Origin of the sequence: Pseudomonas sp. GV071, from assembly GCF_003050835.1 — a bacterium.
Lineage (GTDB): Bacteria > Pseudomonadota > Gammaproteobacteria > Pseudomonadales > Pseudomonadaceae > Aquipseudomonas.
The window spans coordinates 1-215,454 of the sequence record NZ_QAOJ01000012.1; the positions used below are offsets into that span (position 1 = coordinate 1).

Below are 215,454 nucleotides of genomic sequence, written 5' to 3' on the forward strand. Positions count from 1 at the left end.
ACCCTGCTGCACGAAATGATCAAGCGTGACGCCAAGAAGGGCTTGGCCACCTTGTGCATCGGTGGTGGGCAAGGTGTGGCGCTGGCGCTGGAACGCGCTTGACTCTGTAGGAGCGGCTTTAGCCGCGATGCTTTTAAAGATCAAGAGCATCGCGGCTAAAGCCGCTCCTACAAGGTTTACCGCGAACACCCCGGTGGTAAACTGCGCGCCCTTCTTTTCCGAGCCGCGGCGCATGTCTTCTCTCGATCAGGCGCTGCGCGCCGCCCTCGCTAATCGTCAGCCGCTGCTGGCTGAACTGCACAGCCAAGGCACGGACTGCTACCGCCTGTTCCATGGCAGCCAGGAAGGCGCCTCCGGCCTGACCATCGACCGTTATGGCCCGCAACTGCTGGTGCAAAGTTTCCACAGCGCCCTTGAGCGCGACGCCCTGCTCGCCACCCATGCACTGATCAACGCCGAACTGAACCTCGACCTGCTGCTGGTCTACAACGACCGCTCCGGCACCAACTCGCGTATCGACCGCAGCGACGCCGTGTACCAGGCGGCGCCGGAAGCTTTGGTCGACATGGTTGGCCACGAATGGGGCCTGAACTACCGCGTACGCGGCCGCCATGCCGGGCAGGACCCCCTGCTGTTCCTCGACCTGCGTAACGCCCGTGGCTCGGTCAAAGCGCACAGCGCCGGCAAGAGCGTGCTCAACCTGTTCGCCTACACCTGCGGCGTGGGCCTCAGTGCTGCCGCTGGCGGTGCCCGCGAGGTGTGCAACCTGGATTTTGCCGAGGGCAACCTGGCGGTCGGCAAGGAAAACGGCGCACTCAACCCGGAGCTGGCCCCGATGCAGTTCATCCAGTCCGACTACTTCCCGGCGATTCGCCAACTGGCCGGCCTGCCCATCACTCAGCGCCGCGGGCAGAAACTGCCCAGCTACCAGCGCCTCGACCAACGTCAATACGACCTGGTGTTGCTCGACCCGCCGGCCTGGGCAAAAAGCGCGTTCGGCACCGTCGACCTGTTGCGTGACTACCAGAGCCTGCTCAAGCCGGCGATCCTCACCACCGCCGACGATGGCGTGCTGATCTGCTGTAACAACCTGGCCAAAGTCGCCATCGAAGACTGGCGTGAGCAAGTCCTGCGCTGCGCCGACAAGCTCGGCCGGCCGGTGCGTGACTGGCAGGTGATGCCGCCGGCAGCAGACTTCCCCTCCAGCGACGGCCGCCCGCCACTGAAGACGCTGATTCTGCAGTTTTAAAAACATCGCGGCTAAAGCCGCTCCTACAAGGTTGTGCAACCCGTAGGAGCGGCTTTAGCCGCGATGCTCTTCACGTCCCACAAAGGAAACTTGGCGCACGTGCCGAACCTCAGACGCGTGCCATACTCCAAGCCACTTCTTGCCAGGAAAGTTGAAGCGTCGCCATGCCCAAAGGATTGAAACGCGCCGTTGGCGCCCTGCTGATTGCCCTCGGTTTATACAGCCTGCTGGGCTTTCTGATTCTGCCGGGCATTGCCCTGCGTATCGCCAACCAGCAATTGGCGGCCATGGCCACCGTGCCCGCCAAGCTTGAGCGCCTGGAGCTCAACCCGTTCAGCCTGGAGGTCAGCGCCTGGGGCTTGCATATCGGCGAACCGGCTGCCGACCAGATCGGCTTCCAACGCCTGTACGCCAACCTGCAACTGGACAGCCTGTGGACCGGCGCCTTGCACCTGGCCGACGTCGAGCTGGAAAAGTCCCAGACCGCCGTGCAGTTCAGCAAAGACGGCACCCTCAACCTGACCCAGTTGTTCAAGCTGCCCGCCAGTCCCGAAGTCAAAGACCCCAACGCCAAACCCTTCCCCCTGCGCCTGGACCGCCTGCAACTGATTGAAGGAGCCCTGCAGTTCGCTGACTTGCGCCCCAGTGAACCGGTGCAGTTTGTCTATGACTCGCTGAATCTGGAACTGAAGAAACTCAGCACTCTCCCCGAAGACAACGCCGACATGACCCTGGTGGCCAAAGGGCCGTATGGCGGGCAGTTGGACTGGACTGGCAAGGTCAGCCTGTCGCCCATCACCTCCAGCGGCCAGTTGAAAATCACTGACGGCAATATGAAAGCGTTCTGGCCGTATGTGCGTGACGCGGTGCCGCTGGTGTTGGAAAAAGGCATGCTCAGCCTGAGCACCGATTACACCCTGGACCTCAGCCAAGGCACGCAGCTGCTGCTGACCAACGCCGCGATTACCGTCGCACCGTTTGCCATGAAGAGCGTCGACGACCGCCCGCTGGTGAACCTGGAACGCCTGGAAGTCAGTGAGACTTCGGTGGACCTGGCCAAGCAACTGGTGACGGTCGGCAAGATCCGCAGCCAGAATCTGGAAACCTGGGCCGCCCGTGAGAAGGATGGTCAGCTGGATTGGCAGAAGCTGTTTGCCAGCAAGCCCGTCAGCAAAAAAGTCGAGCCCGCGCCGACCCCGGAGGCCACGCAGCCGGAAGGCACCGAAGCCCCGGCACCCACACCCCCCACCGACCCCAATGCCGTCGCCGCGCAACAGGTGCCTGCACCCACCGAGCCGGCCAAACCCTGGCAGGTGCTGCTGCAGGACACGCAGCTGCGTGGCTACCGCATCCACCTCGCCGACCGCGTGCCGAAAGACCCGGTGGCGCTGGATGTCGGCCCGCTGAACCTGGACCTGGAAAAATTCGACAGCCTCAACGGCTCGCCTTTCACCCTCAAGCTCGATACGGGCCTGGGCAAGCAGGGCAAAATCACTGCTGCCGGGCGGGTCAATCTCAACCCGGTCAACGCGCAACTGAAGGTCACCACCCAGGACATCGACCTGCGCGTGGCGCAGTCTTATCTGGAGCCTTTTGTGCGCCTGGAACTGCGTAGCGGTCTGCTCGGCAGCGACCTGGCCGTCGATCTGAAGAGCACTGAGCCGTTGGCATTGAGCATCACCGGGCGCGCCCAGGTGAACCAGCTGCACACCCTCGACACCCTGAAAAGCCGCGACTTCGTGAAGTGGAAGCAGCTGACCCTTGATGGCCTCAACTACCAGCACGGCGACAGTCTATCCATCGACAAAGTCAGCCTGGCCCAGCCCTATGCGCGCTTCATGATCAACGAAGACCGCAGCACCAACGTCAGCGACCTGGTGATCCCGCAACCGGCCGATCCGAAGGTGTCCTCTTCGAAAAAGCAGGAGCCGGCCGGCAAGCCGCTGGGTATTCATATTGGAGGTGTAGCGATTAACGACGGCTCGGCCAACTTCGCCGACTTCAGCCTCAAACCCAACTTCGGCACCGCCATTCAACAGCTCAATGGCCAGATTGGCACCCTCGACAATCGCAAGCCGCAAGCGGCCAAGGTCGATATCAAAGGCAAGGTCGATCAGTATGCGCCGGTGAGCATCGTCGGCAGCCTCAACCCGTTCGAGCCGCTGGACGCCCTGGACCTGACCACCAGCTTCAAGCACGTCGAACTGACCACGCTGACGCCCTACTCCGGTAAGTTCGCCGGCTATCGCATCCGCAAGGGGCGGATCAACCTCGACCTGCACTACCGCATCGAAAAGGGCCAGTTGAACGCCGAGAACAAGCTGGTGGTGGAGAAGCTGCAACTGGGTGAGCAAGTGGACAGCCCGGATGCCGTCGACCTGCCGATCCGCCTGGCGGTAGCGCTGCTCAAGGACACTGACGGCAAGATCCAGTTGGAGCTGCCGGTATCGGGCGACCTCAATAATCCGCAGTTCAGCGTCATGCCGATTGTCTGGCAGACCCTGCGCAACCTGGTGCTGCGTGCGGCCTCGGCACCATTCAAATTTATTGCCGGACTGGTCAGCGGCGGCTCGGATGTCGACATCAGCACTGTGCAGTTCGCCGCTGGCAGCAGCACCCTCGATGGTGATGCCGAGGGTGGTCTGAACACCCTGGCGGCCGCGCTGAAGGAACGCCCGATGCTGCGCCTCGAAGTAGAGGGACTCAGCGCGGCGAAAGCCGACGGTCCGTTGCTGGCCGAACAGCGTCTGCACCGCGAGTACCAATACATCTACTACAAAATGCTGCAACGCCGTGGCGACAAGGTGCCGGCCAAGGCCGCGCTGCTGGAGGTACCGGAAGACGAACAGGCGCCGATGCTCGAAGGCATCTACCGCACCCGCCTGAAAAAGCAGCCAGCGGAAGAATGGAAACAGCTCAGCGATGACGAGCGCAGCGCCAAACTGCGCGCCGATATCCTCGCCCACTGGAGCAACAACGAGGTGCTGCTGCGCAAACTGGCCCAGGCCCGCGCGGCCACCATCAAGCACTACCTGGTGAGCAAAGGTGGCCTCGCCGATGAGCGCATCTACATGGTCGACGTCAGCCTCGGCGAAGCCCAAAGCAACGGCCGCGTGGCCTCGCCACTGAACCTCGACAGCGAGTGACCGATCACCCTGCAAGCCCCTGCAAAGGGGTTTGCAGCGCGGTTTACCGGTGTGACAGGCGTGATACACCGGTGTAGCCTATTGCCTACAATCGCTCACCGGACTCTCTCCGTGAAAGCTGCCTCCGTGAAAGCCCCCACCTTGAAAGCGTTTGCCCTCCTCAGCCTGCTGCTTGGCGACAGCGCCTTCGCCTCGTCGACATGGCGCTGCCCCAGCGGCCTGGTCAGCGTGGACGACCGCACGGTAGAGGTGGAAAGCAAATGCGGTACACCGCTAAGCCGCAGCATGCTGTCCAGCAAAGTGGTGTACGGCTACTACGGCGAACGCAGCGAAGTACAGGTCGAAGAATGGGCTTACGGCCCGCGCAACGGCATGTACTACTACCTGCGCTTCGAGGGTAACCGCCTGGTCGATATCGATTCCAAACGGGGCGGCTAACCGCCTCTTCAAAAAACAAACTGGACAGGATGCCCAGCCATGAAAAAGTCGTTTTTACTCTGCCTCCCTTTGCTGTTCCTGGCCGCCGAAGGCCACGCCTCGCTGCGTTGCGACAAAGGCATCGCCAGCGAGGGTGACCGCGCCATCGAAGTGCAAACCAAATGCGGCGAGCCGGCGAGCAGCAGCGTGGTCGGTTACGAAAAAACCCGCAGCGGTTCCACCAGCACGGAAGTGGAAGTGCAGGAATGGGTGTATGGCCCGCGCGAAGGCGGCATGCTGTATTTCCTGCGCTTTGAAGGCGGGCGCTTAGTGCGCATCGACAGCAAACGCGGCTGATCGTATCGAGCTTCTGGGCGTCGGCCATACGGCGTTGAAAGTCTTTTTTAAATGCTCACGTACTACAGTACGCTGCGCTTTAAAAAGAGACTTTCGCCTTGCCTGGCCTTAGCCCAGATGCTCGAGTCCCAACGACCAACGTCATGGAAGACATCTTGTGCTGATCATCCCCGCCGAACACCCGCTGGATTGGAAAAAACCACCGGTCCTGACCCTGCTGCTGATTCTGCTCAACACCCTCATCTACTTCGCTTACCAGGGCGGCGACACGGCGCGTGAACAGGCGGCGGTCAAAATCTATCTGGACGGCGGTTTGCTCGACCGCGAGAAAGCGCTGTTTATCGAATCGTTCAGCACCCGCAACAAACTTGAAGAGCGGGTGCGTAAGTCCTTCACCGCTGCGCCGCGCGCGCAGTTGGCGCAGCTGATCCTCAGCGATCTGCAGTTCGAAAACACCCTGCATTACACCCCGGCCTATCAGGACGACCCGGCCTGGCAGGCCGCACGCGCCAAGGCCGAAGCCGCACGCAACCAGATCAGTAACTACCGTTTTGGCTTTATCCCAGCCAAGTTCACTGTGCAGGGCTTGTTTGGTGCGATGTTCCTGCACGCCGACTTCGGCCACCTGGCAGGCAACATGCTGTTCTTGTTTATCTTCGGTTTCGCCCTCGAACGTGCCTTGGGCGGCGCCGTCTATATCGGCCTGTATCTGCTAAGTGGCCTAGCCTCACACCTGCTGTGGTGGGTGATGGACCCGGTATGGGCAACGGGCATCGGCGCCTCGGGCGCTATCGCTGGTTTGATGGGCATGTACCTTGGCATCTATGGCCTGCGGCGGATCAATTTCTTCTACTGGCTGGGACCGATGTTCGGCTACTTCCGCGCGCCAGCCTTGTGGATTCTGCCGATCTGGATGGGCAAAGAGTTGTATGGCCTGCTGCTGGCCAACGACCACGTCAACTACTATGCCCACTTGGGCGGCATGGGCGCGGGGTTTCTCGCCGTGTGGCTGCCCAAGCAGATTGGTGGCCTGAAGGTCGACGAAGCCTACCTGAACAAGGAAGACCCCGACGCGCCATTCAAACGCGAAGTGGCTTCCCTCGATAAGCTGATCGGCGGCTTCAATCTGGAACAGGCTGCCAGCCGCGGCATCGACCTGCTCAACCGCTACCCCAACCGCCTATTGCTGCTGGAGCGTCTCTATCCCGTAGCGAAAAGCCGTGAAGACAAAGCCCTGCTGAGCGCCGTGCTGAAACAACTGTTCGCCCTACCCCAGGCCATCGCCAACCAGCCCCTGCTGCAACGCCTGGCCGACGACAGCGCGCAGTTCACCCTGCTGCAACACCCTGCCGTGCAACTGCACCTGCTGCAACGCCTGCTGCAAGCCCGCGACGGCGCCCGCGCCCTGGGTGCCTGGCGCAAACTGATCCAAACCCGCAACCGCCCGCCGCAACTGCCAGCCCTAACCCTGCAACTGGCCAAACAACTCGGCCAGCAAGACGACCGCAGAGGCGTGAGTGAACTCCACGAGTTCCTGCGCGCCGTCTACCCGGATGCCGAGCAGACGCAGCAGTTGGGGGTTTATCAGCGGCATATTGCGAGATAAAGCCGCTCCTACAGGGGAACGGGGAGCCGTTTGGATTGCGGCCGTTACTCGGTCGAGGGTTTCGGGGCTAAGGTCAGGACCAACGACCAGCGGGAGTAACAGCCGCAGGCTGGCCCGAAGGGTGAGCGCCAGCGAATCAGGCGCCCCGGAGCTTTAAAGCGCAGCGTACTTGAGTACGTGAGCATTTAAAGTCGGCTTTCAACGCGGCATGGCCGACGCCCCGGAAGCCGCCTGTTGTGAACACAAAAAAAAGCCCCCAATTAAGGGGGCTTTTATTGTGTTCACAACTTCCGAGAGAAGTCGTTGAGCTCTTCCTGAGCTTTTTCCTTGGTCCATCCATAGCGCTCCTGAAGTTTCCCTGCCAGGTACTCGCTATGCCCTTCGGCGACATCCAAGTCGTCATCCGTCAGGTCACCCCAACGTTCCTTGATCTTGCCATTGAGCTGTTTCCACTTGCCTTTGATCACGTCGGAATTCATGGGAAGTCCTCCTTTGTCTGGGCCAATCAGGCACCACCGGTGAGGGCGGCGCCTGGGGGGAATGCTGTCAGGCGGTCAGCTGAATCAGTCAGCCGACTTCAGGCCGTCGGCGGAAACCGCCTTCACGCCTTTGATGCCTTTGGTTTTGGCAATTGCCAGGTCACGCTCGGCATCGCTTTTCACTACGCCAGACAGGGAAACCACGCCTTTGTTGGTTTCAACCTTGATGTCCAGGGCGCTGAGGGCACTGTCCGCCACGAAGGTGGATTTGACCTTGCTGGTGATCCAGGTATCGGTCACGGCTTCTTCAGCGGTGTCAGTGGTAGCGGCCATCATCAGCGGAGCGCTGTGGGAGTTAGCTACGTCGGCGAACGCCAGAGGGGACAACAGGGCGCCGGCAGTGGCAGCTGCAATAACGAATTTGTTGAAAGGCTTGTTCATAACGTCTCACTCCTAGTTCATTTGAAAATTCCGCCACCTGTCCTGGCTGCGGTTTCATAGGAGATATCGCAAGGCCTGTGCCAACCTGAATAATATTTTTTATTCGTTATTTATCAATAGGTTATAAATTACCGCCGCCCCACCGCATCGTGCAGATTGCAAGTTCGCCGCTTCGCTCACATGCAATCTGCATGAACAGTCAGCTTTTGCTGGCCATCCGCTCCAGGATCGCTTGCAACGCATCCACTTCAGCCAGTAACGGCGATTGCGGGTAGCGACCACGCACGAACGCCAGCAGCTTCTGCGCAGGTTCCACCTGGCCCAAGCCTTCGGCAAATCCACGTGCCGCGAGCAGGTAGGCGCGGGGAATATGCGGGTAGTCGGGGAAGCGCTGGTGCAGGTTGCGCAGCAGGCTCAGGCCCTCGCGGATCTTGTGGCGGTCAAGCAAAGCGCCGGCAGTGCGTTCGCAGGCGACGGCATCGTCCGGCATATAGTCCGGCTGCAGCTTGCGGGCATTGAGTAGCGCTGTGGCCGCCAGGGCAGGATTTGCCCGCGCCGCCAGCGGCAGGTAATGCGCCAGGTGCCGCAGGCACCGTTCGCGAGCATTGAGATTGAACAGCAACTGGTGAAAGCGCTCGTTGAGCTTGAGGTCGTCGGGAGTGCGCTCCAGCGCCACGGTCAGGGTTTCCAGGGCCTGCTGACTCTGGCCTTCCTTGATGCGGATTTCCGCTTCGGCCATCGCCCGGCGGCGCAGGTATTCGGCGGCCGGGAAGCCGTTGTGGCTGTCTTCCTCGGCAATCACGTAGCCCAACGCGCCCTGATACTGGAACACCGCGTAACCCATCATGGCGCACATGACCACGGCGAAATAGGTGAACAGGAACGCCGCGATGGGCAGCAACACCACCTTGGGCAGGCCGTGGGACAGCATCATCGTCACCCAGTTGGGCGACTGCCAGAGGATGAAAAGAAAGGCGCAGAGAATCAGGTAACGCCAGCCCATGGCCTTGATCACCTGCCCCACTTCTTCGGGGCTGAGGGCGGCGCCCAGCGTCTTGTCCAGCGCCAGGCGAATGATGCTCGCCGGCATCACCAGCAACAGGCCGATGTTCACCAGCCAGTACAGGCCTTCGCTTTCAAAGCTGGCGGCCATCCACAGCGCCGCAAAGCACAGGATAAATACCGCCAGTTGCTTGAAGAACAGGCTGAAGCCGGCACCGGTGAAGGCGCTGGCCAGAGTGGGTGCGGCTTTCTGCGCTTCGCTGCTGGCCTCGATGACGCTGTAGAAGTATTTGGTGGCGATGCTGAACAGCAGCGTCCACAGAATGATCGAAGCCGGCATAAACAGGCTGGCCAGAGCGATCAGCGCGCTGAAGGCCAAAGGGCCACTTTGCAGGCCATAGCCGAAGAATTGCGGAATACGTTCCCAGAACGGCTGGGCAGTGTTGGCCGCGCCGAGGAATTCCATACGGCTGGCGCATAACGGACAGGTTGGCGGGTCTTCCGGGGCGTCCTCATTCAGCGGCGTGCAGCAATCGCCGTAGTGCCGCGGGCACGAGCGGCATAACCAGGTGGCCGGTTGCGCCGGGTGGTAATGGCAAAGACTCTTTTCCATAGGTGCAGCTTCCTTGTTGCGTGGTGACATCTTCGCCAGAGAGGTGGCTATTCTCCAGGCAAAAAAAGAGGGCCCGCAAGGGGCCCTCTTCTCAAGCTGCGATAAAACCCGGGATTAAACGCCCGAAGCTTTGGCCGCTGCTACGTCTTTGATCGACAGTTTGATACGGCCGCGGTTGTCCACGTCCAGTACCAGCACTTCGACTTCCTGACCTTCTTTCAGAATGTCAGTCACTTTCTCAACGCGGGCATCGCTCAGCATCGAGATGTGCACCAGACCGTCTTTACCCGGCAGGATGTTGACGAAGGCGCCGAAGTCGACGATGCGCTCAACCTTGCCGACGTAGATCTTGCCGATTTCAGCTTCTGCGGTGATACCCAGAACGCGCTGACGTGCTGCTTCAGCCGCTTCCTTGGTTTCGCCGAAGATCTTGATCGAGCCGTCGTCTTCGATGTCGATCGAAGCCTTGGTTTCTTCGCAGATCGCGCGGATGGTTGCACCACCCTTGCCGATGACGTCGCGGATTTTGTCCTGGTCGATCTTCATCGCGATCATGGTTGGCGCGTTGGCCGACAGTTCGCTACGGGAAGTCGAGATCACCTGGTTCATCTGACCGAGGATGTTCAGGCGAGCTTCCAGGGCTTGGCCCAGGGCGATCTCCATGATTTCTTCGGTGATGCCGTTGATCTTGATGTCCATCTGCAGCGCGGTAACACCTTTGGCGGTACCGGCCACTTTGAAGTCCATGTCGCCGAGGTGGTCTTCGTCACCGAGGATGTCGGTGAGGATAGCGAATTTCTCGCCTTCCTTAACCAGACCCATGGCGATACCGGCAACCGGCGCCTTCATCGGCACACCAGCGTCCATCAGGGCCAGGGAAGCGCCGCAGACCGAAGCCATGGAGCTCGAACCGTTGGACTCGGTGATTTCCGATACCACGCGAATGGTGTACGGGAACACGTCAGCGGCAGGCAGCATGGCCTGAACCGAACGACGGGCCAGACGGCCGTGACCGATTTCGCGACGGCCAGTGGCGCCCATGCGACCACACTCGCCCACCGAGTACGGAGGGAAGTTGTAGTGCAGCATGAAGGGGTCTTTGCGCTCGCCTTCGAGGGTGTCGAGCAGCTGTGCGTCACGCGCAGTACCGAGGGTAGCAACGACCAGAGCCTGGGTTTCGCCACGGGTGAACAGCGCCGAACCGTGGGTTTTGCCCAGCACGCCAACTTCGATCGCCAGCGGGCGAACGGTGCGGGTGTCGCGGCCGTCGATACGTGGCTTACCGTTAACGATGTTTTCGCGAACGGTGCGGTATTCGATTTCGCCGAAAGCGTCTTTCACTTCACCAGCGGACGGGCCGCCTTCAACGGCGAACTTGGCAACGATCTGGTCTTTCAACTCGCCCAGACGGCCATAACGCTCGTGTTTGATGGTGATGGTGTAAGCCTGGGAGATGGCGTCGCCGAATTCGCTACGGATAGCGTCCAGCAGCACGGTGTTCTTGGCAGCCGGTGCCCAAGCCCAGGTTGGCTTGCCCACTTCGGCAGCCAGTTCGCCAACGGCTTTGATCACCGATTGGAATTCGTCGTGGGCGAACAGTACGGCGCCCAGCATCTGGTCTTCGGTCAGCTCTTTGGCTTCGGATTCAACCATCAGCACGGCGTCTTTGGTACCGGCTACGACCATGTCCAGGCTCGAGGCCTTGAGTTGCTCGTAAGTCGGGTTCAGCAGGTAGCCGGTGCTTTCGTGGAAAGCCACACGAGCGGCGCCGATCGGGCCTTCGAATGGAATGCCGGAGATAGCCAGGGCAGCCGAGGTACCGATCATCGCAGCGATGTCCGGATCGGTTTTCTTGCTGGTGGAAACCACGGTGCAGATCACCTGAACTTCGTTCAGGAAACCTTCAGGGAACAGGGGGCGGATCGGACGGTCGATCAGGCGGGAAGTCAGGGTCTCTTTTTCCGAAGGACGCGCTTCACGCTTGAAGAAGCCGCCAGGGATCTTGCCGGCAGCGTAGGTTTTTTCTTGGTAGTGCACGGACAGCGGGAAGAAGCCTTTGCTTGGGTCGGCTTGCTTGGCGCCAACCACGGTCACCAATACGCTGACGTCGTCGTCAACGGTGACCAATACTGCGCCGGAGGCCTGACGGGCAATGCGGCCAGTCTCGAGGGTGACGGTCGATTGACCGAACTGGAATTTCTTGATTACCGGGTTCACGGTGTATTTACCTTCTTTTTGCCTTGGGGAAATCGTGTTCTTGCAGAATTCTTGGGCAACTCCGGGATTCGGACCCGGGCACTGTCCAGGTGATACAGACAAAACCGATGGTGCAGATAAAACTTGAGGCTGGATGCCTGCCGTTATTCACCGGGCTGCCAGAGCAGCCCCAACCAATAACGACAAACAACCAACCTCTAGCAGCTTCGCTATTAGCGACGCAGGCCCAGACGACCGATCAAGGTGCTGTAGCGGGTAACGTCTTTGCCTTTGAGGTAGTCCAGCAGCTTACGACGCTGGTTTACCATGCGGATCAGACCACGACGGGAGTGGTGATCTTTACCGTTGGCTTTGAAGTGACCTTGCAGCTTGTTGATGTTGGCGGTCAGCAGTGCAACTTGCACTTCTGGCGAACCAGTATCACCAACGGCTTGTTGGTAGTCGGTAACGATTTGAGCTTTTTCTTCAACGCTGAGTGCCATGTGGGCTTCCTCTCAGTAAGGAGCTGCATCCAGTGAACGCATCTCCAATAGGCCGAGGACAAATCCTCGTATTAAAAAATGAGATGTGACCGTGCCTATTAACAGCCACCCTCGCCCACCCCGGTTACCCGGCATGGTTCGGTCATTCTGACCGAATCAAACGACGCGGCGCGATGCGCCCGTCTTCACTCACTTCGCCAATCCCGATGAAGCGAGCATTGTGATCTTGTACGCGGACCATGCCGAACTTCGGCGCATCCGGGGCACGAACCGCTTGCCCATGTAACCAGTAAAACGCGCTGTGCTCGGAGAACTGCACCAGAGGCCAGTGTTCCAGGCCGCTGTCGGAGGGCAACAGGAAGCGGTCGACTGCTTCGTTGCCACCGTCGGCGTGAACCTGTTCCAGCTCTTCCAGGGTTACCGTCTGGGCCAGCACAAAGGGACCTGCCTGGGTACGTCGCAGTTCTGCGACGTGCGCACCGCAACCTAACGCCTGGCCAATGTCTTCCACCAGGGTCCGGATATAGGTGCCTTTGCTGCAGGCCACCGACAAACGTGCCTGCTCGCCCTCACAGCCCAGCATTTCCAGGCGCGCAATAGTAACAGAACGCGCTTCACGCTCCACTACTTCGCCTGCACGCGCCAGCTTGTACAACGGCTGACCATCACGCTTGAGGGCGGAGTACATCGGCGGTATCTGACTGATTTGCCCGCGGAAACGCGGCAAAACAGCCTCGATATCGTCGCGACCAACGGTCACCTCACGGCGTTCGATCACCTCACCCTCGGCGTCGGCAGTGGTCGTGGTAACGCCCATCTGCATCAGCGTCTCGTAGCCTTTGTCGGCATCGAGCAGGTACTGGGAGAACTTGGTCGCCTCGCCAAAGCACAACGGCAGCACGCCGGTGGCCAGGGGGTCGAGGCTACCGGTATGGCCGGCCTTCTCGGCGTTCAGCAACCAGCGGACCTTTTGCAGAGCCGCGTTGGAACTGAAGCCCTTGGGCTTGTCGAGCAGGATGATGCCGCTGACGTTACGGCGAATGCGTTTGACCTGAGCCACCCGTTACTCCTTATCGGCAGCCGGTGGTGTTTCGACGTCGACGTGTTGGCCATCTTCGGCCACCGCACGCTCGATCAACGCCGACAGGTGCGCACCGCGCATTACGCTTTCGTCGTAATGGAAATGCAGTTGCGGCACGCTGCGCAGCTTCATGGCGCGGGCCAGCTGCATGCGCAGGAAACCGGCGGCATCATTCAGCGCCTTGACGTTCTGGGCGATTTCTTCCGCAGTGTCCTGGCCCATCACGGTGATGAAAATCTTCGCGTGGCCGACATCGCGGCTTACGTCGACGGCAGTAACGGTCACCAGACCGACACGCGGGTCTTTGACTTCACGACGGATCAGCTGTGCCAGCTCGCGCTGCATCTGATCGCCGATACGTTGGGTACGGCTATATTCTTTGGCCATCTAACTACCTGTTACCTCCCGCCACGGCACAAAACCCTGACGGTCTGAAAGCGGCAAACGCCCGGCCAGGCGTGAGCCGGACCGGGCGTTGCGTAAAACAGCTCGAGCTTAAAGGCTGCGAGCCACTTGGATCTTCTCGAACACTTCGATCTTGTCGCCGACTTTGACGTCGTTGTAACTCTTCACGCCAATACCGCATTCCATGCCGGCACGGACTTCAGAGGCGTCGTCTTTGAAGCGACGCAGCGATTCAAGCTCGCCTTCGAAGATCACGATGTCTTCACGCAGTACACGGATCGGACGGTTACGGTAAACCGTACCTTCAACCACCATGCAACCTGCGATCGCACCGAACTTCGGCGAACGGAATACGTCACGCACTTCGGCGATGCCGAGGATGTTCTCGCGAACGTCGCTGCCGAGCATACCGGTCAGGGCTTTCTTGACGTCTTCGATGATGTCGTAGATCACGTTGTAGTAACGCATATCCAGACCTTCCTGCTCGACGATCTTGCGCGCGCCGGCATCGGCACGCACGTTGAAGCCAAACAGTACAGCGTTGGAGGCCAGTGCCAGGTTGGCGTCGGACTCGGTGATACCACCGACACCGCCACCGACTACGCGCACTTGCACTTCGTCGTTACCCAGGCCGTTGAGCGCACCTTGCAGGGCTTCCAACGAACCACGAACGTCGGACTTGAGCACGATGTTGAGAGTTTTCTTCTCTTCCTGGCCCATGTTCTCGAAGATGTTTTCCAGCTTGCCGGCATGCGCGCGAGCCAGTTTGACTTCGCGGAACTTGCCTTGACGGAACAATGCGACTTCCCGCGCTTTCTTCTCGTCAGCCAGCACGCTCATCTCGTCGCCAGCATCTGGCGTACCGTCGAGGCCGAGGATTTCCACCGGAATGGAAGGACCGGCTTCTTTGATGGACTTGCCGTTTTCGTCGAGCATGGCGCGAATGCGACCGAAGTTCGAACCGACCAGAACCATGTCGCCTTGGCGCAGCGTACCGTCCTGTACCAGTACGGTAGCGACCGGACCACGACCTTTGTCGAGGCGGGACTCAACCACAACGCCGCGGCCAGGAGCCGTTGGTGTCGCTTTGAGTTCCAGTACTTCGGCTTGCAGCAGAACCGCTTCAAGCAGCTCGTCCACGCCAGTACCCATCTTCGCCGAAACGTTAACGAACGGGTTGTCACCGCCCCACTCTTCCGGGGTCACGCCGTGAGCTGCCAGTTCGCTTTTGATGCGTTCCAGATCAGCGCCCGGCTTGTCGATCTTGTTCACCGCAACCACTAGCGGTACGCCAGCGGCTTTCGCATGCTGAACGGCTTCAACGGTCTGCGGCATTACGCCGTCGTCCGCTGCAACTACCAGGATCACGATGTCGGTGGCCTTGGCGCCACGGGCACGCATTGCGGTAAACGCAGCGTGGCCCGGGGTGTCGAGGAAGGTCACCATGCCGCGCTCGGTTTCTACGTGGTAGGCGCCGATGTGCTGGGTGATACCGCCGGCTTCGCCAGCAGCCACTTTGGCGCGACGAATGTAGTCCAGCAGCGAGGTTTTACCGTGGTCAACGTGGCCCATTACGGTCACAACCGGTGCACGGGAAACTGCCTCACCTTCGAACTTCAAGGACTCGGCCAACTGCTCTTCAAGGGCGTTGTCGCTGACCAACTTGACGTTGTGACCCAGCTCTTCAGCGATCAGCTGCGCGGTTTCCTGATCCAGAACCTGGTTGATGGTCACCGGAGTGCCCATCTTGAACATGAACTTGATCACTTCAGCCGCTTTAACCGACATCTGTTGCGACAGTTCGCCAACAGTGATGGTTTCGCCGATGGATACGTCGCGCACAACCGGACCGGTCGGGCTCTGGAAACCATGGGCGTTGCGTTTCTTCAGCTTGGCCTTGCCACGACCGCCACGACGGAAGCTGTCGCTTTCCTCGTCGGTGGTACGCGGAGCAACGCGCGGAGCCGGAGCCTTTTCCTTCTCTTTGACCGAAGGACGGTGCGCGGTGGCCTTGCGGTCGCCGCCACGACGATCGTCGTCGTTGCGCGGTTTGTCCGGGCGACGCTGCTCGTCTTTCTTGCGCTCTTCAACCGGAGCAACCACTGGCGGCAGCTCGATATCAGCAACCACAGGCGCGGCTGCCGCAGCAACTGGCGCAGCATCAGCAGCCGACTGCGAAGGCGCACCAGCGTTAGCTTCGCGACGGGTCGCTTCTTCAGCCTGACGTTTGGCTTCTTCAGCCGCCTGTTGGCGTGCCTCTTCAGCCGCGCGCTCTTCTTGCTCGCGCTTCTGCTCGGCTTCGATTTCTTCGTTGCTGCGCTTGACGAAGGTTTTCTTCTTGCGCACTTCAACGCTGATGGTTTTGCTCCCTGCAACGCGCAGGGTGCTGGTGGTTTTGCGCTGCAAGGTGATCTTGCGCGGCTCTTCCACTTTCTCGCCGTGACTGCCTTTGAGATGCGCCAACAGGGCTTGCTTCTCGCTATCGGTCACAACTTGATCGGCACCCGTGTGCGGCAAACCTGCCTCACGCATCTGCAACAACAGACGCTCTACAGGGGTGGCGACCACTTGGGCCAGTTCTTTGACCGTGACTTGCGTCATGCACTTCTCTCCTCAGGCCGCCTACTTACTCGAACCAATGGGCTCGGGCGGCCATGATCAACTTGCCGGCACGCTCTGCGTCGATACCGTCGATGTCGAGCAGGTCATCAATAGACTGCTCGGCCAGGTCTTCGCGGTTAATCACGCCGCGCACTGCCAGTTCTTGCGCCAGAGCCTTGTCCATACCCTCAAGTGAGAGCAGGTCTTCGGCGGGGTGCGCGTCTGCCAGCTTTTCTTCTGTCGCGATGGCTTTGGTCAGCAGGCGATCTTTGGCGCGAGCGCGGAGCTCGGTGACGATTTCCTCGTCGAAGCCATCGATGCTAAGCATCTCTTCCATCGGGACGTAGGCGATTTCTTCCAGGCTGGTGAAGCCTTCTTCTACCAACACCTGAGCAATGTCTTCGTCGACTTCCAGCTCGTCGATGAAGCTTTGCAGGATGTCGCCAGTTTCAGCTTGCTGCTTGGCCTGAATATCCGCTTCGGTCATTACATTCAGTGTCCAGCCGGTCAACTGACTGGCCAAACGAACGTTCTGACCGCCACGGCCGATTGCTTGCGCCAGGTTGTCTTCACCGACGGCGATGTCCATGGCATGGGCATCTTCGTCAACGATGATGGCGGCAACTTCGGCCGGTGACATGGCGTTGATCACGAACTGAGCAGGATTGTCATCCCACAGCACGATATCGACACGCTCGCCGCCCAACTCACCTGACACCGCTTGTACACGCGAGCCGCGCATACCAATGCAGGCGCCTTGCGGGTCAATACGCTTGTCTTTGGAGCGCACGGCAATTTTGGCCCGCGAACCCGGGTCACGGGAGGCGGCCATCACTTCGATCAGCTCTTCAGCGATTTCTGGCACTTCGATGCGGAACAACTCGATCAGCATTTCCGGCGCGGTACGCGACAGGATCAGCTGCGGGCCGCGGTTCTCGGTGCGAATTTCTTTCAACAGGGCACGCAGACGTGCGCCAACACGGAAGGTCTCGCGAGAGATGATGTCCTCGCGGGCCAGCAGTGCTTCGGCGTTGTTCCCCAGGTCAACGATAACGTTGTCGCGGGTGACCTTCTTGACGGTGCCGGAGATGATTTCACCCAAACGCTCGCGGTAAGCCTCGACCACTTGGGCACGTTCAGCTTCACGAACTTTCTGAACGATCACTTGTTTGGCGGTTTGTGCCGCGATGCGACCGAATTCGATCGACTCGATCTTCTCTTCGATGGTGTCGCCAAGCTGGGCATCAGGCTTGATCTCGCGAGCCTCGTCGAGCGTCAGCTCGGATGCCAGATTGAACAGCGATTGATCATCAACCACGGTCCAGCAACGGAATGTCTCGTAGCTGCCCGTTACCCGGTTGATCTCTACGCGAAGTTCAACTTCAACGTCGAAACGTTTTTTCGTCGCAGTGGCCAGAGCCAACTCCAACGCCTCAAAAATAACGCCGGCCGGTACGCCCTTTTCGTTGGATACCGACTCAACAACCAGCAGTACTTCTTTGCTCATCGTACGCCTCGCCTTTCGCAATCCATTGGATCCGCGGGATCCGCGTCTCAGTCAAAACTGGGAACAATATTGGCCTTGTCGATCGAGTCGATCGGCAACAGATACTCGTGGTCATCAACCAGCACCACAACGTCCTGTTCCTCTACTCCGCGGAGGAGGCCCTGAAAGTTACGCCGCCCATCGAAGGGTGAACGCAGTTTGATCTTTACTTGCTCACCGGCGTGCGCGGCGAACTGTTCAATAGTGAACAGTGGCCGGTCCATGCCCGGCGAAGACACCTCCAGGGTGTACTCGCTGGCTACCGGGTCTTCGACATCCAGGACACCGCTCAACTGGCGACTGACCTTTTCGCAGTCCTCGACAAGAATGCCGTTGGCATGATCGATATAGACGCGAAGCAGGGAATGCCGCCCCTGGGACAGGAACTCGATACCCCAGCATTGATAGCCAAGGGCCTCGACTACCGGGGCCAGCAAGGCCTGCAACTCTTCTAGCTTGCTCGACACTTGAACCCCTCGTGCATGTCGTACAAATAAAAAATGGGCGAAACGCCCATCCCTTGACGCCGCTGAGCACTACGCCCAACGACAAAACAGCCAAGCCAACAAAGCAACCGGCTAACAAAAAGCCCCTAAAAAGGGGCTCCGCTACAACCGATTGCAGGGGAAAGAAGGTCAAACCACAACCTTTTTGGCCATGAGCCCATCGAGCGATCGAACGGCCAAACCCCACGTTAAAGCTGGGGCCGAAGTATACGACCGAACTCACACGTGGGTCAATCCAACCCCCAGCAACAGCAAAGCCCGCATGAAGCGGGCTTTGCTGTTCAATTGGTACCGAGAAGGGGACTCGAACCCCTACAGCCTATGGCCACTACCACCTCAAGGTAGCGTGTCTACCAATTCCACCACCTCGGCAATTAACGCACTTACTTCTGCTCTGGAGCTTGAGGTACGTCGCCGGCGTCAGACGCTGGCTTTTGCTCTTCGAGCACCGGCACATCTTCTGCTACCGGTTTTTTCTGCTGCTCTACCACTGCTGGGGCAGGCAAACCAGCCTGACTCAGCGAGCTAGCTTTTTCCTTAGCAAAGAAGCCTAAGCCCAAGCTAGTTATGAAAAAAGCGGCGGCAAGTATAGCAGTAAAACGACTAAGAAAGGTAGAGGAACCTTGGCTACCAAAAACAGTTGCCGAAGCACCCGAACCAAACGAGGCACCGGCATCGGCACCTTTACCCTGCTGCAGCAGTACGAGCGCAACAACGCCCAGGGCCGCCAGCAGGTGCAGAACTACAACGACAGTTTCCAGCATCTCTTAGTTTCCTGCGGCGCGACAGATCGCACCAAACTCATCCGCATTCAGAGAGGCTCCACCAATGAGCCCCCCATCGATATCCGGCATGCCGAACAATTCAACCGCATTGGCCGCCTTGACACTGCCGCCATAAAGAATTCTCACACCGCGAGCCACTTCGGCATTTTCTGCTTGCAGTTGCGCACGTATTGCTGCATGCACTTCCTGAGCTTGCTCTGGCGTTGCGGTCAAGCCTGTACCAATTGCCCAAACCGGCTCGTAAGCGATAACTGCACGAGCGAAAGCACCAACACCCAACTCTTCGATCACACTGCCAAGCTGGCGACCCACTACTTCCAGGGTCTTGCCCGCTTCACGCTGCGCCAGGGTTTCCCCGATACACAACACCGGGGTAAGACCACAGGATTGCGCAGCGGCAAACTTGCGACTTAGCAACTCATCGCTCTCACCGAGAATCTGGCGACGCTCCGAGTGACCAACCAGCACCAGCGTGCATCCTGCATCAGCCAATTGGCTCGATGCGATCTCGCCGGTCAGCGCACCTTGCATGGGTTCGACTGCGCAATTTTGCGCACCGACCGCAATGGCTTTACCGTCAAGACCAGTCATCACCTGATTGATGTAAAGGCAGGGCGGAAAAACCGCCACCTCAACACCAGTCGGCAATGCCAAGAGGCGCAGGCCTTTGATCAACTCAGCGACGCTGGCGCGGGTACCGTGCATCTTCCAGTTACCAGCTACCAAGGGGCGACGCATGTTCTACCTCGTCGATCAAAGTGGGCGCAGATGCTACCCAAGAGATTAGGGATTAGCAAGCCGAATCAGGCACAGACTTCAGTAACTACTTTAGCTAATTCATCAGCATAGCTACGCACCAGGGCTTCATCGTCGCCCTCGACCATCACACGCACCAGCGGCTCGGTACCGGACTTACGCAGCAAGACACGCCCGCGCCCACCCATGCGCTCAGTTACGCGCGCGCAGGCATCAGTAACAGCAGGATGGGCAACGGGATCGACACCGCCAGCAAAACGCACGTTAACCAACACCTGCGGACACTTGCGCACCCCCTGACGCGCCTCTGCCAAGCTCTTGTCCCAGCGCTTCAGCGCGAGCAGCACTTGCAACGCCGCGATGATCGCATCACCGGTGGTGGTGTGTTGAAAGCAAACGATATGGCCAGAGCTCTCACCGCCGATCTGCCAGTTTCGCTCCAGCAATTCGCTAATGACATAGCGGTCGCCGACGTTGGCGCGCACGAACGGAATTTTCAGATCGGCCAGCGCCAACTCAAGACCGAGGTTGCTCATCAGCGTGCCAACCACCCCGCCTTGCAGCTTGCCCTGCTCCTGCAGATCGCGGGCGATGATGTACAGCAACTCATCACCATCCACCAGGGCGCCGGTGTGATCGACCATCAGCACGCGGTCGGCGTCGCCATCGAAGCCGATACCCAGATCCGCCTGATTGGCCACGACCGCAGCCTGCAGCGACTCCATATGTGTGGAGCCACAGTCTTCGTTGATGTTCAGGCCGTTGGGCTGCGCAGAAAGCACAGTGACCTGCGCCCCCAACTCGCGAAACACGCTCGGCGCGATCTTGTAGGCGGCACCGTGGGCGCAATCGACGACCAATTTCAAACCGGCGAAATCGGTGCTGGTGGGCACACTGCTTTTGCAGAATTCGATATAGCGGCCGGCCGCGTCGTTGATGCGCGAAACCTTGCCCAATTGCGCCGACTCGACCACGGTCATCGGCGCATCGAGGAGTTCCTCAATCATCAACTCCAGCTCATCAGGCAGCTTGGTGCCCTGACCGGAGAAAAACTTTATGCCGTTGTCATCGTGGGGATTGTGCGAGGCACTGATGACGATGCCAGCCTCGGCATGGAAGGTACGAGTCAGGTACGCGATGGCCGGTGTAGGCATCGGCCCCAGCAGCATCACGTCAGCGCCCGCCGCAGAAAGCCCGGCCTCCAGGGCCGATTCGAACATGTACCCGGAGATTCGCGTGTCCTTGCCAATCAGCACGCGGCAAGCGCCCTGCTTGCGGAACGCCATGCCCGCTGCCCAGCCCAGTTTGAGCATGAAATCAGGAGTGATCGGAAACTGACCTACGCGCCCACGAATACCGTCGGTGCCGAAATACTTCTTGCCCATATGCTCTCCGATCTTCTTATTCTGCTGCTTGAACAGCAGCAATCATGCGCACCACATCCACCGTCTCGGCGACGTCGTGCACACGCAAAATATGCGCGCCCTTGGCCACTGCCAGGGCTGCCAATGCCAGGCCGCCATACAGACGCTCGCCCACTTCCCGCCCCAGCGCCCGACCAATCATGCTCTTGCGTGAGACACCAACCAATAGCGGCCGACCAAGGGCGTGCAATTCCTGCATGTGCTTGAACAGCGACAGATTGTGTTCGTAGGTTTTGGCAAAGCCAAAGCCCGGATCCAGTACCAAGCGCTCAGCAGCAATACCGGCCGCTATGCAGGCCGCCATGCGCTCACTCAGAAAATCACCCACCTCGGCAACCAGATCGGTGTACATCGGGTTGTCCTGCATGGTGCCGGGCTCGCCGCGCATATGCATCAGGCACACCGGTAAATTGGTTGCGGCCACCGCCTCAAGCGCGCCGTCACGCTGAAGCGAACGGACATCGTTGATCAACCCTGCACCCAGGCGCGCCGACTCGCGAATCACCGCCGGCGTGGAGGTATCCACTGAGATAATCACATCCAGCTCGCGGGCAATCGCTTCGACCACCGGCGCAACGCGCTCCAACTCCTCGACCGGAGAAACCGGGCGTGCGCCAGGGCGCGTCGACTCACCACCAACGTCGATCAGCGTCGCGCCAGCGGCGACCATATCGGCCGCATGCTGCAAGGCCAGATCGATACGACTGAAGTGTCCGCCGTCGGAGAAAGAATCTGGGGTGACGTTAAGAATGCCCATTACGTGCGGGCGGCTTAAATCAAGAAACCGGCTGCCACACGGCAGCCGGTTCGGGTGTTGCGTCAGGGACATGTCAGGCCTTAATGCTCAGCGGCCGGGCCACCGATAGGTTTCTCTGGGGTTTCGGCTTGATCCTGCTTGCTGATCGTGGTGCCAGAATCACCGTCATCCTGCCAGTCGCGTGGTTCGCGCGGAGTACGGCCATTCATGATGTCGTCGATCTGCTCGGCATCGATGGTTTCGTACTTCATCAGCGCATCACACATAGCGTTGAGCTTGTCGCGGTTCTCTTCCAGCAGGCGCTTGGCGGTGCCGTAGCACTCGTCGATGATGCTGCGCACCTCCAGGTCGATCAATTTGGCAGTATCAGCAGAAAGGTTGCTCTGCTGGCTGCCCATGCTACGACCGAGGAACACTTCGCCATCTTCTTCGGCATACATAAGCGGACCGAGTTTTTCGGACAGACCCCACTTGGTGACCATGTTCCGAGCTATCTGACTGGCACGCATGATGTCGTTGGAAGCGCCGGTGGTAACACCGTCAAAACCCAGGGTCATCTCTTCCGCGATACGACCACCGTACAGCGAACAGATCTGGCTGGTCAGCGCACGCTTGGACAAGCTGTAGCGATCTTCTTCCGGCAGGAACATGGTCACACCCAAAGCGCGACCACGCGGAATGATGGAGACCTTGTAGACCGGGTCATGCTCAGGCACCAGGCGACCGACGATGGCGTGACCCGCCTCGTGGAACGCGGTGTTCATTTTCTCTTTCTCGGACATGACCATCGATTTGCGCTCGGCGCCCATCATGATCTTGTCTTTGGCCAGTTCGAATTCTTTCATTTCGACGATGCGTTTACCGGCGCGAGCAGCGAACAGCGACGCTTCGTTGACCAGGTTGGCCAGATCGGCACCGGAGAAGCCGGGCGTACCACGCGCGATAACGGCTGGTTTGACGTTGTCGCCCATCGGCACTTTGCGCATGTGCACTTTCAGAATCTGCTCACGACCGCGGATATCCGGCAGGCCAACCACAACCTGGCGGTCGAAACGGCCGGGACGCAGCAAGGCCGGGTCGAGTACATCCGGACGGTTGGTGGCGGCGATGACGATGATGCCGTCATTCATTTCAAAGCCATCCATCTCAACCAGCAACTGGTTCAGGGTCTGCTCACGCTCGTCATGACCACCGCCCATGCCAGCACCACGGTGACGACCGACGGCGTCGATTTCGTCGATGAAGATGATGCAGGGAGCGTGTTTCTTGGCCTGTTCGAACATGTCGCGGACGCGGCTGGCGCCGACACCGACAAACATTTCCACGAAGTCAGAGCCGGAAATGGTGAAGAATGGGACTTTGGCTTCGCCTGCAATGGCCTTAGCCAGCAAGGTTTTACCGGTACCCGGTGGACCCACCATCAGCACACCGCGAGGGATACGGCCGCCGAGACGCTGGAACTTGCCCGGGTCACGCAGGAATTCGACCAGCTCACCCACTTCCTCTTTCGCCTCGTCGCAGCCCGCAACGTCAGCCAGGGTTGTCTTCACTTGGTCTTCAGACAGCAGACGGGCCTTGCTCTTACCAAAGCTCATCGGACCGCCTTTACCACCGGCACCGCCTTGCATCTGGCGCATAAAGAACATGAACACCGCAATGATGACGAGGATCGGGAAACTGGCGACCAGCAACTGAGTCCAGATGCTCTGCTGCTCAGGCTTTTTGCCTTCAACGGTGACGTTGTTGTTGATCAGATCGCCGATCAGACCACGGTCTTCAATCATCGGGCGCACGGTAGTGAACGGCTTACCGTCAGTGCCAATACCCGTAATGGTGAAGCCTTCGATGGTGACTTTTTGCACGCCACCATCTTTGACCTGCTCGATAAATTGCGAGTAGTTCAGCGTCTGCGGCTCGCTCGGGCTGGAAAAGTTGTTCATCACCGTCACCAGGACGGCAGCGATGATCAGCCACAAGATCAGGTTCTTTGCCATGTCGTTCAATTAGCTACCCTCTGAAGCAGGCCCCACGCGGGACGAACCTCGCATTACGGCTGGATATTGATCAGCCTAACTTACTACACAACTTCCGAACCTAGGCAGGAAGCGTCTGTAACCCTTTATGAGGCACTGCCGTGGAAAGCGGCAAAACAACGCTCGATTCGTATAACGTTCGACTGAACCGTTTCTTCATGGGTTCAATCTTGCGCCCCGCGAAAGCCACGGGCCAGTAAATATTGCTCGCGGGAGCGGTCACGAGACGACAGCGGCTTGCGCATCTGCACCTTCTCAAACATCGCCCGCACCTGCTTGTGGTACTCATCAAAGCCTTCGCCTTGGAAGATTTTGATCAGAAAATCGCCGCCAGGACGCAGCACCTGGCCAGCCAGATCGAGAGCCAACTCGCACAGATACATCGAGCGCGCCTGATCCGCCATCTTCACCCCACTCATATTGGGGGCCATATCGGAAATCACAAGGTCTACCGGATTATTGCCGACAGCCTCAAGAATTTGCGCCAGCACTGACTCTTCCGTGAAGTCACCCTGAATAAAGGTAACGTCCGGGATGCTGTCCATTTCCAGGATATCGGACGCGATCAAGCGACCCTTGTCGCCTAACACTCGACTGGTTACCTGCGACCAGCCGCCCGGTGCAGCGCCGAGGTCGATCACGGTGTTACCCGGACGCAGGATTCGATCTTTCTCCTGGATTTCCAGCAATTTGTAGCTGGCACGCGAACGGTAGCCGTCCTTCTGCGCCATTTTTACGTAGGGGTCGTCGAAATGCTCTTTCAACCAACCTTGACTTGATTTGGAACGTGCCACTGGGCACCTCAAAAATTAACGGGGCGTGATTAACTGGGCGGTACCGAGAGCGCTCGGGTAAACTAGCCGCCGCTTTTTACAAGATCAGACGCAGGGGTCAGATTATGCCGCTCACTCAGGAGCAGAAGAAACAGTACAAATCTATCGGTCACCATCTGAAACCGGTATTGATTGTTGCTGACAATGGTTTGACCGAAGGTGTGCTTGCCGAATTGGAGCGCGCATTGACTGATCACGAACTGATCAAGATCCAACTCAGAATCACTGAACGTGAATCGCGCCTGGCTGCAATCGACGAGCTGTGCAAGACCGCCAAGGCTGAACTGGTACAGGTCATCGGCAAGATGGCGCTGATCTACCGCAAGAACCCGAAGGTCAATAAGCAGTTGTCCAACGTCACCCGCTTCAGCTGATATCCCGCTCCCTGTCAGTGGCGCGCCTTGCGCGCCCTGGCTGCCTCGCCGTCCGGCACCGGCTGCAATACCAGCAGCACACCGCACAACGCCAAGACCAGAAAACAGAATAACTGTAGACGCAGTGCGTCCGGCAACCAGCGCTGCAACGCGCCGTAGCCCAACGCCACCAGTAAACTCACGACCAGCAATTGGCCGCGAGAGTCGCGCCACAGGGCATCAAAGCGCTCGACCTGCAGCAGAACCAGGGCTTGCAGCAGCAAACCAGCCGCTGCCAGCAGCACCAGCAATGGGCTCAAGGTATTGGCGACTTCCTCGACCAACATCGGCGCCAGACCAATTCGCTCCAACGCCGGCAACATAACCAAATGCAGCAGCCAGAGGCCGCCGACCCAGAACGTCTGAGCCAGCCGCCAACTGATGGCACCCGCGTCGATGGTGCGAGCCTTAGATATGACGAACCTCGACGATCTCGTACTCGATCAGGCCGCTGGGCGTGCGCACAGCAACCACATCGCCCTCTTCCTTGGCGATCAAGGCGCGAGCGATGGGTGAACCGACGGAAATCTTGCCGAGTTTGATGTCCGCTTCGTCTTCACCAACGATCTGGTAGGTCACGCGCTCGTCAGTCTCGACGTTGGCGATCTCCACCGTGGTACCGAAAATCACCTTGCCGGTCGGCTCGATGGCCGTGACGTCGATGATCTGCGCATTCTGCATACGCCCTTCGATGTCACGGATACGCGCCTCGACCATACCCTGCTGCTCGCGAGCAGCGTGGTATTCGGCGTTTTCCTTGAGGTCACCCAATTCGCGGGCCGTGCCAATGTCCTGGCTGAGCTTCGGACGCACGACCTTGGTCAGGTGGGCGTGTTCTTCTTCCAGGGCGCGAGCGCCCTGGACGGTCATTGGGTACTTGATCATGCCTTCAATCCTGCATGCAGATCCTGCAAGCGGCGTACGGTTTTTTCAGGACCGAACTTCAGCGCTTCGCAGATGGCCTCGCCCGCCGCAATGGTGGTGGTGCAGTAGATCTTGTGCTGCAGCGCGTTACGGCGGATGGAGTAAGAGTCAGCGATCGACTGACGACCTTCGGTGGTGTTGATGATCAGGGTGACTTCGTCATTCTTGATCATGTCGACCACGTGCGGACGGCCTTCGGTCACCTTGTTCACGCGACGGACTTTCAAGCCAGCCGCTTCGATGAGCTTGGCAGTACCGGCGGTGGCAACGATTTCGAAACCCAGGCTGATCAGGTCGCGAGCAACGCCGGCCACCAGAGGTTTGTCGTCGTCGCGCACGCTGATAAACGCAGTGCCACCGGTTGGCAGGATTTCGCTGGCGCCCATCTGCGCTTTGGCGAACGCCTCACCGAAGGTATCGCCCACACCCATCACTTCACCGGTCGACTTCATTTCTGGGCCGAGGATCGGGTCAACGCCTGGGAACTTGGCGAACGGGAATACCGCTTCTTTCACGCTGTAGAAGTTCGGAATGATCTCTTCGGTCAGGCCGACTTCTTTCAGGGTTTTACCGGCCATAACGCGCGCGGCAATCATGGCCAGAGAAACACCGATGCACTTGGACACGAACGGTACGGTACGGGAAGCACGCGGGTTCACTTCGATGACGAAGATGTCCTCGCCCTGGACCGCCATCTGCACGTTCATCAGGCCAACCACGCCGAGCTCCAGGGCCATTTTCTTGACCTGTTCGCGGATCTCGTTCTGGATGTGCGCCGGCAGTGAGTACGGTGGCAGCGAGCAAGCGGAGTCACCAGAGTGCACGCCCGCTTGTTCGATGTGCTGCATGATCGCGCCGATTACCACGGTCTCGCCGTCACACACCGCGTCGATATCGACTTCGATGGCGCAGTTGAGGAAGTGGTCGAGCAATACCGGGCTGTCGTTGGAGACTTGCACGGCTTCACGCAGGTAGCGCTTGAGCTCTTCTTCTTCGTAGACGATTTCCATCGCCCGGCCGCCCAATACGTAGGACGGACGCACCACCAGCGGGTAACCGATCTTGTTGGCGGCACGAATCGCTTCGTCTTCGCTGCGCACGGTGGCGTTTGGCGGCTGACGCAGGTTCAGGCGCTCGACCATCTGCTGGAAGCGCTCACGGTCTTCGGCACGGTCGATGGCATCAGGCGAGGTACCGATGATCGGTACGCCCGCTTCTTCCAGAGCGCGAGCCAGTTTCAGCGGGGTTTGGCCGCCGTACTGAACGATCACACCTTTAGGCTGTTCAACGCGGACGATTTCCAGCACGTCTTCCAGGGTTACCGACTCAAAGTACAGGCGGTCCGAGGTGTCGTAGTCAGTGGAAACGGTTTCCGGGTTGCAGTTGACCATGATGGTTTCGTAACCATCGTCACGCATCGCCAGGGCGGCGTGTACGCAGCAATAGTCGAACTCGATGCCCTGACCGATACGGTTCGGGCCACCGCCCAGAATCATGATCTTGTCGCGGGTCGACGGGTTCGCTTCGCACTCTTCCTCGTAGGTCGAGTACATGTAAGCGGTGTCGGTGGCGAACTCGGCCGCGCAGGTGTCGACGCGCTTGTACACCGGCAACACTTTCAGCTTGTGACGGTGGCTGCGCAGGTTCTTCTCGGTCACGCCCAACAGCTTGGCCAGACGGGCATCGGAGAAACCTTTGCGCTTGAGCTTGTACATCACATCGCGGTCGATGGACGACAGGCCCAGGGTCTTGATGCGCTCTTCGTCTTTGATCAGGTCTTCGATCTGCACCAGGAACCAGTGGTCGATCATGGTCAAGGCGTAGATATCGTCGCAGCTCATGCCGGCACGGAAGGCGTCAGCCACGTACCAGATGCGCTCGGCGCCCGGCACGGTCAGTTCGCGCTTGAGCGCGGCCTTGGATTCCGGGTTGGTCAGATCCAGCTTGGGATCGAAACCGTTTACGCCTACTTCCAGGCCGCGCAAGGCTTTCTGCAGCGATTCCTGGAAAGTACGGCCGATGGCCATGACTTCACCCACGGACTTCATCTGAGTAGTCAGACGGGCATCCGCTTTGGGGAATTTTTCGAAGGCGAAACGTGGGATCTTGGTAACCACGTAGTCGATGGCCGGCTCGAACGAGGCCGGGGTTTTGCCGCCGGTGATGTCGTTCTGCAGCTCGTCGAGGGTGTAGCCAACAGCCAGCTTGGCGGCGACCTTGGCGATCGGGAAACCAGTGGCTTTCGAGGCCAGGGCAGAGGAGCGAGAAACCCGTGGGTTCATCTCGATCACCACCATACGGCCAGTTTCCGGGCAGATACCGAACTGCACGTTCGAGCCGCCGGTTTCCACGCCGATTTCGCGCAGTACCGCCAGCGAGGCGTTACGCAGAATCTGGTATTCCTTGTCGGTCAGGGTCTGCGCCGGGGCTACGGTGATCGAGTCACCGGTGTGCACGCCCATCGGGTCGAAGTTCTCAATGGAGCAAACGATGATGCAGTTGTCCTTTTTGTCGCGGACCACTTCCATCTCGTACTCTTTCCAACCGATCAGCGATTCGTCGATCAGCAGCTCTTTGGTCGGCGACAGGTCCAGACCACGGGCGCAGATTTCCTCGAACTCTTCGCGGTTGTAGGCAATACCGCCACCGGTGCCGCCCATGGTGAAGGACGGACGGATGATGCATGGGAAGCCAAGCTTCTCGAGCACCGCGTTGGCCTCTTCCATGCTGTGGGCGATGCCCGAGCGCGGGCAGGCCAGGCCGATGTCTTTCATGGCCTTGTCAAAACGCGAACGGTCTTCGGCTTTGTCGATGGTGTCGGCGTTGGCGCCGATCATTTCCACGCCGAACTTTTCCAGGACGCCATGGCGCTCCAGGTCCAGGGCGCAGTTCAGAGCGGTCTGGCCGCCCATGGTCGGCAGCAGCGCATCGGGACGCTCTTTCTCGATGATCTTGGCAACGGTCTGCCACTTGATCGGTTCGATGTAGGTGGCGTCCGCCATGGCCGGGTCGGTCATGATGGTGGCTGGGTTGGAGTTCACCAGGATGACCCGGTAACCCTCTTCGCGCAGGGCTTTACAGGCCTGGGCGCCAGAGTAGTCGAACTCACAGGCCTGACCGATGACGATGGGGCCGGCGCCGAGGATCAGGATACTTTTGATGTCTGTACGTTTTGGCATTTTCTACTCTCGAATCCTAAGGTCTGTCGGCAGGCTTAACGGCGCGCGGCCATGGCTTCGATGAATCGGTCGAACAGTGGCGCAACGTCCAGCGGACCCGGGCTCGCCTCAGGGTGACCCTGGAAGCTGAAGGCCACTTTGTCGGTGCGCTCGATACCCTGCAGGGTGCCGTCGAACAGCGACTTGTGCGTAGCGCGCAGGTTGGCTGGCAAAGTCGCCTCGTCCACAGCAAAGCCGTGGTTCTGGCTGGTGATCATCACCACGCCGGTATCGAGGTCTTGCACCGGGTGGTTGGCACCGTGGTGGCCATGACCCATTTTCACGGTCTTGGCGCCGGAGGCCAGGGCCAGCAGTTGGTGGCCGAGGCAGATGCCGAATACCGGGATTTCGGTTTCCAGCACGTCCTTGATCGCCTGAATGGCGTAGTCGCATGGCTCGGGGTCGCCCGGGCCGTTGGACAGGAACACGCCGTCCGGTTGCAGCGCCAGCACTTCGCTTGCCGGGGTTTGCGCCGGCACGACGGTAACGCGGCAGCCACGCTCAACCAGCATGCGCAGGATGTTCAGCTTCACGCCGTAGTCGAAGGCGACCACGTGGTGCGGCAGTTCGCTGGCAGCGATTTCCGGGTGGCTGTCGGTCTTCAGGTTCCAGACGCTGGAGCGCCACTCGTAGCGCTCGGTGGAGCTGACTACTTTGGCCAGGTCCATGCCTTTCAGGCCAGGGAAGCCGCGTGCGGCTGCCAGGGCTTGCTCGTCGGAGATGTTGTCGCCGGCCAGGATGCAGCCGTTCTGGGCGCCTTTCTCACGCAGGATGCGGGTCAGGCGGCGGGTGTCGATACCGGCGATGGCCACCACGTTGTTGGCTTTCAGGTAATCCGACAGCGACAGGGTGTTGCGCCAGTTGCTGGCCACCAGAGGCAGATCACGGATAACCAGGCCGGCGGACCAGACGCGGTTCGACTCGGCGTCTTCCGGCGTAGTGCCGGTGTTGCCGATATGCGGATAAGTCAGGGTAACGATTTGTTGGGCATAGGAAGGATCGGTAAGGATTTCCTGATAGCCGGTCATAGCAGTATTGAACACCACCTCTCCGACGGTTTGACCGTCGATTCCGATGGCTTCGCCGCGAAAAATGCTGCCATCAGCAAGGGCGAGTATGGCTGGCTTAGTCAAGAAGACCTCCCGTAAATCAAGCCTGACAGGGCATACGCAGGTTGTAAAAAAGCGGGATGACGTTTAGACACGTCACCCCGCTTTTTTTAGAATCACTTTTTCAAGTTAACTGCGCGCTTTTAGTGGACACACTAAAGCTGTAGCTTACAGAAAAAGGCATTTTTGGTCTACCCAAGATGACAACCGTTTAGTCGTCTCAGTGCAGATCAAGCACATCCTGCATATCGTAGAGCCCGGCAGACTTGCCATCCAGCCACAATGCCGAACGCACTGCACCTCGCGCAAAGGTCATACGACTAGAGGCTTTATGGGTGATTTCCACTCGCTCACCGTCGGCCGCGAACAGCACGGTATGGTCGCCGACCACATCCCCTGCACGCACTGTCGCGAAGCCGATTGTTTCGCGATCACGGGCGCCGGTCTGGCCTTCACGGCCGTAAACCGCCACTTTCTGCAGATCACGACCCAAGGCTTTGGCGACCACTTCGCCCATACGCACGGCGGTACCGGACGGCGCATCGACCTTATGGCGGTGGTGCGCTTCGAGAATCTCGATATCTACGTCGTCACCGAGAACCCGCGCAGCGGTATCCAGCAATTTCAGACAGAGGTTTACCCCAACGCTGAAGTTGGCAGCGAAGACGATCGAGATGTCTTTGCCAGCATCGGCCAGCAGTTGTTTTTCTTCGACGCTGAAACCAGTGGTACCGATCACCATGGACTTACCGGCCTTGCGGCAGACATCCAGGTTTTTCAGGGTCACGGTGGGATGGGTGAAATCGATCAGCACATCAAACTGGTCCAGCACGTCAGCGAGATTGCCCGCCAAGGTGATACCCAGCTTGCCCACACCCGCCAGCTCGCCGACATCGGCGCCAATCAGGCTGCTGTCCGGACGATCAATCGCCGCGGTCAGCGTCGCGCCATCGGCCGCCCGAATCGCTTCGATCAAGGTTTTCCCCATACGCCCGGCGGCGCCCACTACGGCTATACGTCGCATGCATCCAGCTCCCAACTAATAACTTGCAGCCGGCGAAGCACCAGAAGCGCCTCGCTCAGCCCGATTTACACGTCGCCGAAGAAACGCTTCACACCTTCGAACCAACCGCTGGCTTTCGGCGAGTGGCTGTCATCGGTGGCCAGAGACTTGCGGAACTCTTCCAGCAGTTCGCGTTGGCGCTTGTCCAGGTTGACCGGCGTTTCCACTGCCACCCGGCACATCAGGTCGCCAGCACCGCCGCCACGCACCGGGGCCACGCCCTTGCCGCGCAGACGGAACAGTTTGCCGGTTTGCGTGCCTTCGGGGATCTTCAACTTCACCCGGCCGTCCAGGGTCGGCACTTCCAACTCGCCGCCCAGCGCCGCGTCAGCAAAGCTGATCGGCACGTCGCAGTAAAGATGCTTGCCGTCACGCTGGAAGATCGAGTGCTCGCGCACATTCACGACCACGTACAGGTCGCCAGCCGGGCCGCCCATGGCGCCCGCCTCACCTTCGCCGGACAGACGAATGCGATCACCGGTGTCCACACCTGGCGGCACTTTTACCGACAGGGTTTTGTGTTCTTCGACACGGCCATGGCCGTGGCAGGTGCCGCACGGGTCGGCAATCATCTTGCCGTTGCCGTGGCAACGCGGACAGGTTTGCTGCACCGAGAAGAAGCCCTGCTGCATGCGCACCTGACCGATACCGCCGCAGGTGGTACAGGTGACCGGACTGGTGCCCTTCTTCGCGCCGGAGCCATCGCAGGTTTTGCAATTGACCAACGTCGGCACGCGGATGGTCACAGTGGTGCCGCGCACCGCCTCTTCCAGATCAAGCTCCAGCGTGTAACGCAGATCGCTACCGCGCTGCGCGCCGCCACGGGAACCGCCGCGAGCGCCACCGAAGAAATCGCTGAACACGTCGCCGAAAATATCGGAGAAGTTCGCGCCGCCAAAACCGGCACCGCCCGCACCACCGCCACCCATGCTCGGGTCGACGCCGGCATGACCGTACTGGTCAAACGCTGCGCGTTTGTTGGCATCGGAAAGTACTTCATAGGCCTCGTTGGCCTCTTTGAAGCGCTCTTCAGCCTCTTTGTCGCCAGGGTTGCGGTCCGGGTGATGCTTCATCGCCAGACGGCGGTAAGCCTTTTTCAGCTCTGCCTCGCTGGCGCCACGCTCAACACCCAGCACTTCGTAAAAGTCACGCTTAGCCATAATTCTTCAACACTCTTAAATCGGCTTCTCCAGACACGCCAACGCGGGAGCAAGCTCCCGCGTGGCGGATAACACCCGGCCAGCACGATGGCTGGCCGGGTTGGAGAGCAAGCAAATGGACGCTTACTTGTTTTCTTTAACCTCTTCGAACTCGGCATCGACCACATCGTCAGCGCCGCCTTTCGGCTCTTCCTGGCCCGGTGCCGCTTCGCCAGCCTGAGGCTGCTCAGCGTACATTTTCTGCGCCAGTGGAGCGGTAGCTTCGGACAGAGCGGCTACTTTAGCGTCGATGGTTTCCTTGCTGTCGCCTTTGATGGCCACTTCCAGTTCGCCCAACGCTTTTTCGATTGCGGCTTTTTCGTCCGCAGTGGCCTTGTCGCCCGCTTCGGTGATCATCTTACGGGTGGCGTGCACCAAGGCATCGCCCTGGTTACGGGCAGCGGCCAGCTCTTCGAACTTGCGATCTTCCTCGGCGTTGGCCTCGGCATCACGCACCATTTGTTCGATTTCTTCCTCGGACAAACCCGAGTTGGCCTTGATCACGATGGACTGCTGCTTGCCAGTCGCCTTGTCTTTGGCCGATACGTGCAGGATACCGTTGGCGTCGATGTCGAAGGTGACTTCGATTTGCGGCACGCCACGCGGTGCTGGTGGAATCTCGGCCAGGTCGAACTTGCCCAGCGACTTGTTCTGCGCAGCTTGCTTACGCTCGCCCTGCAGTACATGGATGGTCACAGCGCCCTGGTTGTCATCAGCGGTCGAGAACACTTGCGATTTCTTGGTCGGAATCGTGGTGTTTTTCTCGATCAGCGCAGTCATCACGCCGCCCATGGTTTCGATACCCAGGGTCAGCGGGCTGACGTCCAGCAGCAGCACGTCTTTGACGTCACCAGCCAGTACCGCGCCCTGGATAGCAGCACCCATGGCAACCGCTTCGTCCGGGTTGACGTCTTTACGGGCTTCTTTACCGAAGAACTCGGTCACCAGCTTCTGCACCAGCGGCATACGGGTCTGGCCACCGACCAGAATCACGTCGTGGATCGCGCCAACGTCGATACCGGCGTCTTTCAGCGCGGTACGGCAAGGCTCGATGGTGCGTTGCACCAGGTCTTCCACCAGCGACTCCAGCTTGGCGCGGGAGATCTTCACGTTCAGGTGCTTAGGACCGCTGGCATCTGCAGTGATGTACGGCAGGTTGACGTCGGTCTGCTGAGCGGACGACAGCTCGATCTTGGCTTTTTCCGCAGCTTCTTTCAGACGCTGCATGGCCAACGGATCACCTTTGAGGTTGATGCCGCTTTCTTTCTTGAACTCGTCAACGAGGTAGTCGATCAGGCGGATGTCGAAGTCTTCACCTCCGAGGAAGGTGTCACCATTGGTGGCCAACACTTCGAACTGGTGCTCACCATCAACTTCGGCAATTTCGATTACCGAGATATCGAAGGTACCGCCACCGAGGTCATAAACGATCACGGTGTGATCGCCCTTGGCCTTGTCCATACCGTAAGCCAGAGCGGCTGCAGTCGGTTCGTTGATGATGCGCTTGACTTCCAGACCAGCGATGCGGCCGGCGTCTTTGGTGGCCTGACGCTGGCTGTCGTTGAAGTAGGCCGGAACGGTGATCACCGCTTCGGTCACTGGCTCGCCGAGGTAGTCTTCGGCGGTTTTCTTCATCTTTTTCAGCACTTCGGCGGAAATTTGTGGCGGAGCCATTTTCTGGCCCTTCACTTCCACCCAGGCGTCGCCATTGTCAGCTTTGACAATTTTGTACGGCACCATTTCGATGTCTTTCTGTACGACGTTTTCTTCAAAACGACGACCGATCAGACGCTTCACCGCGTACAGGGTGTTGTGCGGATTGGTAACTGCCTGACGCTTGGCCGACTGACCAACGAGGATTTCGCCGTCGTTGGTGTAAGCAATGATCGAAGGAGTGGTACGCGCGCCTTCGGCGTTTTCCAGCACCTTGACGCTGCCGTTTTCGAGGATCGAGACGCAGGAGTTAGTAGTCCCCAGGTCGATACCGATGATTCTGCCCATGTTTGCTCTCCTGAAACTGAATTTGGTTGCCGCAGCAGTGGTGGCTAACTGCGGTAGCACTTAAACGCTTGACTAATAAATGGGGGCCTTACGGCGAATTTCAAGCCTGCTCGTCAATCGAAGGTTGCGGTTCGGCTGGCGCCTTGCTCACCACTACCATCGCCGGGCGCAACAAGCGGCCATTGAGCAGGTAACCCTTCTGGAACACTTTGAGCACGCTATTGGGCTCGACATTGGTGCTTTCCTGCATCGCCATCGCCTGGTGGTGCTCGGCGTTGAACGGCGCACCGTGCGGGTCGATAGCTTCCAGGTTGTAGCGCTTGAGGGTGTCCTGGAACAGCTTGAGGGTCAGCTCGAGCCCTTCACGCACCGGCTTGATCGCCTCGTCGTTAGGGTTGGACAGCTCAAGACCACGCTCAAGGCTGTCGACTACGGGCAGCAGGTCATTGGCGAATTTTTCCAGGGCAAACTTGTGCGCCTTCTCAATATCCTGCTCCGCGCGGCGACGCACGTTCTGCATATCCGCCGCAACCCGCAGAGCCTGATCCTGAGCAGCCGCCAGCTGTTCTTCCAGCGTGTGCACGCGGGCAGCCAGGTCCTCGCTCGCAGCAGCCTCGGCAGCAGTTTCGATGTCTGGATTCTGGGAATTCTGGGTTTGTTCGTCGGCCATGCGGTTCTCCTCTCTAATTCGTCCATGAGCCTCAACTCATGCCTGTGCCGCTTATATGGGGTCACAATTTGACGATTCAAGAGCGCGAGAGGATTGTCAGGCGCAAAACAAACACTGTATAAATAACCAGACTTTACGCCTGGAGCCTCCGCCATGCTGGTACATCTCTCCGTACATAACTACGCCATCGTCGAACATCTCGACCTCGAGCTGAATGGCGGTATGAGTGTGATCACCGGCGAAACCGGCGCCGGCAAGTCGATCATGCTCGACGCCCTGGGCCTCACCCTAGGTGATCGCGCCGATAGCGGCGTGGTCCGCCCCGGCGCCGACAAGGCGGACATCCTCGCCAGTTTCGACCTCAGCGATATTCCCGAAGCCAAAGCCTGGCTCGCAGAGCGCGATCTAGACAACGACGGCCCGTGCATCCTGCGCCGAGTGATCACCGCCGAAGGTCGCTCGCGCGGCTACATCAACGGCTCTCCCTGCCCTCAGGGCGACCTGAAAGCCATCGGCGAGTTACTGATCGATATCCACAACCAGCACGAACACCAATCGTTGCTGAAGCCAGAAACCCATCGCCGCCTGCTGGACGAGTACGCCGGTAGCCAGGACCTGGCGCGCCAGGTGCAGCTCGCCGCGCAGCGCTGGAAACAGACCAAGAACGAACTGGAGCGCCTGTCCAACGCCAGCGACGAGCAGCGCGCTCGTCACCAGCTGCTCAGCTACCAGTTGGAAGAGCTGGATAACCTCGGCCTCGGCGACAACGAGCTTGAGCAGCTCGAGCAGGAACACAAAACCCTGACCAACGCCGAAGGCCTGCTCAGCGCCTGCCGCCTGGTGATCGAACAATGCAGTGAAAACGATGGCGGCAACGTGCTGTCGGCGCTGACCAGTAGCGTGGGTCGCCTGAGCAACTTCCGCAGCCAGCCGGGCGCCCTCGGCGAAGCGATCAACCTGTTGGCCAGCGCGCAGATTCAGGTGGAAGAAGCCATGGGCGAGCTGAACCGCTTCCTCGACCACTTCGACGCCGACCCGGAGCGCCTGCAACTGCTCGAAGAACGCCTCGACTCCATCTATACCCTGGCGCGCAAGCACCGCATTCTGCCCAGCGAACTGGCCGCCATGCAGCAGCAACTGTTCGATGAGCTGGAAAGCCTGAACGCCGACGATCAGGCCACCGAACGCCTGGCCGAAGAGTTGACCGCCTACGCCCGCCATTACCAGGAAAAGGCTCAGGAGCTGAGCGCGCTGCGCCACGGTGCCGCGAGCAACCTGGCCGCCGCCGTTGAAGTGGAAATGCAACGCCTGGGCATGCCGGGCGGGCGTTTCAGCATCGAACTGCACGGCACCAGCAGCACCGACCCGCACCCTCAGGGCCTGGAGCAGGTGGAGTTTCTGGTCAGCGCCAACCCTGGCCAGCCGCTCAAAGCCCTGGCCAAAGTGGCGTCGGGTGGTGAGCTGTCGCGCATCAGCCTGGCGATTCAAGTGATCACCGCGCAGACCTCGCGGGTGCCCACCCTGGTATTCGACGAAGTGGACGTCGGTATCGGCGGCCCCACGGCCGAAGTAGTCGGCCAGTTGCTGCGCCGCCTCGGGGAACGCGGCCAGGTGCTGACCGTCACCCACTTGCCGCAAGTTGCCGCTCAGGGCCATCAACATTTATTTGTGCACAAGGCCCGTGGCGATGGCGAAACCCATACCGCCGTGGCCACGCTGGATAGCGCCGGCCGCATAGAAGAAGTGGCGCGGATGCTGGGCGGTGTGGATCTGACCAAGGAATCCCTGGCCCACGCACGCAAAATGGTGAACAGCGCCGCCAGCGCCTAAAACCTGGGCAATAAAAAACGCCGCGTTCCTTGATCAGGAGACGCGGCGCTTTTAAATGCGTGAGTCTAAAAACGTGGATTGGGGCTTCTGGGCTAGAGCCAGGCGTCGCTCAACGCAGCATGGCCGACGACCAGAAGATGCCAATCAACGCTTCTTGCGCACGTACAAAACCAGATTGTGATCAACCAGCTCGAAGCCATGCTCACGCACGATTTCTTTCTGGCGCTTCTCGATTTCGGCGTCGAAGAACTCGATCACTTCGCCCGTATCGACACACACCATGTGGTCGTGGTGGCCGCCATCAGCCAGCTCGAACACGGCGTGGCCGCCATCGAAGTTGTGACGGACCACGAGACCAGCGGCTTCGAACTGGGTCAGAACACGGTAGACCGTGGCCAAACCCACATCCTCGCCAGCCTCCATCAGTGCCTTGTAGACATCTTCCGCACTCATATGGCGCTGCTCTGCAGAGTCGAGCATCTGCAGAATCTTGACCCGTGGCAGGGTCACTTTCAGGCCAGCTTTACGTAGTTCGCTATTTTCTACCATGGTCAGCTTTCTCGTGGTTGCTGCTTCGCAGCTCCCTTCAATGCAGGTATGATCGGTGGCCAAATTGCCCAGCCAAGATAGTGGAAGTCTCCCACCGATGCAAAACACCAAGCTCTTGCTGACTAGCCTCACCTTTGTGGGCTTACTCGCACTCGCCGGCTGTTCATTCCCCGGGGTTTATAAAATCGACATTCAGCAGGGCAATGTCGTGACGCAGGACATGATAGACCAGTTGAAGCCTGGAATGACCAGACGCCAAGTGCGGTTTATCATGGGCAACCCCATGATCACTGACACCTTCCACGCCAATCGCTGGGATTATCTGTACAGCATCCAGCCCGGCGGCCGTCAGCGCTTGCAAGAGCGTGTGAGCATCCTCTTCGATGCCAACGACCAGTTGGCGGGCCTGTCCGGCGACTTTATGCCGGGCGTGAGCCGCGACCAGGAAATTCTCGGCCCGGATGGCGCTCCGACCGCCGAACCGAAAGCGCAAGAACAAGCCAAACCAGAAGAGCCGGCCAAGCCAGGTTCGTTGCTGGAAAAAATCCAGAAAGACGTCGACGTCGAGACCGTACCGGTGCCGACCCCGACTCCGCTGGAAACGTCGCCGCAGTAAGCCCTTTGCTGGCGAAACGAAAAAGCCCGGACATGTCCGGGCTTTTTTGTGTCTGGCCTGTCGATTACAGGCGCTTAGCCGCCGCCTTTGCCGCACGCTGTTTGCGCACCTCTTTCGGATCGGCTAGCAGCGGCCGGTAGACTTCGACTCGATCACCGCTCTCCAGCACCCGCGCTTGCGGATCTGCTAGTGCCTTGCCGAAGATCCCCAGTGGGCAGCCTCGCAGATCCAACTCGGAAAATTCCGCCGCTAACCCACTGCGATCCACGGCTTGGCGCGCCGTAGTGCCGACCGGCACCTGCAACCGCAGCAAGCGCTGCGCGCTCGCCAAGGCGTACACCACTTCGACTTCAATCAACGCCTCAGCCATACAGCTGCTTGGCCCGCTGGCAAAACGCATCCACCAGGGTATTGGCCGCCTGGTTGAACAGCGGCCCCAAGGTGGCACGCACCAGTTGCCCGGAATATTCGAAGGACAGGTCCAGACTGATCTTGCAGGCCTTGTCGGTGAGCACCTTGAACTGCCAGACACCGTGCAATTCGGTAAACGGCCCCTCCTCCAGATTCATCTCGATGCTCTGCCCCGGCACCAGGATGTTGCGCGTGACGAACTGCTGGCTGATGCCGCCTTTGGCCACTTGCAGGCTGGCGCGCATCAGGGTGTCGGTTTCCTCCATCACCGTGGTCGAGGCGCACCAGGGCAGAAATGCCGGGTAATTCGCCACGTCGTTGACCAGGTCATAAAGAGCTTGCGCCGGATAGGGCAACAAAGCGGAGCGTTGAATATGGGTGGTCATGCAGATCTCACTTGAATAGCTGCGCAGCAAACACGATGAGGATACCCAGCGGCGCCACATAGCGCATAAGGAAGAAGGTTACGGCAAACAGCGTGGCATTGCGCATGGCCAGTTCGTCGCGCACCGCGTCGCGGCCCATCACCCAACTGGCGAATACCACGAAGGTCAATGCGCCGAGCGGCAACATGATGCGCGAGGTGAAGAAATCGATGACCCCGAACAGATCCAGGCCACCCGCCGCACCCCACTGATAAAGCTGGAAGGCGCCGCCGTCAGTGACGAAGAATTTCGCCTCTTTCCAGATATTGAACGAGAACACCGTGCCCAAGCCGACGAACCAGCAGCCAAACGCCAGCGCCGAGGTTACCCACAGGCGACTGAAGCGGGTGCGCTCCACCAGATAGGCCACCATCGGCTCCAGCAAGGAAATCGCCGAACTCCAGGCGGCTACCGCCACCAAAACAAAAAACACTACACCGATCAGTTGACCGAACGCGACGTTACCAAAGGCCAGCGGCAGGGTGACGAACATCAACCCCGGACCCTCGCCCGCATTCAGGCCAGCAGCGAACACGATGGGAAACAGCGCCAGACCCGCCAACAGCGACACAAAGGTATCGAGTAACGCCACCGCCATCACCGTGCCGGTAATCGAGGTTTGCTTGGGCATGTACGCGCCATAAATAAGGATGGAGCCGATGCCCACGCTCAAGGAGAAAAACGCATGGCCCATGGCCGGCAGCAGTCCATCCATCAGGCGCGAGGGATCGAGGTGGAACATAAACCGCACGCCGTCCATAAAGTGGCCGGTGGTCAGGCTGTAGCCCAGCAGAATCAGAAGCAGGACAAACAGCAGCGGCATCATGATCCGCAGACTGCGCTCCAGCCCCGCGACCACGCCGCGGGCAATCACGCCGGCCGAAAGCAGCATAAACGCGCTGTGCCAGAGGATCATTCGCCACGGATCGTCCACCATGGCGGCGAAATAGCCTCCGGCCTTTTCGCCGTCTATGCCCTGAAAATTTCCCGCGCCGACGCCGAGGATGTAATCCAGCGACCAGCCGCCGACCACGCTATAAAAAGACAGAATCAACAACGCCGTGACCATCCCGGCAAACGCCGCCCATGACCATTTGCCGCCATGCCCGGTATGTACCGCCAGCGCCTTCAAGGCATTCGCCGGGCTCAGCCGCGCGCGACGGCCGATCAGGGTTTCCGCCACCATCACCGGCACTCCGAGCAAGGCGATAAACAGCAGGAACATCACCACAAACGCGCCGCCGCCGTAGACGCCGGTCATATACGGAAACTTCCAGATACTGCCCAAGCCCACCGCCGAGCCGGTGGCGGCCAGGATAAATACCCAGCGGCTGGCCCAGGAGCCATGAATCGAAACGTCGTCGCCTGCCATAAAAAATCGCCGGGAAATGAGTGAGCCAAAGTGGCCAGAAAAAACAGGCGCGCATTGTCCGAGATTCGTCCAGCCCCCTCAAGGGCCAGCGGCGCCATGCGACAACCTGAGCCTAGCGCTTGCGTAAACTGTCGCCAGCGGCAGGACTACTGCCTATAATGCGCCGCCTATGGCCAAGCAAAAAAAACACCCCGAGGGCACCATTGCCCAAAACAAGAAAGCCCGTCACGACTACTTCATCGAACATAAATTCGAAGCAGGTATGGTGCTCGCTGGCTGGGAAGTTAAAAGCCTGCGCGCGGGTAAAGCCCAGCTCGTCGACAGCTATGTGCTGCTGAAAAACGATGAGGCCTGGCTGATCGGCGCGCACATCGCGCCGCTGACCACCGCCAGCACCCACGTGATCGCCGACCCGGTACGCACGCGCAAGCTGCTGCTGAACAAACGCGAAATCGAGAAGATCACCAGCTCCGTGCAGCAGAAAGGTTTTGCGTGCGTGGCACTGTCGATCTACTGGAAAGCCCACCTGATCAAGATTGAGATCGGCCTGGGTAAAGGTAAGAAGGAATACGACAAGCGCCACACCGAGCGTGAGCGTGATTCCGATCGCGAGTTGCAGCGCGCTGTGCGCACCAAAGGGAAGGATGACTAGCGTAGCTAGTCAGCTTTTTCCTCCTGGGTCCCAGCCTTCGCTGGGATGACGGCGGCAAAGAGTTAACCCGCAAGAATCAAAACCCCTGGCGCCGCTCCGCCCGCGCCACGCGCTGCGCTTCCTGCAGCCCCTCGGCCAACACTTCCTGCACGTAATGAATATGGCGATTGGAGATTTCCCGCGCCTGTTCCGCACGCCCCTCGACAATCGCGTGATACAGCTCGCTGTGCTGCTGCATCAGCATGTTGCGGGTCTCGCTGCGCAGGGCGTACATGCCGCCGATGTTGGTCACCACGTTGCGTTTGAGCAGGTCGAACAGACCACGAATGGTGTGCAGCAGCACCGCGTTGTGGCTGGCTTCGGCAATGGCCAGGTGGAAGCGCGCATCGGCGGCGCCCTCCTCGGCGCGGCTGACTTTGCCTTCGCTGGCATAACACTTCTGCAGCGCTTCGAAGGCTTCGCGCAGGCGTTGATGGTCCAGTTCGGTCGCACGCTGCGCGGCGTAGAAGGCACAGGAGCCTTCCAGGGTATGGCGAAATTCGAGCAGGTCACGCTGGGCTTCAGGGTTACTTTCCAACAGGTGCAGCAGCGGATCGCTGAAGGTTGAGCCCAATGACTCGGCCACATAGTTACCGCCACCCTGACGGCTGACCAACAGCCCTTTAGCCGCCAGCTTCTGAATCGCTTCGCGCAACGACGGCCGCGACACACCGAATTGCTCGGCCAGTGCCCGCTCAGCCGGCAAGCGCTCGCCGGCCTTCAACGTGCCTTCGAGAATCATGCGCTCCAGTTGCTCGACGATATCGTCCGACAAACGGCGCTGTTGTATCTGACCGAACCCCATGCCTCTCTCCGCCCTTCTCTACCTTGCCTGCTTGCGCGTGGGCCGCAGCCTACCGAGCAGCACTGTATTCGTACAAGAACAACTGCACCCGCGATGGCATCCGCAGTTGCACCCGCGACCAAAGTCGTAGCGTCACAAATTGACAGACTCTGGGCAGGGCTTTTACCCTGAGCCGTCGATTTTGTAAATTGGTATGACCAATTTACCCGGCAAACAGGTTGAGCACGCGCCACCATCGCCACCAGCGCCTGGGCGACGTGACCCAACACACAAGGCACACCCAACAATAATCAGGGAGCCAACCCACGATGCAAACCTGGCAACAGCTGTACACCCCATTGGGCAGCCTCGGGCTGTCCGCCCTGGCGGCCGTCGTCCCCATCGTTTTCTTCTTTCTCGCCCTGGCCGTGTTCCGCCTCAAAGGCCACGTGGCCGGCAGCATTACCCTGGCGTTATCGATCGTGATCGCCATCGTCGCCTTCCAGATGCCCGCCGACATGGCCTTCGCCGCTGCCGGTTATGGCTTTTTGTATGGCCTCTGGCCCATCGCCTGGATCATTGTCGCGGCGGTGTTCCTGTACAAACTGACGGTGAAAAGCGGTCAGTTCGAGATCATCCGCAGCTCGGTTCTGTCGGTGACCGATGACCAACGTCTGCAGGTACTGCTGATCGGTTTTGCCTTCGGTGCCTTCCTCGAAGGCGCCGCCGGGTTCGGCGCGCCAGTGGCGATCACTGCCGCCTTGCTGGTCGGCCTGGGCTTCAATCCGCTGTACGCGGCCGGCCTGTGCCTGATCGCCAACACCGCTCCGGTAGCCTTCGGCGCCCTGGGTATTCCGATCATCGTCGCCGGCCAGGTAACCGGCATCGACGCCTTCAAGATCGGCGCCATGGCCGGTCGCCAGTTGCCGCTGCTGTCGGTGATCGTGCCGTTCTGGCTGGTGGCGATGATGGATGGCTGGCGTGGCATCAAAGAAACCTGGCCAGCCGCGCTGGTGGCCGGTTTGTCCTTTGCCATCACCCAATACTTCACCTCCAACTTCATTGGCCCGGAACTGCCGGACATCACCTCGGCGCTGGTCAGCTTGGTGTCGCTCACCCTGTTCCTCAAAGTCTGGCAGCCACGCCGCAGCGCCAACGCGCAAATTGCTGGCGCCAGCGGTGGCAGCGCCGTGGCCAGTGCCGGCGGTTTCGGCCAGCCACGCACCACCATCGCCTCGCCTTACAGCCTGGGCGAGATTGTCAAAGCCTGGTCGCCGTTCCTGATTCTCACCGTGCTGGTGACAATCTGGACCCTCAAGCCGTTCAAGGCGTTGTTCGCCGCGGGCGGGGCGATGTACAGCACGGTGTTCAACTTCGCCATTCCGCACCTTGATCAATTGGTGATCAAAACGGCGCCGATCGTCACCGCGCCAACCGCCATCCCGGCGATCTTCAAGCTCGACCCGATCTCGGCCACCGGCACGGCGATTTTCTTCTCGGCACTGATCTCCATGCTGATCCTGAAGATCGACTTCAAAACTGGTCTGACCACTTTCAAAGAAACCCTCTACGAACTGCGCTGGCCGATTCTGTCCATCGGCATGGTGCTGGCGTTCGCCTTCGTCACCAACTACTCGGGCATGTCTTCGACCATGGCCTTGGTATTGGCAGGCACCGGCGCAGCGTTCCCGTTCTTCTCGCCGTTCCTCGGTTGGCTGGGGGTATTTCTCACCGGTTCGGATACGTCGTCGAACGCGCTGTTCAGCTCGTTGCAAGCCACCACGGCGCACCAGATCGGGGTTAATGACACCCTGCTGGTGGCGGCCAATACCAGTGGCGGCGTGACAGGCAAGATGATCTCGCCGCAATCGATCGCCGTGGCCTGCGCGGCAACTGGCCTGGTGGGCAAGGAATCGGACCTGTTCCGCTTCACCCTAAAACACAGCCTGATCTTCGCCGCCTTCGTCGGCCTGATCACCCTGGCGCAAGCCTATTGGCTCACCGGCATGCTGGTGCACTAAAACCCGCTGGCCCCGGTGGCGCGTGCGCGGCGCCGGGGCTGAACTGAACGGGGTGGTTTTGGCCGCCTTGAGTCTTTTGCCACACGGGACGACCTGATGATTATTTCCGCCTCCTCCGACTACCGCATCGCCGCGCAACGCAAGCTGCCACCGTTCCTGTTCCACTACATCGACGGCGGCGCCTACGCCGAGTACACCCTGCGGCGTAACGTCGAAGACCTGGCCAGCATCGCCCTGCGCCAGCGCGTGCTGCGCAACATGTCCGAGCTGAGCCTGGAAACCCGCCTGTTCAATGAAACCCTGGCGATGCCGGTGGCGTTGTCGCCGGTCGGCCTCACCGGTATGTACGCCCGCCGTGGCGAAGTACAAGCGGCCAAAGCGGCGGCGAGCAAAGGCATTCCCTTTACCCTGTCGACCGTGTCGGTCTGCCCGATTGAAGAAGTGGCGCCGGCCATCGACCGGCCCATGTGGTTCCAGCTCTATGTGCTGAAAGACCGCGGCTTTATGAAAAACGCCCTGGAGCGCGCCAAGGCCGCCGGCGTCACCACCCTGGTGTTCACCGTCGACATGCCGGTGCCCGGCGCCCGTTACCGCGACGCCCACTCGGGCATGAGCGGCGCCAATGCCGGCATGCGTCGCATGCTGCAGGCCATGACCCATCCAAGCTGGGCCTGGGACGTCGGCCTGCTCGGCCGCCCCCATGACCTGGGCAATATCTCCGCCTACCGTGGCAACCCCACCGGCTTGGCCGACTACATCGGCTGGCTGGGGGCCAACTTCGACCCGTCGATTTCCTGGAAAGACCTGGAGTGGATTCGCGATTTCTGGGAAGGCCCGATGGTGATCAAGGGCATCCTCGACCCGGAAGATGCCAAGGACGCCGTGAAGTTTGGCGCCGACGGCATCGTCGTTTCCAACCACGGCGGCCGCCAGCTCGATGGCGTGTTGTCCAGCGCCCGCGCCATGCCGGCGATTGCCGACGCGGTAAAAGGCGAACTGGCGATTCTGGCGGACTCCGGCATCCGTAACGGCCTCGACGTGGTGCGCATGCTCGCCCTCGGCGCCGACACCGTGATGCTCGGCCGTGCCTTTATCTACGCCCTGGCAGCTGCCGGTGGCGCTGGTGTGACTAACCTGCTGGAGCTGATCGAAAAGGAAATGCGCGTGGCCATGGTGCTGACCGGTGCCAAGACCATTGCCGATATCAGCGAAGAATCGTTGGTGCGCGAAGTCGGCAAAGCGCAGGTGGAGCAGTTCCAGCAGTAAGTAGCGTGTAACACCGTAAAGCCTGATGAGGCCGCTTGAGCGGCCCGCGCCACCTTCCAGGAGTGTCCATGAGCCTGCCCGCCGCCTTCCTCGCCGCCGCTGAACAGTTGATCCCGCGCGACCGGCGTTTCGACGATCCGTTGTCCACCCTGGCCTTCGGTACCGACGCCAGTTTCTACCGGCTGATCCCCAAGCTGGTGGTGCGAGTGGAAAGCGAAGAGGAAGTGGTGCAGCTGCTAAAACTGGCCCACGCCGAACACGTGCCGGTGACCTTCCGCGCCGCCGGCACCAGCCTCTCCGGCCAGGCCATCAGCGACTCGGTGCTGATCGTGCTGGGTGATAACTGGAACGGCCGTGAGATCCGTCATAACGGTGGGCAGATCCGTCTGCAACCCGGCGTCATCGGTGCCCAGGCCAATGCCTGGCTGGCGCCATACGGGCGCAAAATCGGCCCCGACCCAGCCTCCATCAACGCCTGCAAAATCGGCGGCATTGTCGCCAACAACGCCAGCGGCATGTGCTGCGGTACGGCGCAAAACACCTACCACACCCTCGCCGGCCTGCGCCTGGTATTGGCCGACGGCACGCGTCTGGACAGCGAAGATCCAACCAGCGTCGTCGCCTTCGAAAGCAGCCACGGCGCTTTGCTCGAACAGCTTGCCGAGCTCGGCCGCAACACCCGCGCCAACAGTGAACTGGCGGCCAAGATCCGCCACAAATACCGGCTGAAAAACACTACAGGCCTGTCCCTGAACGCCTTGGTGGATTACGACCAACCACTGGATATCCTCACCCACTTGTTGGTGGGTTCAGAAGGCACGCTGGGGTTTATCAGTGCGGTGACCTACGACACCGTGATCGACCATCCGCACAAGGCTTCGGCACTGATCGTGTTCACTGACGTAGCGAGCTGCTGCAACGCTGTCACCGTGCTGAAAAGCCAACCGGTGTCGGCGGTGGAATTGCTCGACCGCCGCAGCCTGCGCTCGGTAGAAAACAAAGCAGGCATGCCGGCCTTTGTTCGCGAATTGTCGGAGGGCGCCTGCGCGCTGCTGATCGAATCGCGCGCCGCCAGCGACAGCCTGTTGCAGGAACAGATCGGCCTGGTCATGACCGCCCTCGCCGGCTTCCCGGTGGAAAAACAAGTCGACTTCAGCACCGACCCCAAGGTCTACAACCAGCTGTGGGCGATCCGCAAAGACACCTTCCCCGCCGTCGGCGCCGTGCGCCAGACCGGCACTACGGTGATCATCGAAGACGTCACCTTCCCGGTGGAACACCTGGCCAGCGGGGTCAATCGCCTGATCGCGCTGTTCGACAAACACCGCTACGACGAAGCGATCCTGTTCGGCCACGCCCTGGAGGGCAACCTGCATTTCGTCTTCACCCAAGCCTTCGACACTGCCGAGCAAGTGGCGCGCTATTCGGCCTTTATGGATGACGTGGCGCAGTTGGTAGCGGTGGAGTTCGGCGGTTCACTGAAAGCCGAGCACGGCACTGGGCGCAACATGGCGCCCTTCGTCGAACTGGAATGGGGCAGCGACGCCTACCAGTTGATGTGGCAACTCAAACGCCTGCTCGACCCGCGCGACATCCTCAACCCGGACGTGGTGCTCAGCGAAGACCCGCAGGTGCACCTGAAAAATCTCAAGCCGTTGCCAGCCGCAGACGAGATTGTGGATAAGTGCATCGAGTGCGGCTTCTGCGAACCGGTGTGCCCGTCCAAGGGGCTGACCCTCAGCCCGCGTCAACGCATCGTGATCTGGCGCGATATCCAGGCCAAGCAACGTGCAGGCATCGACACCACCGATCTGGAACGCGACTACCAATATCAGGGCGTCGACACCTGCGCCGCCACCGGCCTGTGCGCCCAGCGTTGCCCGGTGGGGATCAACACCGGCGAGCTGGTGAAAAAACTCCGCGCCCGGCACGCAGACCAAGGCAAGGCCGCCGGTTGGCTAGGCCGTAACTTCCACACCGCCCTGCAAGGCGCACGCTTCACCCTGCATGTCGCCAACGGCGCGCGCATGATGCTCGGGGCGCCGCGCCTGGCGAAGCTTTCCGCGCTGCTCAGCAAAGCCTCGCAGCAGCGTGTACCGCAGTGGAACGTGGCAATGCCGCAGCCGGAAAGCGCCATCCGCTTCAACCCGCCGATCGACGATCAGCGGCCACGGGTGGTGTACCTGGCGGCCTGCGTTTCACGGGTCATGGGCCCCGCAGCCGGCGACCGCGAGCAACAATCACTGCTGGGCAAAACCCAGGGGCTTTTGGAAAAAGCCGGCTACCAAGTGGTGTTCCCCGACAACCTGGACAACCTCTGCTGCGGCCAGCCGTTTGCCTCCAAGGGCTACGTTCAGCAAGCCGAAGCCAAGCGCCAGGAGCTGATTGGCGCGCTACTCAAAGCCAGCCGCGGCGGCCTCGACCCGATCTATTGCGACACCAGCCCGTGCACTCTGCGCTTGGTCCAGGACCTCAGCGAAACGCGGCTGGACCTTTACGACCCAGTGCGTTTCATCCGCACTCACCTGGTCGACAAACTCGACTTCGTGCCTCAGGAAGCGCCCATCGCCGTGCACGTTACCTGCAGCACCCAGCACCTGGGAGAAAGCCAGGCGCTGATCGACCTCGCGCGCCTGTGCAGCAAACAGGTGGTGGTGCCCGAAGGCATTCATTGCTGCGGCTTTGCCGGCGACAAAGGCTTCACCACCCCCGAGCTCAACGCCCACTCCCTGCGCAGCCTGAAAGACGCCGTGCAGTACTGCGACGAAGGCATCTCCACCAGCCGCACCTGCGAAATCGGCCTGAGCCAGCATGGCGGTATCGACTATCACGGCTTGGTGTACCTGGTGGATCGGGTGACCCAACCGCGTAGACAGTCAGCTATCGCTGAATGACGCAGCACCGCGATCCTGTGGGAGGGGCTTTAGCCGCGAGCTTTTATAATCAAGGGCATCGCGGCTAAAGCCCCTCCCACAGCAACCGCACTACGGCCAACGGTGGTGATTTGCGCGGAAAAAACCTTGAACCGCTGCGTTTGACTGCCAGTCCATCTCTATACGCCCGCTGCTTAAGCGGGTTTTGACAGTCTCGCCCCTCACGGCTCCGCGAGCCCTATACCGGGGTTCTGGACGAGAGCTGCAGCCACGAGAAGGAGATTCACCATGAAGCGCATTGCCCTGTATTCAGCGGCACTACTGTCCGCGACCCTGATGGCATCCCCCGTGTTCGCCGCCGACCTGTGCGACGCCAACCTGCAAAAAATCAAAGACACCCTGACCACCGAAAAAGCCACCCTCAGCGAGTCACTGAAAAACGAAGTGACCGACCTGCAAACCAAAGCCGAACAGGCCAAGGCCGCGGGTGACGACAAGAAATGCACAGAAGTGTCGGCCATGGCGGTGAAACGCCTGGAAGCACCGAACAGCGAAGGCAGTGGCGATAACGGCAGTTGATTGGCCGGTTAGCACGACCAGCAGAGAAGCCGGCCTTGAGTCGGCTTTTTTGTGCGCGGGTGTTTATGTGAGGACGCGTCAGAATTGGCATGGGCTTGCAGGGTATTTGGCATACCGCTGCAAGGTGTTTTCACTGCCTGTTTGGCACTGCTGGTACGCAGTAGCCGTTACTCGCCGTCTGCTGGCGCCACTGGCCAATCGATCTGCGCGGGGAAACCCACTTGCTGTTCGATGCGGTTGAGCTGTACGCGGTATAGCTTCCACAGGCGCAGTTGCTCCACTTCCGTGGTGGTCGCTTCATCCAGATCGACCGCGTCCTGCAGCGGCGCAATGCGGGTGGTGGCGTAGCTCAGGCGGCCGTCGCGGGTGGCCTTGGCACGGTCGCGCGCATCCTTGGTAACCGCGTCCTGGTTCAGCACCCAGGCGCCGGACAGCCACTCATGAAACTCGGACGGCGGTGCCACTGGCGTCAGATCTTCAGGTAGATCACCTAGCAACTCGTAGTGTTGCTCGGAGCGGTCGGCGGTGCTGTACACAGTGCCGCGGTGGTCGGCCAATTGCTTGGCCTGGGTATCAATCAACACCCAGGTATGACCGCTATCCGGCTCTGGCAACTGGTCAGACAAAGCCACCGCGTTGCTAGGCAGTTGGATGCCTATGCCCGGAACCTCTTGTAACTCGACCGGCCCGCGCAGGATGCCGATACCGTCAATCAAATAAATCACGCTCATGTTTATCTCCTAGATCAACTTCAGACGGCCTGGATAGGCAATGTTTCGCGGAGCAGTTTCGATCCCGCCCCAATCACCGGTACGAGTTCCGACTGATGTGAGTCCGTCATAAATAGTCGCCTTGCTGGAACCACCGTCGATCACGCCATCCCCGCCCGTAGTGATTACGTGCCGATGGCTATTCAACGTGCCATCCGTGTAGTGAAAGTGAGAACGCGTGCTGTCGGCTGCAGAGCTACCGATCAAACGGTTTGCCTCCACACCTCGAGATTCGTCCAGCACACGCAAAAACTCACCGCGAACTTCAGGACCTCGGAAAGTGGCGACACCATCTCCACTGGTCCAGCCACCTTCGCGACCAACGCGGGCGGCCTCAGTAGTAAACATGCCGGAGGCTTGCGCATGGTCCCAAAGCCACGGCCATTCCGCGCGATTCAGGATCGAGCCATTCAGGGCACCGTAGCCGCCGGGACTAAAGACGGTGGCGGTGTCGAATACCGGACGGCCCAGCGGCGTCGAATCCAGGCGCGCAAGCGGCATCCAGTTACCCGCACCATCACTGCGCAGATGCCACCAATCGCCCGCGCCCATCAGTACCAGGAAGGCATATCCGGCGTTATTCAAGTGGGTATGAAACTTGATCTTGTCGGTGCCGGACGCTTGGACCACCAAGCGATTACCGCTGTTGTCAGTACGACGCACGATCACGTCAACCACGCCCAAACTGACATCGGCAGCAGGCAGCGTGAAGGTCCGCGCGCCTGCGCTGGCATCCAGCGTAACCAGCCCCATTTGTGCAGCTGTCAGCGTGGCATTCGCCGTCAGGCTGGTCACTGTGCTGAGCCCCAGCACCGACTGCGGCTTGCTGCCTACCGAGCTCCAGGCCACCGGGAAGTTGGTCGGCTTATCGGTCACCGAATCCCAGCTGTGGCTATGGGTTGATGGCGGGAAAGTCGCGGGCTTGCCCGAAACGTTGGCCCATTTCGCCGCCGTGCCAGCCAGGCCTTGAATGGCCTGCAGCAACTGCGCGTCATTGTTCGGGTCCAGGTTCAAGCCGGCGCCCGAGATAACGGACAGCAGCTCGCGCTGCACGGCGTTCAGCCAGGATGCTTTGATAAGGGTGGATGGGGTGCCGCCAGCTGGCGAACCTTCGGTGAACTCGCCGGACGGGTTGGCCGTCTCGGTGCTATTGCCGATCTTCTGCATTAGTCGTCTCCATAACCAAAAATTACGATCGATTCCGCCGGCTTCATTTGGCTAAGCCGGCATTCAAGTGATTTGTTGCCCCAGACCGCCAGTGGATCGCCTGCGCCCGTCAGGCCCGCCACGGCGCGGGTGATGGTTACCGCGGGTGCATTCACCCGCCAGGCGAAGTTCCAATCGCCGCCGTTGACCGGGTCGCCCGCTCGCGCAAGGCCCGCCAGCGCGGGTTTAAAAACGGTGATGGAAATCTGGTAACCCAAGGCCTCAGCCAGGGCGATGAAAAACGCCCGGCTCTGGCCGCCATTGCCTTGCCATTTGCTGACCACCGCGTGCACCCGCTGGCGGATGGTCTGGGTCTCGCCCACCAGGCACGGGTCGGGCAAGGCCAGCACCCGTTCCCAGTCGGACAGGCCTTCGCCGGTGTCCGGGAACAGCGTTTGGTACACCGCGTCGCTGCGGTTCTCGGCAGTGGACAAGGCATTTGCCTCGGCCTGAATCACGGCCGACAGGCGCGGTGCATTGGGGTCGTAGGCTACGGGGGGCAGCAGGAGCCGTAGCTGGTCGGCGACGCTGGTCACGGCATCAGCTCCAGGGTGATGGTGCCGGGACGAATCCAGCCGATCAGCTCGGGGTCATCCGCTGCGGCGACGTTGCCAGTCGGGGTCAACACGCTGCGGTCTTTGATCCCGGCCAGGTTGCTGACCATCGCTTCCAGTTGCGAGCGCTTGAGCGGCTCCATTGGCTGCAAGGCACCCAACAAGGCCTCGTAGGCAGCCTGCGCGGCGACCTGCACGTCCTCCAGGTGGTAGTCGCTGTCCAGTTCCACCCGGGCGCTGCAATTGACTACGCGCAAGGCCGGGACAAATACCTGGACATCGGCGATCACCGAGCACTGCGCTTCGATAGCGGCTTGGCAAGCCGCCGTGACCTCAGGCGATGGCGCGCCATTGCTGGCGGTGATCACCACATCCACTGTGCCGGCGCCACGGCGTCTGGGCAGGGCGATGGCACCGGCTACGCCGGGGACTTCCTTGGCCCAGCGCTCGAAGTCGTAATCGGCGCCACCGGCAGGTGGTTTTTGCAGGATGTCGAGGTAGCGCGCCAGCACCGAGTCGATGGATTCCTGGTCTTCGCCACCTTCGGTTGGCTGCACAAACGCAGCTGCCGCATCGAGGCCCAAGGGCGGGCTGGTGACGCTCAAGGGGCCGCTCAGGGCGTTCAGCGCGGCACCGGCCACGGCGGCTTTTACCGCGACTGTGGCGGTGCCGTCGCTGCCCATGCGCACGCTGTCCAGCAGGTTGAACACCGCGCCACTGGCGATGTGTTTGAGGCTGGCGCCCTGCAGCAGTTCGACACCGGCGACACCGCTCAAGCGCACCGTGCCGGTGGCGGCGACCGCCTCTTTGCGCAGCACTTTGCGCAGTGCGGCAACGTGCAGCAGCTCTTCCTCATCGGCGGTATCGGGAAAGATCTGCCGGTACAGCCAGGCGAGCTTTTGATAGAGGCCTTCGGTGGCCGCGGCAAAGGCGGCGGCGCGCACATAGTTGTCGCTGTCGCTGCCGATATCGGCTTGTGGCTGCAGGCTGCGGATGTCACGCAGAATGCCGGCCAGAATGTTTTCGTACGTGTTGGCTACAAAGGCCATCAGATCACCTGCACAAGATGTTTGAACACCTGGGGGCTGCCACCGGCATCCACCACCTCGACCACCAGCAGCAGCCAACCGTCATGGGGCTGCTGGGCGGTCACTTGCACCGACGTCGCGCGTCGGTCATCGAGCAATGGCTGCAAGGCCTGCTCAGCGTATTGCGTGGCCAGCTTGCCGATCCGCGCCAGGTCCTTGGCCCGCGCCAGTTCATGCAGGCGCGAACCCATCGACACATCGGCCCAGTAGCTGCCCAGCGGGGTCTTCAGTCGGAGATACACGGCGTTGGCCAGCGAGCGGATGCGCTCACCGGACAAATCGCCTGTCGTCGTTTCAATTCCTGCGTCCATGGCTGTAGGTTGCCTCGCGCGTTACCAGGGGGGAGTTTCAGCGCGTTTTAAGGCTCAAGGCCTTGCCACGCGCGCGTAGGGTCAAACCGGCCTCACTGCTTTTGCGTGGGCACCGGGCCGCTGCCATGGGTATGGCCGTTGTAGATATCGCGGTCGGCCTGCAGGCTGCGGGTGTGGTCGCGAACCTCGGCGGCACTGCTGATATCGCCGCTCACCTGCACCTGGCCGCTGACCTCGAGCAGTGGCGTGTCGAAGCGCACCTTCTGCCCGGCACTAACCAGCAGGGTCTGGGTCACCACCTCGACCACCCGCCCACGCTTGAGGTGCACGCGGTCGCCTTCGTCGCTGTACAAGGCCACCTCGCCGTCCTGCAGGGTGATGCGGTAACGCCCGTCCTCACTGGCGACCACCACGGTGTGGCGGCTATTACCGCCCACCGGCACGGCAATGAATTCGGCCCCGGCCAGCGGCGCGGAGGTGAAGCCGTAGTGCTGGAACAACTCGCCAGACACCGCTTCGCCGGCCAGGCCTTCCATCTCCACGCCAATCAATTTGCCCTGGGTATTGCGGGCAGCGACGGCGCGGAACGCCTGGCGGAAGTTGGAGCGTTCGGCGGCGGACTGTTGCCGCATCATTTGCGCAAAGGTCTTCATTTCGCCGCCTTTACTTCGAGAGAGCTTTCGGTGGATGTGGTGTTCGCTTTCCAGGTCTTGTCTGCCCGCAGCCTCAGCAGCGTGGTGGCGCCGCCGGTGCGGGCCAGGCTGAGCTTGCGCGACATCAGAAAAAACGTGCCGTCCAAACCGTGCGGTTCACTGCGTACGATCACCCGCTGGCCTGGCGCCCATACACTGCCTGCCGCGTTGCGATGGCCCTGTACTACGGCCTGAATTTCCAGGCTTTCCAGCTTGCTCACGCTCATCAGCTCGAGTGCAGCGGCCGACACCTCCTCCGGTTTTTCAGCGGCTATCTGCACGACACAAGCTCGATTGCCGGGCACTGTTGTGTCCTGCACCGTCGCGCTTAATTGCCCTCGTTCCGGGTTGAGGTCATCGGTGTCGTATTGTCCGTGTTGGGCCAACACCGTGATCTTGCTGTAGCGGCTAGGAAACGAGCGCCGTACCGACAGACTGCTGACGTTGTTGCCCTTGCCATCCAGGCGCATCACCAGGGTGTGCACGGGTGCGGCGTTGTAGTCCGGGCCACCGATTACCAGCCGCCCATCAGGCTCCATCCACGGCCACGCTGCATACGCTTCCACCACCTTCGTCAGTGCTTGCCAGGCGTTTTGCGTACGCTCGAACTGGATCAGCCTATTGGGCTTTTCAGCCGCCGCGCGGATCTCGATCTGGGTAATGCCAAAGGGCTTGACCAGTTGCTGGACGATCTCGGCGAGCGAAGCATTGCGCAGGTACACCGAAGGCACCGAACTATCCACCAACGCCGCAGCACGATCACGGCCTGTGACTTTGATGGTCACCCCGCTTCGCGACACCTCGTGGATCAACTCGTCGATCTGCCCGCTCAGCACCCGATCAGCGCCCAAACTGAGGGTGCACGGCGCGCCCTCCACCAACACCTGCGACAAACGCGCCGTGTCCTGAGTATGCAGCGCCAGCTCAAAGCCATCGGCCGGCGTGCGCAAGTCCGACTCCACCGACCAGCTGTCCCAGTGCGCATGGGCTTCACCGCCAATGGCCAGGCTTATCGATTCACTGGGCATAGGCACGCACCACTTGGCCGGCCGCAAGGTTGTGCGGCGTTTTCAGGGTGGGGTTCAGGCGCAGCAGCTCGTTGGCGCGGCTGTGGTCCTGGTACCAGCGGTGGGCCAACAGGCGCAGGCTGGCCGGGGACTCCAGGGTGCGTTCGAGCAGCGGCGGGCTGAGCAGAATCACTTGCTGGGCACGGGTCTGCACCAGGGCGGCGATGCCGCGCAGCGCCTCGATGGTCGGCAGCGCCACTTCCACGTCATACAGGCGGCGGTGCAGCAGGATGGCGGCCTGGATCAGCGAGCGCACCAGGTTGGCCAGGCCTTCGATTTCGTTCGGGCTGAGGGTCTGGGTTTGTGTCTCGTCGTCGAGCAACGCCGTGGCGGCCTGGGCATGGGACACCGCCAGCTCGGTGGTCAGCAGCACCAGCAAGCCATAGGCGCTGGCACTGACCGGATCACTCGGCATGGCGTTCGGCAGGCGGCTGGCATCCGGGGTATTGCCCACTCGGGCACTGCTCAACAGCTCGGCACCGACCCGCGCTACCTCCGCCACCAGGCTGGCGCTGCCCGGCACGCTGGTCGGCAAACCGCTGCGGGCCAGCAAGCCGCGCAGGCTGCTGGGGGTGCTGAGCTGGATCGCCGCACGGATTTCGCTGGGGGTGCGCAGCAGATCAAGCAGCGGGTCAAAAGCCCCTGCCGGGTTGCTGGCCATCGAGGTGACCCCCGATACCACCCCGAGAATCTGCGAGCGCAGCTGGCGCAAACGCAAGCCGATGCCCGGCAGGCCGAGGGTGGTTTCCAGCAAGCCGACCCAACCACCACTGATCAGCTCCTGGACCTTCGCCACCAGCGAGTCGACCCGCCCCAGCATGTCGTACAGGCCATGCTGCCAGCCGGTTTCATCGGCTGGGAAAAACGGTGCGTCAGCACTGGCTTCGACAACGTGCAGGGTCACCGTTGCGTAGTTCGGCCGGTCGGCCGCGTGCAAGACTTTCCAGTCCTGCACCACCACGTTGAGGCTGCCGTACACCGGGTGAATCAGCTCGCCCGGGCCGAGGGTATCCAGGCTCTCCAGCAGCTCGCGCAACTCGCGCTCGTAGCTGTTGCCATAGACCACCACGTTCAGCTCGAACTTGCGCGCCGCGCGGCCCAGGTCGACGACGGCATCGCCGTCTTTGTAGGGCGTGCCATGCTGCGACAGCGCGCGGGTGCCCTCCAGATTCTCGCTGATGACCTGTAGCGGTACACCCCGGAACGAGGCGTCGAATAACGTTTCAGCCCAACTCATTGTCCACGCCTCATCTGCATTTCGGTACGGCGTTCAACTTCCGCCATGATCATGTCGCTGTCGGTCCTGACCTCGATCACCAGGGGCTTGCTCAGCAGCTCCGCCAGGCGCGTTTCGGCCGCCTGCGCACCACTGCCAATCGGCATCGCCAGGGCGCCGTCGACCAGTCGTGAAGACAGGCCCGAGGCCCAGGCTTGGGACTCGCTGGCGGCACCATCAGTGGCATTCAAGCCGCTGCCGTCCTGAGGAATACGCGCGGCGTTCTTGTGCAACCAAGCGGAATCCGCACCAGCGTTCTGAGCGGCCGAACTCTCTTCATCAGGTTGTGGAAGGCGATCGCCAGGAAGCGGAGTGAAGAGCTCGTCGGCGTTGTCCAGCAGTTCTGCCAGAACAAGCCCGCGAACACCGCCGCCCTTTAACAATCCCCTAAGCCGGCCCAGCCCAGGCTTTTTGCCCGCTCCAGCGCCGCCTGTGTCCAGCCCGATATCGGGCATCCCCAACGAGCCGACAGGCCAGTTGGTGACAAACACCGAGGTGACGCCTGCCGCGTCCTGCAGCACCTTGCCCACTGCAACGTTTTGCAGGGTCTGCGCCCCCACAAAACGGTTGAACAACGCACCGGCACCACGTCCGGCGTAATGCGCGCCAATACCGGCCGCAGCGGCAGTGCCCAACAGTTGCTCGCCGGACAAGTTGAGGTCATCGAGCAGGTAACTGCCGGCCTGTGCCAGGCTGTTGTTCAGCGGTTGCGCCATACGATCAAGCGCCTGCCCCACAGTGGCTTTTACCCGTGCCGAGGTACCGCTGGCGCTGGCCAGGTTCTGGTTCAGGTCGTTACCGAACACCGCGGCGGCATTGCCAATCTGACCGGCCCGCACACCTAAGTTGGTCACGCTGCTACCGGCGGCCGGCGAGAAGTTCGCCGGTCTGGCAGCACTGATCAGGGCGCCAACCTCCGCGCTTTGCAGCGCCGCTTTGGGCAAAGTGCCCAGCAGCGCCAGAGTCTGCTCGATCGATAACCCGGCACTCGCCGCACTGGCGCCAATACGTGGGAACAGTTCGGTTAGTTGCTCGAACCCCGGCCCACCAAGACGGCCAGCCACGGTCATTTTCTGCAGCAGACCGAGTGCCGCGCCGTCCTGGTTAAGGTCGACGTTAAAGGCACTGGCGCCGCCGAGCAGGGCCTGCCCAAGGGTGGCCGAATCGCTACCGGTAACGGCACTCGTGCGGCCCAAGGCGTCGCTGGCTTTTTTCGCGGCGGAGTAGCTCAGGCCGGCGCCAATCAAGGTGCCGAAGCCGCTGTCCACATCCGCACGATTAAGCCCATAGGCACGGGCAATCCGTGCCCCTTCGTCACGCCACTCGTGGCGCTGGCCGTTGCTCATACCGCTGCTCTGTTGCAGACGAATCAGCTGGCGATCCAGGCTAGCGCTGTCGTGCAGGCCGTTGCTGGCGAAGCTGCGCAGCTGCTCGCCGCGCCCACCACCCGCCAGGGCTTTCACGGCGCGTAGGGTACTGCCCGCGCTCTGCAGTTCCTGACGCAACAGGCTCGCGCCCTGGGTGGACGTATCGCGCAGCGCCTGGCGGGCCATCTGGTAGCTGGTCACCCCGGCCTGAGCCAGGTTGCTGGCCGCGACGTTGGCCTTGTAAGCCTGGTCGGCCAAGGCCTTGGCGCCCTCTTTGCTGGCTTCGGTCTGAATGCGCAATGAGACGCTTGGATCTGAACTCATGATTAACCTCTATTTGCGCTTTCGTTGACTGACGTAGCGAGTGGTGCCGGCCTTGCGGCCTACCAGAAGATCAACGCGGGCGTCGATTTCCGCGCGGCTCATGCGGCTGATTTCGTCCAGCCGGTAACCGTGTTTTACGAGGGCGTGTTCGACCCGTCGCCAATCGGTGATGCCGCGCTCGGCGGCGCGAGCTTTTTTTCCAGGTCTTCGTCAGCGCGAGCGATGATCGCCAGATCGGTTTCAGCCAATTCGGCGCGCAACAGCTCGACCGTCAATGCCTCTGTCGGAATCTCGCCCAAGGCCAGCAACTGTTGGCGGTAGACGTCGATGCTGATCAGTTGCATGGGGCCCTGCGGGTACGCTTGCTGGGCGGCAATCAAGTCGCCAGCGACGGGTACGCGCAGGGTGAAGGTCTTGTGACGAGAACCCGCGTAGAAAACGCCTATCGCCAGATCACGGGTGATGGTCAGGCCATCCCAGCGTTTCTCGTGGGTCGTCATGCCGACTTACTCCGTGTAGTAGTTCAGGGCGGTCAGATCCAGGTTGCGAGTCGCCTCGCCTTCCAGGACGTACTTGCTGCCCATCTGCACCAGCGATACGCCGGTCCAGGTCTCACGCTGACCACCGCCGTCGAGCGGCTCGATGGTGATTTTGGCGTCGAGCATGGCGCGCCAGTCCGGTTCACCCGCTTTAGGAATGGCGACACTGACGGTCAGCGAGTAGTCCTCCACGCCCTCAGCGGTACCCAGCGGGCGACCCTTGCGGTTCATGGTCTTGACCACGATGCGACCGGTTTTCAGGGTGTGGTTCAGCTCTTTGATTTCATAGTCCGCCCCGTTGACCGAGAGGACGATCTGCCCAACATAGTTATCCGACATAATTTTCTCCTTACAGCAGCAGATCGATGCGACCGGCAAACACGTGCAGGCCGTTCACAACATCAGCAGGGATGGCTCCGTTGAGCCGGTTAACGTCTTGCAGAGAGCGCTCGACAATCAGGCCGTCGGCGTTGGCGTCGACCGCTTCGAGGATCTCCAGCTCTTCACATTTCTTCAGCACATCGAGCAGTTCGCTGCGCACCGCTGCCGGGGTTTTGCTCGACAGCTTGGCGCGCGGGAAGCGCAGGCGAACGCGGGCACGGCAGGCTTTGCGCACGTAGTAGAGGGTGCGCAGGGTGGTCAGATCGAGCAGGGAAACGTCGTCCTCGCCGGCCGCAGATTTGGTGTAAGTGCTCACAGCACGAACGATCTGCACCACATCACCAGCGCCCACTTCCAGCGGCGTCACGCCATTGGCCAGGCAGGTTTCCTGCTCGACACGGCCGAGGCGGTTGGCAATCGCCGGCACCTTGATACCGGTGAGCACCAGGGTGTTCAGCGGACGCGCCGGGTCTTCTTCCGAGGCGATCAGGGCGGCGTAGGCGGCGGCCACTTCACGTGGGCTGGAGGCGGTACCCGGCAGCAGTGCCAGGGTGATCGGGCCAGCGTTCAGGGAGTTGGCCAGGGTGGTGGCGGCGGACAACGTGGTAGTCAGCGCGCCGACACCGAGGATGCCTTGCTGCTCGATGGAATCGGTGTAGGTGTTGATGTGGGTACGCAGCGCCGTCAGGGCCGCCTGGCTGTACCAGGCCGGTACCAGAATGCTGTACTCGCCTTGTGCGGTGGCATCCAGGGCAGCGCTGATATCCGGCTCGGTGGAGCCTTCAACCACTACGCCGACACAGGAGATCGCGGCATAGCGGTAGGCCTTGATGGCCGCGGCGACCATTTCTTCGGCGACCACGCCGAACTGGGCCTTGGCTTCGGCAGCGCTGTACACCTGCGCCGGTTGGTTGGCAGCCGCGGTGGCGCCTTCGCTCAGGGGCACGATGAAGCAAATGCTCTGGGCGTTGGTTGGCAGGGTACGAACTGCCAGGCTGGTGTTGAATTCAAAATAGGCGCCGGGTTTACGGATCGACGCCGGGATGGTGTCAAAGGCAATGGTCATGCGTGGGTATCTCCTTTAGCGTTTTCTTTGGCACTGCGACGAGGCCTGACGGGAACGAGCAGGAGCTCCTTCGCGGCAATCCGACGGCGGTAGTACGAGGTATCCGGCACGTCCACAGGCTTGGCCGGAGCAGGTTCAATAAAGGCTCGCGGCGTGCCTTCCTGTGGTACGCGAGCATCAGGTGCAGCGATAACGCGCATCAGCTAGTCCCCAATTCGATGGAGTCGTTGGCCACCGCAGACGGGTTGCCTGCGGGTACGTGGAACTGCAGGTCAATGCCCAACAGGTCCGGTAGTTCTTCCAGCGGTTTCTGCCAATCCAGTTCGATCACAAACGACTGGCCGAGCACCGACAGGCTGTCTGCTTGCGCCTGGCCATTGACCAGGTTGAGCAGCTCGGTGGGCTCGATCCGCGCCCGCTCGGGCCAGGGTTGCCAGTCCACCAGTTGCGCCATGCAGGCGCTCCACAGCGCATAGCTGCCGATCTCTTCGGCGTTGCCACGACGACCTTCGCGCTCACCCCGCAGGTGGCGGCTGGCGATCACCAGGCGAAAGCTGATGGTAATGCTGTAGCGGCCCTTGGCGCGCTTGTGGAACACCGCTCGCGGGGTTTCCAGCAGCACCGCCGGGCAGCGCGAGAGCAGCGCCGGCAACAGGTCGCGGTCACGCAGTTCACCGCCATAGCTGCCGATGGTCAGGCGCTTGAGCGAGCCGCGCAGCAGCCCCAGGCGGGCCTGGATCAGGTCTTCCAGCTCGCCCAGCATCAGTTGCTACCTGCGCTGGTGGGCGCGGCAGTGGCGCGGTCTTCGGCAGCCAGGGTCTGCAGGCGCTTGAGCACATCGCGGTAACGGGTCCGCACGGTGGAGCCCTTCTTGCCGGCGCTGTCCACCAGGTGGTAGCGGGCCAGTTCCATCACATCGTCCAGCGCCCACTCCGGGGCGGCCTGCTCGGCCTGGCGGTAGCGCAGGTAAAACAGCACTTCACTGCGCGCCCGGCCGGCGGCATCGGCGATGCGGGCCAGGGCCTGTTGGGCGATGGCGATCTCCGAGCTCAGCCACTCGTCCAGCGGTGCACCGGCCGCAGCGGCTTGCAGCAGCAGTGGGTCGATCACTTGTTCGGTGTCCGGCACCGCCAGCTCGGTGAGGCGACGCGCACCAAAACGCAGGAGCATCTGGCTGGCCGTCGGTAGCGATAGGTTCATGGGTGTGCGGCTCCCTTGGGGGTGGTTCGTTGCATGTCGCCATGTTGGCGGCTGGCGAGCGACCGGGAGTTTCAGTGCGGCGTAAGGCTGCAAGGGCCAGGCAGATAAAAGCCGGACGCGGGCAGAGGCGGCGCGAACAATGGAGTGGGGGCTGGGAAGGTTCGCCAAGGGAACAAGGTTCACCAAGGGGCTGGGGCGCGTGTCTAACGGGGGTCTAACGCCGGTTGCCGGCGCAGGTGATACAACCCGGGCGAGTAGGCCCGAGCAGGCGTTAAAACGACGCGTTGCGCGTCAGTCCTGGCGGGTGCGTTTGAGCAGCAGATTTTCGAATTTGAGGGCCAGGCCATCGAGCTTGGCCTCGATCACCGACTGGCCGCGCACCCAGTCTTCGCGGCGCACGTATTCCAGGGGCAGCTCACCTTTGAAGCGCAGAAATTCATTCTCCAGGCGGCGCAGGGCTTCGGCGTCTTTGTCCTGACGGCTCAAGACTTTCTCGAAGTTGCCCTCCCACACCTGGCTGGCTTCTTTGCGCGCGGTTTCCTGAGCGCTGAAACGCTCGTCCAGGCGTTTTTCGAACTGCCAGAGCAGCAGCTTGACCAGGCCGAACACCAGGGTGGTGAAGATTCCCAGCAGGCTGATGGCCCAGGTGAACAGATCTCCGATTGAAAAACTCATGGTTTACCGGTTACCTGGTCGATCAGCAGCTCCAGCTGCCGGGTGGTGTTACGGCATTGTTCGGCGTACTGGATATGGTGGGCCAGAAGCTCACGCTGGCTGAGCCCTGAGTCCAGTTGCGCAGCGGCACTGGCGGCGTTGGGCGGCGCAGCAGTTCCGCTGGAATCTGCGGGGTCAGGCAGGGCGGCGCCGCTGGCTTGGTCATAGATGTGCACCCAACCAACAGTGAACACACAAGCAGGCAAAGGCTTGGCCGGCGCATCCAGCGCCTCGCGATACAGGTCGTTGACACGGGCAATCTCCCCGCTAAGGCGGTCAGTGGTTTGGCGGTTGTGGCGTTGTTGGCTGGCCAGTTCGGCGGCCAGGTCGTTGGCGCGTTGTTGCTCGCGCTGCAGGGTCTGGGTGGCCTGACTGTTTTGCACCATGGCGGCCTCGGCGCGCTCGGTCTCTTCGCGGCTGTGCTGCAGGCGCAACCCGGCCAACGCACCGTCGCCTTCGGCCTTGGCCTGGGCATAACCGCTCTGCCATTGCACCGCGCCGTAGCGCCACACCAACGCCGCCAGCACGGCGGCCAGCAGCAACGGCCACAGGGCTTTCCAGGCGGACAGGTTCATAGCTCGGCCTCGCACAGTTCGCGCTCTGCCGCACGGCGCCGTTCGAGCCCTCTCAGCACCTTGCCACCGGCACGGGTCCATGCCGAAAGCTGGCTACACGCCTGCGCCACGCGCCCGGCCTGCAGGTGCAACAACAAGGTGGAGTGGCGACCATTCTTCAGCCAGACAAAGCCGTCTTTGACCCCGGGCTTGCCGGGGCCGACGTTGTAGATAAACGATAGAAACGCCGCACTGCTGCGCGCACTCATGCCCGCCAGCACCTCGCCTGGCACCCAACGCAGCAAGATCGCTGCAGCCTGTTCCAGGCCCTCGCGGGTATGGGCATCGCACTGCGTGGCGGTGGCTACATCGCCAAGCTGCACGCCCTGGGTCCAGCCATCGCAGATGGTCGGGATGCCTACCGGGTCCAGGTAGGCGAACAGGCTGCGCCCCTCGAAGTACAGAACGGTGGGCGTGGCCAAGGTGATGGCGGCAGCCATGAGCCGGGCTTTTACGCTCATTGCGTAATGCCCCTGGCGAGAAGTCGGTGGCCCGTGCGGCCGAAGGCGGGAGTATTCATGCCCCCAGGGTGCCGCGAGCGCGACTGGCCTGGAGTGTCAGCTGGACTTAAGAAAAAAGCCGCGCGCTAGCGAGGCTTTTCAAAGGGGGATTTGTAGGGGCAGACGAGCGCTTAATGCACGCTGTTATTGCCGGTGCCGAACAGGTCCGGCTCGCGCTTGCGGTGCAGTGCCCGTTGCCGGGCGATGATGTCGTAGATGGTCTGGTTGGCCAGACGGTATTTGCGTACCAGGTCGGCCGGTTGTTTGCCGCCGTCGCGCCAGTCGCGGAAGATCGCGGCGTCGCGCATGGCACGTTTGAGGGTATCCCCTCGCGGCAGATAAACCACGCTGCCGCCCAGGGTGTCGCACAGGGCAAACACCACATGACGGGCCAGGCTCGGCACGTTAGCTACATCGCCGAGCTCGCTGCGCAGCTTGGCTTCAGCGATTTCGACCATCTCTTTCAGGGTGCCTTCCCAGCGCGTCAGCACGGCCGGGTCGGTCATATGCGCCAGCACCTTGGCGGGGTCCAGTTTGTTGCTGTCATTGCTGAATAAAGGCTCGCTCATGCGGTGGTTCTCCCATTCGGTGATTCTCCCATGTGGCTCGTGCCCGGGCGGAACTGCGCACGCCGCGGCTATGTGGGCGCTGCTCGGCCGTCAGGGATCGGTGTTGGCTGCTCATCAGTACCGGGCCACCACGCCCGGTAGACCATCGCCGGCCAGGCCGGGATGGTTTCGCTCAGTGCAACGTGGTTGAGACCGGCAGGCGGCTGCAACGTGGCACGGCATTGATGGCCTGCTGCATGGCGACCATGTCGAGCAGCGCCTGGCCCATGCTCAGTGCCCGGCTGGGAACCAGGCCGGCGGCTTCGCGCGGGCTGGCCTGCTGCAGGTCCAGGGAGGATGTAACACCCTGGCGCTGATCCTCTAACGTGATGGTGATTTTCGCCACGAAACCTCCTAGCGCTGCGTACGAAAAGTGATGTGGTAATCGCGGGCAACCTGACGCACGCGCTTCTCGCTGAGGCTGAGCTTTTGCGCGACCCACTTGGGCGACTTGCCCAAGGCCGCCGCAGCCATTACGGCAGCGGCTTCGGAACGCAGTTCGGCCGGGGTTTTCTCCAGGGTTTGCGCGCCCACCAACGCCGCCGAGAAGAACTGCTGGCGGTACAGCGGCGAGCGCTCGGGGTTGATGACAAACACCGGCGCTTCGCTGCGCATCTGAAAGCCGACTTGCTCGATCTCGCCACCCTGGGCGAGAAACTCGCGGGTGGCCTGCTCGATGCGTTGATGCTCGGCCTGGTTGAGCCCGGCGTTCATCGACACCGCGGCGGGTTTAACAGAGTGATTCGTGTGCATGTTCAAGCTCCCAATGCAGTGAAATGTGCGCCGTTGCGCGGGGTCAGGGTGTGGATATACGCAGCGATGGCCGCGCGCTGTTGCTGTTCGTTTTCGGCTTGGGTCAGGCCTGGAACCGTCAGGCCGTCCGGGCTGATCTGCGCGGTGGCGCTGATCACGCGGCGCAACGCTTCGCGCTCGCCTTCGGCAAGGGCGATGCAGCCCTCAGGCACGCTGTGCGCCAGTTCGATAACGCCGCTGATGCGGCAGATCGCATAGCTTCTGGCCATCTCACACCCCAGCGATATCAAGGCTGATGGGCTGGTATTGGTCGCTGTCACCCATGCGCTCGTACACGCGGATATACGAGCGCGAGCCGATCACCTGGCAGGCGTCACCAATCGCTTGCATGGCGCGCAGCCAGCGCGGGTCCTGGATATCCAGACGGCGCAGGGCCAGCACCCGGGCCGTGCGGATCTCGCCTTTGGTGTCGGTGCGAAAGGCGTCGTTGACCAGGGTCAGCACCTCGGGGCGAGCGCCTTGGGTCCATTCGTGCAGGCAGTCGTCGATCAACGCGCGCGCCGCTTGCAGGCGCTCGTCGAAGGCGATGTTTTCCTGCACCGCGCGGACAATCTTGAAGCGCCCGTCAAAGCTCAGCAGGGTGACGTTGCCCTTGCGGCCGCCAACCTTGGCGCCGTATTGCTCGGCGCTCAGTTCGATAAAGGCTTCGATATCACCAAAGGCCACGGCCTTGTAATCGGCCAGTTCGTTGTTCAGTTCGGTGGCGCGATCGACCAGCAAGGTCACCAGGCGATCACGCTCTTTGTCGATGGGTTTGATCAGCGCTTCGGGAACGAGACGGCCGTGGGCGTCCTGACGAAAACCGCTGGGAATCTGTTGTGCGTGCATAGTTATCTCCTTGATCAATGGGTGGGCTGCGGCGGCTCAGTGCAGGCGACTCGCCGTGGCTTCCTGGCAATCGGGGTTGAAATGGCAATGCAGGCAGGCTTTCCACTTCTGCATGGCTTGGGGGTTGTGGGTGGGTGCCGGTTTGTCCCGGTAGCGTTGGCACTCGTCAGCCGTTATGCCCTCGCCCACCACCAGGCACTCGATGCGCCCGAGCACCGCCAGCACCCGCCGCTCGACCCCGGCGGTGCTCGGCGAGGGGTAACGGTTGGCGAGCACCAGGCTGATGGCACTGCGGCTCATGCCGATGCGTTTGCCGGTAGCGGTGATGGTGCTGCGGGCCACTTCGGCGCCCAGCAGTTGCACGAACAGCGGCGGCTGCGCGCCCCAGGCTTCGGTACGCGGCGCATTCATGGCTGCACCTCGCACATCTGCATCGAAGCCCGCACCCGCGCCAGCAAGCGCCGCACTTCGGCGCGCGTCTGCCCCTGGCTGGTATCGCGGTTGGCGAGGAAGTACTCGACCTCGGCCAGTGTGCGGTTCATGCCATCGCACTCCAGGCGCAGGGCGCACAGTTCGGCGGCATCACCCTCCTCGCCTTTGCTCCACACCTTCTGATTGAGGTTGGGGTCGAACAGCTGCTCATAGCTGCTGCGCTGATACTGCGGCGGCTGCGGACCGGTGTTGCGGTCGGGCACCAGGCGATAGCGCGTCGGCAAGCCCGCCGTGCCGGCAACACGGCTGAGATAACCGGCGCTGCACAAGCCCTGCAGGTAAACCCGCGCGGCGGCTTCACTGATCAGCACGGCATTGATGCTGGCCTGTTCGGCGGCTTCGGCGGCGCTCAGCTCACCGACAATGCGCAACGCCCGCCAGATGTTTTCCAGGGCCAGGCCGCTGTAGCTGCGCTGCCCTTTGTGGTTGACCTGCGGCGCTTCTGCGCCCTGATCCTGCAGCAACAGCCACTGCGCATCGCGCTTGGCAAGGCGCCGCTGCTTGGCGATGATGCCGGCCTTGGCCAACGCCCCGAGGTAGGCCTGGGTGGTTTTATCGCCCTGCCCGCTCTGGCGGGTAATGGCTGTGGTGGTCAGTGCGCCCGAGCGGGCATGCAGGCGGCGCACGGCTTCCCAGACATGCTGGTGAGGGCTTTTGCCACCGGTCATAGCAAGTTGTATGGAGGCACTCATGCGCACGCCCTCCGCGCCGGTGCGTCGCCGGTGAACCAGCCGCGGTTGCCCCACTGGTTGAGGTCAACCCGCTCCCAGCCAATCGCCTGCGCTTCGCTGAACACCCGGTAGAGGTTGACCGACACCCGGCGCAGGCAGCCGCGTACTTTCTTGCGCAGGTCATCGAGCAGGTCGTCGGCAATCAGCAGGCTCGGGTAGCTGGCGTCGGCCAGGCTGCGCAGGTCGTCGAGGGTGGCGGCCTGCACCGGCACCCACTCGAGCACGCGGTTATGCAGGCGCTCCAGCTTGGCCAGGCTATGGGGCACCCGCTCCTCGCCGATCAGCACGATGGTGCCCTGGCTGGCGTTGTAGATATCGGTGAGGACGTTGGCGGCGGCCTTGTCCAACAGGTACTGCACATCGTCGACCAGGATCGGCCGGTTGCTGCGGCTGAGCTGCTCGGCGATCTGGTCGACCATCTCGCTCAAGGTGCGCGCCGGGCTGATGGCCATCTCCCGCAGGATCGCCAACAGGAAGGCTTTTTTGCTCCAGGTGTCGCGGCATTCGACGTAGTAGGCGCGGTGCATATTGGCCGCCCAGCCGGCGGCGACACTCTTGCCCAGGCCGCTCGGCCCATAGGCCACCACCAGGCCCGGCAAACCCTCAGGGCGCTGCATGGCGCGTTCGATGGCGGTGGCCAACAGGCCGACGTTGGTCAATGGGATGATTTTCGAAACACTCATAGGGCTTACTCCCAGGGTCATGCGCTGGCCTGCGCGGCCGCGAAGTCGTAGATACGTTGAACGGAGGCGAAATCCGGGGTGCTCGGGTAATGGCTGTGCCAGCGTGCTTCGGCGTCGCTGAGCGCCTGGGCGCTGGCCTGGCGTTTGTCGAGCTGCTGCCACAGGCGATAACGCGCCATCGAGTCGTTGGGCACCTGGAAACTCGCCGCCGCTTGAGCGTCCAGGCGTTGGGCATAACGCTGGGCGTCGAGCAGTTGCAGCGGCTCAAGGGTGGCGCTGGGCGCGGTGGGGCTGGCGAGCATCTGCACCCGTTTGCCGGTGAGGGTTTCCAGCTTGTCGATGGCGCGTTTCATCTGCCCCTGCTCGCGCTTTTCATAGGCTTGCTCGAGCAGGCTTTTCGGCATGTAGTCGCTGGCGTTACCGTCCAGCAACGCCTCGCCGAGGAACTCACCCTGCAGGGTGCGAACCCAGACCCGCGAGGCATCGCGGACGTCGTAGGACAGGTTGATTTCTTCGCCATGGAAGTCGCGCAGGGCCGCAAGGAAATAGCGCTGATTGGCCCAGGTCACTTCGCCACGCACGGTCTGGCGCTGCACCTGCGGGCGCATCAGGTCCTGCACCACGGCGGCGGGCGCCTGTAGCGGTGCCCAACCCTCGGCGCAGGCCTTTTCCCAGGCTTCGTCGGGGCTCATATGGCGCAGGCTGCCGGTCAACGGATCGCGGATTTTGCCCAGGCCGCGGTGCGGTTTGCTGTTGTAGGCCTGCACCTCGAACTCGACCCCGGCCATGAACGCGGCAAAGGTGGGAATCAGCCGTGTGCTGCCGGTTTCGCGCAGCTGTTTGCGGCTGATGCGGTGCACCTTGCTGCCGGCGTGTTTGTCCATGTCGGCGCCGATGTAGCTGGTCAGCTTTTTCGCCGCATTAACCCAAATGCTCTGGTGCGCACGCTCGATCAAGCCGCGCGCCTGGCTGTTGTAGGGCAGCGCATGGCTCATGGTGCCGCCGAGGCGGTCGACCACTTCGCGCACCGTGGCGTTGGCAAAACCGGAGCCGTTATCCACATAGAAAATTGCGAACATGCCGCCACGGGTTACCGCATCACGCAGTGCATCGATCACGCCGATGGTCGATTCCGCCTCGCCGATGCTGATGCCCAGCACTTTGCGGGTATGCACATCGAGCACCGTGGTGGTTTCCGGCCGATAGGGCTTGCCGGTGCGCGGGTTGAGCACCTCGGCGTCGAACTTGTGCCCGTCGGCAGTGAACACATCGCAGGGGCGCAGGCTCTGGGTGCTGCGCCGCTTGAACGGCTGCAGGGCCTTCAACTCTTGTGGGCTGCGACGACCGGTCTCGCGCACCTCAGGGCTCAACTTGTCGAGAAAGCGGCGCACCGCATGAATGCTTGGGCGCTCGCCGGGGCACTTCACCGCGAACTCGCTGTAAGCCGCCACCACACTGGGTTTGCTCGGCCGCTGGTAGCAACGCAGAAACACCGGCGCCCAGTCGGGCACGCCCATGTCTTGTTGCCGGCGCAGTGGCGCCAGGCTGACTTCGCCGCCGTGCTGGTAGGCCGACAGCCAACGTTTCAGGGTGCGTTCCGACAGGGTGCGATCCGCCGTCTTGCGATCATTCGCACGGACTACTCGCTCGCTGAGGTAAGCACTCAACTGTCCGTCCTTGGCCAACTGCACCAGGCTGAGAATCGCCCGTTGCTGGCTGACGGTGGCGCTCATGCGTTCGATGTCACGAATGAAGGCCAGGCGTGCGGTCATCACCGAGCGCTGGTCATCAGTAAGGCATGCCGCGCTCCGCTCAGCACCGACCACCGCGTTCGCTTCTGCCGGCTCGGCTTTCACTGCCGCCTGTAGCAACACCGCCTGGGTAGCGGATGGCAGTACCGCAAAGGCGTACTCCATGGCTTTGCTGCCGAGCCGCTGTTGGCCTTGCCACTGCTCGCGCTTGGCGCGCAATTGAATTGCCCGCTCGGTACCTGGCAGCCCTGGCAGGCCGGCCAGTTCCTGGGCCGTGTACCAATTACGCATGCTGCTCACCCCGCGGGCGCGGCGAAACAACGATGGCATTACATGACATAGCCATATCTGGCTTTATTGCAACCACGAGGGCGACGGGCTGGGTATGACGCATGTCTAGACGCCCTCCGCCGTTTTAGCGTGTTCGCAGATATAACCTGGGTTATTCTCTTGGCTATAAGTTGCGTTGTTTTCTGCTCGCTGTACGCGAATACGGTTGGGAGTGTCGTCGTTGCTGTTCCAACGCTCCGGCCACAGTTGCACCGGCTTCAGGCTCAGAGCCTTGGCAATGGCGCGCTCCACGCGTGGGTAGGCAATGCGCTTCGCGTTCTTGACCGCCGGGCCAGTGACATCAAGCTCTCTGGCGATTTTGGCGAGTGACGTGCCTTGGGCACGCAGCTGGTACTTGATCCATTCCCAGCGGATGGTGGGATCAAGCGGAATGTCGGCTTTGTTCATGCCTAGCGTCCTTTCTAGCCACCCCTGGCAGGGTGGTTTTTTTGGAAGTTCTAACGTTACCTAGGGCATAACATAGCCATTTATAACCATCAGGTAAAGCGAAAAATGGCGTTTCGCTTTCCATTTATGGATTTATAGAGGCTGAAAATGGCTAACCCATTGATTCATTTGGGGTTCGCGACAAAGCGAAATTTCGCTTTGCCCCTGAGCGACGTTTCGCTTTCCTGCGAGGGCAAAACGAAATGAGCGCAGGCTTGGCAGAACGCATCAGGCAATGCGCGGAGATAGCCGGAAGCGGCGATGAATTGGCGCGGATTACCGCTATTCCACGGCGGACCCTGGAGTACTACATGACCGGGGCGAGCGAGCCAAAAGTGGCGCGCTGTGTCGACATCGCCAAGGCGGTGGGGGTCGATATTGGCTGGCTGGCCTCAGGCGAAGGTGATATCCGCCAAGGCAACGCGCCGGCGGCCGAACCGGACGACGAAACCTACGCGCATATTCCGCTGTACGACGCGCAGATCAGCTCCGGGCACGGCAATTGGTCCGACGGCGCCACCGTGCTCACGCACCTAGCGTTTACCCGCTACAGCTTGCGCAAGAAGGGCCTGGACCCAGCCAACCTGTCCGCCGTGCGCCTGGATGGCGATTCCAACGAGCCACTGCTCAGCGACGGCGACACGGTGATGGTCGACCACAGCAAGAACACCGTGGAGAGCGAGGCTTTTTACGTGATCCTGCTGGACCAGCACTTGTTCGCCAAACGTCTGCAACGTCAGATCGGCGGCGGCATCGCGATCATCAGCGCCAACCCGGCCTACCACACCATGACCGTCGCCAAGGAACACCTGGCCGATCTGCAGATCGTCGGGCGCGTGGTGTGGAATGCGTCGTGGATGATCTAGGCCGCCAGCAACGCGGGGCCAAACAGCCTGCCAAATGGCGGGCTGTGGATAAGTCCGCCACCTGCGCCCTTCGCGCTGTTTTGGCATAACGACTGAGCGCTATCCCGCGTGTGTTGTGGCCTGTACGGTAGCGCCCAGTAAGCGGATCAGTGCCAAACCTCCCACCTCCCCACATCACTCCTGGTCGATCACCACCACATCCACCAGCAGCTCCATCGCCAATCGCCGCAATTGCTGCAGATCGATTGGCTTGGCCAAGCACGCCTGTGCCCCACGGCGCACCGCATCGGCGAATACATCCTCATCGGCAGCGGCGCTGACCACCAGCACCGGCACGTCACTCAGGTGCGGCGTACGGCGCAGCATGTCGAGAATATGCAGGCCATCGCCATCGGGCAGGTCGAGGTCCAGTAGCACCAGGTCCGGGGTGAAGCTTTCGAGCAAGGCATAGGCCCGTTGAATGGACGCTGCGCCACGGACATCGGCCATCTCCCGCAGCCCTTCCTGCAACACACGCATGCAGGCTGGGTGATCCTCCACGCACAGCACTGCGGCCAGCTCTTTGCTTTCTTCAGCGGCTGGCGCCAGTGCCGCGGCGCTGCTATCCGGAGCAGCAGCGCTAGGCAGGTCGATCCAGAAGCGGCTGCCGATGCCGGGCGTGCTCAACAAGCCCAGTTCACCGTCCATCAACTCGGCCAGCTCGCGACTCAGTACCAGGCCGATACCGGCCCCGGGGATGGTCGAGTTTTCCCAGCCCAGTCGTTGAAACGGCTGAAACAGCAGCGCTTGTTGTTCGTCGTTGAGGCCCGGCCCAGTGTCTTGCACCCACAACCGAATGCCGGTCGGGCGCACCTCATAACCCAGGCTGACCATGCCTTGCGGGCTGTTGTATTTGATCGCGTTGGACAGCAAGTTGAGCAGCACCTGGCGCACGCGGCGCACGTCCGCCCAGACATACATGCCCGGCTGCTCGGCCGCCAGCACTTGCAATTGTTGCCCGCGTTGCGACGCTTCCGGCTGCACCAGCTCGGCACAACTGCGCAGCAGCTCGGCGACATCCACCGAGGAGAACTGCAACTGCTGGCGACGGCTTTCGATACTGGACAGGTCGAGGATATCCTCCACCAACGCCGTCAGGTGGCGGCTGGCGTTGACGATTTCCCGCGCATAGTCGGCCTGCTGTTCGCTGCCTGGCTGCTCCTGGGCATCCAGCTCGATCAACTGGGCAAAGCCATAAATCGCGTTCAACGGCGTGCGCAATTCGTGGCTCATGCTCGACAGGAAACGGCTCTTGGCCTGGCTGGCCTCCTGGGCTTCCAAGCTAGTGCGGCGCAAGTCTTCCTGTACCTGCTTGAGGCTGGAAATATCCACATGGGTACCGGCAACGCGCATGGCCCGGCCCTTGGCATCGCGCTCCAGCACCTTGCCGCGGCTGAGCAGCCAGACGTAATGGCCGTCGGCATCGGCAAACCGGTACTGCGCCTCGAAGGTGTCCTCGCTGCTGTCGGCGAAACCGAAGCGCAGCTGGCGCAGGCGATCGAGGTCGTCGGGGTGCACGCGCTGGTTGAACTCGGCGAAGGTCAGGCACTGGATATTCAGGCCATAACGCTTCACCCCACGACCGCGCACGGTGATGGTCATGCTCCGCGCCTCGACTTCCCAGAGGCTTTCGGTGGTGCTCTCCAGCACCAGCTCCAACTGGCTTTGCGCCTTGTGCCGCTCGTCTTCACTGGCCAGCAGTTGCTGGCCAGTCTGCTGCGCGGCGTCGGCCATATAGGCCAGTTCGTCGATCTCGATGTCCACCGGCTGCGGCTTGAAATTGCCCTTGCCCAACTCGCCCATCATGTCGACAACATCGGCCATCGGCTTGGCCAGCTTGGCCGTTAGCAAGCGCGAACGCCGCCACATCCAGGCGAAGAACAGCAGGTAGAAAAACAGCAGGCCGGCGATCAACAAGTAACCAATCTGCTGGTAACGCTCAGCCAGATTTTTGGTGGCCTGGAAGATATTCGCCTCATCCACCACCACCAGCAGCCGCCAACCGGTCTGTGGAATTTCGCTCCAGGCCACCAGCTGTTTGCGGCCACCGAGCAGCACTTCCTTCACATCGCTGCGGCTAGCGGTCATCGCCTGCAACAGCGGCTGCAGGTCGCGGCGGTCCTTGAGGTCGAAGTCATTGGGCTTGAGCACTTCACGGCGCACGGCTTCGGCGTAGCTGTACTCAGTGAGTTCGTTGAGGCCGAAGTCCTGCTCACCCGCAGCCGGCAAGGCGATCACCCGCTGATCACGGCTGACCAGCACCGCATAGCCATGCCAAGGCACCTGCAGGTTGCCGATTTCGCTGACCATCTGCCCGACCGTGACATCCAGCCCCACCACCCCCTCGAGGAAATTGTCGCGGTACACCGGCGCCACCGCCGACATCATCCAGCCCTGGCCGGCCGGGTCGAGGTAGACATCGGTCCACACCACCTTGCGCTCAGGGTTGTGCTTGGCATCGGCCAGGTAATAGAAGTTGTAATCGGGGATGACCATGTCGTGGGCATAACGATCGGGGGTCATGAAGAACGGATAGATGCGGTTGTAGCTGTCCCAGCCATTGAAATACAACGCCGACACCAGCGGGTTGGCATCGCGGATCCAGCGCATCAACACGTCGACCCGCGACAGGCGCAGGGCCTTGGCGTGGTCCTGTTTATCCACAGGCGTGACATTGGAATAGAACGACGCCGCGCGGCCATCGTCGCGGTGGGTGTAATGCACGCCATCGGGGGTAATCGAATAACGCGAACGCTCCAGCGCGTCGGCGTGGTACGTCATGTCGCTGAGGGCGCGGGTAGTTGCCGCCTGATAGACCTTCGCCTGCGACTCCAGCCCCTCCAGGCGCCGACCGATGATCTCGCCCTCACGCTGTACCGTACCAGTGAGATCCTGAGCGGCCCGTTGCTGCAGATAATCCAGCTGGGTGTCGCGGATGGCGGTATTGGTCAGCAGGTACACAGCAATGAGCACCGACTCCACCAACACCAGGGGAATCAGGGCGCTTTGCAGAAACGCGCGCCAAATCCATTGGCGCAAGGGGTAACGCGGCGTACGCGGCATAGGGCAGCTCTTCCAGAATATCTGCACGTTACTACAGAAAGCTTTTGAGCCTAATCATATAGCCTGTTGGCGAGGATGACGTACGGCAAGCAGGTCGACTCACCGGAACCTTTCCCGTACACTGCCGGTCCCAATCGTGTATCACGGTAGGTTTTGGGGCCGATTAGGATTCGACGCCGGTTACAAAACTTGAGGGGCATGCCGAGTTGGTAACAGAACTCGTAAATCCACTGTTGCAAAACTCTATAATTGCCAATGATGACAATTACGGTGCCCAACTAGCTGCGTAAGCAGCCTAGTCGCACTTCTGGTAGCTTCGGCTCCAGCAATCACGAGGGGATGTCTGTAAACCCGAAGTGATTGTCATATAGAACAGAATCGCCGCGTAGTACGTTGTGGACGAACCGGCTAAAACTTACACAACTCGCCCAAAGCACCCTGCCCGTCGGGCGGCTGAGGGTTAACTCAATAGACACGGCTAAGCATGTAGAACCGACAGCAGCGGACTGGCGGACGGGGGTTCAAATCCCCCCGGCTCCACCAAACAAGCCCCTGATTTTCCTAGTGAAATTCAGGGGTTTTTTATTGGGCGTCGAAAAAGTGTCGATTACCTCTATCAATCCCCCTGCGGGTCATCTATAAATCGTCCAGAAACGACAGGGTTTCGCACTCTAATAACGTCATGGGCAAAGGGAATTCAGATGGCAGGTGCAGAAGTATCTTTTCCAAAAATCGCCAGCGGAAACTGGTGGGCTCTAAGAGAGCAATTCAAGAAAAAAATCCCAACCACCGTTGGTCCTTCATATCTGAGTTCCGTCTTGGGCGAAATGAGCGTTGGATCTGCTAGATCAAATATAATTTCCCCATTTAGAAAAATCGGAATACTTGACGAAGAAGGTCGCCCTACCGATCTGGCCAACGATTGGCGCGACGATGACAAATACCCCGAAGTGTGTAGAAAAATATTAGAAGCCTCCTACCCAGAAGAGGTAAGAGACATATTCGACAATAAAGATTGCGACGTAGAGAAATTAAAAAAGTGGTTTATGAGCCATGCAAGGTGTGGCGAACCCGCAGCAAAAATGTATGCACGCTTTTATGTACTACTGCTAGAGGCAGATGCAAACAACAATGCAGAAAGAAAACCACAGGTAAAAAGCACCTCGAATACTAAACAGCCAGCAAAAAAATCAGCTAAATCCTCTGAGTCAAAAAACACACAACCAGCAGCCGCTTTATCAAAACAAGATCTAGCTCAAGCCACTGACGAAGCACCTCACGCGGCTCACGCTGGACGCGCACACCCCCCGAGCAGAAAGGCTCCAGAGCTTCACATAAATATTCAACTGCATATTTCCCCTGAGTCATCGGCGGAACAAATTGAAAAGATTTTTGAAAGCATGGCAAAGCATTTGAAAGACTTTAACTAATGTTCACGCCAAACAAAATTAAAACCTTCATTGAGTCATTTGAAAATGACTGTATAAAAAGCCTTCTCCCTCCGGAGGAGGGCTTAATTTCAAACGATCAATCCATTATTCCCCACGCGCTAATTAGAGGAACGCGAGGATATCTGGAAAAAATAATGCACCAAGCAAATGGGTGCTATGCGAATGGCTGGTACGATGCATGCGCAGTCATGATCAGACGGCTTATAGAAACACTTATTATTGAAACTTTTGAAACCTACAATCTGGCGCATAAAATCCAAGGACCATCGGGGGACTTCTTATATCTTTCAGACTTAATAAATATAACTCTTTCCGAACAGTCATGGAATCTATCCAGAAATGCCAAACAAGCCCTTCCAAAACTAAAGGACATAGGAGACAAATCAGCTCACAGTAGAAGATTTAATGCCGTACGGCATGATATTGATAAAATCCAAGCAGATATAAGAGTAGTAGTCCAAGAACTAACATATCTTGCACAGTTAAAGTAGCCTAGCAGGACCAAATCGAACTGCGTCCATCAAGTGCTCAGGAGCTAAGTGAGCGTACCGCATCGTCATGACTAAGCTGGAATGCCCTAGGATTTTTTGCAAGGTCAAGATGTTCCCGCCGTTCTGAATAAAGTGGCTCGCAAAGGTATGCCGGAGCGAGTGCGCGGCCTGACCTTTCGGTAGCTGAATGGTCGTCCTGGCCAAGGCGCGGCGGAATGAGGTGATGGCCGAATTTGCCTGACCATGCTGCTTCCAATGCTTAATGATCTTGGCTTCCAACTCCGTCGAGATAGGCACCGACCGAACCTTTCCGCTCTTGGTCCCGCTGAACGTAATCACTGCATTTCGCAGCCCCGTCGGCTTCAATTTCTCGGCCTCTGACCAACGGGCGCCGGTAGCCAAGCAGATCAGCGAAATGATCTCAACATGCGGGTTGTCGCAGCCCTTGCGGATCTCATCCAGTAGCTCACCAATTTGCTCATTGGTCAGCCAGGACAACTCACGTTCCTGGATCTTCAACGGCTTCACCAACGCAAGCGGATTGGCGTAGTCGATGACGCCCAGGCCTCGCAATTCGTTGTACACCGCACGCAGATACCCAAGCTCGTTGTTGAGCGTTTTCGGTGACGTACCCTCCCCTAACCTCACCCTCCGATCATGGGCGTAAGTCTGAGGATCAAGCTTTGCAGCCTGAGGGTTTCGCAGACGCTTAGCGACCAGATCCAACTTGGACCGACGACGCTCACCATCACGTAGCGAATGCCCGTGCAGATCAAACCAGGCGCTCACCAGCTCGGTTAGCAACCGACGATCTTTCGGCTTAGGCGACCAGTCAGGGTTATCAACAACCTTGGCCCTGCAGGTGGCCTCGAATCGCTGAGCCTCCCCCTTGGTCTTGAAGGTCTTACGGAAGCGTTTGCCCTTGATGGGTTCTACATCAACCTTCCAGCGCCCATCCGGTAACGGTTCTATGGCCATCAGACGGCACGCCCCCATCGCACATGTCGTTCCTCCAGCCGGTCTTTGATGTGCTGGAAGAGGTCTAACTCGCTCATATCCTTAGCCGCGTAGTGATCGCGAATGACGGGCCAACAGTCCCATTGTTTTAGGGTGGAGAACGCCTTTTTTGCGCTCACCCGTTCCCTTGCCAGCAAGCTGACGAAGTTGCCCAGGAACAGCTCGACGTTCTTGCCCGAGAAGCCGCGAGCGGTTTTGTAGTGGCGTTTGTACTCAGTGGCTTCCACCAGGGAATCCACCGGAAGATCAACCCGAGCATCGTTGCGCATTAGCGTCCACACGGGGTCGAAATAGCCAGGGCGAGAGAGGAAGCGGAACTGCCCCAAGCCGTACCGCCACAGGCCATCCAAGTGCCCTGCAAACGCTTCATAGGAGTTCGTCTCAATGGCCTTGCCGGTGGCAAGGTCGACGGAGCCAGCAGCAAATTGCTGGACCACAGAATGGTGATAACGAAGCTCTACACGCCATACATCCTGAGCTGCGTTGTAGTTCTCCGGATCGTTGTCGTCGAAGCTGTTACGGCGTTTCCAAACGCCTTCCCAGTAGTCCAATTTATCGGTGGCCTTGGCCTGCTCCGTCTTGTTGTAGATGCTCAGCTGAATGGCACCAGCAGAGCCGAACATAAAGGTTTCGCCACGCCCGTAGACGCTCGACTTGGTGTCCCACTCGATCTGGTTGATGCCGGAAATGTCGCGCTGGGTGCGCGCTCGGCAATGCATGCGAGCAACAAGGTCAGCCGGTGGCTGCCAGCCCTGTACATCCAGGGCGAGGTGAACTGCGCACTGGTTACGCTCGACGTTACTCAGAACATGCGAAGCGTAGTAGTCGAGACGTTGCTGAAGGCGTTCAGGGCTCAGGCTGTCGATGGCATGGGGGGACACTTCGATTTTGAGGTGCGGGCCAATCACGTCCACCTTGGTGTTGAAGTTTTTCACCAGCAGAACGAAACCCAGGTCGGCGTTCTGGAGCTTGTACTGGTAGCCCGAATCTTTGCTCACGCGCCCGGCATGCCACCGCTCACCTGCGAAATCGACAATGGTCCCTGGCTTGTCGAACAGGCTCATTATCTGGGGCAGGATAAGCCCGCGGTAAAGCTGGCGGACCGTATCGACCGCACAGCGCAGCAAGCGGACTCTCGACAGGTCAGTAATGCGAGCATTGCCCGGGTCCACAAAGATGCGGCCCGTTGGGCACTCGAAACCATCGTTGTTAAGGCGAACATGGTCTTTGGCTTTCATTTGGGATTCTCCATCAATGGCCACTACTGGCCGGTTCAAATCTGATTTCATTGACGTGTTACAGGGACGTCGCGCGTCCGGCTGCGCGCTGGCTGTCGCTCTGTACCTAGCCGCTCCGCTGCGCGCGCAGTCAGCCGCGTCGTTGGTGATTACGCTGGGTTGAAATTCCTCAGGCGGCAGTTGGCTAGCCACCCTGGAGGCAGTTAAGGCGAGGTAAAGAAGCAGGAGGACAACCGCTAGAACAAGCGGCCGTGATGGCGACAGGTTGGAGAGCAGAACCAAGGGCTCTGCCCTTGTTAACCCGCTCTTGCCGCCGAGGGCTCGGGAGCGTGGGGTGATGAAGCTACCCCACACTCCTCGCGATAGGCTGTTCATGGCTGCGCAGGGTCAAGGGTGCGCTGCGCCCGTGCTTCCGTTCGCCGGAACAGCAGAGCCGTTCCGACGAGCCGGGAGCGCGGCCCCTGACCCGCCGAGATTAGGGTGGGCGATTTGGCCCAGTACGTTGCCGGAACCATGCCGGTCGCGGTACCGCATCACCCGTATGGTGCGAATGTCGCAGAAGAAGGTTTCGTCTGGATAAGGTCGTTTCGAAGCGGCGTCGATGGCCAGGAAGTAACCGTCGCTCCAGACCCCATCCATAGGCAGCACTACACCGACAATGTGGGCGCAGCACCAATGAGACTCAGGCTCCTCAGGGCAGACCAGTTCCAGCAGAACGGTTTGGCCAATGTAGGAAGTGGCGTTAGCAGCTTGAACTACGGTGTTGGGACTATGCATGGCTGTAGTCCCCCGCTTTGAACTCCTTCTTGCCGCTCAGCAAGTCTTCGCGGAAGCGGGCCAAATTGATCATGCGGTAGTCGATAAAACGCATGCTTGGGATGGTGCCGGTATCGACCCACTCGATTGCCTGCTCCACCGAGATACCGCTCATTTCGGCAAAGGTCGGGATGCTGCACAGATCCAGGCTGTCTTCCTTTTTCATAGCGTGAACTCCTTTTCTAGAAGCTGCTGAGTCATCAATGCCACGTTGACCATCACGTGCTTACCAAGCTTGTGCGATGGGACATATCCATTACGAATCCAACCCCAAACGGTGTCATGGTCCTCACTCATCCGGATCCAATTCGCGAACTCACGCCAGGGCATCACTGGCGGCGGATTGAGCAAGTCTTTCAGCGTTAAGTTTGTTCCTTCCATCATGAGCCCCCTCGACCACAAAAAGGACCACCGTGGTCCACTAGACAAATAGGACCACGGTGGTTCTATTGATGTCAAGACCACGGTGGTCCATCATCACAAAATGAGCAGAGAAGACCCGCAATTCAAACTACGAATGCCGACCGAGCTAAGAGCGATGGCAGACCAGGCTGCGAAAACATCTGGTCGATCATTGAACGCAGAGCTTGTTGCTAGGCTTGAAACTAGCTTTCTTGGAGGCTCAATGTCCTCGGAGACGCTTATGTCCGCAGAACGAGCTAGGGAGTTAGCTTTATTGGCTCGAAGTGGGCTACCGGATGAGATCCGTAAGCGAACAATCGAAGCTATCGCGAAAGCGGTGAAAGTGGGACACAGCGAAGCGTATGTGGACTTAAACGATTTACATCTTGATAGTGGAATTCCAGACAGCGACCTTGAGGAATTACAAAGCGGCGTAATTAGCACGCTTGAGCACGCGGGATATAAAGTTAGATGGGACGATATAACTACAATTCTAATAGAGTTCTAACCAACAAAGCACACACAAAAGCGCATACATGGAAGTAGATTATGACAGACAGTAGCAATCCAAATAAAATTGGAGAAATCCCGCTAAAAGACGGCAGCATAGAGCTTTTCATTGAGCCTGGAAAATGCTTATACATTCTGGGGCAAAATGGCGCAGGAAAATCTACATTCCTATTCCATTTAGCGAAAAAAACGCCGCTAAAAAACCTAATTAGTGGAAACCGAGAGGTCGTGTTTGGCTCCTCTGCAGTTTCGATATCTGCAGCACAAGCAGAGCAATATGAAGGGTACAGCCAGAACCACAGCTCTCAGCCTACTTTCAGATCCGACAAGGGTCACCACAACAGTGGTGATCGACTTTCAACACTACTTTTCTACCTCAAATCAAGATGCGACGATATAAATAAAAATTATCGCCAAGCTCATTTGAAAGGAGAAAACGACAAACTGCCTCAAATTAACGCCAATGAACCCATTGGATTAATTAACGAAGCCATTCGAAAGTCGTCTATTCCATTAACTATAGACTGGGACGAGAAATCCTCACTCATCGTAACAAAAAACGGCTTCAGCTATGGCGTGCAAAAAATGTCGGACGGCGAGCGCTCCGCGTTGATCCTTGCCTGTGAAGTCATCCTTTCTAAAGAAAACTCTTTAATTATAATAGACGAACCAGAAAGACACCTTCATCGATCCATCTCCTCCCCCTTATTGCAATACTTAAAATCCATAAGACCTGACCTACGCTGGGTGATTGCCACACATGATTTGTCTCTACCTAGAGACGACGCGGAAGCTGACGTCCTTATTTTATATAGGTACGTAGAGCCGCTTCAATGGGAAGCAGAAATTTTAAAATCAGAAAACCAATTACCGACAACCTTAATTAACGCAATATATGGAGCGCGCCAGAAGGTTATTTTCATTGAAGGAAACTCAGAAAGCAAAGACGCCCCCCTGTACCAACAAATTTTCAAGGGTGTGACTGTAATCCCCGCAGGTAACTGCAGAGATGTATGCGAAAACGTGTCGGCCTTAGAGTCACTAAAAAGCATCCATTTCATGAGTGCGCGCGGACTTGTAGATGGGGACAACCGAAGCGACACCGCCGAATTAATAAAGGGCGGCGTCCACCCTCTGGAAGTATACGCGATAGAGTCAGTTTATTATCACCCAAGTGTGATTTCAGAAATGCTAAAGCACTCTGCCGAAAAGGTAAGTTTGCAAGAGGTAATTATTAAAGCTATCGACGTCATCGGCGACGCACAACACTTATCCAAAATGACTGCTTATCGCAGCTACAGAGAAAGCCACATGAGAGCCATGCTGGACGACACGTCATTTGAAGCGGGAGTGCAAACCGTACAACACATCGACGGCCCAAGTCTAATAGCAGCGTGCCAAGCAAACTTTAACTCGCTAAAAAAATCCATGGACTGGGCCGAAATAACAAAACTTTTTAAAATAAAGTCTACAGGTGCCCCGAACGCCATTGCAACAAAGCTCGGCTATGGCGGAAGTGCGCAATACGAGCGAGCTCTTGTAAAGCTACTGGATAAAGACCCCTCGCTTTTTAATGCAGTGAGAGCTTTGGTACCCGACCCATTTACGTAACTTTTGGCGTTCTACTGCAGGTATTACTTGCTATTAAATGTCGAAAAAGTGTCGAAAATACTGACCAATGTAGGCCAGAATTTATAAGAATGGGGAACACTGGCCGCAAAGACTACCCGGCATTGTCCAGCATTGTCCGCCAATGGATAAGCCTACTACCGGGTTCAAATCCCCCCGGCTCCACCAAACAAGCTTCCCAGGAAGACCCAGAAAAGCCGTAAAGCCAAGAGAAATCAAAGCTTTACGGCTTTTTTGTTGCCCGCGTTTTCCCAGGTAATCCCAGAACATCCCATGGTTGACGGGGGCACTAACGGGGGCATAAAACGCCCATCAAGTCGCCCTTGAGAGGATGTGCCCCCATGCCCCTGAAAGATATCAACTGCCGAAATGCTAAGCCGCAGGACAAGACCTATCGCCTGTACGACGAGCAAGGTCTGTACATGGAAGTGCAACCCAACGGGGGGCGGTACTGGAGGCTGAAATATCGTTTTCTAGGAAAAGAAAAACGCATGGCCTTTGGCGTCTATCCCGAAGTCGGATTGCTGGACGCACGGAGGAAGCGCGACGAAGCTCGAGCGCAATTAGCAGCGGGGCATGACCCTTCTCTCCAGAAGCGAATGGCTAAAGCAGTCAGCCAGTTTGATCACCAACACACGTTTGAGTCGGTCGCTTTGCACTGGCTCGCCGTTCGCGAATCATCTTGGGATCCCGAGTACACCCGCACCGTGAAACAAAGGCTTGAGCTCAATGCTTATCCTTGGCTGGGGAAGCTTCCCATCAGCAGTATTTCAACCCCCTTATTGGTCGAGAATCTTCAGCGAATCGTCAAGCGTGGCGCAGCCGAAACGGCGCGTCGTGTAGCGCAGATTTATAAACAAATCTTCGAGTTTGCTGAAGCTGCAGGGATCACTCCCTCACACCAGATTGGAAATCTGTCCAGGACGCTCCCGGCCAAACGCGTAAAACATTTCGCTGCGGTGACTGATCCTAAAAAGCTCGGCGCGCTTCTGAATGTGATGGATAACTACAGCGGAACCTTTCCCGTTTGTTGTGCGCTCAAGTTGGCTCCACTTCTGTTCTGTAGACCTGGCGATTTACGGCATATGGAATGGAGTGAACTCGATCTCGAAGCCGGCGAATGGCTGATACCTGGCGCAAAAATGAAAGGACTTACCGTCAACAAGCATGACAGAGCAGACCATCTCGTCCCGCTTAGTGAGCAAGCGATAGCAGTGCTAAGAGAGCTGAAGCCGTTAACGGATAGGCACCAATATGTTTTCCCTTCGGCACGGGGAGGGAGCCGCCCAATGTCGAACAATGCTCTCCTCGCTGCTTTACGTCGGATGGGCATCAGCGGAGACGAGATGACCGGCCACGGATTCCGCGCATCGGCCCGCACCATTGGGGCCGAGGTCCTCGAACTTCGACATGATTTGCTTGAGCACCAACTGGCACACTCCGTGAGAAATCCGCTCGGGCGGGCGTATGACAGGACCACCTTTTTGAAAGAGCGCCGAGAAATGATGCAAGTCTGGGCGAACTACCTCGACACCATCAAAGCAAACGCGACCAGGGAGAACCTAGCCTGAAAGAATAATTTATATCTGCCAGTTGCAATCACAGGCCTAGTACTGGTAAAAATTGGTACCCCACGGGGGGTCGTAGGACACCGTGGGACCGCCGAACAGGCACACAAAACTTCCAATCTGAACTTCCAGATCGGATAGCACTAGCGCAACGGCTAGCTGCAACATCAAAGCGACAGTGACGCCACAAATCCGTCCTGTATCTGTTAGATCTCCTCAAATCTAATTCCTAAAACCTGCGTGAGTCATGCCCTGACTTTCTGCTGGCCATAACCTCAGGCCCTGCGCGAAGAGCTGTTTAGACACTCTACTTCCGCGCAAAAACCTGAGCTGCCAACTCACTATCACTCAACGCTTTTAACCACGAGGACGGTGGAAGCGCTGTTGCGTGAGATACACAGCATGACAATACGTAGTAATGATCACCTGGATCTCGGGGTCGAAAAACGTTTCCTCCGCCTTCCCGAGGTCGAATTTGTAGTTGGGAAAAAACGCTCCTCGATTTACCGAGCTATCTCCGAGGGTAAATTCCCCGCGCCCTACGAGCTGGGCAGCAGCAGGTCAGTCGGCTGGCTGAGCACCGATATATCTGCCTGGATCCTCAGCCGAACGCGTGTGCAGCTTCGTGGGTGCTACCACAATGACTGAGGCTCCAATATCAACCTGTGCCGAACTAAAAAACCTAAGTGCATCTACCCACCCGGTGCGCGGATGCCTCGCTAAAATCGAGGCGATGAAAGCAAAGGCACTGGCCATGCCTCGAGCCGCAGAACCGAGCGCCACGGTTGTGGGAGGTACATCGCGCTCACTCCCACTTTGGCCTAATACCGATCGGGGAGTACCTAACATCGCATTACGCTCGGCGTTGTTCGGGGCAATTGCAAAGGGGGCACGGAGCTGCTTCGAGCGGGAAAATATTCCCGCTCAGAAAAACATCACGATCAGTTACACCGGCGCACAACTTGATCAGGGCGACCTGGACGTATGGCTGACCGTACTGCATTTGGCGAAAAATCAGCCCATCGATCAGGAATGCACCATTACCGCTTCTGAGTTGTTGCAGCTGCTGCAATTAACGGACACCGGCGCAAATCGTAAAACACTCATCAGTCGCCTTAGCCGGCTGAGTGCCTGTGCGCTCGAGGTTCAGGCCGGACCATTGATTCATTTTGAGGGAAGTCTGATCAACAAATTTTCCCGTGATGAATACAGCCGCCAGCTCACAATTCGCCTTAACCCTGGTCTACACAAAATGTTCGCACACGACCAGTTCACCCAAATTCACTGGGGAGTTCGGCAAACACTAAATGGCCATTATTTAGCCCAATGGCTACACGCCTTCTACTCGAGCCATGCAGCCCCGTTTCCACGGAAGATTGAAACTCTCCATAGGTTGTCCGGCAGCAAAACCACCGATCAATCGAAATTTCGCCAGCTACTGCACAAAGCATTGGACGCCTTGGGCCGGTCGAGCACCGATCATGGGCAACCGTTCAGTTATTGCATGGAAGGCAATCTGGTAAAGATCGAAAAAACTCCGAGTAAAGCGCAACGCCGCCACCTGAATAAGCGCCAGGATGAGAAAAAAATACCGTTATTGCAGGCGGGAGATACCGTCGCAGCAGGTATGGGGTACCGTCATAGTAGGTAGCCCTTACCGTTGTAGCGAGCCACCTACCCTCTGACTATGTGACTCGAAACCCAGCAATGCCCTAGGTCCGAGGAGTTAGTCACCAGCTGCTAATCTTCCCTAATCTAAATCTAATCCGTCTGGAGGAAAGTGAACCGGATATATGATCGCGTCAGCTTGCGGCCGATTTTGTTGAAAAACTAGGTGTCCGGCAGAGTCGCTTGTTAATTAGCGGCCCAATATATCGTCGTGATCTTAACGATTGTTTATCGCCCAGCTTGCTTGCAAAATCGGCGGCTGAAGCGGTTGAGTCTTATAGATAGGGATTTCAGATGGAAAATTTCGAATTGGATGACTTGACCCATGAGCAGATCAAGGCGTTTTGCCAATTGGGTGATGAACACCTGGAAGGCGGTGATTTCAAGGCTGCCATCCGTCAGTACAACTTAGCGTGGGAGTTGATCCCAGAACCAAAAAATAATTGGGAAGCGGCGATATGGGTGCTTGCCGCTATAGGCGATGCATGCTTCCAGGGCGGATTTTTTACCTCCGCGAAAGAGGCCCTTGAGTATGCGATGACATGTCCCGATGCAGTCGGCAATCCATTTTTGCATTTGCGTTTGGGCCAAGCACTGTACGAGAAAGAGGAAACTGATCGAGCTGCCGACGAACTTATGCGAGCTTACATGGGGGCTGGAGACGAAATCTTTGCCAACGACGACCCCAAGTATTTCGCATTCTTAAAAACGCGGGCCACGATTTAAAACGGAATAACCGATAACAAGAGTTCGACGGCGGCAGCAATTGGCCGGTTGAAGCCACTCACGATAGGCTGCTAGCCCCATCCTAACTAGGTACCAGGAATGCCCCGAATTCGGACTGAAAGCGCCAAGGCCGCCGGCAAGCTGATCAAAGAGATTCAACGCGTCTGGAACTACAACATTGAGTACGGGCAGCCAAATGCGATTCTTAGCGAAGACATCCTGGATCTTGCGCATGATCTGCTTCAAGCCCGGGACGCTCCAGGCATCAAACGACTGATTGGGCCAAGAACTGTAAAACAGTATCTCGGCAGTCTCTGGGTTGAATCCCATCCAGCGGTAAAAGCGCGGGTAGAGCAGCTTGAGCAGGCAATCGCCAGTGAGAGCGCGTGATATGTGGGCGCGCCTGAAGTAAACAGTAACGCCCGTTACGGTTCAGCGAAGAGAGGACAGATTTATTCGTTGAATCACTGTCCGCTTCCGGCCGATAGCAGCCGGTCACGACAGGCCGGAATCGGCCAATTGCTGCCGTTCGTGATCTGGAAGCTATCGGACATTCTCGGAAAAGATCTGACGTTCAGCTCTCTCGTGCTTCACGCATGAAAGTGTTTACTGAGTGTCCAGTCCAGCGTCGAAACGCGTGTTGGCAGCTGTGATGATCCAGGAGCGGGAATTGCTCCTACCCAAGCATCCGATGCGCGCCCGTATCGACCGCATGCTCGGGCGGTTAGTCAGCGTTGGTGTTGCGGAGGCACATGAACTCGAATTGAAGGTCGAAATGGCAGCCAATGGCCTCTACTGACCGGAAGCGATGAAGATTCATGAAAATACGTAGGAATGAGCATTCTAGCGTAGCTTATTCCCAGCGATTTCCTTTTTCCCACACGCGCAAACTAAAAGTGTATTGCGCACGCGTGCTCTGGGAGTCCAAGGTCACCTCCGTTACCGCCGACCAAGGACTTCATATATAAATAGGTGTACTTATGTTCACCTTTTTTGCCTGATAGCTGACCAGTGAGTGCCCGCAGCCCCACAAAAGTGCACATATGTTCACCTTTTGTAGAGCACTGCTGGCTACTGATGACAGAAAATGTCAAAAAGGTGCACTTAAGTTCACCTTTTCGCACTTTCTAAGAGTTCAGATACACATGCCCGCCGTACTAGAAATCGCTTGCAGGTAATTAATTTTCTATGAAATGATTCGGTTGCTAAAAAAATCAGCACATGGTGGCTGACTAAGTGAGCTGCCCTTAAGCAGCATATTTTTCTAGCCTCTTCTAAACAGAGACGGCTTTTCTGGTTGGTGCTCTATGCCACGCCAGCTCTAGCATTCACCCTTCTAGCTCTATGACACTACCGCTGACACTGCTCAGTCGGTACGTAGCAGCAGCTCAACGCCCACCATCGATGCGGTCCATTTAGGACATCAGCCTGACAGGCCGAAATGCATTCACGGTAAGCAGCGAGTTTCCCCTTCCCGCACTACGGCGTACCTCGTCAGTCCGCCAGCCTTTTCCGCCGTCCGTATCGGACCTCTAGGGCCATGTAGTGCGCTTGCGTCAGCCAAAGGGTGCGTTCTTGCATTCCTACCGCAGCGCTTAGCCTCCTTTTCAGCCAGTTGCGGGCTTATGTCCCGTTAACACTAACCAACTCTTGGCGGAGCCTGGCTGCCCAACTTTCCCTATTCGTAGAAATCTCCTCGTTAACGAGGAGATTTCCCGTGGAGATCACAATGGCTAGGCGTCGCAACTCAAGCTCGAAAAACTTTGGAAAAGGGAACAAACCTGAGTACGCAACTAAGGTCGCGCTGAATGAGCACTTTGTAAACGGACACAAAAGCACGGTAAAAACGCACACCGAAAGGAGCAAACTATTTTACGACTGGCTAGATGAAGAGTACGACATTCGAGACATTCGACTTATAACAAAAGATATATTTTCTGAATACGTACTTTATTTAAAGCTTCTGATGAACGAGGAGGAAATCGCAGTTTCGACGGCAACCAACCGTATCTCAACTGTGAATATGGTCTTGGAGATCATCAGAGGAGACTGCAAAGTTCGAATCGACGAGATTTCAAAAGCGCTCGATAAAAAACGCTGCTACATCCGCAGGTCAATTCCCGACGGAATGGATATTTCTCAAGTCCATAATCTGCACAAAGAACTTATAGCAAACGGGCACCCCCGTTCCGCGGCAATAGTGTTGCTAGCCCGCGCAACTGGAATGCGTCTTAGAGAATGTATTCTGGCTGACCTACCTCGGCTTACTCGAGAGGCGGAAAATAATCGCATCAATATTCAGAATGGCTGCAAGGGCGGCCGCTCCGGTGCATTCGCTCCGAGATGGATATCCGTTACGGACGAAATCCTTTATGCGCTGAACTATGCGAGACAGGTGTCCCCCGCCGGCAGCCGAAATCTATTGGCTCCGGATGAAACCTATATCAGGTTTATTCGTCGAGAGGTAAATCCTAGCCGTCCGCTAATGAAGCTTCATGGAATCAAAGGTCCTCACGAACTTCGCGCTGCCTTTGCATGTGAACGTTACAAGCATCTGGTTGGAACTGCTGCGCCAGTATTCCCCTACCCAGAAAGAGCGGGTATCCAAGACCGCGATTCCGTACATACAGCGCGACAGATCATTAGTCGTGAGTTAGGGCATGAGCGTTTGGAGGTCACCAACTCATACGTAGGGAGTGAGACCAGGTGAGCATCAACATGCGGATATTCCTGGGTGGGGTTCTGACCGGCTCTCCTCACTCCAGAAAGCGCCACCTCATGCAGGCAGATGTAATCCAGGACGCTATTGAGCAGCGCTGGAAAAAAGATCGCCCCCAGTGCTGGCAGACCAAACACCTCCGATGGTTCCTCCAGGAACAAGCAAAGACCGCTGCTCCAGAGACTACCTATCGATATTGGCTGACCGCTCGACTCTTAGTCGAGCGGCTGGGTAAAACCAACGACTGGCTTCCTCACCTCAACGGCCCGTGGACTCAGAAGCCTAAGCCGAAGCGGTCCACGGACTGAGCTCGCAGCGGTTGCATTTTCCAAACCGATGTCAGGCTGTGATTTCACACATCGCAAATCACACTTCATAGAGGACGCGACATGATCCTTGTCGTTGGTAGTAATAAGGGCGGCTCCGGGAAAACCACACTGGCAACAAATTTGGCCGTTGCCCTCTCACAGCGGAACCTTAAGGTCTGTTTGGTGGACGCCGACCCTCAGGGGTCTGCCATGTACTGGAGCGGTGTACGTGATAGCACTCCTGCATCCTCAATTGGCACGATGATGCGCCGCGGAAATCTGGTCGATCCCCTCCGGGTTCTCGATCAGCAACATCAGATTGTGATCGTAGATGTCCCGGGTAGAAACAGTCAGGAATTGCTGAGCGCAGCGATCGTTGCGGACGTCCTCATTGCACCTCACGCCTGCAGCCAGCTGGATCTGGAGACCCTTCAGGAGCTTGAGGAGCAAGTCCGACACGTACGCCAGATGAATCCTCGGTTACGAGTACTGATCTACCAGGCCTTGGCAACGACTAACCCTGCTCTTCGTAATCGAGAGCGGGGTGATTTCCGGGATTACGTAAGTACGTTCGAGAGCTTCGAACTAGCCAAATCGATCGGCTATCAACGGTTGGTGTATCGCGAGTGCATTTCGGCAGGGACTGGCGTCGTGGAAACGGCCAACTCGCATGCAGCTAACGAGATTTCTAACTTGCTGGACGAGGTGCTGCATGGTTAACCCTCCCCGCAAATCTTCGTACGCCGCACTCGAGGTAGGCCCGACTACCCGCCTGCTTGTTGACAGAACTTATCGAGGGACTGAAGGGCCAGCTGAGTCAGCTATGCGCCCAATCACAATCAACTTGCCTACGTGGATGGTTCATCAGTTGGAGGAGACGGCTCTGCAGAACAAACGTAGCAACAACCCCAACAGATCAGTCAGCGCGCTGATTCGCCTAGCTCTTATCGAGTCAGGCGTGCTGGCAGGAAACGAAAAACCGGAGATGTGACTTCCCAGATCACAGATCACAGATCACAGATCACAGATCACAGATCACAGATCACAGATCACAGATCACAGATCACAGATCACAGATCACAGATCACAGATCACAGATCACAGATCACAGATCACAGATCACATTTTCGAGGCAATTTTGTGGAGGTCAACATGCGCAAACGACCGCGCTCACGAACAATCGAAGCTGTTGCCTATCTCACCGGATTCGCTGCCATTGCAGTACCTGGAACCATGTATTTACTCAGCTCAGATGCGCAGGTTGCTGGCTGGAAGATAGCGGCCGTGATCATCGCTGAGTTTGCCTCTGGCGAGGCTGCGCGATCCGGCTTTCTCTATTTATATGCGAGAGGTAGATCAGTTGAATACCGCTGAGGGTATGAGTGACGAAGAGCTTGATGTCTGGGCCGATATCTTCCACCAAGCAAAGGTTGGCGGGGTAACAAAAGTTACTTTCAGCCAATTCATCCGAAACCCCTTCGCACACTTGAGCCCAGCGTTGGACGAACCTTCTTACGGTGATCCAAACAGGAACGCGAGACCAACGCTTTACCTAGCGCACTCAGTGTCCTCGTCGATCTCATACCCCAAAATGGTACCGAATAGGCGACCCAAGCGGCCGTTTTCTCGAAATGATGAAGAGGCTACTTAGCAGCTTCACTCAAACGAGGAACCACCATGAAACAAGATAACTCGCCATGCCCATTTCCCCAGCCCCTCATCGATGAGATCCAATTTCCTTTTCTTGTGTCGCTTCAGCGTCTGCCCCCAAAAATGAAGGCGACGGTTAGCCGCGTTAACAAAAAGAACAAAAAGAACAAAAAGAGCCAGCCCCTTGTTCATGCCGAGCTTGTCCACGAGGCGTCCGAGGTTAAAGCTCCAGCAATCAAACTGCTCGCGATGACCAATAAACCGGGGCGTAAAGGGGCTCAATCCCTGCGCGTTTTCGAAACTGTTGAGGACCTGCTCAAACCAGAAAATCTTTTCTGTTCTCCTGAGCAAGTCATCAAGCTCGTCGAGAAAGACTTGCCGTTGATCAAGCTGCTAAACGAGACGTCAAAAGTGATTGAGGTTGCTCAGCGCAAACTGCGCAAAGCCTTCATGGCGTCGTAAGAGCGTGAAGAAAGGCGGCCATAGGGCCGCCTTTTTTATTTCGCTAATTTTCAGTTCTCGCACTCGCCAGATGCTGACCAACTCGCCGTATCACTCCGTCCATGAAAGTGGGCCTCCTCCGCACACCGCCCATCTCTTGCATTTTCCAGAACGCCTGTAGCTTAAGCCATGACGGTTACTGCATCCGCCTTGGAACGGGCTTTACGCCCGACCGTTCGGCAAAAACTCTTGATAAAGCACGTTATCAAGACTTGGATCCCCTCCCCGTCCAGCAAGCGACGAAGGAGCTTTTCGGAGACGGAAAATGGATATGGGTGTACCTCAGAAGAACCTCCGTCGAGCGGCAGTGGTCGACCTGCTTCCTTCCAAGCAGGCAGGTTCGTTTTGCCTAGTTTCCGAATGGCTGGCGAATATCGACAATCATCAAACACGGCGCGCCTACCGATCGGATGTTCGAGACTTCTTTGATCTGGGCGACATACGTAACAGCGATGACCTTCTCGACCTATCGCGGGGTCATGTTCTTGTCTGGCGCGCGCGACTCGAAAAGCTCGCTTTATCACCAGCAACACGCCGGCGAAAATTGGCAGCTCTCGCCAGTCTGTTTGATTATCTGATTGAGCGTGACCCTCGACACACACGCAACCCCGTACGAGGGATTAGACGCCCTCGCACAGATAGCTATGAGGGAAAAACACCAGCGTTGAATAGCTCGCAGGCAAAGCAACTTTTGGATGCGCCGGACGATAGCTCACCGAAAGGACTTCGAGACCGCGCACTACTCGCAGTTTTGCTCTATCACGGACTCAGAAGGCAAGAGGTAGCCGACCTTCGAGTATCGGACCTACGAGTAAGGGACGGCCTGCCGCATCTTCGCGTACGGGGGAAAGGTGGAAAACTACGTTTCATCCCACTTCAGGACGAAGCGTCGCAGCGGCTCACTCGCTACCTAGCGTCTGCGCGGGAGCAGTCGGACAAAAACGGGTTTCTGTTTGTCGGCTTACGAGGCAGCAAGGCTGGAGCGTGCCTTAGTGCTGATGGGATTTATAAGATCGTTTGCAGCTACGCACGCTCGACGGGGATCTTCGTGGATGGGTTAGGCGTCCACGGCCTAAGGGTGACAGCAGCCACCAACGCACTCGAGCATCAGGCCGATATCGCTCAAGTCCAGCATTGGCTAGGGCACTCAAGCATCACTACTACCCGCCTCTACGATCGAAGGTTAAACCGCCCAAGCGACTCTCCCTCATTCAAGATTCACTACGAGTCCTGAGGGAACGAAGGTGATCAGTCGCAGCCACCAGTTCGCCCTACCCACAACTCATTAGCAGGAGCAGCTTATGGCCGACCAAAACTTGCTTTGTTTATCCACATATCAAGACGAATATCTTGATGCTTGGTCAACCGTTTACATCGAAGCCGGGATCCAACTGACGCTCGGTATTTCCCTTTCTCTATTTCTTAGTGCTCCAGGCCGATACCTGTTTTTCGCCTGGCTTTTGTCCCCATCCAACAGCGCCCCCCATGACTGGCTTTCCCCTCCCGGCCCTATGGACAAAAAACATCTACATTGACGGCCGGTCGGCCATGCATGGCTCTGGCGTCTCAAGGATTTGCAGTTTCCAAAATCAATGGAGACTAAAAGTGCTAGGACCTTCTAGTTAAACATTGAGGCGCTACCCATGCTGAAATCACTAATCGCTAAGCTTGCCAGACGCCTGTTTGCATTCGAACGGGAGCGTGACTATCACATCAGAATCACACCGATCATTGGAGAGCCCTTAGAGTCTTACAACATGATGGGCTTCGGCCCTGCCTTAACCTCTGCGGACATAGAAGAAAACCTCGGACTACGGAGATACGACGCCCCCTCGCACGTCAGCACAAACCAACGTTGGCAGTGTGATCAATCTTCCTTCTGCGACTTTAACCCAGCGAGCGGGCTACCGATGGTCTGCGATGCTTTCGATGCTGGGGGAAACGTATTTGGTACGAGTGAAAGCTAGGGCTTCTCCGGATCACTGGGCTCACATTCACAGATGAAGCTGAGCAAGCACGACCGGCAGCTATCGGCGCGTTGACGCCACTGGAGCAGGGCCAACGGGTGACCGATGTGGCCCTGGGCTGCGGCTACGACTCGACTTCGGCCTTCATCGCCGCCTTTCGCGAGCAGTTCGGCTGTACCCCGGGTGAGTTTTTCCGCGGCGGCTGAACTACAGGACTGGCATCAGCTACAGCCCACTTTTGAGCACCATCCCAGGCCAGCAGGTTGCATCCCAGTCTTGCCTTGCTGCCTGGAGCAATGTCCGCTTCTGGCCGCTTGCGGGAGAGGGACTGGGGGTGAGGGTTACCGCGTTAAAACCCCGCCTCCCGCCAAACCACCGATGCCGCCGTGCGCAAAAAGTGCAGCGCCGGCACCTGCCATTGGCCGGCGATGGTGACGTGGCCGCGCCATTCTGGGTGGTTGGCGGCGATGGGTTCGGCCACGGCCAGCACCACGCGAAATACGGCGTGCTCGGGATAGAGCACGCCGTTTTTTTCCCGGGTCAGTACGTCGCCGCCCACCAGATTGGCCAACGCCGGCTCGCCCAGGGTGCGGCTGGCATCGCGGTCGATGCTGCTGACGGTCAGGTGCAGCGCCGGGCTGCCCAGGCCTTCGGCGAAAAACAGCGCACGGTCGCCAGGGGCGATGCGGTGCACGGCACTTTCGTCGACGTAGGTCACAACTTGCCAGGTGCCTGCTGCCACCAGCGAGCCCAGGTATTCGCGGTTGCTTAGCCATTGGCCGGGACGCAGATCCGGGTCGATATCCACCAGTACCCCGGCATAGGGTGCCAACGGCTGGTATTGCTGCAGGTCGGCGTTGACCGCTGCTTGCTCGGCGTTGGAGTAGGCCAATTGGTCGTTAAGCACCTGCCAGTTTTGCCGGGTGCTGGCGTCCATACCCGCTGCCGCCGATTGCCAGGCCAGCGCGGCATGCCGTGCTTGGGCTTCGCCGGTGCGCATGGCCAGCTCGGCGGAGCTCAGGCTAAGCAGTGGCTGGCCAGTTTGTACGCTGGCACCGTTGGCAATCGGCAGCGCGTCCAGGCGTGATTGTGCCGGGGCATAGAGGGCCATGCGTTGTTGTGGCTGGAGCATTCCGGCGGTGCGAATACGGTCGGGCCACGGCACGAAAAACAGCGCGCACAACAGCAGCGCCAGCAGCATGCTGCGCCGCGCCCTGCCCTGTTGCCGCGCCGGCCAGCGCTCGCGCCACACCTTGACCTCACGCCATACGGGCAACGCCAAAAAAAAGCCCATTTCCACCACAAACATAAGAATGCCTAGCGCCTTGATAAAGAAGTGGTACACCAGCGCGGCGATACCAAGAAACAGCAATAGCCGGTAAATCCACACCACCCAGGCAAACACGATCAAGCCGATATGCCGGTGACGGGGAAAGGCTTCGGGCGGCGGTTCGCCCAGGGCGAACAGGCGCTCGCGCAAGTCCCAGCGGGCCAGGGCGAAGCTGCGCTGGTGCAGATTGGGCAGGCCCAGGTAGTCGGACAGGATGTAGTAGCCGTCAAAGCGCATAAACGGGCTGGCGTTGATCACCAGCGTGGAAATCCAGGTGGTGGTCGACAGCAGAAACGCCGCCTGCTTGAGCCCGCCTTCGGGCAGCAGCGCCCAGGCCAGGGTGGCCCAGGCGGCAATGCCCAGCTCGGTCACGATACCGGCGCTGGCCACCGCCAGGCGTTGGCCACGGCGCGGCAGCTTCCACACCTCATTAGTATCGGTATAGGCCACCGGCCACATCACCAGCAGCGCCACGCCCATGGTCGGCACGCGGCAACCAAAGCGCTTGGCGGTCAGGGCATGGCCGAGTTCATGGCAGGTTTTGGCGAACACCACGGCCACGCCATACATCAGCGCGCCTTGCCAGCTGAGGGTGTCCAGCAGCGTGGCGGTGAAGCGGTCCCACTCGCGGTAGGAGCCCACCAGGCCGACGACGCCAGCGCCAATCGTGAGCTGGCGAAACAGCGGGCTGAACAGAAAGGCCAAGTGTGGTTGCAGCCAGCTTAGCCAACGGTCCGGTCGCACCAACGGGATGCGGATAAACAGGTAGTTGTGCAGTAACCATTGCCACAGGGTACCGCGTTGCTTGGCCCGCGAGGCGGCGAATTCGGCGGCCTTGCCGGGGCGTGGCTGCAGCAGGTGCTGCTCATGCAAAAACGCCAGGAAGCTGGCAAAGCTGTCGTCATACAGCTGCAAGGCCGTGTCGCGGTTTATCGCTTCGACAATCGCGGCGCCATCGCCCAGGTACCAGCGCTCGAGCATGGCAAAGCTCGGCCAGTCGAGTTGGAAAAACTGATTGCGCACCGGGTCGTGCAGCGTCCAGCTCGGCTGGCCATCCACCAGCCGTGGCCCCGGCGTAATCGACAGTTCTTCACGCAGGCTGGGCAATGACGCGGCCACGCCATTCACCAGGCGATAAATTCGCGGATGCTGGCCATAGGCCGGCGCATCACCCAGTAAATCAACGGCACCCGCTCACCCACCAGTTTCACCGTGCCCTTGAGGCCGATACGCTGCCCGCTGGCCGAGGTGATGGTGGCGCGCACGCGATAAGCGAAGGTGCCATCCGGGCGCGCAGTGGCGCGTGGGCTTATATAGCGCAGGGTACCGGTCAGCGGCGTCATCGGCGAAGCCGACAGGTACAAATGCACCGTCGCCTGTTCGGCCAAGGGAATGGCATCGCCAATAGGCACCCAGGCTTCGATTTCAACGTCATCGGGTGCGGCGATCTGCAAAATGCGCTCACCGGTTTGCGCCGGCTTGCCGATCCATTCCGCCGGGTCGTCGAACAGCACGATACCGGCCTGAGGCGCCACCACACGGGAACGTTGCGCCACACCTTCAAGAAAAGTGGCCTGGGCCTGCTTCTCGGCGATCTTGCCCAGCAGGGGTGCCAGCTGCGCTTTGGCGCGCGGGTCGTTCAGCACCAGTTGAGCGGTTTGCCGGTACTCGGCTTGGGCAGTGGACAACGCTTCGCGAGCGACCTCCAACTTGCTGGCAATCGGCGCCTGGTCGAAGGAAAACAATGGCTGCCCCGCCGTGACCGCCTGGTTCGGTACCACGGCGAACTCGGCGATTACCCCGTCCAGCGGTGCGCGAAGGGTGGCGGGGTTGGCCGGCACCAATTCGCCGGGCGCCAGCACCGTGAGGTGCACCGGAATAAACAGCGCTGCAATCGCCAGCACGGCCACGGCAGTACGCCGCCGCCAGCGACTGCCCCTTGCCGGGGCGCGCCACCAGCGGCGCAGACGAGCCGGCACAGTAGCGGCCGACCACCGCACACTGCCCTGGGTGCCGCGCCAGGCGTGCTGCCAGGTATCCATCCATTCAGCCAACAAGGCCAATTGCTCGGGAACCCAGGAATTGTCGCCCGCCAGTAGCAAACCGCCCCGGGTCAGGCTGCCGTCGTTGCCATTGCCCAGGTGCTGCAAAGGCAACCACACGGCGTGGCGCGGCAGCCATTCATCCCAGGCGTCGGTGACCTTGGCCGGCAATTGAGTGGGGTCAACCAGCAGCGGTGTATCGGCCGTGTACTGGCTGGCCAGGGTCCGGCATAGCGCGTCCAGCCATTGCGCATAGGGCGCATTGCCTTCGACGGCGACGACGCCGGACAGCGTGTGCACGCCACCGGCATCGAACCACAAGGCCGCCTGCCGATACGGCGCCAGCGCGCGGCTGTCGTTGACGGAGAGAAAGGCCAGCTCGTTGGCACTCTCGGCGTGGCGGGCGCGTTGCCCCAGTTCCAACAACGACAGCAGTGGATTGAAAGCCGGCCCTGCACTCATCCAGAAACGCCCGTGGCTACCGCATGTTTGGCCAGCAAGGCCAGCCGATCGGCGCCGGCACTACGGGCACCACGCAACTGCTCAGTCAAACTGGCACGGCCGGTTGGCTCCGTCGGCTCGGCCTGAACGCGTTTATCGCCCTGCCCCTCTTTGCTGACCACCACCTTGAACACTTGGGCAGCAACGTTGCCTTTGCTGTCGCGCGCGGTCACGGTAAAGCTCAAAGTGCCCTCAAAGCCCATGGGCGGCGTGCCTTCAAAGCGCAGTTTCTTGCCGTCAAATTTAAGCCAGCCAGGCAGCGGGCGGCCGTCGGACTGAGTAGCGCTGAACACCACGCCACCCGAACCATCAGCGGAGACAAAACTGTCGGCCGGCAATTGGAAAGAGATCCGCTCGCCAGAGCTCAGGCGTAAATCAGCAATCGGCGCGTAGACAATCAGGCCGCTGGTCAAGGCTGAGCCGTCAGCCACCGGGTACAGGGATTGCGCCAGCGAACCGGAGTCCAACACCAGCGGGTTAGGCGTCACCTGGCTCGGCCAGACGTTTGGTGTTGGCGGCACCATTACCGGCAGAGGTGCAGGCACGTCGGTTGGTGGCAGCGCGACTACCGGCGTGGCGGTGATAGGTAGCGGCACGAAAGCGCCGGGGTTTTGCGTTTGTACCGGCAACGGCGGCGGCAGGTCCGAGGATGGGGACGGCAGCGTGCCGACAATCAACTCGTTGTTGCTGGTGTCGCTGGCAGTGTTGCCCGCCAGGTCGGTGACCGTTGCCGTCACCGAGTACTGGTTATTGAGCACCAGCGTCAGCACGCCCGATGCGGGCACCGCCGTAGCCAGGTCTAGCGACCAGGCACCGGCAACCGGCGTGACATCATAGGTAGCGCCACCGACAGTCACGGTCAGCGTTTCCCCTGCTGCCAGGTTGGCGGTACCCGTGAGCACCGGCGTCAGGCTATCGGTGGTCAATGTGTCGACCGTTGCGACGCTGGCTGCGGTATCGAAAACATAGGCTTGCGAGTAAACCGCACCGTCGTTGCCCGCCCCATCCACCACCTTGACCAGCAGCGTATCGCTGGCGGTCAGTGTCTGCCCGGTCAGTGACCACGTGTTGGCGCCAACGGTGGCACTGGCAATGCTCCAGGTGGCGCCGTTGTCGAGCGACACATAGACCATTTCGCCCGCCGTCAGATTGGCTGACAGCGTGCCGCTGACAGTTTGCGAGGCCACATTGGTGATGAAGTCACTGCCTGAACTCCCGCTATCAGCGGAGAAACCTGCCGACGCAACGCCCGAAGTGGGCGCGGTGGTATCCAGCACATAGGCCGCGCTGGTGGCCACGCCGTTATTGCCAGCGGCATCGGTAACCCGCAGTTGCAGGGTGTCGCTGGCGGCCAGCGTCACGCCGTTCCAACTCAAGGTGGTGCCGCTGACCTTGCTGGTGATATCGGTCCAGGTGGCGCCGTTATCCAGCGAGCCGTATACGATATCCCCCGCTGCCGGGGCGGCGCTCAAGGTGGCGGTAATGGTTTGTGCCGCCACGTTGGTGATCAGGTCGGTGTTGCTGCTGCCGCTGTCATTGGAAAGCGCGATACCGCTGAAGGTGATGGTGGGCGCCGTGGTATCGAGCACATAGGCGGCCGATACGGCGGTGCCTATGTTGCCAGCATCATCAACTACTCGCACCTTCAGGGTGCCGCTGCCGCTCAATGTGGTACTCAGCGACCAGGCATTGCTGCCCACTGCACTGGCGGCCTGGGTCCAGGTGGCACCGTTGTCGAACGAGACATACACGTGCTCATCGCTGGCAAGGTTGGCCGCTAACGTACCGCTGACAGTCTGCGCGGCCGTCTTGGTAATCAGGTCGGTGCTGGACGTGCCTGTGTCCGCCGAAAACCCTATCGATGCCGCGCTGTTAGTCGGTGCTGCGGTATCGATCACGAGATCCTTGTTCGCCCCCAGCGAACCGGCGGAGCCAGGCGTAGCCAAGGCGATCGACGCATTCTGTTGCGAGCCACCCGCATCGCGAATAGACGCACCATTGAGCTGCAATGCGTTGGTGCTGCTGTAGTCGAGGTCCGCGCTGTTTTCGCCGACGCCTACGGTGTAACTGAAGCTCAACGTACTGCTACCAGAACCTCCCACGTACGTAGCCGTGCCACCACTTTCGAGCGTGAGAATGGGTGTACCACCGGTGGTATCAACGTTCACGGCGGTGCTGAAATCGACGGTGATGGTAATGGTCTGGCCTGCACCGTAGCTGCCCGACGCGGTAGTCGCGCTAACGCCGGTAATGCTCGGGCTGGAGCCATCGACATCGACCCCAGCGGTACTGCCCACGGAATTAAGTGTGGTCGTGGCAGCGTTGCCGGCGGTGTCGTTGAGGGTACCGCCATTGGTCGACAGCGCCCCGATGGTGATGCCGTTTGCATCAACGTCACCATTGACCACCGTGTAGCGGAACGTCAACGCGCTGGTGCCGGAGCCGGAGACGTACTGCGCATAACGCGTGGTGGCGCCCACTACCAAGGCAATACGGGGCGAGCCGCCGGAGGTGTCGACCGTTACCGCCTCGTCGAAATTGACGGTCAGGTCCAGGGAGTCGCCGCTGTAATAGGTGCCATTGGCCGGCACGGAAACAGACGCGACGCTGGGCGCCGTGGTATCGACGACGACGGTGAGCGCTGCCGAGGCCGCCGAGGCATTGCCGGCTGTATCGGTGGCGACGGCGGTAATGCTGTGGCTGGCATTGCTCAGTGCACCGGAGGTAAAACTCCAGACCCCACCGCTGGCCAGCGCAGTACCCAGCAGCGTGGCGCCATCGTAAATGCTCACCGTGCTGCCACTTTCGGCGGTGCCGCTAAAGGTGGGCGTGTTGTCGCTGGTGATACGGTCGGTGTTGGAGGCGCCGGTATCGCTGGCGCTGGCTAATACCGGGGCAGGCGGTGTGGCTGGGGCGGTGGTGTCCAGCGTGTAGGCGTGCGAGGCGGTCGCGCCGTTATTGCCGGCTGCATCCACGACTCTTAACTGCAGCGTACCGCTGCCAATGAGGGTAACGCCGTTCCAGTTCAGGCTGGTGCCTGACACTTTGCTGGTGATATCGGTCCAGGTGGCGCCGTTATCCAGCGAGCCGTACACCACGTCACCCGCAGCCAACACGCCGCTCAGGGTGGCGCTGATGGTTTGCGCAGCGGTCTTGGTAATAAAGTCGCCAGCGGTACCGGTGTCGGCGGAAAGCGCCAGGGCGCCGATAGTCGTGGTCGGTGCAGTGGTGTCATAGACATAGGCTTGCGATAGCACCGTACCTTTGTTGCCGGCCAGGTCATTGACCATGACCTTGAGCGTGCTGCTGCCAGCCAGCGTAACCCCGGCCAGCGACCAGGCGTTGCTGCCTACCGTAGCGGTGGCGGCGGTCCAGGTGCTGCCATTGTCCAGCGACACATACACGGTTTCGCCGCTGGCCAGGTTGGCTGACAAGGTGCCGCTGATAGTCTGCGCAGCGGTTTTGGTGATGAAATCGGTGTTGGATGAACCGGTATCTGCAGAAAAACTCGCCGTGCTTACGGTGGTGGTCGGCGCAGTGGTATCGAGCGTATAGCTTCGCACGCTGACGCTACTGTCGTTACCGGCGCGGTCGGTCACCATGAACAGCAACGACTGGTTGGTGGCGCTCAGGGTGGCGCCCGTCCAGGTCAGGGTGGTGCCGCTGACCTTGGCGGTGACGTCCGTCCAGGTGTTGCCGCTGTCGGTCGAGGCCCACACCACGTCGGTAGCGGCCGGCGCGCCGCTCAACGTAGCCGTGACGGTCTGGCTGGCGGTGTTGGTGACCAGGTCGCCGGGAGTACCGGTATCTGCCGAAAACGCAAACCCGCTGAAGCTGATGGTGGGTGGGGTCGTGTCAAGCTGGTAGGTGTGGGTGTACGCCACACTGGAGCCCGTCGCGTCGGTCACTCGAGCTTGAAAGGTGTTGCTGCCGGACAGCGTGGTCGTGGTACTCCAGGAACTGCTGCCAACCGCGAAGGTGGTCGCGTTGTTCCAGCTTGCACCGTTGTCGTAAGAAACCTCGACGCGCTGGCCCGACACTAGGTTGGCTGATAGCGTGCCGGAAATAGTTTGACTGGCGACGTTAGTAATAAAGTCGCCTGGCGTACCGGTGTCGGCACTGAGGCTGGCGGCGACCACGTTCGGGGTGTTGCGGATGTCACTGATGTCGAAAGACTGAAACAGACCGAAGTCTCCCGAGCTCAAGACCACCTGCTTAACATCGTTGAGCGGAACGCCGAACGACGAGGTGGACACCGTCTGCCAGCCATTGGCGAGCGAGTTGAGGACAAAAAAGCCTGTCGTATTGTCGGCATAGGTAAAGGAGACCGTCAGGCTCGAAGTCAGTACGCCAACCTGGAACGAGTTGAGGTCAAACGAGTAGCCTGGTGGCGCGGAGATCGTCAGTTTGATTTCGTTGGTCGGCCCCTCATAGGCATACAGCCCATCAGTACCATAACTACCATCGATGCCAAGACCACCGGCTGAGGCACCGCCCGAGAACGTGACGTTTTGGCCGTCGATGTTTTTTACCACTGTCGTAGACGTGTAATCAGCGTCAGACCCGGTAAAGGTGGCCAACCCAAGTACACCTTCGTAGCCGGCAATGGCCAGCGCATCGGCATCGATCTTGCCCGCGTGCGCCTCCAGCACCCAGTCACCGCCGGCTGCGGCGCCGCCGGTAAAGTTGGTCGAGGCTGCCACATCAGCGCCGGTGGCGCTGGCCAGGCCGTCCAAGAGCGCGCTGCCATTGCCCCCTGCCACATCACAGCCGTACAACAGCAAATCCCCATCCGCCGTCAGCGCCTGGCCCAACTGCGCCAGCTCAGCTTGCGTGGTGGCATCGCTTAGCGAGGCTTCGGTCAGATGGTTGGTACCCAGGTTTAGCGTGCCTTCGCTGCCGTGGGACAGAATATGAATCGCGTCATAGCCGGTCTGCGTTGCCGCCCACTGGGCGATCTGCGCCAGACCATCCTTGCTGCCGTCGAACTCGACAATACCCACGCCGTCGCGGATACCGGCTTCCAGGCTTTTGTAATTGGCCAGCGAGGTGTCCACCAGCACCACTTCTTTCTTGCCTTCATCTTTTAGCGGCTCGGCGGCGCGCACTACCACAGCAGGTGGCACCGGTGGCGTGGTGTCGTGGGCCGTGGCGGCGTGGGCGGCATCAACTGCCGCGCCGTCGAACATAAAGCGCTGCTCCAGCGGCAGCAGTTGCGAGGCATGGCGCAGGGGGCGGCGTTGGCTGGCGACTGGGGAGGAAAGAGGTTCACCAGCGGCACTACGCAGGGCAGAAATTAGTGAGTTCACGGCTAGCTCCAGAAAGTGGCGCGTTTAACACGTTTGAACAATCCAGCAGGTAACAGCATGGGCGACGGATTGCAGCGCTCAGGGTTGCGGCGCCGCCATCTGAACCCTGCCGCTCATGCCGGCAATCAGTTCGTTGAAATGGCCATCGATCACGGCGGTCAGTTTGACCGACTGGCTGACCGGGTCGACCCGCGCGCCGATGCGTTGCACCTTGGCCGGGTAGCTCTTGCCGGTTTCGTCGATATTCACTTCAAACGCCGTACCCTCGCGCACCCAAGCCAGCCAGCGCGACGGCACGATAAATTCAAGCTCAAGCTGGCTGTCGTCAATGATGTCCAACAACGCCTGACCAGCCTGCACATACTGCTGCTCGCGGACCTTCTGCTCGGCAATGCGCCCGGCAAACGGCGCGGCGATCTGGCATTTGCCAATCAGCGCGCGGTTGCCCGCCACATCTGCCTGGGCCTTGAGCACCTCGGCCTTGGAAATCTCCAATTCCATCTGCCCTACCGAATTGAGTTCGGCGAGTTTCTGGTTTCCGCGCCAGGCCGCGTTAGCGGCCATCAGCGCAGCATCGGCCTTGGCCAACTGGGCCTGTTGCAAGGTGCAATCGAACTGCACCAGCACCTGGCCCTGTTTAAATGCCGCGCCTTCACGCAACGGAAAGCGGTTGATCTTGGCGCCGACTTCCGCCGCCAACGTGGTGTAGCGCAGTGGCGACAGCTGGGCGCGGATTTCGCGGTTATCCAGCGCCGTACCACTGCCCTCGCCTGCTGCATTGACCGCCGGGGCCAGCACACACAAACCGGCCACCAGCAGTTGCCGCATCGGCGTCACTCGCGAACGTCCTCAGCCGGCAGCTTGCCTTGGTCCCATACCTGCAACGACTGGCCCACCGCGGCAGTCAGTTGGCTCAGCGGCATATCGGAAGTGCCATCGACTACCGGCTCCATACCCAGGGTCGCTTGCAAGCGCGAGGCGGCGGCCTGGGCGTTGGACAAGGCCTGGTAGCGGCGCAGTTGCGACAGCACGGCGGTGCTTTGTTGGGAGATACGGTCCAGCGCCGATTGTTTCTGCACGCTTTCCTGGTTGGCCACGTGCTGGGCCAGGCGGCTATCCACCTGGGCAATGGCATCCGAGCGCTCGTACTGGCGCGCGGTATTGGCGTATTGCAGGCGGGCGATATGCAGCTGGCTCAGCACCGCCATCTGGATCGCCATGCGGCGCTGGTCGGCCAGCGCCACACCGGCATCGGCCAACTTCAGTTGCTGCGGCGCCGACACCAGGCCCATCAGGTTGTAGGCGATCTGCACGCTCGCCTCGTTCCAGTTTTCGTGGATCAGGTATTTGTCGTCGCTGTGGTTATAGCCGTAGTTGAACGACAAACCAGGGAACAGTTTCAGCAGCGTGCGATGGGTTTCTTCCTGGGCGATACGGGCGTTATAGATGCCCTCGCGCAGGTCCGGGTTACGCAGCAGCGCCACTTCTTCCAGCTTGTCAGTGGGCTGTTGCAGCCACAGAGTGTTTACCGTCGCAGTGGGTTCGACCACGGTGTACGGCACGGTCAGCGGCAAGGACGTGAGCGCGGCCAGCTCGGTGCTGGCGGTGGAAAGCTCCTGCTCGATGGTTTCCAGCAAACGCAGGTTTTCCAGCAGTTGGCGCTGATAGCGCAGCGGCTCCAGCGGCGAGCGAATGCGGTCGTCTTCGGCTTGGCGCGCATCGGACAGGGCTTTTTCGGACTCGGCGATGGTGGCCTTGAGCACCGGCACCAGTTTTTGCGCCGCCACTACGCGCCAGTAGGTGGCGCGTACATCCAGGATCAAGGTATGCAGCGCCTTGCGCCGCCGCTCACCGGCAATCAGCACGCGGTCGGCATTCTGCCGCGCGGCGTAGTAGCTCTGGCCAAAGTCCAGCAGGCTCCAGGAAATGCCGATCTGCGAGGTCACCACTTCGCGGCTGGAGGAAATATAGGGGTTGGCCAGCGACGGCTCGCCGGTCACCGAGTCTTCGCTTTCGGTGATCAGGTCGTTATTGCGGTTACGGTAGCCGGCCGAGGTAATCAGCTTGGGCAGCATGTCGTACTTGCCAACCTCAAAGGTGCCCTGGGCCACGGCTTCTTCCATGGCGCGGTAACGGCGGTCGGCGTTGTACTTGATCGCCCGGGCAATCGCCTCATCGAGCGACAGCGGGCCGGTCAGCGGCTCGACGCCTTCGCTTAGCGTGGCCTTGTCTTGCGCGACAGTGGTACGGACTTCGTCGGTAGTCAGGCGCGACGACTCCAGGTCCAGGGTCGAACAGCCGCTTAACACCAACACGCTAATGGCGGCGCTGGCGGCGGTTTTGAAAAGGCTTGGAAGGTGAATGGCGGAAGCTGAAAAGCGCTTCCCTGACGCAAATTCCATATGGTGCTCCCCTGAGCAGAAGTCGGTGCGGCCTGTCACTGGCCCCATTTCTTATTGGTGTTGTAAGTCTTGCCTGAAACGGACGCGGTGTACCCCGCCTCTCGCTCGTTTTAATCCTGCTAGCGCTCTTCAGGCTGCCCTAGAAACCTGACACGGACCGGTGCTGGTGGCCCGCAAAAGCGCAAAGAAACCGAGTCTATCCGAGCCAAGGCATTTCTGAGAAGCACGAAGAAAATGGGCAAAGCTGCCAAAGATGATTCTCAGGCGTTAGCGAAAACAGCCAATCAGGGCGGCGGCCGGGGCTGTATGCCCCTTGTTCCAGGGACATGGATCATCGTTTGCCGTTATCCCCACGGGGGCTAGGGGCCCCGCTTGCGGGAGAGGGGCCGGGGTGAGGGCTACGGCTGGTGCGAACTGTCCGGCGGCGGTTCGCTGTTATTGCTCAAGGTAATGGCAATGGAGTGCTCGGTGCCGTCCACGCTGGTGACCACTATCTTGTCTTCCAGGCTCTTGCCCGCAAAAAAGGGAATCAACAAACACGGAGGTCTCACTCCAAGAACTTTCAGACCTATATCACCGCAATGAACCTATCCAACATGGAGCTCAAACCATGCCATTGCAGTGTCCTTATTGTCTTTCTCTTCGCAACCGCAGGCGTAACTCGGCGATTCAGCTCGGTGCTGCACTGGGAACCGTCTTTGGCGTGGGCTGTGCTGTTCGAACACCTATCGTTAAAAGCATCCCTGCCGAAGCACTCGCCAAGGCTGTATTGGAAAGCCTAAGAGCCGGAATGAAAGGTGGCCTGATCGGCGCCCAGATGGGCGAGCACTTTGATGAGCAATTTCAAACTAGCAAACGATGCCTCAACTGTGGGCAGACATTTGTCGTGAAACAAACCTCGAACTGATCCGCCCTTCCTCCAACCTCAAAAACACTATTGGCTTACTGCGCATTGCGTAGCGCTTATGCCTGCTCGAACGAAAAAGGAAGCTAACTGCCCTTACTCAACGGCAGCTCCATGGCCGATTGCAGCCGGTCAAGACAGGCGAACCAGCCATTCCCCTGTCGCTACTCTCGATCCAAGAACTGTTTTGAGTTGAAAAATTCTGACCGCATCGAACCCTAACCAACTCGGTAAGCGTGCCGCCTACAGTGAGATCAGCACCTCAACTCAAGAAGATGTCTTTCATCCTTCGTTGAGAAGACTGCCCACACTACATATCGAGTGGTGGCGATAACAATCGCTTGGTGTGAAAAGCCTCGCTCAACGAAATGAGTAATCCAGCGGCCATCTATCTCCTCGCCGCAGTAATCCTCAAAGCTCAGGTATTCCTGAACACGCCACAGAATTGTTTCACTCAACCCTGGCCTCCGAGAAGCAGCGTCCATTTGCTCTGCGCCGGCGGCGTTACGCAGAGCGAACGATCTGATCAAAGCGCCTTCGCTGCGTAGATTGGACTCCACCAGATTGTCTGCTGCGGCGTCACCAAGTTTGTACCGTATAACGCCAATAGTATCTGTGCTGCCGATAGCGTAGTCGGCGAAATAACCATGGCGAAAACCCACCTGATCATTCAGGTCGCTCACCGCACGCAGATATCCGTTCATTTCGTTAACGTACTTTTCAACAGTTACCATGAGTACCTTGAGATTTATCAAATGCTCGCTTTGAGAACGGTGGCTCTGCCGGAGTTTCAAACAATAAACTGCGACACATGGGCAAGAATCGGCAAAATGCTGCCACTAACCTTGCTTCGAATATTCATCGGTAACTGACTCCAAAAGCCGCTCGCTCTCCTCGAAATCGCTGCGAGCCTCGGGGGTAAGCGACTCAACAAGCTCCGGCGTCAGCCACGTTGTCGGGTGTTCTTTTCTATAGCTGGCAGCGCGGTTAAGGGCGCGTTTCCCCAGCTCTTCATACTCACCCAGCATCAGTTCAGGCCAGAGATAGATCGAAAGGCCTTTCTTGCCATCACCGTGCCTTATAAGCGCCACATCGCGATCAAACTCCAACGACTCCCGCAGTCGTTCGAGATTGCCCTTATCAAGATCCATGAGCTTCGCCGTGGCTAACGAGGCCATGAACTTGGCGTCTGCTTGGACGTGCCCGGTGGCGCCCATGCGGGTACCCAATAAAAAGGTGCAGGCGGAAGTAGCCAGCACTACTGCAACTACGGTTGATGTCTTCATTTGGGGCTGTCCCTTTCCTCATTTATTTCTGTAGAGCGGACTGTGCGTCCCTACGAAAAGCGGCGCTTCATAGCTTTTTGATTGGCTGCTTTTGGCCGATTGCAGCCTGTGGTGACGGGCAGAAAACGGCCCAATAGCGGACATCAGAAGTTTTCTGAAGCTTGTTCAGACCGCCTCAGAGCGCAAGGCTGTCAATTGGTTTGAGATATCCCAACCGCAGGAAGACAATTGTCAGCGCACGAGGCAGTAGGACGTAGCCCTGTTCCGGGGAGCGTCCATGAGCAACGAAATCCCACGCATCGCTGGTCGTGGCCATCTCATGCAGTAAGCGCAGAAAGGGCTTGGGAAATGTGTTTTGAGAGGGCTTGAATGATGCGCTATGGCGACTTCCTTCGAATACACATGAGAGCGTGACGCTGTCCTCACACGCTACGGTAGGGAGGCAGTCGATATTTTCCAAATGCATGCCGGTGTTTTCCGCGATCTTCGCCAGTGCATGCGCGTAACCATTTACATGCGTTTCCCAAGCGAAGTGGGCGTGGTCGTTTATCAGTGTTTGGTGGGCACTGAAAATACCGGCGATCTCCCAGGCCTTTCGCGGGTTAAGCGGCCCGCGCTCCTCCAAGGGAATTTGCTGGGCATTTTCGTAGGCGTTGAAGTTAGCAGCCTTCGCCGGTGACCAAGCACGAGCAGTTTCCAGTCGGCTTTGGTAGTACGCGTCAGTAAGGTAGCCACTCGCATGCAGCACAGCGTAGAGCTCATCTCGACTCTCCGCTGGCACCCACACAATCGGGGGCTCGCTCGCAGGGAAGCAGTATTGGTAAGCACCCCCTAAGGGTTCAGACGGGCTTTCCACTTGTTTGAACGCGAGCGCATTGCTTTCAGCCAGCACCGCCAGAAATTCATCTTCATCCATGGTGGTGACACCAAGGGCGTTAGCTTTGCTGGTTTTATCCGCACCAGGTTTTGAACCTACTACCAACAATGTGGTTTTCCCATTGAGGTCTTTTTGAACGGTGCCACCTTTCTCCCTGATCAGCTCTTCCAGCGTCACCCGAGAGAAACCACTGAAACTACCGGTTACCACCACATACTGCCCCGCAAACCTCGCCCCTGGACACGGCAGCCACTGCCAGTCGCCGCTCGCATACTGGTCGAAGTGTTCGCCTGCATCGTTCACATAGAAGGTTTCGCCGGTGCCGGAGTCGAACGCGCTGATCTCTACATCAGTGCAACCGATTGCGTTGAAAAATGACACCAATCCATCGACCTCAAGGGAGCTCGTCGAGTCGAAGGCTAAGTGCAGGAGCCCGTTGTCTTCGTTCAAGGTAATGGGGGCGGCCAGAATATCTTCGACGTCATACAGCACCTTCCTAACATCCAAGGCCCTGATCGCAACGTAGTCATTGGCGTTCACATGCGCCACGAACGTACGAATAGCTGCCGCTGTGGCGGAGTCGCCAGGCTTCATGTACAGATTGAGGCTGAGTGCGGACATTGTTCTTCCTTGAAAGGGTGATGAATACCAAACTGGTATGCAGGTAGTGGCTGTGGCCTCAGGGGCAGCGTAATTCCTCGTGACTCAAGATTAAAAGATTGCAGATGATTTTTTTGCCGTTAACCGTCCGCTTCTGGCTGATTGCGGCCTGTCGTGAGCTACCGCTATCGGCCAGGAGCCGACGTTCAAGTGCCAGCCAGTAGTGCTTATTTGGCGTAGCAAAAATATTCCTGCCTCCATTTCTTTCAAGGGCAACCTCGGCGGTTTTCCTGGCTGGGCTAATGACGTGATCCAGCGCCTAATTATGCGCGGCACTGGGGCTTGCAGCAGCACAGACTTATCTACTGTGGTGGCCATTAAAGGCTCTGTCATCTAGTGCCGGTAGTGTGACGACGCCAGGCTCTAGTTCGCACATTAGCGGACAAAAGTGGCATCAACTTTGCCTTTGAAAACTGACTCCATGGACAGCTAACGAAAGGATTCGACCATGTCGCAGCCTGCTGTATTGCGCGCGTTTTTCACCCTTGCCCTATTACTCCCGTGTACCGGGAGTTTCGCCGCCTTGAACGCGGACCTGATCACTTACCCCAAAGACCAAAACCAGTACCGCTCAGTGCGTCTGGCCAACAACATGGATGTGATGCTAGTGCACAGTGCCGGAGCAACCCATGCGGCGGCGAACGTGACCGTGCAAGCTGGCAGTGCACAAAACCCCGAAGACCTTCCGGGGCTGGCGCACTTCACCGAGCATATGGTGTTTCTGGGCAGCGAGCGCTTTGCAGACCCCAACGGCTACTCCACGTTCATGAGCAAGGTTGGTGGCAACTTCAACGCCAACACGGAGACGGACTTCACCAACTATTACTTCCGTGTTCCCCAGGCCGCCCTGGGGGAAGCATTGCAACGGTTGAGCGCAACATTGGCTGTGCCGCTGTTCGATGTGAGTTACGTGGACCGCGAGCGCCATGCCGTGGACGCCGAGTACCGCATGCGCATGGATGACGACAGGTTTCGGCTGATGGACGTCCTCGGGGAAATCATTAACCCCACACACCCGATGGCACAGTTCCAGATGGGCAACCTGACTACGCTGGGCGGCGATCCACAGGTTCTGCGCCAACGGGTTAGCGAGTTCCACCAGCGCTACTACAGTGCCAACCTGATGAAATTGGTGGTCAGTGGCCCACAGTCGCTGGACGAACTGCAAGCCTACGTCAACGACAGCTTCGCCTTGATGACCGACCGACGCCTACCAGTGCCCGCTACCGACCAGGTGCTTGAGCGACCCGGTCTGTTTCCAGGCGAGCTGCAGATCAAATCGATAAAACCGAACAACGAACTGTCCTTCCTGTTCGTGGTGGGCAATGCCCCTTCGGACCGCAGTAACAACACCTTGGCCTTCCTGCTCAGGCTGCTGAACAACAAAGACCCCGGCGGCCTGCAACACCGGCTTAAACAAGAGGGCCTGGCGCAAAACGTTGGGGCTGGTATGGCCAGGTCGCGGGCAAACCAAAGCATAGTCACCATTGAGGTGGCTGTACCTATCGGACAGACCCCCGACTTTGCGCGCATCCAGGCCACCGTGTTTGGTTATCTGGACGAGATACGTAAAAAAGGTTTGCAGGATTGGCGGTACCAGGAAACGGCGAACCTGACCCGCCAACGTTTCGAGCAAAAGCGCCCCAGTGATCCGCTGGAGCACGTACGCCTGATCGCCATAAATTCCCGAGAGTACCCGACCCAGGATTGGCTCTACGGGCCTTATCGCATGGAGCATTTCGACGCAGCGCGTGCCACAGAAATACTGGATGCAATGACGCCAGCGAGGCTACTCAGGGTGTGGCTATCTCCTGATGCTGTCACCGACAAGACCTCCAAATGGTTCGCCGGGCCTTACCGTTTCCAACCGATAACACACTGGCCCGAAGCGACACCGATTGCGGGCCTTGCACTGCCCGGGACAAATCGTTTTACCGCCGACGACATGCGCGTGCTCAACGTCAAAGCAGACAGGCCCGCGCTGGCAGTCGATAGCACCGGTATGAAAGTCTGGTACCGGCCGGAGCATCAGTTCAACTCGCCGAAATCGGTATGGAAGATCGAGCTGCAAAGCCCGGCGCCGGCCAGTCCAAAGGAGCAAGTCAGGCTGCGGCTGTTCGCCAGTTGGCTACAGGAGGTACTGGCACCTGCGGCTCAACAAGCGGGGCAAGCCGGCCTGGGGGCGGAGCTCTCGACGTCACTGAACGGCTTATGGATTGAGTTAAGTGGCTTACGCCAACGCCAACCCATGCTGCTGGGCGAAATCCTCGACGGTGTAGCTCGCCGTCCGATCAGCCCCGAGGAATATCAACGGGTAGCCACCCGACTCAAACTCAGCTTGCAGCGCCAGGAAGGCAAATCGCCAACGCAAAATGTCGGCGAAGCACTGGGCGTGGCGATCTACCCCACCGCCTGGCTGCCGGCCGAAAAGCTCGCTGCATTGGAGCAGATGAGCCTGCAAGACTTGGAGAAATGGCGCGGCGACTGGCTCAAGCAGCTACACGTTCGCGCTCTGGCGGTGGGCAACCTGGCACCTGAGGACGTTCAGCAAGTGGCGCACCTGCTGACCGAGCACTTGCACCCGACACTCGCTGCCTCCGCCGTACCGCCGTTCCCGCCGCGCGATCTGGCGGCTGACCTGCCTGTGCTGCACCAGCAAACGGATAGCCAGGACCACAGCATGCAGTTGTACTGGCCTCACCCGCAGAAAACCCCCGAAGCACGGGCTGACACCCTGTTGTTGGCGCAGTTGATCAAGAGCCGTTACTTCCAGTCGCTGCGCACCGAGCAGCAGTTGGGCTATGCGGTCGGGGGCTCTGCTGGGTGGAATAGCGGGGTCGCTTCGCTGAGCTTTAGTGTGCAGTCCCACGGGTATTCCAGCGATGTATTGCGTGAGCGTACCCAGACCTACTTGCAGCAAATGGATGCCCTGGTGGCGAGCCTGGCCCCCCAGACTCTGGCGGCGGCGAGCAAGGCACTGGTGGCCAATGTGCGTGCCCGACGGTCGAGCGTGGACAACATGGCCAGTGGCTACTGGACGGATATCAAAGCAGGCGATTACACCTTTGGTTCACGCAAGCGACTGGCCAAGACGCTAGCCGCACGCACCCCCGAGCAGGTCCAGGCAGCCTGGAAACAGATGCGCCGGGCACCCACGTTATGGGTGGTGGCCGACCCGGGCGTCGCCGCTACCCTGGCGAGCTTCAAACGCACACCGACCCAGCTGTTGGCGCCGGAGCAAGTGATCCAGGGCAATGAGGTTGCAGGCGCTGCACAAGGGAGCGACGGGAAATGATGGGACACGCTGCATGGCTGCTGACTGCATTGGCGCAGGCGGTACAGCCGACTGTTCATTCCGACTACCTTTGATCACGCGGAGCACTTGGTATGCATCTCCCCACCATGACCACCCCGCGCCTGCACCTTATGCCGCTGCACTCCAAGCACGGCTCTCGCTTAGCCGAGCTAGGTGACGACCCCTTGGTGGCAGCCTATACGGCCGGCATGCCATCGCCTTATACGCTTGCCGCCGCCCTCGACTTTATCGAGCGCTCAGTACTAGCCGCCGAGCGCAAGGAAGACGTTGTGCTCGGTATCTTTCTGCACGAGGAAGAACTGATCGGCGTGATCAACCTGCGGCCCTCAGCTCGTCACCAAAGCGGGCATCTTGGCTATTGGATGGGCGCGCCTTATCGCAACCAGGGCTACACCACGGAGGCTGTTCGGCTGGTCATCGAGTTCGCCTTCGACAGCCTGAAGCTGCACCGTGTGCAGACCGCGTGCATGGCAGTTAACGGCGCATCGGCACGGGTGTTGGAAAAAGCCGGACTGCTGCAGGAAGGGGTTAGTAAGCAGGCTTTTTTCAAGGAAGGGGTATTTCACGATCTGTTGCAGTTCGGGGTCATCGGTCAAGACTGGCGCCTGAGCTGATCCGCTCGATTTTTTTATCACGCCTCAGAGAGGGAAACCATGCGATACGTGATTTGCACACTGCTGTCTGTGACCTGTCTGGTTGTGGTGACGGGTTGCCAGCACGCTCCTCAGCACCACCAGGAGCGTGCGCCGAAACATGCCATCGCCATTCAACGGCCAGGGGCCGCCCAAGTTGTAAAGGAGGTAGGGCGCGACCGCTGCAACAAGTTTGTTGATTGCACACCGGCCACAGTCTTTCCCGAGCACCCATTCACATCGTGGGGAACTGGCAGTAAAAACTGCACCTTACCGAAAGTGATTGCCCGCGGTGGCGGACTGACTCCACGCAACGTTGACCCTTTGACGAATGCCAAGGTATGGGTGGCCATGATCGTTCCCCCCGACGGTGGGCGCCCGGTAGTCGCGCGTGTGGTGGGCAGTGATGACCAGCGCTTTGAAGCGTCGGCTTATGCAATGGCGATGGCGTTCGTGTATCAGCCAATGATCTGCCAAGGCATCGCCCACGAGGCCTTTGTAGTGGCTCCGTTCCATTTTGGTCCACGGCCGCTAATGAGTAGATAAGCAGCAGAAATCCAGCAAATACTCTTAAGAGCGATTTGAGGCCTATTCGGCGTCGATATAAGTCAGCTTTTGGCCGGTTAGCGACCACCGCACTGGCTAGCCATCCTTGTCCTTCCACACGTGGAGGACTTTCCATGAACATCATCGCTACCTACAGCCGTCAGCCCTGGAACAAAGGAAAGTTGGTCGGGCAGAAAACCCCGCTGCGGCTGAGAGATATCTGGGCCATCCGAGTAAGGCTTCAAATTGCAGAACGAACCCGGGATCTGGCTCTGTTCGATCTGGCCATCGACAGCAAGCTACGAGCCTGCGACTTAACCAAGCTCCGTGTGTGCGACGTTGCTCATGGCGAGCATGTGTCATCACGAGCAATGGTTATGCAGCAGAAAACGAAGCGACCAGTGCAGTTCGAGATTACTGAGCAAACACGGTCTGCTCTCGCGGCCTGGATACATCAAGCCCAGCTCCGTAGCCAGGACTGCCTTTTCCCGAGCAGGCTGCATACCTCAGACCATCTATCCACTCGTCAATACGCTCGTATCGTCAAAGGCTGGGTAAAAGCCATTGGCCTTGATCCAGCCATGTATGGCACTCACACAATGAGACGTACGAAGGCATCGCTGATCTATCGCAGGACGAAGAACCTACGGGCGGTTCAACTTCTGCTAGGCCATACGAAGCTGGAGAGCACCGTTCGATATCTTGGGATTGAGGTCGATGACGCTCTGGAAATGGCGGAGCAGACTGAGGTCTGACCATATATTGCGACGGTCGAAGTCAGACCGTCGCTAACCGGCCAATTGCAGCCTGTCGCGAAGGGAAGATTTCGGCCTAAAAGGCATCTGCTGCTGCCGGTAACACTCAAAAAAGCTCGCAGCTAGTCGAGATCCGACTACCTTCGGCTGGATACACCTAGGGTGTCCAATCCACACCATGGTCCTGAAGATAGCTATCCACAGCTGCGCCGACAGTGGGCTGAAAAATATCGCTGCCGATCTGTTTAAGCACTTCAAGGCGCTGCAGCTTGTCCTTTACCGGGTCTTTCATCTCCGCAAAACGCAGTTCGATTCCGACATCGCGCAGGCCTTGCCCAAGCTCAATCAACATGTCAGCAGAGGTAACGTCGACGCTGGTAACCGGTTCGGCGGCGACCACAATTCGTCGTACCGACGTCGGCGACTGCGCGATCACCTCCTGCACGCAGCGTTGGAAAAGTTCGGCGTTGGCGAAGAACAACGGCGCATCCCAGCGAAACAGCACCAACCCTGGAATTCGGCGGGCGTTCGGATAGCGGGCCAAGTCGTGGTAGCCCCGCACTCCATCGACCCTACCGAGTAATGCGTAATGAGGACGCCAACCATCCCAGAGAAACTCGACTACGGCGGCTACCACAGCCAGGCCGATACCAGGCACCGCGCCCAGAACCGCAACACCGACGAAGCAGAAAACTGATAACCAGAACTCCCAGCGCTGAATACGGTAGATACGGCGCAAGTCCTTGAACTCGAACAAGCCAATGGCCGACGCGATCACCACCGCGGCCAACGCACTGTTGGGCAGGTGCTGCAGCAGGTCGGGGGCAAACAGCAACAGCAAGGCGACCGCCACTGCGCCAACTACGCCGGTGAGCTGGGTTCTCGCGCCAGCAGCCTCGGCGACCGGCGTGCGTGATGAACTGCTGCTGATTGGAATGCCTTGGAAAAAACCAGTCAGCAGATTGGCCACGCCAAGTCCCACCATTTCCTGGTTGGGATCGACCGTAGAGCGCGTGCGGGCGGCGTAGGTACGCGACAGCACGCTGGTGTCGGCAAACGACACCAGTGCCACGGCGCCGCCACCGATAAGCACGGTGCTCAGGTCTGCCAGGCTTATCAGCGGCAGCGCGAAGTTGGGTAACCCTTGCGGCAGAGAGCCCACCACCTTTACCGCATACCTGGCTTCCAAATCGAAGACCGCTACCACCAGGGTGGCGGCCACCACCGCGATGAGCATGCCGGGCAGCCGCTCGTACCGCTTGAGCAGCAGAATCAACGCCAGGGTGCCGGCGCCGATGGCGAAGGCCCAGGTATTGGCCGCGCCGGCGAATAACGCCTGCACCAGGCTCCAGATGTCGCGCAACGGGCCGTCACTGTCGATGGAAATGCCGAACAGCTTCGGCGTCTGGCTGATCAGCACGGTCAGCGCGATACCGTTCATGTAGCCGTAGCGAATCGGTTTGGACAGCAGCTCGGTGATAAAGCCCAGGCGCAACAAGCCCGCGCCGATGCAGATCAGCCCCGACACCACGGCCATTGCACTGGCCAAGGCGATGGCGCGCACCGGATCGCCGCCCGACAGCGGCAGCACGACGGCAAGAATGATCGCCACCAGCGCCGAATCAGGGCCCAGCACCAGAATGCGGCTCGGGCCAAACAGCGCGTAGGCAAGCAGCGGCACGATGGTCGCGTACAAACCATAAATTCCCGGCACCCCTGAGGCCTCGGCATAGGCAATGCCCACCGGCACCAACATGGCCGTTAACACCAGACCGGCGACCAGATCTTTCGCCAACCAGGCCACCTGATAAACGCGCAAAACCTGCACACCGGGTAACCAGCGTTGCCAAGTTGGAGAACGGTTTACTGCTGGCGGTCGAGGGTCGATATTTGGGGCTGACATGGGTAGCAGTCACCTCGTAGCGACGTCAGTCAGGACGCTGTGGGGTCGGGGGTAAAAAAATATGCCAAGCCGAGAATCAAATACACCGCCAACAGCTGCACGCCTTTGAGCCAGTCTGAACGGCCGTCACCGGCAACCTGGCCGGTGATCAACACAGCCAGCAACACGCTCAGCACCAGGCCGCCCGAGAACGCCAGGTCCATTGGGGTGCCGCCGATGGCGTGGCTCGCCAACACCAGAACCGGCGCTACGAACAGCGCGACCTGAACACTGGAGCCGATGGCGATGGATAAGGACAGGTCCATGCGGTTCTTCATCGCCGCCGACACGGCTGAGGCGTGCTCAGCCGCATTGCCCAGGATGGCCACCACAAACACACCAACAAACAGATTGCTGAGCCCCAGCTGTTTGGCGCTGGGAGCGATAGCAGCGACCATGATTTCGCTGATCCAGGCGATCATCACCGTTGCCACCGCCAGCACGCCCAAGGCCTTTTTCATCGGCCATAGACGGGTGTCTGGGCTTTCCTGCCGGGGAATCGGAGCCCCGGCGAACAGGCTGCGATGAGTGACCAGCGAGTACAGCAGGAACAACCCGTACACCAGCAACAGCACCAGTGAGATATACACGCTCAGAGAAACCAAGCCATCAGGTGCGCGCGCGGACACCGCAGCGCTGTAACCCGCGGGCAGAATCAAGGCGATGGTGGCCAGCGTCAGCAGCGTGGCTTGTGAGCGCGCCGCCGAGGCGTTGAATTGCTGCTCATGATGGCGCAAACCTCCGGCCAGCATGGCGGCCCCCATCACCAGCAGAATATTGCCGACGATGGAGCCGGCAATGGAGGCTTTAACGATGTCGTGCAGCCCGGCGCGCAATGCGCTGAACGCGATGATCAGCTCGGTGGCGTTGCCGAACGTGGCATTGAGCAAGCCACCGACACCCTCGCCGGAACGCTCCGCCAACTGTTCGGTGGCGCGCCCCAGCCAACCTGCTAACGGCACAATGGCCAATGCCGCCGCGAGGAAAACCATTAGGTGGTAGTGCCCGGCGGTGTGCTCAAGGAGAACGGCGATAGGGACAAACACCAACATCCACTTGAGCATCTGCTTGCTCCCGCAGTGGGATAAAAAGGGAAGGCCCGCCTTGGCAATCACCCGTGGGCTGAAAGCACTATAGATGGGTGTAGGAGCCCCTGCCGAGGTGCAAGGGAATGTCCTCTAAAAATCTGAAGCCCTCGCAGAAACTGGCTTTGCGCCGCTTCGCTTACTACGCTCGTTCCAACGGCTTCGCCTCCACAAGGATTGGGGAACAAGGTGGACCTACTGATCGAAGAGGTTTCTGGCCCCTCCCAGCCTAAGTGGCTGGTGCACACCTGCGGCTTGACGTTTCGCTTCTTCGATCAACGTTCAGCAGAAACCTTCGCGAGCACGCTTCAGGAGCGCGTCAACGCGCCTCATCAACTGCCCGAGGACGCCGTCAAGTATTGGGCTCGGGAGCATTGGCGTATTTTGCGCGGCTCCTAGCTCGGGGTCTGTTTGGCAGTGCCCAGCTGCAGGGCGCGAGTTGCTACGAACCAACTCTCAGCAGCGCAGTGCGTAGTCAGTTCGGTGGCTTGAGCCGCGCGAAAGGTCATGCTGTACGGGAGGGGACCATGTCGTATTCGCGGGTGTTTTATCTAAGCGATACCCACACGATAAGGAGCAACTTATGGAAAGTTCGACCGGCAATCTGAACCTGGAAAAACCAGCGATACCCAACACATCACCACAAACGGTAGCGTCCAATGACAAGCTCAAGATCGGGGCTCTCATTGCCCTGGTCGTAGGTTCGATGGTCGGTGGCGGGATCTTCTCGCTCCCGCAGAACGTCGCAGCCCACGCCAGCGCCGGCGCCACCCTGATCGGCTGGCTGATTACCGGGGTCGGCATGTTGATGTTGGCCTTCGTGTTCCAGACCCTCGCAAACCGCAAGCCCAACCTCGATGGTGGCGTTTACGCCTATGCCAAGGCCGGCTTTGGCGATTACATGGGTTTCTCTTCAGCGTGGGGCTATTGGATTAGCGCCTGGATCGGCAATGTCAGCTACATGGTCTTGCTGTTCAGCACTCTGGGTTACTTCTTCCCTGTGTTTGGTGAAGGCAATACCTTGCCGGCAATCATCTGTGCCTCTGTGCTCTTGTGGCTTCTGCACTTTCTTGTGCTGCGCGGCATCAAAGAAGCCACCTTCATCAACACCTTGACCACTATCGCCAAGATGGTACCGCTGGCCCTGTTTATCTTCATCGCCGTCCTGGCTTTCAAGCTGGATGTGTTCACCGCCGATTTCTGGGGTGCTGGCAACAGCGATCTGGGCACCGTTATGAACCAGGTGCGTAACATGATGCTGGTGACGGTTTGGGTCTTCATTGGTATCGAAGGCGCCAGTATCTTTTCCTCCCGGGCAGAAAAACGCAGCGACGTCGGCAAGGCCACAGTGGTGGGTTTCGTCGCTGTGTTGCTGCTGTTGGTGCTGGTTAATGTGTTGTCACAAGGGCTTCTGGCGCAGGCTCAATTGGCGGGTCTGAAGAACCCGTCCATGGCTGCCGTGTTGGAGAGCGTGGTCGGCCACTGGGGAGCGGTATTGATCAGTGTCGGTTTGATAGTGTCCCTAGCCGGCGCGCTGCTGTCCTGGACCCTGCTGTGCGCGGAAATCCTGTTTGCCAGCGCACGCGATCACACCATGCCGGCCTTCCTGCGCAAGGAAAACCAGAACCAGGTACCCGCCAACGCCCTGTGGTTATCCAACGGGCTGATCCAGCTGTTTCTGATCATCACCCTGTTCAACAGCTCGACCTACTTGAGCCTGCTGTACCTGGCCACCTCGATGATTCTGGTGCCGTACTTCTGGTCGGCGGCCTATGCGCTGCTGTTGGCCTTGCGCCACGAAACCTACGAGCAGGCCCCCGGTGAACGCGGCAAAGATCTGGTCATCGCCCTGATTGCCGTTATCTATGCGATATGGCTGGTGTATGCGGCGGGCGTGCAGTACCTGCTGTTGTCGGCACTGCTGTATGCACCAGGGGCGATTCTGTTTGCCAAGGCAAAGCGTGAGCTAGCCCAGCCGGTGTTTACCAACATTGAGAAGGTGATCTTCTTGGTGGTGTTAGCCGGCGCGGTATTTGCGGGCTACGGCCTCTACAAAGGCTTTCTCAGTTTGTGACACTCAGTGGCCCTGACACCTGTGCAGACGAACACTAAAGTCTCCGTCCCCAGCTCAATCAGGTAAAGGTTCGTTATGACTAAAAAAATCGATCTGACGATTACCCATGATTACCTCAATCCGTTTGCCTCGCCGGACAACCCCAAGCTAAGCCCCGAGCTGGTGGACTACCTGTCAGATAGCGCCTGGTATCACCCCGAGCTGAGCCTGCAGATTCGCTGCCCTGAAGAGGAGCGAGAACGCCTTCAGCAAGCCATCAGCAACACGTTTGCGGAAAAGAACGAGCAACTCAGAGGGGATATTCGCACCCAACGGGTGTTGGCGCTGACACTCCTGGGCTTGGCACTCGCCTTGGTGCTGGCAGGCACGGCGCTGGGCATTGAAGGCACTATCCCCGTGGGAGTCGTTACCGTCACGGCGTGGATGCTGCTCTGGCGCAGCGGAGAGATATTTTTTCTGGATATCCGCAGCATGAATCGGCAGCTGCGCAAGTACCAACGCATCGCCAGTGCATCAAAGCAGTTTCGATGAGGTTGATCGTTCTCAGGTTATGCGTGTGAGTCATGTCTGCGTTCAGGCGAGCTGAAATCCGACTTTTTCGACAGCAATGGGTCGACTACAGCCCCCAGGCCTCAGGTAGCAATCGGCCAAAGGCGGACGGAAAGACGTCCGACCGGCTTCTGCTATAGTTTTGAAGGCGTGGCGCAAGGCAACAGTCTGTTGGTTAAACCTTCTCAGGATCTTAGGCATGCGAATCGTGACGGCTCTTGTATGTACGTTTTTGCTCTCCTTGACACTGCCATCTCTGTCATTTGCCGGTTCCAATTGTGAAAAGTCAGATAAAAACTGTTTTAAAAATAACGACTATCAAAAAGGGAAAGGCAATTGCAATGAAAATGGCAATTGTGAGAAGGCCAAGGACAAAGCCAAAGACGATGATTACGCGGTCGATTGCAGGGAGATAAATAATGTTGTCCTGCGTCGTGAGTGCCTTGAGAGACGCAGAGATTGAATCAACTCCAACTGACATATTGATTTTGCGGATTGGCGACATTTTTTATATCCACAATCACTTCAGTGACGACATCTGATTGTGATGGCGTCACGGACGATTCAACCAAAGGGCTGGCGGCAGAACGGGTGATTAAACGAAGCCGATGGTTACCTGGAAAACCAGCGCCGTCGGATGCGCTGGTCAATAGCGAAAGCGTGTGCTGAAAAAAATCTGGGCCCCCTTTGTTTTGCGAACCGCGCTAATCGCTCAAAAAAAGAATGATTGACCTCCCACCCTGGGTTACTAACGTCTGCCCTCTAGCAACCCTGGGATAGGCCGTCGACTTTGGGCAACCCGTCATTTCCCGCCCACCTCTTCGCTGGCCTTCGGCCTCTGACGGGAGACTGCTGGCGACCCAAGCTATAAACCCAAGCTATAAAAACGGTGTGCTGTCGCTTCATGGTAGGTCTGGGGAATCACGACTAACCTGTTCTCTGCCTTCTTCACGAAGGGTGAAAACTCGGACTCACAGGCGAGTTGCTGCACTGCGTATGCCGCGATCAGCTGCCCGGTGCTAACGCAGGAGAGCAGCGTGGCACGTTATCTACCTATCCTGTTGCTCACAATCGGTCTGACGCCTGTGTCCTCGGCATTCGCCGCGACTTTTGTCTGGACGGGGTTTGGATGTTATACGTGCCCGGGGTCCTGGTCGCCTCAAGGTCCCCCCGATGGTCCGGGAGAGGACGCTGTGTTTCGCGAATTCGGCGCTGACACGGTTTCAGTGTTACTGCCGATTGGTCCGTCATCCTGGGTGTTCGCAGCCAACGGTCAAGATTACCTGATCACCGGCGCACCCATTTACTTCGACGGCCCCGGCCTGATCAGCGACTCCTCCGAACTGATCGTTATCGGTAATGTTCTCGCCGGTGACGGGGGTGTCACCCAGAACGGCGCAGGGACGCTGGTGCTGAACGGCGACAACACTTACACCGGCGGTACCACCCTCAACGCCGGCACGCTTTCAGTCAATGCAGACAACAACCTCGGGGCCTCCAGCGGGCCGTTCAGCATCGGCAATGGCAGACTCAACACCAAGCAGACGTTTGCGACCAGCCGCCTGATAACCCTGACCGGCAACGCCTCACTCACGCAAGCTATCGGCACCGGCCTGACCCTGAATGGCGTGGTCAGTGGCCCCGGCTCTCTGGCTCTGGACGGTGACGGCGGCCCTGGCGGGCTGGTAACCCTCAATGCGGGCAACACCTACACCGGAGCGACCAACCTCAATAGCGGGTTGCTGTTCGTCAACGGCTCGATTGCAACCTCCAGCCAGTTGACCACTAACCCGGGAACCTACCTCGGCGGCTCCGGCTTGCTGCCGGGCAGCACCATCGGCGGTGGCATTTCACCAGGTCCCGCCCGCGATACAACCGGCACCCTGAGTATCGCCGGAAACCTGAACACTCAACCCACCGCCAGTTACATCGTTAACTTCAGTTCCAGCGGCGCGAACGACCTGATTCACGCCAGCGGGAGCGCCACGTTGAATAATGCCAACGCCACCACCGTACTGAATGGCTTTATCCCGGTGGTGAATCAGCGGTACACGATTCTCACCGCCGACGGCGGCCTGAATGGCACATTCACCTATCCGAACCAACAACTGCCGCTGTCGACCTTGAGCATCGTTTACGACCAGAACAACGCTTACTTCCTTGTCGCCCGCAATGACGTTCCCATCGGCGGAACACCCCTGCCTCCGATAGAGGGGTTGCCACCGACCAACCCGATCTTCGGCGGAATTGTCCTGTTGCCCACCCTGGGCGAAATCCGCGCCGCGCTCGATCAATTGTCCGGGCAGATTTACCCGTCGCACATGACCGTCATGCTGGAAGACAGCCACTTTGTGCGCGACGCCGTCTTCGACCGTCTTGATGGGCAACTCGATGAGCCGATCGCCACCGTCATGCACTCGGAAAACTCGGTGCAACTTGCCCCCAACCTGACCGCCTGGGTACAAGGCGTTGGCGCAGACCGGGAGCAAGGTGACGTATCCATCGACACCGGCGGGACGTTCCTGGGGATCGACTCGCGCATCACCGGTACCACAACCGCGGGTGTTCTCTTCGGCTACACGCGGTCGGATGTGGACGCGCCATACAGCTCTGCCACGGGTGACAACTTCACCATCGGTGCCTACATCGGCGAGCTGCTCGGGTCATGGTCGCTCAAGGCGGGCACGAGCTACACGTTCAACGAGATCGATACCAGCCGGACGGTGAACTTCGGCTATTTCAGCGATTCCCCCAGCGCCGATTACTCAGCTAATACCGCCCAGGTCTTCGGCGATGCCGCGTACAGGTTTATTACCGGACCGATAGTGCTGGAGCCTTACGCGAACATCGCCTGGGTCAACGTCGACGCTGACGGTTTCACTGAACAAGGTGGACCTGCCGCCCTAAGGATGGGCAGCAGCGACAACGACGTGACGTATAGCACTCTGGGGATAAGGCCCAGCTATAAATTTGGCACCCACAACATGCCAATGCGGGTGAAGGGCGGATTGGGCTGGCGACACACATTCGGCGATCTCGAACCGTCCGACACCATCGCCTTCGCCAGCGCCGCAGGCACATCCACAATACCCGGTGTGCCACTGGCCGAGGATGTGGCGGTCGTCAACTTCGGACTCCAAGCAGCCGTGACAGCCAGTACCAACCTGAGTCTGACCTACAACGGCCAGTTTGCCAGCGACGCCCATGAGAACGGTCTTACGGGGTTGTTGCGGGTAATCTTCTAATAGTGTTTACGACAACCGCGACCGAGGGGGCATTGTCACATTGCGCGCATTGCGCACTGAGAGATACCCGCAAACCCTGCGACGGGCTGCTTTTGGCCGGTAGCTGCCGGTCGCATGAAAAGCTCCTGTGCATGCCCCCTCCTATACCGACGTCCAAATTGCTCCGAGCCTCTGGAGTTCGGGTGGCTTGCACTTCATAGGATCCATGGTCACCTGATGTCCCTTAACAATGGACATCTCTTATGAACAGCATCAAACCCACCGCTCTCAACGCTGCCCTTTGGAATCGTCTACTCGCCTGCGCCCCACTTGTCATCGCAATGGCCGTGATCGCAGCACTTAGATCGAGTCGCCTGGCGAGTGAATTACTCCCAGACAGCACTCGAATAATAGAAATGACCTGTTGGCGGATGGCGTTGCTCGTGTCTTTCCACTCCGCGCCGCTCACATGGGCGAGGTTTATCTACCGGGGGTACAGAAATAACCTCATGCCCTTCCCACTTCACCAAGCCATGACACAACTAAGAATGCCTCTCGCAACGTGGACATCAGGATGTTTGGTAATAGCAATTGCTTTGTGGCCGGCACTGACGCCTTAAACACAAGAACCGCACAACTCCCTGAAGCCCCCCCTAAATACCTGCGAGGAATTTGCAGTGCGTACCCTCTTTTTTATTGCGTTCACTTTACTAATATCAGGCTGCGGCCTTATCCCACGCACAGGCACACCTTCCGAAGCGTTGAAGATCGCCGATGCGATGGGCGTCCCTGCTGCTGACATGCCGAGGGCCCAGTACGACAAGCTGCTCGCACAGCAACAAACCCCAAATGCCCCCAAAATCTCAGACGATGCAATTTCAGGGGCAACTCACCTGTTGGCGTCCGGAGATCCAACCATGTTGCTACTAAGCGGATTCTCCGCTCGCAGCATCTCTGCGAACGTTCAGCTAGTAGCGTGGGTGCCGGAAGACATCGCTTCGAGCCCCGAAAAGGCGGTTGAAATCAGCTCCAAGGCTTACATCGAGGCCAGCGCTAACGCTCGGGCGCGAAGCGAGGAAGAACGGCAGCGGATGCTCAAGTACCCAGTGCGCTACGTCCTTGGCCAGCCGTACGGGGAAGGCGGCCCAGTTCATGCCTCCGCTCAGCTTCTCGACTTAATCGCGAATCACACCCCTGCTTTAGTCGATGCGCCACCTTTCATGAACACCCGTAGCAAAGTCTATGGGCCAATATTCATTGGAGCTTGGGGAGGCCACTCAAAAGCGGAAGACGTACAGGCAACACTGAGAATGTCTTCACTGCTGCCCCATTGGTTTTACATCTACAGTCCCGGCTTGGCGGGTGTAACACCACCGTCCATCATGAATAGAGGAAAACAGCAGCTATTCATTCAGCCCTGACGCTATCCGCTTAGAAGGCAAGGCGCGTCACGAGACCGATTGAGCCGCGTCGAGGTGTTGCGTGTTCAAAAAGTGCACTTAAGTGCGCTTGATTACCCGGATAACCATCGGTGACAGCTCAAGACAAAGGGTGAAGCCAAAAAAGGTGAACTTAAGTTCACCTTTTGTTCACTTTCTCCTCGATCTCTGCCTCAAGGCCCTCTCCAAACCAACTAACTGACGGTACCAGCTCGCCCTCCAAAAACGACCGCTCGTCCAATCAGCTGCATAGGGGGCATATTTGGGGGCACATCAGAATGGAAATCAAAATAATGCATTACAGATCAAAAACTTAAGATGCTCATTAAAGAGCCCCCGGCTCCACCAAACACAAAAAACCCCGAAGGCGCAGGCCTTCGGGGTTTTTCTTTGGGTACGCAATTCGGTTACTTAGCGCCCAGCGCGCCCTCCTCCCCCCGCAACGCCGCACTCATCCCATCACAGCTGCGCGACCACCCCAGCAACCACTCCGGCATCTCTGGTGACTGTTCGACCAAGCCCAGGTGCCGTGCGAACTCCCCCGGTGAAACGCCGCCCTTAGGCGAGCGAAACAACCCGCGCATGACCACTACACCCAGCACCCGCCCGTCTTTCACGAAGCGGTGTTCCATAAAGCTCCATTTCTCGTCCCAGCCGAGCATGCGGGTGTGGATTTCGAAGGTTTCGAATAGGCGAAGTTCGCGGCGGAATTTGCCCCAGGTGTCGCCGACTATGGGAACGGCTTTGTGCTTCAGCGCCACGCGAAAAGCGCCGCTGCGCAGGACGTAGTCCATGCGGCCGATGTCGGCGAGGGTGAAGTAGCGGCCGTTGGTGACGTGGCGGTTGAGGTCCAGGTCGGTGGGCCAAACGCGCATGCGCACGACGGTGGTGGCCATGGGGGCGACCGGTTTACGCCAGGGGCGGCGCAGGAGCATGAGGATAAGTCGGAACCAGAGATTCATATGTACGCCAATCAGTGTGTGATGGCGGGCATCTTAGTGCGCGCCGATGGGCTACAGTAGGTGCGCAAATGACTTTTTTCATGCGAAATGCGCAACAGGCCTGCTATGCACGTGACCTTGCTTCTGGCGGACCAGTGCTCCGCTGCCAGCGCCAACATCGCGCTTGAGGTGTTGAGTGCGGCCAATCAATTCGCCGCGACCGATGCGCCGCTGTTCGAGGTGGTAATCGCCTCTCTCGATGGGGCCAACGTGACCTCGCAAGCCGGCCAGGTGCTGCAGGTGCAGCAGGCGATGGACGCCATCGGCCACACCGACCTGGTGCTGGTGCCGGGATTTTTGTTCACCTTGCGCCAGGCTCTACCGGCCTTCCCCGCCTATGCCGATTGGCTAAATCGTCAGCACGCGCAAGGGGCGGTGGTGGCGTCGATGTGCACGGCGGCGTTTATGTTGGCGGAGGCGGGTTTGCTCGATGCACGGCGCGCTACGACCCATTGGGCGTTTGCGGAGTTTTTTCGCCGGCGTTATGGGCAGGTGCTGCTGGATGAAGGGCAGATTCTGTGTGAGGACGACCGGGTGATCACTTCGGGCGGCGCCAGTGCGGCGATGGATTTGCTGCTGCATGTGGTTCGGCGTTTTGCCTCGCTGGAGCTGGCGCAGCAGTGTGGCAAATACCTTCTGGTGGACGCAGTGCGCAGCGAGCAGTCGGTGTATGTGATGTGGTCGCTTCCGAAAAGCCATGGCGATACCGACATTCTGCGGGTACAGCAGTGGCTGGAAGAGCACTTCGCCGAGCCATTGTTGATCGACGATCTGGCCCAGCAATTCGGCTTCGGTGTGCGCAACTTCAAGCGGCGGTTCAAAGAAGCCACGGGCTATACGCCGATCGCCTACCTGCAGACTCTGCGCCTGGAAAAGGCCAAGCACTTGCTGGAGTCCACGCGCATGAGCCTGGACAGCATTACCTACAAGGTCGGTTACGAAGACAGCAATTCGTTTCGCCGCCTCTTTCAGCAGCGGGTTGGGCTGCTACCAGCGGCCTATCGCAAACGCTTTCAGGTGCGCGCCAGCTGAGGGCGCGCCTCACCACCAGCCGCTTTCGCCGTCCACCATCCTCTTGTAGAAGTCGATATTCGCGCGCAAACCGAACCACACGCCAAACGAGACGGTGGTGGCGCGAACCAGATGGCCATAGCCAAAAAATTCCAGAGCCAGCCCTACGGCGGTGGCCGCCAGTACGGTCAGCACAAAGTACACCACCGCCTTTTTCCACATGCCTTTGGCGATGTAATAGAACGGGCCGAAGATGAAGGCCAGCACGTTCAGGCGCATGGCCCGTTGCCGTTCCTGGCGACTCAATTGTTTGAAGTTCGGCAGCTTGGCGCCGCCGGCCAGCGCAATAGCGTGGAAGCGGTCTTTCCAGGCCGGCGATACGGGCAACGCCTCAATCTGCTCGGTCAGAGGCAGTTGGCTGTTGGCGAGCAAACTCGCGGCGGGCGGGGTATAGGGGTTGGGGGCTTGCATGCGACGTCCTTGTTGGCCGTGAAAGCGGTCGGCGCAGACTAGGACACGGCCGCGAAGCTGGCTAGTACCCGCCTGCCAACCGGTTCGCACTGTTCGGTAGCGGCAGGGCGAGCCTGACCACAGCAGCGTTTTTTGCCGCGTGAGAATCGCTTGCTACGACAATTTTTTCACGACGCTCATGGAAAGCTAAGCCCGGAAAAAAACCGCAATCGAGCACCATCCAAGGAGCCATTAAGATGCTGGCAAGCACCTCGCCGCAGCTTGATACCGGAGCACAGAAGCCCCACCGTGAAGCGGACAAACACCTGCTTCGCACCCTGATCCAGAACGCAGGCCTGCGCTCGTCCATGTCGCGCCTGAAAGTAATGGCCGCCCTGTGTGACGCCAGCGCCAGGGGACGCACTCAGGGTGTTGGCGTTTCTGGCAGTGAACTACACCAACAATTGAGCCGCGCCGGTGAACCGCTGTGCCTGGCCAGCGTGCGCGACGTGTTACGCCGCCTGCAGCAAAACGGCTTAGTGCAACGGACGGGGCGTGATCAGTACTGCCTGGCTCCGGATGTGGAGGACACTCTGATGGGCGGGCACATGGACGTCACGCTTGCCTAGTTGACCCAGCCTTCACGAAACGCTAGACAGGCAGCGCAAGGTGACAACTCCTACAACTTTCCGCGTGCGGGCTGCCGAACTCAGCTAAACCGGAGGCTACCCCGTGAGTCCTGGTCAGCGTAATCCCCCTTCGGTAAATCCACTCTTACCCTTGAGCAAATCGCGACGGATGCGATCCAGGTTGACCATGCGCAACTCGCCAATCGTCACGCTCGGCAACATGCCGATTTCCAGCCAATGGGCCACCTTTTTCAACCGAGATACCGGTCATGGCGGCAAAGGTGCCAACGCCGCAATAGTCGAACTCGGGAAATCTTTCCGCAGCACGCGCTATGGCTGGTGAGCGGAGAGGTGGCGCCGGAGATTGGCCAGACGAGCCCTAACCATGACCAATCAAAGGAAAGCTAACGCCTTCCATCAGTTACTGCCCGCTGCTTTATGCCGCCACCTTGCAGCAGGACCATAAAACAACCATATTCGGTCCACCATCCAATCGGGGCACGCCATGCGCTACTCATCCCAGGTCAAACCCATTAGCTATCTCAAAGCTAATGCTGCAGAAGTTCTGACTACGTTGGCTGAAAGCAGAGAGCCACTCGTCATTACCCAGAATGGTGAAGCAAAGGCGGTTTTGCAGGATGTCGCCTCCTTTGAAGAAACCCAACAAACGCTCGCAATGCTTAAGGTTCTGGCATTGGGCAATCAGGAAGTGGCGGCAGGTAAGGTCAAACCCGCGAGCGATGTTATTGCCCGTCTACGGACCAAGACACGGACGGCGTGATGACCACAGCACCGGCAACGTTCGAGGTGTTGCTCACCGAAGGTGCCGAGCAAGACTTAGAAGCCATTCACGACTACATCGCTGAGTTTGACAGCCCCGCAAATGCCAATGCGGTATTGGATGGATTAGTAAACGTTGTGGAAACGCTGGCACGCTTCCCGGAGCGAGGAAGCTATCCCAAAGAGTTGGTAACACTGGGGATAAAGGAATACCGCCAAGCCTTTTTTAAACCGTACCGGGCGATTTATCGCATTCTCGACAGCCAGGTAGTCATCTATTTAATCGCGGATGGTCGCCGCGATATCCCCTCACTACTTTCTCGCCGGCTGCTTGGCGGTCAGTAAGCGCGCATGTCGGCTCAGTTGCAGCCTCTCTGCCTGCAACGTTGCTCAGACCGAAACCAGTCTGAACATTTTTTCTGACCCGATAGTCAATCAACTATCCGTTCACGCTCAGAGGAAGCTCCCCATGCCCCACTTCACCATCCACTACCAATACGATGCCGAACCCCGCACCCACGTTATCGAGCTCAACCAACCCCGGCTCTCGCAAGCCAACGCCGTGCGGCATCTGATCGAGCTTCACCATGGCGATGCCGAGAACAGCCTGTTGATGCCGGACGCTGAGGCGACCGATGCCGAAGTGCTGGAGCAGGCCGAGGTGCTGAAAATCGCCAAGGTGCAGGTAATCGCGAAGGACGCTTGAATCGCAGATCACCAAAACAAAAACGCCCGCGTTCGTTAAAGGACGCGGGCGTTTTTGTTGATGCGGGGTTTACCAGTCGTAGCTCATGTCCACCGACGCCACGCGCGCTTGGCCGTAGTAGCAGCCGAAGCTGTAGTTACACTCGGAGACGTACTCGCGGTCGAACAGGTTCTGGATGTTCAGGCTGGTTTGCAGGCCTGCCAGGCTGTGGTCGAGACGGCCGAGGTCGTAGCTGATGGTGGCGTCGTAAACCACGAACGAGGGCACGTCGAAGGTGTTGTACATGTCGCCGGGTTTGCCCCCGGTGTAGCGCGCGCCCATGCCCAGGGTCAGGCCGTCGACCACCGCCTGGGTGAAGTGGTAGTCGACCCACAGGGTGGCCGATACCGGTGCCTGGGCTTCGGAGCGGTTGCCCTCTTCGCCCCAGTTGCCTTTGGTGTAGAACGAGTCCATGTAGCTGGCGGCGGCCAGTACGTCGATGTTGTCGATGCTGGATTTCACCTCCAGCTCCACGCCGCGAGACCGCACTTCGCCGGACTGGATCTCGTAGTCCGGATAGAGGATGTCCATGGTCCGCACGTTTTTCTGTTTCACCTGGTAGACCGAGGCAGTCATCAGGGTCTTCTCGTACGGTTGGTATTTCACCCCCAGTTCGTACTGTTCGCCTTCGGTAGGCTCGAAGCTTTTGCCACCGCGCTGCGGCGCGCCGGTGCCGACGCTGGGCAGGAAGGATTCGGCGTAGCTGATATAGGGCGCCAGACCAAATTCGGTGACGTAGGTGAGGCCGATTCGACCGGTGAACTTCTTGTCTTTTTGCGTAGTACGGGTCTCGGCGAGTAGGTCTTTGTTTTGCACTTCGGCCCAATCCTGGCGCCCGCCGACGGTGAGAATCCAGTTATCGAGTTTGATCTGGTCCTGGGCGTAGAGGCCGGTCTGGCGCACGGTGTCATCCCATTGGGTGGCCAGAGTGGGTTTGTAGGCAGCGGTACTGGTGTTACGCGGGTCGTACAGGTCGACCGGCACGTTGTAGGCGTTGTAGCCGCTGTATTGGCGCTGGAAATGGCGGTAGTCGACGCCCACCAGGCTGGTGTGCTCGAGGGCGCCGGTGGCGAATTTGTATTCGAGGTTGTTATCCAGGGTGTAGGCGGTGTTGTGCTGGCGCCAATCGACTTTGGTGCGGTTCACCTGGGTGTAATCGGTGACGCCGCCGCTATCGGTCACAAAGCTGCGCAGGTACAGGCCTTTGTAGCGGTCTTGCACGTCGATATAACGGGCGCTCTGGCGGTAGGTCAGGTCGTCATTGAAGGCGTGGCTGAGTTCGTAGCCGAAGACGTACTGGTTGCGCATGTAGTCGTTGAACTTCGAATCGCCGAAGAACGAGTCGCGGTCGATGCGTTCGCCGTTGGGGCCGCGCTTCAGCGAGCCGATCATTGGCATCGACTGGTAGTCGGCCAGGCCGTCGTCGCGCTGGGCCTGGGCGTACAGGGTGATGGCGGTGGCGTCGTTGGGCGCCCAGGTAAAGCTCGGTGCCAGCAGTTGGCGTTGGCTGTAGGTGTGGTCGAGCTGGTCGTTGCCTTTTTTCGCCACGGCCACCAGGCGATAGCTGAACTCGCCCTGGTCATCGAGCGGGCCGCTGGTGTCGAGGGCGCCGTTGACGCGGTGATAACTTCCGAGGCCGAACTTCACCTGGCTGCGCTGTTCGGTGGTGGGCCGTTTGGACACCATGTTGATGATGCCGCCCGGTTGGTTCTGACCGTACAGCACCGAGGATGGGCCCTTGAGCACTTCCACCCGCTCGATGGTGTAGGGGTCGATTTGCGGCGCGCCGCCGAGGCTGCCGGCGTAGGGCAGGTAACCGCCGTCCAAGTAAAGCGGGGTCGGCGCGAAGCCACGGCTAGTGATTTCGTCGGCGATGTTATTGCGGTCGGTGTAGCCGTTCACGCCCAGGCCCGGGGTGTAGCGCAGGGCTTGGGTGATGTTGCGCGCGCCCTGGGTGGTGATCTGGTCGGCGGTTACCACGTTGATGGTTTGCGGCACTTCCAGAATCGGTGTGTCGGTTTTGGTCGCGGTGGCGGTGCGGGTGGCGACGTAACCGTCGACCGGGCCGTACGCCGACTCGCTGACCCCGGCAATGCTGGTGGCGCCCAGCTGCAGCGAGGCGTCGCCGTCGACCACTTGAATCAGGGTGTAGCTGCCGTTGGCCTGCTGCACCGCTTGCAATCGGCTGCCGGCGAGCAGTTGCTGCAGGGCGCGGTCGGCGCCAAAGCGGCCGCGCAATCCGGCGCTTTGCTGGCCGCGCGCCAGGCCTGGTTCGAACGACACGGTCGTACCGGCCGTGGCTGCAAATTGCGCCAGGGCCGCTTCCAGTGAACCAGCGGCAATGGCGAAATCGTATTCGCTGACGGTCTGCGCCCAGGCCGGTGCAGCCAGGCTGATGGCGCCGAGCGGGCCCACCAGGGCCGCGCCGAGCATGGCGGCGTACAGCAGGGAGGTGCGCGCAGCAGGCGCAGCGACGGGGGTGACAGTGTTGCGAGGGGACATGCGGTTTCCTTTCGCCCAGTGGCAGTGGTTGGCGGCGTCTGTGCGCCTCTACCTACCAAGTCGAATGAGAATTCAAATCAACAACCCCGCGGGCGAAAAAGTTTTCCCAAGGGATGTTGGCGGTGTTTTCACACGGCTTCGACGCTTGCCCAGTAGCGGCTGAAACGGCGGATGCGCACCGGTAAGGTGGCGGTGAGGTTGTCGAGGATGGTGTCGGTGTTGCCCAGGTGAAAGGCCCCGGAAATACGCAGTCGGCCGACGCTGCCGTCGCAGCCCAGGTGGCCGGGGCGATAGCGTTGCAGTTCGTTGATGAAGTCTTCCAAGGCCCAATCGCTGACCACCAGCATGTCGCGGCTCCAGGCATCGGCATGCGGTGTAGCCAGCAGCACGCTACCGCTGTGCTGCGATTCGAAGCGCAGTTGCTGGCCGGCCTCCACCCGCGTGGCGGAGTCGGGCGCGCCAGCCGGACGCACTTCAACCGCATGCTGCTGCACGCTGACCAGGGTTTGCCCGCCGTCACGGCGCACCACAAAGCGGGTGCCGAGAGCACGGATGCTGCCCTCGGCGGTATGCACCACAAACGGCCGCGCCTGCGCATCGGGCGCCGTCTCGATAAGGATTTCGCCACTGAGCAAACGCACTTCGCGCAGGCTGGCGCTGTAGCGGATATCCACCGCCGTGGCGGTGTTCAGCTGCAACTGACTGCCATCGTCGAGGCGCAACTGACGGCGCTCGCCGGTGCCGGTGCGTTGGTCGGCCATCAGCGTTGGCAAGGGTGTGGTGCGCCACGCCAGCGTGCCGGCGGCGCCGCTGGCCAGCAGCAGCGACAGCACCTTGAGCACGTCGCGGCGTTTGGCCCGCGCGCTGGCCAGGGTCGGGCGGGCGACGGCCGGGTTGAGCTGGTCGAGTTTGCCTTGCAAGCGCCCGAGCCGCTCCCAGGCCTGCTGGTGCTGCGGGTCACGCTCCAACCAGCGCCGATGGGCTTCGTGCAGGGCGTCGTTGGGGCTGTCGCAACGCAGGTCGACATACCAGCGCGCGGCAGCTTCCAGGGTGGCGTGGTCGAGGCGGCTCACCCTCATTCCTCCAACAGCAACAGGCAATGGGTGAGGGCGCGCACCGCGTGTTTTTTCACGGTGTTGACCGACACGTTCAGGCGCCGGCCGATTTCCACATAGCTGAGGCCATCGAGCTGCGACAACAGAAAAATCTCGCGGGTGCGGCTGCCTAGGCCATCGAGCAAGCGGTCGATTTCCATCAGGGTTTCGAGAATCAGCGCGCGGGTTTCCGGCGAGATAGCCACTGGTTCGGGAATCGCCGCCAGGGTTTCCAGGTAGGCCTGCTCCAGCGCGCGGCGGCGGAACAGGTCGATCATCAGACTGCGGGCGATGCTGCTCAGGTAGGCGCGCGGTTCGCGCAACTCGGCCGCCTTGCGCAGGGTGAGCACGCGAATGAAGGTGTCTTGCGCCAGGTCGGCGGCGTTCTCGCTACAGCCCAGGCGTTTTTTCAGCCAGCCGCACAACCAGTTGTGGTGCTGCGCATACAGCGAATGCACGGCGGTTTGCAGGGAGAGATCGGCGGACGACATGCGTTAAAACCAAAGGTTGTCATTTGATAATTAATCGCATCTTCAAGTAGGCGCGCCCATTTGGCAAGCCAACCCGGCCGCCAAGCCCGTTAGCTGGACGTCGACCCACCCTTGCCATCGCGCTGCCCGTCCCACCAACGCATCACTTGCTCACCGAATTCCGGCGGCGCTTTACGGCCGAAGCGGCGGGCGATGTCGAGCACGGTTTGCTGGGCCAAGGCTTCTTCCATGCGCTTTTGCGCGGTGAGCATGACCGCGTGCACTCCACAGGTGCCGGCCATTGCCCAGTCGGGAGGCGAACCGTCGAACACGGCGCAGCGTTCGCGCACGTTGCGGCAGTCGAAGATGGATTTGTCACCGTCGATGGCCCGCACGATATCCAGCATGGTGATTTCATCGGCCGGCCGCGCCAGCTTGAAACCGCCGCGCACACCGGTGGTGGCCACCACCAGATCGGCCTTGGCCAGGCGGGTGAAGATCTTCGCCAACAACTCCTGCGGCACGCCTTGCAGTTCGGCCAGGGCACGCACGCTGGCTTCGCGGCTGTCGCCCTTGTCGTCCGCCAGCCACAGCATGCAGTGAATGCCGTACTCCACCCCTGCGCTGTATAAAGCCATATTCAACTCCGACTTAATTGGTCGCACTATTTTGCCGACTACGACCGTCAGCCGCAAGCCAAGGCTGGCGCCATAACGCGCACTCCGTCGACATCAGGGAATATTCGCCAACCGTTAAACGCCAAACAAAGCCGCCAATTACGCGGCCTACAGCGAACACCCGCAGCATCCCGTGCAGCTAACGACGCAGCCGTGGGCAAAAAAATACTTGCCCGCCTAAACTCCGACCAATATAGTCGGCGTTACGAGTTAACCCGCCAGCCCGGGCAAACGGCGATTGATGTACTCGTCTTTGAGCGAATTTTTCTTCCCTTAAAAATTAGAGAGACACCACCATGAAACAACGCATTCTGATCGTCGGTGCAGGCTTCGCGGGTATGTGGAGCGCGCTGAGCGCCGCTCGCCTGCTGGACAAACACAACCACACGGAAACCGAAGTGGTGGTCATCGCGCCGCAAGCCGAGCTGCGTATTCGCCCGCGTTTTTATGAGCCCAATGTGGCGAAAATGGCCGCGCCGCTGGGCGAGTTGTTCGATGCCGTGGGCGTGCGTTTTATCAAGGGCAGCGTGGAAGAGATCGACATCGCCAGCAAACAAGTGGGCTACCGCAACGCCAGTGGCGCCCTCGCCACCCTGGTCTACGATCGGCTGGTGCTGGCCAGCGGCAGCAAAGTCTGGCGCCCGGAGTTGCCGGGCCTGGAACACGCCTTCGATGTCGACCAGATCGAAGAAGCCGACCGCCTTGAACAGCACATCAATGCCCTGAGCAAACTGCCCTCCTCCCCCGCCCGCAATACCGTGGTGGTTGCTGGCGGCGGCTTTACCGGGATCGAGACCGCCACTGAAATGCCGGCACGTCTGCGCGCCGCACTGGGCGCCGATGCGGACGTGCGGGTAATCGTGGTCGACCGCGGCAGCAAAGTGGGCGGCGCCATGGGCGATGGCCCGCAGCAACTGGTGGCCGAAGCCTCGGCAGAACTGGGCGTGGAATGGCGCTTGAACAGTGGTGTGGCGGCGGTGGATGCCAACGGCGTGACCCTGGCTGACGGCCAACGCATCGAAGCCAAGACCGTGGTCTGGACGGTTGGCGTGCGCGCCAGCTCGCTGACCACACAAGTACCCGGCGAACGTGATAGCCAGGGCCGCCTGCATGTCGACCGCAACTTGAAAGTGCTGGGCCAGCAAGACGTGTTCGCCACCGGTGACGTCGCTTACGCCCAGGTCGATGACCTCGGCAACTACGCCCTGATGACCTGCCAACACGCCATCGCCCTGGGCCGCTCGGCCGGCAACAACGTGGCCGCCAGTTTGCTCGGCGTCGAGCCAATCCCGTACAGCCAGGTCAAGTACGTCACCTGCCTGGACCTGGGTGCCTGGGGTGCAGTGTTTACCGAAGGCTGGCAGCGCGAAGTGAAGTTCGTGCGCGAGGAAGGCAAGCGGATCAAAAGCGAAATCAACGGTTTCTGGATCTACCCGCCGAAGGCCGACCGCGCCGAAGCGCTGGCCGCAGCAGACCCGCTGATTCCTGTAGTGGCGTGACCCATCCAGAGTAAAAAAACACCCCCGTCAGGCTTACCTGCCGGGGGTGTTTTTTTAGCTGACGCGCACGGCGCCAACCCGCAAGGGTGAACGCACCACCGCGCGCTCGGGCTCGGTGTCCAACTGCGTGCGCCCATAAAAAACCAGCGCCACCAGCAACGTGCTGAGCCAGACAAAAATACCTGCCCAGAAGGTGTGCGACATGTAGTGCCAGCCCTGCAGCACCCGCGTAGTACCAAACACCATGCCCAACAGCAGAATTGCACCCAGCAGGGTTTTCGCGTGTGCCCAGCGGTAACGCCGGGCAATGAAATACAGCGCCAGCAGGGTGAATCCGCTGGAGGCATGACCACCCGGCCAGCAGCGGCCGTCACCGGCCTTGTGCAGCCAGGTGAAATTCTCGAACCACTCTTTGCGCAGTTCCTGGCCGCCATACAAGGTGGTTTCCACCGGGCAATACACACTGGTGTGGGCCTTGAGGTAGTGAATGACGCCGGTGGTCAGGGCAAAGGCGACGATGACAAAAAACAGATCCCGCCGGTGAGTAGTGGTGAAGCGCAGTACCGGTGCAATTCGCGCTTGTTCGAGGAAACGCACCGATGCGCCCTGCGAATGTGCCACCAGACGCGGCCAGACAAACGACAGCAGCGCGCCGATGATGGCCAGTTCGCCGGTCCAATCGGGGATTACCCGCAGCCACTTGTGCGTGAGGGTTTCAAACAGGTCGTTATGCCGCAGGATGAACTCGCCGGTGCTCGGGTCGATCAGCGCGTTGCTGATCACCCGGTCGATGTTGGTCAGGTCGAACAGGCAGAACACCAGCAAGGCCATAAGCAGCGGAATGCCCAGGTTGACGCGATAAAAACGCAAGCGTGGGCTCATAACACGCGCTCCGCCTGTAGCTTGGCCCAGCCATCGGCGTTCAGATAACCGAGCACTTTCGGCTTGCCGGTCTGGCTGTCCACGGCAACAAACAGGGCGCTGGTGTAGGCGCTGTCATAGTGCGCACCGCCACGGTTGAGGTCGTCCTCCAACTCGTTGATGCAGGTGCTATGGGTCACCAGCAGCAGATTCCGGTGCGCCGCCTTGTGGGCCAACATGTCGTGCTGCAGCGTGGCTTTGCAGCTTTTCAGCCAGTCCTGCGTGGCGACGCTCTTGCCGAACATGAACGACGAGGTCTGCACGGTGCGCACCAACGGGCTGCTGAGCACATCGGTGTGCGCCATGCCGAGGGCCTTGAACGCCTCCCCGACCTGTTGGGCCGTGTCACTGCCCTCAATGGTGATGCCACTGGCATCGGCCAGGCAGGGGTTGCTCGACTGGTCGCAACGCTCGGCATGGCGCACCAGTACCACTAACTCACCTTTCTTCCAGCTTTGCAGCAAACCAACCTCGCTCAGGTGCTGACCGCGGCTGAGGTCCAGCGCATACGCCGGACGCATCAGCCAGGCCGACAACAACGCCAATAGCAACACCGCCGCGCCCGGCAACAACAAGCGGCGCAAGCGGGCGAAGGAACGGAGGGGTATCGCAGGGGAAGCAACAGCAACTTCTGGCGCTGTGACCAACATGGGCCGCTCCAAACATCGTTCAGCGAAGAAAACAGCGGCACTTGCAAGCAGGCTAAAAAGGCGCCCGAAAAAGAGTAGTGCCGCAAACGTGAACGCACTGTAGGCAGCCGGGTGTGACCGGGAGGTGAAGGTGGTGTGAAAAAAACCTAATGGGCCGGCAACCGCGAAAAACCGCCTCTTGCCATCGCCAGGCCCGTGTTCTTACTGACGCACACACTTCATCGGCGGTGCTTCATACCCCCACACCACCGTCGCCTCGCCCTGGTGTTCCCAGAACGATTCATTGCGGCCCTGGTATTGGCTGCCGCTGGCGGAGGGTTGGGCATACATAAGCGAGGTGCTGTCACCCAACTCGGCAATCAGCGTCGGTGGTTCGGTGGCGTAGAACGTGGCGAGCACTTCTTTGCCTGGCTGGTTATCGCAGACATACCGCACCGGGCCCTTGCCGGGTAGCAGTTGATAACGCGCCTGCAACTCGGCGATGCGCTGTTGGTAGGCATCGCTTACGCAGTGGGTTTTGTCGTCGGCCTTCCAGCACTCGTCACGCCCCTTGAGCCAGCCACGTTGTTCGGCTTTGAGGGTGGGAGGGTGTTCATTCTTGGCTTTCGCCAGAGCCTGTTGATAGACCTTGGCCAGTTGCTCGTCCTGCGCACTGAGTGCCGGGGTTTTGCACACCAGCTCTTCGATGCTGCCAGCGGCGGCTTTGCTGCAGTCGAAGGAGGCGGCATGGCTAACGGTCGCCAGCCAGGGTGACAGCAATCCTGCGCACACGATTGCTCGCAGGTTAAAAACTTGATTTTGCATTTGGCTCGCTCTCTGAGTGGTGTACCCGGCAACCCTTGCGCTGGCGGATCTCTTCGTCGCTGGGGCGCTGGTGCTCGAACTCGAACACGCCGTCGCTGTAAAGAATCAGGTAGCCCCAATCCAGTTGCATTTCTTCCTGTCCCGGCAGTGGCGGTTTGGCCCACCACGGTTCGCGGCTGATGATTGTGCGCATGTGCATCCCCCAGGGTCTGGCCGACGGCTACAGGCGTTCGACACCTATACCCTAGATTCTTCTGCACCGCTGTCACCCCTTGGCGCTATTCCCCTCTCCCCTCCTGACGCTTTGCAGTTTTGCAAAGTGGCCGTGCAGGCCTGTCTATTCCGCCGTTTGCGGCGCGCAGCCATCATTTGCTCACGGTCTGGCACACAGACCAGACCCAACCTTTAGCCCTAAGCAAATCGAACTCACACCTTAATCAGTCTTCCCAACCTTCAAGGAGCTTCACCATGAAACTGCAAAAAACCCTGATCGCTGCCGCCATGACCCTGTCCTTCAATGCCGCCTTCGCCGCTGGCAGCCCGGGCGTGGAACAAGACACCCAAGCCTTCCTGCAAGCACTGGAAGCCGGTGGTGGCAAACCGCTCGAGCAAATGACGCCCAAAGATGCCCGCGCCGTGCTGACCGGTGCGCAGGCTTCGGTGAAGTTCGATTTCTCCGACACCAACGTTGAAGACAAAGTGATTACCGCCGACGGCCAGAAAATCAAACTGACCATCGTCCGCCCGGCCGGCGCCAAAGGCACCCTGCCGGTGTTCATGTTCTTCCACGGTGGCGGCTGGGTACTCGGCGACTACCCGACCCACGCCCGTCTGATCCACGACCTGGTGGTAAATTCCGGCGCTGTAGCGGTGTATGTCGACTACACCCCATCACCTGAAGCCCACTACCCCACCGCCATCAACCAGGCCTACGCCGCAACCAAATGGGTGGCCGAACACGGCAAGGACATCAACGTCGATGGCTCCCGCCTGGCAGTGGCCGGCAACAGCGTTGGCGGCAACATGACCGCAGCGGTGGCGCTGCTGGCGAAAGAAAAAGGAACGCCGAAACTGCGCTTCCAGGCCCTGTTGTGGCCGGTGACTGACGCCAACCTGGAGACCGGCTCGTACAACCAATTTGCCCAAGGCCACTTCCTCACCAAACCGCTGATGAAATGGTTCTGGGACAACTACACCACCTCGGCCACCGAACGCGCCGACATTCACGCCTCGCCACTGCGTGCCAGCCTGGACCAGCTCAAAGGCCTGCCACCAACCCTGATCCAGACCGCCGAATTCGACGTGCTGCGTGACGAGGGCGAAGCCTACGGTCGAAAGCTCGATGCCGCCGGCGTGGAAGTCACCACCACCCGCTACAACGGCATGATTCACGACTTCGGTCTGCTCAACCCACTGGCCCACATCAGCGGCGCCAAATCGGCGATGCTGCAAGCCGGTAGCGAACTGAAAAAACACCTGCAATAACTACCGCCGAAAAACAAAAAGCCGCCAGCGTTGATGCGCTGGCGGCTTTTTTTGTGGGGAGCGTTTAAACGTAGTTTCAGGTGCGCTGCAACCAACTCAAGAACTTGCCCTTCTTCACCTCTGCCGGCTTTTGCAGGAGCAATGATTCGGAAGCTGTGGTGCGGAATGCATGCAGTTTTGTCAGGGCGCTGGAGACTTCAGTACTTTCTTGCAAGCAGTGCTGAATATGTTCTTTGTCGATGAGGTAAATCACCGCCGAGCTCAAGGTAGTGAATCGGCCGTGGGACGCTACACCGTGGGCGATGCCTTCTTCGCCGAGGATTTCGCCGGGCCCCATGCGTCCAGCTTCGACAAAGTCGCCCTCGGCGTTATGCACAGACGCCGACACCACGCCGGTACCAATCACCATAAGGTGCTCAGCCACTTCCTCGAACTCCAGCACCACCTGCCCCGCGACATAACGCTGGGCCTGCATGTTCTGGCTGAGCTCGTCCTTCTGTTCGCTACTCAGGGAACGGAAAATCTTCACGTCATCCAACACGCTGCGCATCCGGCTGCGGGGTGCTTCGCCGCTGCGCTGTACACCGGCCGCTTCGAGCAGGCGATGGGCGAGGTCGAACATCAGGTTGCGGGCCTCGGCGCTGTTCTGCCCGGTGGCGATAAAGCCGCTGGCTTCGTACTCCACGGCTTCCAGATCGGAGCCTTTGATCGAGACTTTACCCGGCGGTTTGGGTAACAGCGCGCTGACGCCTTGCAGGGTTTTTTCCAACGCTTCGATCACCACCCGCGGGCGCACCGCGGCAGGCACGCTGATGCTGATCGACACCCCCTGGACATTGGCGGCGCGGTTGAAGTTGACCACCTTGGTCTTGGCCGCTACCGAGTTGGGGATCACCACGGTGCTGCCCTGGGCAGTTTTCAGGTAGGTGGCGCGCCAGTCGATTTCGACCACCTGGCCCTCGACGCCATCAATGCTGATCCAGTCATCCAGCCGGTAGGGCTTGGTGGTGTTCAAGACGATGCCGGAGAACACGTCGCTCAAGGTGCTCTGCAATGCCAGACCGACGACGATGGCGACCACTCCAGAGGTGGCGAGCAAACCTTTCACTGGCAATTGCATTACATAGGCCGCCGCCGCCACCGCTGCCAGGAGAAAAATCATCGCCCCCAATACGTCTTGCAATAAGCGCCCGGTGTGTCCGCTGCGCGGCATCAGTACCACGCCCATTACCACCGTGGCAGTGCGCGCCAACAGCAACCACCAGGCGATGCCCAGTACCGAGCCGAGCATGTTCAGTGCAGGCGTCGGCCAGGGTGGCGGCAGTAACGGGCTCAAGCCCGCCTCGACAATCACCAGGCTATAGGTGAGGAAAAACACCACCCTCAGCACCACGCGCCAGAGCTTGGCGTCGGCCGGCAACAGGCGCCAGGCAGCGATGTCCACCAGCAACAGGGCGGTGGCGATAAGCAGCAGGTGACTGTTGATCAGCTCGAGCATGAAAAGTCCTGGTTCAGAGTGGCGGCGCGGGCGCCCGGCATTCGCCACGCAGGCGGACGGCGTCCTGTTCGAACACCTCTTTCAGCCAGTTGCCCACGGCCTGGAAGCGGCCGATGCGGCCGGCATCGCGGTGGCTGAGCAACCATACCTCACGGTGCACTTCGACATCATCACTGAGGCGGCGCAAACCGATCCGATCACCCAACAGGCACGGCAACAAGGCCAGCCCTAAACCGGTTTCGCAGGCGTTGACCAAGGTGCTGACGCTGCTCACCCGTAGCGGGTAATGGGCCAGCGGGGCGATGTCGCGCAGCCAACGCATCTCGGCCATTTCCGACAGTTCTTCACCGTAGGCGAGCCAGGGTTGATCGCACCACAAGTCGCGTGGAACCTCGGCGAACCGCTCGGCGCCATACACGGCAAAACCGAGGTCACCGACCTTGCGCATCACCAGTGCCGCGTCGTCCTGCGGGCGGGCCAGGCGCAGGGCGAAGTCAGCCTCGCGGCGGGTGAACGACAGCGCCTGGTTAGCCACCAGCAATTGAAGTTGCAGCTGCGGGTGGCATTCCATTAACGCCGGCATGTGGTCGACCAGCCAGTGGCTGAAGAGAAAGTCGATGGAGGTGATACGCACCGGACCGGCGACGCCATCGGCTTCACTGCACGTGTCGACCAGCATGCTTTTCACATCGCCGAGCACCCGTTCGGCGTAGGTGAGAAACACCACGCCAGCCTCGGTGGCGTGGTAGCCGGAGTTGTCGCGAATAAACAGCCGACGCTGCAACGCCGCTTCAGCAGCCGCCAGGCGCCGGCTCATGGTCGAGGGGTCGATGCCGAGCGTACGCCCGGCGGCGCTCATGCTGCCTTCGCGGGCCAGGGCCAAGAGCAGGGGAATGTCATTCCAGTCGAAATTCGCGGCGTTGGAATCCACGGGCGCTCCTTATCCTTAGCGGGGTGACAGACAAACAGCCATCGTCACCGCCAGTTAGCGGACAAGCATAGGATTCTCGTGCTCACCTGGGGAAGGAATTTACGTACCGTTGGGCTTCGCTGTGCTCAACCCAACTACGAACAAATTTGCGTAGGTTGGGTTGAGCGCAGCGAAGCCCAACTAAATCAGTGCTGCAGCCGGTAACCAGTGCGGAAGATCTGCCCAACGATAACGATGCACACCAGCAGGAAGCCAAGCAGGAATGCCACATCAAGCATCGGGTTGAACTCGGTGACATCGAAGAACGCCCAGCGAAACGCATCCACCAGGTACACCACCGGGTTGAACAGGCTGATTGTCTGCCAGGTGGGCGGCAGCATGTTCAGTGAGTAGAAGCTGCCACCGAGAAAGGTCAGCGGCGTGATCACCAACGACGGCACCACTTCCAGTTTGTCCCAGCCGTCCACGCACAGGCCGACGATAAACCCGAGCATGCTGAACGACACTGCGCACAGCAGCAGAATGAAAAACGCCCAGAACGGATGGGCCACTTCATAGGGCACGAACACCCGTGCGGTGAGCAGGATGGCGGCCGCCAGCACCATCGACTTGACCACAGCCGCGCCGACATAACCGAAGACGATTTCGGTCGGCGACAACGGCGCCGAAAGAATCTCGTAAATCGCCCCGGAGTAGCGCGGCATGTAGATGCCGAAGGCGGCGTTGGACACACTCTGGGTGAGCACCGCCAGCAAGGTCAGGCCCGGCACGATAAAGCTGCCGTAGGGAATGCTGCCGATCTCGGCCATGCGCGAACCGATGGCCGAACCGAACACCACGAAGTACAGAGCGGTGGCCAACACCGGTGCGGCCAGGCTCTGCATCAGGGTGCGTACAGAGCGAGCCATTTCGAAACGGAAGATGGCGTGGATGGAATAGAAATTCATGCAGGCTTTCTCAGCAGTTCAACAAAGATGTCCTCAAGGGAGCTTTCCGAGGTGTGCAGGTCTTTGAAGTCGATATCGTTGGCGGCCAGGCGGCGCAGGAAGTCGGCGATGCCCTGGTTGTCGCGGGCGACATCCAGCACCAGCTCACGGCCCTGGTCCACCAGCTCCACCGGGAAGCCGACGAGGTCGGCCGGCAGTTGTGCCAGCGGCTGCTGCAATTGCAGGCGCAGTTGGCGACGGCCGAGACGGGCCATCAGATCGGTTTTGTTTTCCACCAGCAGCAAGCGGCCATCGCTGATCACGCCGACGCGGTCGGCCATCTCTTCGGCCTCTTCCAGGTAGTGGGTGGTGAGCACCACGGTCACCCCGCGGTCGCGTAAACGGCGAACCATCGCCCACATGTCGCGGCGCAACTCGACGTCGACACCGGCAGTGGGCTCATCGAGAAACAGCACCTGCGGCTCATGGGCCAGGGCCTTGGCAATCATTACCCGGCGGCGCATGCCACCGGACAGGGTCATGGTCGCGTCGTCACGTTTGCTCCACAGCGACAGGTCACGCAGAATCTGTTCCAGCAGTTGGGGTGCCGGTGGTTTGCCGAACAGGCCACGGCTGAAACGCACGCTGGAAAGCACGCTCTCGAAACCTTCGTTGACCATTTCCTGAGGCACCAGACCAACTTTGGCGCGCGCTTCGCGGTATTGGCGTGGCAGCTCCAGGCCGTCGATATGAATGCTGCCCCCGGTGGCTTTGACCAGGCCACAAATGGCCCCGATCAAGGTGGATTTTCCAGCACCGTTCGGCCCCAGCAGGGCGAAGATTTCGCCGTGTTGAATGTCCAGATCTATCCCGCGCAAGGCTTGATGGCCGTTGGCGTAAGTTTTCTCCAGGCCCCGAAGGGATATTGCGCTGCTCATGCAGAGTCACCCAGGCATTCAGTAATTTTGCTGCGCAGCCAGCGCTGTGCAGGGTCCATGTCCTGGGTCGCACCCCAGGCCATGGACAGATCATAAACCGGCGCCTCGAACGGCAGCTCATCAACTCGCAAACCACCGTTGGAAGTCAGCGCGGCGGCGGCGTAGTCCGGCACCGTGGCCACCATCTGGGTGCCCGGCAGCAATTGGCTCAAGCCGTAGAACTGCGGCACGGCCAATTTCACTTGGCGTTTGCGCCCGCGCTTGGCCAACTCTTCATCGATAAAGCCGCTGAGGTCACCGGCAAAACTCACCAGCGCGTGGGGGCGCTCGCAGTACTCGTCCATGGTGATCGGGGTGTCTGCCGAGTCGCCGCGCACCATCACCGAACGGCTACGGCGCAGGGTTTTGCATTTGGCATTGGCGGGCAGATCGCCGACGTAGCAGATGCCCAGCGACACCTCGCCGGCAGAAAGTTGATTGCAGATCGACAGGTAATGGGTGCGGCGCACCACCAGCGTCACATGGGGCGCCTCGACGCTGAGCACGCGCATCAGTTGTGGCAGCAGGCCGAGTTCGACGTCGTCGCTCAAGCCGATGCGGAACACTTCGCGGCTGGTGCAGGGGTCAAAATCGACGCTCTGGCCAATGGCCGAAGAGATGGTGTCGAGGGCGGGGCGCAGCAGGCTTTCCAGTTCGATAGCTCGTGGGGTCGGCTCCATGCTGCGGCCGACGCGGACAAACAGTGGGTCGTTGTACAGGGTACGCAGGCGACCCAGGGCGGCGCTGACCGCTGGCTGACCGAGAAACAGACGCTCCGCCGCACGGCTGACATTACGCTCGATCATCATCATTTCGAAAACGATCAGCAGGTTGAGGTCTACGCGGCGAAGGTCGATGCGGTTCATGCTTGTTGCTCCCTGTGGTGTGGGAGCAATCATCGGCCCGTTGGGCGCGCGTGAGAATAGACAGGGCTGCAAAGGCCCTGTGCAAATCTGCAACGACTTGAAGGCTTAGTTCTCCGACTTGTCCTTCGCGGTCTCAAGCTCCTGCATGCGCTTATCGTAGATATCGCAGTGGCTGGCCTTGTCGGCCGACTTGGTCTTGAGGTTCATGTCCTCGATCTCGTCGTTGATCTCTTTGGCCTTTTGCGGGTTCTGCTCGGTGAGCTGGTGCACCTTGGCGGCCAATTGCTGGGCCTTCTGCTCGGCTTCCTCGGGCGTGCAACTGGCCCAGGTCGAACCGGCGGCAAGCAAGGTGACGGCGGCGGTAATGCTCAATAGACGTTTCATGGTCCTGTCCTTTTGGCGCGTTGGCTCTCCTTCGGTGGAGGGCGCAGCGCGGGCAAAAGTTCAGCTAAAACGACGGGAGACAATTCTTACGCACACACGTAGGAGCGGCTTCAGCCGCGATGCTTTTGAAATCAAGAGCATCGCGGCTAAAGCCGCTCCTACGAGCGAGTGCAGTCCCTATCTATCAATGCCCTTCAGAGGCATTGAACATGGTCTTGGCGTAGATCAGGCCCAGACCGTAGGCGCCGCCGTAGGCAATCGAGGTTTTCACGGTTTCGTCGTAGGTTTCGCCACGGGCCCAGTCGCGTTGCAGTTCGAGCAGGTATTGCAGCGAGGTCATGGGGCGAGCACCCAGTTGGATCATGCGTTGGATCGCCATTTCGTGGGCTTCCACCGACACGTCACCACAGGCGTCGGCGATGAAGTACACCTCGAAACCCTGGTCCAGCGCCGACAGTGCCGGGCCAACGATACACACCGAGGTCCATAGCCCGGCGAGGACGATTTTCTGCTTGCCGGCGGCATTCACTTCTACCGCAATGCGCTCATCTTCCCAGGTGTTCATGCTGGTGCGGTCGATGATGGTTTTTTCAGGAAATGCCGATTTGATTTCATCGAAAATCGGCCCGGAAAAGCTCTTCGCGGCGACGGTGGTGAGGATGGTAGAAACGTTGAATTCACGTGCTGCGTTGGCTACCAGCGCGGCGTTGTTACGCAGGGTGACCGCGTCGATCGACTTGGTCGCGAAGGACATCTGCGATTGGTGGTCGATCATGATCAGGGTGTGATCGTCGTGGTTCAGAAGGGTTTTGCCTGGAACTGCTTTTGCGATAGCCATGGGTAAATTTCCTTTTCAGTTTTAATGGTAAGTAGCGGGTTGTTTTGAATTCGCTGGGTTGTTTGCAAACCGTGGAGCAATGATCACCCGTTGCTGAAAAGCGCGGAATAGACAGGGGTGCACGGCCACTTTGCAGATTTGCAAAGGGGCTGGATTGACGAATTGTGCGCAGGAAGTGACAAGGCCGATGACAGCGTGCGCTCTGTGGGAGGGGCTTCAGCCGCGAGCTCTTAGAATCCAGGGCATCGCGGCTGAAGCCCCTCCCACAAAAAGCCAGAGCGCTTTAAAACAAATCCAGCTGTCCGCCCACCAGCGTGCCGAAGTCGTCGTCGACAAAGGGCAGGATGGCGTCGGCCACGGGCTGCAGTTGGCGGGTCAGGTAGTGGTCGTAGTCGATGGGGGCGCTGATGGCTTCCAGCGGCTGTGGGCCGGCCAGGGTGATCAGGTAGCTGATCCAGCCGCCACGTTGGTATTGCCGCGGGCGGCCCTGTTCAGCGTTGTATTCGTCAGCGAGGCGCGCAGCGCGCACATGCGGCGGGACGTTGCGCTCGTAGTCGGCCAGCGGGCGGCGCAGGCGTTTGCGGTACACCAGCAAATCGTCCTGCTCACCGGCCAGGGTCGCTGCCACGTAGTCACGCACATAGGCCTGATAAGGCTGACGGCGGAAGATCCGCGAATAGAGTTCCTGCTGAAATTGCTGGGCCAGCGGCGACCAATCGGTGCGCACGGTTTCCAGGCCCTTGTAGACCATCTGCTCACCCATCAAGCCGGCATACCGTTTTTTGCTGCCCTCCTCCGCGCCGCGAATCGTCGGCATCAGAAAACGGCGGAAGTGGGTTTCGTATTGCAGCTCCAGCACGCTGGTCAAGCCGAACTCGCGCTGCAGTGCTTCGCGCCAATAGTCGTTGACCCGTTGCACCAGGCGGCGGCCAATCACCCCGGCTTCTTCTTCGCCGTGTTCGCGGCCCAGCCACACGAAGGTGGAGTCGGTGTCGCCATAGATCACGGTGTGGCCCTGGGCTTCGATCAGCTCGCGGGTGGTGTGCATGATCTGATGTCCACGCAAGGTAATCGACGAGGCTAGACGCGTGTCGAAAAAGCGGCAACCGCTGGAGCCCAGCACGCCGTAGAAGGCGTTCATGATGATCTTCAGCGCCTGCGACAGCGGCTTGTTGCCATCGCGTTTGGCCTGCTCGCGGCCCTCGGCCACGCGGGACACGATGGCTGGCAAGCAATGCCGCTCACGAGAAAAACGCGCACCGCGAAAGCCTTCGACGCTGGTGCTGTCATCCGTCTCGCGCAGGCCTTCCACCAGGCCCACCGGGTCGATCAGAAAGGTGCGGATAATCGAGGGGTACAGGCTCTTGTAATCGAGCACCAGCACCGACTCGTACAGCCCTGGCTGCGAGTTCATCACAAAGCCGCCGGGACTAGCCTGCGGTGGTTTCTCGCCGAGGTTGGGCGCCACAAAACCCTGGCGGTGCATCAGCGGCATATACAGGTGGGTGAAGGCGGCCACCGAACCGCCACTGCGGTCGGCGGGCAAGCCGGTGACGCTGGCGCGCTCGAGCAAAAAGCTCAGCAGCTCGGTCTTGGCGAAGATCCGCGTGACCAGCTCGCAGTCCTTGAGGTTGTAGCGCGCCAGGGCGGGTTTGTCCTCGGCGAACATGCGGTCGATTTCGTCCATGCGCTGGTAGGGCGTGGAAATATCCTTGCCCTCGCCGAGCAGGGTTTGCGCGACGTTCTCCAGGCTGAAGGAGGGAAAACTCCAAGTCGCCGAACGCAACGCCTCGATACCATCGATGATCAGCCGCCCGGCCGCCTCGGCAAAAAAGTGATTGTTGCGGCTGCCATGCTCGCGCCAGCCCATGGCCTCGCCATCGCGGCCCAGGCGCAGCGGCACCTGCAGTTTCTGCGAGTGTTCCAGCAGCACGCGCAAGTCGAACTGCACCAGGTTCCAGCCGATGATGGCGTCGGGGTCGTTCGTCGCCAGCCAACTGTTCAGGCGCTCCAGCAGTTGCGCGCGGGAGTCGCAATATTCGAGGTCGAAATCCACCGCGCTGTCATCCGCGTTGGCCGGGCCGAGCATGTACACCTGGCGCCGGCCGCAGCCTTCCACGGCAATCGAATACAGCTCGCCGTGGCGGGTGGTTTCGATATCCAGCGAGCACAGTTTCAGTTGTGGGCGGTAGTCTGGGTCGGGCTTTAACTGGGCCTCATCGAAACCGCCCTGGCCATCCGGGGTGCCGGAGAACAGCACCGGCGCGGTGATAAAACGCTCCATCAGGTAACGCTCGGGCGGGCGCACGTCGGCTTCGTACACATCCACACCGACACTGCGCAGCAGCTTGTCGATGTTCATCAGTTGGCGGTGCTGACGGGTGTACAGGCCAAGCACCGGGCGGTGCTGAAAGTCCTGCAGCTCCAGCTCACGCAGCTCCACGTCCTTTTCCTTGGCGAGCATGCCTTCCACGCGCAACCGCTGCTCGGCCGGCACAAAGGCCACCGAGGTCTGCACCGGCAAACGCAACAGCCGCGGGCCCTGGTCGGTGGCCAGCCAGAAACTCACCTGGGTGCCGGCGGGGGTGTCGCGCCAATGCCGCGAAAGGAGAAAGCCGCGCTGTAAGGGGTGCGCTGTCATGGAGCTGCCTTGGAGTAAGTGCGGCGATTCTACTGTATCGATATACAGATAGCCGACTGTTTTCCCTCGGCTTTGGCCTACAGGTTTTGAGTATTCCGACCAACGTCATGACCAAAACGCGCCGTGCGCAGGTCTAGAAAACCGAGAGCACCCAGGACTTCCCCGGAGATTTTGCCCATGCAGCTCAAAGGTTCCTGCCATTGCGGCGCCGTTGCCTTCAGCCTGACCAGCCCACACCCCTACCCTTATCAACGCTGTTACTGCTCGATCTGCCGCAAGACCCAGGGCGGTGGCGGCTACGCCATCAACCTCAGCGGCGAGGCGCGCAGCATGAAAGTGCGCGGGCGCAAACACATCAGCATCTACCACGCGAAAATCAAACCCAATGGCGCCGGCCGCGCCCACGTCAGCAGCGCCGAGCGGCACTTCTGCAACCAGTGCGGCAGCGCCCTGTGGCTGTACAGCCCGGAATGGCCCGAGCTGATCCACCCGTTCGCCAGCGCCATCGACAGCGACCTGCCGGTGCCGCCGGAACACACCCATTTGCTCCTCGACTCGAAAGCCAGCTGGGTGGAGGTGGACAAACGCAAGGGCGACAAGACCTTCGAGGGTTATCCACAGGAGTCCATCGCCCAATGGCACCAGCGCCTGGGCCTGGAGTGCTGAATTAACCAGCCGGTACGCGCCCGGTTCGCCGCCAGGGATATACTCGCCCGCCTGCGCACCGCGCCCTTGAGCGCGGCGCAGCTTTTGCTACTGCCATTGCGAGGGACCACCGGATGAACGATCTCAACGCCCTGTTGGGCATTCCCCTTCCCATCATCCAGGCGCCCATGGCCGGCACCGCGACCCCGGCGATGGCCGCAGCGGTCAGCAACGCCGGCGGGCTGGGCTCGATTTCGATTGCCGCGGTAAATGCCGAAGCCGGCCGCGAAATGATCCGCCAGCTGCGCGCCGCCACCAGCAAGCCATTCAACATCAACGTGTTCTGCAATGTACCGTCGCACGCCAACGTCGCCGTCGAGCAGCGTTGGTTGCAGCATCTGGCACCCTGGTTCGCCGAGTTCGGCGCGCAGCCACCGGCGGCGATTCAGGACATATACACCAGCCTGTATAACGACGAAGCCCAGCTGCAGGTGCTGCTCGAAGAACGCCCGGCGATGGTCAGCCTGCACCTGGGCCTGCCGCCGCAGGAGCGTATCGACGCGCTGAAGGCTGCCGGTATTGTGGTGGTGGCGTCGGCTACTTCGCTGGAAGAGGGTCGTCTGGTGCAGGCCGCCGGGGTGCACATGGTGGTGGCGCAAGGGATTGAGGCCGGTGGCCACCGCGGCATTTTTGATCCCGAGCAAATCGACGGCTGCCTGACCACCGCCGAGCTGGTGCAGGCGCTGGTCGCTGAGCTGGAGATTCCGGTGATTGCCGCAGGCGGCATCATGGACGGCGCCGACATCGCCGCCGTGCTCAAGCTCGGCGCCGTGGCCGCGCAGTTGGGCACCGCCTTCGTGCTGTGCCCGGAGTCGGCCGCCAACGCCAGCTACCGCGCCATGCTTTGCAGCGAGCGGGCCAAGCAGACGCAGATCACCCGGGTGATTTCCGGGCGCCCGGCGCGCGGCATTCTCAATCGATTCATGGTCGAAGTCGGCACTGCCGGACACCCACAGGTGCCGGGTTTCGGCATTGCCTACAACGCCGGCAAGAAGCTGATCGAAGCCGCCAGCCAGGCCGGCAGCGCCGAGTTTGCCGCGCACTGGGCCGGGACCAATGCCAGCAAGGCGCGCAGCCTGCCGGCGGCGCAGTTGCTGGAAACGCTATATGAGGAATACCTGACCGTAGAAAAAACTCGATGAGGCCGCTGTAAAAATCAAAGGCATCGCGGCTAAAGCCCCTCCCACAAAAGATCAAGGTCCACCGGCGGACGGCAACTATTGTGGGAGGGGCTTCAGCCGCGATTGGCTGGGCCTGAAAACAGGTTAATCGCGTCGAACCAACACCCCCACCAGCGCCACACTCGCCAGCAGAATCAACACCCCGCCATACCAATGCGTAGCCACCAGCAGCCCCAAGTGCTGGGTCAGGCTCCCGGCAGCCAGCGCCGGCAAGGCGAAGGCCAGGTAACTCAGGATAAAAAAGCTCGCCATCAGGCCGCCACGCTCGTGGGCATGGGCCAGCGGCATCACGCTGCGCAGGGCACCGAGAAAGGCAACGCCGAAACCGAAGCCGGCGATGGCCGTGCCCAAGTACAAATACAGCGGGCTGCCCAGGTGTACGCCGAGCAACGTCACCGCCAAGCCAACAATCAACGCACTGGCACCCGCCAGCAACACCGGCCGCGCGGCCTGGTTGCGCATCAGCACAATGCCTACCGCGCCACTGGCCATCAGGGCAAACACCAGCAGGCCGCCAATCAATGGCGCGTCATGGCCGGTGACGGTGCGCGCCAGCGTCGGCCCCAGGGACAGGTAAAAACCGCCCAGCGCCCACAGGCTGATATCCACTGGTGCCACTTGCCACAATGCGCGGCGGGCCTGCACCGGCACCAGCACGCTGGGCCGTAACGACGCCCAGGCACCGGGTTTGCGGCTGACGGTTTCCGGCAGGTAACGGGCCAGCACGGCAAACAGCACAAAGGCGGCCAGCAGCAACACAAACACCAAGTGCAGCGGCGCCGGGGCGAATTGCATGAGCAGGCTGGTGCCGAGTGCGCCGATCGCCAGACCGAACAACGGCGCCACGCTGTTGATCAGCGCACCGCGCTCACGGTCGATGTCCAGCAAGGTGGCGCCCAGCACGCTGGTGGCCAGGCCGGTGGCAAACCCTTGAAGAATGCGCGCCAGCAGTAACAGGCCGACGCTGTCGGCAGCGATGAACACCAGCATCGCCAGCAACTCGATCAGCAACGCGGCGAACACCAACGGGCGGCGACCGATGTGGTCGGACAGTTTGCCAAAGCTCAACAGCGCCAGCAGCAGACTGAAGGCATACACGGCGAACACCCAGGTCAGGGTACCGGCAGAAAAACCCCAGCTCTCGCGGTACAGGCTGTACAGCGGCGTGGGCGCGCTGGCGGCGGCGAGAAAGCTCATGAGGATGGCGGTCAACAGTACGGCCGAGGCTTTCGGGCTCCACTGAAACGGACGTTGAGCGACGGGATTGGCAGAAGTGGCTATCATCTGGAGGCCTCAAAAGCTAATACTTAGCCTTTAAGATGCTGAACCTTCTGACTCACTAAAGCAAATATTTTGCGTTAAGGCGATTATGGCCCTCAAAGAAACCCTCCGCCCGGGCGGCCGCAGTGCCCGTGTGCAGCAGTCCGTTCACCAGGCGGTGCAAGCCTTGCTGGCCGAGCGCGAGCGTGATGACGTGACCGTGCCGATGATCGCCGCCGAGGCGGGCGTGACGCCGTCGACCATCTACCGGCGCTGGGGCGACTTGCCGACGTTGTTGGCCGATGTTGCTGTTGAGCGCCTGCGCCCGGACGGCGAGCCGCTGGACACCGGCAGCCTGCGCGGCGACCTGCTCGCCTGGGGCGAGCAGTACCGCGAAGAGATGGCCTCCAGCCCCGGCCAGGCGATGATCCGCGACCTGCTCGGCAGCGGCGAAAACGATTCGCCCTGCCAGTGCTACGCCTACACCAGCAGCATCATCCAGATCATGCTCGACCGCGCCATCGCCCGCGGCGAACCGGCTCCGAGCGCTTGCCTGGTGATGGACCGCTTCGTCGCACCAGTGATCTACCGCCTGTTGTTCACCACCGAACTGGTGACCGAAGAGCACGCCAAAGCCTTGATCCTGAGCTGCCTGCCTTAGGCTGCAACAGGCGGCAAACGCTTGCCGCCTTCGGCTAGCCGGCGCCGCCCGGCACACCGCGAAATTGTCTGAAACCAGCGTAATAGAGCCGTCGCTGAAGTTGGCCCGTGATGTGCAGCTGGTGCTGCACCACTCAGCCAATGGCAATGACCCATGACCAGCGTATCGAGCAACCTCTCGCTGCTGAGCTATATCAGCTCCATCTCCAAGTCCGACTCCAGCGACAGCACCAAGGCCACCACGGGCGCCACTACCAGCACCGGAACGGGCACCGGCACGGCGACAGATCCCAGCACTGAAGAAAGCAAAGACCCGATTGCCGAGCTGCGTAAGTACGCCGCAGCCATCGTCGCGCAATCGCGCGGTGGCCTGTTCAGCGCCCTGGCCGGGGTCGAACAGACCAGCGCCAGCCAGTCGGCCACCTCCAACTTCAGCGCCGCCAGTGCCATCCAACTGCCGGACGTCGCCAGCATCAGCCGCGACGACGCCGCCAGCCTGCTGCCGCAGGTGCAGAAACTGATCGACAAGGGCTTGAGCGACTCGGTGTCAGTAGCCGGCTTCAATGGCGACAAACAAACCGACTCGCTGGAAACCTACCGCGACTGGTTGCAGAGCAAGGCCGGGATCAGCGTTTACGTGTGAAACCGCTTTACCCTCTCCCCCACCCCTCTCCCGCAGGCGGGCGAGGGGAGCTCTGGCGATGCCGGATGCAGTAATAGTGATTGCTGCCCGAACACGGCTCAGTCCCCTCGCCCCTCGGGGAGAGGGCTAGGGAGAGGGGGCCGCCGCCCGCAACGGCTTGCGCAGCGACTGCCCCAACCACACCCCCGCCAACGCCAGCCCGCCACCCACCAGGTGGTGCAGGCCAAGGGTTTCGCCGAGCAACCACATGGCGGCCACGGCGACCATCACCGGCATCAGGTTCATGTACAGGCTGGCCCGCGCCGGGCCCAGGCTCTGGATGCCTTTGATCCACAACCAGGGCGCACCAATCGAGGCCAGGGTGCCGGCGTACAGCACCAGCGGCAGGTTCTCGGTGGTCAGTGGCGAGGGCGAGCTGAGCAGGAACCAGGGGGTGAGAAACAGCAAGGCGCAGGCGATCTGCACATACAGTTGCAGCCAGCGGCTGAGGTCGAAATTCCAGCGCCGCAGCAACACGCCGTAGAGGGCATTGGCCATCACCGCCACCAGCATCAAGGCGTCGCCGGGGCTCAGGTGAAAATGCAGCAGCGCCTGCGGTTGGCCACCGCTGATCAACCACAGCACGCCGGCAAACGACACCACGCCACCGACCAGCGCGCCCTGGGTCAGGCGGTCATCGGTCAGCACACTGGCAAACAGCGACGACAGCAGCGGCGACAGTGCCAGCAGAATGCCCATGTTGGTGGCGCTGGTGCTGCCCGCCGCGTAATACGCCAGGCCCTGGTACACCAGCATGCCGAGCACGCCGAGGGTGAACAATTGCGGCAGCAGACTGAGCAACTGCCGCCGTGCGCGCCAGACGCTGGGCAGCATAAACAGTGACAGGATGGCGAACGCCAGACTCCAGCGGTAGAAGGTGATGGACGCCGGCGCGATGCGCCCCGAAGACAGCTTGGTGACCAGCGTGTTGCCGCTCCAGATCAGCACCGTGATCAGCGGAAACAGGTGGTGCCAGCGGTTCTCCCGGGGCTGCTCGGTCATGCTCATACCTTCGATAGCAACAGTGCGCCGCAGACCACCAGGAACACGCAGAACAGCGAGCGCAATACCCGCTCCGGTAACGCATGGGCCATGCGCACGCCCCAACTGATGCTGAGCAAACCGCCTACGGCCAGCGGCACCCCCATCGCCCAATTGACGTGGTCATGCACCGCGTAGGTGATCAGGGTAATCCCGGTCGACGGCGCCGCCAGCGCCAATGCCAGGCCCTGAGCTACGACCTGACTGGCGCCGAACAGGCTGGTCAGCAACGGTGTGGCAACCACCCCGCCACCGACACCAAACAAGCCGCCGGTAATCCCGCTGAGGCTGCCGAGCAACCACAGGCGGTTCTCGTGCCGCAGCTGCGTGCCGCCCGCTGTTTTCTGCCAATACATTTGCCCGAGGTTGAACAGCACCAGCACCAGCAGAAACCCCACAAAGGCCACCCGCATGATCTGCGGATCGAGACGCACGGCAAACAGCGAGGTCAGCCAGGCTAGAAAAAAGCTCGGCACGATCAGCATCAGCGCGTTACGCAGCGCCACCCGATTGCGTTGGTTATAGCGCCACAGCGCCAACAGCACATTGGGCAACACCATCAACAACGCCGTGCCCTGTGCCAACTGCTGATCGAGGTTGAACCACACCCCGAGGATGGGAATGGTCACCAGCCCGCCACCAATGCCAAACAAACCGCCCAGGGTGCCCATGGCCATACCGAGAACAACATACATCGCGATATCCAGCACCGCGTTCCTCCTTGTGCAAAGGTCGGTTGTGCAAAGCTCGCAAGTATAACCAGACCGCTCAAGAGCGCGGGTTAGACGTTGGCCGCATGGACGCTCAATCGTCGCGCGTCAGCACTTCCAGCAACTCGATTTCAAAGCGCAAATTGGCCTCAGGCGGCACCCGCGAGCCCATTCCCCGCTCGGCATAGGCCAGGTGGGCCGGCACGTAAAGCTTGCGAGTGCCGCCCACCTGCATGCCCATCAAGCCAATGTCCCAGCCCTTGATCACCCGCCCAGTGCCGATCACGCACTGGAAGGGTTTGCCACGGGAATAGGACGAGTCGAACTCGCTGCCGTCCTCGAGAAAGCCGCGGTACCGGGTGGTGATCAGCGCGCCTTTTACCGCCGCTTTGCCGTCGCCAATCACGACGTCTTCAATCTGCACTTCTTCGCTCATGGGATGCTCTGTGCCCAATCAAAAAAACGCGATTCTACTGCACAAACAATTCGGGCCCGACAGTTGCCTGCCGGGCCCGAAGGGTAATGCGGGTTGCCTTATACGAACGGCTGGCTGCCAAAGCCACGGGGCAGGCGATTGTGCCCCGGCAGCGCGGACAACTGCTCACGCCAGGCGGCGCGCCAGTCCAGCGAGCTATGGGTGGCTTTGGCTTTGCGCGCCGCCCGGCGAGCCGAGTTACGGGCGTCTTTGCGGGCGTCTTTGAACGCCTCGGAGTTGCGGCAGGTACGGCATTTCACCTTGGCCAATTCAGTGGTAGCGGCGAGGTGTCCGGTTTCGCGACCGCAGGCCAGATGGCCAGCGGTTTTGTAGTGAATGACAGGGGCAGCCATAGAATTTCTCCTTTTAATGAACGTACCCGACTGCTTCGCCAGGCACGTTCAGCACAAACGCGACGCTTAAAAAACCAGAATCAGCAGGATGATGAGCGGGATTGGCACACCGAGTAACCAGAGCAGAATGGCAGGCATGTTGTTCTCCTTGTTTGCGGGGTCGGTTAGCGAACGGGCGATGCAACGGTGCGACGGTCGTCGATGATCACGACGGCATCACGTTGACGGCCCCCGTAGATCGCGGTGAAGGCAGCGACGAAGGCACCGATCAGCAGCGCAACAAACATCCACAACGTGGCATGGGCAGCGGCTTTCTTGGCAGCGTCGGCAGCGACTTTCAGATCAACCACAGCCTGATGGGCCTGACCGTAGACTTTGTCGACGCGGGCTTCGGCATCGGCCTGGCTGAGGTCGGTACGTTGCGCCACCAGTTGCGCCAGGTAAGCACGGTCATCCGGATTCAGTGCACCGTTATCGCTGGCCAGGTTGCGGGCGACAATACGGCCGGCCACGTCATGGGCAGCGTCCGACGTTACGGGTGCGCCACGGCTGTCGCGGAACAGGGTATCGATGAAATAGGTGTCATCGCTGTTATCGGCAACCTGCGCGGTGGCCGGGCTGTTGCTCAGCGTGGCGCCGACCTGGGCGGTACCGCTGACCAGGCTGCTGACCGAACCGACCACCAGGGTGGCGGTGACCAGGGTGGCTACACCCCACGCCAGGAAGCCATGGGCGGTGTCGCGGAAATACACCTCATCGTTGTGCAGCGTCGTCCAACGCTTGCGCAAACGACCGGCCAGATAACCGCCCATGGCGGCCGCGACCAGTTGAGTGAAAGCGAGCCAGATGATGGCTGAAATTCCCAGCCCTTGCGCACTCAAGCCTTTGTCGGCCCAAGGCGAAACAGCGGCGAAGCCCAGGCCCGAGCCCAGCAACAAGAGGATCAGAGACAATGCCGCGGCAGCGACAGCCCCTGCGAATACTGCCGCCCAGGAAACCCCGGAGGCAGTAGACGATTCATCCAAGGCAGCAACGTAAGCGTCTGAATTGAGCATTATTGTTTTCCTCACCCTGTGAGCTTGATAGCCCCTTTGGTTTTTCCTGGGGCCTATAAAACTTGAGTGTGAGGCGCGTCGTTTCGTTCAGGCTTTTTACGTGCGCAGGTTTTTTAGGGCGCGGCTACCACCCCAGGGATTGGAACAATCCAGGGACCTGATCGAGGGTGGAAACCGTGGCGTCGGGGCGGTAGTCGGGCAGCAATTGGCGGCCAGTGCCACGGTCCACCCACACACAGCGAAAGCCCATGTCGCGGGCGGCCGCGTGGTCCAGATGGGGGCTGGCGCAGATATGCACGATCTCGTCACGACTAACCCCCAACTGCTCGTGGGCGTAGTCGAACAAGCGTGGCGCCGGCTTGTAGGCTCCGGCCTGCTGGGCGGTGATCACCCGGTCGATATGGCCGCTGAGTTGCGCGACATTGCCGGCGATGATGTCGTCATCGGTATTGGAAACGATGCACAGGCGAAAGCCCATTTGTTTGAGCCGCGCCAGGGCTGCGGGCACCTCGGCGAAGGGCGGCATCTTGGCGATGCTGTCGGCCAGCAACTCGCCATCAGCCGGACTGGATGGCAGGCCCAACTGCTCCATGGCCAGGCGCAATCCTTCACGGGTGACCTGGCGAAACGAGCGGTGCGGTGGGGTTTGTTCGAGGGCATGTTCGTGATGGTCGTAAACCTCGATAAAACGCGCCGGCTCGATCTGATGACCCGCTCGGCTGCTGAGCATTTTCTGTACAGCGGCGAGCAGCCCCTCGTCCCATTGAATCAAGGTGCCGTAGCAATCAAAGGTCAGCCACAACGGCCGTGGCGTGTGTTCAAGGGACATGGTGCAACTCCTGGCAACGGGGAATGAGCGGCCAGCATAGAAGCGCTGTTTGATAGTGTTAAATTAAATTACCCTCTGCCACTCAGTGCCATCTCAAATAAGAATGCAACTAAACAGGTAACCGCCATGCTCGACCTCGAACTGCTGAAAACCCTGGTGTGCGTGGTCGATGAAGGCAGTTTTACCCGTGCTGGTGAACGCGTACACCGCACCCAGTCGACGGTCAGCCAACAGGTGCGCCGCCTGGAAGAAAACGTCGGCCACTGCCTGTTGCTGCGTGACCGCAGCGGCAACCAGGTCACCCCCACTGCCCAGGGCGAACTGTTGGCGCAATACGCCCGGCGCTTGCTCGGCCTGGCCCAAGAGGCCGAAGAAGCGCTGGCCAGCGAAGGCGCGTTGCTGCCCTTGCGCCTCGGCGTACCGGAAGACTTCGACACCCAGCGCATGACCGCCCTGCTCGCCGGTTTCACCCAGGCACGCCCCAGCGCCCGACTGGAAACCATCAGCGGTATGAGCACCGACCTGCAACAGAAACTGGCCAGTGGCGAGCTGGACATCGCCCTGGTCAAACGTGAACCTGGCAGTGGCGAATGCCTGGCCAGTTGGCCGGAAAGCCTGGTGTGGGTGAAGGGCAAACAGGTCGAACTGGACGACCAGCCGCTGCCGTTGGCGTTGTTCCCCCAGGGCTGCATTTACCGCCTGCGGGCGATCCGCAGCCTGGACAAAGCCAAGCGCCGCTGGCGCATTGCGTTTGGCAGCCACAGCCTCACCGGCATTCAGGCGGCGGTGGCATCCGGGTTGGGTATTTCGGTGTTGCCCAGCAGCGCGGTGTTGGCCGAGCACAGCCTGTGCGAGCAGTTGCCGGCACTGGCACCCAGCGAGCTGGCGCTGGTCAGTGGGGGCGGGGCGGTGACCGCCTTGCAGCGCGAGTTGCTGGCGCTGCTGCAGGAACAGATCATGCCGGCTTAAGCGCCGGGCAACGTGGTGTCACCGTCACCCAGGCTACGTTGCATCAGCACGGTATCGACCCAGCGGCCGTGCTTGAAACCGACCGCCTCGAACACCCCGACCCGGCGAAAACCCATGCGCGTGTGCAAGGCAATCGAGCCGTGGTTTTCGCTGTTGCCGATCACCGCCACCATCTGCCGGCGGCCGTTGGCGATGCAGCGCTCGATCACTTCGCCGAGCAGCGCCTGCCCCACCCCGCGCCCGCCCATGCCATCGCGCACATACACCGAGTCTTCCACGGTATTGCCATAGGCCGGGCGCGGTCGGTAGAGGGTCGCGTAGCCATAGCCGACCACCTCGCCGTCCAGCTCGGCGACCAGATAAGGCAAGCCATTGCTCAACACATCGGCGCGGCGGCGTAGCAGTTCTTCCAGGCTCGGCGGCTGCAGCTCGAAGCTGGCGATGCCGGTGAGCACGTGATGGGCGTAGATGGCCTGCACGGAGGGCATATCGTCGTCGCGGGCGTCGCGAACGAATGGAGCGTTACTCATGGCTGAACTCAATCTCCGTTGCCATCCAAAAAGATCGAGGCTGAAGCCTCTCCCACAGAGTTATGCGCGCCCTTTTGGGAAGGGCTTCAGCCGCGATGCACTTGATCTCACTCAGGAATGGTCAGGCCCTTGATCACGGCTGGCCGCTGCAGGAATTTCTCCAGCACGCGGTTCACTTCAGGGAAGTTGCTGATGCCAACCAGATCCCCCGCCTCGTAGAAACCGATGAGGTTGCGCACCCATGGGAAGGTGGCGATGTCGGCGATGCTGTAGTCGCTGCCCATGATCCATTCGCGGCCTTGCAGGCGCTGGTCGAGCACGCCGAGCAGGCGTTTGCTTTCGGCCACGTAACGGTCGCGCGGGCGCTTGTCTTCGTAGTCTTTACCGGCAAATTTGTTGAAGAAACCGAGCTGGCCAAACATCGGCCCGATGCCGCCCATTTGCCACATCAGCCACTGGATAGTCTGGTAACGGCCGGCGGCATCTTGGGCAATGAAGGCCCCGGCCTTGTCGGCGAGATAGAGCAGAATCGCGCCGGACTCGAACAACATCAGCGGCTGACCCTCCGGGCCGTTGGGGTCGATGATCGCCGGAATCTTGTTGTTCGGATTGAGCGAGAGAAACGCAGGCGACAGCTGATCGTTCTGGTCGAAACGCACCTTGTGTGGCTCGTAGGCCAGGCCGGTTTCTTCCAGCAGGATCGACACCTTGACGCCATTGGGTGTGGGCAGCGAATAGAGCTGAATACGCTCGGGATGTTGCGCTGGCCATTTGGCGGTGATGGGGAACGCGGACAGGTCAGACATGGGTCGCTCCTTACTGCTGGACTGAAATAAGCGAAGCAGATTAAGCCTTTTGCTCCTCGCCCGTCACCGCGTTTAACGCGCCGGGTGCCTGGCGAAACACCAGGGCCTTGAGGCCGCCGTGCTCATGCACATCGGCAAACTCCGGCGGGTTGGCCAGGCGCTGTTCGAAGTGCAGGCCGGGGGCATGTTCGGCCATGTTGGCGATGAGAAAGTCCGGGCCGATATGGGGGTCGTTGACGCAGGCCAGCACCACGCCATCGGCGTTGAGCAGGTCGGGCAGGCGGCGCAAAATTTTGCCGTAGTCCTGGGTCAGGGCGAAGCTGCCCTTCTGGAACGTGGGCGGGTCGATGATGATCAGGTCATAGGGGGCGTAACGCTTCACCGCGCTCCAGGACTTGAACAGCTCATGGCCAAGAAAGCTCACCTGGCTGAGGTCCTGCTGGTTCAGGCGGTGGTTGTCGCGGCCACGGTTGAGGGCGCCCTTGGCCATGTCCAGGTTCACCACATGGCTGGCACCGCCGGCCAGCGCCGCCACGGAAAAGCCACAGGTGTACGCGAACAGATTGAGCACCCGTTTGCCGTCGGCCTGCTCCCGCACCCAGCGCCGGCCATAACGCATGTCCAGAAACAACCCGGTGTTCTGTTTCTGCCCCAGGTCCAGCTGAAAACGCAGGCCGTCTTCGCTGATCAGCCATTCCGGGTGCGGCCCGCCCACAATCCATTCGGCACGGCTACGCTGAGTCACAGGGCCGGCCGGGTTAAGCGAGAGCGAAGTTGCGTCGCCTTCTTTGTAGCGATGCTGCAGCAACACGCTGTGCGCTTGCGCACGTTGCCAGGCAGGCGTCTGGGCTAGGGTCAGCAGCATGGCCTGGAGCGCCGCCAGCTCGTCGTCGGCGGGTTGGCGGAACAGGCACACCAGTACCACACCCTGTAGCCAGTCGACGGTGAGCTCTTCCAGCCCCGACCAGCGCAGACCGCGGCCATGGAACAGGCGACGGGCATCGGCCAGCTCGCCGGCAAGCTCGCTGAGCAGGTGTTGATGAAGGCTGGCAAGGGCTTGGCTGTGCATAACGGCTTTTCAGTGATCAAGGACGGCGCAGTGTAAACGCAACGGCCGCTGATCACAGGCACAGAAACGCCGGCTCATGTTCGAGCGCCACTTGACGATAGCCTCGTATAAGTGGGCGGCGAGTGCAGTGCCGGCAGCTGTCTCAATAACAACACGAGGTTTTCGCTCATGCTTTTACGTCGTTTGAAGATCGCCCCACGGGCCATCTTCAGTTTCTCCCTGGTGGCTATTCTGGTGGTTCTGCTCGGGCTGTTCGCCCTCGGCAAGATGAAAGACATCCGCGCCACCACTGTCGATCTCAACGACAACAGCATGCCCAGCTACGCGGCCCTCGGCACCATCAACGAAAAGATGTTGCGCCTGCGCATCATCGCTTTCCGTTTCATCGTGGAGCGCGAACCGGCGCAGTTGCAGGCCGTGGTTAGCCGCCAGACCGAACTCACCAGGCAATTGCATGAAGCGCAGAACACTTACGAACCGCTGATAAGCGACGGCCCCGAGCGCGAGCAGTACAAAAGCTTCAAAGCCATGCTCGAGGACTACTACAAAGCCAACGCCAAGCTCGCCCAGCTTTCCACCGCCAACCAGGTGGAGGAGATGAAGGCTTTCCTCGCTGGCGAATACAAAACCTATTCCGATGGCCTCGGCGCGCAGTTGGAAAAGCTCATGGAGATCAACCGCCAGAGCGCTTCCGATGAGGCGAAAAAATCTGCCGCGGCGTATGACGCAGCGGTGATGGTGGTACTCGCATTTATGCTGGTGGCTGCTGCCCTAACTGGCGTGCTGGCAGTGCTGCTGACCCGCAGCATCGTCACCCCGTTGAACCAGGCAATGGACGTCGCCGCCACCGTGGCCAAGGGCAACCTGTCGACCACCATCGTGGTCAACGGCACGGATGAACCAGCGCTGTTACTCGGCTCGCTACGGGCCATGCAGCAGAGCCTGAAAGACACCATCCACCACATCGCCCAGTCCTCCGACCAGTTGGCATCCGCCGCCGAAGAACTCAATGCGGTCACCGAAGATTCCAGCCGTGGCCTGCACCAGCAGAACAATGAGATCGAACAAGCGGCCACCGCAGTCAACGAGATGACCACCGCAGTGGATGAAGTGGCGCGTAATGCCGTCGCCACCTCGGAAGCCTCCAACGCCTCGGACCGCACCGCGCGTCTGGGCCAGGACCAGGTGAACAAGACCGTCAACTCGATCAGCGACCTGGCCGGCGATGTCTCCAGCACCGCCGAGCATGTGGAACAGCTGGCGACCAAAGTGCGCGACATCAGCAAGGTGCTCGACGTGATCCGCTCGATTGCCGAGCAGACCAACCTGCTGGCCCTTAATGCCGCCATCGAAGCTGCCCGCGCCGGCGATGCCGGCCGCGGTTTTGCCGTGGTCGCCGATGAAGTGCGCGCCCTGGCCCACCGCACCCAGCAGTCGACCCAGGAAATCGAACAGATGATCAGCGGCATCCAGCAGGGTACCGACCAGGCCATGAACGCCATGCAAAGCAGCACCCACCGCGCCAACAGCACCCTGGAACTGGCACGCGCTGCCGGTGCGGCACTCGCCGAGATCACCGACGCCATCAGCCATATCAGCGAACGCAACCTGGTGATCGCCAGCGCTTCGGAAGAACAGGCCCAAGTCGCCCGCGAAGTGGACCGCAACCTGGTCAACATCCGCGACCTGGCCCAGCAAACTTCCGCTGGCGCCCATGAAACCAGTGCGGCCAGCCAGGACTTGTCGCGCCTGGCAGTGGACCTCAACAGCCTGGTGAATCGCTTTACCCTGTAAATGCCGGGCAAAAATGCCGGCAAAAAAAAAGGGCAGCTCAATCACGGAGCTGCCCAGGGGCGGCCGGAAAATCGGGGAAGGTTCCGGCCTGGAGAGGCTGCAAACGATACTGTACATAAACACAGTGCGGCAAGCAGATTTTCACCCGCCGCGATGTACTTGAGTCTCGTCAGGGTTTCGTCCTGACTCACACACCACCCGCTTAAACCCCACCAACTCCTTGATAGAACTGCAAAAAATGGCGCTGGCTAGCCATTTTGCGTGGAATTTGATCGCCTCCATTTCAGGCGCTGATGCCTGAAAATTCTGGGCTTTGTGTCCTGAAAGCGACAAAACAGAACATAAAAGCGCCCGCGCTATGAAAAATCGCCAAAAAATGCACCAATACGGAGCAAGCGTACGAACAGATAAAAACCTGAGAGGGCAGTCAACCGCAGCAGCACGCGGTTTGCGCGATTTGGCACGGATGCTGCCATTGCTTTGACGCGAGGGCAGGCTCGCACCATCACCTGCTCCGCCCCATAAGAACCAATCTGCCTTCCATCAGTGATGTGCACGGACCGCCCAGGAGCTTCCCCCGATGAAACGCCGCCCGTTCCTCAAAGCTACCCTCGCCGCCAGTACCCTGCTGCTCAGCGGCCTGTTCCCGTATACCTTGCAAGCCGCCGAGACCATCAAGGTCGGCATTCTGCATTCGCTTTCCGGCACCATGGCCATCTCGGAAACCTCGCTCAAAGACATGGCGCTGATGACCATCGACGAGATCAACGCCAAAGGTGGCGTGCTCGGCAAAAAGCTTGAGCCTGTGGTGGTCGACCCGGCATCCAACTGGCCGCTGTTCGCGGAAAAAGCCCGCCAGCTGCTGACCCAGGACAAAGTCGCCGTCACGTTCGGTTGCTGGACGTCCGTATCGCGTAAATCGGTGCTGCCGGTTTATGAAGAACTCAACGGCCTGCTGTTCTACCCCGTGCAGTACGAAGGCGAAGAAATGTCGCCGAACGTGTTCTACACCGGCGCAGCGCCAAACCAGCAAGCCATTCCAGCCGTTGAATACCTGATGAGCGAAGACGGCGGCGCCGCCAAGCGCTTCTTCCTGCTGGGTACCGACTACGTCTACCCGCGCACCACCAACAAGATCCTGCGCTCGTTCCTGCACAGCAAAGGCGTGGCCGACAAGGACATCGAAGAGGTCTACACCCCCTTCGGTCATAGCGACTATCAAACCATCGTGGCCAACATCAAGAAGTTCGCTGCCGGTGGCAAAACTGCAGTGATCTCCACCGTCAACGGCGACTCCAACGTGCCGTTCTACAAAGAGCTGGGCAACCAGGGCATCGAAGCCACCGAAACGCCAGTGGTGGCCTTCTCGGTCGGCGAAGAAGAACTGCGCGGCATCGACACCAAGCCGCTGGTGGGCCAACTGGCCGCCTGGAACTACTTCCAGTCGGTGGATAACCCCACCAACAAGAAATTCGTCGACAGCTGGAAGGCCTACGCCAAAGCGAAAAACCTGCCCAACTACCAGACCGCAGTGACCAACGACCCGATGGAAGCCACCTATGTGGGCATCAACATGTGGGCCCAGGCCGTCAACAAAGCTGGCACCACCGATGTCGACAAAGTGCGCGAAGCCATGGCCGGCCAGGAATTCGTTTCGCCGGACGGCTACACCATGGTCATGGACAAAACCAACCACCACCTGCACAAGCCGGTGATGATCGGTGAAGTGCAGGACAACGGTCAGTTCAACGTGGTCTGGCAGACCGAAGGCCCGGTGCGTGCTCAACCGTGGAGCCCGTACATCCCGGGTAACGACAAGAAGCCGGATTACGCGGTCAAGTCGAACTAAGGCAATTGCAACACTGGCCGGGGGCCATTCGCCTCTGGTCAGGACAGACGGGTCCCACAACAGCGGATCCGCATTGCCTCCCCCCGTCCGGCACGACCTTCAAGGACGCTTCCATGCTTACTGCCCTGCTCCGCCTATTCCCTCTTTTGCCTCTGCTGCTGACCCTCCTGGCGCCCATTGCCCAGGCCGGCGACGCGGCCGATTTTGTTGCCGCCAACCCCGCCAAGCAGGCCACCCTGCTGGAGAGCTGGTCGGCGCACCCCGATGCCAAACGCCTGCCACTGATCGAGGCCCTGCAAAAAGGCCAACTGGCCAGCGACAGCAACAAGGCTCCGTTCATTCAAACCGACAGTGGCTGGCAAGCCGCCGAAGGCGGCGATGCGCAACCGGCCTCAACGCCGAAAAAATTGCCATTGAACAACCGTCTGCGCGGCCTGATCGGCACTGCCCAGGCCAGCCACCAATTGCTGGATAAAGACTCTGCTGTACGCCTGGCCGCTGCCCAGCAATTGCAGAAGAGCGCCAAACCGGCGCAGCTCGAACTGCTCAACGCCAGGGTCGCCAGCGAAGACGACGCCGCCGTGCGCGACGCCCTGTCCCTGGCCCTGGCCAACCTGCAACTGATCGACCCCGACCCGGCAATCCGCCTGGCTGCCGTGCGCCTGCTCGGGGAAACCGGCGAGCCGCAAGCGCGCACCCGCCTGGAAACCCTGCTCGACCCGGCGGTGGAAACCGATGCCGCGGTGCGCACCGCCGCCGAAACCAGCCTGGCGCAAGTCAAACGCCGGCTGCTGTTCGGCGAACTGCTGGGCCAGGCTTTCAGCGGTTTGTCCCTGGGCTCGATCCTGCTGCTGGCGGCCCTCGGCCTGGCGATCACCTTTGGCTTGCTCGGGGTGATCAATATGGCCCACGGCGAAATGCTCATGCTCGGCGCCTACTCCACCTACATGGTGCAGATCCTGTTCCAGCGCTTTGCCCCCGACGCCCTGGCGCTCTACCCGTTGGTGGCGCTGCCGGTGGCGTTCTTCGTTACGGCGGCGATTGGCATGGCCCTGGAACGCACGGTGATTCGCCACCTCTACGGTCGCCCCCTGGAAACCCTGCTGGCTACCTGGGGCATCAGCCTGATCCTGATTCAACTGGTGCGCGTGCTGTTCGGCGCGCAGAACGTCGAAGTGGCCAACCCGGCGTGGCTGTCCGGCGGCGTGCAAGTGCTGCCCAACCTGGTGCTGCCGTACAGCCGCATGGTGATCATCGGTTTTGCCCTGTTTGTGGTGGTGCTCACCTGGCTGCTGCTGAACAAAACCCGCCTGGGCCTGAACGTGCGCGCGGTCACCCAGAACCGCAACATGGCAGCCTGCTGCGGCGTGCCCACCGGCCGCGTGGACATGCTCGCCTTCGGCCTCGGCTCAGGCATCGCCGGCCTTGGCGGCGTGGCCCTGAGCCAGATCGGCAACGTGGGCCCGGACCTCGGCCAGAGCTACATCATCGACTCGTTCCTGGTGGTGGTGCTCGGCGGTGTCGGCCAGTTGGCCGGCAGCGTGATGGCGGCCTTCGGCCTGGGCATCGCCAACAAGATTCTGGAACCACAGATCGGCGCCGTTCTGGGCAAGATCCTTATCCTCGCGTTGATCATTCTGTTCATTCAGAAACGTCCGCAGGGCCTCTTTGCACTTAAAGGTCGGGTGATCGATTGAACCAGCCAATCAGCCTTACGCTGGCGCAGAAAGCCGGCCCCAAACTGACCCTCGGCGTTGGCGCCGTGGTGCTCGCCATCCTGATCATTCTGCCGCTGCTGCACCTGCTGCCGGCCGACAACTCGCTGCAAGTCTCGGCCTACACCCTGACCCTGGTGGGCAAGATTCTCTGCTACGCCATCGTCGCCCTGGCGCTGGACCTGGTCTGGGGCTACGCCGGTTTGCTGTCCCTCGGTCACGGCCTGTTCTTCGCCCTCGGCGGTTATGCCATGGGCATGTACCTGATGCGCGAAAGCGCCGGTGATGGCCTGCCGGCGTTCATGGTGTTTCTGTCCTGGACCGAGCTGCCCTGGTACTGGGCCGGTACCCAGCACTTCCTCTGGGCCCTGTGCCTGGTGGTGCTGGCGCCGGGGTTGCTGGCGCTGGTGTTCGGTTTCTTCGCCTTCCGGTCGCGGATCAAGGGCGTGTATTTCTCGATCATGACCCAGGCCCTGACCTTCGCCGGCATGCTGCTGTTTTTCCGCAACGAAACCGGCTTTGGCGGCAACAACGGTTTTACCAACTTCCGCACCATTCTCGGCTTCGACATCACCGCGCAAGGCACCCGCACGGCGCTGTTCCTGGCCATCGTCGCGCTGCTGACCTTCAGCCTTCTGCTCGGCTGGCGCCTGGCGAAAAGCAAGTTCGGCCGGGTGCTGACGGCGCTGCGTGATGCGGAGAACCGCCTGATGTTCTGCGGTTACGACCCACGTGGCTACAAGCTGTTTATCTGGGTGCTGAGCGCCGTGTTGTGCGGCCTGGCCGGGGCGCTGTATGTGCCGCTGGTGGGCATCATCAACCCCAGCGAAATGTCGCCGACCAACTCCATCGAAGCGGCGGTGTGGGTCGCCCTCGGCGGGCGCGGCAGTCTCATTGGCCCGATCCTCGGCGCCGGCATCGTCAACGGCATGAAGAGCTGGTTTACCGTGGCCTTCCCCGAGTACTGGCTGTTCGCCCTGGGGGCCTTGTTTATCGTGGTGACGCTGTATCTGCCCAAGGGCGTGATCGGCCTGCTGCGCAAGAAGGGGGAACAATAGTGCGCGCCACTCCGGTACCCGAATTTATGCTCGAACCCGCCTACAACCCCAACAGCGATGCCGGCACCAGCCGCGATTCGCTGGGCCTGGGTCGCGCTGCCGGGCCAGGGCTGGACGTACGCCACGGCACCATCCTGACGCTTGAAGACATCAACGTCAGCTTCGATGGTTTCAAGGCCCTGACCAACCTCAGCCTGTACATCGGCGTTGGCGAGCTGCGCTGCATCATCGGCCCCAACGGCGCCGGCAAGACCACCATGATGGACGTGATCACCGGCAAGACCCGGCCCGACAACGGCAAGGCCTACTTCGGTGAAACCCTCGACCTGACGCGCATGAGCGAAGTGCAGATTGCCCAGTCCGGCATCGGCCGCAAGTTCCAGAAACCGACGGTGTTCGAGGCGCTGAGCGTGTTCGAAAACCTCGAGCTGGCGCTGAAAACCGATAAGTCGGTGTGGGCCAGCCTGCGCGCCAAATTGAGTGGCGAACAGCGCGACCGTATCGATGAAGTGCTCAGCACTATCAAGTTGGAAAGCTCGCGCCATCACACCGCCGGTTTGCTGTCCCACGGCCAGAAGCAGTTCCTGGAAATCGGCATGCTGCTGATGCAGGACCCGCAACTGTTGCTGCTTGATGAGCCGGTAGCCGGCATGACCGACGCCGAAACCGAATTCACCGCCGAGCTGTTCAAGAGCCTGGCGCGCAAGCACTCGTTGATGGTGGTCGAGCACGATATGGGCTTTGTCGGCTCGATTGCCGACCACGTCACCGTGTTGCACCAGGGCAGCGTGCTGGCCGAAGGGTCGCTGGCCGAAGTGCAGGCGGATGAGCGGGTGATTGAGGTTTATCTGGGGCGCTAAGGGCAAAACCCTCTCCCTAGCCCTCTCCCACTTCGTGGGCAGAGGGGACTGATCGCGGTTTGCTTTGCTCCCCTCTGCCCGCTTGCGGGAGAGGGGCCGGGGGAGAGGGTTTCAGGCTCTTCGCACAGCACGAAAAGAACAAAGGACACACCCATGCTACAAGTCGAAAAGCTTCATCAATTCTATGGCGGCAGCCACATCCTGCGGGGCCTGTCGTTCGAGGCCAAGGTCGGCGAAGTCACCTGCCTGCTGGGCCGCAACGGCGTGGGCAAAACCACCTTGCTGAAATGCCTGATGGGCCTGATTCCTTCCAAGGAAGGCGCCGTGCAGTGGGAAGGCAAAGCCATCACCGGCTTCAAGCCACACCAGCGCGTGCACGCGGGCATCGCCTACGTGCCGCAGGGCCGCGAGATCTTCGGCCGGCTGACCGTGGAAGAGAACCTGCTGATGGGCCTGTCGCGCTTCCCCGGTTCGCAAGCCAAGGAAGTGCCGGCGTTTATTTACGAGCTATTCCCGGTGCTCAAGGAAATGAAACAGCGCCGTGGTGGCGACCTTTCCGGCGGCCAGCAACAACAGTTGGCCATCGGCCGCGCGCTGGCGAGCAAACCGCGCCTGCTGATTCTCGACGAACCCACCGAAGGCATTCAGCCCTCGGTGATCAAAGAGATCGGCGTGGTGATCAAAAAACTCGCCGCCCGTGGCGATATGGCGATTCTGCTGGTGGAGCAGTTTTACGACTTCGCCGCCGAACTGGCCGACCAGTACCTGGTGATGTCGCGCGGCGAGATCGTCCAGCAAGGCCGTGGCGAAACCATGGAAGCCGACGGCGTTCGCGGGTTGGTGGCGATTTAAACGCCAACACAACATCTTGTGGGATGGGCTTTAGCCGCGATGCCTTTGATCTTTAAAAGCATCGCGGCTAAAGCCCCCTCCCACAAAGATCAAAAGCCGTTACGAGGCGAACTCTGCCTCCGTCTTCGCCAGCTGCCGCTTAACGCTATCCAGATGCAACCGCGCGCTCTCGGCATTGCCGATCAACATCTGTTTGCCCGCCGCCTCGGCAATCTCGTGGGGCACCGCCTTCAACGCGCGGCCACTGGCCATGGCTTTGAGCTGCACCTCGGCCGCCCGCTCCAGGTAGTAGAGGTCATCCCAGGCCTCGGCAATGCTCGGCCCCAGCACCAGCGGGCCATGGTTTTTCAGCATCACCACATCGGCGTCCCCTGCCGCGCGGGCGATGCGTTCGCCTTCGGCATTGTCCAGCGCCAGGCCGTTGTAGTGCTCGTCCACTGCCAGGCGCCCGTAGAACTTCAGCGACGTCTGCCCGGCCCACACAAAGGGCTCGCCTTCGAGCATGCACAGTGCGGTGGCGTTAGGCATATGGGTATGGAAGGCCGCCGTGGCACGCGGGTTGAGGCGGTGCAGCTGGGCGTGGATAAAAAACGCCGTGGCTTCGGGTTTGCCCTCGCCCAGCACCACGCGGCCATTGAAGTCGCAGATCAACAGGGACGAGGCCGTGACTTCGGCGAACGCCAGGCCATAGGGGTTGACCAGAAACAGCTCGGGGTGCCCCGGCAGTACCACCGAAAAGTGGTTGCAGATGCCCTCGCCCATGCCCAGGCGGGCGGCCATGCGAAAGCAGGCGGCGAGGTCGACGCGGGCTTCGCGGATGGCCGGTGTGTTGAGGTCAGCGGCCAATACCTCGGCGGCAGGGGCACGGTTGAGTTCGAAAGCGTGGGCCATGGGGAGGACTCCTTAACGGGCGATGGGGTAAGCCTAGCGGCGTGATGGCGAATGAGTAGGGGCAGATGCATGGGGTGCGTGGGCCAGATGGATCGGCGGTAGATTCGGCCCTCACCCCTAGCCCCTCTCCCGCAAGCGGGAGAGGGGAACTTGACCGCGTACGTGGCCATATCACCGTTTGCCTCCCTCTCCCGCTTTGCGGGAGAGGGGCCGGGGGTGAGGGCCGCTGCAAACACAAATCCCCTGACCCACCCATTCCCCCCATCTGGCCCTACGACCCCGGTGACGTTTATTCCTAAGGTGGCCCCATTCCAATGCCCACCTCTTGAGGTCCGCCATGAGCAGCGAAATCACCAACGAATACGTCCACGCCCTCGACCGCCAATTCGTGTTCCATTCCTGGTCGGTCCAGAGCGCCCTCAACCCACTGGTGATCGCCGGTGGCGAAGGCTGCACGCTGTGGGACTACGCCGGCACCCAGTACCTGGATTTCAGCAGCCAGTTGGTCAACACCAACATCGGCCACCAGCACCCGAAAGTGATCGCCGCCATTCAGCAACAGGCCGGCTCGCTGGTCACCGTGGCCCCCGCCACCGCCAACCTGATGCGCGGTGAAGCAGCCAAGCGCATCCTCAGCCATGCGCCGAGCAATTTCAGCAAGGTGTTCTTCACCAACGCTGGCGCCGATGCCAACGAAAACGCCATGCGCATGGCCCGCCAATTCACCGGCCGCGACAAGATTCTCTCGGCCTACCGCTCCTACCACGGCAGCACCGGCTCGGCGATCGCCGCCACTGGCGACCTGCGCCGCGTTCCCAACGAATTCGCCCGTGGCCATGTGCACTTCTTCAATCCCTATCTGTACCGCAGCGAGTTTTATGCGACTACCGAACAGGAAGAATGCGAGCGCGCCCTGCAGCACTTGCGCCGTGTCATTGAATGCCAGGGCGCCAACTCCATCGCCGCGATTCTGATGGAAAGCGTACCCGGCACCGCCGGCATTCTGGTGCCGCCAAAAGGCTATATGGAGGGCGTGCGCGCCCTGGCCACCGAGTTCGGCATGCTGCTGATTCTGGACGAAGTGATGGCCGGCTTCGGCCGCACCGGCGCCTGGCTGGCGATGGATAATTTCGACGTAGTGCCGGACCTGATCTGCTTCGCCAAAGGCGTCAACTCAGGCTACGTGCCGGCCGGTGGCGTGATGATTTCCCAGCCGATTGCCGAGTTCTACGAGAACCGCTTTTTCCCCGGTGGCCTGACCTACTCCGGTCACCCGCTGGCGATGGCCGCCATCGTCGCCACCCTGGATGTGATGGCAGAAGAGGGCATCGTCGACAACGCCCGGATGATCGGCCAGGACCACCTCGGCCCAGGCCTCAAGGCGCTGGCGGCCAAGCATGCGTTGATTGGTGAGGCGCGTGGTATTGGTTTGTTCTGGGCGTTGGAAATGGTCAGCGACCGGGTCAAGAAAACCCCGTTGGCGGCGCCGGTGATGGCGCAGATGAAAGCCGCCTTCCAGGCCCGTGGGCTGCTCACATTCATCGTCGAAAACCGCATTCATGTGGTGCCGCCGTGCATCGTCAACCCAGCGCAAGTGGCCCAAGCGCTGGCGATTTTTGATGAGGTAATTGGCGAGTTTTCGCGTAGGTTGGGTTGAGCAAAGCGAAGCCCAACGATACGAATAAGGCAGCCCGCTTGCGCAACCAAACAGGACGACCGGGGGCGTGCAGGCGTCCTGTTGAAAGCGGTGTAATGGCGAATTCTTGCGTATCGTTGGGCTTCGCCTTTGGCTCAACCCAACCTACGCTCTACCAATAATTCTCCACCGCCACTGCCCCTGGCCTGCGCGTCAAACTCAGCTGCATATCCCGCTCTTTCAACACCGCCCGGCAGTCTTCAATCATCTGCGGGTTGCCACACAGCATCACCCGCGAATGCTCCGGCGTCAGCTCCAGGCCCACGGCCTTTTCCAGCTCGCCATTGGCAATCAACCCGGTCACCCGCCCGTGCAAGGCGCCGGGCACTTCTTCACGGGTCACGATCGGAACGTAGACAAACTTGTCGGCGTACTCAGCCAGGTACTCGCGCTGCATCAGCCCGGCGATCATGTCCTGGTAGGCCAGCTCGGTCGCGGTGCGCGCGCTATACACCAGCACGACTCGGTCGAAGCGCTGCCACACCTCGAAGTCCTGCAGGATCGACAGGAACGGCGCCAGCCCGGTGCCGGTGCCGATCAGCCACAGGTCGCGGCCGTCGACAAAGCGGTCGAGGGTCAGGTAACCAATGGCCTGGCGCTCCACCAACAGCTCATCGCCCACCTGCAAACGGCTCAGCTCGCTGGTGAACTCGCCGCCCGGCACCACAATGGAAAAGAACTCCAGGTGCTCGTCATGGGGTGCCGACAGCATCGAATAGGCACGCCACACCACACTGCCATCGGCCTTCTGCACGCCCAGACGGGCAAACTGCCCGGCGCGGAAACGAAAGCCGGCATCACGGGTGGTGCGCAGGCTGAACAGGGTGGGCGACCAGGGCCGCACATCCAGCAGGGTTTCGCGGGTGAACTTATCGTCGCTAGCGGTCATACACACAGGTCCTGTCAGAGCCGAGGGCGCAGTGTCGCGCAAAGTGGCGCCGGGCAATACCCGCAAAGCATAGGGTTTTAGCCGGTGCAGCCAAGACTTTGGCCGCGTAAGCCATGGACGCCTGCGGGCAATCGGCAGAGTGTTGGCGCACAACAACAAGCGGGGAAACGCCCATGTCATTCGCTCAAAAAACCATCTGGATCACCGGCGCCTCATCCGGCATTGGCGAGGCCTTGGCCAACGCTTTTCTACAGCAAGGCGCGAAGGTGATTGTGTCGGGCCGCCGGGTCGAAGCACTCAACCGCGTCGCCGCCCAGGCGCCAGAGCGCTGCCTGGTGCTGCCGTTTGAAAGCACCGACTACCCGGCCCTGCCAGACGTGGTCGAACGCGCGTGGGCCTGGAGCGGTCAGGTCGACCTGTTGATCAACAACGCCGGCGTCAGCCAACGCAGCCTGGCGCTGGACACCCACCTGGACGTGTACCGCCAGTTGATCGAAGTGGACTACATGGCGCCGCTGGCCCTCACCCAGTTGCTGCTGCCAAAAATGGCCGAGCGCCGTGGCGGCCACCTGGCCGTAGTCAGCTCGGTGGCCGGTAAAGTCGGCACGCCGCTGCGCACTGGCTACTGCGGCGCCAAGCACGCGGTAATCGGCTACTTCGACGCGATCCGTGCCGAAGTGGAAGAGGCTTACGGCATTGCCGTCAGCGTGATTCTGCCGGGCTCGGTGCACACCTCGGTGGCGGTCAACGCACTCTCGGGCGATGGCAGCGCGCGTGGGCATTCCGACCCGAATATTGAAAACGGTATGGACGTGGCAGTGGCGGCCGAGCAGATTCTCGCGGGCCTGGCAGAGCGCCAACGCGAGATTCCGATTGCCGAAGGCATCGAAGCCATGGCGCTGAAACTGCGCGTGGCCAACCCCGAGCAGCTGTACAGCCTCACCGCCAAAGAAGGCGCGCGGCTGGCCGCGCAGCGTGAGGCGGGTGGGTCGTTGGACCCGAGCAATATCCAGTCGGGGACTTGACCTCAACAGCATCGCGACTGAAGCCGCTCCTACGAATTGTGCGATCTGTAGGAACGGCTTCAGCCGCGATGCTCGTCAAGACCCAAACCGCGCCAGTTGCATCTCTTGCAACCGGCTCAAAGTCCGGCGAAAGGCGAAGGCCAGGTAGCCCTCGGTGTACAACGCCTCGAGCGCCACCTCGGCCTGCACATACAGCGGCACTCGGCGGTCGTAGCATTCGTCCACCAAGGCGATAAACCGCCGCACGCTGTCATCGCTGGCCGACAGCGCCGGCAGCTGCCGATCCCCCGCCAGCACTTGCTGCACGCCATCCTCGGTACCGCGAGCAATTTTCGCCGCCCGCTGCTGGCCACTGAGGTTGGGCACCTCACTGAGCAGAATGGCGCCGAAGCGGTCGCACAGGGCGATAAAGTCCGTTGCGGCAAACGGCTTCTCACACAGCTCGGCGAAACGGCACCAAAGCACACTGTCGGCATAGGCCTCGGTCACCAGGCTGCGATTGCCCACGTTTAGCGCGCCCTGCTCCACCGCCTGCCCGTCGCTCAAGGCTGCGAACACAGCGGCCAACGGCGCGCCCTCGGCGCTGGGCCAATAGCGCTGCAGTGCTACGCCAGGGTGCAAGCGATGGTCTTCACCGCCATCAATTGCCACCACCTGCATATGCGCTTCGATGGCCGCAATCGCCGGCACAAACCGTTCGCGGTTGAAGCCGTCGGCATATAGCTGCTGCGGCGGCTGGTTGGAGGTGGCGACCAGCACCACGCCCTGTTCGAACATCAGGGTAAACAGGTTGCCGAGGATGATCGCGTCGCCAATGTCGCTGACAAACAGCTCATCAAAACACAGCACCCGCAGCTCCTGACCCAGCTCGACCGCCAGGGCGCGCAACGGGTCGGGCGTGCCGGTGAGCTGGAACAGGCGCTGGTGCACCCACTGCATAAAGTGATGGAAATGCTGACGTCGCGCGGGCACCTGCAGGCTGTGGAAAAAGCAGTCCATCAGCCAGGTTTTGCCACGGCCGACCGGGCCCCATAAGTAGACACCGTGGTTGAGCGAGTCATGGCACTGCTGCAAGGCTTCAGCGGCTTGCTGTTGGGCGGCGTCGGGGAAGAAGCCGTTTTGGCTGATGGCGTGGTGGTAGGCGGCCAGGGGTTGCATGAACGAGGTCCAGACGGATGAAGGGGGAGCATACGCGGTTGCGTTCGGCGCGGCCCTCACCCCTAGCCCCTCTCCCGTAAACGGGAGAGGGGAACTGAACGCGGTCTGCTGGTCTCCCCTCGCCCGCTTGCGGGAGAGGGGCCGGGGGTGAGGGGCTGTTTCGGTGTGACAGCCTCCCCCACATCAGCCATCATTGCCGCCCTTGCTCCCCTGCGGTTTGTGCCATGCCTGTATTCACCACGCCCTTCGCCTCCCTCGACCTGTTCCGCCAGCCGCCGCAACGCGATGACCCGTTGCAGGCCTTCGATGCGGCGGACGAGTACCTGCTCAACCACCTGGCCGAACAAGGCCTGGCCACTGACGCGCGGGTGCTGGTGCTCAACGACGGCTTCGGCGCCCTGGCCGCCAGCCTGGTGGGCAAGGCACAGGTGATCAGCAGCGGCGACTCTCACCTGGGCGCACTGGCGCTGGCCAACAACCTGGCGTGCAACCAGTTACCCGCCGACAGCGTGCAGTTCGTGCCCGCCAGCCAAACCGTGAGCGGCCCGTTTGATTGGGTGCTGATCCGCATCCCGAAAACCCTGGCCCTGCTGGAAGAACAGTTGATTCGCCTGCACGGCCAACTCGCCCCCGGCGCGCGCGTGGTGGCGGCCGGTATGGTCAAACATTTGCCGCGCAGTGCAGGCGATCTGCTGGAGCAGTACATCGGCCCGGTGCAGGCTTCGCTGGCAGTGAAAAAAGCCCGCCTGCTGCTGGTCACGCCGGTGGATAAACCCGCAGTGACCTCGCCCTACCCCAGCCGCTACCTGCTCGACAGCCCCCGCCTGGAACTGCTCAACCACGCCAATGTGTTCTGCCGTGAAGGCCTGGACATCGGCACCCGCGCTTTCCTTCCGCACCTGCCGCTAAACCTGGGCACGGCACGGGTCGCCGACCTCGGTTGCGGCAACGGCGTACTCGGCATCGCCTGCGCCCTGAACAATCCCGAGGCACAGCTGACCCTGGTGGATGAGTCGTATATGGCGGTGCAGTCGGCTCAGGAAAACTGGCGCGCGGCGCTGGCAGACCGGCCGGTAGAGATCCGCGCCGGCGACGGTCTGGCCGACCAGCCGGAAGATTCACTGGATATCGTGCTGTGCAACCCGCCCTTCCACCAGCAGCAGGTGGTCGGTGATTTCCTCGCCTGGCGCATGTTCCAGCAAGCCCGCGCGGCGTTGGTGACAGGCGGCGAGCTGTGGATAGTCGGTAACCGCCACCTCGGTTACCACGCCAAGCTCAAGCGCCTGTTTCGCGGGGTTGAGCAGGTGGCGGCGAATCCTAAGTTTGTGATTCTGAAAGCGATCAAGTAGGCCATCGAGCGTTATGGCGTGGTCATCCCCGCTGCATGCATAAACATCCGCAGCAAATACGACACCGCCCCCAACGCCAGCACGCTGGCCGTCCAGATCGCCACCAGCCAGCCGAGGCGTTTCCACAGCGGTTTTTTCTCGGTGTCGTCCATTAGCGGCTCTCCCTAGTGGTAGCCCTGATCCGGTGTCACCTTGCCGCGGAATACGTAGTAGCTCCAGGCGGTGTACATGAGGATGAACGGGATGATGAACAGCGCCCCGACCAGGATGAAGCCCTGGCTCTGCGGCGGCGCGGCGGCCTGCCAGATGCTCACCGACGGCGGGATGATGTTCGGCCACAGGCTGATGCCCAGCCCGCTGTAGCCGAGGAAGATCAGCACCAGGGTCAGAATGAACGGCGAGTAGTTACGGTTGTTGTGCACCGTGCGCAGCAAGCCGTAGAAGGTCACCAGCACCAGCAAGGGCACCGGCAGGAAGTAGAACAGGTTGGGCAGACTGAACCAGCGCTCGGCGATTTCCGCGTGGGCCAGTGGCGTCCACAGGCTGACCACCCCGGTCACCCCCAGCAACACGAAGGCCAAGGGGCGCGCCAGGTCATGCATCTGGCCCTGCAAACGGCCCTCGGTTTTCATGATCAGCCAGGTGCAGCCGAGCAGCGCGTAGGCAGCGATCAGGGCAAAGCCGCAGAAGATCGGGAACGGTGCCAGCCAGTCCAGCGAGCCGCCGGCGTAGGTGCGATTGACCACCGGCAGGCCGTCGATATACGCCCCCAGCGCCACCCCCTGGAAGAAGGTTGCCGTCAGCGAGCCACCGATAAAGGCCTTGTCCCAGATATGCCGTTTGCGCTCTTTGGCCTTGAAGCGGAACTCGAAGGCCACGCCGCGAAAGATCAGCCCCAGGAGCATGAAAATAAGCGGCAGGTAGAGGGCGCTGAGGACCACCGCATAGGCCAGCGGAAAGGCGCCGAACAGCGCCGCGCCGCCGAGCACCAGCCAGGTCTCGTTACCGTCCCAGACCGGTGCCACGGTGTTCATCATGATGTCGCGCTCGCCGTCGTCTTTGACGAACGGAAAGAGGATGCCGATGCCCAGATCGAAGCCGTCCATGATCACGTACATCATGATGCCGAAGACGATGATCACCGCCCAGATCAGTGAAAGATCAATGCCCATGGGTAGTGCTCCCGTCGTTGCCATCATGGTTCTGGTCAGCTTCCAGGCCTTCACCCGGTGCCGACAACGGCCGCGCCGGGGTGCGGTGCTGGCCAGGACCGCCAATACCTTGTTCCTTGCCCTCGTCGGTGACCGGGCCTTTACGCACCAGACGCACCATGTAACCGAGGCCGACGCCAAACAGGGCGAAGTACACCACCACAAACAGAATCAGGGTCAGGCTCATCTGCGCGAAGCTGTGGTTGGACGAGGCGTCCGCCGTGCGCATCAGGCCGTACACCACCCAGGGCTGGCGCCCGACTTCAGTGGTGAACCAGCCGGCGAGAATCGCGATCAGCCCGGAAGGCCCCATCCAGAGCGCCAGGTAGAGGAACGGTCGGGACTCATACAGCTTGCCGCGAAAGCGCAGCCACAGGCTCCACAGCCCGCAGAAAATCATCAGAAAGCCGAGGCCGACCATGACCCGGAATGACCAGAACACGATGGTGGAATTGGGCCGGTCTTCGGGCTTGAACTCCTTCAGCGCTGGCACTTGTTTGTCCAGGCTGTGGGTCAGGATCAGGCTACCGAGGTAGGGAATCTCCACGGCGAAGCGGGTCTTTTCCGCTTTCATGTCTGGCCAGCCAAACAGGATCAGCGGGGTCGGCTCGTCACCGACGTTTTCCCAGTGGCCTTCGATGGCAGCGATTTTGGCTGGCTGGTGCTTGAGGGTGTTAAGGCCGTGGAAATCGCCAATCACCGCCTGGACCGGGGCGACGATCAGCGCCATCCACATGGCCATCGACAGCATGCGCCGGATCGCCGGGTTGTCGCGCTTGCGCAGCAGGTGCCAGGCCGCCGACGCGCCGACGAAAAACGCCGTGGCGAGGAACGCGGCGGTGGACATATGCAGCAGGCGATAGGGGAATGACGGGTTGAAAATGATCGCAAACCAATCCATCGGCACCACCCGGCCGTCGATAATCGCGTGGCCCTGCGGGGTCTGCATCCAGCTGTTGGAGGCGAGAATCCAGAAGGTCGAAATCAGCGTGCCGATGGCCACCATCACTGTGGCGAAGAAGTGCAGCCCAGGGCCTACGCGGTTCCAGCCAAACAGCATGACGCCAAGGAAACCGGCTTCGAGGAAGAAGGCCGTAAGCACTTCATAGGTCAGCAGCGGCCCGGTGACCGCCCCGGCAAAGTCGGAGAACGCGCTCCAGTTGGTGCCGAATTGATAGGCCATGACCAGGCCCGAGACCACGCCCATGCCAAAGTTGACGGCGAAGATCTTCGACCAGAAGTGGTACAGGTCGCGGTAGGTTTCGTCATTGGTCTTCAGCCACAGACCTTCGAGCACCGCCAGGTAACTGGCCAGGCCGATGGTGATGGCCGGGAAGATGATGTGAAAGGAAATGGTGAACGCGAACTGCATGCGTGCCAGATCCAGCGCCTCTAAGCCAAACATGGATATTCCTCATCAAAAACGGTCAGCGAGCGTTCTCCGGACCTTGTGTTAGCCCCGGAAAATGGCAATCGGTTCAGGAAATTATTGTTATGGCGGGCCTATAAAAGGGTGGGCCAGGGACCCGGCACGGAGTACGAATGGGTGTACTGACGTAGGTCAAAGCCTAGCGCGTTTAGGGGATTGGGGATTATGTGGTGGATTGTCGCGCGAAGCTTTGGATTGGATTGAATTGGTGGAGTTCTTCTTTACCGCGTTGGCTGAACGTTTTGTTTCGCGCCTTACGCGCGAGTTTCTTTTTCCAGTCGTCGGTGAGCCGAACCATAAAAAAAAATCCAAAAAATCTTGCCCCAACCTCGGCCCTACGCTGCGCTTCGGGTCCCCTCCTTCCGGCCCCTGGAGCGGCGACGGAGCGAGGGGAGTTTTCACGCAGTGAAAACCCAAGGTGGGGGCAAGCGTTTTGCCTACTTTTCCGCGACTGGAAAAGTAGGTCGCGCGTAAGGCGCGAAACAAAACGCCCAGCCCACGCGATAACCCAGAAAAACACCAAACAAAAACCGGGCGATCAGTGGCCGCCCCAAGCCACTCTCAACCCACCTCATGCTAGCCTGTCGCCCCTCCTCCCCCGCCCGACCCAAGACTCCCTACGCCATGTCCACATCCGGCTCGCAGCTGCTCCGTCACCAAACCCCATTCCTGAAATTCTGGCTAGCCCGCGTCTGCACCGCCAGTGGCTTCCAGATGCTCACCGTCGCCATCGGTTGGCACATGTACCAACTCACCGGCAATGTCATGGACCTGGGCTGGGTCGGCCTGGTGGAGTTCCTCCCGCGGGTGCTGTTCATGCTGCACACCGGCCACGTCGCCGACCGTTATGACCGGCGCAAGGTGGCTGCCATCTGCCAAGCCTGCCAAGCCATGATCGCCTTCGCCCTGGTGCTGGGCAGCACCAGCGGCGACGTCACCCGCGAGATGATCTTCGTGCTGGCCTTCCTGCTCGGCAGTACCCGCGCCTTCGAAATGCCGGCGACCCAGGCGTTGCTACCCAGCCTGGTGCCAGCAGCGTTGTTTCCGGCGGCGATTGCCGCGTCGTCGTCGGCGATTCAGACCGCCACCATCGTCGCCCCGGCGCTCGGTGGTTTTCTGTATGCCTTTGGCAGCATCTGGGTCTATGCGCCAACCACGGCGCTGTATGTCATCGCCTGCTGCCTGATGCTCAGCCTGCCGAAAAACCAGGCCAAGCTGAATCAGGAGCGGCCGTCGATCCATTCGCTGCTGGCGGGTATTCGTTTTATCCGCAGCCGCCCGGACATCTTCGGCGCCATCTCCCTGGACCTGTTTGCCGTGCTGCTCGGCGGTGCCACTGCGCTGCTGCCGGTGTTCGCCAAGGACATTCTGCTCACCGGCCCCTGGGGCCTGGGCATGCTGCGTTCGGCGCCGGCGGTGGGGGCGTTGTTGATGGCGTTCTGGATTGCGCGTTTCCCGATCAAGCGCAAGGTCGGCCGGGTGATGTTCATTGCGGTGGGCGTATTTGGCGTGGCGACTATCGCCTTCGGCCTGTCGACGTCCTTCTGGTTCTCGCTGCTGGTGCTGGCGATTCTCGGCGCGGCGGACATGATCAGCATGGTCATCCGCGGCGCCTTCGTGCAGTTGGAAACCCCGGACGCCATGCGCGGCCGGGTCAGTGCGGTGAATGGTTTGTTCATCGGCGCGTCGAATCAGCTCGGTGAGTTCGAGTCCGGGCTTACCGCGCATTGGCTGGGCACGGTGAATGCCGTGGTGCTCGGCGGGGTCGGCACCCTGCTGATCACCGGCACCTGGTACAAGCTGTTCCCGACCCTGGCGCAGCGCGAAACCTTGAGCGCGCCAGACAAGTAGGTTGGGTTGAGCGCAGCGAAGCCCAACGAGACGATCAAAGCAGCTTGTCGAGGGTGATCGGCAGCTCGCGAATCCGTTTGCCGGTGGCGTGATACACGGCATTGGCGACGGCCGCGGCAACGCCCACCAGGCCGATTTCGCCGACGCCCTTGGAGCCCAGGGCGTTGACGATGCTGTCCTGCTCATCGACAAAAATCACCTCGATCTCGCCCATATCGGCATGCACCGGCACGTGGTATTCGGCGAAGTTGTGATTGATAAAGCGGCCCAGTTCATGGTCCATCTGCGTCTCTTCCTGCAGGGCCATGCCGATACCCCAGACCACGCCACCGAGAATCTGGCTGCGCGCGATTTTCGGGTTGACCACCCGCCCCGCCGCGATGGCGCTGACCACCCGGCTGACGCGCACTTTGCCCAAGGCCTCGTCCACCCGCACCTCCACGAACACGGCCGAATGGGTGGCGGTGGCGTAGGGTTCGCGTTTTTTTGCATCGGGCTCGGCGTCCACCTGGGCCTGCATCTGCGCACTGCTGCTGCTGCGCACGATCTCGGCCAGCGCCAGCTGCTGGCTGGGGTCGGCCTTCAGAAGCAGCTGGCCGTCGACGAACTCGACCTGGTCCCGACTGACGTCGGCAAACGGCGAATCGTCGATTTCCTGCGCTGCCTCCAGGAGCTGTTTCTGCAAGGCTGTGCAGGCTTGCTGCACCGCACTGCCCACCGAGGAGATGGTGAACGAGCCGCCTTGCAGCGGTGCGGTGGGCAGGCTGGAGTCGCCGATCAGCACCTGCACGTTGTCGCTGCTCACGCCCATGGCGGCTGCGGCGATCTGGGTCAGGGCGGTGTAAGTGCCGGTGCCAATATCGGTGGTGGCGCTGCTCACGTGCAGGCGGCCATCGCCGTCGAGCACCACACGGGCACTGGCTTTTTGTTGCATCGCTTCCCACACCCCGGTGGCCACGCCCCAGCCCAGCAGCTCATGGCCATCGCGCATGCTGCGCGGTTCGGGCGAACGCTTGGCCCAGCCGAAACGCTCGGCGCCTTCGCTGTAGCACTCGCGCAGGGCTTTGCTGGAATAGGGTTTGTCTTCGTTCTGGTTGCGCTCGGTGTAGTTGCGCAGGCGCAGTTGCAGCGGGCAGATATTCGCCGCGTAGGCCAACTCGTCCATCGCGCATTCGAGGGCGAAGACCCCGGAGGTAGCGCCGGGGGCGCGCATGTCCAGTGGGGTGAACACATCCAGCGGCACCAGTTGGTAATCCAGGGCCAGGTTGTCGCAGTGATAGAGCATGCCGGACCACTCCACCAGGTGTTCGGTGAAGTCTTCGAAGCGCGAGGTCTGGGCGACGGCCTGGTGCTTCACCGCCTGTAGCTTGCCGTCGGCATCGGCGCCGAGCGTCAGGCGCTGCACGGTCGGCGGGCGGTAGCCGAAGGTGAACATCTGCTGGCGGGTCAGGGCCAGGCGCACTGAACGCTTGAGCTTGAGCGCGGCCATCACCGCCAGAGTGAGCTGGTACTGCGGGCGCAGGCCGGAGCCAAACGCGCCGCCGACAAAATGCGCCACCACCCGCACGCTACCAGGCTCGAGGCCAAATACCTGCTCAACGTAAGTGCGGCAGTTCTGCGTGCCCTGGGTTTTGTCGTAGATCAGCAGGCCGCCGTCGGGCTGCACGATCACGGTGGAGGCATGTGGCTCCATCGGGTTGTGGTGCTCGACCGGCGTGCGGTATTCCACCTCCACGGTGGCGCTGCTACGGGCCAGTGCCGCAGGCACATCACCGCGAAGTTTGGGTAACTCGGCGGGGGCTTTGTGGGCCTTGCCCAGCTGCGCGTTCAAGTCGGTTTGATGCGGCTCACTGTGGTAGTCGATCTGCACCTGCGCAGCGGCCATGCGCGCCTGCTCCAGGGTCTTGGCCACGACCAGCGCCACCGGCTGGCCGCTGTAGAGAATGCGGTCGTTGTACAACGGCCGGAACGGCGAGCCGTCGGCAGCATCGGCATCGCTATAGGACTCGTCGTAGCTGGCCAGCGCGGGGCGGTTGAGGTGGCTGAGCACCAGCAATACGCCCGGCAGCGCCAAGGCCGCACGGGCGTCGATAGCAACGATGCGGCCATGGGTGATGGGGCTGGAAATCACCCAGCCGTAGGTGAGCTCGGCGCTGTGAAAATCCGCCGCGTATTGCGCGCCGCCGGTGACCTTGGCGACGCCGTCGACACGGTCCATCGGTACGCCCATGGGCGCCTCCAGCGGCACGCTGAAAGGTTTGACGGTGGCAGTCATACGGCCTCCCCGGCTTGCGCGGCATCGGTGAGGGCACGCACCACGGCCTGCCGCGCCAGTTGAATTTTGAAGCTGTTACGCCCCAGGCCATTGGCGCCATCGAGCAGCAGGTCGGCGGCCAGGCGGAAATTCGCTACCGTCGCCGGCTTGCCCACCAGCACCGCTTCGGCATCGGTATTGCGCCAGGGTTTGTGCGCGACGCCGCCCAAGGCAAGGCGTGCTTCGCGGATCACATGGCCGTCGAGATCCAGCGCGGCGGCCACCGATACCAGGGCGAAGGCGTAGGACTCGCGGTCACGCACTTTCAGGTAGTGGCTGTGGCCGGCAAACCCGGCAGCGGGCAATTCGACGGCGGTGATCAGCTCGTTGTCCGCCAGCACATTGTCGCGGTGCGGCTCATCGCCTGGCAGGCGATGGAAGTCGGCGAAGGCGATCTGCCGGCTACCTTGCGGGCCCGCCACATGCACCACCGCCTGCAGCGCGGCGAGGGCCACGCACATGTCGGAGGGGTGAGTGGCCACGCAGTGTTCGCTGGCACCGAGAATCGCGTGGTTGCGGTTCAAACCGTGGCGCGCGCTGCAGCCCGAGCCAGGTTCACGTTTGTTGCACGGCGTGGCGGTGTCGTAGAAATACTGGCAGCGGGTGCGCTGCAGCAGGTTGCCGCCGGTGCTGGCCATGTTGCGCAACTGCGGCGAAGCGCCGGCCAGAATCGCCTGGGCCAGCACCGGGTAATCGTGCTCGACGCGCGGGTGCCAAGCCAGCTCGCTGTTGCTCACCAGGGCACCGATCAGCAGGCCGCCATCCATGGTGTCCGTCACTTCATGCAGAGGCAGCCCGGTGATGTCGATCAGCCGTTGCGGGCGCTCGACGTTCTCTTTCATCAGGTCGATCAGGTTGGTGCCGCCGGCGATAAACCGCGCGTGCGGGCCTGCCAGTTGCAGCGCCTCGTCCACCGCTGTGGGCCGTGCGTAGGTGAACGGGCTCATGCCGCATCCCCTTTGTTGATAAGGGCTGGGTCAATCAGCGCCGGGGCGCTGGTCTCCAGCTCGCCGCGGCAGGCCGGCAAGGCCTCTTCGATGGCCGCGAGAATGTTGTTGTAGGCGCCACAGCGGCACAGGTTGCCGCTCATTTGCTCGCGGATATCGGCGCGGCTGTGGGCGTGGTTTTCCCCGGCCATGGCCAGCGCCGAGCAGATCTGCCCGGGCGTGCAATAGCCGCACTGGAAGGCGTCGTGCTTGATAAAGGCGCGCTGCAAGGCATGCAGTTCATCACCATTGGCCACCCCTTCGATGGTGGTCAGCTCGGCGCCGTCATGCATCACCGCCAGGGTCAGGCAACTGTTGATGCGCTTGCCATCCAGCAGCACCGTGCAGGCGCCACATTGGCCGTGGTCGCAGCCCTTCTTGGTACCGGTGAGGTGCAGTTGTTCGCGGAGTAGGTCGAGCAGTGTGGTCCAGGCTTGCACCTGCACACGGCGCTGCTCGCCGTTGATGTTCAAACGAAGGGTGTGCGGGGCGAACAGGTCATCGCCCTGCCCTGCCTGGGTGGTCGTCATAGAGGCCTCACGGTAATCGGCTGCCGCGTGAAAAAACGGCGGCGCAGTTGGCTGCGTCTATGGGTTACGACTTGGCGGCAAAAGGATGTGTTCAGGTTTTTTCCGGACGCGTTTGCAACCGCTGGACACAGGTGACCATTCATCGCACTACCCGGCAAATGGCCATAGCACCTACAGCCCCCGTAAACCCTCGCATCGCCCCGCTTCGCTTGCCGGGAAAAGGGCCCGTAACCGCAGCGCCGCCCCGTCCTTGACGCTTACAGGGGGAACCATCGGAAAAAAACGGCAGTCGGAACCTTGTCCCGCCAACTCGCTTAGCACCCTTAGCAACTCCGTTGGCAACCCTGATTACCGCGAGGAGGCCTTGTGACTTTCAGCACCCCTAATGCCGCTACCGGCAAACGTAAACGACTGCGTCAAACCCTGACCACCACCACGACCGTACTGACCCTGTTGGCCGCCGGCCAGCTCTGGGCCTTCAGCCTCGACGATGTGGCAGAAAAGGCCAAAGCCCTGGCCGCACAGAAGTACGTGGTGCCCAAGAGCAACCTGCCCAGCGAGTTCAGCGACATGAAATTCGCCGACTACCAGAAGATCCGTTTTCGCCCCGAGAAGGCTGAGTGGCAGGACCTGCAAACGCCGTTCAAGTTGTCGTTCTATCACCAGGGCATGCACTTCAATACGCCGGTGAAGATCAACGAAGTCACCGCCACCACCGTCAGTGAAATCAAGTACGACCCCAGCCGCTTCGATTTCGGCGACCTCAAGTTCGACGCCAAAGCCACCGAGCAATTGGGCTACGCCGGCTTTCGGGTGCTCTACCCGATCAACAAGGCCGATAAGCAGGACGAGATCATGACCCTGCTCGGGGCCAGCTATTTCCGCGTGGTCGGCAAGGGCCAGACCTACGGCCTGTCGGCGCGCGGCATGGCCATCGATACCGCCCTGCCCTCGGGTGAAGAATTCCCGCACTTCAGCGAGTTCTGGATCGAGCGGCCCAAGCCCGGTGAGAAGCAGTTGGTGATCTACGCCCTGCTGGATTCGCCGCGTGCCACCGGCGCTTATCGCCTGGTGCTGCGCCCTGGTACCGACTCGGTGGTGGATGTGAAAACGCGCATGTACCTGCGCGAGAACGTCGCCCAGCTTGGTGTGGCGCCACTGACCAGCATGTTCCTGTTCGGCGCCAACCAGCCGCCGAAAACCCTCAACTACCGCCGCGAACTGCATGACTCCAGCGGCCTGTCGATTCATGCCGGCAATGACGAGTGGATCTGGCGGCCGCTGAACAATCCCAAGCACTTGGGCGTCAGCAGCTTTGCCGTGGAGAACCCTAAAGGCTTCGGTCTGCTGCAACGTGGCCGCGACTTCTCCCACTACGAAGACCTCGATGACCGCTACGACCAGCGCCCCAGTGCCTGGATCGAACCCCAGGGCGATTGGGGCAAGGGCACGGTCAACCTGGTGGAGATTCCCACCGCCGATGAAACCAACGACAACATCGTCGCCTTCTGGAAACCGGCCGAGCTACCGGAAGCTGGCCAGCCCATCGACTTCAGCTACCGCCTGCACTGGAGCGCCGACGAGGCCTCGCTGGGTTCGCCGGAATTGGCCTCGGTGAAACAGACTCTGCGCTCCACCGGCGATGTGAAGCAGTCCAACCTGATTCGCGAGCCCGATGGCAGCGTGGCGTTCCTGGTCGACTTCGAAGGCCCGGCACTCAAAGCCCTGCTCGAAGATGCCCCGGTACGCAGCGAAATCAGCCTGGATGACAACGCCAAGCTGATGGAAAACAACGTGCGCTACAACCCGGAAACCAAGGGCTGGCGCCTGACCCTGCGGTTCAAGGTGAAAGACCCGAGCAAGCCGGTGGAAATGCGCGCCGCTCTGGTCAAGGACCTGCCGGTGGAAGTGCCGGCGGCGGTCGATGAAGAGCAGCCCAAAGCCAAACCGACGCCACCGCCAGCGCCACCCGCAGTTGCTGATGCCAGCGCCTCGGCCACGCCGACCAGCGCACCCGCGGCGCCGGTCAACGAGGACCTGCCCGCACCGCCAGCGCCCCCTGTACAGGTGCTGAGCGAAACCTGGAGTAACCAGTTGCCCGCCGATGAATAAGCCCGCCGCCATCACCGTCCGCGAATACTTGGCCCATCTGCCGCTGAGCGAAGACCAGCGCGCCGAGCTCAGTGGCAGTCGCTCGTTGCTGGAAGTGCACCGGCGCCTGGCCGCACAACCGGTGGCGGACAACCAGGCGGCGGTGCAGGCTTCGGTGGCGCAGCGTCTGACCTTGCTCAGCACCGATGCGCAGATGCTCGATAGCGATGCCGAGGGCCGCGTGCGCCTGAAAGCCACGCCGCCGATCAAACGCACCCGGGTGATTCCCGAGCCGTGGCGGACCAATGTGCTGGTGCGGTTGTGGCGCAACCTGCGCGGCAAGGAAAACCCGCCGGCGCCGCCGAAACGGCAACTGCCGTCGGCGCGTTGGCGGCATGTCGGTTCCCTGCGTCGTTACATCCTGCTGGTGCTGATGCTTGGCCAGACGCTGGTGGCGGGCTGGTACATGAAAGGCATCATGCCGTACCAGGGCTGGGCGTTTTTCGAGTGGGAAGAAGTGCGCCAGCAAACCCTGCTGCAGACCGCTACCCAGGTGCTGCCGTATTTCCTCCAAGGCAGCATTCTGCTGTTGTTCGGCATTCTGTTCTGCTGGGTGTCGGCGGGGTTCTGGACCGCACTGATGGGTTTTCTCGAACTGCTCACCGGGCGCGACAAATACCGCATCTCCGGAGCCAGCGCCGGTCACGAACCGATTGCCGCCGAGGCCCGCACCGCCATCGTCATGCCGATCTGCAACGAGGACGTGGCGCGGGTGTTTGCCGGCCTGCGCGCCACCTATGAATCGGTGGCGGCCACCGGCGAGTTGCAGCACTTCGATTTTTTCGTGCTCAGCGACAGCAACGACGCCGACATTGCCGTGGCCGAGCAACAGGCCTGGCTGGATCTGTGCCGGGAAGCCCAGGGCTTCGGGCGAATTTTCTATCGCCGTCGACGCCGCCGGGTAAAACGCAAAAGCGGCAACCTCGACGACTTCTGCCGGCGCTGGGGCAGCGAGTACCGCTACATGGTGGTGCTGGATGCCGACAGCGTGATGAGCGGCGACTGCCTGACCAGCCTGGTGCGTTTGATGGAAGCGACCCCAGACGCCGGCATCATCCAGACCGCGCCACGCGCCTCGGGCATGAACAGCTTGTATGCACGCATCCAGCAGTTCGCCACCCGCGTCTATGGGCCGTTGTTCACCGCCGGCCTGCACTTCTGGCAACTGGGCGAATCGCACTACTGGGGTCACAACGCGATTATCCGCATGCAGCCCTTTATCGAGCACTGCGCGCTGGCGCCGTTGCCCGGCAAGGGCGCGTTCGCCGGGGCGATTCTGTCCCACGACTTTGTCGAGGCGGCGTTGATGCGCCGTGCCGGCTGGGGCGTGTGGATCGCCTATGACCTGCCTGGCAGCTACGAAGAGCTGCCGCCCAATCTGCTCGATGAGCTAAAACGCGACCGCCGCTGGTGCCACGGCAACCTGATGAACTTCCGCCTGTTCATGGTCAAGGGCATGCACCCGGTGCACCGCGCGGTGTTCCTGACCGGGGTGATGTCGTACCTGTCGGCGCCGCTGTGGTTCTTCTTTCTGCTGTTATCCACCGCCCTGCTGGCGACCAACACGCTGATGGAGCCGCAGTACTTTATGGAGCCACGCCAGCTGTATCCGCTGTGGCCGCAGTGGCACCCGGAAAAAGCCGTGGCGCTGTTTTCCACTACCGTGGTGCTGCTGTTCCTGCCCAAGCTGCTGAGCGTGGTGCTGGTCTGGGCCAAAGGCGCCAAGGCCTATGGCGGTAAGCTGCGGGTAACCGCGTCAATGCTGCTGGAGATGCTCTTCTCGATTCTGCTGGCGCCGGTGCGCATGCTGTTCCACACCCGTTTTGTGCTGGCGGCGTTTCTCGGTTGGGAAGCGGTGTGGCACTCGCCGAGCCGCGATGACGGCTCCACCAGTTGGCGCGAAGCCGCGGTACGTCACGGCCCGCAAACCCTGCTGGGGGTGTTGTGGACGGCGTTGGTGGCCTGGCTGAACCCGAGTTTTCTGTGGTGGCTGGCGCCGATTGTCGGCTCGCTGATGCTGTCGATTCCGCTGTCGGTGTTGTCCAGCCGGGTGGGCCTGGGGTTACGCGCCAAGGACGAGCAACTGTTCCTGATCCCCGAGGAATACGCGCCTCCCAAAGAGTTGCTGGCCACCGACGAGTACAACCACGAAAACAACTGGCATGCCCTGCATAACGGCTTTGTGCATGCGGTGGTCGACCCCAAGCAGAACGCCCTCGCCTATGCGTTGGCTACGGCGCGTCACCGTCAGGCTGAGCCGCTGGAATGGCAGCGTACCGAGCAGGTGCGCCACGCCCTGAAAGTCGGCCCGCAGCAGTTGGACGGCAGTGCACGCATGGCCCTGCTCAGCGACCCGGTGGCGATGGCGCGGTTGCATGCCGCTGTGTGGGAAGAAGAAGAGCCGGGGGCCTGGATTCAGAGCTGGCGCGAGACGATAGCCAAAGATCCCCATGCGCCGTTGTTGCCGTTGCCGGCGGTGACGGGGAGTGCGGTGCCGGCGTAATGAAGATCAAAGGCTCGCGGCTGAAGCCCCTCCCACACAGATCTCGGTTTTTTGTGGGAGGGGCTTCAGCCGCGATGTTTTTGATCGGTTGTAGGGGGCTCACACCAACGCCGACAACCGCACATCCGCGCCCAACACCCGCTGCAACTGCCCCGTGGCGGTGAACACCGGTACCGACACGGTGAAGCAGAACGCGTCGGTGGCCGAGGAGCGGTACACCGGGGTGATGTGGCTGCCCAATTGCTCAGCCACCGCGCGGAACCACGGCCGTTGTGCCCAGTTGCGGCCTTTGCAGCTGTCGCCCTTGGCCAAACCTGCGGCAAACACGTTCTCGCTCAGTTGCGTGCCGTCGCTGCCCACCAGGTAGAACAGCTCGAAACGCGGGTCGCGCTGCAAGGTGTCGCGCAGAAACTCTTCGGCCCGGCCCAATTCACCATGCAGCGCCGCTTCCATGGCCAGGCGTTCGACGCTGGCCTGCACCTCTTTGTGAATCTGCAAGCGAAAAGCGCCGAGGCCGTCGAGCAGTTTGTCGCCGCTGCTGCGCACTGCCTGGCTGTGGGTCAGCACCTGGCCGGCCTTGCCCAGCAGGTCGGCAGCAACCCCGGCGATGTTCTGCACGTCGCCATTGATGGCGTGCACGGCAATGCCGATCTGTTCGGTGCCGGCGGCGATATGGCCGACCCGTTGGTCCAGTTGGTCCATGGCCGCGCGGGTGTGGCGCAGGTCTTCGCCCATGCGCGTCATGCCGTCACGGCCATCGGCGACGGCGCTGTGCATGTGTTGGCCGGCGGTGCCGAGCTGAGCCATGCCATCGCGAAACCGCTCAATGATCTGGCTGACTTTGCCGGTGGCCTCGGTGGTATGCCCGGCCAGGCGCCGCACTTCATCGGCGACCACGGCAAAACCACGGCCATGCTCGCCCGCGCGTGCCGCTTCGATGGCGGCATTCAACGCCAGCAGGTTGGTCTGCTGGGAAATACTGGCGATCACCCCAAGCACCTGGCTGACTTCTTCCAGTTGGCCGACGAGCTGGGTAATCACCCCTTCCAGTTGGGTTTCGCTGGCGTCGATGGCATCCACCTGGCGCAGCACTTCGTCGCCAGTCTGCTGGCAACTGCGCAAGGTGCCGGAGACTTCCGCCGCCAGTTTCGCCACCTGGGCGGCGCCCGGCACCAGCTCGCTGTCGAGGGTGGTGCTGACTTCTTCGCTGGCGCTGGCGATCAGTTCGGAAGCCTGGGCCAGGCGTTGGCCGCTGGCTTCGGTTTCGCTGGCGATACGCGCCAGTTCCGGAGCGTGGGCGGCGATATCCACCGAGGCCGCCAGGCTGTCGCCGAGGCGCTGGTGCAGCGCACGGGTGAAGCCATTGAGGCGGGTATTGATGGGCTGCAGGTCGGACAGTTGACTGGTCAGGTCAAGGTTGTCCACCAGCAGACTCAAGGCGCCGTCGTCTTCCGCGCGACGGGCTTTGGTGCGCATTAGCAACATAGTTGTGTTCTCCCTGTTAGGCCCACAGCCGTGCAAGCACAGTGCCACTACGCTGACGCCAGTTTTTCTGGGGTGTGGCATCCCCCCCCCGCAGAAAAACCTGCCCACTTTTGATGGCCTGATCCAAAGGCCGGGCCCCTTTTGGTGCGCAGCGTCTAGGCTTGAGCCAGCCCCCTGTCGAGGACCGCCCATGCGCGCCACGCTCTTGCTTCCCCTGCTCGCCACCCTGCTTCTCAGCGCCTGTAGCAACGGGCCGGTGAACCAGCCCAGCGACCGTATCAGCCAGGCGCCACCCAGCGCTCAGGTGTACCGCAGCTTCACCATCAAACCGGTACGCACCAAGGGTCATCGGGTCGACTTGGAAGAGCGCTTCAACAGCGCCACCCAACGCGCGCTGGAAGCCAAGGGTTACGTGCTCCAGGACAACGGCGCCGACATGCAGGTGATCTATGCCCTCGGCACCCAGGCACAGGAGGGTATCGAGCTGCGGCCGGTGATGGGCAGCAACGGCGCGATCTACACCCAGACCGAAATGACCAACGACGAAACCGCCGTGCTGGCCCTGCGCATTCTCGACAGCCGCGACCAGCGCGTGCTGTTCCAGGCGCAGATCAGCCGGCAGTTCACTAACCCGCAGTTCACCCAGCAAGCGTTCGACCAGGGTGTGGCAAAACTGCTGGAAGAATTCCCGCCGGCCAAACCCTGAACGGCGCGACATATCCGCAAACAGCTGCGCGGTTCAGCCCCGCGCGGACAGTGGCTATTCTTCTGCCCACCTTTATCTCAGGAGCCATTGCCATGCGCCGCCTCGCCCTGTTCTCCCTGTTGTTTGCCAGCACCCTGCAAGCGGCTGAGCCGATTGCCATCGACGTTTACCGCGACCCCAACTGCGGCTGCTGCAAGGCCTGGATCAGCCACCTGCAGAACAACGGTTTCAAGGTTGCCGACCACGTCGAAAACGACATGAGCGCAGTGAAGACCCGCCTGGGGGTGCCGCACAGTCTGGGCAGCTGCCACACCGGAGTAATCGACGGCAAATTCGTCGAAGGCCATGTGCCGGCAGCCGACGTGCTCAAGCTGCGCCAGCGCGCGGATCTGATCGGTGCTGCCGTGCCTGGCATGCCCATGGGTTCACCAGGAATGGAACAAGGCGGCGTTAGCGATGCCTATGCTGTGATCGGTGTGCAGCGTGACGGCACCGAGCAGGTGCTGACGCGCTACCCCGGCCAGTGATTTAGCTGACCGTCGGCCTGGCGCCCGTCGCACCGAGCAGCGACACTCAAACGCCACGGATCAGGAGAAGAGCCATGCTCTGGAAGAAAGGCCGACGCAGCGACAACGTAGTGGATGCCCGCGACAGCGGTGGCGGTGGCGGCGGCATGCGCATCGGCGGTGGCAAGGGTCTGAGCCTGGGCGCGGTGGCGATCATCGTGGTGTTCGGCCTGATCACCGGCCAGGACCCGATGCAGATCCTCGGTCAGTTGGCCAACCAGGCCGGCATCTCCACCGCCCCCACCCAGCAGCAAGGTCATGCGCCGGCGGCCAATGACGAGCAGGCCGAGTTCGTCCGCGCCGTGCTTGGCGACACCGAAGACACCTGGCGCGCCATCTTCCAACAGGCCGGCAAGCAGTATCAGGACCCAACCCTGGTGTTGTTTCGCGGCGGGGTGAATTCGGCCTGCGGCTTCGCCTCTTCGGCCACCGGCCCGTTCTACTGCCCGGGCGACCACCAGGTGTACCTCGACTTGGATTTCTTCAAGGAAATGGCCCAGCGCTTTTCTGCTGCGGGCGATTTTGCCCAGGCCTACGTGATCGCCCACGAGGTCGGCCACCACGTGCAGACGCTGTTGGGCATCTCCGCCAAAGTGAACAACGCCCGCCAGGCCGGGGCCAAGATGGAAGGCGCCAACGGCTTGCTGGTGCGTCAGGAATTGCAGGCCGACTGCCTGGCCGGGGTGTGGGCCTTCCACGCTCAGCAGCGGTTGAACTGGCTGGAACCGGGTGACCTCGAAGAAGCCCTGAACGCCGCCAACGCCATAGGCGATGACCGCCTGCAGAAACAGGCCCGCGGCCAGGTGGTGCCAGACTCCTTCACTCACGGCACCTCGCAGCAGCGGGTGCGCTGGTTCAAGACCGGGTATGAGGGTGGCAAGGTGAGTGGCTGCGATACGTTTAAGGCCACCACGCTCTAAATTCTGTGCGATCCGTAGGAGCGGCTTCAGCCGCGATGTTCTACCATCCGCGCCCTCTCTCGCTCGCGGATATTCAGGTATGAAAATCGCTCTGCTGCCGGCCGCCCTGGCCCTGTGCTGTGCCTTCGCCCATGCTGAAGGTGGCCCCGACGTAACAGCCGACGCCCCGCCCAAGGAACTGGTAACCCAGGTTGATCACCTGGTCGCCCTGCTGCGCGACGGCTTCGCCACCGGCTACCCGGAGGCGACCATGACGCAAACCCTGACCCTGTCCAAATACGAGCAAGTGACCCTGGCAGTGTTCACCGTCGAAGGCTTCGACAAGGGCAACAGCTACAACCAGTACCTGGCCGTGTTCGAGCCCGACGCCACGGAAGAAGGCGATGCGCACTACCGGCTGATCGATGTAATGCAGATCGGCGGCGATAACTTCCGTGCCATTCAGGAGCTGAACGCCAGCGCCAGCCGCGATGAGCAGACCCGCACCGTCACCTTCAACATCCCGGCGATGGCCAACTCGGTGGACGACTCACCGAACTTCCCCAGCCAGCCGGTGGTGATCGCCCTGACTCTGGAGCATGACCGTCTGGCCGAAGTAAAACCCTGAATTGCCATGGCGGCCAAACGCCGCTAGCAAGCACAACGAAAGCGACTACTATGCCTAATCGTCGCCGTAGTCCGGGGTGGGAAAGCCATGCGTTTAGCCGAGTTCATTGTCGCCACCGTTGATCGCATCGTCGATGAATGGGAGGCCTTTGCCATGACCATTCGCCCGGCGGCCGACAGCATGAACCGCGCAGAGCTGCGCGACCACGCGCGCTCCATTCTGCTGGCTGCAGCGCGCGACATGAACACAGAGCAGAGCGCCATGGAGCGCGCGGCCAAGGCCATGGGCGAAGGCCCGGAAAAGACCCCGAGCCTCGACGTGGCCGCCGCCAGCCACGGCGAACTGCGCCACCAGGTGGGTTTTGACCTGGTGCAGATGACCTCCGAATTCCGTCACCTGCGCGCCAGCGTGATCCGCCTGTGGACCGACAGCCTGGTGCAGATGGAACTGGTGCACATGCGCGACCTGATCCGCTTCAACGAAGCCATCGACGAAGCGCTGGCCGAGTCCACCGCCGCCTATGCCGAGCAGGTCAACCATTCCCGCGATATCTTCCTGGCCATTCTGGGCCACGATCTGCGCGCGCCGTTGCAGGCGGTGAGCATGTCCAGCGAGCTGCTGGCGAGCAAAGCCGGCCTCGATGACAAAGGCCGCAGCCACGTACAGCGCATCCGCAACAGCACCCGACACATGAGCGCGATGGTCAACGATCTGCTGGAATTCGTGCGCAGCCGTCTGGGCAACAGCCTGCCAATCGTGCGAATCCCGGTGGACATGAGCGCGCTATGCCAGGCCGCCATCGACGAAGCCGCCGCCGGCCAACCCTTGAGCGACCTGCACTTCGAGGTGCAAGGCGCCACCGAGGGCGAATGGGATCAGGGCCGTATCGAGCAATTGCTGCAGAACCTGATCGGCAACGCGCTGCAGCACGGCGCGAGCAACCTACCCATTACCCTACGCCTGCTCGGCGAGCCCGACAGCGTAACGCTGACCCTGCACAACCACGGCGAGCCGATTGCCGAGAGCGCCATCTCCACCCTCTTCTATCCCCTGGTACGCAGCACCAGCGACCGCGCCGGCGAAACCAGCCTGGGGTTGGGCTTGTTTATCGTCAACGAAGTGGTGATCGCCCACGGCGGCACGATTCAGGTGGTCTCCAATGAGGCAGACGGCACCACGTTTACAGTGATGTTGCCCAAGCACTGAAGCGCCCAGCCGCGATAGCCCCGCCGTCCATCAAGGCACCGGCGTGCCATACCCCGCCGAAAACAACAGGCCCAACACCACCGGCATCACCGCCGCACTGCCCAGGTTGCCGATCAGCACCAGGGAGGCCACGGTGTGCGGCGCACGCTGGTATTGCTCGGCGAGCATGTAGTTGAGCACCGCCGGTGGCAGCGCGGCGAACACCCAGAGGCAGGCCAGTTGCAGGCCTTGCAGGTCGAATAGCTGAATCAGAGGCCAGGCCAGAATCAACCCACTCAGTGGGCAGGCCACGGCGCCAAGCAGGCCGATTTTCCAGGCGCTGAAATCCACATCGAGCATGCGCACACCGAGGGCGAACAGCATCAGCGGTACGCAGGTGCTGCCGAGCATATTGGCCGACTCCAGAAACCAGTGCGGCAGGTGCAGCTCGGCGAGGTTGAGCGCGAGCCCGGCAATGGTCGCCAGCACCACCGGAATGCGGTACAGGCGCCACACCGGCGTGGCCGGGTCGAGCATGCGCAGGCCGACGGTGAAGTGCAGCAGCATCTCGACGATAAACAGCACCACCGCTGCCGGCAGCGCCTTCTCGCCAAACGCCAACACCATCAGCGGCAGGCCCATGTTGCCGGTGTTGTTGAACATCATCGGCGGCAGAAAGGTGCGCCAATCCAGCTTGAGCAACCGCGTGAGCGGCCACAGCAGCAGGCCGGAACCGAGCACAATCACCGCGCCAGCCACTGCCAGGCTGGCGTAGTCCTGCAGCGCCGCCTTGCTGTCGGCGAGCACGGCGAAGATTAGCAGCGGCACCAGCAGTTCCATGTTCAGGGTATTGAGGCCGCGCATATCCGGTTTACGGAAATGGCCGTACAGCGCACCGCAGCCGGCAATCAGAAACACCGGCAGCAGGGTGGAAAGAATCTGGGAAAACATTACCGCTCCAGAGCAAGGCGAGGCAGATCGTTAGCTTGGCAAGCATCGTGCCGGGGCCCGGAAGTGCTTTCAACCCCTACTAGCGACTTAATAGCGTCTAGCCAGCGGCTTTGCGCTTATCTGATGGCCTTTTCGACAGCCCGTCGATTTTTTGCTCTGCATCGACGAATGGCGGCCCATCCGAAACTCATAGGGGTAAAGTCGGACCGCTCTAGCTTGCGGTTCAGCGCCATAAACGCCCCACAAGAGGGTCGACCGCAAGCGTGGACGACAGGTTGCAACAGTGTGCCAACCGCTGCTGCGACAACTGGCCGAGCGCCCCTGCCAGCGTGCACGCCACTCCTCAACATCTGGAGTGCAAGTGATGAACAAACTGAAAGCCAGCCTACTGGCCGTGACCGTTTTTGCCTGTGCTGACGCCCATGCCCAGGTGCTGCAGCGCGAGCTGGGTGATTACGACCTGCAACTCGGCACCACGCCCACCCGCAGCATGGCCCAGGGCCTGGTGCAGCCCTCACAGAGCGGCACCTTTCAAGGCGGTCTGGACCTGACCCACGACAGCGGCTGGTACTTCGGCCAATGGTCGCCGAGCATGGGCATCGCCCGTGACAGCCAACTGGAGCTCGACTCCTACAGCGGCTTCAAGCGCCCGTTCAACAACCGCTTCGGTTACGAAATGGGCTTGATTCGCTACAGCCACCCAGGCTTGAGCGCCAACGACAGCAACGAGTACTACGCCGGCCTCACCCTGCTTGAAAGCCGCTTCGGCGCGGCCTTCAGCCAGGCACCGGGGCGTGCCGACAGCACCTTGCTGATGGACCTGGCGTTGCAGCCGCCGCTGGCGATAAACCTGTCGATGAAGTACGCCAACCACTCGCTGGATGATGCTGTGGGTTATGGCGATGGGCGCCTGGTGCGGGTGTTCAATGACTGGTCGCTGAACCTGTCGCGCCCCTGGGCGGGCATCGACCTGAACCTCTCCTACAGCGGCTCCAGCCTCAGCGGGCCGCAGTGCGTGGCCTACTCTGGACACAACGGCTATTGCGAGGACTACGTGATGTTCAAGGCCGAACGCACGCTGTTCTGAACCTGGCTAAGGGTTCTGAGCCGGTTTACTCGCTGAGAAACCGCCCGAGCTGGCTTTTGAGCTGGCGGTTTTCGCGGCGCACCTGCTCCAGGTCGTCGAGCAGTTGCAGGGCCAGGGCGATGCCCGACCACTCAAGCTCCAGCTCGCGCTGCAAACGTGCGGCGCGCCGGCAGGTGATCAGCGCGTGCTGGTCGAACTCCCAGCTGTCAGGACCGCGCCCGGGCGGGTCGATGATGCCGTGCTCGACGATTTCAATCAGCAGTGCGGCGGGAATCGCCACGGTCTGACAAAGCTCTTGCATGCCTAATGGGACGCTCATAGTCATTTGCTCCATTCGCTGCGGGGATCGAACTCGACCTTCTGCGCCAACTTCTCCCAGAGTTTGCGCGCATCGTCGCTGGTGGTTTTCGGCATCACGACTTTCAACTGCGCATACAGGTCGCCACGCTCGCCGTTCTTGTTGCCCAGGCCACGGCCTTTCACGCGCAGGCGCTGACCGCTCTGGCTGTTGGCCGGAATGGTCAGGGTGATGCGGCCGCTCAGGGTCGGTGCCTCAACCTTGGTGCCGAGTGCCGCTTCCCACGGCGCCAGCGGCACGGTGAGCACCAGGTCGCTGCCTTGCACATCGAACAGCGGGTGCGGCGCAAAGCGGATGTTCAGGTACAGATCGCCCGCCGGCCCACCGGCCATACCGGGGCCACCCTGGCCTTTGAGGCGGATACGCTCGCCATCCACCACGCCGACCGGAATCTTCACGTTGAGGCTTTTGCTCTGCGCAGGCTGGCCCATGGAGCCCGGCAACTGGAAGGAGATTTTCTTCGCTTCGCCGTCGAGGGTTTCCTCGAGAAACACCGGCAGTTCCATCTCTACGTCCTGGCCTTTGCGCGCCCGGTTGCGCGCTTCTTCGGCGCCACCGCCACGGCGGAAGATCGACTCGAAGAAGTCCGAGTAGTCGCCACCATAGGCATCGGTAAAAGCGCCGGCGCCCGGCTGGCGGCCACGCGGATGCTCGAACGGCCGGCCGTGCTGGCCATACTTGCGCAGGTCATCGAACTCGGCGCGTTTGTCCGCATCCTTGAGCACGTCGTAGGCCTCGGCCACTTCCTTGAAGTGCACTTCGGCGTCTTTTTCCTTGCTCACGTCGGGGTGATATTTGCGCGCGAGTTTGCGGTAAGCGGCTTTGATCGCCTTCTCGTCCGCGGTGGGTTCAACACCCAGAATCTTGTAGTAATCCTTGAAGTCCATCGAGCCTCCTTTCACTGCAGGCACGGTGATGCTGACAGGTTGAAGTGGATAAAAAGTTAAAAACGTAGCGAGCGAAGGTTAGGCAAGGCAAAAACAAACGAAAAAGCGGAGTTGGCTGTAGCCAATGAGCATTTTGAGTTTGTTTTTAACGCCGCATAACCGAGCGCAGTAGTTTTTCTAGCGGAGCTGGCTGTCTTTGCTGCCACGGCGGTTATACCCGGCATTGGCGGCATTTTCCTTGTCGTGTTCAGCCTGACAAGTAACGCACAAACGCACGCCTGGAATGGCCTGGCGCCGTGCCTCGGGAATGGCGGCGTCGCATTCTTCGCAGTGTTTCAGGCTTTCGCCTTTGGGCAGCTGGCTGCGAGCCCGCGCGATGGCGTCCTCGATGCTGCTGTCGATCTGCTCTTGTACGGCTCCGTCACTTGCCCAACCGCCGGCCATGGTCTGTCTCCCGGTTAGATGTTGCGTTGGGTACAGATATGGGCGCGCGGGCGGCTTTTTACAAGCGCGGGCAAGGGGCGAGGGTATGAACGGTCTGGGTTATTCCTTCACTTCCATAAACTCTTTGGCCCAGAGCAGGTAGTCCTCGGGGTGGGTGTATTTGTGCGACAGCTCCGAGGCGCTGAGGTCGGTGGCCACCACCTGGCGTTGTTCACGCAGGCAGTCGTAGGTGGCTTTGATCGCGGCGAAATAGGCGGCGTGGCCGTCGACCACAATGCGCACGCCCAGGCTGGCCAAACGGGCATCGTCACGCAGCGACGGGTTGCCGTAGGTCACCAGCATGATCGGCACCGTCAGGTGCTGGGCAATCTGCTCCAGGTGTTCGAAGTCGGTGATGCCGACCATGCAGATGCCATCGGCACCGGCGCTCTGGTAGGCCACCGTGCGGCTGATCACCTCATCCACCGGCAGCACGCCGGCATTGGTGCGGGCAATGATTGCCAGCTCGGCATCGACGCGCGCTTCCAGCGCCGCGCGAATCTTGCCGACGCCCTCTTCCACTGGAATCAGGTCGGTGGACTTACGCCCGAATTGGGCCGGCAGCAGGGTGTCTTCCAGGGTCAGGGCAGCGACGCCTGCGCGCTCCAGTTCCTTGACCGTGCGCATCACGTTCAGCGCGTTGCCGTAGCCGTGGTCGGCGTCGGCGATCACCGGCAGGTTGGCGACGCGGCCAATGCGGGTGGCCTGCTCGACGAATTCGCTGAGGGTGATCAGGGCGAAGTCCGGCGCGGCCAGTACCTGCAGGGAGGCGACTGAGCCGCCGAGAATGCCGACTTCGAAACCCAGGTCGCCGGCAATGCGCGCGGACATCGGGTCGAACACCGACGCGGTGTGGTAACAGAATTCGGAGGACAGCAAGGCACGGAAGGTGCCGCGCAGCGCATGGTGAGAGGCTCTGGGCATAGGGATTTTCCAACAACGGTTTTTTTATAGATGGTATCAGTAATTACTTATACCTTAGCAAGACACGTACCGTTGTCAGCTTAGCCCCCGATCCCTTTCTAGAGCCTTTCGCCCGTCTGTTTGGGGCTGGAAGTGGCGAAATCACGCCGTTTGCGCCGATGGCGTGGCGGCCAGCCGCCACTACCGAATCAATGACTGATCATCCACGGCCGACCCGCTGGTTTGCCTTTCATTGCATGTGGATTGGCCTTGGTTGGCGCCAGCGGTTTGTTGGCGCTGCAGCAGCCACAGCCGGCCGGGTGTCTGCGCGCTTGCTTGTATTCGTCGAGGGTTTGCGGCGCATGGGCGCTGCGTTCATTGGCGGCATGGGCGCGGCGTTGGCTGCCGGCCATGGTGGACAGGCAGGGGGCGGAGAGAATCACCCGTTTGCTGGTGCTGCCACAGGCGGGGCAATGGCAGGGTTCATCGCGGTCGGCCATCGGCCGCAGCAAGGTGAAGCCGCCGCAGTCGGCGCAGTCGTATTCGTAGATGGGCATCGAAAATCCCTCAAATTGCCGAACGGCGTAGGTTGGGTTGAGCAAAGCGAAGCCCAACAGGCCGGCCGCAGGCCGGCGCGTATCGGTCATCAATGGAACGCGCCGTTGGGCTTCGCCGTTGGCTCAACCCAACCTACCTCTGTCCCACTAGGGTTCCATCACCTGGGCCATGCCAACGCCGCCCGGCCCCGGCATCGCCCAGGTGACGAAACTCATTTGTCCGGCGCTTTGGGTAAGTCGATGCTGCCATCGAGGTACTTGGTCGGGCCGGAAGCATTCGGGTTGATATCGAATTCGAAGATCTCGGTGGGCAGCCACAAGGTGGCGCAGGCGTTGGGGATATCCACCACGCCGCTGATGTGCCCCTGCACCGGTGCCGAGCCCAACAGCGAGTAGCCCTGGGCCGGCGAATAGCCAAATTTGGTCAGGTAGTTGATGGCGTTCAGGCAGGCCTGCTTGTAGGCCAGGTTGACGTCCAGGTAGTGCTGCTTGCCGGCATCGTCCACCGAGATGCCTTCGAAGATCAGGTAGTTGTTGTAGGTCGGTACGATGGGGCTGGGTTTGAAGATCGGGTTCTTGATCCCGTACTTGGCCATGCCGCCTTTGATCAGCTCGACCTTCATGTGCACCCAGCCGGCCATTTCGATCGCGCCGCAGAAGGTGATTTCGCCATCGCCCTGGCTGAAGTGCAGGTCGCCCACCGACAGCCCGGCGCCATCGACATACACCGGGAAGAAGATTTTCGAGCCACGCGACAGGTCTTTGATATCGCAGTTGCCGCCGTGCTCACGGGGCGGCACGGTGCGTGCGCCGGTCAGCGCGGCCAGGTCACGGGCCTCGCCTTTCATCTTGCCCATGTGCGCGGTCGGTGCCATCGGCGCATTGGCCAGCGGCGGTACACGGGTGGGGTTGGTATCGATCAGTTCCTGCTCACGCTTGTTCCAGTCGGCGAGCATTTTGTGGTCCGGCAGGCAGCCGATCAGACCGGGGTGAATCAGGCCGGCGAAATTGACCCCGGGAATGTGCCGGGAACTGGTGAACATGCCTTTGAAATCCCAGATGGACTTCTGCGCCTCAGGGAAATAATCGGTGAGAAAACCACCGCCATTCTGCTTGGAGAAAAAGCCGTTGAAGCCCCACAGCGAATCCGGCTTGGCGCCGATGTCCAGCAGGTCGACCACGAGCAAATCGCCAGGTTCGGCGCCATGTACACCGACCGGGCCGGAGAGGTAGTGCACAGTGGTCAGGTCGACATCACGCACGTCGCTGGCATCGTCGTTGTTCTTGATTGCGCCGGCGGTCCAGTCATAGGTTTCCAGGATGAAATCGTCGCCCGGTTTTACCCAGCAGGCCATCGGAATATCCGGGTGCCAGCGGTTGTGGATCTGCTCGTTTTCGGTGGCGGCCTGGTTGAGGTCGACCTTGATCAGCGTATCGGTCATGACAAAGCTCCTGGGACCTTGTTAGGAGGTGAGCGCGGTAGCGCGCCGGGGTACGGAGCTAGTCTTGTTCGGCTGGGGAAATCGATAAATACGTTGGATGACGTAGGTCGATGAACACACAAAATCGAGACGAGCGTATGCCTCGGCGAACGCCGAAAAATGGGTAGGTTGGGCTGCAAAGCCCAACATTGCGGCTACTAGGCGGACGCATGTTAGGCTTCGCTTTGCTCAGCCCAACCTACACAACGATCACACCGACAAGTACCGGCTGATGGTCTTTTCATCCACCTTGTCGCGGGTTTCCTCGACCACGAACTTGCCCTTCTCGATCACCAGAAAGCGGTCGGCGATTTCCATGGTGAAGCTCAGCACCTGCTCGGACACCACTATGGTCAGGTCACGCAGATTGCGGATCTCTTTGAGCTTGTGGGCGATGTCTTTGATGATCGACGGCTGGATACCTTCGGTAGGTTCATCGAGCAGCAACACCTTGGGATTGGTGGCCAGCGCGCGGGCAATCGCCAGCTGCTGTTGCTGGCCGCCAGAGAGGTTACCGCCCTTGCGCGAACGCATTTCGTGCAGCACCGGGAACAGCGCGTAGAGGTCATCCGGCACCTTGCCCTTGGCCGAGGCCGGCAGGCCGGTCTGGATGTTTTCCAGCACCGTCATATGGGAAAAAATCATCCGTCCCTGGGGCACATAGGCGATACCGTGTTCGACGCGCTGGTGGGTTTCCAGTTTGGATACGTCCCGACCATCGACAGTGATCTGCCCGCCCCATTGCGGCAACACGCCCATCAGGCTTTTGAACAGCGTGGTTTTCCCCATGCCGTTACGGCCCATGACGGCGACGATTTCTTTCTTAGCCACGTTGAGGTTCAGCTCGTGGAGGATTTGGCTCTGGCCGTAGCCGGAGACCAGGTTGGAAATGGTGAACATAGGATTGCCTCGTGCTCGATATTCGCCAATCAATCCCCTCTCCCGTGTGCGGGAGAGGGTGCCCGAAGGGCGGGAGAGGGGCGCTAAAAACTCAGTGCCCCAGGTACACCTCAATCACCTTCGGGTTGCTCTGCACCGCCTCCATGCTGCCCTCGGCCAGCACCTTGCCCTGGTGCAGCACCGTCACCCGGTGGGCGATGCTTTTGACGAATTCCATGTCGTGTTCGATCACCAGCACCGAGCGCCCCTGGCTGATGCGATTCAGCAGCTCAGCCGTCTGCACCCGCTCACTGACGCTCATGCCTGCCACCGGTTCGTCAAGCATCAGCAGCGCGGGGTCTTGCATCAGCAGCATGCCGATCTCCAGCCACTGCTTCTGGCCGTGGGACAGCAGGTCGGCCTGCTTGTCGAGGAAGTCACTGAGGAAGATTTCACCCGCCACCTCTTCCACCCGCGCGATGACCTCGGCGCTGCGTTTGAAGAACAGCGCTCCGAACACTTTGCGCCCAGCCGGATAGGACATTTCCAGGTTCTCGAACACCGTCAGGTTTTCGTAGATCGAGGGGTTCTGGAACTTGCGCCCAACACCCGCGCGGACGATGTCGTACTCGCGCATTTTGGTCAGTTCACGGCCTTCGAATTCGATGCTGCCGGTGGTGGATTTGGTCTTGCCGCAGATCAGGTCGAGCACCGTGGTTTTGCCGGCGCCGTTGGGGCCGATCACCACATGCACTTCGTTGCGGTCGACGTACAGGTTGAGGTCGTTAACCGCCTTGAAGCCGTCGAACGACACGGTCAGGCCTTCGATGGCCAACACCGGTTTGGCCGCCTGGAATCCAGCCGGGCTATGGGTGGCTGGGCTTTTCATGGCGTGGTCTCCAGTTCACGGGGTGCGCTTTTCTCGGCCGGCTTGGCGGCAAATACGCGGGCCTTCACCTCCGGCACGCCGAACAGTTTTTTACCCAGGGCAAAACGCGACAGCCATGTGCGCCCATGGCTTTCCCACAGGCCGGCGATGCCGTTGGGGAAGTACATGACCACCACGATGAACAGGCCGCCCATCAGGTACAGCCACAGCTCGGGGAAGCTTTCAGAGAAATAGGTTTTGCCGAAGCTCACCAGCAAGGTGCCGTACACCGCGCCGAGCAACGACATGCGCCCCCCCACCGCAGCGAAAATCACCATCTCGATGGAGGGCACGATGCCGACGAAGCTCGGCGACATAAAGCCCACCTGCAAGGCGAACATCGCCCCGCCAATCGCCGAAAACGCGGCGGCCACGCAGAACACGAAGATCTTGAAACTGGCCACGTCGTAGCCGGAAAAACGCACCCGCTCTTCCTTGTCGCGCATGGCCATCAGCAGACGGCCCAGCTTGGAGGTGAGGATAAAGCGGCCGAGCAACACGCAGCCCAGGAGCAGGAAGGCGTTGACGAAATAGAGGATGGTTTTCGAGCTGTCCGGGCGGATGTCCCAGCCGAGCAGGGTCTTCAGGTCGGTGATGCCGTTGACCCCACCGGTGAGGCCCTGCTGGCCGATGATCAGGATGGTCAGAATGGCGGCGATGGCCTGGGTGACGATGGAGAAATACACATCGCCCACCCTCCGTTTGAACATTGCCACACCGATGATCAGCGCCAGCAACGTCGGTACCGCGACCACTGCCAACAGGGTAAAGCTGAAGCTGTGGAACGGCTGCCACATCAGCGGCAGTTCGATGATCTGGTTCCAGTCCATAAAGTCCGGAATGCCGGGGGTGGACTGGATCTTGGTGCTCTCCGGGTCCGAAGCTTCAAGCTTGAGGAACATCGCCATGCAGTAGCCGCCGACGCCAAAGAAGATACCCTGGCCAAGGCTGAGAATGCCGCCATAACCCCAGCACAACACCAGGCCGACAGCGACGAAGGCGTAGGTCAGGTATTTGCCCACCATATTCAGGCGGAAGGTATCCAGCAGCAGCGGGAACACCACCAGTATCAGGGTGGCCAGCACCAGCAGGCCGATGGCCCCCTGCTTGCCACCGAGCAGGCTTTCGTATGCGTTTTTCATGGGCGGTTTCCTATCGTGTATTCGTGCATAACGAGGCCGATCACTTACGGACTTTTATCGAAAAGAGGCCTTGCGGGCGCAGCATCAGAATCAGGATCACCGCCGACAGCGTCAGCACCTTGGCCATGGAACCGGAGAGGAAAAATTCCATGATCGATTGCGCCTGGGCGATGGTGAATGCCGAGGCAATGGTGCCCACCAGGCTGGCGGCGCCGCCGAAGACCACGGTGAGGAAGGTGTCGACGATGTACAGCGAACCCGCAGTCGGCCCGGTCGAACCGATGGTGGTGAACGCCGCACCTGCCACTCCGGCTACGCCGCAACCGAGGGCAAAGGTCATGCGATCGACCTTCTTGGTGTTGATCCCCACGGCCCGGCTCATCACCCGGTTCTGCATGGTGGCGCGCACCTGCAGGCCCCAGCGCGAGCGGTAGAGCATGAGGAAAATGGTGGCAGTGCAGAGAAAGGTCAGGCCCATCACGAACAGGCCGTTCTTGGGGATATCCACAGCCGCCGTCGGCGCCCAGGAGCCCATGATCCACTCGGGCATTTCCGCGCCCACTTCACGGGCGCCGAAGATCGATCGGAAGGCTTGCTGCATCACCAGGGACAGGCCCCAGGTCGCCAGCAGGGTATCCAGCGGGCGGTGATAAAGCTTGCTGATCATCGCCCACTCCACCAGCCAGCCAAGGGCACCGGCGATAAAGAACGAAGCGATGATGGCGAAGAAAAAGTAGTACGGCTGCATGGCCGGTACGTAGTGCAGAGTCAGCGACGAGATCACATAGGTGGTGTAGGCGCCAACGGTGAGGAACTCGCCGTGGGCCATGTTGATCACGCCCATTTGCCCGAAGATGATCGCCAGGCCGAGTGCCATCAGCAGCAGCACACAGAACACCGACAAGCCGTTGAACCCCTGCATGACGGCGATTGCGCCGAAGTCGGATAGCCATTCCATGAGTGGTCTCCTGATGGGTGGAGTAAGGGGGGAACGAAGGTGAAAGTCCCCCCTCTCCCCGGCCCTCTCCCCCGAAGGGGCGAGGGGGTGGTTGGGTGTACGCGGTTCAGTCCCCTCGCCCCAGCGGGGAGAGGGTTAGGGAGAGGGGGTTGGCTATCGAAACGAAACCCAGCCCCCACCCAGTTATTGATAACCCTTAGGAAACGGATTCGGCTCAATCAGCTCCGATTCATGCACCACCTTGAAGGTGCCATCGGCCTGAATTTCGGCGATCCGTGCCTTGCTCCACAGGTGATGGTTGTCGTGCACTTTCACGTAGCCTTCAGGGGCGGTGGTCAGCTCGATGCCAGGGGAGGCGGCGACCACTTTGTCGACGTCGAAGCTGCCGGCTTTTTCCACCGCCGCTTTCCACAGCCATGGGCCGAGGTAGCCGGCCTGGGTGACGTCACCGATCACCGAGTCCTTGCCGTACTTGGCCTTGAATTCCTCAACGAATTTCTTGTTGTTGGGGTTATCCAGGGTCTGGAAGTACTTCATCGAGGAGTAGAAGCCCTTCATGTTCTCGCCGCCGATGCCGAGCATTTCATCCTCGGTTACCGACAGGGTCAGCAGGGTTTGTTTGTCACTGGTGATACCGGCGGCTTTCAGCTGTTTGTAGAAGGCCACGTTGGAGCCACCGACCACGGCGGCAAACACCACGTCCGGTTTTTTCAGTTTGATTTTGTTGGTCAGCGAACCGAACTGGGTATTGCCCAGTGGGTAGTACTCCTCGCCCACCACAGTGCCGTGCAGCACGTTTTCAATGTGCTTGCGGGCGATCTTCATCGAGGTGCGCGGCCAGATGTAGTCCGAGCCCAGCAGGTAGAAGGTTTTCGCGCCCTTCTCTTTGGCGATCCAGTCGAGGCTGGCGAGAATCTGTTGGGTAGCTTCTTGCCCGGTGTAGATCACGTTCTTGGACTGCTCCAGGCCTTCGTAGAAGGTCGGGTAATAGAGCAGGCCGTTGTCTTTTTCGAAGATCGGCAGCACCGCTTTGCGCGAGGCCGAGGTCCAGCAGCCGAACACCGTGGCAACCTTGTCGCTCTCCAGCAGCTTCTTGGCTTTTTCGGCGAAGGTTGGCCAGTCGGAGGCGCCGTCTTCCTGAATCACTTTGATCTGCCGGCCGAGGATGCCGCCCGAGGCGTTGATCTGGTCGATGGCCAGGCGCTCGGCCTGGATCGCGCCGGTTTCGGAGATGGCCATGGTGCCGGTGGCCGAGTGCAGTTGGCCGACGGTGACGGTGGTGTCGGTGACCGCCAGGCCCGTGGTGTTGGCCGCATCCGCCAGCACGCTCTGGCTGAACACGCTGGCCGCCAGCAGCGACAGTGCCGCCGCACCAAGCGCCAGCCGACGGGGAAGAAAGCTCGTCAATCGTGAATCCATGATGCTGCTCCTCTGGTAGTTGGCCTCCCCGGCTCGCCTCTCGGGTACCGGTTTGGGGTTGCGGCAAGAATGGGGCGCAGCGCCTCGGCGGGGGTATACGCAGGTTGACGTAACGGCATACGTCATCTGACGTAGGGCGGGGTGCTCCGGGCTGGTGCAAGCTAGACCCACTTCACGCAGCCAGACAGAAGCCCAGGCGCCTGAGGCGGGCGTTTAACAGCGGCCAAGGCCGGGGCATGGAAGTTGCTCAAGCTCCTCAACCCTCCCGCACTTGCTCCAGGAGCCCACCGTGCAAGCAACCGGCACCCAGCGCATCGTCAAGATCCGCCGCGACTACAACAGTTGGGTCGCCGACGAGACCATGGAGGACTACGCCCTGCGCTACACCCCGCGCTCATTCCGCAAGTGGTCGGAATGGCGGATCGCCAATACGGCGGTGGGCGCGGTGTCGTTTCTGGCCCTGGAGGCCATCGGCGGCGCGCTGGCGTTGAGCTACGGGTTTACCAACACCCTGTGGGCCATTCTCGCGGTGAGCCTGGTGATCTTTCTCACCGGCCTGCCCATCAGCTACTACGCCGCGCGTTATGGCGTGGACATGGACCTGCTGACCCGCGGCGCCGGCTTCGGCTACATCGGCTCGACCATCACCTCGCTGATCTACGCCAGCTTCACCTTCCTGTTCTTTGCCCTCGAAGCGGCGATCATGGCCTTGGCCCTGGAGCTGTATTTCCATATCCCATTGGCGCTGGCCTATGTCATCTGCTCGGTGCTGGTGATTCCCCTGGCCGCCTATGGCGTGACGCTGATCAGCCGATTGCAGTTGTGGACGCAGCCGCTGTGGATTGTGCTGCTGCTGTTGCCCTACCTGTTCGTGGCCTGGAAAAACCCCGAAGCCCTGAGCGACTGGACCAGCTTTGCCGGTCGCGAGGGCGAAGGCGGCGCGTTCAATTTGCTGTCCTTCGGTGCCGCCTGCACGGTGGCCCTGGCGCTGATTACGCAGATTGGCGAGCAGGTCGACTACTTGCGTTTTCTCCCGGAAAAAACCGCTGCCAACCGCAAGCGCTGGTGGGCCGCGCTGCTGATGGCCGGGCCCGGCTGGATCATTCCCGGCGCGCTGAAAATGCTCGCTGGCGCCTTTCTCGCCTTCCTTGCGTTGCAGCACGAAATCCCCATGGAGCGCGCCGCCGAGCCGACGCAGATGTACCTGGTGGCCTTCGGGTATGTGTTCAGTTCGCCGCAGTGGGCGTTGGCGGCGATGGTGCTGTTCGTCATCGTCTCGCAGGTGAAGATCAACCTCACCAACGCCTACGCCGGCTCCCTGGCCTGGTCGAACTTCTTTGCCCGCGTCACCCACAGCCACCCCGGGCGCGTGGTGTGGTTGGTGTTCAACGTGGCGATCGCCTTGATGCTGATGGAGCTCGGCGTATTCGACGCGATCGAGGAGGTGTTGGGGCTGTATGCCAACGTCGCGATTGCCTGGATTGGCGCGGTGGTCGCCGACCTGGTGATCAACAAACCCCTGGGCTTGTCGCCGAGTCATATCGAGTTCAAACGGGCGCACCTGTACGACATCAACCCGGTGGGCGTCGGCGCCATGCTGGTGGCCTCGTTGCTGTCGGTGCTGGCCCACGGCGGGGTGTTCGGGGTGATGCTGGAGGCCGCTTCGCCGGTGGTGGCGCTGGGTACGGCGTTTGTCACCGCACCCCTGATCGCCTGGCTGACCAAGGGCCGCTACTACATCGCCCGCAGCAGCGCGCCGCAATTGCTCTACCCCGCAGGGCCGGTGGCCGAGCTGCAATGCGGGCTGTGCAGCAATGCGTTTGAAGCGCCGGACATGGCCTTCTGCCCGGCCTACAGCACGCCGATCTGCTCGCTGTGCTGCTCGCTCGACGCCCGTTGTGGCGATGCCTGTAAACCGCAGGCGCGGCTGGCCGAGCAAATGGATAACTTTGTCCGTTGGCTGTTCCCGCGCGCCTCGATTCCTCGTTTGCACAGCCGCCTGGCGCAGTACCTGGGTTTGCTGCTGGTGCTGGTGGGTTTGCTGCTAGGCGCCTTGTTGATGATCTACAGCCAGGTGTCCCACAGCCTGTTGCCGCATTCCCCGGAAGTGCAGCAGACCCTGTACCTGGCCTTTCTCAAAGCCTTTCTGACCCTCACGGTGTTTGCCGGCATCCTCGCCTGGTGGGTGGTGCTGACCCGCGAAAGCCGCCGCGTCGCGCAGGAAGAATCGGACCGCCAGACCCTGCTGCTGATGCAGGAAATCGAAGCGCACCGGCGCACCGACGAAGCCCTGCAGAAAGCCAAGGAAGCCTCCGAGGCGGCCAACGCGGCCAAGAGCCGCTACGTCACCGGCCTGTCCCATGAATTGCGCACGCCGCTCAACAGCATTCTTGGCTACACCCAGATTCTGCAGCGCGACAGCGGCATGCCGGGGCAACACCACGACGCCCTGGCGACCATCTACCGCAGCGGCTCGCACCTGCTGTCGCTGATCGATGGCCTGCTGGATGTGGCCAAGATCGAAGCCGGTAAATTGCAGCTGGAGCTCAGTGAAATTCCCTTCCCGGAATTCATCCATGATCTGGAGCGCATGTTCACCCCGCAGGCCGAGGAAAAGGGCCTGCACTTTCGCCTCGAACAACAGGGCCGGATGCCCACCGTGGTGCGCGGCGACGAAAAACGGGTGCGGCAGATTCTGATCAACCTGCTGGGCAACGCCGTGCGTTTCACCGACAGCGGCCAGGTGACCTTGCGGGTCAGCTATATGCGTGAGACGGCGACCTTTGAAATCGTCGACACCGGTATTGGTATTGCGCCCGAGCAGATCGAGCGGATTTTCCAGCCGTTCGAACGCGGCGACCTGATGCGCCAGGACAACGGTGTCGGCCTGGGCCTGACCATCACCCGCATGCTCACCTCGCTGATGGGTGGCGAGCTGTCGGTGCGCAGCGTGCCGGACCAAGGCACCTGTTTTCAGGTGCGGCTGTTTCTCTCCGAAGTGCGGGTGCCACAGGCGGTGGTGCATGTGGAGCACGACATCATCGGCTACCAGGGCCCGCGCCGGCTGATTCTGGTGGTGGACGACCACGTCGAGCACCGGCGCATTCTCGCCGGCATGCTCGAACCGCTGGGGTTTGATATCGCCCAAGCCGCCAGTGGCCAGGAAGCGATTCGCCAGGTGGCGCTGCTCAACCCGGACCTGATTCTGATGGACCTGTCGATGCCGCACATGGATGGCTGGGAAACCAGCCGGCTGATCCGCCGCAACGCGCTGTCGCTGGCGCCGATCATTGTGATTTCCGCCAACGCCTTTGCCGATGACCGTGAGCGTAGCGTCGCCGCGGCCTGCAACGACTACCTGGCCAAACCGGTGCACACCCCGGCGCTGCTGGAGAAAATTCAGACCTACCTGGGCCTGCGCTGGGTCAAGCGCGCCAACATCATCGCGCCGTCACCACAGGCGTTGGTGGTGCCGTCCGCCACCGCCCTGGCCGAACTCTACGAGCTCGGCGAGTTGGGTTACATCAAAGGCATCCTGGAAAAACTCGATTGGCTCGATCAGCACGAGCCCGCCAGCGCCACCTACACCCAGAGCCTGCGCGCGCAGGTTAAACGCTTCCAACTGAACGAATTTAATCGTCGAGTCAAAGACGCCTTGCACGCCGCCGCCCCCAACCAACCCGCCGCCGAGGAGACCCCATGAACGCCGTCAACGCCGCCCTCCCTCCCGCCGATCAAGGCATTGTGCTGATCGTCGACGACACCCCGGACAACCTCGCGCTGCTTTCCGATGCCCTGGATATGGCCGGTTATATGGTGCTGGTGGCGCTGGATGGCGCCAGCGCGCTGGAGCGCATGCAGCGTAGGCGCCCGGATGTGGTGCTGCTGGATGCGATGATGCCGGGCCTGGATGGCTTCGAAACCTGCCGGCGGATCAAGGCCCAGGCGGAACTGGCGGACATCCCGGTGCTGTTCATGACCGCCCTGTGCGATAGCGAACATGTGGTGGAAGGGTTTGCCGCCGGTGGCATCGACTACGTGACCAAACCCATTCGCCCGGACGAGGTGCTGGCCCGTGTCGCGGCCCACCTGCGTACCGCCCGCAGCCTGCAATCGGCGCGCAGCGTGCCGGCGCTGAAACCGGTGCCCACCCAGGCGCAGACCCAACAAGCCCTGGCGCAACGTTTTCAACTGACCGAACGGGAAGTCGAGGTTCTGCAGTGGGTCAGCTGTGGGAAAACCAACCGCGACATCGGCGACATCCTCGGTCTGAGCCCGCGCACCGTGAATAAACATCTGGAGCACGTGTACGTGAAGTTGGGGGTGGAAACGCGCACCGCCGCCGCGGCAGTGGCGATTGCGGCAGGGCGCTAAAGGCAGCGTTATGCCGCAGGTCCCGTAGGAGCGGCTTTAGCCGCGATGCTCTTGATGTCTTAAAAGCATCGCGGCTGAAGCCGCTCCCACGCAGAGCACCAGAAAGGTGCGAAAGACCCTGTCGCGCACCAAATAAAACCTGACCAATGCCCCAGTTTTTATCCCACAGGCGTGTAGGCCGCTTCAGCGCTACCCTCGCCAGCCTTGGCACCGCCCTTGCTCTGCACGCTGTATTGAATCTGCCGGTACTGCCTTATGTTGGTCATCCATTCCCGTATCCAGCCACAAGCAAGCTGGGACGCCGAATTGCACTTGAGCTTCGCTGCGCGCAGCAAAAGCCGCCTGCGCTGCTTTACGGTGGCGGGCGAAGACGTCGGCCTGTTTCTCGAACGCGGCCAGCCCGCCCTGCACGACGGCGAGTGTCTCCAGGCCCAGGACGGCCGCGTGGTACGCGTCAGCGCCAGCCCCGAACGCCTCTTGCACGTGACCTGCGCCAACGCATTCGAACTCACCCGCGCGGCCTATCACCTGGGCAACCGCCACGTCGCCCTGCAGTTGGGCGATGGCTGGCTGCGCCTGCCGGAAGACTATGTGCTGCAAGCCATGCTTGAGCAGTTGGGCGCCACGGTCGAGTTGATCGACGCGCCCTACCAACCGGAACAGGGCGCCTATGGCGGCGGCCATCACCACTCCCATGCCGGCGACGAAGAGTTCAGCTACGCGCCGCGCCTGCACCAGTTTGGCGTGCGCACGTGAGCATGAGCCCCTCTCTCTCTAGCCTGAATCCGGCCTGGGCGCTGATGCGCCTGGCCAGCCCACAGCTGCCGATCGGTGGCTACAGCTATTCCCAGGGGCTGGAGATGGCGGTGGAGCGCGCAATCGTTTGCGACCCCGACACAGCCGGGCGCTGGATTGCCGATCAACTGCTGCTCAACCTGGCTCGCTTCGAGGCACCGCTGTTGTGGGCCCATTGCTGTGCCGCAGTGGCGGGTGATTGGTCCAGCCTGTCGACCCTCAGCGAACAGCATCGAGCCAGCCGCGAAACCCGCGAGCTGCAGCAGGAAAGCCGGCAAATGGGCTACTCGCTGAAGCAGTTGCTGGAGGGCTTGCCGGAACTGGATGACGAGGCACGTTGCTTTCTCGCCGAGCAAAACGAACCAGGTCTGGCCGTGATGTGGGCTCTGGCCGCACGCGCCTGGCAAATCAGCGCCGAAGACGCCCTCGCTGCGTGGCTCTGGGGCTGGCTGGAAAACCAGCTGGCGGTACTGATGAAAACCCTGCCGCTGGGCCAGCAAGCCGCGCAGCGCCTGACCTCGCAATTACTACCGCTGCTGCAGCAGGCGCAAGCCCAAGCCGTGCACAGCGCACCTGAACAACGGGGCAGCGCCCCATTCGGCCTGGCCCTGGCCAGCATGGCGCACGAGCGCCAGTACAGCCGCCTCTTCCGCTCTTGATCGCCAAAAGGAACAGTCAACTATGAACAGCCAACCCCTGCGTGTCGGTATCGGTGGCCCGGTAGGCTCCGGCAAGACCGCCCTGACCCTGGCCCTGTGCCTGGCCCTGCGCGAGCGCTACAACCTGGCCGTGGTCACCAACGACATCTACACCCAGGAAGATGCGCAGTTTCTGGTGCGCAATGAAGCCCTAGCGCCCGAGCGCATCATCGGCGTAGAAACCGGCGGCTGCCCGCACACCGCGATCCGCGAAGACGCCTCGATCAACCTGGAAGCCGTTGACCAGCTCAACCGCCGCTTCCCGGGCCTGGACCTGATCATCGTCGAGTCCGGTGGCGACAACCTCTCGGCTACCTTCAGCCCGGAACTGTCCGATCTGACGCTGTACGTCATCGACGTCTCGGCGGGCGACAAGCTGCCACGCAAAGGCGGCCCCGGCATCTGCAAATCCGACCTGCTGGTGATCAACAAAGTCGACCTGGCGCCGATGGTGGGCGCCTCCCTGGAAGTCATGGAGCGCGACACCAAGAAGATGCGCGGCGACAAGCCGTTCGTGTTCAGCAACCAGAAGGTTGGCCAGGGCCTCGACGAAATCATCGCCTTTATCGAAAAACAGGGCCTGCTCACTGCAGCCTGACTCTTCCTACGCATTCGCCAATAAGGAGCTTCCATGAATCTGCGTAAAGCCTTGTTCAGCCTGGCGCTGTTCCTCTCCCCCGCCGTTGCCTTCGCCCACCCGGGCCACGACAGCAGCGGTCTGCTGGCCGGTATCGCCCACCCAGTAACCGGTCTGGACCATTTGCTGGCCATGCTCGCCGTAGGCCTGTGGGCCGCACAACAAAAGGGCGCTGCACGCTGGGCGCTGCCGCTGACCTTTGTCGGCACCATGTTGCTGGGCGGCGTGCTGGGTTTTGAAGGGCTGCAATTGCCGTTTATGGAAACCGGAATTGCCGCTTCGGTGCTGGCGCTGGGTCTGCTCGTTGCCGTTGCGGTACGTCCGCCAGTTGCCGTGGCGGTTGGCCTGACGGCGCTGTTTGCCCTGGCCCATGGTGTGGCACATGGTTTGGAGCTGCCTGAGGTAGCGAGCCCTTGGGGTTACGCCGCAGGTTTCGTCGCCGCCACAGCGGCGTTGCATGCGGCTGGTTATGCGCTGGTGCGGGTGTTGCCATCGGCAGCAGCGCCGCTGGTACGCATGGCGGGTATGGCGTCGGCGGGTGCCGGTGCCTGGTTGCTGGTGGGTTAAGACAGATCAAGGCAGAAGCCCACCCACAAGACTGCGGTCCATTGTGGGAGAGGCTTCAGCCTCAATGAAGCAACCACCGCTTAAACGTGTACCGCAACCCGCAACGCCTCGTATGAACCTGCCGCAGCAATTCCCACTGCTGCGCATAACTCCAACACTCGTTCCAGATCCGTGGTGTACACCAACACCGCTTGCATCTCATCGTCCAGGGGCTGGCTAAAGTCCATCAGCACATATCCCTTGGTCTCCGGGCTCAGGGCACTGAGCTGTACCTGAATGCGGTTCATCGCCGTCAGCGGCTCGGTCTTCTGCAGTTGTTTGGGCTTGATGTTGAAGGTCACTTCCTTGCCGAATGAATCAATGATCTGTTGCAGCAGGTCGGGATAGGTGTCGGCCTGGAACAGTACGGTTTCCGGCAAGCTGCCCACCACCACCCACTCACCGAGCGGGATAGGAAAGGTATCGTCGTAGTTGATGTCCGGATTAGCCGCCAGAAAAGCGGCCGGATCGGCGTAGGCTTGCGCCGCTTCGTCGGCGATCTTGTCGATTTCCTCGGCGCCCATGCACCCCGAACTTATTTTGCTGATCAGTTCTACGAGTTGGTCTTTCATGGGCGCGGGTCCTGGCAGGTTTAAAGGGCGCCAAGGATATCGCGAAGGCGCCTTACCCGGCTATTTGGCGAACAGTTGGCTCATGTCCTTGAAGGCCTTGAACTCCAGGGCATTGCCGCAGGGATCGAAGAGAAACATGGTCGCCTGCTCGCCCACCTGGCCCTTGAAACGTACATAGGGCTCGATCACGAATGCGGTGCCCAGCGCCTGCAGGCGTGCGGCCAGCGCCTCCCACTCAGCCCAACCGAGCACCACACCGAAATGGGGCACTGGAACGTCGTGGCCGTCCACCGCGTTGGTGTGGGCCTGTTCCTGGGACGAGGTTTTCGGGTGCTCGTGAATCACCAGTTGGTGGCCGAAGAAATCGAAATCCACCCAATGCTCGCTTGAACGGCCCTCGGCCAGACCGAACACCTCGCCATAGAAGCGGCGCGCGGCAACCAGGTCGAACACAGGAATGGCCAGGTGGAACGGAGAAAGACTCATGGGCTATGCCTCTAGGGGATCACGGTGAGGGGAATTTTAGCCCTGTCACATTTGATTGAAAGACGTTAGTTTTTGCAGCGAGCTCAAATATTTTTGATCAATCGAGATCTCCATGCTGCGCGAACTCAAGACCTTTATCGCCGTCGCCCGCCATGGCACCTTTGCCGCCGCGGGCATGCACGCCGGGCTTACGCAATCGGCAGTCAGCGCGCAAATCCGCAACCTGGAAAATGCCCTGGGCCACTCGCTGTTCGACCGTACCGGACGTCAGGCAGTGCTTAATGCGGCGGGCGAACGGGCCTTACCCATGGCGAAGGAGATGCTGGAGATCTTCGAACGCATGGCCAACAACGACAGCTCGGGCAGCTACAGCGGTGAGCTGAAGATCGGTGCCATTGCCAGCGTACAGACCGGGCTGCTCCCCGCCGCCCTGGTACGCCTGCGTGAAGCAGCGCCGCGGGTGGAAGCCAAGCTGGTGCCGGGGGTGTCGTTGAACCTGCTGAACCAGGTGGATGCGGGCGACCTGGATGTGGCGATCCTGATTCGCCCGCCCTTCCCACTGCCGAAAGAGCTGTATACCCAAGTGCTGCGTGAAGAGCCCTTTGTACTGATCGTGCCGCTGGATGTGCAAGGTGACGATCCACTGCAGATCCTGCGCGAGCAGCCTTTGGTACGCTACGACCGCACTTCGTTTGGCGGGCGCCTGGTCAGCCGTTTTCTGCGCGAACAGCGTCTGAATGTTGATGTTGCCCTGGAGCTGGACGAGCTGGATGGGATTGTGAAGATGATCGAGCATGGGCTCGGCGTTTCGCTGATTCCGCTGGCAGGCCTGTGGGTAGAGAGCGGTGCCAAAGTGCGAATTATCGAATTAGGGGAGCTGACCTTTTATCGCGAGCTGATTCTATTGTTGCGCCATAGCCAGCGCAAACTGGCGATCCAACAACTGTTCAGCACTTGCGTTCAGTATTGAGGTGGCAATGCCCATAAAAAAACCCGGCTGATGTGGCCGGGCTTTTCGTGTGAGGTGAAGCTGAACATCAAGCCACACGGTTAGCACCGATACGGTCAGCGCCACCTTCGGCTACGCGGTTAACGCCGGTACGGTCTGCGCCACCTTCAGCTACACGGTTAGCGCCGGCGCGGTCTGCGCCACCTTCAGCTACGCGGTTGGCGCCGGTACGATCTGCACCACCTTCAGCTACGCGGTTAGCGCCGGTACGATCTGCACCACCTTCAGCTACGCGGTTGGCAGCGGCGCGGTCAGCACCACCTTCGGCAACCAGAGATGATTGGTTCAACTGAGCGCCAAAAGTGAACTGTGGCTGGTCAGAAGGAAGAGCGAATACACTAGCGGAGAGGCTGGCCAGGATGAGGCTGGCGAATACTTGGCTTTTCATTTTTGGGCTCCTTGCGGGGGCTGGAAAGTGGGTACGGAGCCTATGGTACTCACCGAGATTTCTAGCAGAAGTGAAAGGACGCGATAGTAACCATCGATACGAATGATTGCAGAAATAGTCCTTTAAAATCATTCATATACATACGCCAATCACACACTGAAACTGTTTTTTGGCGTTGGCAAAATGCCCTCAATTAGAGCCATCTGCGCTCAATCTGCCTCTTTTTCTAGCAACGCGCGCTTGCGCTCAACGCCCCATCGATAGCCCGAAAGCCCTCCATCGTTACGCACCACGCGATGACAAGGCACAGCCACCGCCAACGAATTTGCCGCACAAGCACCGGCCACTGCCCGCACAGCTCGAGGAGAACCGATGGACTCGGCCACTTGGCGGTAACTAGCGGTTTCGCCGGGAGGAATCGCTTGCAAGGCCTGCCACACGCGCTGCTGAAATACCGTTCCACGGATGTCCAGCGGCAGACTCAACCCAGTCGCAGGCGCCTCGACAAACGTGATGACCTCGCTGAGCGTTTGGCTAAATGCGGCATCGGCGATTTCGAGTTCAGCACGTGGAAAACGTCGCTGCAGATCGTCCTCCAGCTCCTGGGAATTATCGCCAAACAAAATGGCGCAGATGCCCCTATCACTTTGTGCGACCAACAATCTACCCAGCGAGCAACTGCCAATCGCATAGCGAATGCGCACGTTGGTGCCGCCGTCTCGATAAGCCCTCGGCGTCATGCCGAGCAATTTATCCGCCACCGTATAAAAGCGGCCGCTGGAGTTGAAGCCTGCATCGTACAAGGCGGCGGTTACCGTCTCACCTTGCTGCAAATGGTTGCGCACGCGGGCCGCCCGCTGGGCATTGGCATAGCCTTTTGGCGTAACGCCTGTGATCGACTTGAACAACCGATGAAAGTGATAAGGACTCAGGCCGACTTGCGCAGCCAGTTGCTCAAGTGATGGCGGAGTTTCCGCTTCCGCGATCAAGCGACAAGCCTGCTCGACCAGCGCCTGCTGCTGCTCAGCCAAGGAAGCCTGATTAGGCTTGCAGCGTAAACAAGGGCGAAAACCTGAGTCTTCTGCCGCCTGACAACTGCTATGGAATTGCACGTTTTCCGGCAGAGCTTGGCGCGCAGAGCAGGATGGCCGGCAATAGATTCCAGTGGTTTTTACCGAGTAGACGAAGCGGCCATCCGCCGTTTTGTCTCGCTGCTGGACCAGGGGCCAGCGTGGATCAGTGAGTGTTTGTGCCGCTCGGGCTTGTTTGCTGGGCAAAGAAGTCATCGGTGTAACTCAACAGGTGAAGACTGGCCTTACGGTAACAGCAGGTTCAACACCTTACTCACCGAATCTTGCGTTCAAATCATCAACCTGCAGTCCACTTTTCTCGACGCAAAAACAAACCCCCCACTCGCTTTCGCGAATGAGGGGTTTGGAATTTAAGCTTGACGATGACCTACTCTCACATGGAGAAACCCCACACTACCATCGGCGATGCGTCGTTTCACTACTGAGTTCGGGATGGGATCAGGTGGTTCCAACGCTCTATGGTCGTCAAGCAATTCG

207 protein-coding genes, 1 tRNA gene, 1 rRNA gene, 2 other RNA genes and 3 pseudogenes are annotated in these 215,454 nt (G+C 60.5%); 84 read left to right on the top strand and 130 right to left on the bottom strand.

Annotated elements, in window-relative coordinates:
* From C8K61_RS20705 to C8K61_RS20730, 6 genes are all read left to right on the top strand, one after another.
* The coding region (locus tag C8K61_RS20705; RefSeq protein ID WP_146174318.1) for a hypothetical protein at window positions 1–102 on the top strand (102 nt) is incomplete at its 5' end.
* A 130-nt stretch (window positions 103–232) separates the two neighbouring features.
* Window positions 233–1,249: a class I SAM-dependent rRNA methyltransferase gene (locus tag C8K61_RS20710; RefSeq protein WP_108098196.1), complete on the top strand. Its 1,017-nt coding sequence runs from the start codon at window positions 233–235 to the stop codon at window positions 1,247–1,249.
* 164 nt (window positions 1,250–1,413) lie between these two features.
* Entirely contained in the window at window positions 1,414–4,395 is a 2,982-nt protein-coding gene (locus C8K61_RS20715; RefSeq protein WP_108098197.1) for a DUF748 domain-containing protein, read from the top strand.
* A 111-nt stretch (window positions 4,396–4,506) separates the two neighbouring features.
* Window positions 4,507–4,833: a DUF2845 domain-containing protein gene (locus C8K61_RS20720; RefSeq protein ID WP_256589504.1), complete on the top strand. Its 327-nt coding sequence runs from the start codon at window positions 4,507–4,509 to the stop codon at window positions 4,831–4,833.
* 39 nt (window positions 4,834–4,872) lie between these two features.
* Window positions 4,873–5,169, top strand: a complete 297-nt coding sequence (locus C8K61_RS20725; RefSeq protein WP_108098198.1) for a DUF2845 domain-containing protein — start codon at window positions 4,873–4,875, stop codon at window positions 5,167–5,169.
* A 157-nt stretch (window positions 5,170–5,326) separates the two neighbouring features.
* Window positions 5,327–6,775 (top strand): rhomboid family intramembrane serine protease, encoded by a 1,449-nt coding sequence (locus tag C8K61_RS20730; protein ID WP_108098199.1) that lies wholly within the window; start codon window positions 5,327–5,329, stop codon window positions 6,773–6,775.
* Window positions 6,776–7,056: 281 nt separating this feature from the next.
* Here C8K61_RS20730 and C8K61_RS20735 read toward each other — a convergent pair whose 3' ends face one another.
* From C8K61_RS20735 to rlmE, 17 genes are all read right to left on the bottom strand, one after another.
* Window positions 7,057–7,254, bottom strand: coding sequence for a CsbD family protein (locus C8K61_RS20735; RefSeq protein WP_108098200.1), 198 nt, complete (start codon window positions 7,252–7,254; stop codon window positions 7,057–7,059).
* Window positions 7,255–7,338: 84 nt separating this feature from the next.
* Window positions 7,339–7,695: a BON domain-containing protein gene (locus C8K61_RS20740; RefSeq protein ID WP_108098201.1), complete on the bottom strand. Its 357-nt coding sequence runs from the start codon at window positions 7,693–7,695 to the stop codon at window positions 7,339–7,341.
* A 199-nt stretch (window positions 7,696–7,894) separates the two neighbouring features.
* Window positions 7,895–9,310 (bottom strand): hypothetical protein, encoded by a 1,416-nt coding sequence (locus tag C8K61_RS20745; RefSeq protein WP_108098202.1) that lies wholly within the window; start codon window positions 9,308–9,310, stop codon window positions 7,895–7,897.
* A 114-nt stretch (window positions 9,311–9,424) separates the two neighbouring features.
* Entirely contained in the window at window positions 9,425–11,527 is a 2,103-nt protein-coding gene (gene pnp, locus C8K61_RS20750; protein ID WP_108098203.1) for a polyribonucleotide nucleotidyltransferase, read from the bottom strand.
* A 212-nt stretch (window positions 11,528–11,739) separates the two neighbouring features.
* Window positions 11,740–12,009, bottom strand: coding sequence for a 30S ribosomal protein S15 (gene rpsO / locus C8K61_RS20755; protein WP_010447232.1), 270 nt, complete (start codon window positions 12,007–12,009; stop codon window positions 11,740–11,742).
* Between the two features lie 142 nt (window positions 12,010–12,151).
* A complete protein-coding gene (gene truB / locus C8K61_RS20760) occupies window positions 12,152–13,069 on the bottom strand; it encodes a tRNA pseudouridine(55) synthase TruB (protein ID WP_108098204.1) in 918 nt (305 codons plus the stop codon).
* A gap of 3 nt (window positions 13,070–13,072) precedes the next feature.
* Window positions 13,073–13,477, bottom strand: a complete 405-nt coding sequence (gene rbfA / locus C8K61_RS20765) for a 30S ribosome-binding factor RbfA (RefSeq protein ID WP_108098205.1) — start codon at window positions 13,475–13,477, stop codon at window positions 13,073–13,075.
* Window positions 13,478–13,585: 108 nt separating this feature from the next.
* Window positions 13,586–16,096, bottom strand: coding sequence for a translation initiation factor IF-2 (gene infB / locus C8K61_RS20770; RefSeq protein ID WP_108098206.1), 2,511 nt, complete (start codon window positions 16,094–16,096; stop codon window positions 13,586–13,588).
* A gap of 25 nt (window positions 16,097–16,121) precedes the next feature.
* On the bottom strand, window positions 16,122–17,603 hold the full coding sequence (gene nusA, locus C8K61_RS20775) for a transcription termination factor NusA (protein WP_108098207.1): 1,482 nt from the start codon (window positions 17,601–17,603) through the stop codon (window positions 16,122–16,124).
* 47 nt (window positions 17,604–17,650) lie between these two features.
* Window positions 17,651–18,109: a ribosome maturation factor RimP gene (rimP, locus tag C8K61_RS20780; RefSeq protein WP_108098208.1), complete on the bottom strand. Its 459-nt coding sequence runs from the start codon at window positions 18,107–18,109 to the stop codon at window positions 17,651–17,653.
* A gap of 325 nt (window positions 18,110–18,434) precedes the next feature.
* Window positions 18,435–18,520: transfer RNA gene (locus tag C8K61_RS20785), tRNA-Leu, on the bottom strand.
* Between the two features lie 11 nt (window positions 18,521–18,531).
* A complete protein-coding gene (secG, locus tag C8K61_RS20790) occupies window positions 18,532–18,912 on the bottom strand; it encodes a preprotein translocase subunit SecG (protein WP_108098209.1) in 381 nt (126 codons plus the stop codon).
* Between the two features lie 3 nt (window positions 18,913–18,915).
* Window positions 18,916–19,671 (bottom strand): triose-phosphate isomerase, encoded by a 756-nt coding sequence (tpiA, locus tag C8K61_RS20795; protein ID WP_108098210.1) that lies wholly within the window; start codon window positions 19,669–19,671, stop codon window positions 18,916–18,918.
* Window positions 19,672–19,736: 65 nt separating this feature from the next.
* Entirely contained in the window at window positions 19,737–21,074 is a 1,338-nt protein-coding gene (glmM, locus tag C8K61_RS20800; RefSeq protein WP_108098211.1) for a phosphoglucosamine mutase, read from the bottom strand.
* A gap of 16 nt (window positions 21,075–21,090) precedes the next feature.
* The gene (gene folP, locus C8K61_RS20805) at window positions 21,091–21,942 is read right to left on the bottom strand and encodes a dihydropteroate synthase (protein ID WP_108098212.1); all 852 of its coding nucleotides are present in this window, start codon (window positions 21,940–21,942) and stop codon (window positions 21,091–21,093) included.
* A gap of 8 nt (window positions 21,943–21,950) precedes the next feature.
* Entirely contained in the window at window positions 21,951–23,864 is a 1,914-nt protein-coding gene (gene ftsH, locus C8K61_RS20810; RefSeq protein WP_108098213.1) for an ATP-dependent zinc metalloprotease FtsH, read from the bottom strand.
* A gap of 203 nt (window positions 23,865–24,067) precedes the next feature.
* Entirely contained in the window at window positions 24,068–24,697 is a 630-nt protein-coding gene (gene rlmE / locus C8K61_RS20815) for a 23S rRNA (uridine(2552)-2'-O)-methyltransferase RlmE (protein WP_108098214.1), read from the bottom strand.
* Between the two features lie 104 nt (window positions 24,698–24,801).
* Between rlmE and yhbY the strand changes: the two genes are divergently transcribed.
* Complete coding sequence (yhbY, locus tag C8K61_RS20820; protein ID WP_108098215.1) at window positions 24,802–25,110, top strand: ribosome assembly RNA-binding protein YhbY; 309 nt, start codon at window positions 24,802–24,804, stop codon at window positions 25,108–25,110.
* A gap of 14 nt (window positions 25,111–25,124) precedes the next feature.
* Here the strand turns inward: yhbY and C8K61_RS20825 are convergent, their stop codons facing one another.
* The 8 genes from C8K61_RS20825 to grpE form a co-directional block, all read right to left on the bottom strand.
* Entirely contained in the window at window positions 25,125–25,472 is a 348-nt protein-coding gene (locus C8K61_RS20825; protein ID WP_371920014.1) for an MFS transporter, read from the bottom strand.
* A gap of 85 nt (window positions 25,473–25,557) precedes the next feature.
* Window positions 25,558–26,034, bottom strand: coding sequence for a transcription elongation factor GreA (greA, locus tag C8K61_RS20830; protein WP_108098217.1), 477 nt, complete (start codon window positions 26,032–26,034; stop codon window positions 25,558–25,560).
* Window positions 26,031–29,252, bottom strand: coding sequence for a carbamoyl-phosphate synthase large subunit (gene carB, locus C8K61_RS20835; RefSeq protein WP_108098218.1), 3,222 nt, complete (start codon window positions 29,250–29,252; stop codon window positions 26,031–26,033). Before carB ends, greA begins: the two co-directional genes overlap by 4 nt.
* Window positions 29,253–29,287: 35 nt before the next feature.
* Entirely contained in the window at window positions 29,288–30,424 is a 1,137-nt protein-coding gene (gene carA / locus C8K61_RS20840) for a glutamine-hydrolyzing carbamoyl-phosphate synthase small subunit (RefSeq protein ID WP_108098219.1), read from the bottom strand.
* A gap of 196 nt (window positions 30,425–30,620) precedes the next feature.
* Entirely contained in the window at window positions 30,621–31,424 is an 804-nt protein-coding gene (gene dapB / locus C8K61_RS20845) for a 4-hydroxy-tetrahydrodipicolinate reductase (RefSeq protein WP_108098220.1), read from the bottom strand.
* 65 nt (window positions 31,425–31,489) lie between these two features.
* A complete protein-coding gene (gene dnaJ / locus C8K61_RS20850) occupies window positions 31,490–32,623 on the bottom strand; it encodes a molecular chaperone DnaJ (RefSeq protein WP_108098221.1) in 1,134 nt (377 codons plus the stop codon).
* Between the two features lie 123 nt (window positions 32,624–32,746).
* Window positions 32,747–34,663: a molecular chaperone DnaK gene (gene dnaK / locus C8K61_RS20855; RefSeq protein ID WP_108098222.1), complete on the bottom strand. Its 1,917-nt coding sequence runs from the start codon at window positions 34,661–34,663 to the stop codon at window positions 32,747–32,749.
* 100 nt (window positions 34,664–34,763) lie between these two features.
* Window positions 34,764–35,333, bottom strand: a complete 570-nt coding sequence (grpE, locus tag C8K61_RS20860) for a nucleotide exchange factor GrpE (protein ID WP_108098223.1) — start codon at window positions 35,331–35,333, stop codon at window positions 34,764–34,766.
* A 153-nt stretch (window positions 35,334–35,486) separates the two neighbouring features.
* On the opposite strand from grpE, the gene recN reads away from it, so the two are divergent.
* Window positions 35,487–37,163: a DNA repair protein RecN gene (recN, locus tag C8K61_RS20865; RefSeq protein WP_108098224.1), complete on the top strand. Its 1,677-nt coding sequence runs from the start codon at window positions 35,487–35,489 to the stop codon at window positions 37,161–37,163.
* A 144-nt stretch (window positions 37,164–37,307) separates the two neighbouring features.
* Here the strand turns inward: recN and fur are convergent, their stop codons facing one another.
* On the bottom strand, window positions 37,308–37,712 hold the full coding sequence (gene fur, locus C8K61_RS20870; protein WP_108098225.1) for a ferric iron uptake transcriptional regulator: 405 nt from the start codon (window positions 37,710–37,712) through the stop codon (window positions 37,308–37,310).
* A 97-nt stretch (window positions 37,713–37,809) separates the two neighbouring features.
* Between fur and C8K61_RS20875 the strand changes: the two genes are divergently transcribed.
* Window positions 37,810–38,328: an outer membrane protein assembly factor BamE gene (locus tag C8K61_RS20875; RefSeq protein WP_108098226.1), complete on the top strand. Its 519-nt coding sequence runs from the start codon at window positions 37,810–37,812 to the stop codon at window positions 38,326–38,328.
* Window positions 38,329–38,392: 64 nt separating this feature from the next.
* Here the strand turns inward: C8K61_RS20875 and C8K61_RS20880 are convergent, their stop codons facing one another.
* Genes C8K61_RS20880 through C8K61_RS20890 form a run of 3 tightly spaced genes read right to left on the bottom strand, consistent with a single transcriptional unit; the run spans window position 38,393 to window position 40,536 of the window.
* A complete protein-coding gene (locus tag C8K61_RS20880; protein WP_108098227.1) occupies window positions 38,393–38,698 on the bottom strand; it encodes an RnfH family protein in 306 nt (101 codons plus the stop codon).
* Window positions 38,691–39,125 (bottom strand): type II toxin-antitoxin system RatA family toxin, encoded by a 435-nt coding sequence (locus C8K61_RS20885; RefSeq protein WP_108098228.1) that lies wholly within the window; start codon window positions 39,123–39,125, stop codon window positions 38,691–38,693. Before C8K61_RS20885 ends, C8K61_RS20880 begins: the two co-directional genes overlap by 8 nt.
* A gap of 7 nt (window positions 39,126–39,132) precedes the next feature.
* Window positions 39,133–40,536 carry a sodium-dependent transporter gene (locus C8K61_RS20890; protein ID WP_108098229.1) on the bottom strand — a complete coding sequence of 468 codons (1,404 nt, stop codon included), beginning with the start codon at window positions 40,534–40,536 and terminating at the stop codon, window positions 39,133–39,135.
* 169 nt (window positions 40,537–40,705) lie between these two features.
* Here C8K61_RS20890 and smpB point away from each other — a divergent pair, with 169 nt between their 5' ends.
* Window positions 40,706–41,188 (top strand): SsrA-binding protein SmpB, encoded by a 483-nt coding sequence (gene smpB, locus C8K61_RS20895; RefSeq protein WP_108098230.1) that lies wholly within the window; start codon window positions 40,706–40,708, stop codon window positions 41,186–41,188.
* 76 nt (window positions 41,189–41,264) lie between these two features.
* On the opposite strand, the gene C8K61_RS20900 is transcribed toward smpB, so the two are convergent.
* Window positions 41,265–42,032 carry a GntR family transcriptional regulator gene (locus tag C8K61_RS20900; protein ID WP_108098231.1) on the bottom strand — a complete coding sequence of 256 codons (768 nt, stop codon included), beginning with the start codon at window positions 42,030–42,032 and terminating at the stop codon, window positions 41,265–41,267.
* Between the two features lie 308 nt (window positions 42,033–42,340).
* Here C8K61_RS20900 and C8K61_RS20905 point away from each other — a divergent pair, with 308 nt between their 5' ends.
* The 4 genes from C8K61_RS20905 to C8K61_RS20920 all read left to right on the top strand — a co-directional run bounded on the left by C8K61_RS20905 (window position 42,341) and on the right by C8K61_RS20920 (window position 48,750).
* Window positions 42,341–44,032, top strand: a complete 1,692-nt coding sequence (locus C8K61_RS20905; protein WP_108098232.1) for a lactate permease LctP family transporter — start codon at window positions 42,341–42,343, stop codon at window positions 44,030–44,032.
* 96 nt (window positions 44,033–44,128) lie between these two features.
* Window positions 44,129–45,298, top strand: a complete 1,170-nt coding sequence (gene lldD, locus C8K61_RS20910; protein WP_108098233.1) for an FMN-dependent L-lactate dehydrogenase LldD — start codon at window positions 44,129–44,131, stop codon at window positions 45,296–45,298.
* Between the two features lie 68 nt (window positions 45,299–45,366).
* The gene (locus C8K61_RS20915) at window positions 45,367–48,192 is read left to right on the top strand and encodes an FAD-binding and (Fe-S)-binding domain-containing protein (RefSeq protein ID WP_108098234.1); all 2,826 of its coding nucleotides are present in this window, start codon (window positions 45,367–45,369) and stop codon (window positions 48,190–48,192) included.
* 267 nt (window positions 48,193–48,459) lie between these two features.
* Window positions 48,460–48,750, top strand: coding sequence for a hypothetical protein (locus C8K61_RS20920; protein WP_108098235.1), 291 nt, complete (start codon window positions 48,460–48,462; stop codon window positions 48,748–48,750).
* Window positions 48,751–48,917: 167 nt separating this feature from the next.
* Here C8K61_RS20920 and C8K61_RS20925 read toward each other — a convergent pair whose 3' ends face one another.
* The 28 genes from C8K61_RS20925 to C8K61_RS21065 form a co-directional block, all read right to left on the bottom strand.
* Window positions 48,918–49,481, bottom strand: coding sequence for a tail fiber assembly protein (locus C8K61_RS20925; protein WP_108098236.1), 564 nt, complete (start codon window positions 49,479–49,481; stop codon window positions 48,918–48,920).
* A 9-nt stretch (window positions 49,482–49,490) separates the two neighbouring features.
* Entirely contained in the window at window positions 49,491–50,687 is a 1,197-nt protein-coding gene (locus tag C8K61_RS27030) for a phage tail protein (RefSeq protein ID WP_256589506.1), read from the bottom strand.
* Window positions 50,687–51,262 (bottom strand): YmfQ family protein, encoded by a 576-nt coding sequence (locus C8K61_RS20935; protein ID WP_108098237.1) that lies wholly within the window; start codon window positions 51,260–51,262, stop codon window positions 50,687–50,689. The genes C8K61_RS27030 and C8K61_RS20935 overlap by 1 nt, the downstream gene beginning before the upstream one ends.
* Window positions 51,259–52,329 carry a baseplate J/gp47 family protein gene (locus C8K61_RS20940; protein WP_108098238.1) on the bottom strand — a complete coding sequence of 357 codons (1,071 nt, stop codon included), beginning with the start codon at window positions 52,327–52,329 and terminating at the stop codon, window positions 51,259–51,261. Before C8K61_RS20940 ends, C8K61_RS20935 begins: the two co-directional genes overlap by 4 nt.
* The gene (locus C8K61_RS20945; RefSeq protein ID WP_108098239.1) at window positions 52,329–52,679 is read right to left on the bottom strand and encodes a phage GP46 family protein; all 351 of its coding nucleotides are present in this window, start codon (window positions 52,677–52,679) and stop codon (window positions 52,329–52,331) included. The genes C8K61_RS20940 and C8K61_RS20945 overlap by 1 nt, the downstream gene beginning before the upstream one ends.
* Before the next feature lie 92 nt (window positions 52,680–52,771).
* Window positions 52,772–53,332: a phage baseplate assembly protein gene (locus tag C8K61_RS20950; protein ID WP_256589507.1), complete on the bottom strand. Its 561-nt coding sequence runs from the start codon at window positions 53,330–53,332 to the stop codon at window positions 52,772–52,774.
* Window positions 53,329–54,399: a phage baseplate assembly protein gene (locus C8K61_RS20955; protein WP_108098240.1), complete on the bottom strand. Its 1,071-nt coding sequence runs from the start codon at window positions 54,397–54,399 to the stop codon at window positions 53,329–53,331. Before C8K61_RS20955 ends, C8K61_RS20950 begins: the two co-directional genes overlap by 4 nt.
* The gene (locus C8K61_RS20960; protein WP_108098241.1) at window positions 54,389–55,675 is read right to left on the bottom strand and encodes a DNA circularization protein; all 1,287 of its coding nucleotides are present in this window, start codon (window positions 55,673–55,675) and stop codon (window positions 54,389–54,391) included. Before C8K61_RS20960 ends, C8K61_RS20955 begins: the two co-directional genes overlap by 11 nt.
* Window positions 55,672–57,405, bottom strand: coding sequence for a phage tail tape measure protein (locus C8K61_RS20965; RefSeq protein WP_108098242.1), 1,734 nt, complete (start codon window positions 57,403–57,405; stop codon window positions 55,672–55,674). The genes C8K61_RS20960 and C8K61_RS20965 overlap by 4 nt, the downstream gene beginning before the upstream one ends.
* Window positions 57,406–57,539: 134 nt before the next feature.
* Window positions 57,540–57,905, bottom strand: coding sequence for a hypothetical protein (locus C8K61_RS20970; RefSeq protein ID WP_108098243.1), 366 nt, complete (start codon window positions 57,903–57,905; stop codon window positions 57,540–57,542).
* A gap of 6 nt (window positions 57,906–57,911) precedes the next feature.
* Window positions 57,912–58,283, bottom strand: a complete 372-nt coding sequence (locus C8K61_RS20975; protein ID WP_108098244.1) for a phage tail protein — start codon at window positions 58,281–58,283, stop codon at window positions 57,912–57,914.
* A 10-nt stretch (window positions 58,284–58,293) separates the two neighbouring features.
* Window positions 58,294–59,391 (bottom strand): phage tail sheath subtilisin-like domain-containing protein, encoded by a 1,098-nt coding sequence (locus C8K61_RS20980; RefSeq protein ID WP_108098245.1) that lies wholly within the window; start codon window positions 59,389–59,391, stop codon window positions 58,294–58,296.
* 199 nt (window positions 59,392–59,590) lie between these two features.
* Window positions 59,591–60,154 carry a phage protein Gp37 gene (locus C8K61_RS20990; protein ID WP_108098247.1) on the bottom strand — a complete coding sequence of 188 codons (564 nt, stop codon included), beginning with the start codon at window positions 60,152–60,154 and terminating at the stop codon, window positions 59,591–59,593.
* Window positions 60,154–60,591, bottom strand: coding sequence for a phage protein Gp36 family protein (locus tag C8K61_RS20995; protein WP_108098248.1), 438 nt, complete (start codon window positions 60,589–60,591; stop codon window positions 60,154–60,156). The genes C8K61_RS20990 and C8K61_RS20995 overlap by 1 nt, the downstream gene beginning before the upstream one ends.
* Before the next feature lie 291 nt (window positions 60,592–60,882).
* A complete protein-coding gene (locus C8K61_RS21000) occupies window positions 60,883–61,266 on the bottom strand; it encodes a hypothetical protein (protein ID WP_108098249.1) in 384 nt (127 codons plus the stop codon).
* Entirely contained in the window at window positions 61,263–61,880 is a 618-nt protein-coding gene (locus C8K61_RS21005; RefSeq protein WP_108098250.1) for a DNA-packaging protein, read from the bottom strand. The genes C8K61_RS21000 and C8K61_RS21005 overlap by 4 nt, the downstream gene beginning before the upstream one ends.
* Window positions 61,877–62,380 (bottom strand): lysozyme, encoded by a 504-nt coding sequence (locus C8K61_RS21010; protein WP_108098251.1) that lies wholly within the window; start codon window positions 62,378–62,380, stop codon window positions 61,877–61,879. Before C8K61_RS21010 ends, C8K61_RS21005 begins: the two co-directional genes overlap by 4 nt.
* A gap of 170 nt (window positions 62,381–62,550) precedes the next feature.
* Entirely contained in the window at window positions 62,551–62,988 is a 438-nt protein-coding gene (locus tag C8K61_RS21015; RefSeq protein ID WP_108098252.1) for a Mor transcription activator family protein, read from the bottom strand.
* Between the two features lie 101 nt (window positions 62,989–63,089).
* Window positions 63,090–63,162, bottom strand: an RNA gene (locus tag C8K61_RS21020) — hammerhead ribozyme type II.
* The gene (locus C8K61_RS21025) at window positions 63,161–63,373 is read right to left on the bottom strand and encodes a hypothetical protein (protein WP_108098253.1); all 213 of its coding nucleotides are present in this window, start codon (window positions 63,371–63,373) and stop codon (window positions 63,161–63,163) included. The genes C8K61_RS21020 and C8K61_RS21025 overlap by 2 nt, the downstream gene beginning before the upstream one ends.
* A gap of 8 nt (window positions 63,374–63,381) precedes the next feature.
* Window positions 63,382–63,780: a hypothetical protein gene (locus tag C8K61_RS21030; protein ID WP_108098254.1), complete on the bottom strand. Its 399-nt coding sequence runs from the start codon at window positions 63,778–63,780 to the stop codon at window positions 63,382–63,384.
* A gap of 2 nt (window positions 63,781–63,782) precedes the next feature.
* On the bottom strand, window positions 63,783–64,049 hold the full coding sequence (locus C8K61_RS21035; protein WP_108098255.1) for a host nuclease inhibitor protein: 267 nt from the start codon (window positions 64,047–64,049) through the stop codon (window positions 63,783–63,785).
* A gap of 1 nt (window position 64,050) precedes the next feature.
* Window positions 64,051–64,668: a DUF3164 family protein gene (locus C8K61_RS21040; protein WP_108098256.1), complete on the bottom strand. Its 618-nt coding sequence runs from the start codon at window positions 64,666–64,668 to the stop codon at window positions 64,051–64,053.
* A gap of 36 nt (window positions 64,669–64,704) precedes the next feature.
* Window positions 64,705–65,079, bottom strand: a complete 375-nt coding sequence (locus C8K61_RS21045) for a hypothetical protein (RefSeq protein ID WP_108098257.1) — start codon at window positions 65,077–65,079, stop codon at window positions 64,705–64,707.
* Entirely contained in the window at window positions 65,076–65,852 is a 777-nt protein-coding gene (locus C8K61_RS21050; RefSeq protein WP_178086486.1) for a hypothetical protein, read from the bottom strand. The genes C8K61_RS21045 and C8K61_RS21050 overlap by 4 nt, the downstream gene beginning before the upstream one ends.
* A complete protein-coding gene (locus tag C8K61_RS21055; protein ID WP_108098258.1) occupies window positions 65,849–66,574 on the bottom strand; it encodes an AAA family ATPase in 726 nt (241 codons plus the stop codon). Before C8K61_RS21055 ends, C8K61_RS21050 begins: the two co-directional genes overlap by 4 nt.
* A 17-nt stretch (window positions 66,575–66,591) precedes the next feature.
* Window positions 66,592–68,616 carry a Mu transposase C-terminal domain-containing protein gene (locus C8K61_RS21060; RefSeq protein WP_108098380.1) on the bottom strand — a complete coding sequence of 675 codons (2,025 nt, stop codon included), beginning with the start codon at window positions 68,614–68,616 and terminating at the stop codon, window positions 66,592–66,594.
* Between the two features lie 105 nt (window positions 68,617–68,721).
* Window positions 68,722–69,063 (bottom strand): helix-turn-helix domain-containing protein, encoded by a 342-nt coding sequence (locus C8K61_RS21065; RefSeq protein WP_108098259.1) that lies wholly within the window; start codon window positions 69,061–69,063, stop codon window positions 68,722–68,724.
* Window positions 69,064–69,305: 242 nt separating this feature from the next.
* Between C8K61_RS21065 and C8K61_RS21070 the strand changes: the two genes are divergently transcribed.
* Window positions 69,306–69,968: an XRE family transcriptional regulator gene (locus tag C8K61_RS21070; RefSeq protein WP_108098260.1), complete on the top strand. Its 663-nt coding sequence runs from the start codon at window positions 69,306–69,308 to the stop codon at window positions 69,966–69,968.
* 174 nt (window positions 69,969–70,142) lie between these two features.
* Here the strand turns inward: C8K61_RS21070 and C8K61_RS21075 are convergent, their stop codons facing one another.
* Window positions 70,143–73,070: a response regulator gene (locus C8K61_RS21075; RefSeq protein WP_108098261.1), complete on the bottom strand. Its 2,928-nt coding sequence runs from the start codon at window positions 73,068–73,070 to the stop codon at window positions 70,143–70,145.
* A 155-nt stretch (window positions 73,071–73,225) separates the two neighbouring features.
* Between C8K61_RS21075 and ssrA the strand changes: the two genes are divergently transcribed.
* From ssrA to C8K61_RS21085, 3 genes are all read left to right on the top strand, one after another.
* Window positions 73,226–73,613, top strand: a transfer-messenger RNA (tmRNA) gene (gene ssrA, locus C8K61_RS21080).
* A 158-nt stretch (window positions 73,614–73,771) separates the two neighbouring features.
* Window positions 73,772–74,500 carry a DUF5343 domain-containing protein gene (locus C8K61_RS26665; protein ID WP_146174319.1) on the top strand — a complete coding sequence of 243 codons (729 nt, stop codon included), beginning with the start codon at window positions 73,772–73,774 and terminating at the stop codon, window positions 74,498–74,500.
* Window positions 74,500–75,012, top strand: coding sequence for a DUF4145 domain-containing protein (locus tag C8K61_RS21085; protein WP_108098262.1), 513 nt, complete (start codon window positions 74,500–74,502; stop codon window positions 75,010–75,012). The genes C8K61_RS26665 and C8K61_RS21085 overlap by 1 nt, the downstream gene beginning before the upstream one ends.
* On the opposite strand, the gene C8K61_RS21090 is transcribed toward C8K61_RS21085, so the two are convergent.
* The 4 genes from C8K61_RS21090 to C8K61_RS21110 all read right to left on the bottom strand — a co-directional run bounded on the left by C8K61_RS21090 (window position 75,004) and on the right by C8K61_RS21110 (window position 78,464).
* The gene (locus C8K61_RS21090) at window positions 75,004–75,990 is read right to left on the bottom strand and encodes a tyrosine-type recombinase/integrase (protein ID WP_108098381.1); all 987 of its coding nucleotides are present in this window, start codon (window positions 75,988–75,990) and stop codon (window positions 75,004–75,006) included. The two genes, C8K61_RS21085 and C8K61_RS21090, sit on opposite strands and share 9 nt — an antisense overlap.
* Entirely contained in the window at window positions 75,990–77,267 is a 1,278-nt protein-coding gene (locus tag C8K61_RS21095; RefSeq protein ID WP_108098263.1) for a hypothetical protein, read from the bottom strand. Before C8K61_RS21095 ends, C8K61_RS21090 begins: the two co-directional genes overlap by 1 nt.
* A gap of 769 nt (window positions 77,268–78,036) precedes the next feature.
* Window positions 78,037–78,249, bottom strand: coding sequence for a hypothetical protein (locus tag C8K61_RS21105; protein WP_108098265.1), 213 nt, complete (start codon window positions 78,247–78,249; stop codon window positions 78,037–78,039).
* Window positions 78,246–78,464: a hypothetical protein gene (locus C8K61_RS21110; protein ID WP_108098382.1), complete on the bottom strand. Its 219-nt coding sequence runs from the start codon at window positions 78,462–78,464 to the stop codon at window positions 78,246–78,248. Before C8K61_RS21110 ends, C8K61_RS21105 begins: the two co-directional genes overlap by 4 nt.
* A gap of 103 nt (window positions 78,465–78,567) precedes the next feature.
* Between C8K61_RS21110 and C8K61_RS27040 the strand changes: the two are divergent.
* The 17 genes and pseudogenes from C8K61_RS27040 to C8K61_RS21180 form a co-directional block, all read left to right on the top strand.
* A pseudogene (locus C8K61_RS27040) lies at window positions 78,568–78,687 on the top strand (Arc family DNA-binding protein); the annotation flags it as partial.
* A 39-nt stretch (window positions 78,688–78,726) separates the two neighbouring features.
* Window positions 78,727–78,993, top strand: coding sequence for a hypothetical protein (locus C8K61_RS27045; RefSeq protein ID WP_256589516.1), 267 nt, complete (start codon window positions 78,727–78,729; stop codon window positions 78,991–78,993).
* A 41-nt stretch (window positions 78,994–79,034) separates the two neighbouring features.
* Window positions 79,035–80,606 carry an ATP-binding cassette domain-containing protein gene (locus C8K61_RS21120; RefSeq protein ID WP_108098267.1) on the top strand — a complete coding sequence of 524 codons (1,572 nt, stop codon included), beginning with the start codon at window positions 79,035–79,037 and terminating at the stop codon, window positions 80,604–80,606.
* A gap of 359 nt (window positions 80,607–80,965) precedes the next feature.
* Window positions 80,966–82,195, top strand: a complete 1,230-nt coding sequence (locus tag C8K61_RS21125) for an integrase arm-type DNA-binding domain-containing protein (RefSeq protein ID WP_108098268.1) — start codon at window positions 80,966–80,968, stop codon at window positions 82,193–82,195.
* Window positions 82,196–82,594: 399 nt separating this feature from the next.
* On the top strand, window positions 82,595–82,840 hold the full coding sequence (locus C8K61_RS27335; protein ID WP_108098383.1) for an AlpA family phage regulatory protein: 246 nt from the start codon (window positions 82,595–82,597) through the stop codon (window positions 82,838–82,840).
* Entirely contained in the window at window positions 82,833–83,843 is a 1,011-nt protein-coding gene (gene trfA, locus C8K61_RS21135; protein ID WP_256589508.1) for a plasmid replication initiator TrfA, read from the top strand. Before C8K61_RS27335 ends, trfA begins: the two co-directional genes overlap by 8 nt.
* Before the next feature lie 311 nt (window positions 83,844–84,154).
* A complete protein-coding gene (locus C8K61_RS21140; protein ID WP_108098270.1) occupies window positions 84,155–84,586 on the top strand; it encodes a M48 family metallopeptidase in 432 nt (143 codons plus the stop codon).
* A 99-nt stretch (window positions 84,587–84,685) separates the two neighbouring features.
* Window positions 84,686–84,976: a hypothetical protein gene (locus tag C8K61_RS21145; protein ID WP_108098271.1), complete on the top strand. Its 291-nt coding sequence runs from the start codon at window positions 84,686–84,688 to the stop codon at window positions 84,974–84,976.
* Window positions 84,977–85,199: 223 nt separating this feature from the next.
* Window positions 85,200–85,385: a hypothetical protein gene (locus C8K61_RS26670; protein ID WP_146174320.1), complete on the top strand. Its 186-nt coding sequence runs from the start codon at window positions 85,200–85,202 to the stop codon at window positions 85,383–85,385.
* A gap of 918 nt (window positions 85,386–86,303) precedes the next feature.
* The gene (locus C8K61_RS21150; protein WP_108098272.1) at window positions 86,304–87,296 is read left to right on the top strand and encodes an integrase domain-containing protein; all 993 of its coding nucleotides are present in this window, start codon (window positions 86,304–86,306) and stop codon (window positions 87,294–87,296) included.
* The gene (locus tag C8K61_RS21155; protein ID WP_371920015.1) at window positions 87,293–87,613 is read left to right on the top strand and encodes a hypothetical protein; all 321 of its coding nucleotides are present in this window, start codon (window positions 87,293–87,295) and stop codon (window positions 87,611–87,613) included. Before C8K61_RS21150 ends, C8K61_RS21155 begins: the two co-directional genes overlap by 4 nt.
* Before the next feature lie 81 nt (window positions 87,614–87,694).
* Window positions 87,695–88,333, top strand: coding sequence for a ParA family protein (locus tag C8K61_RS21160; RefSeq protein ID WP_108098273.1), 639 nt, complete (start codon window positions 87,695–87,697; stop codon window positions 88,331–88,333).
* 432 nt (window positions 88,334–88,765) lie between these two features.
* Window positions 88,766–88,987 carry a hypothetical protein gene (locus tag C8K61_RS26675; RefSeq protein WP_146174321.1) on the top strand — a complete coding sequence of 74 codons (222 nt, stop codon included), beginning with the start codon at window positions 88,766–88,768 and terminating at the stop codon, window positions 88,985–88,987.
* A 303-nt stretch (window positions 88,988–89,290) separates the two neighbouring features.
* The gene (locus C8K61_RS21165) at window positions 89,291–89,725 is read left to right on the top strand and encodes a hypothetical protein (RefSeq protein ID WP_108098274.1); all 435 of its coding nucleotides are present in this window, start codon (window positions 89,291–89,293) and stop codon (window positions 89,723–89,725) included.
* 310 nt (window positions 89,726–90,035) lie between these two features.
* A complete protein-coding gene (locus tag C8K61_RS21170) occupies window positions 90,036–90,998 on the top strand; it encodes a tyrosine-type recombinase/integrase (protein ID WP_108098385.1) in 963 nt (320 codons plus the stop codon).
* 67 nt (window positions 90,999–91,065) lie between these two features.
* Window positions 91,066–91,299 (top strand): hypothetical protein, encoded by a 234-nt coding sequence (locus C8K61_RS26680; protein WP_146174322.1) that lies wholly within the window; start codon window positions 91,066–91,068, stop codon window positions 91,297–91,299.
* A gap of 437 nt (window positions 91,300–91,736) precedes the next feature.
* Window positions 91,737–91,937 (top strand): annotated as a pseudogene (locus C8K61_RS21180) (helix-turn-helix domain-containing protein); the annotation flags it as partial.
* 143 nt (window positions 91,938–92,080) lie between these two features.
* On the opposite strand, the gene C8K61_RS21185 reads toward C8K61_RS21180, so the two are convergent.
* The 6 genes from C8K61_RS21185 to C8K61_RS21210 all read right to left on the bottom strand — a co-directional run bounded on the left by C8K61_RS21185 (window position 92,081) and on the right by C8K61_RS21210 (window position 103,851).
* Complete coding sequence (locus tag C8K61_RS21185; protein WP_256589509.1) at window positions 92,081–94,180, bottom strand: HlyD family efflux transporter periplasmic adaptor subunit; 2,100 nt, start codon at window positions 94,178–94,180, stop codon at window positions 92,081–92,083.
* Window positions 94,181–94,185: 5 nt separating this feature from the next.
* Window positions 94,186–95,565 (bottom strand): efflux RND transporter periplasmic adaptor subunit, encoded by a 1,380-nt coding sequence (locus C8K61_RS21190; protein ID WP_108098276.1) that lies wholly within the window; start codon window positions 95,563–95,565, stop codon window positions 94,186–94,188.
* Window positions 95,562–100,913, bottom strand: a complete 5,352-nt coding sequence (locus C8K61_RS21195; RefSeq protein ID WP_108098277.1) for an Ig-like domain-containing protein — start codon at window positions 100,911–100,913, stop codon at window positions 95,562–95,564. The genes C8K61_RS21190 and C8K61_RS21195 overlap by 4 nt, the downstream gene beginning before the upstream one ends.
* A gap of 78 nt (window positions 100,914–100,991) precedes the next feature.
* Window positions 100,992–101,741: an efflux RND transporter periplasmic adaptor subunit gene (locus C8K61_RS21200; RefSeq protein WP_178086487.1), complete on the bottom strand. Its 750-nt coding sequence runs from the start codon at window positions 101,739–101,741 to the stop codon at window positions 100,992–100,994.
* A 5-nt stretch (window positions 101,742–101,746) separates the two neighbouring features.
* Complete coding sequence (locus C8K61_RS21205; protein ID WP_108098278.1) at window positions 101,747–103,315, bottom strand: TolC family protein; 1,569 nt, start codon at window positions 103,313–103,315, stop codon at window positions 101,747–101,749.
* A gap of 398 nt (window positions 103,316–103,713) precedes the next feature.
* Window positions 103,714–103,851, bottom strand: coding sequence for a VCBS domain-containing protein (locus C8K61_RS21210; protein ID WP_158272532.1), 138 nt, complete (start codon window positions 103,849–103,851; stop codon window positions 103,714–103,716).
* A 74-nt stretch (window positions 103,852–103,925) separates the two neighbouring features.
* Here C8K61_RS21210 and C8K61_RS26685 point away from each other — a divergent pair, with 74 nt between their 5' ends.
* Entirely contained in the window at window positions 103,926–104,222 is a 297-nt protein-coding gene (locus tag C8K61_RS26685; protein ID WP_146174323.1) for a hypothetical protein, read from the top strand.
* A gap of 251 nt (window positions 104,223–104,473) precedes the next feature.
* Here the strand turns inward: C8K61_RS26685 and C8K61_RS21215 are convergent, their stop codons facing one another.
* The 3 genes from C8K61_RS21215 to C8K61_RS21225 form a co-directional block, all read right to left on the bottom strand.
* Complete coding sequence (locus C8K61_RS21215; protein WP_146174324.1) at window positions 104,474–104,953, bottom strand: hypothetical protein; 480 nt, start codon at window positions 104,951–104,953, stop codon at window positions 104,474–104,476.
* A 105-nt stretch (window positions 104,954–105,058) separates the two neighbouring features.
* Entirely contained in the window at window positions 105,059–105,505 is a 447-nt protein-coding gene (locus C8K61_RS21220) for a hypothetical protein (protein ID WP_108098281.1), read from the bottom strand.
* A gap of 175 nt (window positions 105,506–105,680) precedes the next feature.
* Window positions 105,681–107,003, bottom strand: coding sequence for a BRCT domain-containing protein (locus tag C8K61_RS21225; protein WP_108098282.1), 1,323 nt, complete (start codon window positions 107,001–107,003; stop codon window positions 105,681–105,683).
* Between the two features lie 487 nt (window positions 107,004–107,490).
* Here C8K61_RS21225 and C8K61_RS21230 point away from each other — a divergent pair, with 487 nt between their 5' ends.
* The 4 genes from C8K61_RS21230 (at window position 107,491) to C8K61_RS21245 (ending at window position 112,291) form a co-directional block, all read left to right on the top strand.
* Window positions 107,491–110,337 (top strand): insulinase family protein, encoded by a 2,847-nt coding sequence (locus C8K61_RS21230; RefSeq protein WP_108098283.1) that lies wholly within the window; start codon window positions 107,491–107,493, stop codon window positions 110,335–110,337.
* Between the two features lie 92 nt (window positions 110,338–110,429).
* Window positions 110,430–110,972, top strand: coding sequence for a GNAT family N-acetyltransferase (locus C8K61_RS21235; protein WP_108098284.1), 543 nt, complete (start codon window positions 110,430–110,432; stop codon window positions 110,970–110,972).
* A gap of 369 nt (window positions 110,973–111,341) precedes the next feature.
* On the top strand, window positions 111,342–111,536 hold the full coding sequence (locus C8K61_RS26690; RefSeq protein WP_108098285.1) for a hypothetical protein: 195 nt from the start codon (window positions 111,342–111,344) through the stop codon (window positions 111,534–111,536).
* A 134-nt stretch (window positions 111,537–111,670) separates the two neighbouring features.
* Window positions 111,671–112,291 carry a tyrosine-type recombinase/integrase gene (locus tag C8K61_RS21245; protein WP_108098286.1) on the top strand — a complete coding sequence of 207 codons (621 nt, stop codon included), beginning with the start codon at window positions 111,671–111,673 and terminating at the stop codon, window positions 112,289–112,291.
* 157 nt (window positions 112,292–112,448) lie between these two features.
* Here C8K61_RS21245 and C8K61_RS21250 read toward each other — a convergent pair whose 3' ends face one another.
* On the bottom strand, window positions 112,449–114,194 hold the full coding sequence (locus C8K61_RS21250) for a SulP family inorganic anion transporter (RefSeq protein WP_108098287.1): 1,746 nt from the start codon (window positions 114,192–114,194) through the stop codon (window positions 112,449–112,451).
* A 29-nt stretch (window positions 114,195–114,223) separates the two neighbouring features.
* Complete coding sequence (gene cax, locus C8K61_RS21255) at window positions 114,224–115,297, bottom strand: calcium/proton exchanger (protein ID WP_108098288.1); 1,074 nt, start codon at window positions 115,295–115,297, stop codon at window positions 114,224–114,226.
* Between the two features lie 210 nt (window positions 115,298–115,507).
* On the opposite strand from cax, the gene C8K61_RS21260 reads away from it, so the two are divergent.
* The 6 genes from C8K61_RS21260 (at window position 115,508) to C8K61_RS21285 (ending at window position 122,586) form a co-directional block, all read left to right on the top strand.
* The gene (locus C8K61_RS21260) at window positions 115,508–115,717 is read left to right on the top strand and encodes a hypothetical protein (RefSeq protein ID WP_108098289.1); all 210 of its coding nucleotides are present in this window, start codon (window positions 115,508–115,510) and stop codon (window positions 115,715–115,717) included.
* A gap of 184 nt (window positions 115,718–115,901) precedes the next feature.
* Window positions 115,902–117,392, top strand: a complete 1,491-nt coding sequence (gene arcD, locus C8K61_RS21265) for an arginine-ornithine antiporter (RefSeq protein ID WP_256589510.1) — start codon at window positions 115,902–115,904, stop codon at window positions 117,390–117,392.
* 75 nt (window positions 117,393–117,467) lie between these two features.
* A complete protein-coding gene (locus C8K61_RS21270; protein WP_108098290.1) occupies window positions 117,468–117,923 on the top strand; it encodes a hypothetical protein in 456 nt (151 codons plus the stop codon).
* A 217-nt stretch (window positions 117,924–118,140) separates the two neighbouring features.
* Entirely contained in the window at window positions 118,141–118,404 is a 264-nt protein-coding gene (locus C8K61_RS26695) for a hypothetical protein (RefSeq protein WP_146174325.1), read from the top strand.
* Window positions 118,405–119,134: 730 nt separating this feature from the next.
* The gene (locus tag C8K61_RS21280) at window positions 119,135–121,186 is read left to right on the top strand and encodes an autotransporter domain-containing protein (RefSeq protein ID WP_146174326.1); all 2,052 of its coding nucleotides are present in this window, start codon (window positions 119,135–119,137) and stop codon (window positions 121,184–121,186) included.
* A 656-nt stretch (window positions 121,187–121,842) separates the two neighbouring features.
* Window positions 121,843–122,586 carry a hypothetical protein gene (locus tag C8K61_RS21285; protein WP_108098293.1) on the top strand — a complete coding sequence of 248 codons (744 nt, stop codon included), beginning with the start codon at window positions 121,843–121,845 and terminating at the stop codon, window positions 122,584–122,586.
* 425 nt (window positions 122,587–123,011) lie between these two features.
* On the opposite strand, the gene C8K61_RS21290 is transcribed toward C8K61_RS21285, so the two are convergent.
* A complete protein-coding gene (locus C8K61_RS21290; protein WP_108098294.1) occupies window positions 123,012–123,566 on the bottom strand; it encodes a thioesterase family protein in 555 nt (184 codons plus the stop codon).
* A gap of 105 nt (window positions 123,567–123,671) precedes the next feature.
* Between C8K61_RS21290 and C8K61_RS21295 the strand changes: the two genes are divergently transcribed.
* The gene (locus tag C8K61_RS21295) at window positions 123,672–124,637 is read left to right on the top strand and encodes a GlxA family transcriptional regulator (protein ID WP_108098295.1); all 966 of its coding nucleotides are present in this window, start codon (window positions 123,672–123,674) and stop codon (window positions 124,635–124,637) included.
* Window positions 124,638–124,646: 9 nt separating this feature from the next.
* Here C8K61_RS21295 and C8K61_RS21300 read toward each other — a convergent pair whose 3' ends face one another.
* The gene (locus tag C8K61_RS21300) at window positions 124,647–125,087 is read right to left on the bottom strand and encodes a DUF2628 domain-containing protein (RefSeq protein WP_108098296.1); all 441 of its coding nucleotides are present in this window, start codon (window positions 125,085–125,087) and stop codon (window positions 124,647–124,649) included.
* Window positions 125,088–125,323: 236 nt separating this feature from the next.
* On the opposite strand from C8K61_RS21300, the gene C8K61_RS21305 reads away from it, so the two are divergent.
* Window positions 125,324–125,695, top strand: coding sequence for a hypothetical protein (locus tag C8K61_RS21305; protein ID WP_108098297.1), 372 nt, complete (start codon window positions 125,324–125,326; stop codon window positions 125,693–125,695).
* Between the two features lie 114 nt (window positions 125,696–125,809).
* Here C8K61_RS21305 and C8K61_RS26860 read toward each other — a convergent pair whose 3' ends face one another.
* The gene (locus C8K61_RS26860) at window positions 125,810–125,950 is read right to left on the bottom strand and encodes a hypothetical protein (protein ID WP_178086485.1); all 141 of its coding nucleotides are present in this window, start codon (window positions 125,948–125,950) and stop codon (window positions 125,810–125,812) included.
* A gap of 250 nt (window positions 125,951–126,200) precedes the next feature.
* Between C8K61_RS26860 and C8K61_RS21310 the strand changes: the two genes are divergently transcribed.
* The 3 genes from C8K61_RS21310 to C8K61_RS21320 all read left to right on the top strand — a co-directional run bounded on the left by C8K61_RS21310 (window position 126,201) and on the right by C8K61_RS21320 (window position 127,181).
* Window positions 126,201–126,476, top strand: coding sequence for a type II toxin-antitoxin system Phd/YefM family antitoxin (locus C8K61_RS21310; protein ID WP_108098298.1), 276 nt, complete (start codon window positions 126,201–126,203; stop codon window positions 126,474–126,476).
* Window positions 126,476–126,820: a type II toxin-antitoxin system RelE/ParE family toxin gene (locus C8K61_RS21315; protein WP_108098299.1), complete on the top strand. Its 345-nt coding sequence runs from the start codon at window positions 126,476–126,478 to the stop codon at window positions 126,818–126,820. The genes C8K61_RS21310 and C8K61_RS21315 overlap by 1 nt, the downstream gene beginning before the upstream one ends.
* A gap of 124 nt (window positions 126,821–126,944) precedes the next feature.
* The gene (locus tag C8K61_RS21320) at window positions 126,945–127,181 is read left to right on the top strand and encodes a hypothetical protein (protein WP_108098300.1); all 237 of its coding nucleotides are present in this window, start codon (window positions 126,945–126,947) and stop codon (window positions 127,179–127,181) included.
* 69 nt (window positions 127,182–127,250) lie between these two features.
* Here C8K61_RS21320 and C8K61_RS21325 read toward each other — a convergent pair whose 3' ends face one another.
* From C8K61_RS21325 to C8K61_RS21340, 4 genes are all read right to left on the bottom strand, one after another.
* Window positions 127,251–129,653, bottom strand: coding sequence for a TonB-dependent siderophore receptor (locus tag C8K61_RS21325; protein ID WP_108098389.1), 2,403 nt, complete (start codon window positions 129,651–129,653; stop codon window positions 127,251–127,253).
* Window positions 129,654–129,850: 197 nt separating this feature from the next.
* The gene (locus tag C8K61_RS21330) at window positions 129,851–130,801 is read right to left on the bottom strand and encodes a FecR domain-containing protein (RefSeq protein WP_108098301.1); all 951 of its coding nucleotides are present in this window, start codon (window positions 130,799–130,801) and stop codon (window positions 129,851–129,853) included.
* Window positions 130,798–131,307, bottom strand: a complete 510-nt coding sequence (locus C8K61_RS21335) for a sigma-70 family RNA polymerase sigma factor (protein ID WP_108098302.1) — start codon at window positions 131,305–131,307, stop codon at window positions 130,798–130,800. The genes C8K61_RS21330 and C8K61_RS21335 overlap by 4 nt, the downstream gene beginning before the upstream one ends.
* 89 nt (window positions 131,308–131,396) lie before the next feature.
* Complete coding sequence (locus C8K61_RS21340) at window positions 131,397–131,924, bottom strand: Rrf2 family transcriptional regulator (RefSeq protein ID WP_108098303.1); 528 nt, start codon at window positions 131,922–131,924, stop codon at window positions 131,397–131,399.
* Window positions 131,925–132,259: 335 nt separating this feature from the next.
* On the opposite strand from C8K61_RS21340, the gene C8K61_RS21345 reads away from it, so the two are divergent.
* Window positions 132,260–133,462 carry an NAD(P)/FAD-dependent oxidoreductase gene (locus C8K61_RS21345; RefSeq protein WP_108098304.1) on the top strand — a complete coding sequence of 401 codons (1,203 nt, stop codon included), beginning with the start codon at window positions 132,260–132,262 and terminating at the stop codon, window positions 133,460–133,462.
* 54 nt (window positions 133,463–133,516) lie between these two features.
* On the opposite strand, the gene C8K61_RS21350 is transcribed toward C8K61_RS21345, so the two are convergent.
* The 4 genes from C8K61_RS21350 to C8K61_RS21365 all read right to left on the bottom strand — a co-directional run bounded on the left by C8K61_RS21350 (window position 133,517) and on the right by C8K61_RS21365 (window position 136,030).
* Window positions 133,517–134,344: a phosphatase PAP2 family protein gene (locus C8K61_RS21350; RefSeq protein WP_108098305.1), complete on the bottom strand. Its 828-nt coding sequence runs from the start codon at window positions 134,342–134,344 to the stop codon at window positions 133,517–133,519.
* Window positions 134,341–135,033, bottom strand: coding sequence for a histidine phosphatase family protein (locus C8K61_RS21355; RefSeq protein WP_108098306.1), 693 nt, complete (start codon window positions 135,031–135,033; stop codon window positions 134,341–134,343). Before C8K61_RS21355 ends, C8K61_RS21350 begins: the two co-directional genes overlap by 4 nt.
* A gap of 201 nt (window positions 135,034–135,234) precedes the next feature.
* A complete protein-coding gene (locus C8K61_RS21360) occupies window positions 135,235–135,792 on the bottom strand; it encodes an MliC family protein (RefSeq protein WP_256589513.1) in 558 nt (185 codons plus the stop codon).
* A gap of 25 nt (window positions 135,793–135,817) precedes the next feature.
* The gene (locus tag C8K61_RS21365; RefSeq protein WP_108098390.1) at window positions 135,818–136,030 is read right to left on the bottom strand and encodes a hypothetical protein; all 213 of its coding nucleotides are present in this window, start codon (window positions 136,028–136,030) and stop codon (window positions 135,818–135,820) included.
* A 275-nt stretch (window positions 136,031–136,305) separates the two neighbouring features.
* On the opposite strand from C8K61_RS21365, the gene C8K61_RS21370 reads away from it, so the two are divergent.
* Window positions 136,306–137,322 carry an alpha/beta hydrolase gene (locus C8K61_RS21370; protein ID WP_108098308.1) on the top strand — a complete coding sequence of 339 codons (1,017 nt, stop codon included), beginning with the start codon at window positions 136,306–136,308 and terminating at the stop codon, window positions 137,320–137,322.
* Window positions 137,323–137,398: 76 nt separating this feature from the next.
* Here the strand turns inward: C8K61_RS21370 and C8K61_RS21375 are convergent, their stop codons facing one another.
* The 8 genes from C8K61_RS21375 to C8K61_RS21410 all read right to left on the bottom strand — a co-directional run bounded on the left by C8K61_RS21375 (window position 137,399) and on the right by C8K61_RS21410 (window position 146,383).
* On the bottom strand, window positions 137,399–138,820 hold the full coding sequence (locus tag C8K61_RS21375; protein WP_108098309.1) for a mechanosensitive ion channel family protein: 1,422 nt from the start codon (window positions 138,818–138,820) through the stop codon (window positions 137,399–137,401).
* A 13-nt stretch (window positions 138,821–138,833) separates the two neighbouring features.
* Entirely contained in the window at window positions 138,834–139,751 is a 918-nt protein-coding gene (locus C8K61_RS21380) for a LysR family transcriptional regulator (protein ID WP_256589514.1), read from the bottom strand.
* 185 nt (window positions 139,752–139,936) lie between these two features.
* Window positions 139,937–140,698, bottom strand: a complete 762-nt coding sequence (locus C8K61_RS21385; RefSeq protein ID WP_108098310.1) for an ABC transporter permease — start codon at window positions 140,696–140,698, stop codon at window positions 139,937–139,939.
* The gene (locus C8K61_RS21390) at window positions 140,695–141,615 is read right to left on the bottom strand and encodes an ABC transporter ATP-binding protein (RefSeq protein WP_108098311.1); all 921 of its coding nucleotides are present in this window, start codon (window positions 141,613–141,615) and stop codon (window positions 140,695–140,697) included. Before C8K61_RS21390 ends, C8K61_RS21385 begins: the two co-directional genes overlap by 4 nt.
* Window positions 141,612–142,520, bottom strand: coding sequence for a LysR family transcriptional regulator (locus C8K61_RS21395; protein WP_108098312.1), 909 nt, complete (start codon window positions 142,518–142,520; stop codon window positions 141,612–141,614). The genes C8K61_RS21390 and C8K61_RS21395 overlap by 4 nt, the downstream gene beginning before the upstream one ends.
* Window positions 142,521–142,625: 105 nt before the next feature.
* Window positions 142,626–142,904, bottom strand: coding sequence for a hypothetical protein (locus tag C8K61_RS21400; protein WP_108098313.1), 279 nt, complete (start codon window positions 142,902–142,904; stop codon window positions 142,626–142,628).
* A 184-nt stretch (window positions 142,905–143,088) separates the two neighbouring features.
* On the bottom strand, window positions 143,089–143,742 hold the full coding sequence (locus tag C8K61_RS21405; RefSeq protein ID WP_108098314.1) for a hydrolase: 654 nt from the start codon (window positions 143,740–143,742) through the stop codon (window positions 143,089–143,091).
* 283 nt (window positions 143,743–144,025) lie between these two features.
* Window positions 144,026–146,383: a DNA polymerase II gene (locus C8K61_RS21410; protein ID WP_108098315.1), complete on the bottom strand. Its 2,358-nt coding sequence runs from the start codon at window positions 146,381–146,383 to the stop codon at window positions 144,026–144,028.
* Window positions 146,384–146,560: 177 nt separating this feature from the next.
* Between C8K61_RS21410 and C8K61_RS21415 the strand changes: the two genes are divergently transcribed.
* Window positions 146,561–147,049, top strand: coding sequence for a GFA family protein (locus C8K61_RS21415; protein WP_108098316.1), 489 nt, complete (start codon window positions 146,561–146,563; stop codon window positions 147,047–147,049).
* A gap of 113 nt (window positions 147,050–147,162) precedes the next feature.
* Entirely contained in the window at window positions 147,163–148,230 is a 1,068-nt protein-coding gene (locus tag C8K61_RS21420) for a nitronate monooxygenase family protein (RefSeq protein WP_108098317.1), read from the top strand.
* A gap of 123 nt (window positions 148,231–148,353) precedes the next feature.
* On the opposite strand, the gene C8K61_RS21425 is transcribed toward C8K61_RS21420, so the two are convergent.
* Window positions 148,354–149,553 (bottom strand): MFS transporter, encoded by a 1,200-nt coding sequence (locus C8K61_RS21425; protein ID WP_108098318.1) that lies wholly within the window; start codon window positions 149,551–149,553, stop codon window positions 148,354–148,356.
* 85 nt (window positions 149,554–149,638) lie between these two features.
* On the opposite strand from C8K61_RS21425, the gene C8K61_RS21430 reads away from it, so the two are divergent.
* Both C8K61_RS21430 and C8K61_RS21435 read left to right on the top strand, forming a co-directional pair.
* Window positions 149,639–150,190, top strand: a complete 552-nt coding sequence (locus C8K61_RS21430) for a TetR/AcrR family transcriptional regulator (protein WP_108098319.1) — start codon at window positions 149,639–149,641, stop codon at window positions 150,188–150,190.
* Between the two features lie 153 nt (window positions 150,191–150,343).
* Window positions 150,344–150,832 carry a hypothetical protein gene (locus tag C8K61_RS21435; RefSeq protein ID WP_108098320.1) on the top strand — a complete coding sequence of 163 codons (489 nt, stop codon included), beginning with the start codon at window positions 150,344–150,346 and terminating at the stop codon, window positions 150,830–150,832.
* 126 nt (window positions 150,833–150,958) lie between these two features.
* On the opposite strand, the gene C8K61_RS21440 is transcribed toward C8K61_RS21435, so the two are convergent.
* The 6 genes from C8K61_RS21440 to C8K61_RS21465 form a co-directional block, all read right to left on the bottom strand.
* The gene (locus C8K61_RS21440; protein WP_108098321.1) at window positions 150,959–151,873 is read right to left on the bottom strand and encodes a DMT family transporter; all 915 of its coding nucleotides are present in this window, start codon (window positions 151,871–151,873) and stop codon (window positions 150,959–150,961) included.
* Between the two features lie 2 nt (window positions 151,874–151,875).
* Complete coding sequence (locus C8K61_RS21445; protein ID WP_178086488.1) at window positions 151,876–152,622, bottom strand: sulfite exporter TauE/SafE family protein; 747 nt, start codon at window positions 152,620–152,622, stop codon at window positions 151,876–151,878.
* 94 nt (window positions 152,623–152,716) lie between these two features.
* Window positions 152,717–153,058, bottom strand: a complete 342-nt coding sequence (locus C8K61_RS21450; protein ID WP_108098322.1) for an FKBP-type peptidyl-prolyl cis-trans isomerase — start codon at window positions 153,056–153,058, stop codon at window positions 152,717–152,719.
* Between the two features lie 98 nt (window positions 153,059–153,156).
* Entirely contained in the window at window positions 153,157–153,450 is a 294-nt protein-coding gene (locus C8K61_RS21455; protein ID WP_108098323.1) for a hypothetical protein, read from the bottom strand.
* A 164-nt stretch (window positions 153,451–153,614) separates the two neighbouring features.
* A complete protein-coding gene (locus C8K61_RS21460; RefSeq protein WP_108098324.1) occupies window positions 153,615–154,505 on the bottom strand; it encodes a hypothetical protein in 891 nt (296 codons plus the stop codon).
* A 124-nt stretch (window positions 154,506–154,629) separates the two neighbouring features.
* Complete coding sequence (locus C8K61_RS21465) at window positions 154,630–155,334, bottom strand: haloacid dehalogenase type II (RefSeq protein WP_108098325.1); 705 nt, start codon at window positions 155,332–155,334, stop codon at window positions 154,630–154,632.
* A 126-nt stretch (window positions 155,335–155,460) separates the two neighbouring features.
* Here C8K61_RS21465 and C8K61_RS21470 point away from each other — a divergent pair, with 126 nt between their 5' ends.
* Window positions 155,461–156,303 (top strand): LysR family transcriptional regulator, encoded by an 843-nt coding sequence (locus C8K61_RS21470; RefSeq protein ID WP_108098326.1) that lies wholly within the window; start codon window positions 155,461–155,463, stop codon window positions 156,301–156,303.
* Here C8K61_RS21470 and C8K61_RS21475 read toward each other — a convergent pair.
* The 3 genes from C8K61_RS21475 to C8K61_RS21485 form a co-directional block, all read right to left on the bottom strand.
* Entirely contained in the window at window positions 156,300–156,833 is a 534-nt protein-coding gene (locus tag C8K61_RS21475) for a GNAT family N-acetyltransferase (RefSeq protein ID WP_108098327.1), read from the bottom strand. The genes C8K61_RS21470 and C8K61_RS21475 overlap by 4 nt on opposite strands.
* Window positions 156,834–156,940: 107 nt before the next feature.
* Window positions 156,941–157,639 (bottom strand): glutathione S-transferase N-terminal domain-containing protein, encoded by a 699-nt coding sequence (locus tag C8K61_RS21480; RefSeq protein ID WP_108098328.1) that lies wholly within the window; start codon window positions 157,637–157,639, stop codon window positions 156,941–156,943.
* A gap of 40 nt (window positions 157,640–157,679) precedes the next feature.
* Entirely contained in the window at window positions 157,680–158,708 is a 1,029-nt protein-coding gene (locus C8K61_RS21485; RefSeq protein ID WP_108098329.1) for a class I SAM-dependent methyltransferase, read from the bottom strand.
* Window positions 158,709–158,876: 168 nt separating this feature from the next.
* On the opposite strand from C8K61_RS21485, the pseudogene C8K61_RS27340 reads away from it, so the two are divergent.
* From C8K61_RS27340 to urtE (C8K61_RS21515), 7 genes and pseudogenes are all read left to right on the top strand, one after another.
* Window positions 158,877–159,647 (top strand): annotated as a pseudogene (locus C8K61_RS27340) (MCP four helix bundle domain-containing protein); the annotation flags it as partial.
* On the top strand, window positions 159,639–160,502 hold the full coding sequence (locus C8K61_RS27345) for a methyl-accepting chemotaxis protein (RefSeq protein ID WP_371920017.1): 864 nt from the start codon (window positions 159,639–159,641) through the stop codon (window positions 160,500–160,502). The pseudogene C8K61_RS27340 and the gene C8K61_RS27345, both read left to right, overlap by 9 nt.
* 580 nt (window positions 160,503–161,082) lie before the next feature.
* The gene (gene urtA / locus C8K61_RS21495) at window positions 161,083–162,351 is read left to right on the top strand and encodes an urea ABC transporter substrate-binding protein (protein ID WP_108098331.1); all 1,269 of its coding nucleotides are present in this window, start codon (window positions 161,083–161,085) and stop codon (window positions 162,349–162,351) included.
* 113 nt (window positions 162,352–162,464) lie between these two features.
* A complete protein-coding gene (urtB, locus tag C8K61_RS21500) occupies window positions 162,465–164,048 on the top strand; it encodes an urea ABC transporter permease subunit UrtB (RefSeq protein ID WP_108098332.1) in 1,584 nt (527 codons plus the stop codon).
* Window positions 164,045–165,124 carry an urea ABC transporter permease subunit UrtC gene (urtC, locus tag C8K61_RS21505; protein WP_108098333.1) on the top strand — a complete coding sequence of 360 codons (1,080 nt, stop codon included), beginning with the start codon at window positions 164,045–164,047 and terminating at the stop codon, window positions 165,122–165,124. Before urtB (C8K61_RS21500) ends, urtC (C8K61_RS21505) begins: the two co-directional genes overlap by 4 nt.
* 26 nt (window positions 165,125–165,150) lie before the next feature.
* Entirely contained in the window at window positions 165,151–165,984 is an 834-nt protein-coding gene (gene urtD, locus C8K61_RS21510; RefSeq protein ID WP_178086489.1) for an urea ABC transporter ATP-binding protein UrtD, read from the top strand.
* 153 nt (window positions 165,985–166,137) lie between these two features.
* The gene (gene urtE / locus C8K61_RS21515; RefSeq protein ID WP_108098335.1) at window positions 166,138–166,836 is read left to right on the top strand and encodes an urea ABC transporter ATP-binding subunit UrtE; all 699 of its coding nucleotides are present in this window, start codon (window positions 166,138–166,140) and stop codon (window positions 166,834–166,836) included.
* Window positions 166,837–166,935: 99 nt separating this feature from the next.
* Here the strand turns inward: urtE (C8K61_RS21515) and C8K61_RS21520 are convergent, their stop codons facing one another.
* Window positions 166,936–167,727 carry an aldolase gene (locus tag C8K61_RS21520; protein WP_108098336.1) on the bottom strand — a complete coding sequence of 264 codons (792 nt, stop codon included), beginning with the start codon at window positions 167,725–167,727 and terminating at the stop codon, window positions 166,936–166,938.
* A 337-nt stretch (window positions 167,728–168,064) separates the two neighbouring features.
* Here C8K61_RS21520 and C8K61_RS21525 point away from each other — a divergent pair, with 337 nt between their 5' ends.
* Window positions 168,065–169,384, top strand: coding sequence for an aspartate aminotransferase family protein (locus C8K61_RS21525; protein ID WP_108098337.1), 1,320 nt, complete (start codon window positions 168,065–168,067; stop codon window positions 169,382–169,384).
* Between the two features lie 151 nt (window positions 169,385–169,535).
* Here C8K61_RS21525 and C8K61_RS21530 read toward each other — a convergent pair whose 3' ends face one another.
* Window positions 169,536–170,312, bottom strand: a complete 777-nt coding sequence (locus C8K61_RS21530; protein WP_108098338.1) for a ferredoxin--NADP reductase — start codon at window positions 170,310–170,312, stop codon at window positions 169,536–169,538.
* A gap of 173 nt (window positions 170,313–170,485) precedes the next feature.
* Between C8K61_RS21530 and C8K61_RS21535 the strand changes: the two genes are divergently transcribed.
* The gene (locus C8K61_RS21535) at window positions 170,486–171,337 is read left to right on the top strand and encodes an SDR family NAD(P)-dependent oxidoreductase (protein ID WP_108098339.1); all 852 of its coding nucleotides are present in this window, start codon (window positions 170,486–170,488) and stop codon (window positions 171,335–171,337) included.
* A gap of 75 nt (window positions 171,338–171,412) precedes the next feature.
* Here the strand turns inward: C8K61_RS21535 and zapE are convergent, their stop codons facing one another.
* Entirely contained in the window at window positions 171,413–172,495 is a 1,083-nt protein-coding gene (zapE, locus tag C8K61_RS21540; protein ID WP_108098340.1) for a cell division protein ZapE, read from the bottom strand.
* Window positions 172,496–172,719: 224 nt separating this feature from the next.
* Between zapE and C8K61_RS21545 the strand changes: the two genes are divergently transcribed.
* The gene (locus C8K61_RS21545) at window positions 172,720–173,844 is read left to right on the top strand and encodes a class I SAM-dependent methyltransferase (protein WP_108098341.1); all 1,125 of its coding nucleotides are present in this window, start codon (window positions 172,720–172,722) and stop codon (window positions 173,842–173,844) included.
* A gap of 11 nt (window positions 173,845–173,855) precedes the next feature.
* Here the strand turns inward: C8K61_RS21545 and C8K61_RS21550 are convergent, their stop codons facing one another.
* Genes C8K61_RS21550 through C8K61_RS21560 form a run of 3 tightly spaced genes read right to left on the bottom strand, consistent with a single transcriptional unit; the run spans window position 173,856 to window position 176,460 of the window.
* Window positions 173,856–173,996 carry a DUF2474 domain-containing protein gene (locus tag C8K61_RS21550; protein WP_108098342.1) on the bottom strand — a complete coding sequence of 47 codons (141 nt, stop codon included), beginning with the start codon at window positions 173,994–173,996 and terminating at the stop codon, window positions 173,856–173,858.
* Window positions 173,997–174,008: 12 nt separating this feature from the next.
* Window positions 174,009–175,016, bottom strand: coding sequence for a cytochrome d ubiquinol oxidase subunit II (gene cydB, locus C8K61_RS21555; protein ID WP_108098343.1), 1,008 nt, complete (start codon window positions 175,014–175,016; stop codon window positions 174,009–174,011).
* Window positions 175,006–176,460 (bottom strand): cytochrome ubiquinol oxidase subunit I, encoded by a 1,455-nt coding sequence (locus C8K61_RS21560; RefSeq protein ID WP_108098344.1) that lies wholly within the window; start codon window positions 176,458–176,460, stop codon window positions 175,006–175,008. Before C8K61_RS21560 ends, cydB begins: the two co-directional genes overlap by 11 nt.
* A gap of 648 nt (window positions 176,461–177,108) precedes the next feature.
* Between C8K61_RS21560 and C8K61_RS21565 the strand changes: the two genes are divergently transcribed.
* Window positions 177,109–178,335, top strand: a complete 1,227-nt coding sequence (locus C8K61_RS21565) for an MFS transporter (RefSeq protein ID WP_108098345.1) — start codon at window positions 177,109–177,111, stop codon at window positions 178,333–178,335.
* A 34-nt stretch (window positions 178,336–178,369) separates the two neighbouring features.
* Here C8K61_RS21565 and C8K61_RS21570 read toward each other — a convergent pair whose 3' ends face one another.
* From C8K61_RS21570 to C8K61_RS21580, 3 genes are read right to left on the bottom strand one after another with little or no spacing between them, the layout of a single operon-like run.
* Entirely contained in the window at window positions 178,370–180,610 is a 2,241-nt protein-coding gene (locus C8K61_RS21570; protein ID WP_108098346.1) for a xanthine dehydrogenase family protein molybdopterin-binding subunit, read from the bottom strand.
* Window positions 180,607–181,596, bottom strand: coding sequence for a xanthine dehydrogenase family protein subunit M (locus C8K61_RS21575; protein WP_108098347.1), 990 nt, complete (start codon window positions 181,594–181,596; stop codon window positions 180,607–180,609). The genes C8K61_RS21570 and C8K61_RS21575 overlap by 4 nt, the downstream gene beginning before the upstream one ends.
* Complete coding sequence (locus C8K61_RS21580; RefSeq protein ID WP_108098348.1) at window positions 181,593–182,165, bottom strand: (2Fe-2S)-binding protein; 573 nt, start codon at window positions 182,163–182,165, stop codon at window positions 181,593–181,595. The genes C8K61_RS21575 and C8K61_RS21580 overlap by 4 nt, the downstream gene beginning before the upstream one ends.
* A gap of 366 nt (window positions 182,166–182,531) precedes the next feature.
* Between C8K61_RS21580 and C8K61_RS21585 the strand changes: the two genes are divergently transcribed.
* Together C8K61_RS21585 and mdoH are read left to right on the top strand one after the other, a co-directional pair.
* Complete coding sequence (locus C8K61_RS21585; RefSeq protein WP_108098349.1) at window positions 182,532–184,277, top strand: glucan biosynthesis protein G; 1,746 nt, start codon at window positions 182,532–182,534, stop codon at window positions 184,275–184,277.
* A complete protein-coding gene (gene mdoH, locus C8K61_RS21590) occupies window positions 184,270–186,819 on the top strand; it encodes a glucans biosynthesis glucosyltransferase MdoH (RefSeq protein WP_108098350.1) in 2,550 nt (849 codons plus the stop codon). Before C8K61_RS21585 ends, mdoH begins: the two co-directional genes overlap by 8 nt.
* 99 nt (window positions 186,820–186,918) lie before the next feature.
* Here mdoH and C8K61_RS21595 read toward each other — a convergent pair whose 3' ends face one another.
* Window positions 186,919–188,496, bottom strand: a complete 1,578-nt coding sequence (locus C8K61_RS21595) for a methyl-accepting chemotaxis protein (protein WP_146174327.1) — start codon at window positions 188,494–188,496, stop codon at window positions 186,919–186,921.
* Between C8K61_RS21595 and C8K61_RS21600 the strand changes: the two genes are divergently transcribed.
* From C8K61_RS21600 to C8K61_RS21620, 5 genes are all read left to right on the top strand, one after another.
* Complete coding sequence (locus C8K61_RS21600; protein WP_108098352.1) at window positions 188,495–189,010, top strand: DUF4136 domain-containing protein; 516 nt, start codon at window positions 188,495–188,497, stop codon at window positions 189,008–189,010. The two genes, C8K61_RS21595 and C8K61_RS21600, sit on opposite strands and share 2 nt — an antisense overlap.
* Window positions 189,011–189,102: 92 nt before the next feature.
* Window positions 189,103–189,537 carry a DUF411 domain-containing protein gene (locus tag C8K61_RS21605; protein ID WP_108098353.1) on the top strand — a complete coding sequence of 145 codons (435 nt, stop codon included), beginning with the start codon at window positions 189,103–189,105 and terminating at the stop codon, window positions 189,535–189,537.
* A 74-nt stretch (window positions 189,538–189,611) separates the two neighbouring features.
* Entirely contained in the window at window positions 189,612–190,496 is an 885-nt protein-coding gene (locus C8K61_RS21610; RefSeq protein ID WP_108098354.1) for a neutral zinc metallopeptidase, read from the top strand.
* Between the two features lie 79 nt (window positions 190,497–190,575).
* On the top strand, window positions 190,576–191,103 hold the full coding sequence (locus tag C8K61_RS21615; RefSeq protein ID WP_108098355.1) for a hypothetical protein: 528 nt from the start codon (window positions 190,576–190,578) through the stop codon (window positions 191,101–191,103).
* An 87-nt stretch (window positions 191,104–191,190) separates the two neighbouring features.
* On the top strand, window positions 191,191–192,309 hold the full coding sequence (locus tag C8K61_RS21620; RefSeq protein ID WP_108098356.1) for a sensor histidine kinase KdpD: 1,119 nt from the start codon (window positions 191,191–191,193) through the stop codon (window positions 192,307–192,309).
* A 30-nt stretch (window positions 192,310–192,339) separates the two neighbouring features.
* On the opposite strand, the gene C8K61_RS21625 is transcribed toward C8K61_RS21620, so the two are convergent.
* Window positions 192,340–193,239 (bottom strand): AEC family transporter, encoded by a 900-nt coding sequence (locus tag C8K61_RS21625; RefSeq protein WP_108098357.1) that lies wholly within the window; start codon window positions 193,237–193,239, stop codon window positions 192,340–192,342.
* Window positions 193,240–193,600: 361 nt separating this feature from the next.
* On the opposite strand from C8K61_RS21625, the gene C8K61_RS21630 reads away from it, so the two are divergent.
* A complete protein-coding gene (locus C8K61_RS21630; RefSeq protein ID WP_371920016.1) occupies window positions 193,601–194,326 on the top strand; it encodes a TorF family putative porin in 726 nt (241 codons plus the stop codon).
* 25 nt (window positions 194,327–194,351) lie between these two features.
* Here C8K61_RS21630 and C8K61_RS21635 read toward each other — a convergent pair whose 3' ends face one another.
* From C8K61_RS21635 to urtA (C8K61_RS21685), 11 genes are all read right to left on the bottom strand, one after another.
* Window positions 194,352–194,651, bottom strand: a complete 300-nt coding sequence (locus C8K61_RS21635; protein WP_108098359.1) for a chaperone modulator CbpM — start codon at window positions 194,649–194,651, stop codon at window positions 194,352–194,354.
* Complete coding sequence (locus tag C8K61_RS21640) at window positions 194,648–195,571, bottom strand: DnaJ C-terminal domain-containing protein (RefSeq protein WP_108098360.1); 924 nt, start codon at window positions 195,569–195,571, stop codon at window positions 194,648–194,650. The genes C8K61_RS21635 and C8K61_RS21640 overlap by 4 nt, the downstream gene beginning before the upstream one ends.
* A 177-nt stretch (window positions 195,572–195,748) precedes the next feature.
* Window positions 195,749–196,015 (bottom strand): DksA/TraR family C4-type zinc finger protein, encoded by a 267-nt coding sequence (locus C8K61_RS21645; protein WP_108098361.1) that lies wholly within the window; start codon window positions 196,013–196,015, stop codon window positions 195,749–195,751.
* 99 nt (window positions 196,016–196,114) lie between these two features.
* Window positions 196,115–196,978: an oxaloacetate decarboxylase gene (locus C8K61_RS21650; RefSeq protein ID WP_108098362.1), complete on the bottom strand. Its 864-nt coding sequence runs from the start codon at window positions 196,976–196,978 to the stop codon at window positions 196,115–196,117.
* Window positions 196,979–197,166: 188 nt separating this feature from the next.
* Window positions 197,167–197,514 (bottom strand): FmdB family zinc ribbon protein, encoded by a 348-nt coding sequence (locus C8K61_RS21655; protein ID WP_108098393.1) that lies wholly within the window; start codon window positions 197,512–197,514, stop codon window positions 197,167–197,169.
* 212 nt (window positions 197,515–197,726) lie between these two features.
* Window positions 197,727–198,956, bottom strand: coding sequence for a formamidase (fmdA, locus tag C8K61_RS21660; RefSeq protein ID WP_108098363.1), 1,230 nt, complete (start codon window positions 198,954–198,956; stop codon window positions 197,727–197,729).
* Window positions 198,957–199,205: 249 nt separating this feature from the next.
* On the bottom strand, window positions 199,206–199,895 hold the full coding sequence (urtE, locus tag C8K61_RS21665; RefSeq protein WP_108098364.1) for an urea ABC transporter ATP-binding subunit UrtE: 690 nt from the start codon (window positions 199,893–199,895) through the stop codon (window positions 199,206–199,208).
* Between the two features lie 91 nt (window positions 199,896–199,986).
* Window positions 199,987–200,763 (bottom strand): urea ABC transporter ATP-binding protein UrtD, encoded by a 777-nt coding sequence (gene urtD, locus C8K61_RS21670; protein ID WP_108098365.1) that lies wholly within the window; start codon window positions 200,761–200,763, stop codon window positions 199,987–199,989.
* A complete protein-coding gene (urtC, locus tag C8K61_RS21675) occupies window positions 200,760–201,944 on the bottom strand; it encodes an urea ABC transporter permease subunit UrtC (RefSeq protein ID WP_108098366.1) in 1,185 nt (394 codons plus the stop codon). The genes urtD (C8K61_RS21670) and urtC (C8K61_RS21675) overlap by 4 nt, the downstream gene beginning before the upstream one ends.
* 40 nt (window positions 201,945–201,984) lie before the next feature.
* A complete protein-coding gene (gene urtB / locus C8K61_RS21680) occupies window positions 201,985–202,902 on the bottom strand; it encodes an urea ABC transporter permease subunit UrtB (protein ID WP_178086490.1) in 918 nt (305 codons plus the stop codon).
* A 183-nt stretch (window positions 202,903–203,085) separates the two neighbouring features.
* Window positions 203,086–204,321 (bottom strand): urea ABC transporter substrate-binding protein, encoded by a 1,236-nt coding sequence (urtA, locus tag C8K61_RS21685; RefSeq protein ID WP_108098367.1) that lies wholly within the window; start codon window positions 204,319–204,321, stop codon window positions 203,086–203,088.
* Window positions 204,322–204,610: 289 nt separating this feature from the next.
* On the opposite strand from urtA (C8K61_RS21685), the gene C8K61_RS21690 reads away from it, so the two are divergent.
* The 6 genes from C8K61_RS21690 (at window position 204,611) to C8K61_RS21715 (ending at window position 211,392) form a co-directional block, all read left to right on the top strand.
* Window positions 204,611–208,024, top strand: a complete 3,414-nt coding sequence (locus C8K61_RS21690; RefSeq protein ID WP_108098368.1) for an ATP-binding protein — start codon at window positions 204,611–204,613, stop codon at window positions 208,022–208,024.
* The gene (locus C8K61_RS21695) at window positions 208,021–208,695 is read left to right on the top strand and encodes a response regulator (RefSeq protein WP_108098369.1); all 675 of its coding nucleotides are present in this window, start codon (window positions 208,021–208,023) and stop codon (window positions 208,693–208,695) included. The genes C8K61_RS21690 and C8K61_RS21695 overlap by 4 nt, the downstream gene beginning before the upstream one ends.
* 255 nt (window positions 208,696–208,950) lie before the next feature.
* The gene (gene ureE / locus C8K61_RS21700) at window positions 208,951–209,451 is read left to right on the top strand and encodes an urease accessory protein UreE (RefSeq protein ID WP_108098370.1); all 501 of its coding nucleotides are present in this window, start codon (window positions 208,951–208,953) and stop codon (window positions 209,449–209,451) included.
* A gap of 23 nt (window positions 209,452–209,474) precedes the next feature.
* On the top strand, window positions 209,475–210,149 hold the full coding sequence (locus C8K61_RS21705) for an urease accessory protein UreF (protein ID WP_108098395.1): 675 nt from the start codon (window positions 209,475–209,477) through the stop codon (window positions 210,147–210,149).
* Between the two features lie 22 nt (window positions 210,150–210,171).
* Entirely contained in the window at window positions 210,172–210,786 is a 615-nt protein-coding gene (gene ureG, locus C8K61_RS21710) for an urease accessory protein UreG (RefSeq protein ID WP_108098371.1), read from the top strand.
* Window positions 210,787–210,819: 33 nt separating this feature from the next.
* Entirely contained in the window at window positions 210,820–211,392 is a 573-nt protein-coding gene (locus C8K61_RS21715; RefSeq protein WP_108098372.1) for a HupE/UreJ family protein, read from the top strand.
* Between the two features lie 80 nt (window positions 211,393–211,472).
* On the opposite strand, the gene C8K61_RS21720 is transcribed toward C8K61_RS21715, so the two are convergent.
* Together C8K61_RS21720 and C8K61_RS21725 are read right to left on the bottom strand one after the other, a co-directional pair.
* The gene (locus C8K61_RS21720) at window positions 211,473–212,003 is read right to left on the bottom strand and encodes a hypothetical protein (RefSeq protein WP_108098373.1); all 531 of its coding nucleotides are present in this window, start codon (window positions 212,001–212,003) and stop codon (window positions 211,473–211,475) included.
* A 60-nt stretch (window positions 212,004–212,063) separates the two neighbouring features.
* Window positions 212,064–212,489 carry a VOC family protein gene (locus C8K61_RS21725; protein ID WP_108098374.1) on the bottom strand — a complete coding sequence of 142 codons (426 nt, stop codon included), beginning with the start codon at window positions 212,487–212,489 and terminating at the stop codon, window positions 212,064–212,066.
* Window positions 212,490–212,601: 112 nt separating this feature from the next.
* On the opposite strand from C8K61_RS21725, the gene C8K61_RS21730 reads away from it, so the two are divergent.
* Window positions 212,602–213,459 carry a LysR family transcriptional regulator gene (locus C8K61_RS21730; protein ID WP_108098375.1) on the top strand — a complete coding sequence of 286 codons (858 nt, stop codon included), beginning with the start codon at window positions 212,602–212,604 and terminating at the stop codon, window positions 213,457–213,459.
* A 67-nt stretch (window positions 213,460–213,526) separates the two neighbouring features.
* On the opposite strand, the gene C8K61_RS21735 is transcribed toward C8K61_RS21730, so the two are convergent.
* The 3 genes from C8K61_RS21735 to rrf all read right to left on the bottom strand — a co-directional run bounded on the left by C8K61_RS21735 (window position 213,527) and on the right by rrf (window position 215,447).
* Window positions 213,527–213,886: a phage infection protein gene (locus C8K61_RS21735; protein ID WP_108098376.1), complete on the bottom strand. Its 360-nt coding sequence runs from the start codon at window positions 213,884–213,886 to the stop codon at window positions 213,527–213,529.
* A 209-nt stretch (window positions 213,887–214,095) separates the two neighbouring features.
* Complete coding sequence (gene ada / locus C8K61_RS21740; protein WP_108098377.1) at window positions 214,096–215,172, bottom strand: bifunctional DNA-binding transcriptional regulator/O6-methylguanine-DNA methyltransferase Ada; 1,077 nt, start codon at window positions 215,170–215,172, stop codon at window positions 214,096–214,098.
* 159 nt (window positions 215,173–215,331) lie between these two features.
* Window positions 215,332–215,447, bottom strand: a 5S ribosomal RNA gene (gene rrf, locus C8K61_RS21745).
* Window positions 215,448–215,454: the final 7 nt, after the last annotated feature.

What these genes read in the sequence shown, in the direction of transcription:
- C8K61_RS21335 (WP_108098302.1), bottom strand. Translation starts at nt 131,307, where the DNA reads ATGTCGTCCGCCGATCTCTCCCTGCAAACCGCCGTGCATTCGCTGTAT.
- C8K61_RS21455 (WP_108098323.1), bottom strand. Translation starts at nt 153,450, where the DNA reads ATGGCTGCCCCTGTCATTCACTACAAAACCGCTGGCCATCTGGCCTGC.
- C8K61_RS21420 (WP_108098317.1), top strand. Translation starts at nt 147,163, where the DNA reads ATGAACGATCTCAACGCCCTGTTGGGCATTCCCCTTCCCATCATCCAG.
- C8K61_RS21290 (WP_108098294.1), bottom strand. Translation starts at nt 123,566, where the DNA reads ATGAATCTCTGGTTCCGACTTATCCTCATGCTCCTGCGCCGCCCCTGG.
- C8K61_RS21545 (WP_108098341.1), top strand. Translation starts at nt 172,720, where the DNA reads ATGCCTGTATTCACCACGCCCTTCGCCTCCCTCGACCTGTTCCGCCAG.
- C8K61_RS21160 (WP_108098273.1), top strand. Translation starts at nt 87,695, where the DNA reads ATGATCCTTGTCGTTGGTAGTAATAAGGGCGGCTCCGGGAAAACCACA.
- C8K61_RS21220 (WP_108098281.1), bottom strand. Translation starts at nt 105,505, where the DNA reads ATGAAGACATCAACCGTAGTTGCAGTAGTGCTGGCTACTTCCGCCTGC.
- C8K61_RS21635 (WP_108098359.1), bottom strand. Translation starts at nt 194,651, where the DNA reads ATGACTATGAGCGTCCCATTAGGCATGCAAGAGCTTTGTCAGACCGTG.
- C8K61_RS21075 (WP_108098261.1), bottom strand. Translation starts at nt 73,070, where the DNA reads ATGCCGCGTACGCCGCGTTACCCCTTGCGCCAATGGATTTGGCGCGCG.
- C8K61_RS21415 (WP_108098316.1), top strand. Translation starts at nt 146,561, where the DNA reads ATGCAGCTCAAAGGTTCCTGCCATTGCGGCGCCGTTGCCTTCAGCCTG.
- C8K61_RS20725 (WP_108098198.1), top strand. Translation starts at nt 4,873, where the DNA reads ATGAAAAAGTCGTTTTTACTCTGCCTCCCTTTGCTGTTCCTGGCCGCC.
- C8K61_RS21190 (WP_108098276.1), bottom strand. Translation starts at nt 95,565, where the DNA reads ATGAGTGCAGGGCCGGCTTTCAATCCACTGCTGTCGTTGTTGGAACTG.
- C8K61_RS21125 (WP_108098268.1), top strand. Translation starts at nt 80,966, where the DNA reads ATGCCCCTGAAAGATATCAACTGCCGAAATGCTAAGCCGCAGGACAAG.
- C8K61_RS21215 (WP_146174324.1), bottom strand. Translation starts at nt 104,953, where the DNA reads ATGGTAACTGTTGAAAAGTACGTTAACGAAATGAACGGATATCTGCGT.
- urtA (WP_108098367.1), bottom strand. Translation starts at nt 204,321, where the DNA reads ATGGATTCACGATTGACGAGCTTTCTTCCCCGTCGGCTGGCGCTTGGT.
- C8K61_RS20735 (WP_108098200.1), bottom strand. Translation starts at nt 7,254, where the DNA reads ATGAATTCCGACGTGATCAAAGGCAAGTGGAAACAGCTCAATGGCAAG.
- yhbY (WP_108098215.1), top strand. Translation starts at nt 24,802, where the DNA reads ATGCCGCTCACTCAGGAGCAGAAGAAACAGTACAAATCTATCGGTCAC.
- C8K61_RS20745 (WP_108098202.1), bottom strand. Translation starts at nt 9,310, where the DNA reads ATGGAAAAGAGTCTTTGCCATTACCACCCGGCGCAACCGGCCACCTGG.
- C8K61_RS21465 (WP_108098325.1), bottom strand. Translation starts at nt 155,334, where the DNA reads ATGTCCCTTGAACACACGCCACGGCCGTTGTGGCTGACCTTTGATTGC.
- C8K61_RS21695 (WP_108098369.1), top strand. Translation starts at nt 208,021, where the DNA reads ATGAACGCCGTCAACGCCGCCCTCCCTCCCGCCGATCAAGGCATTGTG.
- C8K61_RS21170 (WP_108098385.1), top strand. Translation starts at nt 90,036, where the DNA reads ATGGGTGTACCTCAGAAGAACCTCCGTCGAGCGGCAGTGGTCGACCTG.
- C8K61_RS21720 (WP_108098373.1), bottom strand. Translation starts at nt 212,003, where the DNA reads ATGAAAGACCAACTCGTAGAACTGATCAGCAAAATAAGTTCGGGGTGC.
- C8K61_RS21640 (WP_108098360.1), bottom strand. Translation starts at nt 195,571, where the DNA reads ATGGACTTCAAGGATTACTACAAGATTCTGGGTGTTGAACCCACCGCG.
- C8K61_RS21730 (WP_108098375.1), top strand. Translation starts at nt 212,602, where the DNA reads ATGCTGCGCGAACTCAAGACCTTTATCGCCGTCGCCCGCCATGGCACC.
- fmdA (WP_108098363.1), bottom strand. Translation starts at nt 198,956, where the DNA reads ATGACCGATACGCTGATCAAGGTCGACCTCAACCAGGCCGCCACCGAA.
- C8K61_RS21330 (WP_108098301.1), bottom strand. Translation starts at nt 130,801, where the DNA reads ATGAGGGTGAGCCGCCTCGACCACGCCACCCTGGAAGCTGCCGCGCGC.
- smpB (WP_108098230.1), top strand. Translation starts at nt 40,706, where the DNA reads ATGGCCAAGCAAAAAAAACACCCCGAGGGCACCATTGCCCAAAACAAG.
- C8K61_RS21610 (WP_108098354.1), top strand. Translation starts at nt 189,612, where the DNA reads ATGCTCTGGAAGAAAGGCCGACGCAGCGACAACGTAGTGGATGCCCGC.
- C8K61_RS26665 (WP_146174319.1), top strand. Translation starts at nt 73,772, where the DNA reads ATGGCAGGTGCAGAAGTATCTTTTCCAAAAATCGCCAGCGGAAACTGG.
- C8K61_RS21030 (WP_108098254.1), bottom strand. Translation starts at nt 63,780, where the DNA reads ATGCACACGAATCACTCTGTTAAACCCGCCGCGGTGTCGATGAACGCC.
- C8K61_RS21535 (WP_108098339.1), top strand. Translation starts at nt 170,486, where the DNA reads ATGTCATTCGCTCAAAAAACCATCTGGATCACCGGCGCCTCATCCGGC.
- C8K61_RS20955 (WP_108098240.1), bottom strand. Translation starts at nt 54,399, where the DNA reads ATGCCCAGTGAATCGATAAGCCTGGCCATTGGCGGTGAAGCCCATGCG.
- C8K61_RS21040 (WP_108098256.1), bottom strand. Translation starts at nt 64,668, where the DNA reads ATGCACGCACAACAGATTCCCAGCGGTTTTCGTCAGGACGCCCACGGC.
- ftsH (WP_108098213.1), bottom strand. Translation starts at nt 23,864, where the DNA reads ATGGCAAAGAACCTGATCTTGTGGCTGATCATCGCTGCCGTCCTGGTG.
- C8K61_RS20715 (WP_108098197.1), top strand. Translation starts at nt 1,414, where the DNA reads ATGCCCAAAGGATTGAAACGCGCCGTTGGCGCCCTGCTGATTGCCCTC.
- C8K61_RS20925 (WP_108098236.1), bottom strand. Translation starts at nt 49,481, where the DNA reads ATGAGCGTGATTTATTTGATTGACGGTATCGGCATCCTGCGCGGGCCG.
- C8K61_RS20890 (WP_108098229.1), bottom strand. Translation starts at nt 40,536, where the DNA reads ATGGCAGGCGACGACGTTTCGATTCATGGCTCCTGGGCCAGCCGCTGG.
- C8K61_RS20965 (WP_108098242.1), bottom strand. Translation starts at nt 57,405, where the DNA reads ATGAGTTCAGATCCAAGCGTCTCATTGCGCATTCAGACCGAAGCCAGC.
- C8K61_RS21735 (WP_108098376.1), bottom strand. Translation starts at nt 213,886, where the DNA reads ATGAAAAGCCAAGTATTCGCCAGCCTCATCCTGGCCAGCCTCTCCGCT.
- arcD (WP_256589510.1), top strand. Translation starts at nt 115,902, where the DNA reads ATGGAAAGTTCGACCGGCAATCTGAACCTGGAAAAACCAGCGATACCC.
- C8K61_RS20940 (WP_108098238.1), bottom strand. Translation starts at nt 52,329, where the DNA reads ATGGCCTTTGTAGCCAACACGTACGAAAACATTCTGGCCGGCATTCTG.
- C8K61_RS21400 (WP_108098313.1), bottom strand. Translation starts at nt 142,904, where the DNA reads ATGAAACGTCTATTGAGCATTACCGCCGCCGTCACCTTGCTTGCCGCC.
- C8K61_RS21305 (WP_108098297.1), top strand. Translation starts at nt 125,324, where the DNA reads ATGCTGGCAAGCACCTCGCCGCAGCTTGATACCGGAGCACAGAAGCCC.
- glmM (WP_108098211.1), bottom strand. Translation starts at nt 21,074, where the DNA reads ATGGGCAAGAAGTATTTCGGCACCGACGGTATTCGTGGGCGCGTAGGT.
- C8K61_RS21375 (WP_108098309.1), bottom strand. Translation starts at nt 138,820, where the DNA reads ATGCTCGAGCTGATCAACAGTCACCTGCTGCTTATCGCCACCGCCCTG.
- C8K61_RS21310 (WP_108098298.1), top strand. Translation starts at nt 126,201, where the DNA reads ATGCGCTACTCATCCCAGGTCAAACCCATTAGCTATCTCAAAGCTAAT.
- C8K61_RS26680 (WP_146174322.1), top strand. Translation starts at nt 91,066, where the DNA reads ATGGCCGACCAAAACTTGCTTTGTTTATCCACATATCAAGACGAATAT.
- C8K61_RS21085 (WP_108098262.1), top strand. Translation starts at nt 74,500, where the DNA reads ATGTTCACGCCAAACAAAATTAAAACCTTCATTGAGTCATTTGAAAAT.
- greA (WP_108098217.1), bottom strand. Translation starts at nt 26,034, where the DNA reads ATGATCAAGTACCCAATGACCGTCCAGGGCGCTCGCGCCCTGGAAGAA.
- C8K61_RS21395 (WP_108098312.1), bottom strand. Translation starts at nt 142,520, where the DNA reads ATGAACCGCATCGACCTTCGCCGCGTAGACCTCAACCTGCTGATCGTT.
- secG (WP_108098209.1), bottom strand. Translation starts at nt 18,912, where the DNA reads ATGCTGGAAACTGTCGTTGTAGTTCTGCACCTGCTGGCGGCCCTGGGC.
- C8K61_RS26675 (WP_146174321.1), top strand. Translation starts at nt 88,766, where the DNA reads ATGCGCAAACGACCGCGCTCACGAACAATCGAAGCTGTTGCCTATCTC.
- ureG (WP_108098371.1), top strand. Translation starts at nt 210,172, where the DNA reads ATGAACAGCCAACCCCTGCGTGTCGGTATCGGTGGCCCGGTAGGCTCC.
- C8K61_RS21295 (WP_108098295.1), top strand. Translation starts at nt 123,672, where the DNA reads ATGCACGTGACCTTGCTTCTGGCGGACCAGTGCTCCGCTGCCAGCGCC.
- C8K61_RS21475 (WP_108098327.1), bottom strand. Translation starts at nt 156,833, where the DNA reads ATGAGTAACGCTCCATTCGTTCGCGACGCCCGCGACGACGATATGCCC.
- C8K61_RS21060 (WP_108098380.1), bottom strand. Translation starts at nt 68,616, where the DNA reads ATGCGTAATTGGTACACGGCCCAGGAACTGGCCGGCCTGCCAGGGCTG.
- C8K61_RS26690 (WP_108098285.1), top strand. Translation starts at nt 111,342, where the DNA reads ATGATCGTTCCCCCCGACGGTGGGCGCCCGGTAGTCGCGCGTGTGGTG.
- C8K61_RS21430 (WP_108098319.1), top strand. Translation starts at nt 149,639, where the DNA reads ATGGCCCTCAAAGAAACCCTCCGCCCGGGCGGCCGCAGTGCCCGTGTG.
- cydB (WP_108098343.1), bottom strand. Translation starts at nt 175,016, where the DNA reads ATGGGCATTGATCTTTCACTGATCTGGGCGGTGATCATCGTCTTCGGC.
- C8K61_RS27045 (WP_256589516.1), top strand. Translation starts at nt 78,727, where the DNA reads ATGTCCGCAGAACGAGCTAGGGAGTTAGCTTTATTGGCTCGAAGTGGG.
- C8K61_RS21440 (WP_108098321.1), bottom strand. Translation starts at nt 151,873, where the DNA reads ATGACCGAGCAGCCCCGGGAGAACCGCTGGCACCACCTGTTTCCGCTG.
- urtE (WP_108098335.1), top strand. Translation starts at nt 166,138, where the DNA reads ATGCTACAAGTCGAAAAGCTTCATCAATTCTATGGCGGCAGCCACATC.
- C8K61_RS21205 (WP_108098278.1), bottom strand. Translation starts at nt 103,315, where the DNA reads ATGGAATTTGCGTCAGGGAAGCGCTTTTCAGCTTCCGCCATTCACCTT.
- C8K61_RS21385 (WP_108098310.1), bottom strand. Translation starts at nt 140,698, where the DNA reads ATGAATTTCTATTCCATCCACGCCATCTTCCGTTTCGAAATGGCTCGC.
- C8K61_RS21715 (WP_108098372.1), top strand. Translation starts at nt 210,820, where the DNA reads ATGAATCTGCGTAAAGCCTTGTTCAGCCTGGCGCTGTTCCTCTCCCCC.
- C8K61_RS21520 (WP_108098336.1), bottom strand. Translation starts at nt 167,727, where the DNA reads ATGGCCCACGCTTTCGAACTCAACCGTGCCCCTGCCGCCGAGGTATTG.
- C8K61_RS21000 (WP_108098249.1), bottom strand. Translation starts at nt 61,266, where the DNA reads ATGAGTTTTTCAATCGGAGATCTGTTCACCTGGGCCATCAGCCTGCTG.
- C8K61_RS21390 (WP_108098311.1), bottom strand. Translation starts at nt 141,615, where the DNA reads ATGAGCAGCGCAATATCCCTTCGGGGCCTGGAGAAAACTTACGCCAAC.
- carB (WP_108098218.1), bottom strand. Translation starts at nt 29,252, where the DNA reads ATGCCAAAACGTACAGACATCAAAAGTATCCTGATCCTCGGCGCCGGC.
- cax (WP_108098288.1), bottom strand. Translation starts at nt 115,297, where the DNA reads ATGCTCAAGTGGATGTTGGTGTTTGTCCCTATCGCCGTTCTCCTTGAG.
- recN (WP_108098224.1), top strand. Translation starts at nt 35,487, where the DNA reads ATGCTGGTACATCTCTCCGTACATAACTACGCCATCGTCGAACATCTC.
- C8K61_RS21315 (WP_108098299.1), top strand. Translation starts at nt 126,476, where the DNA reads ATGACCACAGCACCGGCAACGTTCGAGGTGTTGCTCACCGAAGGTGCC.
- C8K61_RS21480 (WP_108098328.1), bottom strand. Translation starts at nt 157,639, where the DNA reads ATGTCTGACCTGTCCGCGTTCCCCATCACCGCCAAATGGCCAGCGCAA.
- C8K61_RS20945 (WP_108098239.1), bottom strand. Translation starts at nt 52,679, where the DNA reads ATGGACGCAGGAATTGAAACGACGACAGGCGATTTGTCCGGTGAGCGC.
- C8K61_RS21365 (WP_108098390.1), bottom strand. Translation starts at nt 136,030, where the DNA reads ATGCGCACAATCATCAGCCGCGAACCGTGGTGGGCCAAACCGCCACTG.
- C8K61_RS21525 (WP_108098337.1), top strand. Translation starts at nt 168,065, where the DNA reads ATGAGCAGCGAAATCACCAACGAATACGTCCACGCCCTCGACCGCCAA.
- C8K61_RS21650 (WP_108098362.1), bottom strand. Translation starts at nt 196,978, where the DNA reads ATGCCCAGAGCCTCTCACCATGCGCTGCGCGGCACCTTCCGTGCCTTG.
- C8K61_RS21645 (WP_108098361.1), bottom strand. Translation starts at nt 196,015, where the DNA reads ATGGCCGGCGGTTGGGCAAGTGACGGAGCCGTACAAGAGCAGATCGAC.
- mdoH (WP_108098350.1), top strand. Translation starts at nt 184,270, where the DNA reads ATGAATAAGCCCGCCGCCATCACCGTCCGCGAATACTTGGCCCATCTG.
- fur (WP_108098225.1), bottom strand. Translation starts at nt 37,712, where the DNA reads ATGGTAGAAAATAGCGAACTACGTAAAGCTGGCCTGAAAGTGACCCTG.
- C8K61_RS21095 (WP_108098263.1), bottom strand. Translation starts at nt 77,267, where the DNA reads ATGAAAGCCAAAGACCATGTTCGCCTTAACAACGATGGTTTCGAGTGC.
- C8K61_RS20875 (WP_108098226.1), top strand. Translation starts at nt 37,810, where the DNA reads ATGCAAAACACCAAGCTCTTGCTGACTAGCCTCACCTTTGTGGGCTTA.
- C8K61_RS21230 (WP_108098283.1), top strand. Translation starts at nt 107,491, where the DNA reads ATGTCGCAGCCTGCTGTATTGCGCGCGTTTTTCACCCTTGCCCTATTA.
- C8K61_RS21120 (WP_108098267.1), top strand. Translation starts at nt 79,035, where the DNA reads ATGACAGACAGTAGCAATCCAAATAAAATTGGAGAAATCCCGCTAAAA.
- C8K61_RS21575 (WP_108098347.1), bottom strand. Translation starts at nt 181,596, where the DNA reads ATGAGCCCGTTCACCTACGCACGGCCCACAGCGGTGGACGAGGCGCTG.
- C8K61_RS21370 (WP_108098308.1), top strand. Translation starts at nt 136,306, where the DNA reads ATGAAACTGCAAAAAACCCTGATCGCTGCCGCCATGACCCTGTCCTTC.
- C8K61_RS21530 (WP_108098338.1), bottom strand. Translation starts at nt 170,312, where the DNA reads ATGACCGCTAGCGACGATAAGTTCACCCGCGAAACCCTGCTGGATGTG.
- C8K61_RS21345 (WP_108098304.1), top strand. Translation starts at nt 132,260, where the DNA reads ATGAAACAACGCATTCTGATCGTCGGTGCAGGCTTCGCGGGTATGTGG.
- C8K61_RS20880 (WP_108098227.1), bottom strand. Translation starts at nt 38,698, where the DNA reads ATGGCTGAGGCGTTGATTGAAGTCGAAGTGGTGTACGCCTTGGCGAGC.
- C8K61_RS21250 (WP_108098287.1), bottom strand. Translation starts at nt 114,194, where the DNA reads ATGTCAGCCCCAAATATCGACCCTCGACCGCCAGCAGTAAACCGTTCT.
- C8K61_RS27030 (WP_256589506.1), bottom strand. Translation starts at nt 50,687, where the DNA reads ATGCAGAAGATCGGCAATAGCACCGAGACGGCCAACCCGTCCGGCGAG.
- C8K61_RS21015 (WP_108098252.1), bottom strand. Translation starts at nt 62,988, where the DNA reads ATGAGCGAGCCTTTATTCAGCAATGACAGCAACAAACTGGACCCCGCC.
- rbfA (WP_108098205.1), bottom strand. Translation starts at nt 13,477, where the DNA reads ATGGCCAAAGAATATAGCCGTACCCAACGTATCGGCGATCAGATGCAG.
- C8K61_RS21140 (WP_108098270.1), top strand. Translation starts at nt 84,155, where the DNA reads ATGGAAAATTTCGAATTGGATGACTTGACCCATGAGCAGATCAAGGCG.
- C8K61_RS20710 (WP_108098196.1), top strand. Translation starts at nt 233, where the DNA reads ATGTCTTCTCTCGATCAGGCGCTGCGCGCCGCCCTCGCTAATCGTCAG.
- C8K61_RS21460 (WP_108098324.1), bottom strand. Translation starts at nt 154,505, where the DNA reads ATGCTCAATTCAGACGCTTACGTTGCTGCCTTGGATGAATCGTCTACT.
- C8K61_RS21065 (WP_108098259.1), bottom strand. Translation starts at nt 69,063, where the DNA reads ATGAACAAAGCCGACATTCCGCTTGATCCCACCATCCGCTGGGAATGG.
- C8K61_RS20970 (WP_108098243.1), bottom strand. Translation starts at nt 57,905, where the DNA reads ATGACGACCCACGAGAAACGCTGGGATGGCCTGACCATCACCCGTGAT.
- C8K61_RS21625 (WP_108098357.1), bottom strand. Translation starts at nt 193,239, where the DNA reads ATGTTTTCCCAGATTCTTTCCACCCTGCTGCCGGTGTTTCTGATTGCC.
- C8K61_RS20920 (WP_108098235.1), top strand. Translation starts at nt 48,460, where the DNA reads ATGAAGCGCATTGCCCTGTATTCAGCGGCACTACTGTCCGCGACCCTG.
- C8K61_RS20740 (WP_108098201.1), bottom strand. Translation starts at nt 7,695, where the DNA reads ATGAACAAGCCTTTCAACAAATTCGTTATTGCAGCTGCCACTGCCGGC.
- C8K61_RS26685 (WP_146174323.1), top strand. Translation starts at nt 103,926, where the DNA reads ATGCCATTGCAGTGTCCTTATTGTCTTTCTCTTCGCAACCGCAGGCGT.
- C8K61_RS21485 (WP_108098329.1), bottom strand. Translation starts at nt 158,708, where the DNA reads ATGCACAGCCAAGCCCTTGCCAGCCTTCATCAACACCTGCTCAGCGAG.
- urtD (WP_178086489.1), top strand. Translation starts at nt 165,151, where the DNA reads ATGCTCGAACCCGCCTACAACCCCAACAGCGATGCCGGCACCAGCCGC.
- C8K61_RS21350 (WP_108098305.1), bottom strand. Translation starts at nt 134,344, where the DNA reads ATGAGCCCACGCTTGCGTTTTTATCGCGTCAACCTGGGCATTCCGCTG.
- dnaJ (WP_108098221.1), bottom strand. Translation starts at nt 32,623, where the DNA reads ATGGCTAAGCGTGACTTTTACGAAGTGCTGGGTGTTGAGCGTGGCGCC.
- C8K61_RS26695 (WP_146174325.1), top strand. Translation starts at nt 118,141, where the DNA reads ATGCGAATCGTGACGGCTCTTGTATGTACGTTTTTGCTCTCCTTGACA.
- C8K61_RS21045 (WP_108098257.1), bottom strand. Translation starts at nt 65,079, where the DNA reads ATGAATGCGCCGCGTACCGAAGCCTGGGGCGCGCAGCCGCCGCTGTTC.
- C8K61_RS21320 (WP_108098300.1), top strand. Translation starts at nt 126,945, where the DNA reads ATGCCCCACTTCACCATCCACTACCAATACGATGCCGAACCCCGCACC.
- C8K61_RS21655 (WP_108098393.1), bottom strand. Translation starts at nt 197,514, where the DNA reads ATGCCCATCTACGAATACGACTGCGCCGACTGCGGCGGCTTCACCTTG.
- trfA (WP_256589508.1), top strand. Translation starts at nt 82,833, where the DNA reads ATGACTGAGGCTCCAATATCAACCTGTGCCGAACTAAAAAACCTAAGT.
- C8K61_RS21300 (WP_108098296.1), bottom strand. Translation starts at nt 125,087, where the DNA reads ATGCAAGCCCCCAACCCCTATACCCCGCCCGCCGCGAGTTTGCTCGCC.
- C8K61_RS21105 (WP_108098265.1), bottom strand. Translation starts at nt 78,249, where the DNA reads ATGAAAAAGGAAGACAGCCTGGATCTGTGCAGCATCCCGACCTTTGCC.
- ureE (WP_108098370.1), top strand. Translation starts at nt 208,951, where the DNA reads ATGTTGGTCATCCATTCCCGTATCCAGCCACAAGCAAGCTGGGACGCC.
- C8K61_RS21245 (WP_108098286.1), top strand. Translation starts at nt 111,671, where the DNA reads ATGAACATCATCGCTACCTACAGCCGTCAGCCCTGGAACAAAGGAAAG.
- C8K61_RS21570 (WP_108098346.1), bottom strand. Translation starts at nt 180,610, where the DNA reads ATGACTGCCACCGTCAAACCTTTCAGCGTGCCGCTGGAGGCGCCCATG.
- C8K61_RS21620 (WP_108098356.1), top strand. Translation starts at nt 191,191, where the DNA reads ATGCGTTTAGCCGAGTTCATTGTCGCCACCGTTGATCGCATCGTCGAT.
- C8K61_RS21340 (WP_108098303.1), bottom strand. Translation starts at nt 131,924, where the DNA reads ATGGCTTTATACAGCGCAGGGGTGGAGTACGGCATTCACTGCATGCTG.
- C8K61_RS21165 (WP_108098274.1), top strand. Translation starts at nt 89,291, where the DNA reads ATGAAACAAGATAACTCGCCATGCCCATTTCCCCAGCCCCTCATCGAT.
- C8K61_RS21560 (WP_108098344.1), bottom strand. Translation starts at nt 176,460, where the DNA reads ATGTTTGGCTTAGAGGCGCTGGATCTGGCACGCATGCAGTTCGCGTTC.
- C8K61_RS21550 (WP_108098342.1), bottom strand. Translation starts at nt 173,996, where the DNA reads ATGGACGACACCGAGAAAAAACCGCTGTGGAAACGCCTCGGCTGGCTG.
- C8K61_RS20915 (WP_108098234.1), top strand. Translation starts at nt 45,367, where the DNA reads ATGAGCCTGCCCGCCGCCTTCCTCGCCGCCGCTGAACAGTTGATCCCG.
- folP (WP_108098212.1), bottom strand. Translation starts at nt 21,942, where the DNA reads ATGTCCCTGACGCAACACCCGAACCGGCTGCCGTGTGGCAGCCGGTTT.
- urtC (WP_108098366.1), bottom strand. Translation starts at nt 201,944, where the DNA reads ATGAAAAACGCATACGAAAGCCTGCTCGGTGGCAAGCAGGGGGCCATC.
- C8K61_RS27335 (WP_108098383.1), top strand. Translation starts at nt 82,595, where the DNA reads ATGACAATACGTAGTAATGATCACCTGGATCTCGGGGTCGAAAAACGT.
- tpiA (WP_108098210.1), bottom strand. Translation starts at nt 19,671, where the DNA reads ATGCGTCGCCCCTTGGTAGCTGGTAACTGGAAGATGCACGGTACCCGC.
- C8K61_RS21450 (WP_108098322.1), bottom strand. Translation starts at nt 153,058, where the DNA reads ATGAGCGAAGAAGTGCAGATTGAAGACGTCGTGATTGGCGACGGCAAA.
- dnaK (WP_108098222.1), bottom strand. Translation starts at nt 34,663, where the DNA reads ATGGGCAGAATCATCGGTATCGACCTGGGGACTACTAACTCCTGCGTC.
- lldD (WP_108098233.1), top strand. Translation starts at nt 44,129, where the DNA reads ATGATTATTTCCGCCTCCTCCGACTACCGCATCGCCGCGCAACGCAAG.
- urtB (WP_178086490.1), bottom strand. Translation starts at nt 202,902, where the DNA reads ATGGAATGGCTATCCGACTTCGGCGCAATCGCCGTCATGCAGGGGTTC.
- C8K61_RS21325 (WP_108098389.1), bottom strand. Translation starts at nt 129,653, where the DNA reads ATGCTCGGCGCGGCCCTGGTGGGCCCGCTCGGCGCCATCAGCCTGGCT.
- C8K61_RS21055 (WP_108098258.1), bottom strand. Translation starts at nt 66,574, where the DNA reads ATGAGTGTTTCGAAAATCATCCCATTGACCAACGTCGGCCTGTTGGCC.
- rpsO (WP_010447232.1), bottom strand. Translation starts at nt 12,009, where the DNA reads ATGGCACTCAGCGTTGAAGAAAAAGCTCAAATCGTTACCGACTACCAA.
- C8K61_RS21405 (WP_108098314.1), bottom strand. Translation starts at nt 143,742, where the DNA reads ATGGCTATCGCAAAAGCAGTTCCAGGCAAAACCCTTCTGAACCACGAC.
- C8K61_RS20960 (WP_108098241.1), bottom strand. Translation starts at nt 55,675, where the DNA reads ATGAGTTGGGCTGAAACGTTATTCGACGCCTCGTTCCGGGGTGTACCG.
- urtA (WP_108098331.1), top strand. Translation starts at nt 161,083, where the DNA reads ATGAAACGCCGCCCGTTCCTCAAAGCTACCCTCGCCGCCAGTACCCTG.
- C8K61_RS21580 (WP_108098348.1), bottom strand. Translation starts at nt 182,165, where the DNA reads ATGACGACCACCCAGGCAGGGCAGGGCGATGACCTGTTCGCCCCGCAC.
- C8K61_RS21410 (WP_108098315.1), bottom strand. Translation starts at nt 146,383, where the DNA reads ATGACAGCGCACCCCTTACAGCGCGGCTTTCTCCTTTCGCGGCATTGG.
- C8K61_RS21435 (WP_108098320.1), top strand. Translation starts at nt 150,344, where the DNA reads ATGACCAGCGTATCGAGCAACCTCTCGCTGCTGAGCTATATCAGCTCC.
- C8K61_RS21050 (WP_178086486.1), bottom strand. Translation starts at nt 65,852, where the DNA reads ATGAGTGCCTCCATACAACTTGCTATGACCGGTGGCAAAAGCCCTCAC.
- infB (WP_108098206.1), bottom strand. Translation starts at nt 16,096, where the DNA reads ATGACGCAAGTCACGGTCAAAGAACTGGCCCAAGTGGTCGCCACCCCT.
- dapB (WP_108098220.1), bottom strand. Translation starts at nt 31,424, where the DNA reads ATGCGACGTATAGCCGTAGTGGGCGCCGCCGGGCGTATGGGGAAAACC.
- C8K61_RS21595 (WP_146174327.1), bottom strand. Translation starts at nt 188,496, where the DNA reads ATGGGCGGTCCTCGACAGGGGGCTGGCTCAAGCCTAGACGCTGCGCAC.
- grpE (WP_108098223.1), bottom strand. Translation starts at nt 35,333, where the DNA reads ATGGCCGACGAACAAACCCAGAATTCCCAGAATCCAGACATCGAAACT.
- C8K61_RS21725 (WP_108098374.1), bottom strand. Translation starts at nt 212,489, where the DNA reads ATGAGTCTTTCTCCGTTCCACCTGGCCATTCCTGTGTTCGACCTGGTT.
- C8K61_RS21005 (WP_108098250.1), bottom strand. Translation starts at nt 61,880, where the DNA reads ATGAACCTGTCCGCCTGGAAAGCCCTGTGGCCGTTGCTGCTGGCCGCC.
- C8K61_RS21200 (WP_178086487.1), bottom strand. Translation starts at nt 101,741, where the DNA reads ATGCGGCAACTGCTGGTGGCCGGTTTGTGTGTGCTGGCCCCGGCGGTC.
- C8K61_RS21110 (WP_108098382.1), bottom strand. Translation starts at nt 78,464, where the DNA reads ATGGAAGGAACAAACTTAACGCTGAAAGACTTGCTCAATCCGCCGCCA.
- C8K61_RS21070 (WP_108098260.1), top strand. Translation starts at nt 69,306, where the DNA reads ATGAGCGCAGGCTTGGCAGAACGCATCAGGCAATGCGCGGAGATAGCC.
- C8K61_RS21615 (WP_108098355.1), top strand. Translation starts at nt 190,576, where the DNA reads ATGAAAATCGCTCTGCTGCCGGCCGCCCTGGCCCTGTGCTGTGCCTTC.
- urtD (WP_108098365.1), bottom strand. Translation starts at nt 200,763, where the DNA reads ATGAAAAGCCCAGCCACCCATAGCCCGGCTGGATTCCAGGCGGCCAAA.
- C8K61_RS27345 (WP_371920017.1), top strand. Translation starts at nt 159,639, where the DNA reads ATGCAGCAGAGCCTGAAAGACACCATCCACCACATCGCCCAGTCCTCC.
- zapE (WP_108098340.1), bottom strand. Translation starts at nt 172,495, where the DNA reads ATGCAACCCCTGGCCGCCTACCACCACGCCATCAGCCAAAACGGCTTC.
- nusA (WP_108098207.1), bottom strand. Translation starts at nt 17,603, where the DNA reads ATGAGCAAAGAAGTACTGCTGGTTGTTGAGTCGGTATCCAACGAAAAG.
- C8K61_RS21235 (WP_108098284.1), top strand. Translation starts at nt 110,430, where the DNA reads ATGCATCTCCCCACCATGACCACCCCGCGCCTGCACCTTATGCCGCTG.
- C8K61_RS20990 (WP_108098247.1), bottom strand. Translation starts at nt 60,154, where the DNA reads ATGCTGGGCGAGCTGGAAGACCTGATCCAGGCCCGCCTGGGGCTGCTG.
- C8K61_RS20950 (WP_256589507.1), bottom strand. Translation starts at nt 53,332, where the DNA reads ATGAAGACCTTTGCGCAAATGATGCGGCAACAGTCCGCCGCCGAACGC.
- C8K61_RS21145 (WP_108098271.1), top strand. Translation starts at nt 84,686, where the DNA reads ATGCCCCGAATTCGGACTGAAAGCGCCAAGGCCGCCGGCAAGCTGATC.
- C8K61_RS21425 (WP_108098318.1), bottom strand. Translation starts at nt 149,553, where the DNA reads ATGATAGCCACTTCTGCCAATCCCGTCGCTCAACGTCCGTTTCAGTGG.
- C8K61_RS20975 (WP_108098244.1), bottom strand. Translation starts at nt 58,283, where the DNA reads ATGTCGGATAACTATGTTGGGCAGATCGTCCTCTCGGTCAACGGGGCG.
- urtB (WP_108098332.1), top strand. Translation starts at nt 162,465, where the DNA reads ATGCTTACTGCCCTGCTCCGCCTATTCCCTCTTTTGCCTCTGCTGCTG.
- C8K61_RS21470 (WP_108098326.1), top strand. Translation starts at nt 155,461, where the DNA reads ATGCTCGACCTCGAACTGCTGAAAACCCTGGTGTGCGTGGTCGATGAA.
- C8K61_RS21090 (WP_108098381.1), bottom strand. Translation starts at nt 75,990, where the DNA reads ATGGCCATAGAACCGTTACCGGATGGGCGCTGGAAGGTTGATGTAGAA.
- C8K61_RS21600 (WP_108098352.1), top strand. Translation starts at nt 188,495, where the DNA reads ATGCGCGCCACGCTCTTGCTTCCCCTGCTCGCCACCCTGCTTCTCAGC.
- C8K61_RS20905 (WP_108098232.1), top strand. Translation starts at nt 42,341, where the DNA reads ATGCAAACCTGGCAACAGCTGTACACCCCATTGGGCAGCCTCGGGCTG.
- C8K61_RS20825 (WP_371920014.1), bottom strand. Translation starts at nt 25,472, where the DNA reads ATGTTGCCGGCGTTGGAGCGAATTGGTCTGGCGCCGATGTTGGTCGAG.
- C8K61_RS21035 (WP_108098255.1), bottom strand. Translation starts at nt 64,049, where the DNA reads ATGGCCAGAAGCTATGCGATCTGCCGCATCAGCGGCGTTATCGAACTG.
- C8K61_RS20995 (WP_108098248.1), bottom strand. Translation starts at nt 60,591, where the DNA reads ATGAACCTATCGCTACCGACGGCCAGCCAGATGCTCCTGCGTTTTGGT.
- ada (WP_108098377.1), bottom strand. Translation starts at nt 215,172, where the DNA reads ATGACTTCTTTGCCCAGCAAACAAGCCCGAGCGGCACAAACACTCACT.
- C8K61_RS21565 (WP_108098345.1), top strand. Translation starts at nt 177,109, where the DNA reads ATGTCCACATCCGGCTCGCAGCTGCTCCGTCACCAAACCCCATTCCTG.
- C8K61_RS21355 (WP_108098306.1), bottom strand. Translation starts at nt 135,033, where the DNA reads ATGTTGGTCACAGCGCCAGAAGTTGCTGTTGCTTCCCCTGCGATACCC.
- C8K61_RS21270 (WP_108098290.1), top strand. Translation starts at nt 117,468, where the DNA reads ATGACTAAAAAAATCGATCTGACGATTACCCATGATTACCTCAATCCG.
- C8K61_RS20980 (WP_108098245.1), bottom strand. Translation starts at nt 59,391, where the DNA reads ATGACCATTGCCTTTGACACCATCCCGGCGTCGATCCGTAAACCCGGC.
- C8K61_RS21605 (WP_108098353.1), top strand. Translation starts at nt 189,103, where the DNA reads ATGCGCCGCCTCGCCCTGTTCTCCCTGTTGTTTGCCAGCACCCTGCAA.
- C8K61_RS21010 (WP_108098251.1), bottom strand. Translation starts at nt 62,380, where the DNA reads ATGAGCGTAAAAGCCCGGCTCATGGCTGCCGCCATCACCTTGGCCACG.
- C8K61_RS20885 (WP_108098228.1), bottom strand. Translation starts at nt 39,125, where the DNA reads ATGACCACCCATATTCAACGCTCCGCTTTGTTGCCCTATCCGGCGCAA.
- C8K61_RS21225 (WP_108098282.1), bottom strand. Translation starts at nt 107,003, where the DNA reads ATGTCCGCACTCAGCCTCAATCTGTACATGAAGCCTGGCGACTCCGCC.
- urtE (WP_108098364.1), bottom strand. Translation starts at nt 199,895, where the DNA reads ATGTTCACCATTTCCAACCTGGTCTCCGGCTACGGCCAGAGCCAAATC.
- C8K61_RS20900 (WP_108098231.1), bottom strand. Translation starts at nt 42,032, where the DNA reads ATGGGGTTCGGTCAGATACAACAGCGCCGTTTGTCGGACGATATCGTC.